A 228,848-nucleotide genomic window follows, 5' to 3' on the forward strand; every position below is an offset into this window, starting at 1 on the left:
CTACGCGCCGACCTCTCCCCTCGAGGGGAGAGGTACCAGCGCCAGGCCCGGTGACGGGAAAGGGGGCCCCGCGTTGCCGCGGAACCCGCGTTCAGAACCCAGCTTACTTGAGTTCTTCAGCCTTGATGTAGCCGCTGTCGATGACGCGGGCTTCATAGTTGTTGACGTCGACTTCATACGGGGTCAGCAGGATCGACGGCACGACCTTGACGCCATTGTCATAGGTGGTGGTGTCGAGGCCGGCCGGGGTTCCGCCGGTCAGCACGGTGTCAACCAGCTCGGCAGTAATCTGGGCCAGTTCGCGGGTGTCCTTGAACACGGTCGAGTACTGCTCGCCGGCGATGATCGCCTTCACCGAAGGAACTTCGGCGTCCTGGCCCGAAATGATCGGCCAGGGCTGGTCGGCCGAGCCGTAGCCCACGCCGCGCAGCGACGAGATGATGCCGCGGCTCAGCCCGTCATAGGGCGACAGAACGGCGTCGACACGGCTGCCGTCCGAGTAGTTGGCCGACAGCAGGTTGTCCATGCGGGCCTGGGCGACAGCGCCGTCCCAACGCAGGGTGCCGACGGTTTCCATGCCCATCTGGCCGGACTTGACCACCAGGGTACCGTCGTCGATCAGCGGCTGGAACACGCTCATGGCGCCATCGTAGAAGAAGAAGGCGTTGTTGTCGTCCGGCGAGCCGCCGAACAGCTCGACATTCCACGGGCCCTTCTTGTCCGGATAGCCGAGACCCTTCAGGATCGAGCCGGCCTGCAGCACGCCCACTTCGAAATTGTCGAAGGTGGTGTAGTAGTCGACATTGGCGCTTTCGCGGATCAGGCGGTCATAGGCAATGACCTTGATGCCGGCATCGGCGGCCTGCTGCAGCACGGCGCTGAGCGTGGTGCCGTCGATCGAGGCGATCACGAGAGCTTTCACGCCTTTGGTGACCATGTTTTCGATCTGGGCGAGCTGGTTGGGGATATCGTCTTCCGCATATTGCAGATCGACCGAATAGCCCTTGGCCTCGAGGGCCGCCTTCAGCTCATTGCCGTCCGAGATCCAGCGCAGCGAGGACTGCGTCGGCATGGCAATGCCGATCGCGCCCTTGTCCTGGGCGAAGACCGCGGTGGAAGCGGTCAGCGCCATGGCGCCGACGGCCAGCACGGTGGCAAGCGTCTTGAAAATCTTCACGTCTCGACTCCCTTTGTATTTCGAGTTCAGAAGCGTTGGATGGTCGTCAGGGGAGAGGCCTCGGCGAGGTGCATGCGCGCATCGGGATGATGGATCGCGAGCGGGCGGAAAACCGAACGGACACCGCAAGGGCGTACGGCCAGCCTGTCGTGCATGAAGTCCTCCTGCATGGCGGGAATAACCGCCCTTGGGCCCTCCCAAGCCCACGGGCCGGAACCTAGGATAATCAGATACCACTGTAAAGCTGGATTCCCGCCCCATTGCATTTTTTTCGACAGCCGAATATTAACGAGAACCTATGTTTCAGGGCGATTGCGCCTCGGCCGCGCCGTCGTTATGATGGACTTGCCCATTGAGGCACGTGCCCGGAAAGATCGGAAAACGACACCGGAACAGCAAAGGTATCAGATACCTTGGAGGAGCCGTGACGACTTCGGACGAGGGTTCGCGCCCCGATCAGCCCACTGCCGCGATGGCTGTGGCGGACGCTTTGGCGCGGGTCATCCTGGGCGAATTGGGGCCGGGCTCGACCCTCCCCAGCGAGGCCGAACTGGCCACCACCTATGACGTCAGCCGCCTCACCATTCGCGAGGCGGTCAAGCTGCTCGAGGGGCGGGGACTGCTGGTCATTTCCCGCGGCCGCAAGGCGGTCGTGCGCGAACCCGATGGCGCCGCCTTCGCCGATTTCCTGACCTCGGTCATCCGATACGATTCCAAGGGTCTGTTCGATCTGATCGAGGTCCGCCTGTCGCTCGAAGTGCAGTCGGCCACCCTGGCCGCCAAGCGCGCCACCCGCGCCGGCATCGCCGCCATCGAGAGCGAGTTGCAGGGCATGCGCGACACCGTCGGCGCGCCGGGCGAGCCCATGACCCACGAACAGGAACAGGCCTTCCACACCCACGATGTCGGCTTCCACGAAGCCGTGGCGCTGGCCAGCGGCAACCGCGTCATGGGCTTTCTCTTTGAAGCCATGGCCCAGCCTTTGCGCGAAGGCTTCTTCATCAGCCGCCGCGGCCACGAGCAGCGCGGCCATACCCTGCACGACACGATCGAAGCCCATCAGCGCGTGCTCGATTGCATCAAGGCCGGCAATGGCCGCGCCGCCGGCGAAGCCATGCGCCTCCACCTCAAGGACACTGAGCGCGACATCCGCGTCGCCCTGAGCCAGCTCGCCCACCGCGCACGCAACTAAGGCCTTGCGGCATCGGCCAGCTTGGCCGAATAATCCGCCCCGAATATGCGGGACGGGCCAATGGCGCAGAGAATCGACACCTCGATCAACCGGTTGGATGACGCCGCCCGCGCCGGCTGGCTCTATTATGTCGCCGGCAATACCCAGGAAGAGATTGCATCCAAGCTCGGCATTTCGCGCCAGTCGGCCCAGCGCCTCGTCTCGCTTTCGGTCAGCGAGGGCCTGATCAAGGTGCGGCTCGATCATCCCATCGGCCGCTGCATGGACCTCGCCAGCCGCCTGCGCAGCCGCTTCGGCCTCGATCTGGTCGAAGTCGTGCCCTCCGATCCATCCAGCGAATCCACCACATCGGGCGTGGCCGAGGCCACCGCCGCCGAGATCGAGCGCTGGCTCAAGCGCCCCGATCCCATCACCATCGCCATCGGTACCGGCCGCACCCTCAAGGCCGCGGTCGAACAGCTCATGCCCATGGATTGCCCCCACCACAAGGTGGTCTCGCTGACCGGCAATATCGCCCCCGATGGCTCGGCCGCCTATTACAACGTCATTTTCAACGTCGCCGACGCGGTCAAGGCCCGTTCCTTCCCCATGCCGCTGCCGGTCATCGCCTCCTCGGCCCGCGAGCGCGAATTGCTGCATGCCCAGCCCATGATTCGGGAAACCCTGGCGCTCGCTGCCCAGGCCGACGTCACCTTCGTCGGCGTCGGCGATATCGGCCCCGATGCCCCGCTCTATCTCGACGGCTTCATCACCGATGCCGAGCTCAAGGCGCTGCAGAAGGCCGGCGCCGTCGGCGAGATTTGCGGCTGGAGCTTCGATGCCGACGGCAAGATGATCGAGGGCCTGACCAATGACCGCGTCGCTTCGGCCCCGATTCCCTCCCGCGAAAGCTCGCTCGTCGTGGCAATCGCCATGGGAAAGAGAAAATTGCCCGGCATTCGTGCCACGCTCAACCGCCGTCTGGCCAATGGCCTGATCACCGACGAGCGCACCGCCGAAGGCCTGCTGCAGATTTCGTAAGTCGTTGATCTTCTTTCGATAAAGCCACACCGAAATCGATTTCCGCCATCCATGCCCCTCGCTATGAGCGCATACCCCGCTTGACTCTGCCGCATGAGTTGTGAACATTTGCCCATCGCCGGAACAAATGCCCGTTCCGGTTACTGGGAGGTAATTGATGAAACTGACACCCATTCTCGTGGGCGCATTCACCCTTGCGCTGGCGGCATCCGCTTCTGCGCAGACGATCACCATCGCCACGGTGAACAATGGCGACATGATCCGCATGCAGGGTCTGTCCGATGCATTCACGGCCGAGACCGGCATCGAACTCAATTGGGTCGTGCTGGAAGAAAATACGCTGCGCCAGAATGTCACCACCGACATCGCCACCAATGGCGGCCAATATGACGTGATGACCATCGGCACCTATGAAGTGCCGATCTGGGCCAGGCAGGACTGGCTGGTGCCGCTCGACGCGCTCACCAGCGACGCCGATTACGACGTCGACGACCTGCTGCCGCCGATCCGCGACGGCCTGTCCGTCGACGGCAAGCTCTATGCCGCGCCCTTCTACGGCGAAAGCTCCTTCATCATGTACCGCAAGGACCTGATGGAGAAAGCCGGCCTCACCATGCCGGAAGCCCCGACCTGGGAATTCATCGGCCAGGCCGCCCGCGCCATGACCGATCGCGCCAATGACATCAACGGCATCTGCCTGCGCGGCAAGGCCGGCTGGGGCGAGAACATGGCCTTCCTCACGGCCATGTCCAACTCCTTCGGCGCCCGCTGGTTCGACGAAAACTGGCAGCCCCAGTTCAACACGCCCGAATGGAAGAACACCCTCGACACCTATCTGGGCCTGATGGCCGATGCCGGCCCGGCCGGTGCCTCGTCCAACGGCTTCAACGAGAACCTGACCCTGTTCCAGCAGGGCAAGTGCGGCATGTGGATCGACGCCACCGTCGCCGCTTCCTTCGTCACCAATCCCGCTGACTCCACCGTCGCCGACCAGGTCGGCTTCGCCCTGGCGCCCGATACGGGGCTGGGCAAGCGCGGCAACTGGCTCTGGGCCTGGTCGCTGGCCATTCCCAAGAGCTCCCAGCAGCAGGATGCGGCCGCTTCCTTCATCAAGTGGGCGACCGACAAGGCCTATCTCGAAACCGTCGCCGCACAGGACGGCTGGGCCAATGTGCCCCCGGGCACCCGTATCTCGCTCTACGAGAACCCGGAATACCAGGCCGCCGCGCCCTTCGCGGAAATGACCATGGGCTCGATCTACGCCGCCGATCCGACCCATCCCACGGTCCAGCCGGTGCCCTATGTCGGCGTGCAGTTTGTCGCCATTCCCGAGTTTGCCGGTATCGCCACCAATGTCGGCCAGCTCTTCTCGGCGGCGCTTGCCGGCCAGATGTCGGCCGACGACGCCCTGGCCCAGGCCCAGGACGCCACCCTGCGCGACATGACCCGCGCCGGCTATATCAAGTAGTCTCTCCTCCGAAGACTCCTGCGGCCGGATACTCCCGTGCCTGGCCGCAGCCTTTCGTTCGGACGCGCTGCCGGTAGCTAGTCCTCCCGCAACCTGTCCCAAACCGGAGCCGCCCGGTCAAAGGTCCCCTCTGGCGACCGGGCGGTTTCCAAATAAACTCCCTTCCACGGCGTCATTCCCGCGAAAGCGGGAATCCCCCTTCGGATTGGAGGAGAGGAGATTCCCGCTTTCGCGGGAATGACCCCGGTGAAATGGCACCAGTCCAGCCGGGATCAAGGGAGCACAAACGAATGGCCACCGCACAGACCCGCACCTTGTCCCGCGTCATGATGGCGCCAGCCGTCATCGTGCTGCTGATCTGGATGATCGTGCCGCTGGTCATGACCCTGTGGTTCTCCTTCCAGAACTACAGCCTCATCAACCCGATGATGACCGGCTTCGCCGGCTGGGGAAATTACCGCTATGTCCTCGGCGATCCCAGCTTCACCCAGTCGCTCATCAACACGCTAATCCTGGTCGGTGGCGTCCTCGTCATCACCATCGTCGGCGGCACGCTATTGGCGCTGCTGCTCGACCAGCCCATCTGGGGCCAGGGCATTCTGCGCATCATCGTCATCTCGCCCTTCTTCGTCATGCCGCCCGTCGCGGCCCTGATCTGGAAGAACGGTTTCATGCATCCCGGCTACGGCATGCTCGGGCATTTGTGGAAAGCCTTCGGCCTGCAGCCCGTCGACTGGTTCAACCAGTATCCGCTGTTTTCGGTCATCGTCATCGTCGCCTGGCAATGGCTGCCCTTCGCCACGCTGATCCTGCTCACGGCCCTCCAGTCGCTCTCCGAGGAGCAGCGCGAGGCCGCCGAGATGGATGGCGCCAACGCCATCAACCGCTTCTACTATATCATCCTGCCGCATATGGCCCGGTCGATCACCATCGTCATCCTGATCCAGACCATCTTCCTGCTCGGCATCTTCGCGGAAATCCGCGTCACCACCGGCGGCGGCCCCGGCTACGCCTCCACCAACATTGCCTTCCTGGTTTTCCGCACCGGCATCCTCAGCAACGACATCGGCGCCGGCTCGGCCGGTGGCGTCGTCGCCGTCGTCATCGCCAATATCGTCGCCATCTTCCTGATGCGCGCTGTGGGGAAGAACCTCGATGCTTAGCGCCCGGCACCAAAATACCCCCCTCCGAGCGCCGCTAGGCGCTGCGCGCCAAGCTTTGCTTGCCTCCCCCTCAAGGGGGGAGGTGGCCTCCACTTCGTGGCACTATCTCACCACATCCACCGATCCCACCCTCCCCCTTGAGGGGAGGGTAGCGAAGCTGGGCTCGCAGAGCCCTAGCGCAGCTAGGGAGGGGGTACCTTTTCCCCACCACCAAATGGCGGAGAACTAAAATGGCCCGCACCGTCCCCGCCTCCACCCGCATCGGCTTCACCGCCCTCGCCTGGCTCATCGCGCTGCTGCTGTTCTCACCCATCCTCTGGGTGCTGCTCACCGCCTTCAAGACCGAGGCCGAGGCCATCGCCGCCTCGCCCACCTTCCTGCCGCAGCAATTCACCCTGGAGAATTTCGCCGCGGTGCAGGACCGCTCGGACTATTTCAAGCACGCCTTCAACTCGATCGTGGTCTCGGTCGGCTCCACCCTGCTCGGCCTCGCCATCGGCATTCCCGCCGCCTGGGCCATGGCCTTTGCGCCGACCAGGCGCACCAAGGACGTGTTGATGTGGATGCTCTCCACCAAGATGATGCCGGCGGTGGGCGTGCTGATCCCGATCTACCTGATCTTCCGCGACCTGCGCCTGCTCGATACCCTGCAGGGCCTGACGCTGATCATGACCCTGATCAATCTGCCGATCATCATCTGGATGCTCTATACCTACTTCAAGGAAATCCCGGTCGATATCCTGGAAGCCGCCCGCATGGACGGCGCCGAGCTGTGGAACGAAATCGTCCACGTCCTCGTGCCCATGGCGGTGCCCGGCATCGCCTCCACCCTGCTGCTCAATGTCATCCTGGCCTGGAACGAAGCCTTCTGGACCATCACCCTGACCTCGGGCCGCGCCGGCACGCTGACGGCCTTCATCTCGTCCTTCTCGAGCCCGCAAGGCCTCTTCCTCGCCAAGCTCTCGGCGGCATCCCTGCTCGCCATCGCCCCCATCCTGCTCATGGGCTGGTTCAGCCAGAAACAGCTGGTGCGCGGCCTGACATTTGGTGCGGTGAAATGATGGCAGCACGCCGCATCATCGACCATGCGCCCCCTCGCCCCTCAGGGGAGAGGGTAGCGTCGCCGGGAGCGCAGCGACCTGGCAAAGCTGGGGTGAGGGGTAAAGGCCCCTCGGCTCGAGCCCCAGCCCTGAACCCCTCACCCGGCGCTGCGCGCCGACCTCTCCCCTCGAGGGGAGAGGTGACTGCCCCCGACGCCGCCTTCACCAAAGCCAAGGACTGAAAAATGGGCTCCATCTCCCTGCAACACGTCAAGAAGTCCTTCGGCGAGGTCCAGATCATCCCGGATATTTCGCTCGACATAAAGGATGGCGAATTCGTCGTCTTCGTCGGCCCCTCCGGCTGCGGCAAGTCGACCTTGCTGCGCCTCATCGCCGGCCTGGAAGACACCACGTCAGGCCAGATCCTGCTCGATGGCGAGGACATGACCAAGGCCCCGCCCGCCCGGCGGGGCCTGGCCATGGTGTTCCAGTCCTATGCGCTCTATCCGCATATGAGCGTGCGCGACAACATCGCCTTCCCGCTCAAGATGGCCAAGGCGCCCAAGGAAGTGATCGACCAGAAGGTCGAGTATGCCGCGCGCACCCTCAACCTCTCCTCCTATCTCGATCGCCGCCCCCGCGCCCTGTCCGGCGGCCAGCGCCAGCGCGTCGCCATCGGCCGCGCCATCGTGCGCGAGCCCAAGGCGTTCCTGTTCGACGAACCCCTGTCCAACCTCGACGCCGCCTTGCGCGTCAACATGCGGCTCGAAATCACCGAACTGCACCAGCAGCTCAAGACCACCATGATCTACGTCACCCATGACCAGGTGGAGGCCATGACCATGGCCGACCGCATCGTGGTGCTCAATGCCGGCAATGTGGAACAGTTCGGCTCGCCCCTCGATCTCTATAAGAAGCCCGCCAACCGCTTCGTCGCCGGCTTTATCGGTTCGCCCAAGATGAATTTCATCGACGGGTCCGAAGCCGCCAAACACAACGCCCATTCCATCGGCGTCCGCCCCGAACATTTCACCTTGGCCACGTCAGCCACATCAGACGCCTGGAAGGGCAAGGTCGGCGTCGCCGAACAGCTCGGCTCCGACACCTTCCTGCACGTCCATGTCGAGGGCCTGGGCCTCATGACCATCCGCACCGACGGCGACCAGACCTTCAGCCACGGCGACGACGTGTATCTGACGCCAGACCCCACCCGCATCTACCGCTTCGACGCAGCCGGGCTGGCGATCTGATCATGCAGCACACCCTGTCCCTCGCTCTGCCCACCCTCCCCCTTGAGGGGAGGGTAGCGCCGCTAGGCCTGAAAGGCCGTAGCAGAGCTGGGGAGGGGGTCGCTTATCCAGCGCGCTTCGGCTTCAGAACCCACTGCACCACCCCCTCCCCGGCCCTCCCCTCAAGGGGGAGGGAGGCTCGTGCCACGGCACCGAGGACTAGACCATGACCACCAAGCTCTCTGCCGCCGCCCTGCCCTCCATCACCACGGCGTCCACCCCCGCCTATGACCGTAGCACCCTCACGCCGGGCATCGTGCATTTCGGCGTCGGCAATTTCCATCGCGCCCATCAGGCCGTCTATCTCGACGACCTCTTCGCCACCGGCTCCGACCACGATTGGGCTCTGGTCGGGGCCGGGGTGCGCGAGGCCGACGAGGCCATGCGCCAGAAACTCAAGACCCAGGACTGGCTGACCACGGTGGTCGAGCAGGAAGCCGATACCAGCGCCGCCCGCGTCACCGGTCCGATGATCGACTATCTCCGCCCTGGCGACAGCGCCGCCGTTATCGCCCGCCTCACCGATCCTGCCATCCGCATCGTCTCGCTGACCATCACCGAGGGCGGCTACTATATCGACCCGGCCAGCCAGACCTTCGATCCCGGCCATCCCGATATCGCCTTCGACGCCGCCAACATGGCCGCCCCGAAAACCGCCTTCGGCCTCATCCTCGCCGGCCTCCTCGCCCGCCGCGCCGCCGGCATCGCCCCCTTCACCGTGATGAGCTGCGACAACATTCCCGGCAATGGCCACGTCACCCAAAACGCCGTGGTCGGCCTCGCCCAACTCATCGACCCCGCTTTGGCACAATGGGTCAAAGCCAGCGTCGCCTTCCCCAACGGCATGGTCGATCGCATCACCCCCGCCACTTCTCCCCGCGAGATCGCCCTGCTCGCCGAAGATTTCGGCATCGACGACAACTGGCCGGTCTTCTGCGAGAGCTTCAAGCAGTGGGTGCTCGAAGACAATTTCCCCGCCGGCCGCCCGGCGCTGGAAAAGGTCGGCGTGCAGTTCGTCAAGGACGTCGCGCCCTACGAGCACATGAAGATCCGCATCCTCAATGGCGGCCACGCCACCATCGCCTATCCGGCCGGCCTTATGGACATCCATTTCGTCCACGAGGCCATGGCCCATCCCCTGGTCGCTGCCTTCCTCAAGAAGGTCGAGCATGACGAGATCATCCCCATCGTGCCTCCGGTGCCCGACACCAACCTCGATGACTATTTCGCCATGTGTGAAAAACGGTTCGCCAATCCCAAGATCGGCGATACCGTCCGCCGGCTGGCGTTGGACGGCTCGAACCGGCAGCCCAAATTCATCATTCCGTCCGCGCTCGACCGGGTCAAACGTCAACAGTCTGCTAACGGATTGTCACTCGTTTCCGCGCTCTGGTGCCGCTATTGCCACGGCACCACCGACAGCGGCGCCGTCATCGAACCCAACGATCCCAGTTGGGATCGCCTCACCGCCCAAGCCAAGCTCGCCCGGCACGATCCCGAGGCCTGGCTCGCCATGACCGACATCTACGGCGAGCTCGCTCACAGCCCCGCCTTCCTCGCCGCCTTCACCAATGCGCTGACGACATTGTGGGACGTGGGGACCAAGGTCACTCTGGAGCGGTACTTGGCGGATCGCCTTTAGCGGCAACGACGGTATTACAAACTCGACCGTCACCCTCGGGCTTGCCCCGAGGATGACGCGCGGCGCTATCCCCACCCACTCCAGCACTGCAGCCAGGCTCCCTCTCCCTGAGGGGAGAGGGTGGGGTGAGGGGTTCAGGGCTGGTGAGTGCATGGTGCCATACGCGACATTGAACCCCTCACCCGACCCTTCGGGTCGACCTCTCCCCTCAGGGGAGAGGTGGAAGAGCCCCGCCCCTCTAGCCACTCCACTCCCCTTCGGCTACCTTCGCGCCCGAACCGGGAAGAGGGCGCTCGATCACGATGCAAAGCCTGCTTGTGGCAGTGGACGTGGGCACCGGCAGTGCCAGGGCCGGCGTGCTGACCCCACAAGGTAACCTGTTGGCACGGGCCGAATTTCCGATTCTCATGAACCGCCCCGACGCCAACCATGCCGAGCATGACAGCACCCAGATATGGGCCGCCGTCTGCGCCGCCGTACAGGAAGCCATGGCCAATGCGGGAGCCGATCCCGGCCATGTCGTCGGCCTGAGCTTCGACGCCACCTGCTCCCTCGTCATCCGCGATGCCGAGGGCCAGCCGGTCACCGTCTCGACCAACGGCGAAGACAATTGGGACACCGTGGTCTGGCTCGATCACCGCGCCCTCGCCGAAGCCGAGGAATGCACCGCCACCGGCCATCTCGTCCTCGCCTATGCCGGTGGCGTCATGTCCCCGGAGATGGAAGCGCCCAAGCTCATGTGGCTGAAACGCCATATGAAAAGCTCCTGGGAGCGGGCCGGCATGATGTTCGACCTGGCCGATTTCCTCTCCTGGAAAGCCACCGGCTCGCTCGCCCGCAGCCAGTCCACCCTCACCTGCAAATGGACCTATCTGGCCCATACCGAAACCGGCTGGCAGCCTGATTTCCTGGCTTCCGTGGGCCTTGAAGACCTGCTCGACAAGGCAGCCCTGCCCGCCAAAGCCAGCCCCGTCGGCACCGATCTCGGCCCGCTGACCGAAGCCGCCGCGGCCGAACTCGGCCTCACCACCGCCTGCCGCGTCGGCGCCGGCCTGATCGACGCCCATGCCGGCGCGCTCGGCGTGCTGGGCGCCTTTACCCACGATGTCGGCACCATAGACCGCCACCTGGCCCTGATCGCCGGCACCTCCAGCTGCGTCATGGCGCTCTCGGCCGAAGACCGGCCGACGTCAGGTGTCTGGGGCCCCTATTTCGGCGCCGTTCTGCCCGGCGTCTGGCTCAATGAAGGCGGCCAGTCCGCCACCGGCGCGGTGCTCGACCACATCATCCGCTGGCATGGCGCGGGCGGCGAACCCACTACGGAAATGCACCACCGCATCGCCCGGCGCATCATGGAACTGCGCCTGCGCGAGGGCCTGTCACTGGCCGATCGCCTGCATGTGCTGCCCGATTTCCACGGCAATCGCTCGCCGCTGGGCGACCCCTTCGCCCTCGGCGTCATCTCCGGCCTCACGCTCGACAGCGACTTCGACTCGCTCTGCCGCCTCTATTGGCGCACCGCCGTCTCCATCGCGCTGGGCGTCCGCCATATCCTCGAAACCCTCAACACCCGCGGCTACGCCATCGATACGCTGCACGTCACCGGCGGCCACACCAAGAATGCCGTGCTGATGGAGCTTTATGCCGATGCCACCGGCTGCACCGTGGTCGAGTCCTACGCCAAGGATGCCACCCTGCTCGGCATGGCCATGGTCGCCGCCACCGCCGCCGGCCTCTATCCCAGCCTCGACGCCGCCTGCCTCGCCATGCAGCAGGGCGGCAGCACTCGCGCGCCCGACCCGGCCGCCCGCCCGCAATTCGACAAGGACTACCGGATTTTCCTGGAGATGCTCCGGCAGAGGCAGATCATCGACGCGATGGTGTGAGTGCCACGCCCTCGTGGTTCGAGGCGCTGAAGAACGCGCACCTCACCATGAGGGCTACTCCCGGCGCAGTGTAGCAGTAGCCCTCATGGTGAGGCGGGAGCGTAGCGACCCTCGAACCACGAGGGCGTGGCATGGAGCCACCTAGCCCCCGCCCGCAATCCCCGCTAAGCTCTTAACCGGGAAGTCAAATTCGTGGCCTGAAACGAGCGACACAACGCATGTCGATCAAAGCCGCCGTCTATCACCTGACGCACTACAAGTATGACCGGCCGGTCTATCTCCAGCCCCAGATCATCCGCCTGCAGCCGGCGCCGCAATCCCGGACCAAGGTGCTGAGCTATTCGCTCAAGGTCTCGCCCAGCTTGCACTTTGTGAATGTGCAGCAGGACCCCTACGGCAATTTCCTCACCCGCTTCGTCTTTCCCGAGCCGGTCACCGAACTCAAGATCGAGGTCGATCTCGTCGCCGACATGACGGTCTACAACCCCTTCGACTTCTTCGTCGAAGAAAGTGCCGAGACCTTCCCCTTCACCTATCCCGAAGACCTGCGCGACGACCTTTCCATCTATATGCAGCCCGAGCCGGTCGGCCCGCTGCTGCAGAAATTCCTCGCCGGCATCGACCGCACACCGATGAACACGGTGAACTTCGTCACCGCTTTCAATGCCTCCATCCAGCAGCATATCGCCTATATCGTGCGCATGGAGACCGGCGTCTGGACGCCCGAGGAAACCCTGGGCAATGCCAAGGGATCCTGCCGCGATTCCAGCTGGCTGCTGGTGCAGACCCTGCGCCATCTCGGCTTCGCCGCCCGCTTCGTTTCTGGCTACCTGATCCAGCTCAAGCCCGACCTGGTCTCGCTCGACGGTCCCGCCGGCACCGACCACGATTTCACCGATCTGCATGCCTGGTGCGAAGTCTATCTCCCCGGCGCCGGCTGGGTCGGCCTCGACCCCACCTCGGGCCTGCTGACCGGCGAAAGCCACGTCCCCCTCGCCGCCACGCCGCATTTCCGCAACGCCGCGCCGATCTCCGGCACCGCCTCCTATGCCGAAGTGGATTTTGCCTTCGACATGCGCGTTACCCGCGTCGCCGAGCATCCGCGCATCACCAAGCCGTTCTCGGATGAGAGCTGGGATGAGCTCAATGCGCTTGGCAAACAGGTCGATAAGGCATTGATCGATAACGATGTTCGCCTCACCATGGGGGGCGAACCCACCTTCGTCTCCATTGACGATTTCGAAGCCGAGGAGTGGAATACCGGCGCCGTCGGCCCCACCAAGCGCAAGCTGGCCGACGACCTGATCCGGCGCCTGCGCGAGCGCTTCGCGCCCAACGGCATGCTGCATTACGGCCAGGGCAAGTGGTATCCCGGCGAGACCCTGCCGCGCTGGACGTTCTCACTCTACTGGCGCCGCGACGGCAAGCCGGTCTGGACCGACGAGACGCTGATCGCGCGCGAAGGCGTCAAAACCACCGCGACCCACGAGGACGCCCGCAAGTTCCTCGACAGCTTCGCCCGCCATCTCGGCCTGTCCGGGGAAACCATCGCCGAGGCCTATGAAGATCCCGGCGAGTGGCTGCTCAAGGAAGCCAATCTGCCCGCCAATGTCGATCCGGCGAATTCCGAACTGGCCGATCCGGAAGCCCGCTCGCGCATCGCCAAGGTGTTCGAGCGCGGGCTGACCAACCCGACCGGCTACGTGCTGCCAGTACAGCGCTGGAACGCCGTCGCGTCGAGCCCGTGGCTCACCGAAAAGTGGAAAACCCGCCGCGGCAAGCTGTTCCTCGCCCCTGGCGACAGCCCGGCCGGCTATCGCCTGCCGCTGAGCTCGCTCAAGCATCTCAATGCGACGGACTATCCTCATGTCGTGCCGCAGGACCCTGGCGCGCCGCGCGGCGCACTGCCCGATCCGGAAAACCTGCTCAGGCCCGACCCCCGCGCCCAGGCGACGACCGACTTTACCGCGGCCACCGAGCAGCAGGATCGCATCGAGCAGGAGATCAGCGAGATCGAAGGCGTGGTGCGCACCGCCGTCACCGCCGAAATCCGCGATCATCGCCTCTGCGTCTTCCTGCCGCCGGTGGAGAAGCTGGAGGACTATCTCGAACTGGTCGCCGCCACCGAGGCCGCCGCGAAGGAAATCGGCTTGCCGGTGCATCTCGAAGGCTACGCCCCGCCGCACGACGCGCGCCTCAACGTCATCCGCGTCGCCCCCGATCCGGGCGTTATCGAGGTCAATATCCACCCGGCCGCAAGCTGGGACGATTGCGTCGCCACCACCACCGCCATCTACGAGGAAGCCCGCCTCTCCCGCTTGGGCGCCGACAAGTTCATGATCGACGGCCGTCATACCGGCACCGGCGGCGGCAACCATGTCGTGGTCGGCGGCGCCACCCCGCATGACAGCCCTTTCCTGCGCCGGCCTGATCTGCTCAAGTCGCTGGTGCTGCACTGGCAGCGCCACCCGGCGATGAGCTACCTGTTCTCGGGCCTCTTCATCGGCCCCACCAGCCAGGCGCCGCGCTTCGATGAGGCGCGCCACGACAGCCTCTATGAACTCGAAATCGCCATGGCACAGGTGCCCCATCCCGCCTCGGGTGATCCGGCACCCCTGCCCTGGCTGGTCGATCGCCTGTTCCGCAACCTGCTGGCCGACGTTACCGGCAATACTCACCGCTCCGAGATTTGCATCGACAAGCTCTATTCCCCCGACGGCCCCACCGGTCGGCTTGGCCTGGTCGAATTCCGCGGCTTCGAGATGCCCCCCAATGCGCGCATGAGCCTGGCGCAGCAGGTGCTGATCCGCGCCCTCATTGCCCGCTACTGGACCGACCCGCTCGATGGCGGCTTCGCCCGCTGGGGCACCACTTTGCATGATCGCTTCATGCTGCCGCACTATGTCTGGCAGGATTTTCTCGACGTCCTCGCCGATCTCGATCGCCATGGCTTCACGCTCGATCCAGCCTGGTTTGCCGCCCAGCTCGAATTCCGCTTCCCCTTCTGCGGCGAGGTCGAATACGAGGGCGTCCGCCTCGAACTGCGCCAGGCGCTCGAACCCTGGCACGTCATGGGCGAACAGGGCGCCATCGGCGGCACCGTGCGTTTCGTGGACTCTTCGGTCGAGCGCCTGCAGGTCAAGCTCGAAGGCCTCAATCCCGAGCGCTACGCCGTTGCCTGCAACCAGCGCCCGGTGCCTTTGCGCAAGACGGAGACGGCCGGCATTTCCGTCGCCGGCGTCCGCTACAAGGCGTGGCAGCCGGCCTCTGGCCTGCATCCCGTGCTGCCGGTCAACACGCCGCTGGTCTTGGACATCTACGACACCTGGACCCAGCGCCCGGTTGGCGGCTGCGTCTATCACGTCGCCCATCCGGGTGGCCGCAGCTACGACACTTTCCCGGTCAACGGTAATGAGGCCGAAGCCAGGCGCCTTGCGCGGTTTGTGCCGCAGAACTACACGGCCGGCGGCTATGCCCTGCGCACGGAAAAGCCTGCGGACGAGTTCCCGCTAACGCTTGACCTGCGCAGGCCGCCGCGCTTCTGGTAACGCGATGAGCACACGGAATCAAAACTCAAAGGGTAAGCCGCCAGCCGGACCCAGCATTGTTGCTGATTATCGCCTGCAACCCGGCGTACCCGACGAGATGATCGACCCCCAGGGCAATATCCGCCCCGGCTGGTTCGAGCTCATGGCGGCTTTCGACCGGCTCGGCCCCACCGAGCTCTCTGCCCGCTTCGAGCGGGCCGACCAGTATCTGCGCGATGCCGGGGTGTTCTATCGCAAATATGACGGCGCCGAGGGCAAGGAACGCGACTGGCCGCTGGCCCATGTGCCGCTGCTGATCGACGAGACCGACTGGAGCCGTATCAGTTCCGGCCTGATCCAGCGCGCCGAACTGCTCGAAACCGTCATTGCCGACATCTATGGCGACAACCTGCTGGTGCAGCAGGGCCTGCTGCCGCCCGAGCTGGTGGCGCGCAATGGCGAATTCCTGCGCCCCCTGGTCGGCGTAAAGCCGGTCAGTGGCCATTACCTGCATTTCTGCGCCTTCGAGCTGGGTCGCGGTCCCGATGGCGCCTGGTGGGTGCTGGGCGACCGCGCCCAGGCGCCATCCGGCGCCGGCTTCGCGCTGGAAAACCGTGTCGCCACCACGCGGGCGCTGTCAGACATTTACGCGGACATGAATGTCCATCGCCTGGCTGGGTTCTTCCGCGGCTTCCGCGATACGCTGTTCGCCGATGCCAAGCGCGACGGTGGCCGCGTCGGCATATTGACGCCCGGCCAGCTCAACGAGACCTATTTCGAGCATGCCTATATCGCGCGCTATCTCGGCCTGATGCTGCTCGAAGGCGAGGACCTGGTGATCGAGGACGGCAATGTCATGGTGCGCACCGTGGCCGGACTCAAGCCGGTCAGCGTGCTGTGGCGCCGCATGGATGCCAGCTTCGTCGATCCGCTCGAACTGCGCTACGACAGCCGCATCGGCACGCCCGGCATGGTGGAAGCGCTGCGCCATGGCTCCATCTCCGTGATCAATGCGCTGGGCACCGGCCTGCTGGAAACCCGCGCCCTCGCCGCCTTCATGCCGCGTCTCGCGCAAAAGCTGCTCGGCACCGACCTGCTATTGCCGGAAATCGCCACCTGGTGGTGCGGCCAGCCGAGCGAACAGAACCACGTCATCGACAATTTCGACAACCTGCTGATCGGCCCCGCCTTCGCCACCACCCTGCCCTTCGACGACCTGCGCGGCACTGCGCTCGGCTCCTCCATTCCGCCCGAGCCGAAGGCCGCCCTGATCGAGCGCATCCGCGCCAACGGCGCCGACTATGTCGGGCAGGAACCGGTGCGGCTCTCGACCGCGCCAGTCTATGTCGATGGCAAGCTGCAACCGCGCCCGATCACCTTGCGCGTCTATGCCGCCCGTACCAGCGACGGCTGGACCATCATGCCCGGCGGCTTTGCCCGCGTCGGCTCGACATCGGATGCCTCGGCCATATCCATGCAGCGCGGCGGCCACGCCGCCGACGTCTGGGTGCTGTCGTCGAAGCCCGTCGAGCGGGTGTCGCTGCTGCCGCAGGACGGGCGCAAGCTGGTGCGTAATTCGCCCGGCAGCCTCCCCAGCCGTGCCGCCGACAATCTGATCTGGCTGGGCCGCTATGCCGAGCGCTGCGAAGCCACCGTGCGCATCCTGCGCGCCTACAATGCCCGCCTGGCCGAACTCAGCAAGACCGACCTGCCCATCCTGACCCATTGCGCCGCGTTCCTCGACAGCATCGATGTCGATGCCTCGGAGGCCATGCCGCAAGGTCTGCTGGCTTCCATCGACAGCGCCGTCCACAGCGCCGGGCAAATCCGCGACCGCTTCTCGCCCGATGGCTGGCTGGCGCTCAACGACCTGCAGAAGACCGCGCAGCGTTTCGCCACCCGCATCAAGCCGGGCGACGACGCCACCCGCGCCATGACGGTGCTGCTGCGCAAGCTGGCCGGCTTTTCCGGCCTCGTGCATGAAAACATGTATCGCTTCGCCGGCTGGCGGTTCCTCGAACTCGGCCGGCGCCTTGAACGCGCCATCCAGATCGCCCGCATTACCGGCTGGCTGACCGACAAGGATGCGCCGGACGGCTCGCTCGAAATGCTGCTCGAAATTGGCGACAGCGTCATGTCGCATCGCCGCCGCTATTCGGTGAGCGCCGGCACGCAGAGCGCCATCGACCTCTTGGCGCTCGATCCGCTCAATCCCCGCTCGGTCATCTTCCAGCTCACCGAACTGCGTGCCCAGATCGAAATGCTGCCTGGGGGCATAGACGACGGCCAGCTGTCGCCCGCCGCCAAGGCGGCCCTGCAAATCGAGAGCGACCTGCGCATAGCCGAGCCATCGGACATGACGCCCGGGCGCCTCGACAAGCTGGCCGCCGATCTCGGCATGCTGGCCGGCCTCGTGGCCGCAGCATATTTCGTGTGAGGCGTCGATGTGCTCAATAGCCCACCAGCCACTGCGGGTTGCGGACGCTTTGGTGGAAATCCGGTGATGCTCTACGATGTCCGGCTCGAACTGCATTACGACTATGATGCCATCGTGCATGGCGGCCGCCACCTGATCCGTGTGGCGCCGATCACCATTCCCGGCGTGCAGCGCGTCATTGCCGCCGGGCTCTCGTTCGAGCCGCGTCCGCAGCGCGAGAGCAGCTTTACCGATTTCTTCGGCAATTCAGTCACCACGCTCACTTATCTCGCGCCACACGACCATCTCGATATCCGCCTTACGGCGCGCGTGCAGGTGGAGGATGTCCATCCTCCCGCCGACCTTTCGCCATCGCGCCAGGCCCTGCGCCAGGAGATCACCCGCTACTGGTCGGTGGAGCCCGACAGCCCGCAGCATTTCATCGGCGCCTCGCCGCGCGTGCAGCTCGTCCCCGCCATCACCGAATATGCCGCGCGGGTCACCGCTGAAATGCCATCGGTACTGACTTCGGCCCTTGCCCTCTGCATGGCCATCCATCGCGACTTTGCCTATGACGCCAAGGCGACCGATGTGGAAACCAAACCGGCCGAGGCCTTCGCCCTGCGCAAGGGCGTCTGCCAGGATTTTGCCCATGTGATGATTGCAGGCCTTCGCGGCATCGGCATTCCCGCTGGCTATGTGTCGGGGTTCCTGCGCACCAATCCGCCGCCCGGCAAGCCGCGGCTGGAAGGCGCCGACGCCATGCATGCCTGGATTCGCGCCTGGTGCGGCCAGCATGTCGGCTGGGTCGAGTTCGATCCCACCAATGCCATGATTGCCGGGCCCGACCACATCGCCATCGGCCATGGCCGCGACTATGCCGATATCTCGCCCATCGTGGGCGTGCTCAAGACGCATGGCTCGCACGAGACCACGCAATCGGTGGATGTCATCAGGGTCGAATAGCGACCGACTGATTCAATTGCCGCCACGGAACCAAAGCCGATCCCGCCCCGTTCTTTGGGCACGCGCATCATTTGCGCAACGGATCAAGGCGGAGGCCGGCATGACTCACATGGAAATCAAGGCACTCGAAAATGCGAGCCGCGCAGCGGTATGGACCGAAGGCTATGATGGGGAAACCCACTATGCCGAAGTGCTCAAGGCTTTGACGCCAGCGCTGTTCATCCTGGCGGCCGCTGTCGGCCTGATGCTGGCAATCCTCTAGTCAACATACCAAGCGTCACAAGAACAATAACCAAGGAGAGCGACCATGGGTTTGGGTACTATTCTCATCATCATCCTCATTCTGCTGCTGATCGGCGCGCTGCCCAATTGGGGCTATTCGCGCGGCTTCGGCTACTTCCCGTCCGGCATCCTGGGTGTCGTGCTTGTGGTCATTCTCATCCTCGTCTTGATGGGACGCATCTAACCACCTGGTAATCATAAAAGGCGCAGCCAGTTCTCTGGTTCTCACGCAGTGAGAAGCGCCCGCGGGTCGGGAGTTGCCCCCCTTTCACCCGCCCCTTGCCACCCCGATGCGCGCAGTGCGCATCGGGGTGTCTTCTTTCCAGCGCCTTGGAACCGCAGCGTTTTCCGTACGTTGATCCTCAATAAATTGACAGGAGCGTCATATGGCTACCACATCCGACCTCGCCCCCGGCCGCAAGCCGGTCGCCGCCCGTGCCAGCCGCGCCAGCGCCAAGGCGCGCGAAGCCCAGCTCGAAGACCAGGTCGCCCAGTTACAGGACGACATCAAGGCTATTGCCGCGACCCTCGCCCGCCTGAGCAATGACAAGGTCAACGAGGTGAAATCCGTTGCCAAGGGCGAGGCCCATAACCTGCAGCGCCAGGCCGAGCAGGTCGTCGGAGACGTGCAGGACCAGGCCAGCGCCATGGAAAAGCAGCTCAAGGACACCATTCGCGAAAAGCCGCTGACCGCCGTGGCCAGCGCGGTCGGCATCGGTTTCATTCTCGCGCTGCTGTCCCGGCATTAGCCATGCATCTTCTGGCTCCACTCGCCGCCCTGCTCGGCATCGAGGTCGAAGCGATCACCGAACGCGTCCGCAACGCCATCATCATCAATGCGGTGATGATCGGGCTGGCGCTGGTCGGGGTGAGCTTCCTGCTCGTCGCCGGATTTTTCGCCCTGACCGAACTTTATGGCGTGATCTATGCGGCCTTGATCCTGGCCGCCGTGTTCCTGGTGCTGGCATTGGCCGTCTATCTCGGGACACGGATCGGCGAAAGCCGGCGCCGCCGCGAAGTGGCCAGCAAACGCCGTTCGAGCGAAACCAGCGCCTTCGTGACCACGGCCGCATTGACGGCTTTGCCGGTGATCCTCAGGTCGCCCCTCGCGCGAACCATTGGCCTGCCGGCAGCCGCCATCGCCGCCTATCTGCTGGTCCGCGGCGGCGACGACAGGTCCGAAGATTGAGTGTCTAGTCCTGCTCGGCCGGCAGCGGCATCCAGATATGGGCGACCACACCTCCGGGATCGAAGCTGAGCTTGACCTCGCTGTCGAGCACCTTGGCGAGGCTGCGTTCGATCAGCCTGGCGCCCATCCCGTATTCGGCGGGCCGTGATACATCCGGCCCGCCGCTTTCCCGCCAGGTGAGCGACAACCCGCGCACCGGCCGGTGCTTTATTTCCCAGTCTATGCTCACCATGCCCTGGTCTCCCGACCATGCGCCGTAGCGGTGCGCGTTGGTCGTCAACTCGTGCAGGATCAACCCCAGCCCCAGCGCATGGTCGGCCGGCAATTCGACATCCTCGCCCCGGACCTCGGCGCGATCCGGCTCTGTGCGGAAACCCGGCCCGAGCTGCGAAGCGATGACTTCGTAGAGCTGCACCCCCAACCAGTCGCGATCGGCCAGCAGCACATGCGCGTCCGAGATGGTGCGCAGCCGCCCCGAAAAGGCGTCGATGAAATCCTGGGGATCGGGGTTTTGCCTTATGGTCTGGCGCGCCACCGACTGGATCATCGCCAGCGTATTTTTCACCCGGTGATTGAGTTCGCGCAGCAATAGCCTTGTATGCTCGGCGCTCTGCTTGCCTTCGGAAATGTCGATGACGACGCCCATCATCACCAGCGGATTGCCCTCGGCATCGCGCTGGTAGACGCGGCCGCGCATGGTGAGCCAGCGGCCGGTAGCGGCCGTGCGGGCCTCGGCGCTATAGTCCTCGCCATCGCGGAAGCTGGCTTCGATACCCGCTTCCACCATCGGCCGGTCGCCGGGATGGGTCGCGCCCAGCACGTCCTCGACCCGCACCGTCTCGCCTTCCGGCAATTCATACATGCGGCGGAACATGTCGTTGCAGGCGACTTCGCCGGTGCGCACGTCCCATACCCAGCTTCCCACCTTGCCCGCTTCCAGCGTCAGCGCGTGGCGCCATTCCTCCCGGACCAGCGCAGCGGCGGTGCGCGCACGCACCCTCGCCTCGTCCTTGAGGGCAAAGAGGGTTGAACTGAGAGCGGCGAGACTCACCAGTTGCTCGGTCAGGCCGGGCTCCAGCGCGTCGCGAGGCTGGCTGCTGATGACACAGAGCGAGCCCACCTTCTGCCCATTCACGATCACCGCCGCACCAGCATAGAACCGGATGCCGGGCCATCCGGTCACCAATGGATTATTCTTGAAGCGCTCGTCCCTGGTCGCATCCAGCACGACCAGCGTATCTTCGTCCCCAGGCAGGGCGATGGCATGGGCGCAGAACGAGGTCTCGGTCAAAGCCTCGGTGACATCGTTGACGCCGAAGCACGCCCGAAACCATTGCCGCTCCTTGTCGATGAGCGTCACCAAGGCAATCTCGGCTTTGAAGATAAATGCCGCGGTCCGGCTCAAACGCTCGAAATCCGCATCTGCGTGGCTATCGACCACGTCCAGCGCCGCTAGCGCACCCAGCCGCCCCGGATCATCCACTACCTTCCGCACATCGTCCGGAAGGTCCCCCTTGTCTGTCACTTCCAGTCCTGACGCTTCTGCAAAATACCCAATACTTACAGGCCGATTTCCCGTAACGCCGCAAGCGGGCAATGGTTCCGAACATTTTATTCGGTTTGCGCGTCTATTGTGCCGCGCGGCAATATCACCTTGAGCGCCGCCGGATGAACCTTGAGCGTCACCGAGCGATCGAGCTTGATCAGTTCGCCATCGATGACGGCATGGGCACCGCGTTTGCGCCTGGGAAAATGCAGCGTCACCTCGGCGACTTCCTTTTCCGAGACCATCGGGCTGGCGCGCCAGGTGCCGAGGAATACATCGGCCGAGAGCTTGAGCAGTTCCGAGGTCGAAACCGCCGCGGCCACATAGACGCCGAGCACGCCGCCATCGAGCCGGTCGGCATGGATCTGGCCTTCGCCCAGCGGATTGTTGGACACGGCAATGCCGGAGACCAGGCGCTTGTCTATGCCCTTGCGCGTATGGAACTCCGCCTCGAACCGGGGCGGGTTGACGGCCGCCGCGGCAATGGCCCGCAGGCTGGCCAGCATCTTGCCGGTGCGGCTGCCATAGGCCATGCCTTCGCGGATACGGACCAGCCGGGCGTGAATGCCGACTCCGAACTGGTGCACGAACGGCCGGTCATTGGCGGTGGCGATATCGACCGCGCCCACCGTGCCGGCTGCTATCGCCTCCAGCGCGTCCTCCAGTACCAGCGGCACCCTGAGCGCCCGGGCGAACAAATTCATCGTTCCTGCGGGCAAGACAGCAAGCGGCATTCCGGTTTCGTAGGCTATGCCGGCCGCGGTGGAGATGGTGCCATCGCCGCCGCCGGCCATCACTGCATCGACGCCCTTACTGGTGGCGGCCTTGCGCAACGCCGTTTCGACATGGCCCCCGGCCACCACCTGGCAGTCGAGTATGTGCCCGTGCCGGGCAAATATTTCGGCGGCACTGGCGGAGAAAGCCGCCAGATCCATCGTTCGCAGCGTCCCGCCATCGCGGTTGAGAACGGCAATGATATGCAATGTCGATCTCCTCAGGGCGTATCCAGCGATGCCGCGTCATCGATGCCCGGCAATGGCAGGCGGACGCTCAGGCCGCCGCCGGCCCGCTGCTCGTAATGCGGTTCCCCGCCGAATTGATTGGCTAGTTGTCGCACGATGACCGAGCCGAGTCCGCCCTCACCGGGCTGGTCACCGGCAATGCCGACGCCGTCATCGACCACGTTGAGCAAAGGCACCCCGGCGGTGTCGCGCTTGAGGATGACCGTGATGGTGCCGGCGCGGCCGGCGGGGAAAGCGTGCTTGACGGCATTAGTCACCAGTTCTCCGACCAGGATACCCATCGTCGTCGCGTCGCGGGCACTGACCACGATGGGATCGAACTGCCCCACCAGCTTGATATTCCTGGTGTCACTCGCCGTCGCCGCGATATCCTCCAGCACGGCGTCGAGGAATTCGTCGGCGCTGGCCGTTTCAAGGTCGCCGCCCAGGCGCAGCCGGCGATGGGCCGAGGCGATGGAATGCACCCGTGACCGTGCCGCTTCCAGCGCCGCGCGCACCTCCTCGGACTTGCTGCGCAACAGTTGCAATCCCAGCAGCGACGACACCGTGGCGAGCGAATTGCCGATGCGATGATTGGCGTCCCGCAATAGCGCTTCGACCCGCTGCCGCTCCCGATCGGCATGTTCGCGCGCCTCTTCCAGGGCGCGCGTGCGATCCGCCACATGGGCTTCAAGAATCTCGTTCTCAGTGCGCAGCTGATCCTTGCTGCGTGCCAGCGCACTGACCTGACGCTGCGTGCGCGACAGCAGCATATAGGCAAGCACCACCGCACCGGCCAGAGCCGCGATGATGGCCCCCACCAGCCAGCGGCGCGACTGGTCGATCTGCCGGTTGCGATCGAGCAGCTTGGCGTTTTCTTCGCCGATGAACTGTTCGAGCGTGTGCCGCAGGCTGTCCATCAGCCGCTCGCCCATGCCGGTCCGGATCAGCGTCCGCGCTTCCGCGCCACGATCGGCCCCGACGAGCTGGATGGTGCGCGCCATCTCGGCCGTCTTGACCGCAATCTCGCTGGCAATGCTGCGCACCCGCTCGGCCTGCCGCGGATCGTCCTGCGTCATGGCCGTCAGCGTCTGCAGCCGCGTATCGATCGAGGCCGCCGCACGCCGATAGGGTTCGAAATAGCTCTCGTCGCGCGTCAGCAGATAGCCGCGCTGGCTGCTTTCGGCTTCGCTCAGCGATATGGTCAGCTCGCGCGCCTGGTTGCGCACATCATAGGTGTGGACCACATCGCCGATCTGCCGGTCGATGCCCCGCACCAGCACCAGCGCCGCTATGGCCGCCAGCACCACCAGCGCCAGCGAAGCAAGCACGGCCAGGCGCCGGGCTAGACGCTTTTGCGCCTCCGTTCCCCATTCCTGGCTGGCCAATCTGCTTGCGATGTTCATCGTGCTCATCTGCCCGCCGCCGGCCGCAAGCGGCTTGTTTCCTGCCGCTTCCCCTTGGCCGAGCGCAATGGCGGATTTGAGGCTTCCGGCCCGCTCATATCAGTGGCCGCCGCCGCTCCGCCGGCCCGCTCCAGCCCGCCAGTTCCATCAATCCGGCGACGTCCAGCACCTCGCAGGACCGGTCGAGCCAGCGGATCAGCGACTTGCCGGCGAGTTTGCGCAGCGTCTTGTTGGTGTGAACGATGGACAGCCCCAACGTATCGGCCACATGCATCTGGGTGATCGGCAGATAGAGGTTGCGCGGCGAGGCCAGGCCCACCGAGGCGGCGCGATGATAGAGAAATGCGATGAGATAGGCCGCCCGCTCTACCGCCGTGCGGCGCCCCAGGCTGAGCAGATGGTCATCCAGCATCCGCTCTTCCTGCGCCGCCAGCCAGGTGATGTCGAAGCCAAGACCGGGGTGATTGCGAAACAGTTCATTCAACCGGTCGCGCTGGAATACGCAGAGCACCAGCGGCGACAGGGCCTCCACCGAGTGCTGCATTTCCCCGATCACCGAGCCCTGCAGGCCCACCAGATCGCCGGGCAGCATGTAGTTGAGGATTTGCCGGCGCCCATCCGGCAACGTCTTGTAGCGGAAGGCCCAGCCGGACAGCAGCGTATAGAGATGAGCGCTATGGCTGCCTTCCGACAGCAGGGTCGTTCCCGTCTCTGCGACCAGCTCGCCGGTCTTGAACGACGAAATGAAACGCAGTTCCTGAGCCTCGAATTCGCGAAAGCCGGGCATGGCCCTGAGCGGGCATTGTTCGCAGGGAACCCTGCGTCCGGAACTGGGAAGGACGAGATTCAAAAGGCACCATTGACGCTGATGAAGTCATCAGCCCAACGCAACCGCGCCTTGGCCGTTCCCCAACATGTCAAACTTAAATGACAGTCGAGCCGATCGGGCCGCATGAGTACCGAAAGGTTGCGGAAATACCATGCTCACAGGCCAGACTGTCCTCATCATCGAAGATGAATTCCTGATCGCGCTCGACATCCAGCGCATTCTCGAACCCCTGGGCGCGGGCAAGACCCTGTTTGCCCGCACGACGGCGGAAGCCGAGGAACTGCGCGCGTTATGGCCCGAAATCGGTGTCGCCGTGATCGAAGTGCTGGCCCATGATGCCGAGCGCATGCAACTGGCCCGAGCCTTGAGCACCGCCGGTATTCCGGTCGTTCTGACCACGGCCGACATTACCGTCCGGCACGGTCTGGCCGACCTGTCGGCCTTTCCCCTGCTGGTCAAGCCAGTCCCCGAGGAAGCCTTTACGAGCGCCATCGGCGCGGCGCTCGCGGCCCGTTCCTAGAACGAGTGGTTGGTCGTGGTCACCTGGGCCGAAACCGCATCGGGACCATAATCGGCTTCGCCGGATATCTTGAGGATGTCCAGCAGTCGCGTGCGGGCGCGGCTCACCCGGCTCTTCATGGTGCCGACGGCGCAGTCGCAAATTTCGGCGGCTTCCTCATAGGAAAAACCCGAGGCCCCGATCAGGATCACCGCTTCGCGCTGGTCGTCGGGCAGTTGCGACAAGGCCTTCTTGAAGTCCTGCATATCCATCGAGCCGTATTGCGCCGGATGCACGGACAGGCGTTCGGTAAAGGCGCCGTCGCTGTCCTGCACCTCGCGGCCGCGCTTGCGCATCTGGCTGTAGAATTCATTGCGCAGGATGGTGAAGAGCCAGGCCTTGATATTGGTGCCCATCTCGAAGCTGGACTGCTTGGCCCAGGCCTTCATGACGGTGTCCTGCACCAGATCGTCGGCCTTGTCGTGCTTGCCGGTCAGCGAGACGGCGAAGGCTCGCAGGCTCGGAAGCGTCGCCAGCATTTCGCGCTTGAACGTCGTCGGTTCCGCGGTCATGCCGTCACTCTCCGTCACGAGCGGCGTTTTTTGCCTTCTGCGCCTGCTCGGCGCCATCGAGCTTCTCCAATAGGTCGAGCAATTGCTCGGGGACGCCTTCGTCCTGCACAGCCCCGTATAGGGCGCGCAAACGTGCGCCGATGTCCGTATTCGGACCCAGCCCATCGTCTGCCCGCCCCGCCTGCGTCCGCATGCGTTGCTGGGTCACCAGTTGTTCCTTCATCATACCGTGTCTAGACCGTCAGATCGTTGTATTTGCCGATCATAATGCCTGCCGTTGAAAAAAGTTCCTCACCCTTTGGAACTTTCTTCACGACACGCCGTTTTCCGGTTTCGTGCATCACGAGCCAAGCGTCACTGGGAGTTCACTTAATGACTTTGTCCACGCGGATCGCTCCGCATCTGCCGTATCTGCGGCGGTTCTCGCGCGCAGTTACCGGGTCGCAGACATCTGGCGATGCCTATGTCGCGGCCACCCTGGAAGCTCTCATCGCCGATATTTCGCTGTTTCCCGAGGCGAGCAACGACCGTATCGCGCTCTACAAGCTGTTTTCCGCCCTGTTTTCCTCATCGGCCGTCAAGGTGCCGCTGCCCACATCCAGCTATGCCTGGGAAAAGCGCGCAGCGACCAATCTGGCCAATCTTGCCCCCCGGCCGCGCCAGGCCTTCCTGCTGGTAGCCGTCGAGGGCTTCACCCATGCGCAGGCCGCCGAAATCCTGGGTGTCTCCGACACCGAATTCGGCGGGCTGCTCGAAGAAGCCTCGATCGAGATTTCCCGCCAGGTGGCGACCGAAATCATGATCATCGAGGACGAGCCGCTGATCGCCATGGATATCGAGCAACTGGTCGAGAGCCTGGGCCACAAGGTGGTCAGCGTCGCCCGCACCCACAAGGAAGCGGTCAATCTCTTCGCCCAGACCCAGCCCCGCATGATCCTGGCCGATATCCAGCTTGCCGATGGCAGCTCGGGCATCGATGCGGTCAACGACATCCTCAACCACCATTCGGTGCCGGTGATCTTCATCACCGCCTTCCCCGAACGCCTGCTGACCGGCGAGCGGCCCGAGCCGACCTTCCTTGTCACCAAGCCGTTCAACCCCGACATGGTCAAGGCGCTGATCAGCCAGGCGCTGTTCTTCGATGAAGGCTCGCGCGCCGCCGCCTAACGGCGCCCGCCCAACGGACACGGAAGGCCGGGCTTCCCGGCCTTTTTTGTTGCCCATCAGGAACCTGCCAACACCAGAACCGTTGTTGTTGCAAGACCTTCGTTCAGGAGAGTGACATGCTCTATTACGCACTCGTCTTCCTCGTGATTGCACTGATCGCCGGGGTTCTCGGCTTCGGCGGAGTTGCCGGTGCTTCCGCCGGGATCGCGCAGATCCTGTTCTTCCTGTTCCTGGCTTTTCTGGTCATCTCGCTGGTTGCCGGCTTCTTCCGCCGTGCTTGAGCGAAACCCTGCGGCCCGGCCAGGTTCCTGACGCGGCTTCGCCTCCGGGCGGGGCCGTTTTTGTTCCGGCCGCCTTTATGAGACTTCCCCTATGTCCGCCCCACCGCCCGACCGACAGATGCAGATGAGGCTCGATGCCTTGTCCGCCGGCTTGCGCGAAGGCGGGGTTTTCGTGCTGCACCAGGACTTCGATCATCGGTTCGACCTGGTGGAGAATCCCCCCGCGCTCTGGCCGCAGCGGGTCATGCTCGGCCGGGTCGAGGCCGATGTGCTGCCCGCCGAAATTGCCGCCGCTTTTGCCGACGCGGTGGAGCGCTGCCGTCAGGGCCAGGAAGGGACCATTACCTTCGAGTTGGGTGACGGTCTGCGGCGGCGTCATTTCGAAGCCCACATGCTGCCCGACGAGACCGGCGTCACCACCATCGTCACCGATACGACCGAAGAGCGTGCCCGCGATATCGCCGTTGCGTCACTGTTACGCGAAGTCAGCCACCGCTCCAAGAACCTGCTTGCCATCGTGCAGTCGGTGGCCATGCAGACCGCTCACCACAGCGACAATATCAAGGATTTCCTCGACCGCTTCCGCGGCCGGCTGCATGCCCTGTCCAGCACCCAGGATCTGGTGACCGAAAGCAACTGGCGCGGCACCTACCTGCAGTCGCTGATCGCCTCGCAGCTCATCCGGGTCGGGCCATCCGTGCTCGCCAATGTGCGGGTTACCGGCGAAAATCCGCTGCTCGGCCCCAATGCTTCGCTCCATATCGGTCTCGCCATCCACGAGCTGGGTGCCAATGCAATACTGCATGGCGCCCTGGCCAATGGCGATCCGGGGCAGGTCTGGATCGATGCGAAAGTGGTCAATGAGCCCGGCCAGCCGGCGGACCTGGTCATCGAGTGGCAGGAAACCGGCATCGACGCCGAACGCATTCGCCACGAACCCCATTTCGGCATGCTGGTCCTCGAACGCATCGTCCCCTTGTCCGTGGGGGGCACCGCCGACTTCAACATCGAAGCCGACAGCGTACGCTACCGGCTCGTCGTGCCGTCAGATCAGTTCGAGACCTGACCCGGCAGCAGATCGTCGATCCGTCCCGTCCAGTGGTAGACGGCCAGGCCGATCCATTCCTTCATCGCGACGCTGGTGGTCGCCAGGTTGGCCGTCAGGTCCGCGATATCGATGCCGAACGCTTCGCTGCCCGTGGTGCGATAGTCCGTCGGCCAGGCCGTGGCCACGATCCCCACCTTGCGAAACAGGCCCATGGACCGCGGCATGTGAAATGCCGAAGTCACCAGCAGGACAACGCCCGGCTCGGGGCCAAGCAGGGTCTTGGTGTAACCGGCATTCTCGTCGGTATTGCGTGCCTCGGTCTCCAGCACCAGCCGTTCCGGCGCAATGCCGAAGGCCAGCAGCAGGCGCTGCATGGTCACCGCTTCCGGCTCCGCGCCGGGCATGAGGCCGGCAATGCCGCCGGTGAGCACGATCCGGGCATCGGGATAGTGCTGCACCAGCCACAGGGTCTCCACCAGCCGATCGCCGGCTTCGTTGATTTCGGTGACGCCGCGCGCGGTGCTGATCTGCGACGAGGTGGCGCCGCCCAGCAACACGATGACATCCACCTTTGCGGGCAGTTCGGCTGGCCGCGCGAACCGCGCTTCAAGCGGCGCCATCAGCACCGCACCGATATTGGTGAAGCTGGCCGTGCCCAGCAGCAGCACAGCCAGGCCCATCAGCGCCCCAGCCCAGCGGCGCCGGCCCGAGGCCAGCAGCGCCAGCCCGGCAAGCCCCAGCAGAATGGTCAGGCTGATCGGCTGGGCCAGCAGCCAGAACAGCTTGGAAATCTCGTAGAACATGCGACGCCCCGTGGATTATGCGCGCACCATAGGCGAGGCTCGCCGCCGGCGCGAGCCCACCATCCCCAGCCGACCGGCCACAAGCGCATCATTTCCCTTGCTATGTTCACCGCTTATGCTTTTCTTGAGGGCGGTCAAGATTGCCAGCCTCATAATAAGGCAGTCGCCGGTCAGGAAGGCGCCCGTCTCGGCGGGCCAAGGGTGAATATGGCGCAAGCTGCTACCGCTGCTGCGGAGAAGTGGCCGGTCGTGGCTATCCACGACTTGCATAAATCGTTCGGCGAGCTGGAAGTGCTCAAGGGCATTTCATTCGCCGCCCGCGAGGGTGAAGTCGTCTCGCTGATCGGCTCCTCGGGCTCGGGCAAGTCCACCCTGCTGCGCTGCATCAACATGCTCGAAGTGCCCGATAGCGGTTCCGTCGCCATCGATGGCGAGCAGATCAAGCTGCGCGGCACCGGTCCGCACCGGCAGATCGGGGACGAACACCAGATCCGCCGCATCCGCTCCGAACTGGGCATGGTGTTCCAGAGCTTCAACCTGTGGGCCCATCTCACCATTCTCGAAAACGTCATGGAAGCGCCGCTGATCGTACAGAAGCGCGCTCGCGGCGAAGTGCAGGAAGAAGCGCTGGCCATGCTGGCCAAGGTCGGCATTCGCGAAAAGGCCGACGCCTATCCCGCCCAGCTTTCGGGCGGACAGCAGCAGCGCGCCGCCATTGCGCGCGCCCTCTGCATCAATCCGCGCGTCATGCTGTTCGACGAGCCGACCTCGGCGCTGGACCCCGAACTCGAAGTCGAGGTGCTGCGCGTCATCAAGGTGCTGGCCGATGAGGGCCGGACCATGATCCTGGTCACCCACGACATGGATTTCGCCCGCTCGGTCAGCGACCGCGTCATCTTCCTGCATCAGGGCATGATCGAGGAAGAGGGCGCGCCCGAGCAGATATTCGGCGCCACGAAATCGACGCGCCTCAAGCAATTCCTCAATGCCGCCAACCATGAATAGGAGGGCGGCATCGATGACAAGTCCCGGGAAACGGGCAAGAAGCAAGAATAACCAATGGAGAAACAGATGAAGAAGCTCATCCTCGCGGCGACGGCCATCCTGGCCCTCGGCTCCGCGACACAGGCGCAGGAAACCGTGCGCATTGCCACCGAGGGCGCCTATGCGCCCTGGAACTTCCTCGACAATAGCGGCGCGCCCGCCGGCTTCGAGATCGATCTGGGCAACGCCATCTGCGCCCAGGCAGGCATCACCTGCGAATTCATTATCAACGACTGGGACTCGATCATCCCCAACCTGCTCGCGGGCAACTACGACGTGATCATGGCCGGCATGTCGATCACCGACGAGCGCCTCGAGACCATTGACTTCTCGCAGAACTACTTCCCGCCCGATCCGTCCAGGTTCGCCGCCGCCGCCGGCAGTGGCATTGACGCTTCGGCACTCGAAGGCAAGCGCATCGGCGTCCAGGGTGGCACCATCCAGGCTGCCTATGCCGAAGAAAATCTCGGCGCGACCAACACCGTGGTCTCCTTCGGCACCGCCGACCAGGCCATGGCCGACCTGGCCGCCGGCAACCTCGACACTATCCTGGCCGATGGCGCCTATCTCGAGCCGGTCGTCACCGCCTCAAGCGGCGCGCTGGAATTCGTCGGCGAGGACATCATGATCGGCAACGGCGTCGGCGCGGGTATCCGCAAGGATGAAGCCGAACTCAAGGCCAAGTTCGACGACGCCCTGACCGCCCTCAAGAAGGACGGCACGGTCGACAAGCTGATCGCACAGTGGTTCGAGGGCCGCGGGCCGTATTTCGCTGAATAATCGAAGCCTCCAAACGCTCGGTCACCCCTCTCCCCTGGTGGGAGAGGGTGGATCGCGCATAGCGCGAGACGGGTGAGGGGGATGCCTCCGCATATGCCGACCATCGAAACATCGCTGCCCCCTCATCCGCCCCTTCGGGGCACCTTCTCCCACGAGGGAAGAAGGATGGCCGGTGGCTGGCCCAAGTCATGAGCGAAGATCTCACCTTCTGGCTGAGCTACATCACCAACGGCAAGCATCTCACCTGGTATGCGAGCTTCCAGTTCACCATTTTCGCTGCCGTCCTTGGCGGCACGCTGGCCGTCGTCTTCGGCCTGATCGGCGCGACCCTCAAGAATTCGCGGTTGCTGCCGCTTCGCCTCATCGGCACATTCTATTCCTCGATCGTGCGCGGCGTGCCCGATGTGCTGTTCTTCCTGTTCTTCCCGCTGGCTTTCGAACAGGCGGTGGAATGGGTTATTGCCAGCCAGGTCTGTACGCCGGACATGCTCGCCGCCCAATCCGCCGCCTGGCCGCCCTGCAAGGAGGCCAACTGGTTTCTCGGCACACCGGAATATCTCATTCTCGCCTCGGTCTCGCTGGGGCTGGTCTATGGCGCCTTTACCACCAACGTCATCCACGGCGCCCTGCGTTCGGTGCCCAAGGGGCAGCTCGAAGCCGCCCGCGCCTATGGGATGAGCGCCGGCCAGTTGCTGTGGCGCGTCCATATCCGCCAGATGTGGGTCTATGCCCTGCCCGGTCTCTCCAATGTCTGGATGCTGATCATCAAGGCGACTTCGCTGCTCTCGCTGCTGCAGATCGCCGACATCGTGCTGTGGGCCGACCGGCTCGGCGCACCCAATTTCCTGCCCGCCGTCGGGCTCGTGCATGAAGACTGGCGCTGGCGCTATTACCTGGTGCTGTTCGTCTTCTATATCCTGGTGACCTTGCTCTCCGAAAAGGTCTTCGAAGCCATCATGCGGCGCGCCGGCCGCGGCATCCTCAGCGAGGTGCGCGACTGATGGAGCGCTTCCTCGACGAACTCGCCCTCTTCGCCCCGGCCGTGGTGTTCAATGTCTATTTCGCCGCGGCATCCATTCCGCTTGGCTTCGTCTGCGCCATCTTCCTGGCACTGGGCAAGGCGTCGGCCAATCCGCTGATCTCGCGACTGAGCCGCGGCTACATCTATGCCTTCCGCGGCTCACCGCTCTTCATCCAGTTCTTCATGCTCTATTCGCTGGCGCTGTCCTTCAATGTCGCGGTGTGGAAGCCGATGGGCCTGTCGTGGTTCGTGCTGCATCCGTTGTTCATCGGCCCGCTGGTGCTGACACTGAATACGGCCGCCTATACCGCCGAGATTTTCTATGGCGCCCTGCGCGCCGTGCCGCGCGGCGAGGTCGAGGCGGCGCGCGCCTATGGCATGTCCAGGGTCCAGCAGTTCCGCCACGTCATCTGGCCCAATCTCATTCGCCTCGCCTGGCCCGCCTATACCAACGAGGTGGTGTTCCTGTTCCACGCCACGGCCATCGTCTATTTCGCTTTGCCGGTCATCGGCCAGCAGAAGGATCTGATGGTCACCGCCAAGGAGCTGTTCGAGCGCGACTACAACGCCTTCCTGCATTTCTCCGTTGCCGCGCTCTACTTCCTGGCCGTATCGCTGGTGGTTTTCTTTCTGTTCGGACAGGTCTATCGACGGCTGATGCGCCATATGCCGGCCGCGCCCGGCCTGCGCTTCGCGCCAAAATGGCTGCGCTGAGAGAGACGAAATGACTTTTACACTGCATCGCACCGCGCTGGCGGGGGACACACCCGGCGCCACCACCGAGCTCTACTGGTATACGGCCGGCCCCGAGGATGCCGCGATGAAGGTGCATCTGCAGGCGGCCTTGCATGCCGACGAGCAGCCCGGCACCATGGCGCTGCACCACCTGCTGCCCCGGTTGCGCGACGCCGATGCCGCCGGCCAACTCAAGGCCCACTTCACCATCTTCCCATCGGTGAACCCGCTGGGCCTCGCCAATTATGCGCTGCGCCATCATATCGGCCGCTACGACATCGAGACCGGCGTCAACTACAACCGCCGCTGGCCCGATCTCTATCCCCAGGTCGCCGAGGCCATCGCCGGCCGGCTGGGCCGTGACCCGGGGGCCAATATCGCCATCATCCGCGCCGCCGTCGCCGACTGGATCGACAGCCAGCAGCCCCGCACTGCGATCCAGCAGCTCCGCCTGCTGGTGCTCAGATCCGCGGCAGTGTCCGATATCGTGCTCGACCTGCATTGCGACGACGACAGCCTCAAGCACATCTTCACCTCGCCCGAACTGATGCCGGGCCTGCAGGATCTCGCCGACTGGATGGGCGTTGTCGCCACCCTCACCGCCGAGGATAGCGGCGGCGGTTCGTTCGACGAGGTGCTGCCCACGCTCTATCGCAAGGCGCGCCTCGCCCACCCCGATCACCCCATTCCATCAGGCGCCGAAACGGCGACGCTGGAATATCGCGGCCGGGCCGACAGCTTCGATGCCATCGGTGCCGAGGATGCGGCTGGCCTGTTCGGCTTTTTCGCCACCCGTGGCCTCATCGCGGCAGACCCGGGGGCACGGCCAGTTCCAGCGCCCGGGCCAACCCCGTTCGAGGCGACCGAGGTCCTGCGCGTCGATGCGCCGGGCCTGCTGGCCTATCGCGTCGCACTTGGCGACCGCGTGCGCAAGGGCCAGCCCATCGCCGATCTCATCGCCATGGACGGCCCGGACGCCTTCATGGCCCGTCGGCCGATCCTCGCCGGAACCGACGGCTTCGTGCTGTCGCGCGTCACAGGGAAATACGTGGTGCGCGGCGCCGGCATCGCCAAGATCGTCGGGAGCGAGGTGTTGCCGACACGCGCCGGGGCGTACCTGCTGGAAGACTGAGACGTGGCCCGCTCGCGCGCCTACACCTTCCACCGGCAGACGGGGTGCGCTACCCCGCCAATGCCGTCAGCTTTGCCTCGGCCTCGGCCTTCAGCGCCGGCGCCCTCGGCAGGACATGCGTCAGCAGGTAGTGCGGCAGGTCGATATGGTCGAGCGGGCGGGCAAAGTAGAAACCCTGCAACTGGTGGCAGGCGATCTCGGACAGGAACTCGGCCTGTTCCCTGGTCTCCACGCCCTCGGCGGTGATCTTGAGCTTCAAGGTCTTGCCCAGCGAGGCAATCGCCTTGAGGATGTCGCGCGCCACCTCATCGTCGCTCGACGCATCGACGAAGGAGCGGTCGATCTTGATCTTGTCGAACGGGAATTTGAGCAGGTAGCTCAGGCTCGAATAGCCGGTGCCGAAATCGTCCATGGCGATGGTGACGCCCAGCGCGCGGATTTCGCCCAGCTTTTCCACGACCTCTTCCGGATTTTCCATCAGCAGGCCTTCGGTGATCTCGATTTCGAGCCGCGGCGCCGCCAATCCTGACACGGCCAGAGCCCGCTTCACCACGAGGGAAATGTCGGAGCGGCGGAAATGCTTGGCCGACAGGTTCACCGCGACGGTCAGGTGATCCGGCCAGTTCACCGCCGCCAGACACGCCTGCACGATGGTCCAATCGCCGATATCCACGATGAGGTTGGACTGTTCGGCAATCGGAATGAACTCGGCCGGCGGCACCAGGCCGCGGATCGGGTGGTTCCAGCGCACCAGCGCCTCGAAGCCCGTCGGCTTGCCATCATCGGCCGATACCAGCGGCTGATAATAGAGTACCAGTTCGTTGTTCTGGATCGCGTCGCGCAGTTCCACCTCGAGCAGCCGCCGCTCGCGCGCTTCGGAATCCATCTGGCTCTCGAAGAAGCGGTAGACCGAGCGGCCATCCGCCTTGGCGCGGTAGAGCGCCAGGTCGGCATTGCGCAGGATCTGGTCGGGCCGCGTGCCATTCATCGGCGCCATGGCGATGCCGATGCTGACCCCGATATTGACCTGGTCGTCATCGATCACATACGCCCGCCTTATATCCTCGATCATGCGGGCCGCCAGGCCTCCGACGCTCTCCACATTGCAGTCATTGGGCAGGATGACCGCGAATTCGTCGCCGCCCAGCCGCGCCACCAGATCGGTTTCGCGCACCATCGCCTGGATGCGCCGCGCCACCTGCGTCAGCAGCCTGTCGCCCGCCATATGGCCACGGCTGTCATTGACCGACTTGAACTGGTCGAGATCGAGGAACATCACCGAGAATGGCGTGCCGTAGCGCTCCAGCCGCGCCACGCAGGAATTGAGCTGCTCGGTGAACTTGGTGCGGTTGAGCAGGCCCGTCATCGGATCGTGATGTGCCAGGATGGTGATCCGCCGCTCGGCCACCTTGCGCTCGGTGATGTCGGAGCCGGTGCCGATATAGCCCAGGTAGTTGCCGGATTCGTCATAGGCCGGCTTGCCGGTCAGGCTCCACCAGCACTCCTTGCCATCGGCGGTAACCCGCAATTCGATATCCTGGAAGGTCTGCCGGCCCTGCACGTCCCGCTCCGCATGCGCCATCAGCGGGTCGCCGGGCGGGGTGATGCAACGCAGGAAATGCACGAAGTCGGCCCCTAGCAGCGCCTCCTCGGAGACCCCTGTCGCAGCCGTGAAACCGCCGGACATGCGGTTGATCGCGCCTTCGGCATCAAAACCCCAAATCCAGTCCGAGGTGCTTTGCTCGAATTCACGCAACAGCAAGCCGATGATCTCGCGCTTTTCCTTGAGCTGGGTTTCCGACGCCCGATGCGCCACGAAAGCGGCGGCGTGATTGAGCGTGATGATCACCATGACGAAGGTGAAACCCATCAGCAGAGTGCCATGCACCCAGACGTCGGGGGTGGTGTCGAGCCCGAGCACGGTCCCCAGCGCACCGATGATGAGGGGTATGGAGAAAGCCGCCAGCGCCTGCGGATAATTGACCAGCGCCATCATCGAGACGCAGAGCAGGCCGCCCGCCCCTATGGTCGCCGCGCCGCGAATGGCCGGGTCCTGGTCCATCGGCAGCACGCTCAGCACGAAGCCCCACAGGCTCCCCAGCAGCAGCGCATAGACGATGGTCCGCATTACCGACCGGCGCGGCGGCGCGTCCGTGTTGTCCTGCGGATGCACGAAGGCCAGGTAGGTGCCGTGCAGGCCGATCATGAGAATGACGCCGATGGCGGCCAGGATCGGCCAGAACCGCGTGGTCTGCCAGGTGAGGATCAGGAAGACAGCCGAGACCACCACCGAGGCCACCAGCATGGCTGGCGTCATGCGCGTCACCGAACCCAGTTGCTGGCGCAGCAGCTTGTCGCGAACATGCGGCGACAGCCCGTCCGCACCGATGGCGCGGTCGACAAAGCCGTTGATCAGGGAAATCAGGCCCGAACCCGGTGCGACGCTCATACCCTAACATGCGGTGGCGACACTTAATTTTGCGTGTGTTGGGGCTTTCGCGCTCAAGCAAAATTGCTGCGAATGACTGACGATTTAGCCCAAACATTGCCGATTGCGGGTTACGCAAAATAAACCGAGGCGCTTAAGCCGTTTTTTAAGCGCCACCAGTAGTTTTGCTCCTCTAAAGGGCGAAAAGTCCCCATTTGGAGAGCGTCTATGACCACCAAGACCAATTCGGTTCCCGAAGCCGCGCTGACCGGCAGCCTGCGTGACTTCCGCAGCCCCGAAGGTCCGGACCTGATCCATCGGGCCGACGGCTTCTACGATTGGCAGAACCTGCGCCGCGAACATGAGCTGTGGCCCTATGCGCGCTCGACCTCCACCGCCCCCCAGGCGCGCTGCGAGGCCCGCAGCGATACCGGCGAGACCTTCTCGGGCATCAACTTCGCCAGCCAGGACTATCTGAGCCTGTCATCGCACCCCGCCGTCAAGGCAGCGGCCATCGCGGCGATCAACGAATATGGCGTCCATAGCGCCGGCTCGGCCGCCTTGCTCGGCAACACCGCCAATTCCCTGCTGCTCGAACAGGGCCTCTCCCAGTTCCTCGGCGGCCGCGAAGTCGTGCTCTACCCCACGGGCTGGGCGGCGGGCTATGGCTCGGTGCAGGGCTTCGTCCGCGCCAACGACCATGTGGTGATGGATATCCTCGCCCATTCGTGCCTGCAGGAAGGCGCCAAGGCCGCGACCCAGAACATCCACTATCATGGCCACCTCAACCTCGAAGCCCTGGCCCGCAAGCTTTCGCGCATTCGCGCCAACGACGCGGAAAACGGCATCATGGTGGTCACCGAGAGCCTGTTCTCGATGCATTCCGACACGCCGGACCTGCTGGCCATGCGCGCGCTCTGCGACGAGTTCGGCGCCACCCTGCTGGTCGATTGCGCCCATGACCTGGGCTCCATCGGCGAGGACGGTCTCGGCCATCTCGGGCTGCAGAACGCCCTGGACGCCGCCGATATCATCATCGGCAGTTTTTCCAAGACCTTCGGCTCCAATGGCGGCTTCATCGCCGTCAAGAGCCGGGCAACCGCCGAATATCTCAAATATTACAGCGCGACCCACACCTTCTCGAATGCCCTCTCCCCGGTGCAGGCGGCAAGCGTGCTCTGCGCGCTCAATATCGTGCGCTCCGAGGAGGGCCGCCTGCTGCGCCGCAAGCTGATGGACAACATCCTCTACCTGCGTGCCGAAATGACCCGCGCCGGCCTCGAAACCCTGGGCGATCCATCGCCCATCGTGCCGGTGCGGCTTGGCCTTGAAGGCGTCGGCCGCTTTGCCAGCCGCCACCTGATGGCCATGGGCGGCATCGCCAATCTCGTCGAATACCCGGCCGTGCCGCAGGGCGGCGCCCGCTTCCGCTTCCAGGTCATGGCATCCCATACGCGGGACGACATCGACCAGGTCGTGGCCATCCTGGCCCGGGCCATGCGCGAGGCCGATCTGGAATACCGCCTCGGCCATGAGGGCCAGCAGGATGCGAACCGCACCCGCGCCGCCAGCGCCGCGGCCTGACGGAGACCAACATGGGCCATGCCCTCAAGCTGCTTGCAGTCGACGACGATGCGCCGTCAGCCGAACTGATCGTGCGGGTGGCGGAGCGCTGCGGCTACGACGCCTTCGCCACCTCCGACTCGCGCGGGGTAATCAATCTGGTGGCCGCCTTGCGGCCCGACGTGATGGCGGTGGACATTTCCATGCCCCATGTCGACGCCATCGAGCTGTTCCGCATGCTGGCCGAGGCCAAATATCCGGGCGATATCATCATCGTCAGCGGCCAGGACGAACAGACCCTGAGCATGGTGCAGCGCGCCGCCGAGCTGATGGGCCTGCGCCGCCCGCATGTGCACCAGAAGCCCCTCGACTTCGCCCATTTGCGCGAAACCCTGACGAAGCGGCTGGCAAAAGCGGGTTGATCGGCTGGGTCCGCGCGGTTCCGACCTCGCGGCGATACTTTCACCGCGTCATTCCCGCGAAAGCGGGAATCCACGGCACCAAAGGAAGATTCCCGCTTTCGCGGGAATGACACCGAGCTACGAGAAGTAGCATCGGAGCAAACGGTAGGGGCCGGTCGTAACCGCCCTACCCTACATTCATCGCCGCTTCAGGGGTCTTCGGTCCCAGCACGGCCTGCATCTTGCCCAGCAGGCGGGGCAAATCCACCGGCTTGGTATCGAAGTCGATGCAGCCGGCGGCCAGCGCATTGGCGCGGTCGCTTTCGAAGGCGCTGGCGGTCAGCGCGATGATCGGCAAGGCCGCCGTTTCCGGGTCGGAGCGAATGCGGCGCGTGGCCTCGCAGCCATCCATTTCCCCCAGGCCGATATCCATCAGGATCACGTCGGGCATCAGCGCCTTGGCGGCGGCGATGCCGCTGGGCCCGTCTTCGGCGAAGCGGATGGAAAAGCCGCGCCGCTCCAGCCTTCGGCCGAGCACGTCGCGATTGATCGGATTGTCTTCGACGATGAGAACAAGGGCCATCGGTATTCCGTCCTATTCGTTGGCGGCCCTGGCGCGCGGCTGGCCGCGCGTGGCCTTGAGTCCGGCAAGAGCCGCCTTGACCTTGCTCGCATCGAACGGCTTCATGACGATGCCGTCGGCTCCCGCCGCCAAAGCCTTGGCGCGCTCGCTGAGGATCGAGATCATGAACACCGGTATATCGGCGGTCACCGGATCGGCCTTGAGCGCCGCCAGCACATCCCAGCCGTCAAAGCCTGGCATCAATATATCGAGGAAGATCGCTGCCGGTTTCACCGTGCGGGCAATCTGCAGCGCCGATTGCGGCGCGTCGGTGCAGATCGGGGTATAGTCTTCCTTCATGAACAGCCGCTCGGCCAGTTCGAGAAAATTGCGGTCATCGTCAACCACCAGCAGGCGCGGGCGCCGGTCGTGATTGATGACATGCCCGCTCATTCCGGCAAAGCCGGCCCTGCGCTCGCCCGCATCGGCTTCGCTCTCGGCGACGAATTCGTCTTCCGGCGCCGACTGGCGCGGCGGGACGATGAGCGAGGCAACGGGCTCGGGCGCCACCTGTTCGCCATGCGCCGGCACGCGGATGGTGAAGCGGCTGCCCTTGCCGAGCTCGCTTTCGATCTCGATCTGCCCGCCCATCAGCCGGCACAGATTCTGGCTCAGCGACAGACCGAGCCCGGTGCCGCCATAGACCGCAGCGATCTTGGAATTGGCCTGGGTAAAGTTGGAGAACAGCGCCTTCTGCTGCTCAAGCGAAATGCCGATGCCGGTATCGGCCACGGCAATTTCCATCCACTCCCCATTGCGCTGCACCGCCAGGGTGATCTGCCCGTTCTGGGTGAACTTGGCGGCATTGGAGAGCAGGTTGAATATGGCCTGCCGCAGCTTGGTGGCGTCGGCCCGCATGGTGCCCAGGCTCGATCCGCGCTCGACCACGAAGCTGTTGGTATTCTTGGCCGCCAGCGGCCGCGCCGTGGCCTCGACCTCATCGATCAGCTTGTCGAGATCGACAGTCTCCATATGGAGGGCCATCTTGCCCGCCTCGATCTTGGAAATGTCGAGAATGTCGTTGACCATGGCCAGCAGGTGCTTGCCGGCGGCGCTGATCTTCTGCAGGTCCGCGATCTGCTCGCCGCGCCCGTCGAGTTCGGCATCCTCCAGCAGGATTTCCGAATAGCCCAGCACGGCGTTGAGCGGCGTGCGCAGCTCGTGGCTCATCTTGGCCAAAAATTCCGACTTGGCGCCATTGGCGCGCTCGGCATCGTCCTTGGCGCTGGTCAGGGCCTTGAGCGTATATTGATGGCGCTCGATTTCCTTGATCAGCTCCGACTGGCTGTCTACCACGCTCGAATAATAGGCCGCCATCATGAACACATAGATGTTCGAGCCCAGCGCCGAGAGCACCCCGGCCACGACCATGTTCTCCACCGGAATATGGGTGGGGAAGTCGCTGTAGAGGTAAAAGCCATAGAGCGCAGCAATGCCCAGCGTGATCTGGCTGAACACGAAGATACGCGCTGTCCAGGTCGAGCCCAGATACATGAAGGCGAGCAGCGGCGTCAGCACGAACCACACCAGGAACGGCGAGCTGGTGCCGCCGTAATTATAGGTGCCCCACAGGATGCAAAAGGTGAGGTTCAGCACAGAGGACATGGCCAGCGGCGTATAGGCGCGGGGGAACAGTTTCACCAGCGCCAGGAACGGCCAGAACCCATAGATGGACGCTGCCAGGATCGGCACATGCCACAGCGGCTGCGGATCGGCAAACCACAGGAACAGCGGAATTGGCGTCGCGATGATCGGCCCGAAGACGTGGCTGATGATGAACATCTGCACCCGCTTGCGGGTATGCAGGTCGCCACTCAGATGCTGGGGGATGAACCAGTTCATCACCCCCTGCAGGAAGGTCAGGATAGCCAAGGGGCAGCCTCGCGCGCGGATACCGCCCGAGAGTGGCCGCAACACTTTGAAAAGTCGTAAATTATGGCTCGGAACGTGGAGGTAAGTGGGTGGCGGCCACAAATGCAGGCAGGATTTTTCAGTCGTCTCCCTCCCCCTTGCGGGGAGGGATCAAGGGTGGGGGATGTTTAGCCCGGATATCGGGGCTCCCGCACCCCCACCCTAGCTTTGCTACGGCCCTAGGGGCCTAGCTTCGCTACCCTCCCCGCAAGGGGGAGGGTGGGCGTAGTGGTTGTGGCAAGCTACCGCAGCCCCAGCGCCCCATGCTCCAGCGCCATCATCACGCCGCGCAGTTCGGCCAGCCCCTTCATCCGCCCGATCGTGGGATAGCCTGGCTGCGAGCGGCGGCCGAGATCGTCAAGGATATCCTGGCCGTGATCGGGGCGCATGGGAATGACGTGGTCCTTGCGGCCCGCGGCCCTGCGCTTCTTTTCCTCGCGCACCACGGCGGCGATCAGCGCCACCATGTCGGTATCGCCCGCCAGATGCTCGGCCTCGTAGAACGAGCCGACAATGTCGTCACTGTCGCGCTTGACGTTGCGCAGATGCAGGAAATGCACCTTGTCGCCCAGCCGCTCCATCATGCCTGGCAGGTCATTGTCGGGCCGCGCGCCCAGCGACCCCGAACACAGCGTCATGCCATTGGCGGGGCTGTCCACGGCATCGAGAATGTACTTGTAGTCCGCCTCGGTCGACATCACTCGCGGCAGCCCGAGCAGCGCGAACGGCGGATCGTCCGGGTGGCAGCAGAGCCGCAGGCCCAGATCCTCGGCGGTTGGCACCACGGCATCGAGAAAATCGACGAAATTGGCGCGCAGCCGCTCGCGGGTGATGGCGCCGTATTCATCCAGATGCGCCTGCACGTCCTCCAGCGACATCGACTCCGTCGAGCCGGGCAGTCCCATGGTGACATTGCGCGCCAGCTGCTTGCGGGCGGCATCGTCCATGGCGCTGAAGCGCCGTTCCGCCTCGTCGGCTATGGCATTGGTATAATCGGCAGTAGCGCCCTGGCGCTGCAGCACATGGATATCGAAGGCGGCGAAATCGTTGATGTCGAACCGCATGCACGAGCCGCCATTGGGCACTGTCCAGCGCAGGTCGGTGCGGGTCCAGTCCAGCACCGGCATGAAATTGTAGCAGATGACCTCGATGCCGCTGTCGGCGAGGTTCTTCATCGAGACCTTGTAGGTTTCGATATGCTCGCGCCAGGCATTCTTCTGCTTCTTGATATCCTCGGAAACCGGCAGGCTTTCCACCACATCCCAGGTCAGGCCCGACGGCGTGCCGTCCTTGCGCGTTCCGATCTCGGCATGCCGCTTGGCGATCTCCTCCGGTGTCCACACCACCCCGTTGGGCACATGATGCAGCGCGCTGACCACGCCCACCGCGCCGACCTGGGTGATATCGTCGATGCTGCACTGGTCCTTGGGTCCGAACCATCGCCACGTCTGTCGCAAATCAGGCACTCCGTCATTCTTGTATGGAAGTCCATGCCACAGGACCGCTCAGGCGCAAAGCCCTATTCGGCGGCGGTGCGGGGCATCATTTCCGCATTTCCCGGTCATAGACGAATTTCGGCATTTCCCAGCGGAACGCCAGCGCCAGCACGCGCAGCGCGAAGCCGAGGACGATGGCGACGATCACCATCAGATCGCCTGGCAGCCCCCAGAGCAGGCCGAGATAATAGACCACGCCCGCCACCATGGAGACCGTGGCATAGAGTTCGCCCTGGAAGATCAGCGGCACGTCGTTGCACAGCACGTCACGCAAAATGCCACCGGCCGTTCCCGTGACCATGCCGGCCACGATGACGATGATCGGGTGCACGCCGGCCTCGATGCCGATATTGCAGCCGATGACGGTAAAGACCACCAGCCCCAGCGCATCGAGCAGCAGGAATGGCCAGCGCAGGCGATCCACCAGCCGCGCCAGCGGGATGGTGATCAGCGCCGCGGCGCAGACTTCCAGCAGCAGATAGGGGTTTTCCACCCAGGACAGCGGATAGTGATCGAGCAGGATGTCGCGCAGCGTACCGCCCCCCAGCGCCGTGACGCAGGCGATGAGGCACACACCGAACCAGTCCATGTTCCGCCGGCCCGCTGCGAGTGCCGCGGTCATCGCTTCGGCGGCGATGGCGATGTAGAAGGCAATGAGCAGCATTGGCTCCGTCCTGACCTTGTCGAAACCGGGTTGTCCTTCGTCACGTTACTGCAAGAGATTGCCGCGTCCAGTGAGAGCCAGCATGCGCCAGCCCAAATCCGTCAAAAGCCTCGAAGACCTCGGCCGCATCCGCCTCAGCGAGAACTTCTTCCTGCGCGACTTCCTCTATTCGGAAATCGCCATCATCCACGGCTTCCAGAACATCCCCGACGATCCGGACCTCGCCATAGCAGCCGGCAAGGTACTCTGCCAAACCCTGCTCGAACCGCTGCAGGCCCGCTTCGGCAGGATATCCGTCCGTTCCGCCTACCGCTCGCCCCAGGTCAACCACTTCGGCAATATCAACAAGCTCAATTGCGGCCGCAACGAAACCAATTTCGGCGGCCATATCTGGGATCGCCGCAACGCCAAGGGCCAGATGGGCGCCACCGCCTGCATCGTCGTCAACCGCTTCGTGCCCTATTACGAACGCACCGGCGACTGGGAAGCCATGGCATGGTGGGTCCACGACCACCTGCCCTATTCTGACATGGAATTCTTTCCAAAACTGGCCGCCTTCAACCTGCAATGGCACGAGGAACCGAGCCGCACCATCCATAGCTTCATCCCGCCGCGGCGCGGGAAATTGACGGGTCCGGGCAAACCGTGGGCTGGGAGGCATGACGAAGCCTATGCGGCGATGCTGGCGGAGATCGGGTAGGGGCGCATCCCTCCCCACCAACGGCGTGATCCCGGCGAAGGCCGGGATCCATCCTGAGGTTTTCCCACGCCCGCAGCAGGTCCAGTCATCTCAAGATGGATTCCGGCCTTCGCCGGAATGACATCGTGAATGTGGGCAACCTAGCTACACAAAATCCTGTCGCATCGGCGTGAACACGTCCACCAGCCGGCCCTTTTCCAGTGCCAGCACGCCATGCACCAGCCCGGACGGCACGATGAAGCTGCCGCCGGTACCGACGACCTGCGTCACCCCGTCGATGGTCACTTCGAACACCCCCTCGATGACATAGCTCACCTGGATATGGGGATGGCTGTGCAGCGCGCCGATGGCGCCCTTGTCGAAGCCGAATTCCACCTGCATCAGCTCGGGCGTGTGGATCAGCACCTTGCGCGTATTGCCCGGCGCCAGCACGACGGTTTCACCCTCATCCGCTTGCGCGAACAGTTTCTGCTCAGTCATGGATCACCTCGCGAGCCACCCGCCATCCACGGGGACGACGGCGCCATGCATATAGTTGGAAGCCGGCGACAGCAGGAACACTGCCGCGTCGCCAATGTCGGACGGTGCGCCCCAGCGCCCCGCCGGAATACGCCCCAGGATCGAGGCCGAGCGGTCCGGATCGGCGCGCAAGGCCTCGGTATTGTTGGTCTCGATATAACCGGGCGCGATCGAATTGACGTTGATGCCTTTGGCCGCCCACTCATTGGCCAGGAGCCGCGTGATCCCCAGCACGCCGCTCTTGGAGGCGGTGTAGCTGGCGACGCGGATGCCGCCCTGGAAACTCAGCATCGAGGAGATGTTGACGACCTTGGCGCTGCGACCGACGGCCAGCGCCTTCCGCCCCAGCGACTGGCAGAGGAAGAACATCGTCTTGAGGTTGATGTCCATCACCTGGTCCCAGTCCTCCTCGGTGAAATCCACCGCATCGACCCGCTTGATGATGCCGGCATTGTTGACCAGCCCATCGATGGGACCATGCTGGTCCCATGCCGCGTCGAACATCGCCTGCGCGGCCATGGTGGAACCGAGGTCGGCCTGCACCGCGACGAAATCGGCGCCGAGCCCGGCCATCAGCGATGCCGTGACCTCCATGCTGGAGCGCCCGACGCCGATCACCCTGCCGCCGGCCCGGCCGATGCCGAGCGCAATGCCCTGCCCGATGCCGGTATTGGCGCCGGTGACCATGACGGTCCTGCCCGCAAGGCTGAAGGCGCTGAGATCGCTCACAGCAGCTCGTCCATGCCGATCTTGTCGACATCGGTATAGTCGACATTGTCGCCGGCCATGGCCCAGATGAAGGTATAGGCGCCGGTGCCTGCGCCCGAATGGATCGACCAAGGCGGCGAGATCACCGCTTCTTCATTGCGCACGATGAGGTGGCGCGTCTCGTCCGGCTCGCCCATCAGATGCACTACAAAGGCGTCGGGCTTGAGGTCGAAATAGAGATAGGCCTCCATGCGGCGGTCATGGATATGGGCGGGCATGGTGTTCCATACCGAGCCCGGCGCGAAGCTGGTCAGGCCTACCACCAGCTGGCAGGTCTTGACGCTGTCGGCATTGACGAACTGGAAGATGCTCCGCTCGTTGGCGGTCTCGTTGCTGCCCAGGTCGAGCCGCTTGGCGTCGGATTGTCTGATCAGGGTGGTCTTGTGGCTGGCATGGGCCGGCGCGCTCAGCAGGTAGAATTTGGCGCCTTCGCCCGAGAAGCGCACATCCTTGCTGCCCATGCCCACATAGAGCATGTCGCGGGAGCCCACGGCATAGTCCGTTCCATCCACCGCGATGGTCCCGGCCGCGCCGATATTGACGGCGATGAGTTCGCGCCGGTCGAGGAAATTGGCCGTACCCGTCGGCTTGATGGTGTCGAGCCCCAGCGCCTTGCCGGCAGGCACCGCCCCACCCACCGCCATGCGGTCATAATGGGTATAGGTCCAGTTGACCGCCCCCGCCACGAACAGGTCATCGATGAGGAACTGCTCGCGCAACTCCTCGGTATTCATGGTCGAGGCGCTGACCGGGTCGATGGCGAAACGAATGTCGTGGTTGGTCGTCATGGATAGTCCTGTTGGCTTAGATCGGGAGGCGGCCCGCCTTCGCGGAGACGCTGGCGATAGAGTTCCTGGCTGCGGACCAGGTGGCGGCGCATGGCGCGGCGCGCCGCCTCGATATCCTGCTCGCTGATCGCCGAAACGATCAGCCAGTGCTCGGCCTGCACCGAGCGCTGATATTCGCGCGACAGCACCGTTTCGATGCGCCAGGGCGATTGCACATCGCAGGGAATGGCGCGGGTGCCCAGCGCATTGAGCACCTCGACATAGAACGGGTTGCTGGTCGCCGCCGCAATGGCGTGATGCAGGTTGAAATCGGCCTTGCCCGTCGGCTCGTCACGTTCGAGCAGGCGGTCGAATTCGTGGAACGCCTCATGGATCGCCGCATCCTGCGAATTGGTTCGCCGCTGCGCGGCAAGGCCGGCGCTCTCGATCTCGATGCCCATGCGCACTTCGAGCACGTTGATCGCATCCGAGATGCGATTGCCGCTGTCGATGGCGCGCATGCCGCCGCGGGCGATGACGAACACGCCGGCGCCCTGCCGGGCCTCGACGATCCCGTCCGCGGCCAATGCCGCGATGGCCTCGCGCACCACCGTCCGGCTGACCCCGAATATCTTGGTCATCTGGCTTTCGGTGGGCAGCTTGCTGCCGGTGTCGTATTCACCCGTGCCGATGCGCTTGCGCAGCGTATCCACCACCAGTTCGGCCAGCTTGGGCTTGCGCCCGGTCGGCGCCGTCCCGACGTCGGATACGCTCATTTTCACCCCCGGAACAGCGCCGGCAGCCATAGCGACAGCGCCGGAACATAGGTAACCAGCCCCAGCACGATCAGGCCCGCCAGGTAGAAGGGCCAGATGCTCTTCATGGCCTGCATGACAGTGATCTTGCCGACGGCGGCGGCGACGAACTGCACCGGCCCCAGCGGCGGCGTGTTGAGGCCGATGCCCAGATTGAGGATCATGATGACGCCGAAATGCACCGGATCGACGCCGAATTCCTTGACCATGGGCAGGAAGATCGGAGTGGTGATGATGATCAGCGGACCCATATCCATGAAGGTGCCGAGCAGCAGCAGCACGATGTTGATCATGATCAGCACCATCAGCGGGTCGCTCGAAATCGAGGCCATGCCGGCGGTGAGAATGGTGGCCACCTTGAGATAGGCCATCAGCCAGCCGAACGAGGCCGCGGCGCCGATGATGAACAGCACCATGGCCGTGGTCCGCACCGCGCCAAGCACGGAATGGACGAACTCTTTCCAGGTCAGCGAGCGGTAGACCACCAGCGTCACCAGCAGCGCATAGATGACCGCGATGCACGAGCTTTCCGTTGCCGTGAAGATGCCCGAGCGCACGCCGCCGAAGATGATGGCGATCAGCATCAGGCCCGGAATGGACACCAGGAAATAGTAGCCTGCCTTGCGGAAACCCTGGAACGGCTCGGTGGGATAGCCGCGCTTGACGGCCACGACATAGGCCGTGACGCTCAGCGCTGCTGCAAGCAGCAGGCCCGGAATGATACCGGCGGTAAACAGGTCGGCGATCGAGATATTGCCGCCACCCGAGAGCGAATAGATGATCATGTTGTGGCTGGGCGGCAGCAGCAGCGCGATCAGTGCCGCCATCGACGTCACGTTGACCGCATAGTCGGCGCCATAGCCGCGCGCCTTCATCTGCGGGATCATGATGCCGCCCACCGCCGCCGCCTCGGCCACCGCCGACCCGGAAATGCCGCCGAACAGCGTCGAAGCCGCGATATTGACCTGTCCCAGGCCACCGCGCACATGCCCGATCAGCGAACCGGCAAAGGAGATGATCCGCGCCGCGATGCCGCCGCGCATCATCAGGTCGCCGGCAAAAATGAAGAACGGAATGGCCAGCAGGCTGAAGGCGGAAACGCCCGAATTGAGCTGCTGAAACACCACGATGGCCGGGCGCCCCAGATAAATGATCGTGGCGAAGCTGGCGATGCCCAGGCAGTAGGCGATCGGCGTACCGATCACCATCAGGACCGTGAAAACGCCAAAGAGAATCCAGTATTCCATCTGTATCAGGCCTCGGTGATCGTCGGATCGGCAATGACGTCATCGACCGGTTCGCCAGCCAGGCGCATCAGGATGCGCTCCAGCGAGAACAGGCACATCAGCACGCCCGAGACCACGATAGGAAAATAGGTAAACGAGGTCGGCAGCCCGAGCACCGGGATGCGGGTCGACCAGTAACGGATGACCAGCTCGCCGCCATAAAAGACCATGCCGAAGGCAAAGGCGAAGATGCAGAGATCGCTGACGGCGCGCAGCCAGGGCTTGGCGCCCGGCGGCAGCACATAGATCAGCACGTCGAACCCCATATGGAAGTTCTCGCGCACGCCCACCGCCGCGCCAAGGAAAACGAACCAGGTCACCAGCATGATAGCGCCGGCTTCCGTCCAGGACGGCGAGGCGTTGATCACGAAGCGCATGAACACCTGATAGGCGACAATGGCTGTCATGCTGATAAGGCCGATACCGGCCAGCCACAGCACCACATTCGAAAATTGTCCCAGCACCCGGCTGATCGGCAGCAGTGTTTCTCGCACGATAGTCCTCCGGCAAGCAGAACCGGGCCGGCGCTTTGTACGCCGGCCCGGTGAAGTGGATTACTCGGTCGCCTGGATGCGGGCGACCAGGTCCTTGAGTGCCGGATCGGTCACGTACTTGTCGTAGACCGGGCCCATGGCTTCGATGAAGGGGGCCTTGTCGACTTCGTTGATGACAGCGCCGAGTGCCTCGACGGCAGCCTTGGATTCGACTTCCTTGGCAGCCCACAGCTCACGCTGCTTGGCGACCGATTCCTTGGCCGCTTCGCGGAACAGCACCTGGTCCTCGGGGGTGAGGCCATCCCAGACGATCTTGGAGATGACCAGCACTTCTGGCACCATCAGGTGTTCGTCGAGCGAGTAATACTTGGCGACTTCGGCGTGGCCGGCAGTGTCGTAGCTCGGGTAGTTGTTCTCGGCGCCGTCGATGACGCCGGTCTGGATGCCCGAATAGACTTCACCATAGGGCATCGGGGTGGCATTGCCGCCAAAGGCCGCAACCATGTCCACGAAGATGTCCGACTGCATCACGCGCAGCTTCATGCCCGCCATGTCGGCCGGCGAGGTGATCGGCTTTTCGCTGTTGTAGAACGAGCGCGCGCCGCCGTCGTAATAGGCCAGCGCAATCACGTCCACGGCGTCGAACGCCCCCAGGATTTCCTCGCCGATCGGGCCATCGAGCACATGGTGCATATGGTCGGCCGAGCGGAAGATGTAGGGGAGCTGAACCACGGTCGCTTCCGGCACCTGGGTACCGAACGCGCCGATCGAGATGCGGTTGAGGTCGATCACGCCGAACTGCGTCTGTTCGATCGTGTCCTTTTCCTCGCCGAGCTGGGCGGAGTGGAACACTTCCACCGAGTAGCGGCCGTCGGTCTTCTGGCTCAGCAGTTCACCGAAATACTTGACCGCCTCGACGGTCGGATAGCCATCGGGATGGGTATCGGACGAACGCAGCACCGTCTGGGCACTGGCCGTCGAAACCATCAAGGCAGCAGCGACAAGCGCGGTCGCCGCCAGTTTAGGCAGATGAAACATTGAGTATCCTCCCATGATGGCATCGGCTCGACACGCCCTGCGTGTCATCCTGCAGCCGTTGCCGTTGATCGCGACCGGGGTCTTTCCCTCCGCTCGCTCAAGCCCGCCCTTCGTCGTCTGGACTCTTGCCGGACTTGGTGATGAAACTGGTATGGAAGCTATACCGGTAAGTCAACATACAAAATTCTGTATGTTGTATGATGACTTTGGGCCTGAAAATGCCGCTGTTCCGCCCCCTGTTCCGGCCCTGCTCCCAATTGTAGCAACGAAAACGCCGCCGGGGATAAGCCGGCGGCGCAACGACTTAGCTCTTGTGATCCGGTCAGATATGGATGGCCCCGTCCCCCAGCGACAGGGCCGCCTCGCGCACCGCTTCGGACAGGGTCGGATGGGCATGGGTCGAGCGCGCCAGGTCTTCGGACGAACCCGAAAATTCCATCAGCACCACCAGTTCATGGATCATCTCGCCGGCATTCTTGCCCACGATATGGGCGCCCAGCACCCGGTCGGTCTCGACATCGGCGAGGATTTTGACGAACCCCTGCGTCGCCAGCATCGCCTTGGCGCGGCCATTGGCGGTGAAGGGGAACTTGCCGATCTTGTAGTCCACGCCCTCGGCCTTGAGCTCGTCCTCGGTCTTGCCGACCGAGGCAATTTCCGGATTGGTATAGACCACCGCCGGAATGGCGGCGTAGTTCACATGGCCGGCCTGGCCATTGAGGATTTCGGCCACCGCAATGCCCTCGTCCTCGGCCTTGTGCGCCAGCATCGGGCCGGCAATGACATCGCCGATGGCATAGATGCCGTCGACCGAGGTCTTGTAGTGCTGATCGACCCGCACGCGGCCGCGCTCGTCCAGCGCCACGCCGACAATGTCGAGGCCCAGCCCTTCAGTGAAGGGCTTGCGGCCGATGGCGACCAGAGCCACATCGGCATCGAGGATTTCCATATCGCCGCCCTTGGCCGGCTCGACCCGCACCTTGAGCGAGCCGTCATCCTGCTTGTCGATGCCGGCAACCTTGCTCGACAGCTTGAATTCCATGCCCTGCTTCTGCAGCATGCGCTGGAACTGGCGGGCCACTTCGCTGTCCATGCCAGGGAGAATCCGGTCAAGATATTCGACCACGGTCACCTGCGCACCGAGACGCGCCCAGACCGAGCCCAGTTCGAGCCCGATGACGCCGGCGCCGATCACCAGGAGCTTGCCCGGGACCTTTTCCAGCGTCAGCGCGCCGGTCGAGGTGACGATCTTCTTCTCATCGATCTCGATGCCCGGCAATCCAGCCGAAACCGAACCGGTGGCGATGACGATATTCTTGGTCTCGATCTCCGTCGCCGCGCCGGTCTGCGGCGTCACCAGCACCTTGCCGGGCGAGACGATGGTGCCGATGCCGCGCAGGGTAGTGATCTTGTTCTTCTTGAACAGATAATCGACGCCGCCGACATTAGCCGCCACCGTCTCGGTCTTGTGGTTCATCATCATGGGCAGGTTCAGCGTGGGCGCCGGAATGTCGATACCAAGCGCCTTGAAGCCGTGCCCGGCCTCCTCGAACAGTTCGGAAGCATGCAGCAGGGCCTTGGAGGGGATGCAGCCGATATTGAGGCAGGTGCCGCCCAGCGTCGCCCACTTCTCCACCACCGCGACTTTCATCCCGAGCTGTGCCGCACGGATCGCCGCGACATAGCCGCCCGGACCCGAGCCGATAATGGTGAGATCGAACGCGTCTGCCATGTGTAGCCCCGAAACTGGTTAGTGTTGCTGCGCCAGTGCCACGCGCACCGCCAGCAGGATGAATGTAATGCCGGTAACCCGATTAAACCACCGGCCGAAACGGAAAAAGCCTTGCCGTACCGAGGGTGTCGTAAAGAAAATCGAGACCAAAGCGAACCAGGCAAAAAGCATGAGGCTCATGCAGCCGACATAGAGCACCTTGATGTCCCCGTCCGTATGCGCCGAGACCAGTGTGGTGAACAGCGCCAGGAAGAACAGCACGGCCTTTGGATTGAGCAGGTTGGTGAGAAAGCCCAGTGCGAAAGCCGCGAAATCGCCGCGCTTCGCGCTGGCCAGGTCGCCCTCGGCCGGTGGCGCCGGCGCCGGAGCGCGCAGCGCCGAAAGGGCCAGCCACACGAGATAGGCCGCGCCGATCCACTTGATGATGTTGAAGGCCAGCAGCGATTGGCCGACGATGACGCCGATCCCCAGCAGGGTATAGCTGCCATGGACCAGGATCGACGTCGCGATGCCCGCCGAGGTGAACAGGGCCGCCCGCCGCCCATGGGCGATGGATTGGCGCAGCACCATGGCGAAATCGGCGCCGGGAATGACGGCATTGATACCGAAGGCCAGCATCAGCGCAGCGAATTCGAACCAGGGAAAGGCCATCGGGCGCACCGCATATTGTTACGCGGCCAAGCAGTTACACCAGGTACCGGCCTGCGGCAATGTCAGTCGCATCCCTCCAGGGTAAAGGCGTCGCCGACATCGATACCATCCAGCCACTCGGTCTGCCGATAGTTCGAATACCACAGGCTCGCCGCCAGGTTGGGCAGGATGATCTGTTCGGGCACCGCGGCATCGACCCCGGTATCGACCCCGGTATCGAGGAACCGCACCTTGCCGTCATACTCGCCGTAAATCGCCGGATATTGGGTGTCGTCGAGAAATTCGCAGAGTTCGGCCGGCGTGCCCTCCTCGGCAAATTCGGGCGGGCTGCACGGCCCTTCGATCGACCACAGCGGCGATCCGAAGCCGTTGGGCACATGCACGGCGCCCTGCATTTCCACGCCCGAATTGGCCAGCTCCAGATAGAAGGCGGCCACCTGGTTGGGGGCGGAAAATCGTGGCACGCGCTTGAAGGTGAGCCACCATGGCGCGTCGGGCTGCTTGTAGCGGGCATTGGTCAGCGTGCAGTCCGCTGCCTGGACAGGAACCGCCAGCAACAACGCGCCCAGGGAAATCGACCGCCACATGATACGCCCCTTTCAAGAATGGGGCCAAGGTAGCGCAATGCAGTGGCGAGCCAACCCGTAAGTGGGGGTGGCGGACGCTACTTGGCGGCGATCGCCTGGGCCTTTTCCAGCGCCTCGGGCAGTTGCTTGTCGATATCGAGCGTCCCGCCATCGACCTGTTCGAAGAAGGCGCGGCAGAAGCCGTCCTTGTCGGCGGCCTGATTATAGGCGCTCATGATCTGGCTGCCGCCATAGGTCTCGGCGGCCTGCTGCTGGCCTTCGGCACCGCCACCGAGCCGGGCGATCACCCGGTCGGCCAGGTCGAGAAAGCCGATATTGCGCAGATACCAGTTGTCGCTGGCCGCCTTGTAGGCCGGATCGAGCCCGGTGGTTTCGTAGCAATGGGTGGTCATGACCGAGACGATGGCCTGCGAGCCGTGGAACGCCATCAGCTCGCCGATCAGTTCGGCGTCGGCGGCGTCCTGGGCGGAAGCGGGGATAAGAGCGGCGAGCCAGATGACGACGGGAAAGATCAGGGGACGCAACAGGCGCACAACTCCGGTAAAACGCGCTAGCATCTGGACCACCGACGTTAACAGACTGTTAGCATCAGGCGTCACCGACATCACGAAAGCGCCAACGAAAAGGGCCCGCCGAGGCGGACCCTTAAACTGTCATCGCTTTGCGGCGAACTAGAGGTCGAGCACCAGGCGTTCGGGCGCTTCGAGGCTTTCCTTGACGCGAACCAGGAAGGTCACGGCTTCCTTGCCATCGACGATCCGGTGATCGTAGCTCAGGGCGAGATACATCATCGGGCGGATGACGACCTGGCCGCCAACTGCGACGGGCCGTTCCTGGATCTTGTGCATGCCCAGGATACCGGACTGCGGCGCGTTGAGGATAGGTGTGCTCATCAGCGAGCCATAGACACCACCATTGGAGATGGTGAAGGTGCCGCCCTGCATGTCGGCCATGGAGAGCTGGCCGTCTCGGGCCTTCTTGCCGAGGCCGTTGATCGACTTCTCGATCTCGGCAATGCTCATCTGGTCGGCATTGCGCACCACCGGGACCACCAGGCCCTTGTCGGTGCCCACGGCCACCCCGATATGGGCATATTGCTTATAGACCAGGTCATCGCCATCGATCTCGGCATTGACCGCCGGGATTTCCTTGAGCGCGTGGACCACGGCCTTGGTGAAGAAGCCCATGAAGCCCAGCTTGACCCCGTGCTTCTTCTCGAACAGCTCCTTGTAGGAATTGCGCAGGTCCATCACCGGCTTCATGTCCACCTCGTTGAAGGTGGTCAGCATGGCGGCGGTGTTCTGCGCATCCTTGAGGCGGCGGGCGATGGTCTGGCGCAGGCGGGTCATCTTGACCCGCTCCTCGCGGCCGGCATCGTCGGCCGAAACCGGCGCACGCGGCGCGGCCGGCGCCTTGGGCGCCTCGGCCTTGGCAGCAGCGGGAGCCGCTTCGGCTACCGCTGGAGCCGGCTTGCTGGCAGCAGCCACCACGTCTTCCTTGAGCACCTGGCCGCGCTTGCCCGAACCCTCGATTTCCGAGCCGTTGAGGCCGGTTTCGTTGAGCAGCTTCTGCGCGGCCGGAGCCGGCGGCATGGCGGTCCCGGCAGCGGACTTGACCGGCTCGGGGCCGGCGGCATTGGCGGCAGGCACCTCGGCCTTGGCGGGCGCGGGAGCAGCAGCGGTCGGGGCGGCGGCAGCACCGGCCCCTGCCCCGCCGATGGCGCCGAGCAGCGCGCCCACATCCACCGTTTCGCCCGGCTGGGCGGCAATGGCTTCGAGCACGCCGGCGGCCGGCGCAGGCACTTCGATGGTCACCTTGTCGGTTTCCAGCTCGACGATGGGCTCGTCGGCGGCGACGGTGTCGCCCACCTTCTTGAACCACTGGCCGATGGTCGCTTCGGTGACGCTTTCGCCCAGCGTCGGCACGCGGATTTCAGTCGACATTGGCTTGTCCTTTATTGGCCGAGGGCTTCGTCGAGGAAGGCCTGCAATTGGGCTAGATGGGTCCGCATCAGACCCGTGGCGGTGGAAGCGGAAGCCGGGCGGCCGGTATAGCGCACGCGCTGCCCGGTCCGGCCCATCTGGTCGAAGACCCATTCAACATAGGGCTGAATGAAGGCCCAGGCACCCATATTCTTGGGCTCTTCCTGGCACCAGATGATCTCGGCATTCTTGAAGCGGCTCAATTCATCCAGCAGCGCCTTGGCCGGGAACGGATAGAGCTGCTCGATACGCAGCAGATAGACATCGTCGATGCCCTTCTTCTCGCGGTCTTCCAAGAGGTCGTAATAGACCTTGCCGGTGCACAGCACGACGCGGCGGATCTTGTCGTCGGTTGCCAGCTTGACCGTGGTCTTGGGCGCGCCCGGCGCCTCGGCATCGTCCCAGAGGAGACGGTGGAAGCAGGAATCGGGGCCCATTTCGGCCAGCCCCGAGACGGCGCGCTTGTGACGCAGCAGGCTCTTGGGCGTCATCAGGATCAAGGGCTTCCTGAAGTCGCGTTCCATCTGCCGGCGCAGGGCGTGGAAATAGTTGGCCGGCGTGGTGCAGTTGGCGACCTGCATATTGTCTTCGGCGCAGAGCTGGAGGAACCGCTCGGGACGGGCGGAGGAATGTTCCGGCCCCTGCCCCTCATAGCCATGCGGCAACAGCATCACCAGGCCCGACATGCGGAACCACTTGCGTTCGCCCGAGGAGATGAACTGGTCGATCACCACCTGCGCGCCATTCACGAAATCGCCGAACTGGGCTTCCCAGATGGTCAGCGCCTTGGGCTCGGCCAGTGAATAGCCGTATTCGAAGCCGAGCACGGCTTCTTCCGACAGCATCGAGTTGATGACCTCGTAGCGGCTCTGCTCGGGATCGAGATTGTTGAGCGGCGTATAGGTCTTGTTCTCCTCGATCTGGTCGTTGAGCACCGAATGGCGCTGGCTGAACGTGCCACGCTCGACATCCTGGCCGGAGAGGCGCACCGGATGACCGTCGGTCACCAGCGTACCGAAGGCCAGGGCCTCGGCCGTGGACCAGTCGATGCCTTCCCCCGATTCGATCGCCGCCAGGCGGTTGTCCATGAAACGCTTGACCGTCTTGTGGACGTTGAAGTCTTCCGGAATGCGCGTCAGCGCCGTGCCGACCTTGGCGAGACGATCGATCTCGACACCGGTCTGGCCGCGACGCGGGCCTTCCTGATCGGCGGGCTTGAAATCCTTCCAGGCGCCGTCGAGCCAGTCCGCCTTGTTCGGGCGGTAATCCTGACCGGCCTCGAACTCGGCTTCAAGCTTGGCGCGCCAGTCGGCCTTGAGCTTGTCGACCTCGTCGGCCGACAGCAGCCCTTCGGCAACCAGCTTTTCCGAATAGATTTCCAGCGTCGACTTGTGCGCGCGGATCTTGGAATACATCAGCGGCTGGGTGAAGCTGGGCTCGTCGCCTTCGTTATGGCCGAAGCGGCGATAGCAGAACATGTCGATGACGACGGGCTTGCCGAACTTCTGGCGATATTCGACTGCGACCTTGGACGCGAACACCACCGCTTCCGGGTCATCCCCGTTCACATGGAATACCGGCGCCTCGATCATCTTGGCGACGTCGGTCGGGTAAGGCGAGGAGCGCGAATACATCGGGCTCGTGGTGAAGCCGATCTGGTTGTTGATGACGAAGTGGATCGAGCCACCCGTGCGATGCCCCTTGAGGCCCGAGAGCCCCAGGCATTCGGCGATGACGCCCTGCCCGGCAAAGGCGGCGTCGCCATGGATCAGCAGCGGCAGCACCATCGAGCGGTCCGGCTTGCCGTCGGTCGCGATATTGACCAGCTTGCCATCGGGCGAAATGTGCTGGTCCTGCTTGGCGCGCGCCTTGCCCAGCACCACCGGATCGACGATTTCGAGGTGGGACGGGTTGGCCGTCAGCGACAGGTGAACCTTGTTGCCGTCGAAATCGCGATCCGACGAAGCGCCCAGGTGGTACTTGACGTCGCCCGAGCCCTCGACGTCGTCGGGGTAGAAGGCGCCGCCCTTGAATTCGTGGAACAGCGCGCGATGCGGCTTCTGCATCACCTGGGTCAGCACGTTCAGGCGCCCGCGATGGGCCATGCCGAGCACGATGTCCTTGATGCCCAGCGCGCCGCCGCGCTTGATGATCTGCTCGAGCGCCGGAATGGTGGATTCGCCACCATCGAGGCCAAACCGCTTGGTGCCGGTATACTTGACGTCGATGAACTTCTCGAAGCCCTCGGCCTCGATCAGCTTGCTGAGGATGGCCTTCTTGCCTTCCTTGGTGAAGGTGATTTCCTTGTCGGGACCTTCGATGCGCTCCTGGATCCACTGCTTGGCTTCGGGATCGGAGATATGCATGAATTCGATGCCCAGCGTACCGCAATAGGTACGCTGCAGGATCGCCAGCATTTCGGGCAGGGTCGCGTATTCGAGGCCGAGATAGTTGTCGATGAAAATCTTGCGGCTGTAATCAGCCTCGGTGAAGCCATAGCTCTTGGGATCGAGCTCGGGGGCCGGCTCGTCGGCCTTCATCTTCAGCGGATCGAGATCGGCATGCAGGTGCCCCCGCATGCGATAGGCGCGGATCATCATGATGGCGCGGATCGAATCGCGCGTGGCCTGCAGCACATCGGCGACCGACGACTTGGCGACACCCAGCGCCTCGGCCTTCCTGGCCACGGCCTTTTCGGTCTTGATGGCGATCTCGCCCCAATTGCCGTCAAGCGCGCTGACCAGTTCGCCATTGGCGCTCTGCGGCCAGTCCTTGCGGCTCCAGCTCGGCCCATCGGCATTCTGCTGGGCAACATCGTCGCCATCGTCGAGCTTGGAAAAGAAACTCTTCCACGTCTCGTCGACACTGGAAGGGTCGGTCTTGTAGCGGGAATAGAGCTGTTCGATGTAGTCGGCGTTCCCACCATAGAGGAACGAAGTCAGCAAGAACGTGTCGTTCTTTTCCTGTCGTGTCATCGCTTTTTCATGCGAGGCCCACGCCCCGCCATCCTTCTCAACGAACCGGCCGCGGGGCCGGTCTCATGGGCGGTCAAAGTTCCGGGGATATTGACCGCTTTTCCTTTGTATCTTGTTAAGACTTGCGGCGCTGTTTGGCGCCGCGGCTCACTCGATTGTGTTCCCGCAGCAGACGTTGAACGGGTAGCACCGTTCTGTGTCCGAAGCGCGACCGACATTGGTCGTACTTTTGCGCGACGCCCTCGTGGTTCGAGGCGCTGAAGAAGCGCACCTCACCATGAGGGCTACTGAGACACCGCACCCGGAGTAGCCCTCATGGTGAGGTGCGAGCTCTTCGCGAGCCTCGAACCACGAGGGCGTGGCACTGCATTCTAGCCCTTCAGCACTTCCGCCAGCGTTGCGCCGATACGGGCCGGCGAGGCCGAGACCCGAATCCCGGCCGCTTCCATGGCCGCGATCTTTTCCTCGGCGCCGCCCTTACCGCCCGAAATTACGGCGCCAGCATGGCCCATGGTGCGGCCCGGAGGCGCGGTGCGGCCGGCGATGAAACCGGCCATGGGCTTCTTGCGGCCGCGCCTGGCTTCGTCGATCAGGAACTGGGCCGCATCTTCCTCGGCCGAGCCGCCGATTTCGCCGATCATGATAATCGACTTGGTGGCTTCGTCGGCGAGGAACATTTCGAGCATGTCGATGAACTCGGTGCCCTTGACCGGGTCGCCGCCGATACCGACGGCGGTGGTCTGGCCGAGGCCCTCATTGGTGGTCTGGAACACTGCTTCATAGGTAAGCGTGCCCGAGCGCGAAACAATGCCCACCGAGCCCTTGGAGAAGATGGAGCCCGGCATGATGCCGATCTTGCATTCTTCCGGCGTCAGCACGCCTGGGCAGTTGGGCCCGATCAGCCGCGACTTCGACTTGTCCAGCTTGGCCTTGACCCGCACCATGTCGAGCACCGGCACACCCTCGGTGATGCAGACGATGAGCGGAATTTCCGCATCGATGGCTTCCTCGATGGCCGCAGCGGCGCCGGCTGGCGGCACATAGATCACGCTGGCATTGGCGCCGGTGCGCTCCTTGCCTTCGGCGACGGAGGTGAAGATCGGAAGCTCCGTGCCATCCACACCGGAAGACCAGGTCTCGCCACCCTTCTTGGGATGGGTGCCGCCCACCATCTTGGTGCCGTAATAGGCCAGCGCCTGCTCGGTATGGAACGTGCCGGTCTTGCCGGTAAGGCCCTGTACCAGAACGCGGGTGTCTTTGTTGACGAGGATCGACATCTATTTCTCTTTCGTCTCTGGGCGCTCGGCGCCATTCCGCCTGCCGGGGCAAGGCGCCGTTGATTACTCGGCCGTGTCGGCCTTGGGCGTGATGATGGATAGCTGGATGAGGAAGGTGTTGTCGGCCACGTGGGTCAGCAGCATCCTGTTCTTGTCGGTCTTGCCGGTGAGGCTGGCAAAGGTGCCGGCGCCGTTCTGGATGGCCTGACCCTCGTAGCGATCGAGGTTCTGGATCGACTGCACCGCGACTTCGGCGTCGCCGGTGACCTCGTTCACATCGACCCGGCAATAGCCGAATGTGCGATTGGGATAGTCCTCGACCAGCGCGAACATACTGGCATAGCCGATGCCCGGCAGGTCCTTGCCGCCCGAATAGGAGTGGACAAAGGGGCTTTCCGAGTCATCCTCAGAGGCGTCCCAGCCCTTTTCGATCGCCGCTTCCACCGCCAGCACGTCGCCGGTGGCAAAGGTTTCGCACATTTCGAGCGCCGCTACGCTTTGCGGCACGGCGCCCGGCTTGGTCTTGCCCTGCGCGGCAACGGGCGTCGCGCAGAGGGCAAGAACGGCGATGGCGGCAAGACCGGCGCGCATCGCGCTAGCCCTGCACCGCCTTGACGATCTTCTGGGCGGCATCGTCCAGGTCATCGGCGGAAATGACGTTGAGGCCGGACTGGTCGAGGATGGCCTTGCCTTCCTTGACATTGGTGCCTTCGAGACGCACCACCAGCGGCACTTGCAGGCCCACTTCCTTGACCGCGGCGATCACGCCTTCGGCAATGACGTCGCAGCGCATGATGCCGCCGAAGATGTTGACCAGGATGCCCTTCACCGCCGGATCGGCCGTGATGATCTTGAAGGCCGCCGTGACCTTCTCCTTGGAGGCGCCGCCGCCCACGTCGAGGAAGTTGGCCGGCTCGGCGCCATAGAGCTTGATGATGTCCATGGTGGACATGGCCAGACCCGCGCCATTGACCATGCAGCCGATATTGCCGTCGAGCGCCACATAGGCGAGGTCGAACTTGGACGCCTCGATTTCCTTGGCATCTTCCTCGGAGAGGTCGCGCAGGCCCTTGAGGTCCTCGTGGCGGAAGGCGGCATTGTTGTCGAAGCTGACCTTGGCGTCGAGCACGCGCAGATGGCCATCGGTCATCACGATCAGCGGGTTCACTTCCAACAGGCTCATGTCGGTTTCGGTGAACGCCTTGTAGAGGATGGGGAACAGCTTGCCGGCATCGGCCCTGGCGTCGCCCTCGAGCTTGAGCGCGGCCACGATCTCGGCCACGTCCTTGTCGGTCACGCCCGCCATCGGATCGATATCGACCGCGATGATCTTTTCGGGCGTATCATGCGCCACGGCCTCGATATCCATGCCGCCTTCGGTGGAGACGACGAAGGAGACGCGGCCGGTGGTGCGATCGACCAGCAGCGAGCAATAGAGCTCGCGGGCGATATCGGCACCGTCCTCGATATAGAGCCGGTTGACCTGCTTGCCGGCCTCGCCGGTCTGCTTGGTCACCAGCGTATTGCCCAGCATCTCCTTCGCGTTCGCCACCACGTCGGCAACCGACTTGGCCAGGCGCACGCCGCCCTTGGCCTCGGGCCCCAATTCCTTGAACTTGCCCTTGCCACGCCCGCCGGCATGGATCTGGCTCTTGACCACATAGAGCGGACCCGGCAGCGACTTGGCGGCCGCTTCGGCTTCATCGGCCGAGAAGATGGCGACGCCGGCAGCGACGGGCGCGCCATAGCCTTTCAGCAGCTCTTTGGCCTGGTGTTCATGGATGTTCATGTCTGGTCCCTTTGGGGTATTCGTAGCGATCACGGGGCCCGAACCCCCACCGCGTCATTCCCGCGAAAGCGGGAATCTCACTTCGGCGTCCCACAAAGGGAGATCCCCGCTTTCGCGGGGATGACGCCTTGTTCCACTACGCCAGCTTCGGCGCGATCTTCTTGCAGGCCTCGATCAGCCCCTCGACCGCCCCGACCGACTTGTCGAAAGCCTTCTGCTCGGCCGAGTTCAGCGAAATCTCGATGACCTTCTCGGCGCCACCGGCCCCGATGACGACAGGCACGCCGACATAGGTGCCCTTCACGCCATACTGGCCGTCGAGATAGGCCGCGGCAGGCATGACGCGCTTCTTGTCCTTGAGATAGCTTTCGGCCATGGCGATGGCGGAGGTGGCCGGCGCATAGAAGGCCGAGCCGGTCTTGAGCAGGCCGACGATCTCGGCGCCGCCGTCGCGGGTGCGCTGGATGATGGCATCGAGCTTTTCCTTGCTCATCCAGCCCATCTTGACGATGTCGGTCAGCGGAATGCCGGCCACGGTCGAATAGCGGGGCAGCGGCACCATGGTATCGCCATGGCCGCCCAGCACGAAGGCATTGATGTCTTCGACCGACACCTTGAGCTCATCGGCGATGAAGTGGACGAAGCGCGAGGAGTCCAGCACGCCGGCCATGCCGATGACCTGGTTGGTCGGCAGGCCCGAGAACTTCTGCAGCGCCCAGACCATGGCGTCGAGCGGGTTGGTGATGCAGATGACGAAGGCCTTAGGGGCGTATTTGGCAATGCCCGCGCCCACCTGCTCCATCACCTTGAGGTTGATTTCCAGCAGGTCGTCGCGGCTCATGCCCGGCTTGCGCGGCACGCCGGCGGTGACGATCACTACGTCCGAGCCCTTGAGGTCTTCATACTTGGAGGTGCCGGTGATCTTGGCGTCATAGCCTTCCACCGGAGCCGACTGGGAAATGTCGAGCGCCTTGCCCTGGGGCACGCCATCGACGATATCGAACAATACGATGTCGCCGAGGTCCTTGAGAGCCGCCAGATGGGCGAGCGTGCCGCCGATCTGACCCGAGCCGATAAGAGCGATCTTCTTGCGCGCCATTAGTCCTCATCCCAGACTGCGTTGAATTGGCGCACGTCTTAACCCTGTCGCTCGGGAGGGGCAAGTGAACCCTTCGTATAAACGGGACTTTCGCCCTTGCTGATGGGCGAAGGGGTGATGCCGGATGGGCAACTCTTTCCTTCTCCCCTTGAGGGGGAAGGTGCCCGAAGGGCGGATGAGGGGTGCTGCGCTATCAACGCACATTGAAGCACGGGATGGCGCAGCACCCCTCACCCGGTTCTCCGCTGAACGCGGAAGAACCACCCTCTCCCTCAAGGGGCGAGGGTGAGCGCTTCCCGCAGCCCTCGCCCCAGATAGTCCTCCGACTGCATCTCATCGAGCCGCGACACCGTGCGCTGGAACTCGAATGCCGTCTTGTCGTCCCTGCCCAATTGCTCCAGCGGCACGGCAAAGCTCGCCCCCAGCTTCACCCCGCGGTCATAGAGATTGTCGATCAGGAGAATGAAGCGCTTGGCCGCGTCCGACATGGTCCGATCCATCTGCGGCACGCCGTCGATGACGATCGAATCGAACTGATGGGCGATACGCACGAAATCGCGCGAGCCCAGCGGCTTCTGGCAGAGATCGGCAAAGCCGAACCGCGCCGCGCCCATCGCGACCAGCGGCACCGGGATTTCCCGCCCGATACTCTCGACCACGCCGGGATGGCCCGGCTCGCCGCCGGTGATGCGCAGCCACAGCCGGTCCATCTCGGCCCGCGCCTCGGGCCCGGTGCCGAAGGCATAGACATGCTGGCCGGCAAATTTCATCCGCCGGTAGTCGCGCGCTGCCGGCAGCGCCTCGACCGTCACATGGCTTTTGAGCAGGTCGATGAAGGGCAGGAAGAGCTGGCGATTGAGACCATCCTTGTAGAGCCCGTCGGGCGCCACATTGGATGTCGCCACCAGCGTCACGCCATGGGCGAACAGCTTGTCGAACAGCCGGTAGAGCAGCATGGCATTGGTGATGTCATGCACGTGGAATTCGTCGAGGCAGAGCAGCCGCAGGCCGGACTTGACGATGGGTTTCACCACCGCCTCGACCGGATCGGCATCGCGGCCCTTCTTGCTCTTGCGAAAGGCGGCCATGCCGGCGTGGATTTCATCCATGAATTCGTGGAAATGCACGCGCCGCTTCGCCTTGATCGGCACGGCGGCAAAGAACAGGTCCATCAGCATGGTCTTGCCCCGGCCCACCTCGCCATGGAGATAGAGCCCGCGCACCGCCTCGCGGGAGTCGAAGAGCTTGCCAAGGAGACCCTTGGGCCGCTCGACCGACACGCCGGCCAGGACAGCATCGAGCAACCCGGCTGCTTCACGCTGCGCCGGATCGGCAATCAGCACGCCGCGATCCGCCAGGTCCTGGTAGGCTGAGGTGACGGGGGCGGTTTTCTTGGAAGGGCGGACGCGCGATGGGCTCAAGTGACGCGGATTCTTTCAGTAGCGCCTGGAATAAAGCCGGCCATTTCAGGCCGGCCTCACCGAAACTACCTGGACATCGAAATCGCCTGGCCGCCGCCCATAGTGCCGATATAGCGGCCGCCGGACGGGGCGAGGAAAGCGGCGATGTTGCCGTTTTCATCATAGAGCTGGAGCTGGCTGCCCACCTGCTGCCAGCCGGTGACCGAGGCGATCTGCGGCACGGTGCAGCCCGGCGCCGAGGCGCGGTAATAGCTGGTGCCGGTCTTGGCGGTCATCGGCAGGTTGATGCGGCAGGTCGCGGCGCCGGCAGCGACATTCCATACGCCCTCTGGACCGGCGCTCATGCCGCCCGCCACCGGCTGGGCCAGCGGATCGAGCGAAACGATGGAGGGCAGAGTGCCCGGCGCGGTCGAGGCCGTCTGGTTGGCAGGAACGCCACCCAGCACCGGCTGACCCGAAAGCCCCGGAGCGGGCGTGCCCGTCGCGCCGATGGCAGGCAGAGTGCCCTGCTGCACGGTGGAATTCTGCACCGGCTGCAACTGTGCCGGCGCGCCGATCGTGTTGAGGTTGGCCGTATTGGACCCGGTGGACTGGCATGCCGCCAGTACAACGGCGATTGCCGCCACGCCTACCGCGGACAACGATCCGCGCATCCAAACCGTCATGGGTTCGCTCCTGCCCTAGGGCTTAATAAAGGTTAACAGCATGGCTGGCTTATAACCAAACCCCGCGCTGCGTTCAACCGCCCGGTCCGCAATCGACCTACCGCATACCAATGTGGCCGTTTTAGGTGTCCGTCCCGGTCATTTCCTTCAACAGGTCACGGGCCAGAACGGTTGCATCGCCCGCTTCCGCCTCGGGCACCTGCACCGGCACACCCTCCGGCCCGAACAGATTGGGCACCCCAGGCAGCCCGCCATCGCCCTGCTCCAGCGGATTGAACCCATAGGCCCGCAACGCCACCACCAGCGCCCGCGCCTGCGACGGATTTTTGACATGGGCGATGATCTGGTAAGTCATGGGCTTCTCCGCGATTGGGCCCGATGGTGAACATGCCTTGCCACTTGGGCAAGCAAAAAGGCCGAACGGCATAGCCACGCCCTCGTGGTTCGAGGCGCTGAAGAAGCGCACCTCACCATGAGGGCTACTGTTAGCGCTGAGTTCAAAGTAGCCCTCATGGTGAGGTGCGAGCCCTTGCGAGCCTCGAACCACGAGGGCGTGGCACAGTCCCCAGCCCCCACTCTTGCCAAGCCGTCGTCAAAGTGTTGCACTCCCTCCGAACCCTTTCACATCATGGTGATTTGCCGGTTCGGACAGCCCCGCGCTTAGCTCCACGCAAACTCGCCTGCCCGGAGACCCGATGGGCGCCTATATAATCCGCCGCCTGCTGCTGATGATCCCGACAGTTTTCGGCATCATGGCGATCTCGTTTCTCATCACCCAATTCGCGCCGGGCGGCCCGGTGGAGCAGGCTCTCGCCAATCTCTCCGGCCAGAACAGCTCCATTGCCGAGCGCATTACCGGCAGCGAAGCCGGCGATTTCGCCGCTCAGCCCAGTCAGAAGGGCAATTCGGCCTATCGCGGCAGCCAGGGCCTGTCGCCCGAGCTGGTGGCGCGCATCGAAAAGCAGTTCGGCTTCGACAAGCCGCCGCTGGAACGCTTCGGGCTGATGCTGGGGAACTACCTGCGCTTCGATTTCGGGGAGAGCTATTACCGCGATATTTCGGTGATCGACCTCATCGTCGAAAAGATGCCGGTCTCCATTTCGCTGGGCCTGTGGATGACGCTGATCGCCTATGGCATCTCCATTCCGCTCGGCATCCGCAAGGCCATATCCGACGGGTCGCGCTTCGACGTCTGGACCTCGACGGTGGTCATTATCGGCTATGCCATTCCCGGCTTCCTCATCGCCATCATGCTGATCATCCTGTTTGCCGGGGGCAGCTTCTGGTCGTTCTTCCCATTGCGCGGGCTGACCTCGCCCGGCTTTGACAGCTTCCCGTGGTGGCGGCAGGTCATCGATTATTTCTGGCATCTGGTGCTGCCCATCATCGCCATGGGGCTGGGCGCCTTCGCCACCACCACCCTGCTCACCAAGAACTCGTTCATCGACGAGATCGGCAAGCAATATGTCACCACGGCGCGCGCCAAGGGCCTGACGGAAAACCAGGTGCTCTACCGTCACGTCTTCCGCAACGCCATGATGCTTGTCATCGCCAGCTTTCCCGGCGCCTTTGTCGGCGCCTTCTTCGGTGGATCGCTCCTGATCGAGACCATCTTCTCGCTCGACGGGCTGGGCCTGCTCGGCTTCCAGTCGGTGGCCAATCGCGATTATCCGGTGGTCTTTGCCACGCTCTATATCTTCAGCCTGCTCGGCCTCGTCATCGCGCTGGTTTCGGACCTGGCCTATATGTGGGTCGATCCGCGGCTCGACTTCGAAAGCCGCGAAGTATGAGCGAGATGGCGGCAGAGGCCGCAGCGCTCGAAGCCCCGCGCAATCGCCTGCTCTCCCCACTCAACCGGCGGCGGCTCCACAATTTCCGCGCCAACCGCAGGGGTTACTGGTCGCTGTGGATTTTCCTCGCGCTGTTCCTGGCCGCGCTCGGCTCCGAATTCATCGCCAACGACCGGCCGATCATCGCCGTCTACAAGGGCGAATTGCTGTTCCCAGCCTTTGTCGATTATCCCGAATCCAAGTTCGGCGGTTTCCTCGCCATCACCAATTACCGCGACGACTTCATCGCCTCCGAAATATCAGCCAATGGCTGGACCATCTGGCCGCCCATCCGCTTCAACTACCAGACGGTGGATGGCTTCCTGCCCTATTCGGGCGCCGTCGCCCCGAGCTGGACCATGACCGCGGCGGAAAACTGCGCGCGCTATCCCCAGCAGCAGGCCGACCCCGACTGCCACTGGGGCAATTACCACTGGCTGGGCACCGACGATCGCGGCCGCGACGTCATGGCCCGCCTGTTCTACGGCTTCCGCATCTCGGTGCTGTTCGGGCTGACGCTGACCGTCTTCTCCTCGATCATCGGCGTCCTTGCCGGCGCCGTGCAGGGCTATTTCGGCGGCTGGGTGGACCTCATCTTCCAGCGCTTCATCGAGATCTGGACCTCGGTCCCCGCGCTCTACCTGCTGCTGATCATCTCCTCCGTCATCGCGCCCAATTTCTGGGTGCTGCTGGGCATCTTGCTGCTGTTTTCCTGGGTGTCGCTGGTCGGCATCGTGCGCGCCGAATTCCTGCGTGGCCGCAATTTCGAATATATCGCCGCCGCCCGCGCGCTGGGCGTTTCCAACCTCACCATCATGTTCCGGCACCTGCTGCCCAACGCCATGGTGGCCACCCTCACCTTCATGCCCTTCATTCTCTCGGGCTCGGTGGTGACGCTGACCTCGCTCGACCTGCTCGGCTTCGGCCTGCCCCCCGGCTCGCCCTCGCTCGGCGAATTGCTGGCCCAGGGCAAGAACAACCTGCAGGCCCCCTGGCTCGGCCTCACCGGCTTTTTCACCATCGCCATCATGATGACCCTGCTGGTCTTCGTCGGCGAAGCCGTGCGCGACGCCTTCGATCCACGGAAGTCGATGGGATGAAATGTGGTATGATGGACGGGAAGGAGCCGTGAGATGAACAAGATCGTGCGGGAGCACTACCCGGTCGAGAACCTGCCGGAGGATTTGCGGGTACACTTCCCTGCCGCTACGTCAGTGACGGTCGAAGTCACGGAAGACGATACCCATCCTCCGCTCAGCCGGGCCGAGGCGGTGGAAATAATGCGGGCAATGCAGCGTCATACCGCCAAGCGGGGGGAAAGCGTAACGACCGAAGAGGCTGTGCGGCGCATACGCGAGTTGCGCGACGAGTGGGACGACTAGTGCGGTTCGGACGGATCTACCTCGACAGCAATATTCTCATCCGTGCATTCGAGGCCAGCCCCGATGACGACACTGCACGAGACATCATCGATATGCTCGGCCAGGAATTCGCCAAAACCGACAAGGCTTTCGTCACAAGCCAGATTACCCTGGCCGAAGTGTTAGTCCATCCAATTCGAAAGGGTGATACCTTTCTTCAGCATCAGTATGGCTCCCTGCTGTCAACGCCGAGCCCCTGGATCGATATTCGGCCCATCGATGCTCCAATCCTGCATTTGGCCGCGCGATTGCGCGCGAGCACCAGGCTCAAGCTGCCTGACGCGATCCACGCCGCGACAGCCCTGCAAACCAAATGCAGCCACCTTCTGACCCTTGATAGCGATTTCGACGTGAATTTGGTTGGCGCTTGGCCGAGTTGGCCCCAGCAAATCCATCCTGCAAAGGACGTTTTGGCCGCGATCATCGCCTGGCTCCGCGCATGACCACGCCCCTGCTCTCCATCCGCGACCTCACCATCGCCTTCGGCGCCCATGAGGCGACACGGCGCATCGCCTTTGACATTGCTCCCGGCGAGACCGTGGCCCTGGTGGGCGAAAGCGGCTCGGGCAAGTCGGTCACCGCCTTGTCGGTGCTGAAACTGCTGCCGCCGGCGGCGCGGGTTTCCGGGCAAATCCTGTTCAAGGGGCAGGACCTCGTCACGGCCCCGCCATCCGAACTGCGCGCCGTGCGCGGCAACGACATTTCGATGATTTTCCAGGAGCCGATGAGCTCGCTCAACCCGGTCCACACCGTGGAGCGCCAGATCGGGGAAGTCCTCGCCATCCATCGCGGGTTGCGCGCCGCCGCCGCCCGCAAGCGGGTGCTCGAACTGCTCGACGCCGTCGGCATTGCCGATCCGCAGAGCCGCCTCGGCGCCTATCCGCACCAGCTCTCGGGTGGCCAGCGCCAGCGCGTCATGATCGCCATGGCCCTGGCCAACGAGCCGGACCTGCTGATCGCCGACGAACCGACCACCGCGCTCGACGTGACCGTGCAGGCGCAAATCCTTACGCTGCTCAAGGATTTGCAGCAGCGTCTCGGGATGGCCATGCTGTTCATCACCCATGACCTGGGCATCGTCAAAGCCATCGCCGACCGCGTCTGCATCATGACCTCAGGCGAAATCGTCGAGACCGGGCCGGTCGCGCCCATCTTCGCCAGTCCGCAGCACACCTATACGCGCCACCTGCTCGCCGCCGAGCCGCGCGGCAAGCCGCCCGAGACCGACCCCACGGCCCCCCATATCGTCGAGGTCGCCGGCCTCAAGGTCTGGTTCCCCATCAAGCGCGGCGTATTCCGCCGCACCGTCGGCCACATCAAGGCCGTCGACGGCGTCACCCTCGCCATCCGCCGCGGCGAAACGCTCGGCGTCGTCGGCGAAAGCGGCTCGGGCAAGTCGACGCTCGGCTATGCCTTGCTGCGCCTACTGCCCTCGCAAGGGCGCATCGTCGTGCTCGGCAACGCCATCCAGTCGCGCTCGTGGAAGGCCATGCGGCCCTTGCGCAAGGACATGCAGATCGTCTTCCAGGACCCGTTCGGCTCGCTGAGCCCGCGGCTATCGGTCGATGAAATCATCGGCGAGGGCCTTGCCGTCCACGCCCCCCAGATCGGCGCCAGGGAGCGCGACGCCCGCGTGGTCAAGGCACTGGAGGAGGTCGGCCTGCCGCCCGATGCCCGCCTGCGCTATCCGCATGAATTTTCCGGCGGCCAGCGCCAGCGCATCGCCATCGCCCGCGCCATGGTGCTGGAGCCCAAATTCGTCGTGCTCGACGAGCCCACCTCGGCGCTCGACGTGTCGATCCAGGCGCAGGTCATCGACCTGTTGCGCGATATCCAGCAGCGGCGCGGCCTCACCTACATGTTCATTTCGCACGACCTCAAGGTGGTGCGCGCGCTGGCCAACCAGCTCATCGTCATGCGCGACGGTCATGTCGTTGAACAGGGCCAGGCCACCGACATCTTCGCCGCACCGCAATCGGACTATACCAGGGCGCTGCTGGCTGCGGCTTTTGATGTCCCGTCGATGCCCGCTGGACGTGGGCTCCCTCTCCCCTCAGGGGAGAGGTGACTTAGGCGCATGCCAATGCTTCCGAACCAAGGCGAAAACCTCTAGTCTCACTCCACCGACCAATTCCCGGAGCCGTCCGATGAAACTCGCGCCCCTCCTCGCCGTCCTGCTGCTCGGCCTCGTGGCCCCGGCTCTGGCGCAGACCCCGACCGATGTGTGGTCCAATTCCTTCACGCTGGAAGGCGAGCCCAAATACGGCCCCGACTACACCCATTTCGACTATGTCAATGTCGATGCGCCCAAGGGCGGCGTGGTGCGCCAGGGCGCGCTGGGGGGCTTTGACACCTTCAACCCTATCCTGCCCAAGGGCGAGACGGCCGGCGGCATCGGCCTGCTCTACGAGACGCTGATGACGCCCTCGATGGACGAGCAGAACACCTATTACGGCCTGCTCGCCGAAGCGCTCAAGATCGCGCCCGACTATGGCTCGGTCACCTTCCGCATCGACCCCGATGCCCATTGGAACGATGGCGAGCCCGTCACCGCCGAGGACGTGGTCTGGAGCTTCAACAAGCTGATCGAGGTCAATCCCGACCGCCAGCAATATTACGTCAATATCGAAAAGGCCGAGGTCACCGCGCCGGGCGAAGTGACCTTCACCTTCAACCAGACCGACAACCGCGAACTCCCCCTCATTCTCGGCCAGCTCATGGTGCTGCCCCAGCATTGGTGGGAAGGCACCGACGCCAAGGGCCAGCAGCGCAATATCGGCGAATCGACGCTCGAGCCGCCTTTGGGGTCCGGCCCTTATGAGCTGGCCAGCTTCGATGCCGGCCGTTCCATCACCTATAAGCGCGTAGCGAACTACTGGGGCGCGAACCATCCGACGCAGGTCGGCCATAACAATTTCGACGAGTATCGGCTCGAATATTTCCTCGACCTGACGGTGGAATTCGAGGCCTTCAAGGGCGACCAGTTCGACTGGTGGTGGGAAAACCAGGCCCGCCGCTGGGCCACGGCCTACGACTTCCCGGCGGTCACCGAAGGCCGCGTCATCAAGGAACTCTTCCCCCAGGATTATGCCGGCTCCGGCATCGGGCTGGGCTTCATCCCCAACCTGCGCCGCGAAAAATTCCAGGACGCCCGCGTCCGCGAAGCGCTCAACTATGCCTTCGACTTCGAGGAGCTGAGCAACACCGTCTTCTTCAACCAGTATGACCGCATCGACAGCTACTTCTTCGGCCTGCCGTTCAAATCGTCCGGCCTGCCCGAAGGCGAGGAACTGGAAATCCTCAATTCGGTCAAGGATATGGTGCCGCCCTCCGTCTTCACCGAGCCCTATGCCAACCCGGTGAGCGGCGACCCGGCCAAGCTGCGCGAAAACCTGCGCACGGCGCTCGGCCTGTTCAACGAGGCCGGCTATACGCTCGACGGCAACAGGCTGGTCGATGCCAACGGGCAGCAGTTCAGCTTCGAAATCCTACTCAACGGCCCCACCATCGAGCCGGTGGCGACCAACCTCGTCACCAACCTGGCCCAGATCGGCGTCGCCGCCACCATCCGCACCGTCGACAGCCCGCAATTCATCAACCGCGCCCGCTCCTTCGACTATGACATGATCTATGCCGGCTGGGCGCAATCCTTCTCGCCGGGCAACGAGCAGCGCTTCTTCTTCGGCTCCTCCACCGCCAACGAGGAGGGCAGCCAGAACTATGCCGGCATCGCCAATCCGGCCGTGGATGCCCTGATCGACAAGCTGGTGGTCGCCGACGACCGCGACACCCAGATCGCCATTACCAAGGCGCTCGACCGGGTGTTGCTGCACAACTACTACATGGTCCCCAGCTACACCCTGCGCAATTCCCGCATCGCCCGCTGGGACCGCTTCAGCCACCCGGAAAACCTGCCGGACTTTTCGAGCGGGTTTCCCACCATCTGGTGGTGGGACGCGGAAAAGGCGGCGAGAACGGGAGGGGCGGGGTCGTAGGGGCGGACCTCGGTGGTTCGAGGTTCGCGAAGAACCTGCACCTCACCGTAAGGGCTATTGTTGGCGCTGAGTTCAAAGTAGCCCTCATGGTGAGGCGGGAGCGCAGCGACCCTCGAACCACGAGGGCGTGGCACGGAGATCGGCCATGGAAGCCTGCGTCTACATCCTGCTTTGCTCGGACGATTCCTATTATGTCGGCCTGACGCGCAAGGAACCCGAAGAGCGGTTGTGGGAACACAACAGCAAGGTCGTACCTGGCTACACCGCTTCACGAACTCCGGTGGAACTGGTCTACGTCGAACGATACGAGCGCATCGTCGAGGCGATCGCTCGGGAACTGCAGGTGAAAAAGTGGACACGCAGGAAGAAAGAAGCGCTGATCCGCGGCGACGTTGAAAGCCTGCCCGACTTGGCTAGCCGCCCTAAACACAAATAGTGCCATGCCCTCGTGGTTCGAGGCGCTGAAGAAGCGCACCTCACCATGAGGGCTGTTGATATACCGAGCTAACAGTAGCCCTCATGGTGAGGTGCGAGCGCCTTCGCGAGCCTCGGACCACGAGGGCGTGGTACGATCTAGTAATCCCGTTCATAAAACACACCCAGGCTGGAATTCCCGTCCTGCCCGGCGGCGCCCGTGACCTTGAGGTCGCTGGTGACATCGAGGTTGATCGTCACCTTGCTCTGCCCGTTGGCCCCCGCCTGGACGCCCAGATAGACATTGTCCTGGATATAGGTCCCGGCCTGCACCGCGACATTGCCGCTGTCGTCGGTGACGATATCGAGATCGGCGAGGCCCGCCGCGCCGCGCAGGCTGTCGACCAGGCCATTGCCGCCGCCGCCCACCAGTTCCGCCGCCGCGCCGGCCAGCTTGGCCAGCTGCAGCGGGGAGAGTTCGCCCATCGAGCGGTTGAAGATCAGCCGGCTCAACACTTCGTCCTGCGGCAAGGCGGGGCTGGAGGAAAAGCTCACATCGATATCCGAGGCCCGGCCCGAAACGGTGACGAAGACGGTGATGCCCTCGCCCTCGGTGCGGGCGACCAGATTAAGGAACGGGTCGAGATCGCCCACCAGGGTTACGGTGCCGCTTTCGAAGGTCACGCGCTGGCCCAGGATGGCCAAGCGCCCGCGATTGAGCGCGAAGCCGCCCACCGGCTGGATATTGCTGATCGGCCCGGTGAGCCGCACCGAGCCGCCCACTTCCGCATCGAGCCCGCGGCCGCGAATGAAGATCTGGTTGGGCGCGCTGACATTGACGTCGAGCAGCATGCCGGCCGGCCGCGCCTGCGGGATCGGCGCGCCGCTGCGGTCGTCGATCTTGGCCCGCTGCAGCGTCTGCTCCACCGCAGGCGGCGTACGCACATGATCCACGTCGATCAACTGCGCCCCGCCGCCGAAATTCTCCGGAATGGTGATATTGGCCTCTTGCACGAACACGTCGCCGGCCAATAGCGGCGAGCCGGTGAGGTTGCCCGTCAGCGCCAGATTGCCCGAGAGGGTGGCGACGAACAGATTGCCATCGGCATAGCGCGCCGAATTGAGCGCGACGCGCACATTGGCCGGGAAACCGCCGCTGAGCCCCACCGAACCCGAGGCCGAAACCGAGCCGCCGGTGGCCAGATTGGCCGACAGGCTGTCGATCACCAGATTGGTGCCACTGAGGCTGGCCGAGCCGTTGATGCCCTGCAGCCGCAGGTTGAGTTCCGGGTCGATATAGCCGGCATTGCTGGTCGATACCCGGCCACCGAATTGCGGGCTGGAGAGACTGCCGCTTAACCGCGCGTCCAGCGTCACCACGCCGCTCAATTGCCCGCCGCGATCGGCTACGAAGCGATTGCCCAGCACCAAAGGCGCCGAGCCGGTCAGCGTTAGGTTGAGTCCATTGCCTTCCAGCGGCACGGTGCCCGAACCGCGCAGGGTCAGCCCGCCCGAGCCATTGGCCGTCAGCGAAGCCAGCGTCACCACGCCATCGCGGAAGCTGCCATTGGCCGTCACGCCCAGCGGCGCGATGCCGAAATCGCGGATTGCTGCGGCATTGATGCCCTCGGCGCGGGCCTCGAAACTCACCTGCGGATCGCTGCCGGTGCCGGAAATGCTGGCGCGGCCATTGACCGTGCCGGCCAGCCCCAGGTCGGGCGCAATGGCATTGGCGATGGAGAGCGGCAGCGCATCGATATCGAGCGTGATGCCCAGCACCTCGCCGGCCGAACCGGTGGCGGTGATCGAGCCCGAGCCCACGTCGAACCGCACCGCGTCGAGCGCCACGCTGGAGCCTGCCACCTGGATGACGGTCGGCTGCGCCAGCCGGGCCGAGAGCTGTCCCTGCTGCAATTGCGCGCGATCCACTGCCAGGCGATAGCCGCCATCCACCGGCGTCAGCGCACCGGCTATGTCGATATCGGTGCCGGTGGCCAGGGCCGCCTGTGCGTCGAACGATGTCGTCTCGCCGGTCTGGCTGGCCCGCGCCGTCAGCGTCCTGATATCGACGCCCGCCGCCGACACATTGCTGGCATTGGCCGCGCCATCCACGGAGGGCACGCCGAACAGGTCGCCGATCTTGGCGCTGATATCGGCCGCGCCGACCCTGATATCGTTGACCGCAAGCGCCCGCACATCGCCGCGAATGGTCGCGCCCTGCTGGTCTTCCACCGGCGCCAGCGTCACCTCGGCATTGACCGACCCGGTAGCCTTCAGCAGCGCCAGAGCCGCGGGCACCGACACGTCGGGCGACACCACCGTCAGCCCGCCATCGATCAGCCCCGTCTCGACGGCGCGCGTCAGCCCGCCGGTGATCCGCGTGCCCGCCGCCTGGAAGTCGAGCTCGGCCAGCCTTTGCGCCTCAGGCGTAACGCTGACATCGGCGGCCAGCGTCGTGCGATAGCCGTCGAGCGCCGCCGTGCCGGAAACCGTGCCGTCGAGCCGGTCGGTATCATAGCGCCCGTCAAAAAGCAGCGCGGCATCGCCCAAGGCCCGCCCGGCCAGTTCGCCACTGGCGACCGTGGCATCGAGATTGAGGCCGATGACGCTGTCCTGCCCCCTGGCCGTGCCCACCACCTTGAGCGCGCCGCTGGCCTGGTCGGACAACAGACCGAGATCGCTCAAATCGAGGTTGAAGGCGAAATCGGCCAGCGCATTGGAATAGGTGCCGTCGGCCAGCATCTGCACCTGGTCATTGGCAATGCGGAAATTCTCCGCCGTCAGCCCAGCCTCGGTGCGCGCAAGCCGCCCGGCAAGCTGCACGCTTCCAGCAAGCAAACCGTCGGCAAGCTCGTCGTCAATCGCAAGATTGCTTCCTGTTCCATCCAGCGTCAGGTCGAACCCGCCGCTGAGCGGCAGAAGCGCGCCATTGGCCTTGAGCGACAGCGCGCCGGTCAGCTCGCGCCCGGCCAATCCGGAGAATGGCGCGATGCTGGACGTCTCCAGCCCGATATCGCCATGGAAATCCAGCCCATCGAGCTGCCCGCTCAACGCCGCCGTAAGCGCTTGTCCCGCCACGCGAAACTCGGCCAGTTGCACCGGCTCGCCCGCATTCCACAGGCCCGCAATGCCGAGGCCGATGCCATCGCCCAAAGCCGCCTCGATCTCCGGCGAGCCGGATATGCCCGACAATCTGCCATCGCCATTGAAGGTCACCCGCCGTGTCGTTGGGTCGGAAAGGTTGGCGGCCACGCCACCCACGGCCAGGTCAAGATTTTCCGCTGCAAATCCGGTGGTTTGGAACCCGGTCATGGCAAGCGTCGCCGTCCAGTCCTCGCTGCCCGCGCCGCCAAAATCCACCGCCAGCTGCGCCGACCCGACGCGCGTAGCGCCGCCCGGCACCGGCAGGATCACCTGACCTCCCGCCGGGTCGGCGATGACGGCCTTGAGATCGAGCCTTTTGAGGAAATTATCCGGCGTCGTCTCGGCCGCCGCTTCCAGCGACAATTGCCCGCCGGTGAGCCGCAATCCGGTGATGGAAATGCCGCCCGCGGGGTGGATCAGCGCATTGGCCATCAGCGCCGTCTCGGCCCCGAAGAAGGGGCGATAGGGCTCGGCGATCAGCGTCGCCAGCGGCCCATGCAGATCGGCGGCCACGGCAATGCCGCCAGCCTGCTGGTTGACGTCGGCCACGCCCGAAAGCGCCGTCTGGCCATTGGCCTCAAGGCTCAAATCCGCCCGCAAATCGGTCACCTTCCCGCTGCCATTGACGGTCAGGGTAACCGCCGGGCGGTTTTCGATATTGAGCAGGTTGGCGATGACGCCGTTTTCCGGCTCCACCAGCGCCAGGCCGAGGTCGATGCTGTCATCCCCATTGCGGAAGGCCACGTCGAGATCGAGCGTGCCGCCCGGTCCGTCCAGGCGGACGATATCGAGATTGGCGTCGAGATTGCCGCCATCCAGCGTCATCGCGCCGGCCAGCGAGATTTCCGAGCCCAGCCCGAACACATTGGCCCCGAAGCTCACCTTGGGCACACTGAGCTGTTCGAGGATGACGGCCACCGGCAGTTCCGGCACCTGGAAGCTGCCGGCCTCGGGCGACGGCAGGTCCACCGCGCCCTCCACGGGCACGGCATTGCGGATATAGTCGATGGAATCGGCGGCCAGCGAGCGCACTTCCAGCCGCCCGGTAAACAAGGCCGCCTGGTTCCAGTTGAGCCGCGCATTGTTGACGCGCAGCCACACCCCTTCGGCGTCGGAAATGGTGATCTCGCGGATGGCGACGTCGGAGCCCAGCGCGCCCTCGATATTGGAGAGCCTGATCTGCCGTTCCGGCGTCGAGAGGCGATCCTGTACGAAGCTGGTCAGCCAGTCCTTCTGCTCCTCATTGTCCATCGTCAGCACATCCTGCGCCACGAGGACGGCAGGCACCCCCAGGCCAAACCCGAGCAGCACGAGGATGAGGGCGATGAACCGCCGCGGCAGGGACGCGAGCCGGGCCATCAGAAGGCCTGCCCTATGCCGACATAGAGCGCGTAATCGGGATCGCCCGGTTTCTTGTTGAGCGGAATGGCGAAATCGGCGCGCAACGGGCCGAGCCCGGTATAGTAGCGCAGGCCCACGCCGGCGCCGACGCGCAGGTCGCTCAGCGCCGGGAACACATCGGCCGCCACATAGCCGCCATCCACGAACCCGACGACGCCGATATCCTGGGTCACCTTGGCCCGTGCCTCGAGCGAGCCTTCGAGCAGGTAGCGGCCCCCGGTAATGGTGCCGGTGCCGTCATCGACGCCGATGGACTTGTAGGCATAGCCGCGCACCGAACCACCGCCGCCGGCAAAGAACAGCTTGTCGGGCGGAATTTCCGCCAGGCTCGGCCCCAGCAAAAGCCCAGCCTTGAGCCGTCCGGCCAGCACGAACGGGTCGTCCTCGCCAAAGCCGAAATAGGTCCGCCCCTCGACGGTCAGCCTGGCCCCGAGATTGTTGTAGTTCATCTCGTAGAACGGTTCGAGATTGACCTGGCCGAACCAGCCCTCGGTCGGATCGACGCTGTCGTCGCGGAAATCCAGCGTCGCCCCGGCATAGAGCCCGATGGTCTTGAAGTCGCGCGTGCCGAACACGTCGTCGAAGCGGTTGAGCTCGAACTGTGCCCCACCCTCCAGCGTGACCTGGTCGGAGAGGATATGGCTCAGCCCGACCCGCCCGCTCGCTGAAGTCTCGGTGAAGGTCGGGTAGATGGTCCGCTCGGCCGAAACGGCGGCGACGAGATCGGTATCCGGCGTGAAAATGCCCGGTTTGGTGAAGGTGCCGCCGAAGAAATAGTCGAACTGCGCCGTGTCGATCGGATAGCCGATGCTGGCCACCCGCGCATCGAGCCGCAGCCGCTCGGCCTGCCCGAACAGGTTCCGCCACAGGTGGAACGCCTCCAGCCCCAGCCCGTCGACGGTGGAATAGTTGGCACCCACGCCAAAGCGCCGCCCCGGCAGTTCCTGGACGATCGGGTTATAAGGCAGCAGCCCATCGGCGCCGACATTTTCCGCCGCCTCCAGCCGCGCCGCCCGGAACACTTCGAGCCGGTCGAGCCGCTTCTGCGCCAGCGCCAGCTCGTCCGGGTCATAGTCCTCGCCCTCGGTCAGCCCGGTCTGCCGGCGCAGGAATTCGGGATCGAGCGTCTCCGCACCCTGCACCGTCACCGCGCCGAAACGCGCCCTGGGCCCCGGATTGACCGTGATGGTCACGTCGACCGTGGTCGTCGCATGGTCGGCCACCACGTCGCGGCTGACGACCGCCGCCTTGGCATAGCCCTGCTGCCGCCAGGCCTCCAGCGCCAGTTGCTCGGCTCGCAGGATTACCGAGGATTTGGCGATCTCGCCCACGCCGAACCCGGCATGCACCGGCGGCTCGACATAGTCATGGGGGTCGGCTGTCGGCGGCGCCTGGTTGACGATATTGACGCTGTTGAAATGGAACAGCGGGCCCGGATCGACCACCACGGCCACATCCACCGGGTGGGGCAGGTTGACGTCGGGCGCCAGCTTGGCCGCCTCGACGCCGCCGACGCGGATGCTCGCCACCCCGCCGTAATAGCCCTCATTGTAGAGCGCCGCGACGATGCGGCGATAATCGCCCCGCGCCTTGGCCAGCAGTCCCGCCGCGCCGGAGGCCGGCTCATTCTGGTCCGCCACCAGGGCCGAGGCATTGCGCACCGCGCTTTCGACCGCGCCGGTAGCATTGACGACGATGGTGACGAGATAGGGCTGCGGATCGGCGATGACCGCCTCCGCATCCTGCTCGCTCGGGTCCTCGAACAGCTTGAGCCCGAAGATTTCGAACGCAGAAACAGGCGCCACCGCCACGCAGGCAGCAACGCACAAGGCGCCAAAACTCGTTACCAGACGCGCGATATGCAGTGACCCGTTCCCGCCCGTTACGCTTCAACCTCTTTTGGGATTGGCGAGATTGAGATCAGGGTGAGTCGAGAATGACGGTTTTCGAGAACCGGACCGGAGCGTACATTGTACGTGAGGACCGGAAGCGGAGAAAATCGTTATTCGCAGGCCACCCTCATCTCAATATCGCCAATCCCAAGGCAGAAGCAGAAGTTTGCCCTCTGGAGCAAAAGATTCCGTTAAGCCTGTTCGCCCCAACCGCGCCGACGCTGCACGCCTGCCCAAGAGGCGGTCATTTCATGGCGAGTTTAGGGCTGGGCCGCGACGGGAACAACCTTGGGGGCAAATTTATCGAGAATTGACAGGCAGAACGTGGCCGACAGGGCACAGGCCTGCCCCCTCTCCCCTTGAGGGAGAGGGTGGTTTTTCGCGTTCAGCGAAAAACCGGGTGAGGGGTTCTGCGCTTTCCCATGCTTCACGGCCTGCGGAGCAAACCCCTCATCCGCCCTTCGGGCACCTTCTCCCTCAAGGGGAGAAGGGGAGAAAGAGCCTACTCCCGCGCCAGCGCCTCCACCGGGTCCATCCTTGCCGCCGAGCGGGCCGGCATGAAGCCGAAGACCACGCCGATCAGGCTCGCCGAACCGATCGCCAGCATGATCGACTCCACCGAATAGCTCACCCGCGCGCCGCTCACCAAAGTCGTGAGCAGACTCCCCAGCCCGAAGCTCAGCGCCACCCCGGCCGCGCCGCCGACAAAGCAGACCAGCACCGCCTCGATGAGGAATTGCCGCAATATATCGCCACGCCGCGCCCCCACCGCCATGCGGATGCCGATCTCCTTGGTGCGCTCGGACACACTGACCAGCATGATGTTCATCACCCCGATGCCGCCCACCACCAGCGAAATGACCGCGATGGTGGAAATCAGCAGCGTCAATGTCGCCGCGGTGGATTCGATCGTGTCGCGGATGGTCGCGGTGTTCTGCAGGAAGAAGTCGGTCTTGCCGTCATGCAGCCGCGTCAGCAGCTCGGTGATTTCGGCCTCGGCCTCCGCCATGTCGGCATCGTCGCTCACCCGCACGGCGATGGAGCCGAGATAGGGCTGGCCCAATATGCGGTCCATCGCCGTCGTATAAGGCACATAGACATTGGCGCTGTTGCCGCCCGGCCCGAAGCCGGTGACGTTTTCCACCACCCCGATCACCCGCACCGGCACCTTGCCCAGCATGATGACCTGGCCGACCGGGTCCTCGCCATTAACGAAGAAGGCGTCACGCGCATTGCCGTCGATGACGGCTTCCTGCGTGCGCTGGGTGATGCTGGTCTCGTTGAAGCCGACGCCTTCGGCAAAGGTGCGGCCATTGACCTGGAAATACTCCTGGCCCACCCCGGTTATCGAGGCATTGGACGAGGTATTGCGGAACAGCACCGTGGCGTTGGAGGTGACCTGCGGCGATACGCTGTCGGCATAGGGCTGCAGCGCCAGCGCCGCGGCGTCGGACGGCACCAGCGTCTGGATGCGGTTGCTCCGCCGGTCGCCGAACCCGGTGCCGGGATAGACGTTGATCGTATTGGTGCCGATCGAGGCGATATTTGCCAGCACCGTTTCCTGGCTCCCCTGCCCCAGCGCCACCACACTCACCACCGAGGCGATGCCGATGATGATGCCGAGCATGGTGAGGAAGGTGCGCAGCTTGTGCGCCACCATGGCGCGCAACGCCATGCGCAAAGCTTCGAGCCCGCTGTCGAACCCCTCGCGCCAGCGCGCGATACGGCGGATGGTTTCCTTGACCTTGTCGACCCGCGTATCCTCGGCCGTGCGCCGATCGGCGATGATGACGCCGTCCGATATTTCGATCACCCGTTCGGTCTGCGCCGCGATCAGCGGGTCATGCGTCACGATGATGATGGTGTGGCCATCGCGATGCAGCTCGGCCAGCAGCGCCATCAGCTCCTTGCCGCTCTTGCTGTCGAGCGCTCCGGTGGGCTCGTCGGCGAGAATGACCTCGCCGCCATTCATCAGCGCCCGCGCCACGCTGACACGCTGCTGCTGGCCGCCCGACAGGGCATTGGGCCGGTGGCTCAACCGCTCGCCGAGGCCCAGCCGGGTCAGCAGGTCGATGGCCCGTTTGCGGCGCGTACCACCCGCCACGCCGGCATAGATGGCCGGCATTTCCACATTCTCGACCGCATCGAGATCGGGCAGCAGTTGATAGCGCTGGAAGATGAAGCCGAAATGCTCGCGCCGCAGTTCCGCCAGCGCATCGGGCGCCAGCTTGCCGACCTCGCGCCCGGCGAATTTGTAGCTGCCCGATGTTGCCCGGTCCAGGCACCCGAGAATATTCATCAGCGTCGACTTGCCCGAGCCGGACTGGCCGATAATGGCGACCAGCTCGCCCCTGAAGATATCGAGATCGACCTGGTCGAGCACGGTCACCGCCTCGGCGCCGGTCTGGAACCGCCGCGTCAGCCCGCGCAGGGAGATGATGGGGTCGCTCATGGCCTAGCCGCCACCGAGACGCATGCCGGGACCGCCGAAGCGCATCCCGCCCCCGCCCTGCTGGCCGCCCGCCGGCCGCACTATGGCCGCGCCACCGCTGACCACCTGCTCGCCTTCGCTCAGCCCGCTCTTGATTTCGGCCATGACATTGTTGTTGAGGCCCACCTCGATCCGCCGCGGCGTGACCGCCTCGGTCGCCGGATCGTAGACCGCCACCACCGTATTGCCCTGCGGATCCTTGCGCGACACCAGCCCCGAGGACAGCACCAGCGCATCCTGCACCTCATCGAGCACGATGGTCACCTGCGCCGTCATCGAGATGCGCAGCTTGTGATCGGGGTTGGGCACGTCGAACAGGCCGTTGTAATACACCGCGCTGTCGCTCGAGGCCGTGTCCGAGCTGATCGAGGTCGGCGCCGGCTCCACCTCGCGCAGGGTGGCGTCGATCTTGACGTCGGGCTCGCCCAATATGGTGAAATAGACCCGCTGTCCGGCCTCGACGCGCACCACGTCGGCCTCCGAGATTTCGGCCTTGATCACCATCGTATCGAGATCGGCGATCTTGACGATGGTGGGAATGGTCGAATTGGCGTTGACCGTCTGGCCCTCGTCCACCAGCAGCGCGACGATGGTGCCATCGCTGGGCGCCACGATCCGGGTGCGGGCCAGGTTGAGTTCCGCCGATTCGACGCTGAGCTGGGACTGGGCGATCTGCGCATCGAGCTGGTCGATCTGCGCCTGTGCCGAATCCACCGCCGCCTGCGCCGTTTCGAGATCGGTCTGGCTGACCAGGCTGTTGGCGCTGAGCTGCTGGTTGCGCGCCAAAGCCGCCTCCGCCTTGACCAATGTCGCCTGCTGGCTGCGCTTCTGCGCCTCGATCCCGGCCAATACCGCCTGCGCGGTCTTGACCGCATTCTCCTGGTCGAGGCTGTCGATCTCCACGATCAGGTCGCCCTTCTTGACGTCCTGCCCCAGCGCCACATGCACCGCCTCGATGCGCCCGCTGACTTCGGCGCCCACGCTCACCAGCGAATTGGCTTCGAGCACGCCCGAGGCCAGCACCGTGCGTTCGATATCCCCGCGCGCCACCGCCACCGTATTGGGCACCGTCGCCGCTTCAGGCGCCGCGAGGAAATACCACCATGCCCCGAAGCCCGCGCCCCCGAGCACCATCAGCGTCACCAACCACTTCGCCAACGTCTTCAAGCCGCACTATCCTGCAATTTTCAAATCCACCGCAGGATAATACGCCCTGCGGCGAAGTTCACGTTAGGACTTCGTAAGGTTCGGACAGCTTTGCTGCCGGACGCGCGGAGCTACCCCTCGAAGCCGGCGCCCCGTTGACCGCCCCGGCCCACCCGGTCCACCCTGCCTGCTCCTTCCCACTCCAGGACCACCGATGTACCAACTGCTCGATCCCAGCCGCTTCACCGTCTTCATCACCGGCGCCACGTCAGGCTTCGGTGCCGCCGCTGCCCGCCGTTATGTCGGGGCCGGCGGCAAGGTGATCGCCACCGGCCGCCGCAAGGAGCGTCTCGAGGCCCTGCAAGCCGAGCTGGGCGCCGAAAACTGCCATATCGTCCAGCTCGACATTCGCGACCGCGCCGCCATCGATGCCGCTATCGCCGCACTCCCGGCCCCGTTTGACGCCATCAATATCGTCCTTGCCAATGCCGGCCTGGCGCTCGGCCTGCAGCCGGCGGCCGAAACCGAAATCACCGACTGGGAGACGATGATAGCAACCAATGTCACCGGCCTCGTCTATACGGTGCGGGCCCTGCTGCCGGGCCTCATCGCCCGGGGCGGCGGCCATGTCGTCACCCTGGGCTCGGTGGCCGGCGACTATCCCTATCCGGGCGGCTCGGTCTATGGCGCCAGCAAAGCCTTCGTGAAGCAGTTCGCGCTCAACATCCGCTCGGATGTGCAGGGCAAGAATGTGCGCGTCACCAATATCGAGCCGGGTCTCACCGAAACCGAATTCTCGCTGGTCCGCTTCAAGGGCGACCGGGGCAAGGCGGCAGCGCCCTATGAGGGCATGCAGGCGATGAATGCCGATGATATTGCCGAGTCGATCTTCTGGGCCACGTCTTTGCCCGCCCATGTCAACGTTAACCGGTTACAGTTGATGGCCACCAACCAGGCCTTCGGTCCTTTCGATATCCACCGCCAACGTTAAGTCTAGAGCAACTATAATATTGCGCTGCGGGGATTTCCCCCATTTTATGCGGCCATGAAGTCGCGCTCCGCCTCGCCCAGCCTGCTGCTCGTCGCCATTGCCACATTCTGCGTGGCGGTGGCGTTCGGCCTGCTGGTCGTGGCTACCTCGTTCAATTCGCTGTCGCTGCGCCTGCTGCCCACCGACGGCGATGCGGTCATGGTCTCACAGGTGCATGACGGCGCCGTGTTTTCCGAGCCCGGCCCGCGCTGGGCCACCGTACTCAAGGCCATCGGCGTGGCCCCGCCGGCCGAGGGCCGCCCCGCCGACTGGCCCGCCCCTGTCGCCGTCACCAGCGCCGACCTGCTGCCCGAGCCCGATAGCCTGGCCAGCTATGCCGAATACGACGCCTTCCTCGCCCGCCAGTCGGCCCTCGCCGACATCATGGCCGCCGATGCGGTCGAGCTTCACCTGCAGGATATCTTCACCCGGGAGGAATTCACCTCCGTCATCTATACCGACTATCGCGACGTCACCGCGCTGCCCGATGGCTTCTGGCTGCAGGTGCTGACCGGGGTCGCCGCCCTGCTCATCGCCGGCTGGGTCTGGGCGCTGCGCCCCCGCCATGTCGGGCCCATCATGTTCATGATCAGCGCCATCGGCCTGATGCTCTCGACCGCCACATCCGCCCTCTATGCCAATCGCGAGCTGGCGCTGCCCGCCGAGCTCTACGGCCTGCTGGTGCCCATCAATCATCTGGGCGTCGTGACCTTCGGGGTGGCGATGATATGCCTGCTGCTGAGCTATCCGCGCCAGCTCGTCCAGCCGCGCCGCTTCTGGCTGCTGCCGATCGCGGGCGCCGCCTATATGGCGCTCGATATCAGCCATGTCGAACTGGGCCTCGGGCCCTCCCAGCTCTATGTCTTCATTGCCCTGGCCATGCTGGGCATTCTCGGCGCCATCGCCCTGCAGTGGCGGGCCACGCGCGGCAGCCCGCATGACCGGGCGGCTTTGGGCTGGCTGGGCCTGTCGGTGGTCGCCGGTGCTGGCGCCTATACTTTGCTCGGCGTCGCCCCCATCCTGCTCGACAGCCCTTTCTCGCTGCCGCAGAGCCACGTCACCAGCGTCCTCGTCATCATCTATGCCGGCCTCGCCCTCGGCCTCAGCCGCTACCGCCTGTTCGACCTGGGCGAATGGTCCTACCGCGTGCTGTTCTATACGATCGGCGCGCTGGTGCTGCTGGCGCTCGATGCCGGCATCATCTACCTGCTCAATATCGATGCGGCCCCGGCCCTGGGCATTTCGCTGCTGCTGGTCGCCTTTGTCTATCTGCCCATCCGCGACTGGGTCTGGCGCCGCGCCACTGCCCGCCGCGCCATCGCCCAGGACGAACTGTTCTCCGCCGCGCTCGATGTCGCCTTCGCGCCCTCCCCGGCCGAAAGCGCCGCGCGATGGCAGGCCCTGCTGCGCCGCCTGTTCGATCCCTTGCAGATCATCGACACCCCCGCCGCCGGCCCGCAGCCGGAAATGGGCGAGGATGGCCTGTCCATGCAACTGCCCGCCGTGGCCGGCGCGCCGCCCCTGCGCCTCACCTATCCCTTTGCCGGGCGTGGCCTGTTCTCGCCCAACCACCTCAAGCTCGCCACCAACCTGGTCTCGCTCACCGTGCGCGCCGAGGAGGGCCGCGAGGCCTATATGCGCGGCGTCGGCGAGGAACGCCGCCGCATGGCGCGCGACCTGCATGACGATGTCGGCGCCAGGCTGCTGACGGGCCTGCACACCGCCGACGACACCACCCGCCCGACGCTGCAGGCCGCGCTCAGCGATATCCGCGCCATCGTCAGTGGCCTTTCCGGGGAGGAAGCCAGCCTCGACCGCGTGCTCGCCGAAACCCGCCACGAAGCCGCCCGCCGCCTCGAAGCCGCCGAGATCGCCCTCGACTGGCCCCTGCCCGAAGCCGAGATTGACGCCATCCTGCTCGATTATCGCCTGCACAAGGCGCTGACCTCGGCGGTGCGCGAAATCGTCTCCAACACCATCCGCCACTCCGCTGCCAGCCGCTTCACCGTGACCGCGACGCTGTCGCCCGGCCATCTGGCGCTGCATTTCGCCGACAATGGCAAGGGCCTGCCATCGGAGGCGCTGGCCGGCGAAACCGCCGGCTTCGGTCTGCGCAACCTACGCCACCGCATCGAGGATATCGGCGGGCATCTGACGCTGGCCGCAACCCCATCGGGCACCGCCATCACACTCGATATTCCGCTGGTCCTGCAGCCCCACACCCCGGAACCGGGGGTGCCCGAACCGCCACTTCCGCTTAACTCACCCGCATGAGTGTCGAACCCGCCGCTGCCCGCCTGTGCCTTTTGATCGAGGATCAGCCTCGCACCCGCGACTGGATGCTGTCCGTGCTGGCATCGGCCTTTCCCGACTTGCGCATCGAAACGGCTGGCACGCTCAAGGCCGCCCATGCCTGGCTCGATCACCACGCCGCCGGCCTCTGGCTGGCCATCATCGATATCGGCCTGCCTGATGGCTCGGGCGTCGATATCGTGCGCCGCCTGCAGCGCGAGCATCCCCATGTGCTGCCGGTCGTCGCCACCATCTATGACGACGACGCGCACCTGTTCGAGGCCATCGCCGCCGGCGCGCGCGGTTATGTGCTCAAGGACGAGGAAGCCGGCCTGCTGGTCAACTATCTCCGCCGCATCGAGCGCGGCGAGCCGCCCCTCTCCCCCTCCATCGCCCATCGCATGCTGAACCACTTCCGCGCCCCGGCCATCGTCAAGGACGAAGCCGGCCTCAGCCCGCGCGAGACCGAAGTGCTGACCCTGCTCGCCCGCGGCCTCACCGTCGCCGAAGCCGCCGCGCGCCTGGGCCTGCAGCCGCAGACCGTCGCCTCCTACGTCAAGGTCATCTACCAGAAACTCTGCGTCACCAGCCGCGCCGAAGCCACGCGCGAAGCGGTCAGGCGGGGGCTGGCATAGCCCCGCCCACCGGCCCACCCTCACCCACAAGGGGAGAGGGTGGTTTTCTCCGTTCAGCAGAAACCGGGTGGGGGGTTCTATCCGCGAGTCCAATGCTCGTGGAGCTACCCCTCATCCGCCCTTCGGGCACCTTCTCCCACAAGGGGAGAAGGGGAATCGGTATCGGTGGCCTACAATCCCAGGAACCGCACACTATCGGGATCCACCGGCACGCCCTCTTCCTGCCGCTGTGCCATTTCCTCCCATTCCCGGTCGCCCGGCGCCATGACCCGTTCGGCGCCATCGCGTACCGGCGCGCCGCGCAGGCTGGCGAGATAGCGCGTGATCATCACCCCGAACATCTCGCGCCCCACGAACTTGTCCGGGTCGATCACCAGCACGAAATGGCCCATGTTACGCGGCGTCGAAATGTCGTCGCCGCCGTACATGGGGATGAAGTCGGTATCGAGGGTCATGCCGGTCAGCAGCGCCGAGAACAGCGTCGCCACCCCCGCCAGGGCCGCGCCCTTGTAGCCATATTCCGCCCCGCCCAGCGGCAGCAGCATGTCGGCCTCGTCAGGGTCGGTCGTTGCGCCGCCATGCTTGTCCGCCGCCACACCCGCCGGCAGCTCCAGCCCCAGCGAGCGATGCAGCAGCACGCGGTTCATCGGAATGGACGAGGTCGCCATGTCCAGCAGCCACGGCTTGCTGCCGGGCACCGGCGCGGCAAAGGCCAGAGGATTGGTGCCATGGAAGCGCGCCGCGCCATCGAACAGGGCCACCATGGAATCGGTATTGGTCGTGGCGAAGGTGACGAAGCCCCGTTCCGCCCCCGCCAGGGCATAGGCGCCCGCCGCGCCCAGATGGGACGAATGGGCAATACCCACTGCGCCCACGCCGGCCTGCTGCGCCAGCGCGATCCCCACTTCGACGGCGCGATAGGCCGCATAATGCCCCAGCCCGTCATCGGCATCGACCATCGCGCTGCCGGCGGCGCGAATCTCGACCTTGAGCTGGGGATCCCGGTTGAGCCGGCCACCATGGAACATCCTGCAATAGTGTTCTGTCAGCCGCACGCCATGGCTGTCCACGCCCACCAGAGAGGCATGCAGCATGGCCCGCGTCGCCGCCGCGAGCGACGCCTCGCTCGCCCCCGCTTCGCGCAGCCGCGCGGCGACCTTTTCCTCCAGCAGCCCTGCCGCAAACCGCGTCGCCGAACTCTCCACCCTGCCATCTCCTGCCAGTCATGCGGTGGGACCATAGCGTCCCGCTACGCCCATGCAATGGAGATTCCCGCTTGCCGGGCATGACACCGCCAAGTTGGGCGACTATGCTCGGCCCCAACAGTTGAGACCATCCCATGCCGACCATCGATCCCATCACCCGCGACCTCTGGCAGGTCATATCCGCCACCGACGAAGTGCCTGTCGGCCTGGTCGAAACCACTATCCTGCTCGATACGCGCCTGGCCCTCACCCGCGACAATGACGGCAATCCCGTTGTCTGGCGCCGCACCGACGAGGAACAGGGCGACGAGATCGACCCCGAAACCGTGCTCGATCGCCTGCCGGTCATCACGGGCTATGGCTATATCTGGACCAGCCTGGGCAATCCGCCGAAAGAGCTGTTCCCCATCCCCGAATATGCCGAAGCCGACCGCAAGAACATGAGCTGCGGCTCCATTGGCCTGGCCGTCTCGGCCCCGCGCGCGGTGGAAAACTTCCTCGACATGGGCCATTTCCCCTATGTCCACACCGACATTCTCGGCGCCGAGCCACATACCGAAGTCAAGGAATACGACGTCGAAGTGTCCGAGGAACGCGACGAAGTGCTGGCCACCCGCTGCAAGTTCATCCAGCCCCGCGCCGCCAAATCGGCCACCGAGGCCATGGAGGTCGAATACGTCTATCGCGTGCCGCACCCCTTCTGCTCGGTGCTCTACAAATCCTGCCCCGAGGATGAGAACCGCCGCGACGTCATCGCCATCTTCCTCCAGCCGGTGACCGAGGAGCGCTGCCGCGCCCATCTGCTGCAGTCGATGATCGACAGCACCTCGACCATCACCGACCTGCGCCGCTTCCAGCAGACCATTTTCGGCCAGGACAAGCCGATCCTCGAAAACCAGTATCCCAAGCGCCTGCCGCTCGATCCCCGGGCCGAGACGCCCATCCGCGCCGACAAGAGCGCCATCGCCTACCGCCGCTGGCTCAGCCAGAAAGGGATCACCTATGGCGTGATCCCGATGGCAAGCTGATTATGCCGGCTTCGCCCCAGATGCCTGGGCTCCTACCCCTTCTCCCCTTAGGGGAGAAGGTGCCCGAAGGTCGGATGAGGGGTTCTTGGCCATCCACGCGCATTGAAGCATGGGCGGGCGCAGCACCCCTCACCCGGATTTCCGCTGAACGCGGAAATCCGCCCTCTCCCTCAAGGGGAGAGGGTGACGACTGCCAGCTTTGTGCCACCCCGTACGCCAGGGTGACCAACCACAACCATCATGATCGTGGCGCGATCCAATCCCCATCCGCCCCATGACCCTCTCCCTCGCCGACCCTACCTGGTACCCCATCGCCTCCAGCGAAGATCTCCCCTTCCGCCACGTCTATCAGGGCCAGCTCCTCGGCCGCGAACTCGCCGTCTGGCGGGCCGATGACGGCAATGTCAATGTCTGGGAAAACCGGTGCCTGCATCGCGGCGTGCGCCTCTCCATCGGCATCAATGAAGGCGGCGAGCTCAAGTGCCAGTATCACGGCTGGCGCTATGCCAACCGCTCCGCCGGCTGCACCTATATCCCCGCTCACCCCGCCGATGCCCCGGCCCGTCGCATCCAGAACCGCACCTACCCGGTGCGCGAGGCCTATGGCCTCATCTGGTCGGCCGCCAATGACGAGCAGGCCTTCCGTCCCTTCGCCGGCGCCGAGGGGTATGACTGGTTCGCGCTCCGCCCCATGCCGGTCAACGCCGCGCCCGAGGATGTGCTCGCCGGCCTTGTGGGCCTGGCGCCCGACGACCAGCCGGCCGACCTGCTGCCGGGCCTCGCCGTCCGCTTCGGCGGCACCTGTTACTTCGTCCAGCCGGTCGATGCCGGCCGCGCCGTCATCCGCGGCCTGCTGCGCGAGCCGCCTGCGGACACGCTGGCGACGCTCCGCCACTATAACGAAATCCTGAGCAAGCTGCGCGACCGCCTCGAACGATCCGCCGCCCGCAAGCCCACGCCCGAACCCTTGCAGCCGACCTTCGAAAAGCTCTCGGCGGATCTGGCCACCATGCCCGATATCGCCATTCCACGCGGCAATACCATAACCGTCGTGGTCCGGCGCAAATGGACCAGCGCCGATGGCGTCATCGGCTTCGAGCTGGCCGCGCGCGACGGCCACCTGCCCACCTTCCAGCCCGGCGCCCATATCGACCTGCATCTGCCCAATGGCATGACACGGCAATATTCCATCACCAACGGCCCGGGCGAGCTGATGAGCTACATCATCGGCGTCAAGCAGGAGAGCGCGTCCAAGGGCGGTTCCAAGGTGCTGGTGGAAACCGTGCGCGAGGGCGACCTGCTCTCCATTTCCGAACCGCGCAACAATTTCCCGCTGCGCCGCGACGCCATCCGCACCGTGCTCATTGCCGGCGGCATCGGCATCACGCCACTCCTCTCCATGGCGCGCTTCCTCGACAAGTCCGCCCTGCCCTATGAGCTGCACTATTTCACCCGCGCCGGCGAAACCGTGGCTTTCCGCAGCGAACTCGAAGCCCTTCATGGCAAGATCATCTTCCATACCGGCCTGCCCCGCACCGAAATCGGCACCACCATCGCGTCGGCCCTTGGCCAGTGGAGCATGGCCCAGCACGTCTATGTCTGCGGCCCCGGCCCCATGCTCGAAACCGTGCGCGACACTGCCGCCGCCCAGGGCTGGCCGGAAGAGTCGATCCATTTCGAGTATTTCAGGAACGACAAGGTCATCGACAATTCGTCCAGCTTCGATGTCGAGCTGGCTCGCTCGGCCATGACGCTGCATGTCCCCTCCGGCAAATCCATCATGGAGGTGATGCGCGAAGCCGGCCTCACCGTCCCGAGCTCCTGCGAACAGGGCGCCTGCGGCACCTGCCTCACCTCGGTTATCGAAGGCGAGGTGGACCATCAGGACGTCTATCTCAACGACAGCGAGAAGCGCGCCAATAGCTGCATGATGACCTGCGTGAGCCGGGCGAAGTCGGCCCGTCTGGTGCTGGATATCTGATGATGGGATCTATATCCGCCACCTCGGCTCCATTCCTCCCCTCCCCCTTGAGGGGAGGGGTCGGGGGCGGGGGTCTTTTAGTGAACCACAAAACCACCCCCACCCCAGCTCTGCCACGGCCCTTCGGGCCCGGCGACGCTACCCTCCCCTCAAGGGGGAGAGGGCGCAGGATCACACGGCCGCAACAATGACCATCACCCTCTACGACTTCGAACTCTCCGGGAACTGTTACAAGCTCCGCCTGCTGATGAGCATCCTCAAGCTGCGCTACGACATCGTGCCGGTGGATTTCTATCCCGGCCGCCAGCACAAGGCCGACTGGTTCCTGCGCCTCAATCCCTTCGGCCAGCTTCCGGTGCTCAAGGACGATGACCTCGTCCTTTCCGACAGCGGCGCCATCCTCGCCTATCTGGCGAAAAAGTACGACGAGACCGGCCTGTGGTTCCCCGACGATCCGGCAATATCAGCCGAAGTCCTGCGCTGGCATGCCGTGGCCGACGACATCACGTCCACCGCCTCCGCCGCCCGCCTGGCTCTCGGCTTCTTCTACGATTTCGACGTCGACAAGGCCCAGAAGAGCGCCCATCGCATCTTCCGCCTCATGGACGAACATCTCTGGTTCGGCGAGAAGGCAGGCCGCGACTGGCTCTGCTCGCCCGCCCATCCGACGACGGCAGACATTGCCTGCTTCCCCTATGTCATGCTGAGCGAGGAAGGCGGCATATCCCGCCAGGACTACCCCGCCCTCCGCCGCTGGACCGACCGCGTCCGGCGCATTCCCGGTTTCATAGTCATGTCGGGAATTTTCCCGGCCGGACGGGCGCTGGAAGATTGAGCCACGCCCTCGTGGTTCGAGGCTCGTGAAGAACTCGCACCTCACCATGAGGGCTACTGGAATACCGAGCTAACAGTAGCCCTCATGGTGAGGCGGGAGCGCAGCGACCCTCGAACCACGAGGGCGTGCCCCCTAGCCCCGCGCGCCCAATCCCGCTATTGCCTTGAACACAATCGAGGAGTCTTCCCCATGATCATCGAACCCAAGATTCGCGGCTTCATCTGCACCACCGCCCATCCCACCGGTTGCGCCACCAATGTCCAGCGCCAGATCGATCATGTCGTGGTTAAGGGCCCCATCCCCTCTTCCCGCAAGCGCGTTCTCGTCCTCGGCTGCTCCACGGGCTATGGCCTTGCCTCGCGCATCGTCACCACCTTCGGCAGCGGCGCCGATACGGTCGGCGTCTCCTTCGAGCGCGAGCCGGGCGAAACCAAGCCCGCTTCGGCCGGCTGGTACAATAACCGCGCCTTCGAGAACCGCGCCCGGGCCGCCGGCCGCAAGGCCGTCACCATCGAAGGCGATGCCTTTTCCGACGCCGTCAAGGCCGAGGCCATCGAAGCCATCAAGGCCAATCTCGGCCAGGTCGACCTCATCGTCTATTCCGTCGCCTCCCCGGTCCGCACCGACCCGAGCGACGGGGTCACCTATCGTTCCGCCATCAAGCCCTATGGCGCCGCGGTGACCTCCAAGACGCTCAATACCGGCACCGGCGAAGTCTCCACCATTTCCGTCGAGCCGGCGACCGAGGAAGAAGCCGCCGCCACAGTCAAGGTGATGGGCGGCGAGGATTGGGAACTGTGGATCAAGGCCCTGTCCGAAGCCGGCGTCCTGGCCGATGGCTTCCGCTCGCTCAACTACACCTATCTGGGCAGCGAGCTGACCTGGCCCATCTACCATCATGGTACTTTGGGCCGCGCCAAGGCCGATCTCGACCGCGCCGCCGCCGCCATCCGCCGGCAGCATGGCGAGCAGGCCGCCAATGTCGTCGCCCTTAAGGCCGTCGTCACCCAGGCCAGTTCCGCCATCCCGGTTGTGCCGCTCTATGGCACGCTGCTGATCAAGGTCGAGGACGAAATGGGGCTCGGCGAAGGCCCGATCCAGCAGATCGATCGCCTGTTCCGCGAAAAGCTACAGGGCGATGTGGCGCTCGACGACGAAAACCGCATCCGGGTCGATGATTGGGAACTGTCCGAGACCATGCAGCGGGAACTGGCCAGGCGCTGGGCCGAACTCTCCACCGAGACGCTGCCTGCCCTTGCCGACCTGCCGAAATATCGCGAGGAATTCCTCAAGCTCTTCGGCTTTTCCGTTGGCAGCGTCGACTACGGCGCCGATGTCGACCCGCGCGTGGTGAACTAGCCTCGGTGGCACGCCCTAGCCCGGCGGGTAGCGATGCTCCCCGCCCTGCCAGTCGCGCACGGTAAAACAGCCATCGCCGCCCGAAATGGCCGCTGCCCCGATCTCGGCCTTGCCATGCCCGCCGGGGATATCGAGCATATAGCTCGGCTGCGCCAGGCCCGATATCCGCCCGCGCAAAGCCGTTACCAGTGCCTGGCCCTCTTCGATGCTTACCCGGAAATGGCTGGTCCCCGGCGCCAGGTCGGGATGGTGCAGGTAATAGGGCTTCACCCGGTTTTCGACGAAAGCCTTCATCAGCCCCGCCAGCGTCTCGACATCGTCATTGACGCCTCTGAGCAGCACCGACTGGCTGATCAGCACCACCCCCCCATCCACCAGCCGCGCCATCGCCGCGCGCGCCGCCGGAGTGAATTCGCGCTCGTGGTTGGCATGCACCGCCAGATAAGTCGTCTTGCCGCTGGCCCTGAGCGCCGCCACCATGGCGCCATCGACCCGCTCCGGCTCCACCACCGGCACCCGCGTATGGAAGCGCACGATCTTGACATGCGCGATCCCGGCCAGCCGCGCCATGATCTCAGCCAGCCGCCGCGGCGACAGCACCAGCGGATCGCCCCCGGTGAGGATCACTTCCCAAATCTCGGGATGGTCAGCGATATAGCCGACGGCCGCATCCAGCTCCGGCCCGGTCAGCGTCCCCAGCCCGGCCGGCCCCACCATTTCGCGGCGGAAGCAGAACCGGCAATAGACCGGACACACATGCACCGCCTTGAGCAGTACCCGGTCGGGATAGCGATGCACGATCCCTTCCACCGGCGAATGCGTGAGGTCCCCGATCGGGTCCGCCCGCTCGTCCGGCGTCGTCACCAGCTCATTGAGTGTCGGCACGAACTGCCGCGCGATGGGATCGGCGGGGTCGGCGGGATCGATCAGCTCCACCACGGCCGGCGAGATGCCGATGGCATATTTCGCCGCGACCGCATCGAGGCCCACTCCATCGCTCAGCCCCGCCGCGACCAGCTCTCCAACCTCTCGCAATGGTCTGCGGGGCCCGCTCTGCTTCATTCCGCCACCGGCGCCCACAGCACCGCCTCGATCCTGGGCGCATGGGTCGCCAGCATGACCAGCCGGTCGAAGCCCAGCGCCACCCCGCTCGCCTCCGGCATCAGCGCCAGCGCCGCCAAAAAGTCCTCGTCGACAGGATAAAATTCGCCATAGATGCGCTGCTTCTCCGCCATTTCCCCGGCAAACCGCCGCCTTTGCTCTTCCGCATCTGTCAATTCGCCAAAGCCGTTGGCCAGTTCCACCCCGCAGGCATAAAGCTCGAACCGCTCGCTGACCCGCCGGTCATCCGCCGCCCGCCGCGCCAACGCCGCCTCCGCCGCCGGATAGCGGTCCAATATGGTCACCCGGCCGATCCCCAGATGGGGCTCAACCCGATCGGTCAGCACCAGGCTGAACAGATAGCTCCAGCTCCGGTCCCCCGGCACCACCATGCCAAGCGCCAGCATCTGGCCGGCCAGCGCTTCGCCATCAGGCACGCCCTCGTCATCCATCGTCGCCAGCAGGTCGATCCCGGCATGGCGCGAAAACGCCTCGACCACGCTCAGCCGCTCCGGCTCCGCGAACGGATCGCATTCGCGCTCCCTGAAACGCAGCGCCGGCACACCAGTCGCCGCCGCCGCGATCCGCAGCAAAGCCACGCAATCGGCGATGACGGCAGCGTAGCGCTCGCCCGCCCGATACCATTCGAGCATGGTGAATTCGGGATGATGCAGCGCGCTGCGCTCCCGGTTGCGCCACACATGCCCCAGGCTCGCAATCCGCGTCTCGCCCGCCGCCAGCAGCTTCTTCATGGTGAATTCGGGCGAGGTGTGCAGATACATCGGGCGCACCGCCCCGTCATTGCCGATCATGACAGTGCCGAAGGCATGCAGATGCGTCTCGTTGCCCGGCGAAAACTGCAGCCCCGGCGGATCGACCATGAGAAAGTCATGGTCCGCCAGATAGGCCCGCACCTCCGCCTCGATCCGTCCGCGCGCCAGCAGGATCGGCCGCCGATCCGCATGGAGCGAAGGCGACCACCACGGCGATGGCTGGGACGATTGCGAGCTCATGTGACCATTATGATTGGAGCGGGCTGGCGATTTTCGCCCAGATAGGGTAGTTGGCGCACCGAAAGTCTATTCCAGCGCGCGATGGCTTGCCTCTACGACGCGCCTACCGATTGAACAAGGAAGAATAATGGTCAAGGTCATCGCCTCTTCGCTGCGCAAGGGCAACGTTGTCGAGCAGGACGGCAATCTGCATGTCATCCTGACGGCGGAAAACGTCCATCCCGGCAAGGGCAACTCCATCACCAACGTCAACATGCGCCGTATCAGCGACGGCGTGAAGGTGGTCGGCCGCTGGCGCACCGTCGAAATGGTCGAAAAGGCCGATGTCGATGACCGCGAATACGACTATCTCTATTCCGATGGTGAAGGGCACCACTTCATGGAGCCCGCGACCTTCGAGCAGATCACCGTGGCCGACGACGTTATCGGCGACCAGAAGGCCTATCTGGTCGATGGCATGAAGGTTCACCTGATGACCTTCGAGGGCACCGCCCTCTCCATGGAACTGCCGCAGCGCCTGACCTTCGAGATCGTCGAGACCGAACCCGTGGTCAAGGGCCAGACGGCCTCCTCGTCCTACAAGCCCGCCGTGCTCAATAACGGGCTGCGCGTCATGGTCCCGCCCCATATCGGCACCGGCACCCGTATCGTCATTCTGACGGACGACAATTCCTATGTGGAGCGTGCCAAGGACTGAGGCTCTTTGTCCCCCTCTCCCCTTGAGGGAGAGGGTGGTTTTCCGCGTTCGGCGAACACCGGGTGAGGGACGCTGCGCCCCCCTAGGCTTCGACGTTGCGGATGGTGCAGAACCCCTTGTCCGCCCTTCGGGCACCTTCTCCCTCGAGGGAGAAGGCTCTTCCCCGGCAATCCGGGCTTCTCACTTCCCCTCGATCTCGCCCGCCGCGTCGCGCCAGTGGTCCTCGGCGCGGTCGACCGGCGCGCCCTCCGCCAGCCATTTGTCATAGGCGAGCTGGCGCACCAGCATGTCCTTGGCGCGCAGCCAATAGTCGAACGGCCGTCCCGCGGGGCGTCCATCCTGCTCCCACAGGAAATAGGCCGTCTGCCGAATTTGCTCGGCCACGTCTGAATTTTTTCGCATCGCCGCAACCGGTGGAAAGGGGCGCGGGTCTCCCCGCGCCCGACAGATCAAGCCGCCTTCTGGTTCACATTGGCCGTGGCGACCTGGCTCAGCTTCTTGTCCGTCGCCACTTCCTCCTGCAGCGTCGCATCGAGCAGGGCGGCGGCGTCGGTCAGGCCCAGTTGCTGCGCCCAGGTCTTGAGCGTGCCATAGCGGGCGATCTCGTAATGCTCCACCGCCTGCGCCGCCGAGACCAGCCCGGCATCGAGCGCCGCCGTGCCCTTGAAGTCCTCGATGATCGACTTGCCCTCCTCGATGATGCCGAGGATCGCGTCGCAGGTCTTGCCGCGCGCCGGCTTGCCCAGCAGCTCGAAGATTTGCTCCAGCCGCTCGACATGCCCCTCGGTCTCCTCGAGATGCTTCTCGAAGCCGGCCTTAAGCTCGGGGGAGGTCGCGGCCTTGGCCATCTTGGGCAGGGTCTTCACGATCTGGCGTTCGGCATAGTAGATGTCCTTGAGCGTATCGAGGAACAGGTCTTCCAGAGTCTTTTCGGTAGCCATGATTTGTCTCCGTTAGGGGTATCGACGCTGCTGCCGCAACGGCCCGCCTTGCTCCTCGGTTCCGCTCCGGCGTAGTCTTTCGACTCCTCCACCGGACCGCCCGCAATGATCGCCGCCCTCTACCCCGCCGATTTCTACCAGAACCGCCGCACCCACACCGCCCATGCCGCCAGCCGCATCCTGGCCGCCCTCCCTCCCGGCCTGCCCCGGCGCAGCGTCGCCGATATCGGCTGCGGCACCGGCACCTGGCTCGCCGCCGCGCTTGAGACCGGCGCCGGGACGGCCTTCGGCATCGAGGGCGACTGGGTCACCCCGGACATGCTCGACGATACCAGGATCGTCTTTGCCCCGCAGGACCTCGAACAGCCCTTTACCGGCCCGCGCGTCGATCTCGCCCTCTCCCTGGAAGTGGCCGAACACCTGTCGCCCGCCCGCGCCGAAAGCTTCGTGGCCGATCTCGCCGCCCTGGCCCCGGCTATCCTGTTCAGCGCCGCCATCCCCGGTCAGGGCGGCGTCGGCCATCTCAACGAACAATGGCAAAGCTGGTGGGCGGGCCATTTCGCGTCGCATGGCTATCGCGCCTATGACGTGATCCGCCCCGTCATCTGGACCGACGAGGCCATCCCGGCCTGGTACCGCCAGAATGCGGTGCTCTATCTCGATGCCGCCACCGCCACGGCCCTGTCGCTCATGCCGACAGCACCAAGCCTGCTCGACAAGGTTCACCCCGCCTTCTGGAACCGCGCCAATCGCGAGTTGCGATACGCCAATGCGCTGCCGGAATCCGAAGTCCTGCGCCGGCAAGCAGAAGCAGCGCAGCAGCAATAGCTACCGCGCAGCCCAGACCAGCCCGCGCCGCAATATCTCGCGCACCGGCCCCACCAGCTCATCGGCCGTATGTCCGAGCGATGAGTAGAACACCCGCCCCCGGTCATGCATGGTGGTGAACACCACCGGCATCACCACATTCTTGCGCCAGGGGTGAAACTCCCCCGAAAATCGCGTCGTCGCCAGCACGTCGACCGCCGGATCGTAGTTGAGATAATATTGCTCGCTCGTATGCTCGAAGCTGCCGATCCCGGCCAGCAGCGGATGATCTCCCACATCTACCCGATAGGTGATGATGTTGCCCGGATGCTGCACCCAGTAGACGCTGGCCGCGTAGCGGAACGGCACCGAGCTGCGAAAGCTCGTCGCCATGCCCATATGGAACCCGGCCAGCCCGGTCCCGGCGCGAATGGCCTCGATCAGTCTGTCCATCTTCTCGGGCGCCAGCACCCCATCGGTGATGACAGGCACGACCAGGTCATTGGTGCCGACATCCTCGGCTCCCAGCGCCTCGTAGTCGTCAGTCACGGTGACCGCGAACCCCTCCGCCTCCAGCAGCTCGCGCACCACATGCGCGCTCCGCTCCGGCGTATGCAGCGCCATCCCGCCCCAGACGATAAGGGCTTTTTTTGCAATCATGCGCCGCTCCTCCCAAGCACCACGACGTCATTCCCGCGAAAGCGGGAATCTCCCTTGCGGGGCAAAGTGGGATTCCCGCTTTCGCGGGAATGACCCTGAGCGTTAGGGAGACGCAGGTTCATAGTCCCAATCCCACTGCCCGCGTCCGATGCACCCCCTTGGGCACGAAGACGAAGTCTCCGGCAATCCCCAGCAGCTCCGCCGCCAGATGCACCACGGAAAGCCACATCTCGGTGCCCTGCAGGCTCGTCGCTTGCCCATCGGCAAAGGCAAAGCCCTCGCCATCCACCCAGCGTTCCGCGGCCCGGCCGATCACCGCCCGCGCGATGGCCTCGGCCTCGGCCCGCCGATAGTCGGTTTGCCTGAGGCACAGCAGCAGCGGATGCACGGTGTCGAGCAGGTTACAGGCCGTATAGGTCCGTCCCGAAAACCCGCCATAATTGCGATAATTCAGCAGCACCGAGTCAATGGCCCGCTCCGCATTGGGCACCGGCAGCCCGAACTGCGCATAGGTGCCGCGCGTCAGCCGATAGAAGCCGTTGACCGGCTGCAACAGCCCCTCGGCTTCCGTCGGCGAACCCCACAGCCCCGTCGCCCGGTCCTGCTGCATGGCCAGCCAGCCGAACAAAGTCTCGCGCGCCCGCCCGGTCTCGAAATAACGCGCATTGAAATAAAGCGCCGTGCCGATGGCATCCACCGCCGCTCCCGCGCCCCAGGCCCGCTCGCGCCAGCTCAGAGCTTCGAGCCAGTCGCACAAGGCGCTCGCCTCCAGCTCCACGGCGGAAACCCGGTGCAACGGCCCCCCGCCCAGCACCTCGATGGCATAGCCTACCGACAGCACATTGTAGAGCGCCAGCCCATTGTCCCGCTGCGCCTGCCCGGGCGCCAGCGGCTGATGCGGATCGGGAAACAGCCCCGTCTCCTTGTCCTGCAAGGCCTGCAATTGCCTGAGCGTCGCCGTCCGATCCAGCCCCTCGGGCACGGCGCCGAACCCCGCCGCGATCTCGATCGCGTCATTTAGATGCCGCGCACTGCGCCGCGCCGTCCCGTCCGCCTCGCGCGACACATAGTCCCCGCCCTCGCGGAACCGCGCCAGGATTTCCGGCCACTGCACCGCCGCAGCCGCGCCCAGCCGCCCCAGCGCCGACACACAATCCTTCCGCGCCGATTGCCCGCGATAGCGCACGATCCTTGCCGGCACCCCGCCGACAATGGCCAGCGGCGGCACGTCCCGGCTCACCACCGCCCCCGCGGCAATCACCGCGCCCTTGCCCACGCTCACGCCATCCAGCACCACCGCATTGGCCCCGATCCACACATCGTCGCCGATGGTGATCCCCAGGCTCTCATGCTTCTGCATATGGATCGGCACGCCCGGATCATCAAACCCATGATTGAACCCCACGATGGACACATGGCTGGCAATCCGCACCCCGTCCCCACAGCGCACCCTGCCCGAAATCATCGCATAGGGATTGACCGTGCAATGGCGCCCCAATTCCACATCGCCCCGCACCAGCGCATGCCCGGCAATCCAGCTCGCCTCGCCCAGCACCAGATGCGTCGTAAAGATCGCCGCCTCCGCCGCCACATATGCGGTGGGGTGGAAACTGGCTCCGGCTGCAGCGGCAAGGTGCGCCAGCCGCGCCCGATGCTCCGGCGCATCGATATCGGCCTGCGTCCGATCCCAGGTCAGAAATTGCAGCCGGGCTTCGTGATCGGCTTGTTCGAGCGTTCCGTAAGTATCCACCGTTCTTGTCCCATCCACCGCGGTCACCCTCCCCTTGCGGGGAGGGCAGCAAAGCTTGGCGCGTCAGCGCCTAGCGGCGCTGGGTGGGGGTGCGAGAGCCCCGGTCTTCGGGCTCGCTTACCCCACCCTAGTTTCGCTACGGCCCGCGGCCTAGCTGCACTACCCCTCCCCGCAGGGGGAGGGTGACATCGCGGGAGCGGCGCCTAGGCCAATCGCTCCAGCAGCGCCGGCTCGATCTCGAATTCCATCGGCGCGCCAGCGACAAACCGCTCCACTTCCTCAATGGCCATCTGCCCCAGCCGCAATCTTTCCATGCCCACCGCGCCCGCCACATGCGGCGTGAGAAACACATTGGGCAGATTGTAGAGCGGCGAACCGCGCTCGGGAATTTCGGGATCGGTCACATCGATCACCGCATGAATACGCCCGCTCTCCAATTCGGCGATCAACGCCGCCTCGTCGATCAGCGCCCCGCGCGCCGTATTGATGAAGGCGGCCCCATCCTTCATCAGCTTGAGCTGGCTGGCCCCGATCATCGCCCGCGTCGAGGGCAGCGCCGGCGCATGGATCGACACCACGTCCGAGCGCGCCATCAGCGTGTCGAGATCGACCAGCTCGGCCCCCTCAAGCACCGGATCGCCCGCCTTCACGAAGGGGTCGCTGACCAGCACGGTGAAGTCGAACCCCATGAGCATTTTCGCCACCTTGCGCCCGATGCGCGAGGCGCCCACCAGCCCCACCGTGCGGTGATAGTTGCCGATCGGCTCATCCATCAGCGCGTAGCTGCTCCGCCGTCCCGGATCGGCCCGATAGCGGTCGCGCAGCTCGAATACCCGCTTGTTGGCGAAGATGATCGAGGCCAGGGTATATTCGGCCACCGGCACCGCATTGGCATCGGCCGCATGCGTCACCCTGATGCCCGCCGCATAGACCGCCGGGGCGAGCGTGAATTTCACCGTGCCCGCCGCATGGGCGATGAGCTTCAAATTCGGCGCCGCCTTGACCACTTCCGCCGTCACCATGGGGCAACCCCAGCCGGTGACGAGAATGTCGACCTCGCCCAGGATGGCCCGCGCCACGGCGCTGGAAAACTCCTCCAGCGGCGCCGGCTCGACGATGTCGCAGACCCCGGCCAGCCGTGACAGGGCCTCCGCGTCGAATACATGCCTGGTCTTGTCCGCCGCCATGGCGAAGGCGAGTTTAGGGCGCATTTTCAGAACCGCTCCGCCACCTTGATAGCACTGACATCCACGCCCTCGCGGACAAACATGGCTTCGAGCGCCGCCATGTCAGGGGCATGCGGCACCTGCCCCAAGGCCGCCTCGGCCTCCGCCCCCGCCGGCAGCGCCATCGCCGCCGTCACCAGCAGCGTCGTCCCAATGAGAATCTCGCCGCGCAATTGCGGCACGATGGTCTTGGAGACGATGAGGTTGGTATTGGGATAGGCCCGATGCGCCCGCCCCTCGCGCTTGCCGGCGAGATCGACAATGGCGCTCACATCGTCGGCGCCCCTGGCGACGGCGCGGCCCGCTTCATCGATGGTGGTATCGGCATTGAGGTCGGCCCGCGCAATCGCAAACCCGCCCTCGGTGGCATGCAGCGCCCGCGGTGTGGTGATCCTGTGTACGCGGATATGCCAGAGATTGGCCGGGATCAGCCAGGTCTCCACATCGACATCGCTCCACGGCTTCCAGCGCGAATAGAGCGTCTGCTCGGCGATCTGCGCCACCTCATTGGTCTCGCGCACCCGGTAGTGCCGCCCGTCATCGGAAAAGGCCAGCGCCCCGTCGAAGGCCCCCATATTGTAAGCCCGCTCATCCACCTCGACCGAAAAGCCATAGCGGCTGGCATAGGCGAATTTGGCATATTTCTCGGTGCCGGCCCGCATCTGCCAGTTCTGTTGCCCGCTCGACAAGGCCACCACATTGCCCGGCGTATGCATCATCACCATGCCCGGATGCTTGAGCGGCACCGGCTTCTTGCTGACCACGGCCGGCGTTTCCTCAGCCGTCCAGAAGGGATGATCGGCAGGCAAAGCCAGCGGCAGGAAAGCCTTGAGCGCCCAATAGGGCGAACCGGCCGAATTGTAGCTCTCGGACATGAACAGGTTCGGATAGCCATAGCCGACCGACAGCACGCCATCGCGGTTGGCAATCGGCTTGTCCGCCCACCAGCGCAGGTGCCGCAAAAACTGCCCCTTGATCTCGCCCCAGGGCAAAGCCTCGAGATCGGCAAAGGCCAGCGCGCCCCAGATGCCGCCGCAGGCAAACCGATAGGTCAGGCTCCGCCCGAAGGCCAGCACCCCGCCATCCTCGTCGAACCAGTGCCGGATATCCTTGGCGAACAGGGTCGCCCGCTCCTTGTAGGCCGCCACCCGCTTCTCGTCGCCCCTGGCGAGCTTGGCATAGATCAACCCGTAAAAGTGCATGGCGAAGGGGATGTAGTGGTCGATGCGTCGCACATTGCCGTCGCGATACCACCCGTCGCCCAGATAGAACCCGTCCAGCTCTTCGAGATACTTCTCGGTCAGCGAGCGGTCGAACTCGACGCCGCATTCCTCCAGCCCCAGATCGACCAGGATGCGGAAGAACTTCCAGTTATTGTCGGCATAGTCGAACTGGCGGGCATGCTTGAGATATGCCGCCAGATTGCCTTTGGCTTTCTCGCTCAATGGCTCCCACACCAGATGCGGCAGCAGCCGCATGGTGAAGCCCACGGCCGCCAGCTCCACCATGCGCTGGTCGGTGGAATTGACCTCTCCCCAATATTCGGGATGCTCGGGGTCTGTCCCATTGGCCAGCCCGCGCCGATAGAGCTCCCAATGGTCGAATTCCCCGCCCCCAGCCGCCAGCGGCGTCAGCCCCCAGAGCGGCCGCGCAAAGCCTTCGAGGTCCGCTGCCGCCCGGTCGAAATGCGCCCCGGCCCCATCGAGCCGCACCCGCGCCCCGCCCTCCGAAAAATAGGGTAGGAGCGGATTGAACAGGTCCCGCAACCCCTTCTCGACATCGGCGCGGGTCTTGAGCGGATTGCCATGCAGCGGATTGGCGGTGACAGGGTCATAGGTCATTTAGAGCAAGCACTCCTGCTGGACGAGCAACATGTTTCGCGATCGACAGATGCGGCGGTTCTTTCCCCTTCTCCCCTTGAGGGAGAAGGTGCCCGAAGGGCGGATGAGGGGTCTCTTCTTTGAGCGTCTGGCATGGGAAGACGCAGCACCCCTCACCCGGTCCTTCCGCTGAACGCGGAATGACCACCCTCTCCCTCAAGGGGCGAGGGGAAGAGGCGGAGGGCAGACCCAGGAGCGCTTCACGCCTCATGCAGCACCGCCTCCGGCGCATCCTCATACGCACCCTTCAAATGGAGTTTCTCGGCAAAATGGCAGGCCGCTTGCTGCGCCGTCCCCTCGATGGGGCGCAAAGCCGGCTTTTCGCTACGGCACTTGTCTTCGGCATATTTGCAGCGTGGATGGAACGGGCAGCCCACAGGCCGGTTGCCCAGATACGGAATCTCGCCCAGCACTTCCTTCTTGCGCCCCTTGCGCCGCAGCGGATCGGCAATCGGCAGCGCTTCCAGCAGCAGTTCGGTATAGGGATGGCGTGGCCGCTCGAACAGCATTTCAGTGGGCGCGTTCTCCACCATATGGCCCAGATACATCACCGCCACCCGGTCGGCGATGTAGTTCACCACCCCCAGGTCATGGCTGATGAAAATATAGGTCAGCCCGAATTCGGCCTTCAAATCTTCCAGCAGGTTCAGCACCTGCGCCTGGATGGAAACATCAAGCGCCGACACCGCCTCGTCGGCAATCACCAGCTTGGGGTCCAGCACCAGCGCCCTTGCAATGCCGATGCGCTGCCGCTGCCCGCCCGAAAAGGCATGCGGATAGCGCCCGACGGCTTCGGCTGGAATACCCACCTTTTCCAAGGTGGAAATCACCCGCTCTTCCAGTTCCTTTCCCTTGCAGATCCTGTGGATGCGCAACGGCTCAGCGACGATGTCGAACACCCGCATATTGGGATTCAGCGAACTCATCGGGTCCTGGAAGATCATGCGGATATCCTGCCGCCACGGCTTGATCTCCCGCTTGGAAAGCGCGCTCAGTTCCACCTCGCCGCCCGATTTCGGATGATAGACCACCCGCCCCTCATTGGCCGGCTGCGCCTTGATGATGCAGCGCCCCAGCGTGGTCTTGCCGCAACCGCTTTCGCCAACAATGGCCAGCGTTTCGCCCGCCTCCACCGTCAGGCTGATATCGGTCAGCGCATCGAGCCTCCGCTCCGGCCCGAACCAGCCGCCGCTGAGCGTAAAATGCTTGGACAGGTGTTCGACAGTCAGCAGCGCGCTCATGCCACCGCCTCCGCAGGTTGGCGCGTCAGCAGGTGACACCGCGCATGGTGGCCGTTCCCCACTTCGGTCCGTTCCGGCCTTATCGTGGCGCAGGGTTCGAACGCATAGGGGCAACGGCTGGTAAAGGCGCAGCCTTCCGGCCGGTCCCTGGGCGCCGGCACCGTGCCCTTGATGGGGCTGAGCCGCACCCGCTCGGCCTTGCGCGCCATCTTGGGAATGGAGGCCATCAGCGCCTGCGTATAGGGGTGGCTCGGCCGGGCGAACACATCATGCACATCGCCCTGCTCCACCACATCGCCCAGATACATCACTGCCACTTCGTCGGCGATTTCGGCCACCACACCCAGGTCATGGGTGATGAACAGCATCGCCATGCCGAAATCGGCCTGCAATTGCCGCAACAGGTCGAGGATTTGCGCCTGCGTGGTCACATCGAGCGCCGTGGTCGGCTCGTCCGCGATCAGCAATTGCGGCGTGCAGGCCAAAGCCATGGCGATCATCGCCCGCTGCCGCAACCCGCCGCTCAGCTCGAACGGATAGGCATCGGCCCGCTCCCGCGCGCCGGGTATCCCCACCTGGTCGAGCAGGGCCACCGTGCGCTCGCGCGCCGCTTTGGATTTGAGCCCTTCATGGATCACCATCATCTCGTCGATCTGGTCGCCGATTGTATGCACCGGCGACAGCGAGCTCATCGGCTCCTGGAAAATCATCGAGATCTGGTTACCCCGGATCGCCCGCAGCGGCAGGCTGTCCTGCTTGAGCTTGACGATATCGGTCGGCTGTTCGTCGCCGGGCGAAAACACAATCGAGCCACGCCGGATTTCCGCATTCTTGTCCAGCAGCCGCAACACGGCCCGCGCCGTGACCGATTTCCCGCAACCGCTCTCACCCACCAGCGCCAGCGTCTTGCCAGGGGTCAGCGTAAGATCAACCTGCCGCACCGCCTCGATATCGGCCTCGTCGGGCGAGGAGAAGGTGATGGACATGTCGGAAATGGTGAGGATGGGGTGGGTCATGACCAGGCCTCTTTATTCGGGGACACATTCCCCCTCATCCGGCCCTTCGGGCCACCTTCTCCCCGGCGGGGAGAAGAACACGGAGCCGCGACGCCTCTTATTCCTCTCCCCGTCGGGGAGAGGGTGGATCGGCCGCAGGCCGAGACGGGTGAGGGGGAGTCCATCGACACGCTCAAAACCATCGCACTACCGCCCATGAGGATCAGCTGCATCGCGCAGCCCATCGCCAAAAAAGTTCATGCTCAGAATGATCACCACCACGCAGATGCCCGGCGTCAGCAGCCACGGCGCGGTGGCCAATGTCCGGATATTCTGTGCGTCCTGCAGCAGCGTGCCCCAGCTGACGATCGGCGCCTGCAATCCCAGCCCGAGGAAGCTCAGTGCCGTCTCCGCCAGGATCATCCCCGGAATGGCCAAGGTCGCCGCGGCGATGATGTGGCTCATGAAGCTGGGCACCATGTGCCGCGTGATGATGCGCCAGTCGCTGGCCCCGTCGAGCTGCGCCGCCGTCACGAAATCCTCGGTCCTGAGGCTCAGGAACCGCCCCCGCACCACCCGCGCCAGCTCGGTCCAGCCGATCAGGCTGAGAATGACCGTGATGGCGAAATAGGTCTGGAGCGCCGTCCAGTCCTTGGGCAAAGCCGCCGCCAGCCCCAGCCAGAGCGGAATGGTCGGCATCGAGCGGATGAACTCGACCACGCGCATCACCGCACTGTCGAACCAGCCGCCATAATAGCCGGCAAAGCCGCCGATGATGATGCCGAAGAACAGGCTCAGCGTCACGCCGGCCAGGCCAATGGAGAGCGAAATGCGCGTGCCGTGGATCAGCCGGCTCAACAGGTCACGGCCCAGCCGGTCGGCGCCCAGCACATAGAACGGCGCCCGCGCTTCGGTCACCCCGATGAACTTGACCGACATCGGGATCACCCCCGCCAGCAGATAAGGATCGCTCGGCACGAAGAACTGCACCGGGATTTCCACCTCCGGATCGATCACGAAGGTCCGCCGCATCGCCTTCTGGTCGATCTCGGTGGCATAGCCGTTCACATGCGGGAAAAAGCGCCAGGAGCCGTCCTCGCCGGTCGAGAACAGCTGGATGCCCTGCGGCGGCGCATAGGTGTAGCGCGCGCTATAGGCCGATGGATCGGCCGGCGCCAGGAACTCGGCCAGCAAGGCCACGAGGTAGAAAGCGAGAACGACCCACAGGCTCACCAGCGCCAGCCGGTGCCGCTTGAAGCGCCGCCACATCAGCCCGAGCTGGCTCTCGCGCCGGGCACGGCGCACCGGAACCTCGGCAATGGCAGTCGTCCGGGTCATGGTTTCCACGGCCATTATTTGCTCCCGTACCGAATGCGGGGATCGATCCAGGCGAGCAGCAGGTCGCTGATCAGCGTGCCGATAACGGTGAGCACCCCCAGCAGCATGATGATGGCGCCGGCCAGATACATGTCCTGCGACGTGAGCGAGCGCAGCAGCAGCGGCCCGGCCGTCGGCAGGTTGAGCACCACCGAGACGATGACCGAGCTCGATACCAAAGCCGGCAGCAGCCAGCCGATGGTCGAGACCAGCGGATTGAGCGCCACCCGCACCGGATATTTGATGATGGTGCGGAATTCGCTGAGCCCCTTGGCCCGCGCCGTGGTCACATAAGGCTTCTTGAGCTCGTCGAGCAGATTGGCCCGCAGAATCCGGATCAGCTCGGCCGTGCCCGCCGTCGACAGCACCAGGATGGGCGCCCAGGCATGGCTCAGGAAGTCCCATATGCGCGGCAGGCTCCAGCGCGCCGTCTCGAATTCAGGCGAGAACATGCCGCCCAGCGTCTGCCCGAAATAGACGAAGGTCAGATACATCAGGATCAGCGCGAAGAAGAAATTGGGAATGGCCAGGCCGATAAAGCCGCCAATGGTGGCCAGGTAATCGCCGAGCGAATATTTGCGCACCGCCGCATAGATGCCGATGGGCAGGGCCACCAGCCACATGACGATGACGGCGAGGCCTTCGAGCAGGATGGAGTTGCCCAGCCGCCCCCAGATCAGCGTCGTCACCGGCGCTTTCCACTCGAAGCTCTGCCCGAAATCGCCGCGCGTCACGATGCCCGCGATCCACTTCCAGTATTGCACCAGATAGGGTTCGCCGAAGCCATATTGCCGGCGCAAAGCCTCGATGGCAGCCGGATCGACCCGGTCGCCATTGGCACTGAGCGTCGCCACATAGGTCGTCAGGTAATCGCCCGGCGGCAGCTGGATGATGGCAAAGGCCACAAAGCTCACGGCCCACATGGTCAGCACCATCGCTATCAATCGGCCGCCAATGAAACGCAGCATGGGCGTCTCCTGTTCGTCTGGACTCGGGGCTTCCCTCTCCCCTTGAGGGAGAGGGAGCAATTCTGCGTACAGCAGAATTGCAGGGTGAGGGGTTCTCTCCGCTTGCGCGAAGCCGGAAGGGCCGAAAGAACCCCTCATCCGCCCTTCGGGCACCTTCTCCCTCATGGGGAGAAGGGAAGAAGTCTCAACCCTCCGCGGCACCCGCAAGCGCCGCGGAGGGCGGGAGGGATCCTATTCCGCGGCAAAGTACCACTGGAACGGATCATAGGGTGCCGGCGTCGGGAACAGATACGCCTGGAACAGCGTGTCGGGGATGTTCCGCACATTGTTCTTGGCGATGTAGTAGGTGTCGCCAGGCAGGCTCACGCCGATGACCGGGAAGTTTTCCTGGCCGATGGTCAGGATTTGCTTCATCAGGTCGGCCCGCTTGTCGGGGTCGCCCTCGCCGCGCAGCGAGGTCAGCAGGTCCATCTGCTCTTTGGCCCAGGGCGCCGGCTCTTCGGCGATATCGGGCGTCGTGCCGTTGAACCAGGCCTGCCAGCGGAACGCCCATACCGATTCAGGGCTGAAGGCCATGTAGTAGCGCGGCTCCTGCACCACATCGAGGCCGCCATCGCCGCCCCAGACCTGCGCGTCATAGTCGCCCAGCGGCCGCTTGTCGTAGTAGAGCGTGCGGTCGATATTGTTGATTTCCATCTTGATGCCGGCCGCTTCGAGCTGGAGCTGGATGAGTTCCAGCATATCCGGCCATTCCGGACGGAGCGAGGCGATGGTGTCGATGGTGATGGTCAGCGGCGAGCCATCGGCGAAGGTGTACATGCCGTCGCTGCCCTTCACCAGGCCGGCCGCTTCGAGATGCTGCGCCGCCAGTGCCGGGTCGAACTCGGTATACTGCTTGGCATAGGTCTCGTTGTAGTAGGGCGACTCCGGCCGCGGCGCCACCTGGTAGGGTTCGCCCTGCCCGGTGAAGACGACGTCGATGATTTCCATGCGGTCGAGTGCATGGCTGATGCCGATGCGGAAGTCCTTGTTCTGGAACAGCTCGCGGCGTTTCGGATCGACATGGTTGAGGTTGAACTGGATGACCATCGTATTGGACGAGGACTGCACTTCCGTCCCCATGCGATAGTCGCCCGCCTCCTGGCCGTCGAAGAACAGCGGCTGGTTGGCCACGGTCGAGATATGGCGATCCTGGAAGTCGATCTCGCCATTGAGCGCCATCAGCGTGATTTCTTCGAGCGAGTCCGAAATGCGCATTTCCAGCCGGTCGATATAGGGCAGCTGGTTACCCTCGGTATCGACCTTCCAGTAATAGGGATTGCGCACGAAGGTCGTGCGGGTCGCATCGCCCGTCAGCGGCTCCTCGATCATCCAGGCGTTCATGAAGGGCAGGTCGGGATTGGCCCAGCGGATGGTTTCGGTGGCCCAGGAGCAGCGATCCTGCATCCACAATTCCCAGGTCTCGAACCCGGCCGCCTTGGCTTCCTCGGCGGCATTGGGGTTGGTGCCCGGATAGAACTGGCCGCAATAATCCTTGGAGAGCGACACGATGGTCAGCCCGTTGACGCTGGCCAGTTCGTCCATGATCACGCCGTTCGGATTCTCGAAGATGAACTTGAACGTAGTGTCGTCCACCACCTCGATGCTGACCGGGTTGGCCGGGTTCTTCACGAAGCCCCCACCACCGGCATAGGTCGGCTCATGCAGCAGGTTGACGGCGAATTCGATGTCGGCGCTGGTGAACGGCTTGCCGTTGTTCCACTTGAGCCCCTCGCGCAGGTGGAATGTATAGGTGCGCGCATCGTCGCTGACTTCCCAGCTCTCGGCCAGGTTGGGGATGATGGACTTCCATTCCCGGTCGTAGCGCACCAGCCCGTCATAGGCGACGGTGCGGGCGATCCAGGCATGTCGAGGCCGCCGCGCAGCGCCGAGTGCCAGGTGCCGCCATAGGTGCCGACGCTTTCGACCGGCGTGATCACCAGCGGATTGGCCGGCAGGCGCTCTTCGAGCGGCGGCAGCGCCCCGCTGGTCACCAGCTCGTCGAGCATCGGCGCCTGTTGTTGCGCCAGCGCCGGGGCCGCGGCGAGCATGGTGGCCAGGGCCACTGCGCTCGCCAGCCCCGTAAGTCGGGTGCGTTGCATGAAGACGTTGGGCTTCATCGTGTTAGTCCTCCCTTGCCCGGTGCACCGTGCTCCGGGTTCTTCCTCCAAGATTGGCGGTTCATCCGCCGCGCAGCCGAGATGCCCCCGCCTGCAAGCTCTTTTCACGCCGCCTCAGAGCGGCGCGATCTCAAGCGTCACCGCGCCCCGGCCCGGCCGCTCCCTCGCCGTGAACAGCACGCGGGTCAGGTCGACCGATGGCGCATATTGTTTTTCGACGCCGCGATGGGTCTCGGTGGTCACCGCCACGCGGGCCGGATCGAACCTCACGCGCACCCCGCCATCGGCATCGCCGATCCGCACGTCATTCGCGCCGATCTCGACATCCAGCGGCGTCACCAGCACCGATTGGAAATCGCCGCCGCCATTGGCAAAGGCAAAGCTGTCATTGAGCGTGATGCGCCCGCCCGGCGCCTGCCGGTCCAGCGCCACTTCGCGCCGCAATTGGATCAACCCGGCCGCTTCCGGATAGGCCGCGGCCATGTCGATGGTGAGCACGTCCCTGTCAGCGCCATGGCTGTGTCCCACTACGCTGGCGGCGCGCTCGGCGCCCTCGGCCTGCTCATGGCCATTGACCACAGGCACCGAATGTCCGCGCGACGAGGCCATGATGTTCTGGTAGCGATCGGGCCCGAAATAGGCCTTGGAATAGCGCCCCCGTCCCGGATCGGTCAGCACGACGCGACCCTTGTTGACCACGATCAGCGAGCCGACATCGTTCTGGTTGTGCATCTCGTCATTGTGCCCGCCCTTGACCGCGAGGCGCAGCGAACCCGGATCGGCAGGGTCGAGCCGCGATATCATCCAGGCCATGTCGCCATACCAGTCATGCGCGGTGCCGCCGAAGGCGACATGCTTGTCCGGCAGCGGCCAGGCATATTGGCGCAAAGGCCAGACGAACTGGTTGAAATGGTCGACCACGAAGTCGTTGCGCATGCCCAGCTCGGTCAGCTCAGGCAGGTCGAGCCGGTCGGCCAGGTGGCTGAGCAGGCCGGGATGGAAATTGGGATTGCTGTCAGAATCCGAAAAACTCGCCCACAGCCCCTGCGTCAGCACCGTGCGCACCGGGAACCGCGCGATGTCGCGGACCTGTGGGTTATCGAGCAGGTCGATGGCGCCGCCGGTCCGCGCCGCCAGCAGATGCGCCAGCACTACGAAATTGCCAAAGCCATAGGACCAGTAATCGGGCCCTTCCGACGAGCCGCCCTGGCTGTCGAAGGTTTCGAGATAGTCGGCCAGGCTATGCAGCCCGCGCGTGATGATCTCCGCCAGCCGGTCCAGATCGTCAACGAAATAGCAGGCCGCCCCGACCACGCCCGCCACGCAGACCGCCGTCCAGTTATTGACCTGCCGGGCCGGCGTCGTATGCAGCCACCAATGATCGTTCCGCTCGAGGAACGGGCGGATGGTGCGCCGGTCGGTCTCGCTGCGCAGCCGCGCCCGCAACCCCGGCGACAGCGTGTCACCCAAGAGGTAATCGAGTTCGGCCAGGTCCAGCCCGGTCATCGCCGCCGCCAGGTCCACCGTCGGCCGGTCGGGAAAGTCGAGCGTCCGCGCATGGGCCGGCCAGGCCCAGTTGGTTTCTTCGAGCCGGGCAAAGGCGATATTCTCGACGGCGGCGGTGAACCGCCCCTTGCCGTCAAGCCATTCGGCCAGCGTCAGCCGATAGAGCATGTTGCGCCGCTGGCGCTGGGCATCTTCATAGCCCTCGCGCCGGCCGTTGCGCTGAAATTCGAGATAGAGTTCGGCCGGAAGCGCCGGGATCGGCGCGGACCTGTCGGCCTCCGCCGCCGCCAGCAACTGGGCCACGGCGGCTTCGCCTACCCGGCCACGCACCTCTCCCACCGACGCACCCCGGGGGAAGGGCGTAAAGGCCGGCGCGCTGTCGAGCACCATGCGGACGTGCTTGACGTTCCACCGCCGCAATTCCATGCCGTTCCTCCCGTCGGCGCCACACCGGGCGCTGTGCCACCGTTCCTGCCGTGCTGCCCTTCTTGATCGAGGACAGGCTCCCACAGGTCAGCGACCCTGACTTATGCAATCAAGCTAACGGTAAGACAGTTTTTGCGTCATTTCAATCTTTTTGCGCAAATCACGCAACTTACGCAAATTTGTTCATTTTGCGTCGATCCGACAACAGCATAGACGGCGGAAAATCACCCATCCCGCCGTCAAATGCTAACAGTGTGCTAACATCAGGCCGGGGGTGTTGACGCGATTTCGGGGTGTGATGGAGAGGTGGCAGAAGAATTTATCCCCACCCACCGGGGCCACCCTCCGCGCTCATAGGGAACGAATGTGGAGTGGAGCGCAAGTCACCTCGCCCCTGAGGGGAGAGGTCGGCGCGCAGCGCCGGGTGAGGGGTTCAGCGTTGCGGTGGGCACGAACCTTTCACCAGCACTGAACCCCTCACCCCGCCCTCTCCCCTCAGGGGAGAGGGAGCGCGCGTTCAGTGGACCTGGGCATAATTCTCCTCTTCTCAAGGGTGAGGGGCGGCGACTGCAACAGCCGTGTTCCTACCCCGGAAACACCGTCTCGCCCGCGACCATGCTCACCCCGATCTCCAGCTGCTGCACCGCCATTTCGCCATCCATATGCTCGGCAAGCAGCCGCACCGCGCCGCGCCCGATCGCCTCGCGGTCGACGCGGGTCGTGCTCAGCCGCGGCGTCGCGATACTGGCCAATGGCAGGTCGTCGAAGCCGATGATCGAGAAATTCGGCGGCAGCGGACTTTCGACGCCATAGATGCCCTCAAGCATCTCGACGGCGGCGATATCGTTCCAGATGAAGGCTGCGGTGACGTCATGCTTTCCCGCCAGCAGGTCGGCCAGCAATTCCTTGGTATGCCGCTCGCCGGTATGGACCACCGTGCCCACCGCCCCCGCCGTCTTGGCGATAGCCTGCTCGAAACCGCGCTGCCGCTGGCGGATGGTGGGCCGGTAGCTATGGGTGAAATGCAGGATTTTGCGGTGCCCGGCATCCAGCAGGCGCTGCGTCGCCATATAGGCGCCGTAGTAATTGGCCGGCGAAACCGAGCTGATCCGCATCATCGGATCGCTGCCATTGACCAGCACCACCGGCACTTCGGCCTCCGTCGACCAGGCGGCCAACTCGTCCCAGCCATCGATGCCCGCCAGCAGCAGCCCGCCGGCATTGGCCTGCGCCACCTGCTTGCGGATCAGCTCCAGCGTCACCGCCGATTCATTGACCAGCCGCAGGTCGAGCGCCATGCCGGCCGCCGCCGCTTGCTCCCGCATGCCTTCGACAATGCCGAAATAAAAGCCCGATAGCCCGCTCGTCGCGCTGCCCAGCGGCACCAGCGCCACGGCGCGCTTATCCCCCGTCACCACCGCCATGTTATGCTTGGACTTGTAGCCCAGCGTGCGCGCCATGCGCTGCACGTCGCGCCGCACCGCATCGCTGATGCCGATCTCGTTGGCCAGGGCGCGCGACACCGTACTCACTGAAACGCCGAGACGTTCCGCGATATCGGCCTGGTTTGCGCGTTTCTGGGTCGCCACGGGATCTGCCTCGCTGTCTCATCTACGCAATATTTGCGTTTTTTGAGCAGCGCAAGTCCCGCCGCGAACTTATCCCCTCACCCAAACAGTTTGCCGAGCCACACCATTTGCGCCCGGTCCTGGAACGCCTGGCCACCTTCATGATTGTTGAATTCGTACTCTTCGATGCTCTTGTCGGCGCCGGCATAGGCATTGTAGGCGCCATAGACCGTCGATGGCGGACAGGTTTCGTCCATCACCGCCACCGAGAACAGAGCCGCCGCCTTGGCCTGCCGCGCGAAGTTGACGCCATCGAAATAATTGAGCGTTTCGAAGACCTTGGCCTTCTTGTCGCGATGCTGCGCCAGGAAGCGCACGATTTCGAGATAGGGGTCGCGGCCCGCCTTCTGCACCGCGCGCGGATAGTCGCAGAGGAAAGGCACGTCGGTCATCACCGCCTTGACCCTTTTATCGATCCCGGCCACCGCCAGCGAGATGCCGCCACCCTGGCTGCCGCCGCAAACGGCGATCCTGTCGGCATCGACGAAATCCTGCGCCACCAGCATATCCACGGCCCGCACCGCGTCGGTAAACACGCGGCGGTAATAGTAGTCGTTCCTGTCGAGAATGCCCTTGGTCATCATGCCGGGGATGGAGGGCGTCGTGCCCACCGGGTCCGATGTCGCCCCCATCGACCAGCCGCTGCCCTGCCCGCGCGTATCCATGCGGAAATAGGCATAGCCCGACGCGGCCCAGTGCAATTGCTCATGCGGAAAGCCCCGCCCGCCGCCATAGCCCAGATATTGCACCACCAGCGGGAGCCTGCCCGTCCGGCCCGCCGGCAGCACCAGCCAGCCCTTGACCGGATGCCCGCCAAAGCCCGGAAAGGTCACGTCGAACGCTTCCACCGCCTTCAGCGTGGTGTCGGCCTTGACGATGCTGACCGCACCCCCGATCGCCCGCGCCTCGGCAATGGTCGCCGCCCAGAAATCAGAGAAATCCCCCGGCGTCCGGACGCTGCTATGATAGGCGCCGAGTTCGGGCTGGATCAGATCGGGAAAGGGCACGGCAGGACTCCTGGCAAATTGGCGGATGCTTCATTCTTCTCCCCATCGGGGAGAAGGTGGCGTGCAGCGGCGGATGAGGGAGGTCGAGGAAAACCCACAGAATCCCCCACCGGTTCGGCTTCGCCCGAGCCACCTCTCCCCGAGGGGGAGAGGAATAAGAGGTGCTACGGCTTCAGCCCGGCCGGAACCGGCGGCTCCTCATGCAGCAGCGTGATCTCGATCCGCTCATTGGCCGCCATATAGGGGTCGTTGGGAAAGAACGGGTCCACCGTCGAGCGGCCCACCACCGAATAGACGCGGTCGTCTGCCAAACCGAATTCACCCAGGATCTGCCGCACCGTATTGGCCCGGTCCGCCGAAAGCTCCCACGGGCCGTAGCGCGGATTGGCATAGACGCCGCCTGCCGCGGTATGGCCGGAAATCCGCACCGGGCTCGACAGCTTCTGCAGGATGGGCGCAATCGCCGCGATGGCCTGCCGCGTCACCTCGTTGGGATATTTCGATCCCTCGGGGAACATCGGCCGGCCTTCCTGGTCGATGATGCGGATATTGAGGCCCTCGTCGGTCTCCTCCACGATCAGGTTGTCGGCAATCTCGGTAATGTCGGGCAGCGACTGCCAGGCCTGGCGAATGCTGGCGGCAGCGCTATGGAAGCCCTGGTCGTCATCGGCCTTGAGATCGTACTGGGAGGCATTGGAGGCCTCGAATTCATTGCCCTGCTGCTGGTCGCGGCCGCTCATCGCGCCGGTCACCGTGCCGAACTCCTCGCCCTTGGGCGTCACCGAGGCATCCACCGTCACATCGGGGGCCGAGCCCCGCATCAGCGCATCCGCATTGTCGTCCAGCGCCGTACCCCCCATCAACCCGCCCGAACCACTGGTCGTCGGGCTGATATTGGGTGGCGCGAAATATGAAGCCAGGCCCTCTTTCTGCTCCGGCGTGGTCATGCTGATCAGCCACAGCAGCAGGAAGAAGGCCATCATGGCGGTCACGAAGTCGGCATAGGCGATCTTCCAGGCGCCGCCATGGTGGGCGTGCTTGTGCTTCTTGATCTTCTTGATGATGATCGGCTGGTCGAAATTCGCCATTCTGGCTTCCTGGGTCGTGCCTATGTCGCGGCGGGCAGGTTGGCCGTGGCCTCATCGATTTCGGCAAAGCTCGGCCGGTCTTCCGACATCAGTGCCTTGCGCGCGAATTCGATGGCCATTACCGGCACCTGGCCGGAAATATGGGCCAGCAGGCCCACCTTGAGCGACAGGAAATACTTGTCTTCGGCCTCGTAGATATTGCGCAGCGACTGGGCGAACGGCCCGAAAAAGCCATAGGCCACGAACACGCCGAAGAACGTGCCCACCAACGCGCCGCCGATCATGTGGCCGAGCACTTCGGGCGGCTCGCTGATGGCGCCCATCGTATGGATCACGCCCAGCACGGCGGCGACAATGCCCAAGGCCGGCGTGCCATCGGCCAGCGCCTGCATGGCATTGACGACGCGCTCATTCTCCTGGTGGTGGGTTTCCAGCTCCTCGTCCATCAGGGCTTCCATCTCGTGGACATTGTTGGAACCCAGCGTCACCATGCGCAGGTAATCGCAGACGAATTCCACCGCGTGGTGATTGTTGGCAAAGGTCGGAAAGCGCGCAAACAGCGTCGATTCATTGGGATTTTCGATATGCTGTTCCAGCGCCAGGATGCCCTTGGACTGGACGAGCTTATAGAGGCTGAACTGCATGCCGAGCAGTTCGACATAGGCCGCCTTGTTGTATTTCGGGCCCTTGAACAGCGTGCCGAACACGCCCAGCGTCTGTTTCAGCACCGGCCCCGTATTGCCGATCACATAGGCGCCCATGGCCGCGCCGAGAATGATGACGAATTCAAAGGGTTGCCACAGCACATACATGTGGCCGCCAACCCCGAGATACCCGCCAATGACCGCGCCGATAACGATAACGATGCCGATAAGAAGACGCATAAGACCTGAAACTCACCTTGTGGACGACATCGTTTCCAGGTCGGCATTATCGGTCGGTTTACCTTAACAGCCGGTTTATCCATGGGTTCTCGCCCGGTTGCACCATGCCTGGCTGGCCGTGCCACAACACTTAAGATCGATAAGGCGAGTTGAATTGAATCCGCCGCTCCGGCTCAGCTATGCCAGAGGCCCCGCTGACTGCGCGCATCGATGACCGGGCGCTGGAAGACCTCGGCGGGGCGATAGTACCAGGCCAGTTTCGCTGGCGACCGGGCCGGTCCCAGTCCGGCGCGCTGGAATTCGACCTGCACCGCGGCGCGCATCGCGCATTCGAGGTAATAGAACCCGCCCGTCACCCTGAATATCCAAATCCACCGCTTTACACCGCAAGATCAATCGCGGGCACTATAGCGGACTACCGCGCCACCCAAAGGAGAACGGTTTTTTAGGCCTAACTGGCGCGGTCCCGGCAAATCGGCCCGGCAGGACGGAGGTCTATCCCCAAAAAAGAAAAAACCCCCGGTTTCCCGGGGTTTGAATGGTAGCGAAGCGCCGGGGCAGAAGAGGTATCGAACTGACCGGCTTGACGACGCGACTCTGGCCGTTGAAGGTGCGCCCCTAAAAAAGGGAGGGGCGGCTGTTGTTCAGAAAGTTCGTGAGGGCCGTCCTTGTCCACCCGGTTTATGTGAGGGTGGTCAAGGCGTTAATCAGATCCTCGGTCATTCACGAAAAGAGCGAGAAATATCGCCGTGACGTGGTTAATGCGATTGAAGCCTACAAGTTCGAGCAAGAGGAGCTTGCAGGCGCTACGGCATTCCAGACCTATGCTGAGCTGGTGGACGCCTCGGTAAGTCGGGCTGATCCAACCCTGCCAACATGGGTCGAACTGGGCGTCATGACGGGCACTTCAACGCGCCACCTCGCCGCCAGCGCCAAGGCTTTTGGCCGCACGGTTACCATCCACGGTTTCGACTCGTTCGAGGGCCTTCCCGAGGACTGGCACGCCAGGGCCAAGAAGGGCGCCTTCGCCATCAAAGCTCCGGTGTTCAGCGAGCCCAACATCGTCATTCATAACGGCTGGTTCGACCAGACCTTGGCGCCCTTCGCCGCGACCAATCCGGGTCAGATCGGGCTTTTCCACGTAGACAGCGACCTCTATTCCTCCGCTAAAACAGGATTTGAGACGCTGGCCGAATTCATCCGTCCGGGTACGGTCATCCTGTTCGATGAGTATTGGAATTATCCCGAATACCGGGACCACGAATACAAGGCTTTCAAGGAATTCCTCGCAAGCTCGGGGCTTGGCTTCGAGTATGTCGGCTACTACCGCGACCACATGCAGCTTGCCGTTTTGATCACCAAAGGCGATTGATGGCTCATGCCGCGCCCATAATGAATGTGGAGGGACGTCAATGAACCTCAAGACGATCGCGAGAACCGTGCTCATTTGGTGAAGGTCATTCACGGCGGGGGCACCGATAGGAAATTCGTGCGCCATATTCCTGTCGGTATCACCTATATCTAGGGTCGAAAGATTGGCGGTATAGCTGGCCATTACCATCGTCGCTACGACTCCGAAAATGATGCCTTTGAATACCGCCGTGCAACAGACGCCGAAGGCGTCGAAGAAGATCGGGGTGAAGCGTGGTAATCCAATGAAGGCGACCGATGGCCTGGCACTGCTCGTTTGCGTTATGGCCATCTCAGCGGGCCAGATATTGTTCAAGTTTGCTGCGATCCGGTCGCTCACACCTGGCAAGAGCCTCTTCGACCTTGCGACCAGCCCGCCACTTTTGGCAGGGGCAGCGATCTATGCCGCGGCCACGCTACTCTGGATTTGGCTGCTCAGGTCGACGCCTTTGAGCGTCGCTTATCCGTTCATGGCTGCCAGTTTTGTCATCGTGCCTATTGCGTCGAGCGTGTTTTTTGGCGAGAGCCTGACCGCGGCACGCATAATCGGCGCCGCGGCCATCGCGGTCGGGATAATTGTATCGGTGCTTTGATGGCCACATCGTCTGATTTCGTCTATGTCGACGCCGACTTCCTTCGCGAGATATTCGCAGGGAATATTCACACCCCCACGCTGTATTTTCACCCCAATCCAGCCATCCGAGGCGTGTTTTGGAGCCGTCTGACAACGATTGCCGCCCTGATGAGGCACGAAGGCCGCCGTCGGTCATGCCTGGACTTTGGTGGCGGCAGCGGCGTCTTCCTACCGACTCTCGCGCGGCTGTTCGAAAAAGTCGCCTGCATCGACCTCGACCCTCAGTGCGCCGAGAAAGTCGTCGCCCGCTACGCGCTTGCCAACACGACCGTCAACCAGGAAGACATCACAACCTTCGACTATGGCGAGGGGGCATTTGATGCCGCGGTCGCCGCCGACGTCCTCGAGCATTTCTCGGACCTCTCCACACCCGTTAAGGCTCTACGCCGATGGATACGCAAGGGCGGAAATCTCTATACGTCACTGCCCACCGAGACCTGGCTCTACACCAGCCTGCGCGCCATGTTCGGCATTACCAAGCCGGACGATCATTTCCACACCGCTAGCGAGGTAGAAACTTACCTTTCCCAGAACGGCTTTCGTCGGGTAGCGCAGCGCGGCCTGCCCATCAACTTCGGCCCTACTCGACTTTTCAGCATCACATGCTGGGAGCGCGTTTAGTGCCCTGCCCCGTATGCCATGGCCAGATGGTGCCTTATGTCGCGCCTTGGCTGCGGCGCTGCTCGGCTTGTGGCTTTCTCTCTTCTAGTCTCGTACCGGCCGTCCTTGACGAAGGCATGATGGAGCAGATCGACGAACCTACCCGTCTGCGTGCGCTAAAGGATCTGCGGCACCAGAACTTCCGCCAAATCCTGGGCCTCCTCAAATCCGCTCGCCCGTACGGCCGGCTCCTCGATATTGGCTGCGCCCACGGCTGGTTTGTTCAAATGGCGTCCGAGGCTGGCTACCAGGCAGAGGGCATCGAGCCCGACCCACACATGTTCGAGATCGCCAAGCAGGCCGGCGTGAAAGTCAGGTCGGGCTTTTTCCCGCAGGACCTCCAGCGAGACGAGCGCTTCGACGTAATCGCCTTCAACGACGTTTTCGAGCATCTGCCCGACATTGAAGGTGCGATTGACGCATGCGCTCAGCACCTGAGTTCGGACGGCGTGCTGCTGATCAACATCCCGAGCTCGTCCGGCCCGTTCTATCGGGCCGCATCGGCGTTGATGCGGGTCGGAATCGCGGGGCCTTTCGAGCGAATGTGGCAGAAGAACTTCGCCTCCCCGCATCTCTCATACTTCAACCCCAAACAGCTCCAGGCTTTTGCAGCCCGGCACGGGTTTGCAGAGGTTGCCATGGCGCCCCTCGGCTCCGCGCCGGTTTCGGGTCTGTGGCAGCGCCTTCGGTATGACCGCAGCGCCGGCCTGATCGCCTCGATCTTCACCTGGTGCGCAGTGGTCGCTGCGACCCCCCTTCTGCGTGTATTTCCGTCCGACACCAACGTTCACATCTTCAATCGATTGGGCCGCCAGTGAGGACCGCCGTCGTCATACCCACGTACCGGGTCACCTCCCACATCCTCGAGGTGGTTCGTGGTATCGGTCCAGAAGTGGACCGCATCTATGTCGTCGATGACTGCTGCCCGGATGGATCGGGAACGCTGGTGACGTCTGAGATCCGCGATCCTCGCGTGTCGGTGATCTTTCACGAGGCAAACCAGGGCGTGGGCGGCGCGACCCTAACTGGCATGAAGCAGGCATCCGACGATGGCGCCGACGTAATCGTCAAAATCGACGGAGACGGGCAGATGGACGCCCGGCTGATCAGCGACTTCGTGCTTCCGATCGCGGCCGGCGAAGCCGACTATTGCAAAGGCAACCGCTTCTTCTATCTGGACAACCTCCGCGGCATGCCGGCGCATCGCATCGTTGGCAACGCAGTGCTGTCCTTCGTCACGAAGGTATCGAGCGGCTATTGGGATGTGTTCGATCCGACGAACGGCTTCATCGCACTCAGGGCGGCGACTTTCCGCAACGTCGAAGCCCATAAGGTTGCTCGGCGATACTTCTTCGAAAGCGACATGCTGTTCCGCCTCTACCTGGTGGGCGCCGTGGTCAGGGATATCCCCATCCGTTCCATCTACGGCGCCGAACTGAGCGGGCTCAAGGTCATCCACAATGCCTGGCCGTTCGCCATCGGCAATGTCGGCAATGCCATTCGACGCATCGGCTATACCTACTACCTTCGCGACCTCAACATGGGATCGCTGCTGCTCCCCATCGGGCTGCTGCTGACAATTTTCGGCCTGACCTTTGGCGTGGCAAACTGGTGGTCGGCTGGACAGCGAGGCGTCGAGGCATCGGCCGGAACCGTAATGCTGGCCGCGTTGCCGATCATCATCGGATTTCAGTCGCTCCTTGGCTTCCTCACCATCGACATTTCGAAGACACCACGCCTGCCGCAGGGACGGAAGGCATGACGGACCGGGCACTGCGCATCGGCATCTTCCTCGGCTGCGCCCTGCTGATCGGCATTCAGGTCTGGATATATCTCGCGTACCGACTTGAGGCCGACGATGACCTCATTTGGCTTTACCAGTCTGCGCGAATGCTGCAGTTCGGCACCGGCGACATCGCGGGCCACTATGCCGTTTACAATGCCTTCCTGGAGCGTGTCGGCGCTGGCATTGAGTGGTTCACCCGCTCCGATATGCGGCAATCGCTGGGTGCCAGCCAGAACTACCTTTTCACGTCGGGATGGATCGCGGTCGCCGCGTGGATTGGCCAAGCCACCGTTGGCCTCTCTGATTATCCAACCTACATGACGAGCGTCGCTCTGTGGGCCTATTCGACCGAGGCCCTTGCCATTGCCCTGGGCGTCGCGGCGATCTTCATAACGCGCCGTGACCCCACTGTCGGCATCGCCTTTGCCCTGGCCCTTCTTCTGCTGCTAGGGCTGGATTTGGTCGGCAATTGGATGGGCGACGGCTATACGCTCGAACTCATCGCCAAGCAGACCATCGAGGCAGGCAGGTTTTCGGACAGCCTTTGGCACACGCTGATCGATCCAACACCGGCATTTTCCCCTTACTATCCCCCCGCGAAAAACCGGGCCCAGATGTTGCTGATGTTGATAATGCTCCTGCGCTGGAGCGATCGGCCTGCATCCTCATACAGCCTGCTGCTGTTCGGTGCATTCTGGCATCAGGACTATATCGGTCTCTTTACGCTAGCCTTCGTCGCAGCGGACCTCATTCGCCAGCCCCACGTCTTCCGGCGCCCCGTGGTGGCAGGTCTGGCCGGTGTGGGCATTTCCATCTACCTACTGCGAGGATCGCTCCTGTGGAGCGCGGTCAGCTCTGTTTCATCCGTCACGCTATTAGCCATCGGCGCCGCGGGCGCGACGGTGCTCGCAGGCGTATTTCTCGCGAGGAAGCCCATCTTGAGCCTCCAGGCAAAGGTATTTGGCCAGCTCACCGGCCGATCGATGTCAACATCAGTCCTTCAGGATTTATCCGTTCAGGGCATCCTTTGGTCTGTCACGCTGCTCCTCCTCATACCGATCAGCATGAACGCATCCGACATCAGCAGTTCTCTGCTCTGGGGTAGCGTGCACGGGCGGCTATATGGAATGATCCATCCGTCGGTTTGCTTGGGCATCTGCCTCATTGTCACGGCGGCAGCGGCGCGACGGTTCGGCATCGCCAAATTGCAGGTGGCCACAGGCGCTACGGTGCTGCTCTCGGGACTGGCCTTGGCCGGCTGGTCGGTTGGCAACGTCGACGGCATCGAGGCCATTCGCAGCAGGGTGGAGAGCCAGTTCAGAGTGCTCGACCAGCGAGCTGGCACAGCGCTCCGGCCCGGCGAATCCGCCGAGGCGCTGTTCTTTTATCTCTCCTCCAAGTCTCTTGATACCGACATAGACTTGGTTGGCCCCACGTTCGAACGCTAGCTCTCCGGACGAGGGTTGGCTGTGCACCGCCACGTACAGAATAGCAGGGCACCGGTGACCCCGTAGTGCTGATGCGACGTTGAAGGCAAGATTGCGGGCAGATGACTACTGCAATGCCACTAAAGTCCGCGAGTCCAAAATCCCCGATAACTCCCCGGTGTATAAAGCAAAGTCCGTATAGCTGGGGCTGGGTGGGTCTGTTAACGGTTGGTTAACGAGGTGTTTCGCCGTTCGTTAGGAAGCCTCCCGTCCCTGCCGGGAGCGAGGGGCATTTTATATGCATAACGACCGGTTTGGACGCGGGGCGATTCGTCGCCACAGAGCAGGTTTCTTTTGCCCAAATTCCAGGCTCGCACGGCATGAACGACTGTTGCTTCTCGGCGTGGCCGCCGCAACGCTGTCGGGCAGCATCGGGGCCAGCGCCAATGATGTGAGCTGGATCAACAACAGCCCCATTGAGTCCCGCTGGGAAGATGCCAACAACTGGAGCCCGGCTGCAACGCCAGCTCCTGGCGACATCGTCACGATCGGGACCGGTAATTCCGGCCTTTATACCGACGTGTCGGTCGGCACGGTGAACGTCGATGCCGGCGTCCTATGGATCAACAGGAATGGCGTACTCAACGCCGGGACTGTGAATGTCAGTGGCGGCCAGCTGGCTCTCAGCAAGGGCAATCCGACGGCCCAGACAAATTCCGGCCCGCAAGGTATCGCCAATATCTCGACGCTGCTGAACATTGCCGGCGGCACAGTCGAACGCTTCGGCCTGATCGATCTGGGCGATACTGGAACCGTCACGCAGTCTGGCGGGTCGGTGTTGAATCCAGTTCAGATTCATACACCGAGCTACTTGCAGACGGGCGGCTCTATGATCGGCCAGGTCACGGCCTCAGCCTATGCCATTTCCGGCGCCGAAGGGGCTGCTGAGAGCCTGATGGCGGGTACCGTTTACATCGATAGCCAGTTCACCATGGCCGACGGGGCGCTGGTGACCGGCTGGGTAGCGGGCGATGGCAGTGCCACGATGCTGCAGACCGGCGGCACAATGGACGGAAATGCCAGCGGCCTTGCCAGCTACACGCAGACTGGCGGGACACTCGACGGCGACGTCGAATTTTCCGACCTGTTTGAACTGTCGGGCGATGGCCAGATTGGCTGGGTCAGCATAATTGGCAGCACCGAGGCCGAGTTCAAGCAGTCGGGCGGGACATCGGAGGGTATCGTCTTTGCGCCGGTTGGCACGGAGGACTGGAACAGCATCTGGACCGGCATAGCGAAATACAGCCAAACCGGCGGCGACATGGCAGGAGGCTGGGTGATCACCCGCGTCTACGAGGCGTCGGGCGGCAACGTCAACGGCTCCGTCGATTTTTTGGAGCTGTTCGTGCTATCCGGTGACGCCAGCGTCGGCGACGACTTCCACATCATGGGCGGCAGAGATGCGGTGATGACGCAGTCTGGCGGTTCCATGGGCGGGGATGTCTACGGCAAAAACGACCATCACGACCCTCAGAGAGGAGGGGACGACGAGGTCCTGACGATCGCCAGCTACACCCAGTCGGGCGGTGACATGACGGGTTTCGTCGCGGCGGACGACTATGTGCTATCCGGCGGCACGCTTTCCGGCACGGCAGCGTTTTCGGGCTTTAAACTGACCGGCGGCGAGGTGACAGCGAGCGGCAGCCTCATTGGCGCCAGCGGCTCGACGATGACGCAGTCCGGCGGCACGATGAGCGGCACCGTCAGCGGTCTTGCCAGCTACACCCAGTCGGGCGGCACGATAACCGGGACGGTGACGACAACCCTGTTCGACCTGGCGGGGGGAACCGGCGCGTCGCTGGATAACGTAACGATTACAGAGACGCTTCGCCAATCCGGCGGTGCGCTAACGCTGGACCACTACGCCGTCCCGACTTTCACCCAAACGGGAGGCGCGTTCTCCGGCACCATCGGCGTCCAGACCTACAATCTCGAAGGCGCCGAAGCGACGTCGAGCGGGACGATCACGGCGTCGGATGCGTTCAACCTCAGCGCTGCGACGGGCACGGCGACAATAGGTGCAAGGCTTTCCGGTGCCGGTGGTCTGGTAAAGAGCGGCGACTCAACCGTTGTTCTCGCCAACGAGACCAATGATTTCAGCGGCGCGGTAACCGTCGAGGGCGGCGTGCTCGAGGTGAAGGATGCGGCACTGCCGGGCGAGGCCACGATCGGCATGTCCAATGGCGCGACGCTGCGCTTTGATACCGGCGTCGGCGCAAACGTGCAGTTTGACGGCAGCATGACCGGTAGCACCGGCATTCTCGAAAAGACCGGGCAGGGCACGCTGACGCTGGGCGGCGACATTTATCTGGGCGCACTGCAGGTCAGCGGCGGTCTGCTGAATATCGGCAACGGCGCGCCGGAAGAAGCGTCCTTTGACTCGGCCTATATCGGGGCCGGTGCGACACTCTATGTGGCGAGCGGCGCGACGCTGCGCGTCCGCATTCCCAAGAACATTGCCAATTTCGGCACCCTGACCAATGACGGCACGGTCTACGACGATCTCGACAATTCCGGCATGTTCGTCAACAACGCCGTCTATGTGGCCAACGTCGCCAGCAATACGCGCGACATCGCCAACAACTCGCCAGGCGTGTGGACCGGCGACGTACTCGCCAACAATGGCTGGATCAACAATAACGAGAACGCCACCTGGAACGGCAACGTCGTCAGCAATGACGCCCTTGGCAGCAATGGCCAACCTGGCCGCGTTGCCAATGCCGGTGGTACCTGGCGGGGCAACATCCTCAGCAATGCCGGCCACATCATCAACGACAACCGCGCCGACGAGATCGGCACCGGCTACTGGATCGGCGATGTCGTCAGCAACAGCAACTGGATCTTCAACGGCGGTGGCGGCGACTGGGACGGTGACGTGATCTCCAATGCGGGCAGTGTCATGAACGGCAAACCCGCCGTCTGGCATGGCGACGTGCGCAGCAATGACTGGCTGGTGTGGAACGGCGGCGTCTGGAACGGCAATGTGCTGGGCAATGCTGTGGCCCTGCACAATGCCGGCGGCACCTGGAACGGCAATGTCGAGGCCAATACCGGCCTGATCATGAACATTGCGGGGACCGATGCGCATGGGCCAACCCCGGGCTCCACCTGGATCGGCGATGTGACGAGTAACGCCGGCAACATTCTCAACGCCGCCGACAGCAGTTGGAGCGGGAATGTGCTGAGCAATGGTGGCACCATCGGCACCTTTGGTCTGTGGAGCGGCGATTTCAGCAACGCGGGCACGGTGCAAGCCCAGAACCGGATCGTCGGTGCGTTCGACAACAGCGGGACCCTGCAGCTCACGGGCGATCTATCCGGTATTACCGCGCTGACCAATAGCGGCACCATCGACATGAAAGACGGCGGCTCGCAGGTACTCAGCGTGACCAGCGCCAATTTTGCCAGCGGCTCATTCCTGGACGTGCAGGTCGATCCCAATGGCACGTCCGACCGGATCGCGGTCAGCGGCGCCGCAACGCTGGGCGGCACGGTGCGCATCAGCGGTGGCGCTGCGCCGCATACGGACGACCCATTCACCATTCTCACCGCCGCCAGCCTGAGCGGCGCTTTCGACGCGGTGACCACCGATCTGGCATTTCTTACGCCGCGCCTGTCCTACGATCCGCAAGCCGTTGCAGTTGTCATCCAACGCAATGATGTCGGCTTCGGGGAAACCGGGGCGAGCGGAAACCAGATAGCGGTTGGCGACGCCGCCGAGGCGCTGGGCGCCGGCAATCCACTTTACGATGCGGTGCTGTGGCTTACACAGGCACAGGCGCAGTCGGCCCTGAGCCAGCTCTCGGGTGAACTGCATGCGTCCCAGGCCGGCGGGGCGATGGAGAGCGCCACTGTCACCGGTCAGATCGCTGCCAACCGGGTTGCTCAGGCTTTCGCGGTGCTCGCGGAAGGCGGGGCACAGGTCAGCAACTATGCAGAAGCCGCGACGCCGATGCTGGATGGACCATCCAGCAGCAACGCGCTGTGGGGCCAGATCTACGGCGCACTGGGCGTCGTTGACGCGGGAAATGGGCATGCCGCGGTGGCGTCGTCGAACGGCGGCGTGGTGCTGGGGCTCGACGGGGTCGTCGTCGGAGACTGGCGGCTGGGTCTGATGCTGCAGGGCGGCTCGTCGGGCACGCAGGTCGCGGCGCTCAATGCCTCGGCCACCAGCACCGATTATGGTGTGGGGCTTTATGGCGGCAAGCAGCTTGGGGACACGCTGCTCTCGTTCGGTGCCACCTATACGCGGCACGATAACAGCACCACCCGCCGGGTGAGCTTCCCCGGCTTCACCGATACGCTGAGCGCCAACTACGCGTCCGGCACAACACAGGTGTTCGGCAATGTCTCGCATGCCTTTGACCTCGGGGCATTCTCGCTCAAACCCTTTGCCGGGATCGCCTATGTCAGCCATGCCGCCGACAGCTTCAGCGAAACCGGGGGGCCGGCAGCGCTCAGCAGCGCGGCCAATGTCGTCAACGCCACTTTCACCTCACTTGGGCTCGGGCTGGAGCAGCAGTTCGTGGTTGGCGAGGATATGCTGCTGACGGCCAGCGGATCAGTCGGCTGGCGCCATGGCTTTGTCGAGACGCCAATCTCGGTGAACCGCTTTGGCGCAGGACCGGCATTCGCCGTTACCGGCAGGTCGGCAGCCAGCGATGTGCTGACGCTGGGGGCGGGGCTTGCACTCGACGTGGGCGGCGGCATCAATCTCGACGTCACCTATGACGGCCAGATTGGCACCGGCACACAGACCCACGCCCTGCAGGGCGCCTGGGCGAAGCGGTTCTAGGAGATGGTGGCGCGTCTGCCTGCGGCGGACCACAGACGAGTGATCGAAGCCGGGTAACCCCAGTCGGTGATCTGACGCACCGCGTCCCACTTGAAGTCGTCAGTGAAATTAGGAAAGCGTCTGCAAATCTAGGGGCTATTCATTGCCATTTAAGTGAAGGGGGCCCGACATTGTGGTCTACGCCTGCGCTGTGCAGGCAGCAGACATCCACGAGCTAAGCCGTAGCGCGCTCGCCTCGTTGAACTAGCTTGTCGATCCTCACACAATTTCGACCGTCGCTCTTTGCAAGGTACATCGCACGATCGGCGCTTGTCAGTATTTGGTCCAATGTTACTCCGCTCGTCGGCACGTTGGCGATACCCACGCTGACGGTAATTTTGAATGCCATGGGCGGTATCGCAAGAGCGGCAATTTTTAGCCTTAGCCGTTCCGCCATCATCGTGGCATTGACCATGTCCGTATCAGGAATAAAGCAGGCGAACTCCTCGCCCCCAATTCGGGCCACCAGATCGTTGGCCCTCAAAACAGAACGACATGTTTTCGCGATGGCCCGTAGCGCTTGATCGCCCGCCTGATGGCCGTGGGTGTCGTTGATAAGCTTAAAATGATCAACATCGAACATCAGGAGCGCGGCATTCCGGCCATTTTGGCACAAATCCACAAGGGCGGCCTCAGTCATATCGACGAATGCTCTTCGGTTAAGCAAACCCGTCAACCAATCAGTTGCGGCCATATGGGCGAGTTTTGTCTCGAGAGCTTTTTGCTCGGTGATGTCGGCATGCGAAACGACTGCGCCACTTGGTGTGAGATTAGCCGCGTCGCGCTGATGCTCTTCGAGATACAAAGGGCTGACCCGCGCAAGATACCATCGCTCTTCCGTCGGAGAGTGGCAGGGGTATTCGAGCTGAAAATAGGCAACCTCACCATAAAGCACCGAGCGTATACCTTCGTAGAAGGCCAACGCTTCACTAGCCCCGTTCCCGATGGCCCTGCGGCATACTTCCAGATAGTTCAAGCCTATATCGGAAGGCTTTTCGTTGTTTGCACTCTCGCCAAACTCCCGCCAGGCGCGGTTCACCGCGATGATGGTACCGCCCTTGTCCAAGACGCAAATATGCGACGTCAGTGCGTCGATGACGGCAACGGCCAAACCTTCCGCGCTTTCGATTGCGCGCATCAGCCCTCCCTGAGACTACGGTCTCCCATAAGCTTGCCGAGTTTGAGCGAAAAAGATCAAAAGTGTCTGAAGGCGCGCCAAGCCAGATCAGACCTCAACTGCCCGTTTCAATTCGCTTACTGGTCTGTTGAACATGAAGAATCAGCTACGGCGCTGAAGGCGATCCATTCATCCTTCATCTTGGCAAATCATCGGCGAGCGATACGCCATCAGGGAAGCATGGATTGGCATTGCGTACAACGCGGCGGATCGGCATGACGGAGCCCAACGAGGAGTGGTCGCTTCTCTCGTTATGTTCGCAGGTCACGCATTCGAAAATCCGGCGGTGCAGCATAATGCTCAGAGCCACGCAATTTCGCAGCGTAGGCAAGTGCGGACAAGGATAGTAGCGCGGTATGCGCGGGGCGCTTTCACAAGCCCACCGAAAAGGGAAGCCAATCAGCGTAGCGAGTCCACTCTGGTCGGCTTCATGTAAGCGCGCACAACTGCCCCCGCTGGCGATCTGATCGGCGGACCAGCCGCAGCCATGCCGAGCATGGCTGCGGGATAGCCCCGTCAGGGATAGTGCCGGCATGGGCAACCTTCACCAGCGCAGGTGCCAAGCACGTCGGCATCCAGAGCGGGACCCGTATCAAGGAGTAGGCTGGGCGGACTTTGGGCGGGATAGATAACCTCAACATGCAAACGCTCATCTATGCGGCACTCGCTCAAGGTTCTCGTTGCCGACGCAGCACTCCCAGAGCAGGCCGGCCTTGTACCGCCAGGCCATTCGACCTTCATCGTCGAGGGCGAACAGGTGGAGCCAGCGATTGTCGAATAATACGCGGATTTCTGGGTGACGCTCCAAGATGCCGGTGATCACGTCGCGCGGAGCCTCGATCAGCACGGAAAGCCGCAGCGGTTCATGGTTCAGTTGATCGCCGTCGTGAACTGATTGCCACGGCAGTCCCGCACGCAGTAGTCCGCCATTGCCTTCTACAACGCCGATACCACCGGTGACATTATGGAGCAGTTTGTTGCCTGCGCCGAAGACGCCGGGCGCAACGGTCGAACCATAATATTGAAGGCTGATCCAGCTCGCGACAACCACCGGCGCCGTCAGGATCAGCTCCAGTACGCCAAAACCTTCGTCCCGCCGCCATTCATAGTCGTGGAGGAAGGCACGGCCCGCAAGATCACGCGCTGCTGTGCGCGACCGAGGCGCCGCAATAAAGGCCTGGCAGCCGGCAAGCGCCCATTCAGGACGTAGCTCGGCCCAATCGCGGGCGCGGTGGTGTATATCTTGAGCGCGATGGGCACGCGGCAGTCGCTGGGCACGCTCTGCCCGTGCCAAAGCGCCAGCCGATGCCAGCCAACTCTTTGCCTGGTCGAGAGTCTGAGCATGTGCTGTCGAAGGATGATCGGCGGCGTATACCGTAACGTCGTCCGTCGTTGTGTCGTGTAGCGCCGCCAGGAAAAGCGTATCCTCGGGAATATTGATGCCGCGCTCGGCCAATCCAACGCGCACTTCCCGATCGTTGAGCAGCGAGGCGAGCAACCGCGCGTTCACTTCGCCCGAATAGCCGCCGCATGCGCCGCAATGCAGCGCACTTGCATGGGGATTGTTGACCACATTGGAGCCGTGTCCGGCAAGCAGGACGAGCTTTGCGAAGGTCTCGGTGAGCGACATCGCTTTCAGCACATTAGCGGCCATGGTGAGCCGGGTGTTCAGCTCAAGCGCGTCGGCTGGGCGGGGCGCAGGATCGTTCGCCGCCGCATGGCGGCTCAGAGCCAGTCCGTCACGCAGGAGCTTACCAACATAGATCGGCCCGGTGGCCTCAACGAATGCGAATGAGGAGATGGCCGCAAGTTTGAAGCGGCCCCACGCGCGTTTCGCACGCGCCGTGATACGCGCGGCCAGATCCGCCCGTTCCGTTGTTGGCGCAGGCTCCCCCGAGGAGGTAAATAGCCCCGGCGTCAGCAGTACTGGCAGACGCGCCTCCACCACGTCTGAAGCAAAGCTGCGATGACCGATGCCCAGTCCGAAAAATCCTGCGAAGCCCAGCGTCCGGATACCGGGATCGAGACTTTCGAGGGCCCGGCGAAATACCTCCGACCGCACGTCGATGCAGAAAGCCATCTGGAGGACGGGGCGATCAGGCACTGTCAGGGTGGTTGGTCTTCGGGCGAGAAGCATCTGGAGCCGCCGCTGGGCGGCTCGTTCGGCAGCTTCCTGAAGAATGGCGTTGACGCCGTCGTCCAGGGTAGCGAGTACCGGCTCGGCGTAGGCAGCGATGGTGGACTGCCACTGCGGCCGGAGGGGCGAGCTGTATTGGCGCATTAGCGCCACGTCCCAGATCACTCGGATGGCAAGAAGGTCCGTTACGCTCGTATCGTTCGCGCCGCTGAGCTCCGCTTGCCAGAGCCGATGGCGCGCGATCTGACCCCACCCCCCGAGACCAGCAAGCAGCCGGTGGAAATAGCTCTCCAAAGCCTCCGCTGGGAGTTCCAGGCGCGCAACGCACTCGACGAGCGCAGCCTCGGCCGTCGCCGGCGCATCGGCGACGTACTGTGCGAACCCCGCAAGGCCGGCAATTTCGGGCGTCAGGTCGTGGATCGCGAATCCGTGCCATGCCGCATAGGCGCTAGGTGACTGCGGAAACGGCCAAAGTGCCTGCCCCTCGTCGAAGTACCCAGCCGCCCAATGACTAATGCGCTCATTGACGATGCCGGGCCAGTCGATCCCAGCTACATTGCGCGCCAGTTCAGCGACCGTCGGCACGGCATGCGACACTGCCCCTTCGACTTGAGCGGTCCGCTTAAGCGCAACAAGCGTGTCGGGCCGAAGCGCTGCAGGAGCTGCATTGAAGGCGCCCGCCAGATCGATCTCGGCGATGTCGCCGGAACGCAGCCGCTCCAGGTACCATGCCCGGGGCATGGTCAGCGCGATGCCGGCGACGCGCCGCAGGCGTGCCGCCGCGATGGCGAGCGGCTCGCCAACTTGCCCAAGGAACGGATTGACTGCCACGCTTGAGACGAGTGGCCAAGCCGGAGGAATGGCGCGCGCCGCGCGGTCTGCCGCCTTGATAACGTCAGCGGGGGACAGGAGCGCGGCTTTGGTTGTGGTCACCAGCATCGGTTTTATCCCTGCTTGCATCGGTTCACGACACCTTGCGAACGGACCAACCGCCCAGCACGCGATCGGTAATGGCGTTGACGTAAAGGCCGTTGGAAAGATGAACGCGCAGTCCTGTGACGGCGGGGTGCGAAGCCCAGTGCGGGAAGAGCGCCTGCGCTACTGCAACCAGCCCGAAACTCAGGACTGCGAGCGCCATCAGGGTCCATTCTAAACGCCCTGGCACCGGTGCCGCCGGCAGAACCTCCACCGTCAGCCATTCGGCCAAGGTTTGGAGCGTAAAATATCCAACCGCGGCGGCGCTGGCATAGATCGCGGTCTTGCGTGTTAGGGGCCGGGGCGCGGCATCGGCGAGCCCTTGGGCCAGAAGATAGGCGACACCGAAAATCAGAATAGTGCCAAGCGCAAGTGCCTGAGGCGACTTGTATTCAAAACCGAAAGCGAAGCCAAACGCCGCACCGATCCCAGCATAGATCCCAAGCCCGATCACGAAGGCTCGGCCTACGGCGTGCGCGTCGGGAACCGCGATCGGTCCTGGCCGGCGAATGGCCGCAACCTGCTCGACCGCCTCACCAGATGCCAGAAACGAATGTGCTTTATAAAGGGAGTGCGCCACCACGTGGAGCAATGCCAGGGGAAACAGCCCAAGACCGCATTGTAGCATCATGAACCCCATTTGCGCGACCGTTGACCAGGCGAGTGAGGTTTTGATCGCAGGCTGAGTGAGCATGACGAGCGCACCAAACAGCGCCGTAAAGCCGCCTACCATGGCCAGCACCGCGAGAACCCCAGGGGCCAAAAGCATTAAGTCGGCGAAACGGATCAGCAGAAAGCCGCCGGCATTGATCACACCGGCATGAAGAAGAGCCGAGACTGGCGTCGGCGCCTCCATAACCTCGGTGAGCCAGCCATGTGTCGGGAATTGCGCCGATTTCAGGACCGCCGCGAGCGCGAGTAGGGAGACGGCCATGACTATAAGCCCTGATGCATCGCTGGTCCGGGCAAGTGCATTAATCGTGGCAATGTCGGTCGTGCCGAACCTGGCCCAGATGAGGATTACTGCAACAATCAGTGCGATGGCGCCGATCGTCGAGAACAGGCGCTTCTTGCTGGCCGCCCGCTGCGCCGCCACACGCTCGGGATAGAACAATAGCAGACGGTGCAACGCGAAACTGGTCGTGATCCACGCCGCAACCAGTTGGAATAGATTTCCTGCCTGTACCAGAAGCAAGACGGCCGCAAGCGCAGCGCATAGCCACCCGATGAAACTTCCCTGCCGTGCTTCACCATCGAGATAGGTGCGCGCGTACCTCACCACGATCCAGCCGATGAAGGCGACCAGGAGAAGCATGGTCACGCTCACTGCATCAAGACGCGAAGACAGGCCATTGCCGCTCCAACCGATGAGCTCACTATCGCCGGCGCCACGCAAAACCAGGAGCGCAAGCGAGGCCATCGCGGTCAGCAGCGCGCCTAGCGCGGCACCTTCCGCGATGGCCGGCACCAGAGGGGGGCGGCGGCCATTACGCACAAATCCAAGAGTGGCCGCAATGAACAGTACGAGTGGTGCAAAAAGCGGGAGCAGATAAAGCGACAAGGCAGTACCCCAAAGTCGATTAAGGTCGGCCGTTGAGTATCATCGGTAGGATGGGGAAAAAAATTCATTGTTGACGGGAAATCGTTCTCTATTATCGAACGTTATGACCACACTCAATTACAACCATCTGCGCTACTTTTGGGCTGTCGCTCATGACGGCCAACTCACGCGCACGGCACAACGGTTGAACGTGACGCAGTCTGCGCTCTCCGTGCAGATCCGCAAACTCGAGGAACGCCTGGGTCATTCACTGTTCGAACGAAGGGGACGCCAGCTACATCTGACCGAAGCTGGACAAATCGTTCTCGACCATGCCGACGCGATCTTTGCCACCGGCCAAGAGTTGCTGGACACTCTGAGACAATCGGGCGCAGCGCGGCAGGCTTTGCGCGTCGGTTCACTCGCCACCCTGTCGCGTAACTTTCAGATGGAATTCCTCCGACCTGTACTCGGCAGGACAGATATCGACCTGATCCTTCGCTCGGGCAGTGCCGGCGAACTGTTACGCGCGCTCCAAGCGCTCAATCTCGACGTGGTGCTCCTCAATCAGGCGCCAGCAAATGATGCGCTGACCCCACTTGTCACGCATCGTCTAGCCGAGCGCTCAGTCAGTCTGGTGGGTACACCGGACCGTCTGCGAGACGCTGCGAATCTGGCCGATCGACTGCGGACCCACCCGATCATTCTGCCCATGGCGGACACCAGTGTGCGCATTGGCTTCGACGCGCTCGCCGACCACCTCGGCGTCCGTCCGCAGATCGTTGCCGAGGTAGAGGACATGGCAATGATGCGACTGCTCGCCCGCGAGGACATTGGGCTGGCGGTCCTTCCGCCCATCGTCGTCAAAGACGAGATTTCAGGAGGTGTATTGACCGAGGGCGATCAATTGCCGGGGATTTTCGAAACCTTTTACGCGGTCACTATGGCGCGGCGGTTCCCCAATCCGCTTGTGAGGGCGCTTTTGCAACCGCCGAGCTCCCCGGGATTTGTGTAGGCTCAGGCGCGCCCTGCCCTGTCCACGACAGCTCCAGGCGTCATGCTGGCATCGTCGACTTGCGACGATCCCAAAATGTGCATGACGCTTTGGCCTTGACCGGCTGCAAAGGGCTCTGTCAGCGCATAATCCGCATAGTTACGGAAGCTGCGTACACGCCAAAGTCCGTTCGGAGACGGCTCCGTCTTCAGCGATTTTGCGCGAAGCCCGCGCAACTCCCCAATATGCTCGTAACTGATCTGGTGTCAGCGCTGCGGGGAGGCTGTCGCCGTTGAACTGCGGATTTGTTCGCGAACGCGGCATCGATCTCACATCAACAACGGAATCAACACGGGACTCCCTGCAGATCGACGAATTCGGCAGTCGTTCTTGTGGAGTGGCCGATTGTGAAGAAGGTATTCGTGTCTGCCTCCACTAAGTGAGTGATAGCGTCTCGGCAGGCGCGCTGCCCGACACAGGCATCCCCCTCAGTTGCTGGAGGCAGTCTGCCAGGAGCGGCTCGTGACGCCCCAACTCAACGGCGTGATCTTTTGCAAGCCGCGAAAGGATGTCTCTTCCCTTGCTCGTGAGCGAGACAAGAACCATGCGACCGTCCACAGCGGACTTGCGACGCCGTACCAGCTTCATTGTCTCCAGCCGATTGACGAGTTGAACTGCACCATGGGGCAGCAACAGCATGTCTTCGGCGATCTGCTTGAGACTAGCCTCGGCCCTCTGCCGCACTTTGATACAGAGCATGACCTGATACTGCTGGGATGTGATGCCCACGGCGTTGGCGACGGAGTCGCTGTAGCTTAGAAACTGCCGGATCGCGAAGCGGAAACGCGCCAGGCTCTCGTAGTCAGGAGCCTCCTCAAGGGGACGCGCACGCGCGGCAGCCGAACCTGGATCGCGTTTCGTTGACATCACCGAATCTCCTCGATCGCACTTTTTCAGCGCGGGAGCCAGCCAGCAAGATCACGCCATGACCTAATTTACATCACGGCGTGATAAATATTTGAACCTTGTCGTGGCCGCTGTCGTTGCTCTGGTGCAGCGACGGAGTGCACCCAAATGTTTAAACGCCCCCGGCCATTGGCAATCCTGGTTAGCGCGGTTTTCGCTTTGAGCGGCATCGCCCTCGGATCTGGGGGCATTTGGCTTATCTCGCTCGGGGGAAGTTGGTATTATTTCCTCGCCGGCGTCGGCTTGCTGGCCATCGCCGTGCTGGTTTGGCGGCGTGACCCACTGGCCCTTTGGGTGGGCGGTGCAGTGGTACTTGTCTCACTGGTCTGGGCCTTGGTTGAGGTTGGGCTCGACTGGTGGCAGTTGCTGCCGCGTGGCGACTTGATCGTCATTCTCGGGTTGCTGCTGGCTCTACCATGGGTGGTCCGCGGCCTTGATCGGGAACGACCAGACAGAACACGCAAAATGGGGTGGATGGCCCTTGGGGGCACGCTGGCCGTTGCTTGTGTGATCGGTATTGCCGCGTTTATCTTGCCCAGCAACGAGCTCAATGGGCAACTGCCGACTCGTCAGGCCAGCGTCGTGGACAGCTCCGTTCCAGATGGGGACTGGCAGGCTTACGGGCGCAGCAATATGGGGCAGCGCTATTCTCCGCTGTCCCAAATCACGCCGGAAAATGTCGGTAAGCTGGACGTGGCGTGGACTTTTCACACCGGTGACGTGCGCGGAAAAGGCGATCCCGGCGAAACCACCTACGAAGTGACTCCGCTCAAGATCGGCGACACGATCTACCTCTGCACGCCGCATGACCTCGTCTTTGCCCTTGACGCCGAGACCGGCGAGAAGAAGTGGTCCTTTGATCCCAAGATCGTGCAGCCCGCGGCCAATGATACGCAGCACCTGACCTGCCGCGGCGTATCTTATGATGTCGGCGGCCGCACGATCGCACCCTCTGCCTCTGCCACCACGACGCCGGCATCGCCAGATTGTGCGCAACGGATATTTCTGCCCACCGTCGATGCGCGCCTGATCGCACTGAGCGCCAAGACGGGAGCCGTGTGCCCCGGCTTTGGCGGGGCGGATGGGACAGTCGATTTGTGGCAAAACATGCCCAACGTTACTGCCGGCTCGTACTATTCCACCTCGCCGCCGCTCGTGACCTCGCATCTCATCATTGTGGGTGGCGCGGTAAACGACAACGTCTCAACCAGCGAGACCTCCGGAGTCATCCGCGCCTTCGATCTCGATACCGGCGAGCTGGTCTGGAACTGGGACTCGCTCAACCCCGAAGCAACGGCTCCGATAGCGGCCGGGCAAACCTATTCGGTCAACTCGCCCAACAGTTGGAGCGTCTCCAGCTACGACGCCGATCTCGGCCTCGTCTATATTCCCATGGGCAATCAGCCGCCTGACCAGTATGGCGGCAATCGCAGTGCCAATGCCGAGAAGTTTTCTGCCTCGATCGTCGCGCTCAATGTGGAAACCGGCAAGCTGGCCTGGGTGTTCCAAGCCACGCACCATGACCTTTGGGACATGGACGTGCCCGCCCAGCCGAGCCTGCTAGACCTGACGATCGGCGGGGCACAAGTCCCGGCGCTGGTCGCGCCGACCAAGCAGGGCGAGATATTCGTGCTCAACCGCAAGACCGGGGAACCGCTGCTGCCCGTGACTGAAGAGCCGGTGCCACAAGGCGCAGTGGAGGGTGATCATACCGCGCCGACCCAACCATTGTCGGCACTCTCGTTCAAGCCCACGCCGCTCACTGAAGCGTCGATGTGGGGGATTACCCCATTTGACCAGCTGGCCTGCCGCATCGCCTTCAGATCGTTGCGCTACGAGGGCCGTTTCACGCCGCCATCCACGGGCGGGACGATCGTCTATCCCGGCAATTTCGGCACCTTCAACTGGGGCGCCGTCGCCGTCGATCCGGAACGTCAGGTGGTGTTCGCCATGCCGGTCTACCTGGCTTTCACCTCGACCCTGGTGCCACGTTCAAATGCCGAAGAACGCGTCGTCACCGACCCGAACACTCCCGCCTTCAACGAGAACTTCGGCGCCCCCTATGCCGCAAAGATGGGCCCGTTCCTCAGCCCGCTGCAACTCCCGTGCCAGGCGCCGCCATGGGGCTACGTTGCTGGAGCCGATCTGACAACCGGGCAAATCGCCTACCGGCACGTCAACGGTACCGTCCAGGATCTCTCCCCGGTGCCGGTTCCCCTCAAGATGGGTGTCCCCGGTATCGGTGGGCCGATCATCACCAAGGGCGGCGTCGCCTTCCTGTCGGGCACGCTCGACTACTATGTCCGCGGCTACGATCTCGCCACTGGCAAGAAACTATGGGAGGCCCGACTGCCTGCTGGTGGCCAGGCCACCCCGATGACCTATTGGTCCGATGCCAGCCAGCGACAATTCCTGCTGGTCGTAGCGGGCGGGCATGGTTCGACCGGCACAGAGCCCGGTGACTCGATCATCGCCTACGCCCTCAAGAAATAGGGGGCACGGTTTGAGGCCTGCTGTCCTATAGGACGGCAGGCTCGAAATTTGGACGAGCGCAACGATAATGGCGATATCTCCCGACAATGGCTTCGAACCCCTGCGGGCCAGCCTGACTGGGGCTGACGACACCCTGCGACGCGACCATTGGTTAGTGCCGCAGCCCGGAATCGTGCCGCGCATCCGCATCGGCAAAAGGTGGGTGAGCACGCTCTGGGCCTTGCCGATCGCCGCCGCAGGCCTGCTTTGCCTGATCGCGCTGGCGCAAAGCCTGCGCGAACTTCCGGGAGTCGCCGAGTTCATTCAGCACCATCCCGGCGTCGCTCAGGCCACGCCCCCGGTCAATTCGGGCTTCCCCTGGTGGCTGCAACTGCAGCATTTCCTCAACATGTTCTTCATGCTGTTCATCATCCGGTCCGGTCTGCAGATTCTCGCCGACCATCCGCGACTTTACTGGAGGCGGGACTGCACCCCCGGCAGCGAGTGGTTCCGCTTCCAGCGCCCCATACCCAAGGGCCGGCTCTGGACGTCAAAAGACGATTCGGTCTCTTTGCCCGGCTGGCTGGGGATACCGGGCTTGCGGCACACTGTGGGATTGTCGCGTTGGTGGCACTTTTCCGTCAACATGCTGTGGGTGATCAATGGCATCCTCTTTTACGCGCTGCTGTTTGCCACCGACCAATGGCAACGGCTCGTGCCGCTGACCTGGGAGGTTTTTCCGTCAGCTCTGTCGACCGCCATCCAGTACGCCTCGCTCAACTTTCCCGTCGATCACAGCTGGACGCGCTACAACGGCCTGCAACAACTCACCTATTTCGTGACCGTCTTCGTCGCCGCGCCTGTCTCGATCCTCACCGGGCTCATGCAGAGCCCGGCTATCTCCAATACGCTTGGCTGGGTGGGCAAGGTCTTTAACCGCCAGGCAATGCGTTCGCTGCACTTCATCGCCTTCGCGTGGTTCGTCGGCTTCATCGTCGCGCATGGAGCCCTGGTCTTCATCACCGGCCTTCGGCAGAATACCAATCATATGTTTGCGGGCGTCGACGACACATCGTGGCGCGGCTTTCCGCTCTTCGTGCTGGCCATGGCAATCCTGGCCGTTACCTGGGGCATCGCTTCCCCCTTTACGGTGCGACATGCGCGGTTGGTGCAACGGTTCGGAGCGGCGATGGTCGGCAGTCTGATAGGTCTGGGCGACCGGTTACAGACACGCTCACAGCTCACGGCGAAGGATATCTCGCCCTATTTCTGGTCGAATGGCACGTTGCCGACCTCGCCGGAATACCGCGAACTTGAGGCTGGCGGTTTCGCAGCCTACCGCTTGCACATTGGCGGACTGGTCGAAGCGCCGCAACTGCTGTCTCTGGCTCAGTTGAAGGCAATGCCGAAACAGACCCAGGTCACCACCCACTTTTGCATACAGGGCTGGACGGGTGTCGCCGAATGGGGAGGCGTGTCGATGCGTCAGGTCATCAAGCTGGTCAAACCCAGGCCTGAGGCCCGTTATGTCGTGTTCTATTCATTTGCCGCTGGCGCAGATGGTGGGCGCTACTATGATGTCCACACCGTCCAGAACATGCGCCATGAGCTGACAATTCTGGCGTACGAAATGAATGGGGAAGCACTGCCTTTTGTGCACGGCGCACCGCTCAGACTGCGCTGCGAAAACGAACTTGGCTACAAAATGGTCAAGTGGATCGTCGCCATTGAGTTCGTGCACGACTTTGCCGATCTCGGTGCCGGTCGGGGCGGCTACAACGAGGATCACGAATTCTACGGCTATCGCGCCTCGATCTAGGCGCAGGGCAGAGCTGTCGCCAAATCGAGCTGCTGCCGAGTGCCTGCAGGATCTCAATCAGCTCAGGCGCCATCTGTCTCACCTTGCGCAAGTGCACAACGCTGAGGGCCGGAGCGATATCTCCCCCTTTGCTGACAGGCCCGTCTGCTTCTGAGCCGACAATGCGAAATGCAGACACAGGCAGATTGCCAAGACAGGGGTCGGGTGAAGGAAGCCGCCTCAACTGGGTGCTAGCAGACTTTTTTAAGGTCTAAGGAGCACTTTAGGCAGCGTGGGCCTCCCACTCTCAGGACTTCGTAAATGACTGAAAAATCTGGATGCGCCGGTTGTCGGAATACCGATCCAGGCGCTTTCGAGATCCCATTCACCATGGCCTTCCAGCCGATCGTTGATCTCAGCAAGAACCTCATATGGGGCTATGAGGCGCTTGTGCGAGGTGTCGACGGCGAGAGCGCATGCCAGGTTCTAAGCCAAGTCAATGACCAGAACCGCTATGCCTTTGACCAGGCCTGCCGGGTCAAAGCCATCGAACTTGCCGGAGAGAACCTGAGCCTGGACACCTCTACCAGGCTGTCGATCAACTTCATGCCAAACGCCGTCTACGAGCCCAAGGCCTGCATCCGGGCGACCCTGGCCGCCGCTGACCGCGTTGGGTTCGACCCGAAGCGCCTGATGTTCGAGTTTACCGAAAACGAGCAGATGTCCGATGTCTCGCATGTCAGCCATATTGTCGACGAGTATCGCAAGATGGGCTTCTACACAGCTCTCGACGACTTCGGCGCGGGATACGCCGGATTGTCGCTACTTGCGAAATTCCAGACGGACCTCATCAAGATCGACATGGAACTCGTGCGAGACATTGAAAATTCCCAAAGCCGCCGAGCAATCGTCAGAGGTATCGTGGGAATGTGCAATGAACTTGGTATTGCAGTCTTGGCCGAGGGTGTCGAAACCAAGGACGAAGTCCTGACGCTGCGGAGCGCTGGCATCGATTTGTTCCAAGGCTACTATTTTGCTCGTCCTTTCGTCGAGCGCTTCGTTGCAGCCAGCGACATCAACACGCTGCAGGTCGGCAAATGAGCCGTCAGCCTATTTCCGGCCAGCAGCTGTTCGATCGAAAGCTCGATCCATCGACTCAAGCGTTGACGCTTGCTGACGTTCGCAGGCCTGATACTCCCCTTGTGTACGTCAACTCCGGTTTTGAGAAGATGACGGGCTATACGCGAATGGACGCAGTTGGGAGAAATTGCCGTTTTCTCCAGGGTCCGGAAACAAGCGCAGAGGCGGTGACGCAAATGCGGTCGGCTATTGCCGCAAACAGGCCTTTGATCATTGACGTGCTGAACTACAGAAGAGACGGAAGTGCTTTCTGGAACCGGCTCTCATTGACCCCCGTCAAGGGCGTCGATGGTCAAGCAACACACTATATCGGGATACAGAGCGACATCAGCCGCATGCGCGCACTGCATGACCGTCTTCACGAGATTGCTCTGGATCTTGCCCGTGCCAATATCCTGGCGTTGGATTAATTCCAGACAAGATTGGGGAAGACCGTTTCGTCTCGTCGCATTACGAGGCAACCAAGATGACTGCCAAATCCTCGAACACCAAAAAGCCTGTTCCCTCAACGATCCGCCGTCTCAACGAAGAAACCGAAGGCATCGCCGACGAAGACCTTAAGGACTTCGTGGACCTTTTAGCCACGAACATCCGCACAACTTGCCGTCGGCTGGAAATCGAGATCCCCACACCGGCCGGGCGACCGAGACACCTTCGTCCGCTAGCATGACCGGGTGAACGGAACTAACGTGCGTCATGGCAAGGCAACCTGAACGATCAGTTGCGCCGAGTTCTCTCACCGCCTCGGGTGGGTAGCCCGAGACCAGGACCCGGCGGGATCAACCGCAATAAAAAACCCCCGGTTTCCCGGGGGTTTGAATGGTAGCGAAGCCCAGATTTGAACTGGGGACACACGGATTATGATTCCGTATGTCTAGGGGTGAAACGCCGATCCGGTGACTTTCAATCCGGGTTGTAAGTCCCGGAAAACCTCGGTTCTGTTAAGGATGACGCATAGCACGGCTTGCCCGGCCCGTCCTAGTGCGCTCTGGTGACCCCGTCCTAATCCCGTCCTAGCCGGTTGCCCATGCCCACTATCGACATCAATGCCCGCACCGTCGCGAAAGCGATCGCCGACGCCAAGCCCGGCGCCAAGCAATCCGAGATATCGGATAGCCGGGCCCGTGGCCTGAAGCTCCGGATCGGCGCCCAGGGTGCATCATGGCAGTATCGCTATGAGCAGGCCGGCAAGGGCGTCCGATTCGACTTGGGTAGCGTCCACGACTGGAGCCTGGTGGAGGCGCGGGAGCTCGCAGCCGATGCCGCGGCCCACCGGCGCAAGAGAGGCACCGTCGACGCCGCCTGGATGGAGACGATGCTGGTCAAGCACGGCAGGAAGGGCGAGATCCAGTTGCCCGTGAAGTCATGGGACTGGGCGACGGCACGGACGGACTACCTGGCGGACGTCGACCGGACGAAGCGCATGAAAACAGCGGCCAGCTACCGGAACTTGCTGACCAATACCCCTGAACTCGAGCGGTTCGCCGAGCGCGCCGTATCGACGATCAGTCGGCGGGAGGCGGCGAAGGCGATTGCCGACATCCACGCCCGGGGCGTCGAGGCCCATGCCGAACACGTGGCCGCTGTCGTGTCGGCTTTCTATACGTGGCTCGGTGACGACGCCCGTGCAGATGACACCGGCATTGAGCCCGGACACATGCGCGGGCTTCGGGCGCCGCAGCGGACTGCGAAGAAGGAAGTAGCCAAGCCGGCGGTGAAGGCCAATCGGTATGCACCGCCAATGCACGAAGTCGGTCGGCTGATGGCCATTGCCCGCAGCGGCGCCATCAACGAGCGGATCGGCCTGGCTATTCAGCACATGTGCTTCACCGTCCAGCGTATCACCTACATCGTGCACGCGCGTATCGACGGTATGGAGGCGGCCCTTACACCGGACGAAGGTCTGTGGCGCATGGAGCCGCAGCACCGCAAGACGGCTGAGAACAGGAACGACACCACGGATCACGTCGTACCGTTGCCGGCACCGGCCTGGGCGGTCGTCCAGCGGGCGATGACACTGACGGAAGATCTGGACCACCACCGCCTTTTCCCGGGCTTCCGGCCAGCCAAGGCAGGCGGCACGGTCGACGCCATGGCGGAGAGCGCGGTCCAACACAACATGACGTATATGCCGGGCATCGTCGCCAGGCCGCACGATCTCCGCAGGTCGTTCACGAAGTTCGGCCAGTCTAAGTTTCGCTGGGGCATCGAAGGCAGCCGTTCGATCCTAGATCACAATGAGGGTTTCGCGACCGATGACGTGACCGTCCATAGCTATTTGCATGATGGTATCGGACCGAAGTGGGACATCATGCGCAACTGGGTCCAGTACGTCGAGGAAGCCACCGCCGAGGCCATCGACTTCGACAAGCGTCTGCGCGATGTCGAGTGGCTGTCGGACTTCATTGCCCGGCGCCGGCATGAGATCAAGACCGGGTATCGGAAGGGCGTCAGCCTCGCCAAGATACCGCCCACAGACCTGGCGCGTGGCGATGTAATGATGGAATATTAGTATGCCATCGTGACAGCGCCAATTATCGCGACCTTAATCGGAAGCCAACAGCCTGTGCAATCGCCGAGATTTGGGGCAGTCTCCCGCTGCGACAACGCGGGGGGAAATGACGATGCAGGCGCCGAGATCCCGGACCGGAAGACTGGTCTTGCTGGCAGTCATCGTCGCCCTGGTAGTTGCCCCACTGTGGGCATGGCTGCAGGCCCGACCCTTCCCGCCCACCGCCTGGTATGGCTACACGCTCGCCCGGGGGGACGTAATCAGCTTCGAAGCCGGTGAGCCCATCCAGTATACCTTGGATATGGAAATGGGATCGTCGCAGAGCGAGTTCGATACATACATGAACCGATGCGACCCAACGAGACTGCAGACGTCCATCGTCGGGCAGGAATACCGAGGCTTGATGCTGTGCAACGCGGCAAGGCTGAGCGAATTAGATTTCGCTGCTGCCGCCCGGTTTTTCAAAGCTGACGTCGACGAGATGTATGGCCGGTATATCGCCGAGTGGGTCTGGGCCATCGGGCAGCGGCTGGCGCTCATGCTGGGCGTGATCCTGGCGACCTTCCTCGCGGCCAGGGCGTTCCGATGGGTCCGAGCCGGCCAGCCTACGTAGATTATATCGCGACATGAAAACGGAAGCTGAGGGCAGTTGGCTTCCAAAACGACGTTCCCTTTTCGACAAGCCGCTTGTCGAAAAGGATAGTGCTTGCAATCGCTTAGAACCGCCTCCATGCTCGATCCGTGACCTAGCGCCGATTGGGGTTGTGAAGGTCCGCAGGTCAGGAGTGACGTGATGACAGATACCCCCGATACTCGAGAACCCTATCTGCCCGGCCTGTGTGGCCTTCAGTGGCGACCCGATGCCGCTGGCGGCTATGTCGCCGATACCGATGACGATTTCGTCCGCATCTTCTTCGACTGGAAGAGAGCGCTCACTGAGATCGGCTACGTGTTGACGAAGGCCAACGGCAAGTGGATAGCCGGCTTCAGGCCCGGCATGGCCGACAAGACCGCAATTCTGGCGACGCTCCTGCGGATACGCGAGCACCAGCTTGAGAAGCTGGGGGTGCGGCCATGAGCAAGTCCGATCCCCGTCAGCTCGACCTGCTCGATTATCTCAAATACGATGCACACAAGGAGGGGTATCCCCTACGTCAGCGCCTGATCGCAGACGGCTTTGCCCACGACTATTCACTCCAACTCAACCGAGGCCTGATGCACGATGACGGCGAAGGGGTGGTCAACAGTCGCCTTTGCCGCTCTCCCGTCTTCTATGAATGCGTCGACGGGCATGAACGAGTTGTCCTGCGCCATCACAAGCTCGCCTTCCAGCCACTCCCGACAGCATTGCTGAACAAGGGTTACACACTCGAATGGGCGGCACCTTCTCACCGGCACACCATGGATGGGCAGCGAATGCATGCGGCTGATTTGGCCACCGACAAGCACCTCGCTGAGCTGGTCCGGACCGCCTACCTCACCACCCGTGAGCGGGTCTATGACGCCATCGCGTCGAACTTGTCTCACATCCTGTCGGCGAAGAATGCCAGACGTTTGATGGTCTGGATGCAGGAGACAGATCCGAGGCATGAACCGAGCGATCGTTCCGCAGCGGTGCTGGCCACTGGAATGCTGCTGATCTCCAGCGGCAACTTCGTGCAGTTCGACGACCGGAAGTATAGTGTCCGCGCTCGCGCCTGGGCGGCACTCCATGCCCTCGAAGACGGGTGGGTGAAGCGCAAGGGTCACCTTCTCAATGTCACGGCGGAAGGCCGCGCGCGGCAGTTGGAGACGGCATGACCATTGCCCTCGACCGCCGCATGCGCGAATCTGGCCCGGACTTGATTCCGGGCCGGAGACCACGCATGCCGTTCGATCGCGACTACACTTTTGGCGAGGACGTCGACCGGGTTTTCCTCGACGCCCCTTCCGCGAGGCTTTCCAGGGCGCTGGAAAACAGTCAGCGCAATGTGCAGAAGTGGATCGCGGGGCACGAAGGCTCGCCGCCGCACGCCCGTGAGTTCATAGCTGACCAGCTTGCCCGCATCGAGAAACAGCCTGTCCATCCATATCTGGCGATGCGCGGCGAGGCGCTGAAACTCATCGACGATGAGGGCCTGCACCCGGAAGTCGTCGCCGGCTACCTGAGCAAGCTCTACGACGAGATTACGAACAAACCGATTCGTTAACCTGATCCTGGACCCGGCCTCGACAGGGCCGTTCCGGTCATCTACATACGCCGCTCGAATTCTTGGTTCGTCCGCTGCTTAGGCGGGGACGCGCCGTCGATTGGGACGAAGATGATGACCAAGCCAGAGGCCTCTCGGGCCAAGCCCAGCCATATTGCCGACCTCAAGAAGTGGCGCCAGCGCGAAGAGCTGCTGCTCGCCGGCAAGGCGATGCCGACGCTCGCCGATAGGCGCACCGGCCATTCCCCATTTCACGGATCCGCGCTGCTGGATTTGCGCCAGTTCTGCACGATGACCATCGGGCGCGATCAGGAGACGCCGGAATGCCTGCAGAGCCTGCAGTCCTGCATCGACGTGCCGACTGCAAAGTCATGCTGGAGCGCATATCAACTTGGCGTCGCCAGCGAGGACACCAGCGAGACGCTGCTTTGGCACGCGGCGATCCGCGGGCACCGGCATGCCGTTCGGCGTCTTGTCGAGGACGCCCTGCAGGACCGGCGACACCACGACCCGATCGGCTGGACGCATTTTGTCGCCCTGGCTCTCGGGCTGACAACAGTCGGCCTCGAGGACGACAGCACGACCGAATGCGAGCCCTTCCCCTACCTGCTCGAACGCGGGATGGCGGCGATGCAGTCGATGGGCAGCCACATCGAGACGCTCGAACTCGCTGCCGACGCACTCGACGACACGGAAGCCGAAGCGGAGACTGGGATGGTCGGCGCCCTGGCAGCGATGAAAGTCGCCCAGGCGGAGGCCCAGGCTGACGCCGAAGCGGTCGAGGCGATGCTTGAGGATCGCGCGGAGATCCGGCGAGATCCTGCGCTGGTTGTCATCGACGCCGATCCGGATATCAAGCAGCCCAGCTCGCGCGCGGACGTCTGGAAGGCGTACAGACTGATTATCGGCCAGCCCCTGCGCCTGGTCAGCACGGCTGCCGTGCCGGCGGCGCGGACGGACCTGCACGCTCGCTATCCGCACATGCATGCCGAGATCGATGCGATCCTCGGGACGCAATCCGCCCTGCAGTCCCTGCGGCTGGCGGTGCTGCTTGTCGGCAATCCCGGCAGCGGCAAGACGACCTTCGCCAGGGAGATGGCGGACCGTCTTGGCGTGCCGGCGATGACGTATTCCTGCGCCGGCGCCAGCGACGGGGCATTCGGCGGGACGTCCGCGCAGTGGAATTCGGCTCGTCCGGCGACGCCGCTGCAGCTCGTCGGACGGACGCGGACAGCGAACCCGCTGATCGTGCTCGACGAGGTCGACAAGATGGGCACGGGCCGGAACAATGGGTCGCTTGCAGACACCCTGCTGACGTTCCTCGAACCGGCGTCCAGCCGGGTGTTCTTCGACCTGGCGCTGGAGCAGCCAGCCGATCTGTCGGCGGTCTCCTACATCGCGACGGCCAACTCGCTGGAGGACGTGCCGGCGGCGCTCAGAGATCGCTTCCGGATCGTCAGGATACCGGATGCCGGTTTCGAGCATGTCGGAGTCCTGAGCGAGCGCATCATCGCCGATCTCGCGCAACAGCGTGGGCTCGATCGGCGCTGGATCGAACCGCTGGCTCAAGACGAAGTCGATGTCGTCCGGCAGGCCTGGCGAGGTGGTTCGCTCCGGACGCTGCAGCGCATCGTGACCAGGTTGATCGACGGGCGGGAAGCCCTGATGGGGAGGGCGTGATGGTTATCTATGATCAAGACCGCTTTCTCGCCGCGTCCATGTACAGGGTCGCCCTGGGCCAAGTCATCCGCCTGGGCGACGCGAACGCCCAGGCGCTGGCCGAGGCCGCATTGGCGGCGCCAGGACCGCTGACGATCCGCGCCCTGGTCGCCGCCGGCTTTGGTCAGCCCTGGCTGGCGTCGGTTCGCGATGCGCTGGCCGAAGTGGGCATCGCGGGATCGGATGAAGTTTTGGGAGGCATGGATGTCGAATGAGTTGATGATTGCCGACGCCCGGCGCCGGCACGTGGACGCCAAGGCCAAGCGCCTGGAGACGGTCGGCAGCGTGATCCCCGTCGACTGGGACCGGGCCGTCGAGGCCGCCTGGCCGACGATATGGGGAGCCTACAGGTGCGGGCTACCCGGCGGGTGGGTCGACCTCGTCCTCGCCTTTTCCGAGCACCTGGCCGAGATTGCACCCTTAGTGTGGGTCGAGGACAGCAAAGAGAAGTACGGGGGCATGAGAGTCGACCTGACGGGTGACCTGACAGAGGAGGCCCAGGCGCTGGCTGAGGTCTATGAGAGCCTGTCGGAACACGTGTGCCAGGACTGCGGTGAGCCAGGGAGGCTGCGGGAAGACCGAGCGTGGTATGCGACGCTGTGCGACCGGCATGCTGTGGTCCGGGAGCCGACGTGACATGCCGGCACGTCATTTTAACTTTTCTTAACTTATACTTTTCACTCAGGTTTTCAGGCGGTCGCTGCGATCGGCGCCATCAGGGCGCGGACTTCCTCGACGGTCAGGCAGGGACGCCTGGAATGGACGACGCGATGGCATGTGGCGCACAACATATCGAGGTCCGAGATCCGGGTGATGCTGTCGGGCTGCAGCTGCTCGATGGGTGTCGAATGATGGGCTTCGATCGCCCGCTCGCCGTCCGGACCGTAGACTTCGACGGGGTCCAGGCCGCAGCATATACAGACCAGCTTGCCGCCGTTCTTGGCCTTGAAGTCCTTCTTGGCGAGCTTGACGATATTGCGGTCCCGCTCCTTGTAGACGTGGATGCGGGTGAGCAGCCGCCCTTCCTTGCCGGTGGCCTCTTCTTCCTCGGTCTCGGGCAGTTCGGCAGCTTTCTCGAGGACGGTCACCGAGCCGACGTTGGTGCTGCCGAAGATCTCCTGCTGCAGCGCGATGACCGCGTCGGCGGTCCGGCGGATCAGCGCATCGTTGACGCCGGCGTTGATTGCGTCCGAGTGGGCCAGGATCGCCGCGGCCAGGTCCGGGTGATGAGCGGCGATATCGGCGATGCCGGCCACGTCCTTGGCGATCGCCTCCAGGCGGTCCCGGAGTTCGATCAGGAAGTCCGAGTTGCGGATGGTCACCCGGAGTGGAGACAGGGTCACGTCGATCCCGTCATCGTCGATGACGTCGAACTCCATGCTGTCCATGACGAAGGACTTGTTCTCCAGCGGGAACGTCACCGCGTGGGTCAGGTCCTCGCGGGCGGGTTCCGGCAGCCTGGCGACGGCCATGACGAACTGCGGGAGGTGGAGCTTCTGGCGGTTGTTGCTGTCCAGTTTCCGGAGGCGTGGCTTGCCCTGGGCGCGGACGCCGAATACCTCTGCCGGGATGGTGATGCCCAAGGGCTCGAACAGGACATGGATGTTCCTGTCGGCCAGCGTTTCCGCCGGCACGAACTCGAATTCCCCACGTCCACCAGAAGACCGCCACCTAACGGAGCAAGTTTCCATGCGTTGTCCCGACCGATTCGTAGAAACTCTAGTCACGCGGACCGTTGGAGTCGATCCGTTGACGTTCTTAGTATGTACTCCATAATGCGGGCAACACGGGACTACAGCCCGATCACTGATTCGACCGGGTTTTGGGAGGTATTTCGTGACTTATAAGGTAGCCTCCTTCTTCTCGGGGATCGGCGGACTAGACCTGGGCCTTGAGCGCGCCGGCTTCGAGGTGGTTTTCCACTGCGAAGTGAAGCCCTTCTGCCGCGACATCCTGCAGCAGCACTGGCCCGACCTCCCCATCGATTCCGACATTCGAGTACTCGACGATGCAAAAATCCCTGAAGCTGATGTTTGGGCAGCAGGATTCCCCTGCCAGGATCTCTCACTTGCAAGAATGGGGCCGCGATCTGGGCTTCGAGGGAGCCAGTCTGGACTCTTTCACGACTTTATGCGGCTCGTTCGAGCGCGTACGCCAAGAGCCATTATCCTCGAAAACGTCCACGGCCTTCTCTCTAGCCACGGAGGACGTGACTTCACCGTCGTACTCCAGGCGCTGGACGAACTCGGGTATGGTGTCGCGTGGCGTGTGCTTAACAGCAAAGACTTCGGAGTCCCCCAGCAACGCCGTCGCGTCTACATTATTGCCGTACATCGAGACGCAGACGCCGCCGGACAAGTACTTTTTGAGCCCGAACGCAGCGGTGGGGATACTGAGACGCGTGGACCAGATGGGAAGAAATCTCCCTCCATCTTTCAGACAATCCTTGGAGATCCTCGCAAAGGCCCCCTCGTCAAAAGCGTAGCCCACTGCATCTACGCAGAGAGCGCCCGCCACACCGGCACCGACTGGTCGCGCAACTACGTCTGGTACCCGGAAGGCCGCGTCCGCCGGTTCACGCCGAACGAGGTCGAGCGCGTCCAGGGCTTTCCTGACGACTGGACCCGCCCGACGCACTTCGACGAGGCCAAGTCAGACCGGATCGACAGCCTGCGCTACCATGCCGTGGGCAATGCCGTGACGCCGCCGGTGGCCGAGTGGGTGGGCAATCGGCTGCATAACGTCCTGCAGATGCAGGACCAGGAGATCCTGCGCGGGTCGGTGGCTGCCGAGTAAGCGCCGCGGGAGGGCCTGGGCATTGTTCAAATGGGGCAAGAAGCCTGAAGCCAAACCCGAGGTGGAACGCGATCCCAACCTCGACCGCTTGCTGGTCGGCGAATACCGCCGGCTGGAGGACACCATCACCGAAAAGCTCTATGCCGGCGTCGAACCGTTCCGGCCTGTGGAGCTGCGTTTCTTTTGCATCTCGGCGATAGTGGTCCTGATCGCGGTCTCCGTGAAGGACATGTCGGACGAGGAGAAAGAAGCCGAGGCCCGCCGCTTCTTCGAATTCGGGACGTTCGAGATTTTCAGCGAATCCGAATATTCGCAGGACGACGAGAACCTGCCCCGGATCGAGAACTCGTTCGCCCACCGGCACTCCATTTATGGCGACCCAATCTACAGTTGGCTGTTCCAGGAAAGCCTTGAGGCCGGCTTGGTGATCGTCGCGGATCTTGATCACCATGTCTGGGTGAACGAGCGCAGCGGCTTCGAACTGCCGGCAGCGCTACGGGAATTGCAGAATGCATTGATGGATGCCGGGCGGGTGTTGCACGCCGCATATCGCGCCTATCCTCCCAACGGAGCGAGAACCACATGAACTGGCGGGTTTACGCTACCCAAACGAGCGACGTGGTCCTGAAGCTGTTTCGGGAGGATCAAGAGCTACTTGCCGACGCCGCCGGCGCCGTGTTGGCGATGCACCAGGACACCCATCTCGGGTTCGGGATCGACATGCACAGGACTGACGACGCGGTCTGGAATGCCGCGATGGACAAGATGCAGCCGAACCGGATGGGCAAGTTTCCGGACCGAGTGATGATCGTCATGAAGATGTTGCCGGACATTGACAACGCCTGGCTCGACTTCATTCAGAACGAGCGGCCCGCTGACATTTCCGATAGCCGGTGGCAGGCGCTGTCGCTGATGGCGCGCTTCCGTTCCAATGCGGCCCGTACCTGGCTGATGACGATAATGTCCAAGCAGGACACCGATACTGGCGGCGAAATGCGGATGTCCGTCGAGACGATCTGGATGGCGCTGGCCACCGTCCCGCGTGCTGTCGCCGTGGAGCGGGCCGCGGAGTATGTCGGTACATTCTATGACGGGGTGAAGAACGAGGGCATCAACCCCAAGGCGTGGCCCCAGATAGAATGACCAACGGCTCCAGGTCCGGGACTTCATAGTCCTCCGGGCACTCGTCAGGGTCCATCCCGCCGCTCCAGTTGCTTCCTGCCTTGATGGGCCAGGCTCGACAGCGTCCGAACGGTCAGCCAGCCCCAGCGCTCCTGGGCGGCTTCATAACCGTACTCGTCGATGACCTGCGCCACAGTGATCGCGCATGGCTGGCGCCGAACCGCGGTGTCCCAGGAGTGCGTGTCGTTGACGCTCATGGCAGCGGGCTGAAAGCCCTGTCCTCGAGGCGATCGAGCCGGCGGCGCATTTCGTCCGCTTCCCGCATCGTGGCGCTCCAGTGGTTCTCCATCTCAACTCGCGGGACTACGCGGTCCTGCAGCTGCCGCAGGTCGTATTCCTGTCTCACGATGGTGCTGTCGATCGGCGCCTTCCAGCCGGCCAGAACCAGCCCCAGGATGGTGACCACCAGGCCCAGCGCCGCGACGATGAGAATCCACTGCGGGCGGAACCTGGTGTCGAACTTCTCGCCCAGGCTGGTGATGGCCACGCCGATCTTGTCGATCGACGCTTCGATGGCGGTAACGCGTTGGTCGAGGCGGTCGTAGGAGGGGTCGCGAGGCGTAGTCACTTGGCAGGCTCCAGGATGCGCCTGACGGAGCCAAGCTTGTAGCGGCAGTCCTCGCCGGCGGCGGCCAGGTCGACGACATAGAGGGAGACATCGCGCTGCGTGCCGGCTGATGGCGCGGGCGGCTGCGGCGTGCAGGAAAGGAGCTAGGAAGGCATGATGGGCGTCAGGGTCCCGCAGCCGGCCAGACACAAGACCAGCATCAGCACGATCACGGGCATTGCTGGATGAAAGGCGATGCGGAGCGCGTACAGCAGAGCGCTGTACGCGCTGGGGTCTTTGTCCATGCTCGGGTCAACTTGCCCGTCAGCGGGCTTCCTGGAGGATTGATTTCTCATTCGACCCCTCCGATTTCATCGGCTGCCCGGAGGCCGTCCCAGAGGACCGGTGCCACGTCGCCGTCCTCGGTATCCGGTGCAGCGATGATCGATTCACGCCGCTCCTGGACGATGGCATTGCGCCGGTCGGCAGCGGCGCGTTCAGCGGCAAGTTCGTCGATGGCACGGAAGGCGGCGTCGCGCTGGTCGAAGGCCGCATCGCGTTCGGCACGGGCGTCATGAAGCTGCCCGGGCAGCCACCAGGTGGAAGCTGCCAACAGGATCACGACGGTCGCGACGAACGCGAGGATGGCGGGACGGAGGTTCACTTCCGGCGCGCCCGTTCAGCGATCTCGCGCAGCAGCATCACCGCCACGACGATGGTCGAGCACGTCTGGAGCCACAGTGGTGCCTCGACGATCGCCAGCATCAACAGGGTGATGATCGACGTGTCGAGGAGACGCTCGCTCCGCCCTACCTGAATCACCTTCGGGTAGGTGGATCGCCCGCCGCAGGCTGAAGCAGTCGTAATCACCGCGAAGGATTCGCTCGCGATCCTTCGAATTGAGGGGTCGTTTCGAGGACATGATGTCGGCTGGCCTGAGCCGCTTCTCGACGATGCGCCTGCGAACCGCGTCCATGACGCCGTCGCGGGCCCGCTTCTCACGGAACGAAACGAAGGGATCGGTTGTGAAACGTGCCGTCAATGTGATGCTCTGGCTAGTCCAATTGACGGAGTATCCTTGCAATTTCGGCAATGCTCCAGAGCAACGCAGAAGAAATCCGTTTGATGTTGGAAGGATTGGCAGCGCGATCCATGACAATCGTTCGAAATTCGAATGATCTTCGTCGCTTTAACCGAGTGGACTTAAAATCCACTCGTCCGCGTCTGCTACAAAATCCAATGTTGACAACAGGCCACACTTCGGATTTCGGACCGGTTTTTAAATAAACCTGTTGATGTCTGCTTCAGTTGGCAGCACACTAAGGATTACCACCGGGCGTTTGCAGCGCCTCCACGACACTGACAAGACAGGCATTCAAGGATGGCATTTTCAGACATATCGCCGCGCTACGGGGCGCGGACGCGGGCGGTGAAACCGCTGACCCGCGAGCAGGTCCTCGCGTCTGGCGCATGGATAGATGAGACCCAGGCACAGCACTTCGGCATTACGGAAGATGAGCGGTATGCCGCCTGGTTGGCCACGAACGCGTCCGACTGGCATGTCGATCATGAGAGCGTCGCGGCGACCGAGAACGTCTACCGCCGATACGCGCTTCATATGCACGCGCTTGGCTGGTCGCCATTCCCGGAATCCCGAGCTGACCGTAAACCCGGCAGACTGATCGTCTGGCGCCGCGGCAAGATGAACGCTGTCCAGATCAAGCCATCGGAACGCCGCGACAGCCGTCCCGATTGGAGCACTCTCTATTACGACATCAAGGGCGGCGGTGGCATGAACGTGGCCGTGGTCAACGGGGCGGCCTCGGGACATGTTCGCTGCTGGGATATCGACTGCCTCGACGAAGACCATGCTGAAGCGGTCATGAATGCCGCCTTTGAAGTTTTTGGCCCGACGCCCTTCGTCCGCGTGGGCCGTGCCCCGAAGGTTATGCTGATCTATCGCGTGGAGGGCGACGATATCAATCTACCGACCCGGTCGGTGTCTTTCCTCGATGCTGACGGCCAGCCCGATTTGATCCAGAAAGACGGGTCGGCGGTCCCCAGGAACGCCTTGGAATTCCTTGCGGCGGGCCACAACTGGACGTCCTATGGCATTCACCACGGAACGGGGCGTAGCTTCGACTGGTCCCGCGGCACACTGCATCCTGCGATCGCCGGACCCGAGCATGCGCCGGTTATCACGGCCAGGCAGATCAAGAAGTTCTACCAGGCTGTAAACGCGATCAGACCGCTGGCGGGGTTTGGTTCAACAGGCTCGTCGTCGCCCGTCGGTGGCGACAGCGAAGTGTCCAAATACATGCTGACCGGATCGGCAACCAACTCGCCGATCTGGATACCGGAGAAGACGCGGGGCGCGTGGACCGTCGACACCCAGGGCTACGTCATCGACGGTCGCGAAAAGTTCCTGTCGGCGATGTGCTGGGCCATGCTGTCGGCCAACGTCGAGGTGCTGCGCCGCCCGGGCGGGCCTGACTTCATACTGGGCCAGTACATCATCTATTGCGCGAACCGAGTCCTCGAAGACGGCACGTGGTCCCGGAATAAGGTCGAACGGGACTGCCGGTCGAAGTTCGCATTCGCGCTGCCGAAGTGGGTGGAGAGCATCAAGTCCTTCGACACGACCGGTCGTTGGGCACCCAAGGCGGTGCCGGCGAAGCTGCGGGAGGACGGCACCAGCGCTTTCGCGCAGCACGTGACCGGGACGCCCAGGCCGCTGGATGGTTCCCTCGATTGGCTTCCGGAACAGGCCGGAGTGATCCCGGAACTGGCCGGGGTCCAGAAGATCAGGAAAGTGGTCAAAGTCACCAAGACCGCGGAGCAAGTCGCTGCGGACAAGGCCTCCAGGGCGCTGGTGCCCACGCTTCCGGAGCGCGAAGCAATCCATGAGCGCGTCGCCGCAGAGGTAGATAGCGCCGTCGCCGCATTCTTCGCCGATGTCGACCGCGCTGCCGCCGGCGGCGTCGAGGGAGACGTTCCGGTCCATGTCGTGAAGGCCCCCACCGGATCCGGCAAGACGACCAGAACCATCCAGTACATCGAGAGCTTGGGCAAGCGTCAGGAAGGCCAGGGCCAGATATTCGTCCTGCTGCCAAGCCACGACAATATCGGCGAGGGTCTGCTGGCGGCGGAACGTTCCGGCATGACGGTGCCGAGTGAATCCGAGATCGACGAAGATGCGGCCATCGCCAAGTTGAAGGCTATGGGTGTCACCGCCGAGCGGTTCATGGGTAAGAAGCGCGCCGGCTGCCAACGCGCCGCCGAGATGGAGGCCCTGACCGAGCGCGGCATCGGCGCCAGCGGACTGTGCGGTGGCGAGATCGAAGAAGGTGGCGACGAGCTCCTGGCTCGCATGAAGAAGAAGGCCGGCGAGAGGCCGGAGAAAACACAGGTCCTCTGCGAATTCCGTGCACGCGGCGAGTGCGGCTACTGGAACCAGATGACGCCAGTCAGCGATGCCGACGTGGTTTTCCTGCCGCATGCATTTCTCACGATGATGAGCCTGCCCAAGGTCCTGAAGAACGCGCGCGCGATCATCATCGACGAGAGCGTCACATATCAGGTCCTGCACCAGAGCCGCCTGGATCTGGAGATCCTGCTGACGCCTCGCAAGGCGCCCTTCGTCACCAAGAAGGAACTAGCGCTGCACCCAGGCCGCACCGCTGAGGACATCGGGTCGACCATGCTCGCTCAGCGCGATGAGATCGCCGGCGATGCGCGGGCCGCTATCCTTGCCGGCGCGTGCCCTGCAGCGGCGATCCGGGACGCCGGAAAGGCCGCACTGGTCGAGACCGCGATCACTGTCATCAAGCGGGCACGCACGGAAGAGCGCGAGATCACGCCGCTGATGACGGCGACCGATATCGAAGCCCTGGCATCGCGTCCGAAGGGTAAGGCACTGATCGAGGAAGAGAAGCTCTGGAAGATCATCGCCGACCGCATCGCCGCGCTGGACGCCGGCACAGCTACGGGCGATCGGGATGAGCGCCTGCAGCTTGTCTATGTCCCGGTCGAAGGCAAGCCGAAGCCCTTCGTCCGCATGTCCTGGCGGTCGACGCCGAATTGGCAGGAAACGCCCAAGTTGCTCCTTGACGCCTCCGTAAACCCTAAGGTCGTCGCCAAGTTATTCGGTTCGGAACCCGTAGTGCACGACATCCAGGCCCCGCTGCATCTCCGCACGATCCTGATCGCCGACCGGCCATATGCGAACCGGGCGTTCATCCCCGGTGCCGATGCGACAACGGACGAGGTCGAGGCCGCGCGCCGGACCGTCCAGAAGACCCGCGCGTTGGTCTCCAAAGCCGCCGGGGCATACACGCACAGCCGTGTGCTCATGGGCTCCACGATTGCTGTTCGCGAAACGCTTGCGCAGGGCGCATGGACGCCGCCCCAGAACGTCGACAACGTTCATTTCGGCGCCCTTCGAGGGCTGGATGGTTTCAAGCACCACGCAGTGGCGATCAGCATCGGGCGCAGCGAGCAGCCGATCCATGTCGTCGACGGCTATGCCGCGGCGCTGACATACGACGACCCGTCGCCGCAGCCGCCCTATGACGTCACCGGGACGGGGTATACTTCAGACGGCAAGCCACTGTTCAGGGAGGGAAATGTCCGCAGGATCGAGCTGCGGACTGGCGAAGACTACGAACACTATGTGCCGATGCTACCGGGTGCCTGGGCACAGATTCTCGAGGGTCAATGGCGGGAGGAAGAACTGAGGCAATTCGTCGGACGCCTACGCCCGGTTTACCGCGGCGCCGCGCCGGCGGAAGGCCAGAGCGACGAAATGCCGCTCTGGATCTGCCAGTCAAAAACGATGCCAACAGGCTTCATCGTGGACGAAGTTTTCACGCTCGATGACATGGCCGCCAACGCGGAATTTTATGACCTGGTGCGCCTCTCCGATGGCGTCCTCGCGGACGAGATCACGGCCAGGCTTCCGGGCTGCGGACATGTCTTCGGTATCCGGCTGGCGGCGTGGTCACGTGAGGTCCTGCCCGACGTGCCAGCGCTCTATCGCAGGCTGATCTCGTCCATGCATTGCGTGAGATTCCGCCTTGATGGTCGTGACAAGATCGCCAGGGTGGCGGCGTGGCACGACGATCCGGCGGCTGCACTGTTGCGGGCGGCCAAGGTGGCGGGCGTGTCGATCGAGGTCACTTCCGTCGAGATGGCTGAACGCGAACGGGTCACTGCTGCCAAGCCCAGGCCGCATGACCGGATCGACGCCAACCTTGCCGCCATCGCCCCCTTCGGTGATCCGCGCATGCTGCTCCAGGACCGGGAGATCGACCTGCGGAGGGCGCATGCGCGGATCGAAGCCGCGGGCAGCCGCATGACTCTGGCGGAGCTGGAAGACAGGTGGCGGTCGATGGACCTCGATACGATCGTCGAGATCGAGACCTGCGCCTTCGAACACTCACAGTGGGTGCGGGTCTACGACGGTGAAGAGCTTGAGGAGGTCATGCCGCACTATCTGGAGGCGGCGTGACGCCTGGGGAACCGGGAATGTGCGGGACGCATGAAAAAAACTTAGGAAGGGTGTTGACGTATCCATATGGATACGTACCTTGTATCCATATGGATGCTGCATTGGGCGGCGCCAGCAGGAGACAGAACATGAAATACGAGTTCACCGACGCCAAGGGCGAAACCATCGATGAGCCCAAAGGCTTCCTCAAGCAGCGGTCCTTCGAGGTTGATGGCAGGTCGATCGAAAACCCGAACTACGTGACTCACAAGCGCGGGAAGAACTGGGCGGCGCGTATGGACGGCCCGAACGCCGCGGAACCGCAGCGCACCTACTTACCTACCAAGGGGTCGGTCGTCGATGTGCAGCAGGTGAAGGCGGGAGACGCTTTCGTAGTCGCTGGCGACTACGTGACCAGCGGCAACAACTACTGCCCCGACCGGATGTGGGGCGTGATCCACACGCTCACCGACCGGGTTATGATCCTTGATGTCTACGAAACCGAAGCCAAGGCAATCTCCGCCCGGAACAAGGGCGTTCGAGCGGATCTCGTCCCGGATGAGAAGGATGACGATGACGCTGCTCTGGAAAACGCATTCCCCGTCGGCTTCGATGTTTCGCCGTCTTGGAATGCAGGGTCCACCGAGAAGCACTAGCTGATACCAAGCTGCATCGTGCGGCGCTGTAAGGAAAAACGAAAATGAAGCCGTTCAAGGACATGACTTTCGCTGAAGCCTCGGCTGTCGCCGATGCTGCTGATTTAAAGATGGAAGCCCTTCGCCTAGTTATCGACGATCTCAAGGCGCGCGTTGCCGCCCTCGACGACCGAAAGGGTCCTGTCCTCGACGACCTCAACGTGAAGCTGCGAGCTACGCTCGCGATCGCGAGGGGCGAAGCAGCCGGTGACGGACGGGCCCTTTGCGAGCAGGTCTTCCTGGGGCGGGACACGTACATGCTCTTGCATAGGGAGCAAATGCCATTGTACCGGGAGCTAAGCAAGCTGCAGGACAGGCGGCGCAGGCAGCATCTACGCTACATGCGTGCGCGTGACCAGATTGGCCGTCTGAAGTATCAGGAAGGCCGGATGGAGAACGCATGACGCCGGTCGACCTATCTCACCCCGAACGCCCGTCCGGTCCGCCGATCATGAAGGGCTCCGAGATGAAAGCCATTCGGCGTCGCTTGGGTCTCAGCACGACCGAGCTGGGCCGCGCTTTCGGGTATGTTGGGCAGGACGACACTGCCTCGATGACGATCCGGCGATACGAAAGTGGCGGGCGGGACATCCCGCCCTGGCTCGCGAGGCTGCTGCGGATGTACGACCGTTTCGGCATCCCCGCCGATATCGGCGACTCCGTTGACCTCGGCATACCCCCTGATATCGACGAAGATAGCGAGCCCCCAGACTGATCCGATGCTTCTCGTTTCGGGAACGCCATTGCGAAATGAATGGGCGCGTGTTCATTCGCCGCCGCAAGGCACCAGTGGCCGGCGATGATCTGATGTTCTGGACGGGCTGCGCGACCTACTGCGTACTGTTGGTCCGCGCGTGCGGTCGCAGGTCCCCGTCCTTCCTAGGAGGCACACGCGTGAGGACGTCGCCAGATCCTGGCGCCAGGATGTGGCTACGGGTAGCTTCCGGCGGGGACTTGCATCCCACAATTCCGATCTCACGATTTGCGAAGGCCGAAATGAATGAAGCCCCCCGTTTGCAGCGAGAGGCTTCGGTAGTCTTGCGACACTGACATCGTCGGCATTGCACATAGTACTGCGGCCCTTGGCGTACTGCAACAACGGGTTTCCCCATGATCGTCGGAAAAGCGTTGCACCGCGGACGTGTCCTGAAGAAGCAACGGGGGTGCTGGCGATTATCGAGCGGACATGTCCGGCGGGGCTGTCATCCTATATCGAGGCTGTCCCGGCCTCGGGTTTGTCGACGGAATCTGGCCCCGTTCGGCATGCCGCGCCTGGGGGCCTAGCTTGGCTCTCAGCGCTTCCTCGGATCGCGTGGGGTCTTTCTTGAAGCGGACCACCAAGATATCCAGCGCGACGGCATAGAGCGCGCTGGCATTGATCGGCGTCCATGCGTCGTCCGGACGGAACGCTGACTTGTCGGCGTTGGTCAGGCAGAACGATACGGCCTGGCACACAGCATAGTCGACCAGGGACGCGTGCGGGACGCGCTCAGCCTTCATCTTCGCCCGGGCTTCGCGTTTCCGCAGCCGGTCGGCATCGCGCCTGGCGGCGGCCTTGGTCGATTGATGGATGGGGTCAGAGATGCGGGACATGCGAGGAGTATCGGCATATCGATGCAAGGGACAAGCGGACATGTCCGCAGGGAGGGAGGTGACCGACCCGATTACCGTCGATGCTTTCCAGTCTTCAAGGATTCGCCCCTATCCCGCGTAGCGGGTGCGGCATTGTGGAATCTTCCCTCTTCCTCGATTTATCAACCAAGCCCCGTACCTCCGCGCAGCGGAGGCCTCTGAGAGCCTCGCGCGCGCGTATTGGAATCCATAGAACAGAACTCCACTCCAAAGAAAAAGAATAGGATTACTATATAGATATCTGTATCTGCTGTCAGTACGGCCCTCCACCCGACGCATGAAACGCCCGCACAGCTTGACATTCCCGTCTTTCTGCCTCATATGCCGAACAGCCGTTTACTTACAATGGATCAGGTTGCAGCGATGATCGTCGAGGCAGACCATTTCCCGACCACTGAAACCGTCCTGTCCATCCCCCTGGCCGTGGCCGAATACCTCGTCCTCGAGGGGCTGACGGCACCCCAGATGCGGATCGCGCTGACGCTCTTGTGCCTCGCCGGCGCCGGTGGACAGGTCCGCATAGAGAAGCCCTCGCTGGAGCGCATGACAGGGGTCTCGATGGATGCCGCCAACAGGACGCTCGATCCTGTCCGCAAGACCCTGCTCGGGCTCCATGGGCACCCGTCATCGGGCAGCGCGGTGTTCGCCGATATCGTCTATGAGCCCGGAAAGAGGGGGGTCAGCTTCGGCGTCGTGTCTGCGACCCTGTCGCGTGAGATGCGGGGCGTCATGGCGGAAACCGGAACACGCATGATGAAGTTGCCCGCCGACGAGATGCGCGAGTACAGCAGCGTGCCGTCCATCATCCTGAGACTTCGCCTGGGCGCTGCCCTGGAAGCTGACAAGACGGCAGCGGTCGCGCGCATGCGTCTCCGTCCCGAGGACCTCCAGCCGACCTTCGGCGGCTATGCCCGATCGGCTGTCGTCAGGACAACGTCCCGCGTCACCGGCGAAGTGGCCGAACATGTTTCCCTTGCCCGCGCCGGCGCCGTCCTGGTCGATCCTGCCGTCAATGAGATCACCAAGATCAGCAACAGCATGCGGGTGAAAGCGGGCCGGCGCATGGCTGGGCGGAAATGGGCAGCCATTGTCGTCGAGGCCACACGCTTGCAATTCCTGCCCAGGTTGACCAAGCCGGCGCCGAAACTGGCAGGTGCCAAGGGATCGATGACTTTCCGGCCCGGTGTCGCACCCGATTTCCGGAATTCATAAAATTGCGGGCGACGCGATCGCCTGATCGCAACACGGATTCCGGTATAGGGTCCTGAACAAGGAGATGATGACATGATCACGGACGCTGAATTCGTTCTCGCCAAGTCGTTCGACCGGGATCTCGCCCAGGCGACCGGTTCGGCTCAGGTCATCATCAACCGCAAGAACGTCGAGTTGGCAGCCGCCCGCCGCATCATCGCGAAGCTGCAGCGCGACCTGGCTGCCAGCGAAGCCCGCTATGCTGACCTCCAGCGCCAGATCACGCGCGCAGCCCTCCAATAAAAAGCCGCCCAGGTCGTCCCCGGGCGGCTCGTTGCTGCGGATAGCCGGATAGGCTACATCGCCAGCTTCGGCTCGTCGTCGTATTCAGCCTCGATCGCTTCAAGCGCCACCGTATGCTTCCACTGCGCGATGGATTCGGCGTCGCTGCGGATGACGCCGCGCAGGCATTTGCCGCCCCTAATGTGCGCGACGAGGGCTTCTTTTTCGACATTGCCGACGAGCAGCCGCATCTGCGGCTCCAACAGGGTAAGCCACTCGCGGGTAGTCGGCGTCAATGCGGCCAGGTCCTCGGGAGCCGGCGTGTGGCCACTGTTCAGATCCCTGCACACGCGCTGGACGCGGTCATAGCCATCGCCGCCGGCGGAAGGCGGTGCCTGGCTTTCCAGTGGCTTGAGCAGGTCGTCGACCATGGCGGCCTCGAGGTCCTGCATTTCCGTTGCCGCTGCCGGGGTGAAAATGCCGCCTGACCCACCAATGGCGGCGACAGTGCGCAGCGTCCATTTCCCCGTCGCGGCGCACTTCTCCCAGACGAACGAAACGGTAGAGCGCAGTGCGCTGGCGATGGCGGAAAGTAGTCGTTTCATGATGAGCCTCCTGCTTGTCTGAGGAGATCATGCCGGAGGGTTGAGCAACCCACAAACGGACCTCGAAACAGCTAATAACGGGTCAACAAACCACTTTTTCGACCTCATCGCGCCCCGGAATTCCGGGACGGAATGGTGTTTCTTGGACCTTGCAAATGGCCGGCAAAATGGTTTTCCTGTTGCAACTCTCGATAGTTCAATCAACAATATTGCAGGAAATTCAGTAGCTTGCAGGTCGAACAAAATGAACCGCGACATCATCACCAGCGCCGAGCTGCGCGAAAAGATGAGGGCGGACTTCGACTCGATCGGCGGCGACAACTGTCTCGCTAGGGCGCTGGGCGCGTCTGCGTCGACGGCGTCCAATATGCGCCCAAGCCCCTCATCGCCACAGATGACGATCTCGCTGCCCTGGGCGATGTTTTCTAGTCCCTTGCATCGCCGCACTGCATGATGCCTGGGAGGCATGAGGGACCACATGACCAAAATCTGGCTGCTATCGGACATCCATCAGGAGTTCACCCGCGAACCTGAGGCCGCCGCCAATCCGGCGACCCGCTTCTCGCTGGCTGACCACGTCCCGTCCGACGTCGACGTTGTCGTCATCGCCGGCGATCTGGATGTCTCGCTCGAAAATAGCCTCTCCCGCATCTCCCAGGAGCTGCCTGGACTGCCCGTCGTTTACGTGCCGGGCAACCACGATTTCTACACCTGCGAGGGCGACGGCTTCACGCTCCAGGAGATGAAAGCCCGCGGTTCGGATTTCGCGCAGCGCCTGGGCATCCACCTCCTGCAGGACGACAGCATTGAGATCGCCGGCACCCGTTTCATCGGGTCGACGCTGTGGACGGATTTCGACTCCGTGGGCACGGGTTTCCTCCGCTCAAAAACCGCCGAGGCCGAAGGCCGCCACGGCATGAATGACTACCGCAGGATCAAGCGGGCATCGACCGCCACGTCAGGGAAGCGCAAGAGGATTAGGGCACAGGACACTGTTGCTGAACACCGGAAATCCCGGGCCTACATTGAGCGCGAGTTGCAGACGCCGTTCGCCGGGCCGACCGTTGTCGTCACGCATCATGCGCCGCATCCGAAATCCCTCGACCCCCGGCACGGCAGCCTCAATTTTTGTTACGCGTCGAACCTGCAGGGCCTCCTCGAGGAGCCGTGGGCACCAGACATGTGGTTGCACGGACATATCCATGCGCCGACCGACTACACGGTCGGCAGGACACGGATCGTCAGCAATCCCAGGGGCTATGCCTTCGACCCGCAGGATGCCCACAATGGTTTCCAGCCCGACCTCATCCTCGAAGTCGGCGAGCCTAAACCGAAGCTGGGGTGGTAACCATGAAAATCCAGATCGCGATATCGGCGAGCGGCGACATCCATATCTGGACCGGGCATCACATGCCGCCAGCAGTGAACCTCGTCGATGTCGGTTTGGGCCGGGACGGCGGCATGCTCGTCATACCTGCCACCAGAGTCGGCCCGCTGCGCGAGCTACTAGGTACTGGGACGGTCGCCAACCAGGCCGGCGCACGGGACACGTCTCGGATCGAGAAGATTCTGAAAATGGCTGAGAGCTTGGTCGACGAGATTCAGGCCGAAGTCGACGGCGATCTCGATGACGAGCCGGAGTTCAAGATCTGAGGGGAAGGGACATTGAAGTTCAAAATTGCAGGAAATGTCGCTGCAGCCGACTGTGTCGCTAACGGGTACCCTGATCCGGATGTAAACCCCTGGGGCTGGTATGAAGCAGTAAAATTGAAAGTGGCCAGCCAGATTCAGGAAAGCGCACTGAATCTCGACGACGCTCGTCGCATCCTCGAAGTCGCCCTGGACCGCACGCTTTACCGCGCGCCGCCTACGCTGCCCTTCGCTGTGCCGGGCACGATTGAATACGAAATTTTGGAGGAGCTGGCGGCATGAGAACCCCCTCGATCTACTTCACATCAGACCATCATTTTGGCCACAGAGCCATCATCGAGATGTGCGCCAGGCCGTTCGACGACGTCGACGCGATGGACCGCGCCATGATCCAAGCGTGGAACAGTATAGTGCAGCCGCACGACACTGTCTGGCACTTGGGAGATTTCGCCCATCGCTGCTCAGTCGAGCGGACGGAATCTATCTTCAAGATGCTCAACGGCACCAAAAATCTGATCCTCGGAAACCACGACCGGCAGGCGACTACCCGGCTACCGTGGGCATGGCGGGGCGATTTCAAGCACCTCGTCTTAGACGACGTGCAGGTCAATCTCTCGCACTACGGCATGCGCGTGTGGCCTGGTCTGCACCGTGGCTCGATCATGCTCTACGGGCACAGCCACAGCACTCTTCCAGGCGCCAGGAATACGATAGACGTTGGCGTCGACAACACGGGATTCGTCCCGCAAACGCTGGCGCAGCTCCGATCAAGGATGGCCTTGCTGCCGCGCCTTGCGTTCGATGTCGGTCGTCCCCTCGGGGAGCACGACGACGATGACGAGATGGGGCTCGACAGCGACGAGGGGGTCACGCCATGAGTGCTACCAACTCAATGCTGCCTGTGGCAGACTTGGGGTGGGTTACGGCCTGTCTGCATTTTGGTTGAAACTGCGCAGAAGCGGACTCAATTCGGCTAGTGTTTCTTCGGCTTCCAGCCAAGCAGCCGCATGGCATTCGCCGTCACCAGGACAGTTGCGCCGGTATCGGCAAGGATAGCGGGCCATAGCCCAGTGATCCCAACGATGGTCGTCACCAGGAACACGGCTTTCAGCCCCAGGGCGATAACAATGTTCTGGGTAATGTTGGACATCGTGGTCTTTGACAGATCGATCATCGCCGGGATGTCGGCAACGCGTCCGTGTAGGACTGCCGCGTCAGCGGTTTCCAGCGCCACGTCCGTGCCACCTCCCATGGCGATCCCGATGTCGGCTGCAGCGAGCGCCGGTGCGTCGTTGATGCCGTCGCCTACCTTGGCCACGACCTGACCGGCCGACTGCATTTCCCGAACGATCCGCTGCTTGTCCTCTGGCATCAGCTCGGCCTTGACCTCGATGCCGAGCCCGGCGCCGATCGCCGTGGCCGTGCGGCGGTTGTCGCCGGTCAGCATAACGGTGGCGATCCCGGCATCCCGCAACGCCTTCAATCCAGCCGCGGCATCCGGGCGGGCCTCGTCTCGGATCGCGAACAGCCCGGCGATCTGGCCGTTGGCCAGCAGTACAGAAACTGTCTTGCCTTCGTCGTTGAATGCGCCGATGCGAGAGGTCATGTCCTCGGGGATGGCTGCCGTTTCCGCGGCGGCGGACGGCGATGCCAGCAGGACCAGGACGCCACCGACATTCCCGGACACGCCCTTGCCGGTGAGCGCCTTGGCGCCGAAGGCAGGCGGTACAGGTGCCTTGGCCTCCTTGGCCTTCGCCAGGATCGCCACCGCAAGGGGATGCGACGATCCGCTCTCGAGTGCGGCGGCCGTGGAGAGGAGCTGCGTCTCGGTGCGGCCCACCACCACGATGTCGGTGACCACGGGCTTGCCCGCCGTCAGCGTGCCAGTCTTGTCGAATGCGACGGCGGTGATCTTCCGCAAGCCCTCCAGCACGGCGCCGCCCTTGAGCAGTAGGCCGCGGCGTGCGCCTGCCGACAGTCCGGCGGCGATGGCAGCTGGTGTCGAGATCACCAGGGCGCAAGGGCAGCCGATCAGCAGGACGGCCAGCCCCTTGTAGATCCACTCGTTCCAGTCCCATCCCAGCACCAGGGGCGGCACGATGGCAACCAGCGCACCCACGACCAGGACGCCCGGCGTGTAGATCTTGGAAAACCGATCAATGAAACGTTCTGTCGGAGCCTTGCTCTCCTGGGCTTGCTCCACCAGCTTGACGACCCGAGCGATGGTATTGTCGGCAGCGGCGGCGGTGACCTTCACGCGCAGCACGGCATCGGTATTGATGGTGCCGGCGAACACGGGGTCTCCCGCACCCTTGCGTTTGGGCACGCTCTCGCCGGTGACCGGGGCCTCGTCGATCGAGCTGTTGCCTTCCATGATATCGCCATCGGCGGCGATACGGTCACCTGGCCGGATCAACAAGATATTGCCGATGGCCAGGGCGTCGGCTTGGATCTCTTCTGTCTGGCCGTTGCGTTCCACCAGCGCGGTCTTTGGCACCAGGTCCGTCAGGCTCCGGATGCTGGCCCGCGCCCGGCCGGCGGCAACGCCCTCGAGGAGTTCGCCGACCAGGAAGAGGAGCACCACGGTGGCCGCTTCTTCCGTGGCTCCGATGAACACGGCGCCGATGGCGGCGATGCTCATCAAAGTTTCGATCGAGAACGGCGTCCCGTGCAGGGCGCCGGTGATGGCGCGACGCCCAATTGGCACCAGGCCGACCAGAAGCGCCGCCAGGAAAGCCCAGTGCCCGATTTCCGGCAGAACCTGGCCGATCAGGTAGGCCGCGACCAGCGCGAGCCCGCAAGCCCAGGTCAGCACGGCCTTGCGGATCTTCCACCACGGTCCGTCGCCGAGTTCGAAATGATCGTCGTGATCGGCGCTGGTTTCCGCAGGAGCTTCGGCGGGCGCGGCGGTGTAGCCGACCGCCTTCACGGCATTCCGGATGGCAGCGAGGGGAACGCCGGTGTGGGTGACAGTCATGGACTGAGCCGTGTACGAAGCCCCGACTTCCATTACGCCGGGCACGCGCGAGACGGCGTTCTCCACCTTGCTGGCGCAGTTGGCGCAGTCCATGCCGCCGACGCGGAACTTGGTGACGATGGCTTCGGTCATGATGGGTCTTCCTTATGAGTCGACCCGATGCTAATCCCTCTAGTCGCTAGAGCATCAAGAGGTATTCCGATGAATTTTCCGATCGGCGAACTTTCGAAGCGAAGCGGCGTCAAGGTGCCTACTATCCGGTTTTATGAACAGATCGGACTGCTGCCGGAACCGCCCCGCACGGAAAGCAACCAGCGCCGCTATGGCAAGCCCGAGGCCGACCGGCTTATCTTCATACGGCATTCCCGCGAACTCGGGTTCGAGGTTGAGGACATCAAGGCCTTGCTGGCGATGACGTCGGAGCCGCAGGCTTCCTGCCACCAGGCTGACAGTATCGCCCGCAGCCACCTGTCGGAAATTGATCGCCGCATCGCCAGCTTGCAGGCGCTAAAGGGCGAGCTCACGCGGATGATCGAGGAATGCGGGCATGGCCGGATCTGCGATTGCCGGATAATCGAGGCACTGGCCGATCATGGCCATTGCGCGTCGGATCACTCGAGGGCTTAAGACGAGGCGGCTAGGTCCTTGAACACCACGCAGTCGCGTCCCGGCCCGCCACAGCAAACAGCGTCGCCCTGGGCGACGAAGCGCTGCATGCTGCGTTCGAGCGCCTTGAGCTCGGTCAGCTTCGCCTGGACCTCCTTGAGGTGACCGCGGGCAATGTCGCCGACTTCCTTGCAATCCTTGTCGGCGCTGATCGACAGGCCTGCAAGCAGACGCACCTGGTCAATCCCGAAGCCGAAGTCTCGGCATCGTCGAATGAAGGTCAGTCGCTCCAGGTCATCGGCGCCGTAGACCCGCTGTCCGCTCTCGCTGCGGTCAGGTGCCGGCAGGAGGCCGATCTCTTCGTAGTATCGGATGGTCGGGGTGTTGACGCCCGCCGCCTTTGCGAGTTTCCCGATCGTCAGCATCTCATCCTCGCTTTCGCTCTTGCCCTTCAAGCTACTTGAAGGATTATAGGTCTGTCCATCTCACCGAAAGGAGATCGACATGCCCATAATCAACCAGTCCGACGCGTGCTGCTCCAGCTGCGCCTCTGCCGCCAACGACACCGCCCTTGCTATCGCCTGCAGCCTGGGTGCCAGCGACTTTAAGGAACGGGTTGCAGGCATCCGCGAGCTTGCGTCCCGGCACCTGCTCTCCAGCCGCCGTGAACCGCTGCGGCTGCACCTGACCTACGGCGCCGCGGCACTGCCAGAGGTGCAAGACCTGGTGGCCAAGGAGGCCGACTGCTGCGCTTTCCTGGAGTTCGACCTGCGTGCGGGCGACCGGGTGGAGCTGACGATCACGGCTCCGGAGAGTGCCGCCTTGGCAGCTGACGAACTGTTCGCCCATTTCGCCCCGGAACTCGCGAGGTCCGCAGCATGAACCCGAACGCCAAGAAAGGCATAGTCGCCACCGCCGGCGTCGTGGCAGCCTGCGCGGCCTGCTGCGCCGTCCCGATCGTGGCTGCCAGCGGGGTGGCCGTCGTTGCCGGACCGGTCGGCATCGTGGCCGTCCTGCTCACCGGTGTCGGCGGACTGTGGGCGTGGTTGCGAGGACGTGCTAAGCGCCAGCAGACCTGAGACGGAGACAGCCATGCCCATCGTAGTGACCACGGGATTGATCTATGCCGGGGCCGCGCTGGCAGAGATCGTTGGATGCTTCGCGTTCTGGGCATGGCTCCGTCAGGGACAGTCGCCGATCTGGGTGGCCGCAGGAATCCCCGCGCTGATCGCCTTCGCCTGGATGCTTACCCTGGCACCGTCCGAGCACGCCGGTCGGGCATATGCGGCCTATGGTGGCGTCTATATCGTGGCGTCGCTGCTCTGGCTCTGGGTGGCAGAAGGGCACGCGCCGGACCGCTGGGATCTGATCGGCGGCGCATTGGCGCTAGTGGCGGCAGGGATCATCTTGTTTGCTCCAAGAAGCTAGATGCCGTGCGACGTGGGAAAAGCTGGTACTCGACGTCCGCTTTTGGCGATTGGCTCCGGTGGACTAGACGGCTTGTATGGGGTCGGAAGGGGCCGTTACGTCTCGCCATCTGTAAAATGACGGCTAAAAGGAATACCATTTCACAATTCTAACAGCGAAAACAGCTTCCTACCGGACACCGTCTATGGTTTCCGTCACAAGGGTCGCGGCGGCTGACAGGATGGTTATTGCCTCAACTTGGTCCTGGGTTAACTTCATTGCCGCGCAGGCGGCTGGCAGGAACATGATCGGTCTTATCGAGGACATCGCCTTGCTGCCGCTGCGACCTGGTCAATCCGCTTTTGGAAGCTAACTCTACTTAGCTTCGCTTTCCATGTATTGGTAGTATGGTGCTGGGCACTATGCGTTAACGTCCGCTTATCGCGTATCGATTTGGGCGGTACGACAATGGTGCATGCAAAGCGAAGCTAAGTGCAGTTAGCTTCCGAAAGACGACGTGATACGCTCCAGAAAACAGGGGGCATCATGTTCGGATTATTCAAAAGCAAGAAGCCGGCAGAACCTGCCACAGGCGTGGCTGCACTCATGCAGATATTCGAGGATCTCAGCGCCAAGGTCGAGGCAGCCTATGTAGACGTGAAGAAGTTCAGTCGTCCGGAGATTAGCTTCTTCGCGATGTCCGCTATCTCGGTCTATATCCAGGCTGGTGACGTGCCGGAAAATATCGAGCAGGAACTGCTGACGCAGTTCACCGAGCGGGCCCTTGCTTCCATGCTGGTCAGGCTCCCGCCGCCGGCGAGCAGCGATATGCTCTACTCTGTCTTCGTTACGCGGTTTGGCGAATACGCGGAACTCATTGCCCACCTCGCCGGCGCCAGCGAAGCAAACCACCATCGGGACGCTGTTTTCGCATTGATGTCCGCGCTGGATAAGAACGCCAAGGTCGAAGCGGACGCAGTAATGGCCATGATGAGGGGCTTGAAGATAGGGATGCCGCTCACGCATGCGGAATTGAATGTCCGGGATGCAGTCATCGCTTACCAGTCTCATGCGCGTCCCTGAAACAGGCACGGCGGCCCGGGAGCGAGAGCGGTTGATTTCGCATCTCCAGCAGAGGTTGGCCTATTTCCGATCGATACCGACAGCTCGCCGAGAAGCAGAGTGCGCTGACGAAGGCGAGTGCGACTGCATCGCACTGCTTCGTGAGAAGGGTATGGATGTTTCCTAGACTGATCGCCTGCACGCTTATACTTGCTGTCACTCCTGGGCAAGCTCAGGAACTGGAGAAGGACCGCCAGGAACAGCTTTGCGCCGGCATGCAGATCAACCGATACCTGCCCAACGATACCTACGTCGATTGCATCTCGGACGACTACGCCATCGAAGTCGACTTCTCGAACAAGTGGGCCGAGGCCATCGGGCAATCGCTCATGTACGCAGCTGAGCTAGAGCGGCTTCCCGGCATCATCCTGATCTGTCGCGCGGGTGAGGACGAGAGCAACTGCTTGAAGCACGGCTATCACATCGAGCAGACCGTCAACTGGTGGCGGATACCGATGACGGTGTGGCATTGCGGCGCCGATGACGTGCACCTGGCCGACTGCCGCCGGGTCGAATACATGCAAGAGTAGCCCGGCTTCAACCGCCGCCGGCGAACCCGCGCGCCGCGGCGCCGATCAGCTGGCCAATGGTTTCCGCGATGACGGCCTGGCCGGCAGTTGACCCCGCACCGGCGGCTATCGTCTTCAGCTGCGTGCCGACTGCACCCTTATCGGTAGGCATGGCGTGACCAATGGCGTCCATGGCCTTGCTCGTCAGGTGCACGCCGTACGCTTCCCCCTCGCTGTCTTGGCTGAAATGCACGAAGCCTTCGTTCTTCAGCCATAGGAACAGGTCGTCGAAAAGCTCCGCTTCATCGCCAAGGTCGGGACCGACCCCGCACTGTACAGACAAGTCCATCCCGTTGAAGTCCAGCCTGCGTGGCCATGCCTCGGACAGCTGCCCCAGCGCATAGAGCGTCCACGTCTTGCCGATCTCGTTGTTGGTCAGGCTCATGTCCCCTCCGGAGGCGCTTTAGGTTGCCCAGGTGCACTATATAGCTCGTCGCGCCAATAATTGTATCCGTCGTACCCCGGCGGGCCTGCGGACCTTCAGCATCCCGACATCGGAGTTGGACGGTACCGCTGCCGAACCCGCCAAAAACCAGAGCTCTCGCATCGCGGGCACCTGCCGCCAAACAGGTCTTCGAGGAACAAGTCCGGGTGGTAGGTCTCCACCAAGTCGCTGGCGAGGTAGATCTGCCATCGCCGACAAAGATCGCACCTCCAGACCAATAGCAGCCCTTCGCCGGCGGCTTGGCCAAGACTAGGCCTGTAGAACTCGCGGCTGGGTGGGCTGTTAGTCAATCTGGCTGATCGCCAATGGGCCTTTGTCGATGTTCACGGCCACCTTTTAGGGCACGGACAATCGGTAGCAGTCAGTCTCCAGGTTGAACTCCGCAAAACGGAAGCCCTCGCGCCAGATCGCCCAGGCATCTGCTTCCGTGAGTGCCAGTTTTTCCGGTACACGGCCCTTCGCTTCCGTCAGAAACCATGCCATCGCCGCCTCCAGTTTGTTCTTTATATGTTCTAGGTTCGAACTGGGATAAGAGTCCATAGGGCTGTCGATCACGTCGCTGCATCGGCTACACTTGACGACTAGAATTTTCGAGATTCGGACCGCATGGCGTTCTTCGAGTACCAGCCGACCAGCACGATCTACCAGTACACATCGGCTGAAGGCTTCGAGGCCATCGTTGCCGGCAAGAAGCTATGGTTCTCCGACGTCATAGCGGCGAACGATCCGCGCGAGATCAAGCTAGGCCAGCAGCACTTCCTGGAGGCCGTGAAGTCGATCAAGGACAACGAGGTCGACGGGGTCACCAGCCAGGCGCTGCACGCCTTTGCGGCGCGGTTGATGAAGTACCAGCGCGAGAGCACCTGCTTCACCTGCTGCTTCACCATGAACGCCGACAACCTGCCGATGTGGGGGTCGTATGGTGCCAACTACACTGGCCTGGCCATAGGCTTCCGACCGACCGCCCTGGCCGCTGTGCCGGCCCGGGTGCAACGGGTCAATTACCTGGACGAGGAGACACCGGCGGGCTTCAAGGAACTTGCCCTGCAGGTTGCGCTGGACCTGCTGCGGCCAGGGGCAGATGCCGAGCTCTTTGCCACAGTCAGGGCGTTCGCCGGAGTTACCGCCCTCAAGCATGACACCTGGTCCCATGAGCGCGAGATCCGGATGATTTACAACCAGCGCCACATGAAGCCGGATTCCCGCGAGCCCATAACCTTCCTTACTGCGGAACACCCGGACGGGCAGATGGTGGAGTGGCGCGAACCCTTCGTTCGGGAGGTGAATGGGCGGGAAGTGAAGTACGTCGAATTCCCCTTCGGACGCTACAGCTCCGGCGCCATCGACCCTCGCAAAGCCATCGCCACGGTGGTCATGGGGCCGAATTGCAAGCTCGGGCGCGAAGAGGTCGAAGCCCTGCTGGTCGGCAACGCGTTCTTCGATTTCAAGATCGTGGCTTCGGACTGCCAGATCCGCTGACTGTTTCCCCCACTGATTTCCCCCATTGTCGTGGTGAAGTTAGTGGGGAACTCCCGTAAATTTGTGGGGGATATCAAACCATTGAAATCGTTTGTTTTTCTGAAAAATGATGGGCGATGCCCATAATTTCCAACCCCGAAATCGTGGGGGAAGAAATCGGGTAACCGAGTTTTCACCCTCCACTTGCTGCCGTGGAGCCGTCCGGTATCGCAGCGAGGCGCCAGCATGACAGACGCCGCTGCATTCCTGGGGATGAGCCAGGTGACCTATGAACGGGTCTACCGCAAAATCTCGCCGACGCTCCGGGGACCGGGATTCGTGTCGCCGCCGATCTGGCTGATCTTCGATCCGAAGTACCATCCGAGTGAAATCGTGGTCGACGATGGCGGCTGGCTGGAGGAGGCTGCCTAGACTTCGTCGTCTGGGTCGATGTCGCCGTCGATCAGCGTCAACCCGTGCATGCCCTGGCCGCTGATTGTCTCCCAGACTTCGATCTGCGCCGCCGCCAGGAGTTCATGCCATATCTGGTCGGTGTCGTCGTAGGCCATCGTCATGAACTCAGGATTGACCATCGCTTCCCATTCGGTCTCCTTGCGCTGAAGCTTGTATGCCTCGTCATAGGTGCCAACGAAGATCTCGTTGTCGGCGTAGGTCCGGGGCTTGCCGTGCGCCAACGTGTTCCGCAGTTTCTTCAGCGGGCCCACGGTTGAATAGGGCCGCGCCTCCATGTTCGGCGTCAGACCGAATAGCTCGAGCAGCGTCGTAAGCTTGTCGTCGAGGTTCTTTCCCCGCCACTTCGGCACATTCTTCGTCATCCCGAGGAAGTTGAGGTTCGCCTCGAACGCGAAGGCCGTCATCGTCAGCGTGGCCATCATCTCCAGGAAGATGCCGTCTCGGTCATCGTTTGCCAGACGCTCGAGCACCCGCTTCTTGAAGTAGTGCGCGGTGTTCGACAGGTCGTTGTGGATGTTGTCCACTATTTCCCGCTCGATCAGCACCCGCATTTTCCGCTGTGGCTTATCGTCTGTCATCGCAGCCTCCCTGAACGGATGTTCTCATAGGCCACGTTTCGCCCATGTAACACCGGGAACAAAATGACACTATGAAATAGTAGTATTCCATCATGACACGGTGTAACCCCAGCGAAACGGGCACTCCGAAAATTCGGTCGGGTAACCCTATATCCTTGCGCTGCCTTGCCAGCGGTGCCGACGACCTGCCAGAAATGGTGCGGTCTCCGGGCCGATGCATAACCATCAGCTCCAGCTCAGGCTGTCGAAATATGTCGGTCGGATCTGGATCGAGGTGAGAGATGGTCTACCGCGCGTGGATGCAAGACGCTGAGACGGTCGGCTTTCGACCCCATCTAGGTCGTAACGAGCTATATTAGCTGCTCCTAAAAGCAGCCGTCATTTGAATGAGCTGAGTACATAGGCACGATGATGAAACGCCGCTATGTTACCTCACGGTTGCGCAGTTGATGTGGTCAATCACAGGGGAGGCGCATGGTCTTCGGACTTTTCACGAAGGGTAAGAAACTCGCCAACGCAGTTGCCGATCAAGTGGGCATTAAGCGCGATCTTTTCGACACGGCGCTGTTGGAGATGGGTGTTTCCTGGATGACATGGAAATCATTTGAGGACAGCGCCTTAACCCCAAGGATGTTGGCCGATGAAATCCGTCCCCAAGTCGTTCAAGGGCTGAACGTCTTGAAGCAGAAATTCGGTGATTTGGATGAGATTACAAAAGCGATCAACAAAGTGAGCCAAGATGACCTCATGATGGATATTGAGGCCATGAAGATAGCGAAGGAGAAGATGCTGGTCGAACCTGTCTTGGCTGAGACTGACCGCGACGGCAGCCCTCGAAGCGCAGTGGAAGCCCAACGCGATGCCGCGTTTAGCGATTGGATTGAGTTTCGGCAAATTCCTGGCGGAATGGATGCCGCTCGTGTCCTAAGCTGCGTCTGGGCTAATGTCGCGGAACGAGCACAGACCGTCCCCGATATTGCATATATGGTCAACATACCACTTGAACGGACGGAAATCGCGTGCAGGTCCCTCAAGGTCACTGGCACCATGGTGTTTGGGACAGGACGAGACGGCCAAGAGTACCTGAAGCTGAATGACGTAGGTATGTCGGCAGGCAAGCAAATCAGCCGCCAGTGGATGTCGATAACCAGACTCTATCCTCTCCCCTAGGTCGGCACCTGCTTGGTCTGATCAAATGATCGCGCGGCTTTAGCGTGGGCAATACACAGCGGGTATAGCCGTCTGCTTTGAACGTACACCACTCAAAAGCCGCCGTTCCGCTCACCACCCCATTCGGGCCACTCCGCTGTTGCCATCGCGACCCGGTAGAAGCGGACGTCAGGAGCTTTGGCCACATCTTCGTTCGCGGCTTCGACGCTCTCGAACTCAGTTACGTCCGGACGATAGATTGCCCGCGCGTCGGGAGTATCGAGCAGGCCCATAATTCGATCACGACCCCCTGTCGTCCAGGTCGCTGCCAGGAAGGCCGCGTTGCAAGATGCGGACAGACTCCTCGACCAAGTCGGACGGGGTAATGTTCGGAATCATCATTTCGCCCTCACCGCATTTCGCCCTCACCGCTTCGGGCCAACATCATCCTGTCGCGCTGGGCAGGAGCTGCCGGCGGTGTGGGATGGGCCGCACACGATGGATATCGCCGTTCCGCTCGCGAACGAATACGTTAGGGAATACGGGTACCCGACATCGAGAGCAGTCAGCTGTGGGACTCGGCGTAGGGCAAACTTCAAACGGGGATCGGTCATGAATAGGCGCCAGGCATGAGCGAAAGTTATCCTCTGACTTTCAACGACGAGGACCTGCGGCTCTATGAGAAGCTAGACGCCGCGGCACGTGACCTGCACGACTCGATGGCATACGGCGCTTTCATCATGAAGAAGGGCTGGAAGGCGAAACCCTGGAGTCGCGGCTCGATCTACCTGCAACAGTCCGCATTCGTCACCAGCATGATCGTGTCCTACGTCCGCGCCTTTTCGACGAGTTTCGGCTGGCCGAAACTGCCTCCCGCCTACGTGGATGCCTTCGACGAAACGGAGAAGGCCTTGCACGAACGGATCGTCACGCAACGCAACCAGCTTTACGCCCACACGGATTCGGTCAGTTACCCGGTCAAACCGTGGGCCTCCGAGATCCACTCGGACATCATCCAATTCCGGGTCCTGGAGTTGCCCTATGACGACATCCTGAAGCTCGCGGAAATGTGCCGGAAGATCGTGCATCTCTGCAAGGTCGACCAGAAAGCTATCAAGGACCGTTATCTCTAGCGGCACTCGGGCAACTCGTCCCATCGGGTGGTAAACCGCGGCGATCGCATCTCAAACTTCGTCGTGAACGCGCTTCTCGCCGCGATGCCCACCGCCGCTGGTACGACCGTAGCCCGGCCCCAACGCCGATTCGCCTCGTCCATCGCCGCCATTACCTTCGACGCCCGATCGTGGTCCAAGTTGTCGAACAACGCCCGTTGCGGGATCGGCGGCGGCATCAGGTCCTGGGTGATGATGCCAGCCTTACTGTACCGGTAACCCGACTTCCACAAGGCGTCGACGGCGCGCCTGGCCGCCTTGATCAGGGTCAGGGTGTCGTTGGTCGCCTCGGGGATGTCGACGGTCATAGAGACGTTGCGCTGCGGCTCGTCGTCGTTGAACTGGCTGGTGTGCATGAAGACGGTCACGTGATCCGTGGCCAGCCCGTGCCGGCGGAGCTTCTCTCCCAGGCGGGTCGCATAGTCGGCAACGGCCTGTTCCATTTCGACCTTTGTCGTCACGCGGCTGCCGAACGACCTGGTCACTGCGCATCCCTTTCTCTGCGGCGCCACGGTCTCCAGGGCGATACAGGGTCGTCCATTGAGTTCGTGGATGATCCGCTCGCCGACGACGGTCATGATCTGCCTGGCAAGCTTGGGGTCCATGTCCCGGAGCTGGCCGGCGAACCGGATGTTCAATGCCGCGAGTTTGAGTTGGCTTGCCCGCCCGATGCCCCAGACGTCCCCGACAGGGAAGTCGGCCATGACGTGGGTTTGCTCCGCCGGATCGGAGAGGTCCAGGACCCCTCCGGGCAGCTTCTTGGCGGCCTTGTTGGCCAGCTTGGCCAGGGTCTTCGTCGGACCGATGCCGACGCATGTGGGGATGCCGGTCCACTGCCGCGTCGTCGAGCGCAGGTCGCTGGCCCAGGCAGTCCGGTCTTTCACCGGCAGCCGGCTGACGTCGATGAAGCTCTCGTCGATCGAGTAGATCTCCACGTCCGGGGAGAACGTGTCATAGATCGCGTTCATCCGCCGGCTCATGTCGCCATACAGGGCGTAGTTCGATGAGAACACGGCCACCTTGCTGTCCCGGCACAGGTCGCGGATCTGGAACATCGGCTGGCCCATCTTGATCCCGAGGGCTTTCGCCTCCGCGGTTCGGGCGACCGCGCACCCATCGTTATTAGATAGGACGATGACCGGTCGCCGCTCGAGCTTGGCGTCGAAGACCCGCTCGCAGGAACAATAAAAGCTGTTGCCGTCGATCAGGGCCAGCGCGCTCATTTCTTGAGGTCGCGGATGGTCGCGGTGACGACGCCCCAGATGCTGACCTCCATGCCATCGGCGATCGTATGGGCCGGCAACTTGGCGTTCTCGTTGTGGAGGACCATCACCCCGCCGCGGCGGTTCAGGCGCTTCAATGTCGGTTCGCCGTCGATGATCGCCAGGACAATGGAGCGGTGCTTGGGCTGGAGGCTGCGGTCGACCACGACCACGTCGCCCGGGAAAATCTTCACGTCGATCATGCAATCGCCGACGACGCGCCACAGGAAGGTCGCGGTCGGATTCTGGACCAGCACTTGGTTGAGGTCGATCATCTCCTCGATGAAGTCGTCCGCTGGGCTCGGGAACCCCGCGTGGACGGACTGGCCGACGAGCGGGATCTCGAGGTGGATGAGGGTCGACAGCGGGACCGGCATACCTCCCGGCGCCATGACAACACGACTGATCCGCATGCTTCGACTCCCCGGCGACGACGGCACCAAGGCTGCGATATAGGCATGAACAAACAGCGAACGGAAGGCACGATAGCGGCGGCGCCTGAATCTCGTTACCTTGCGCCTGGGGATAAGAGGAAAGACGATGGCGAAGATCGCATGGGGACGCGGGTTCTTCCGCGCCTGGATGTTGTTGGCAATCCTCTGGGTCGTCGGCGCCGGCATGATCGGTTGGGGTACTGTGATGGCTCCCTACGTCCGGGACATCGTCGTGACGGCGCCTAACGATCCGACAAAACCAGCCGAGATATTCTTCGAATTCAGCGACCAGCACGAAGCCCTCGACGACGCGGTGAAATCTGGCATTGCCGTGGAGAACCCGGTGCGCCCGGACGTGACGCTGTTCACCGCCAAGACGCTGCCGGCAGATCAGCTGACGGCCCGGCTCGCGGAGGCGCGCGTGCTCGTCGACGATTACTACCAGCGCGAGACGACGGCGAAGCGCAGCGCGGCGATCCCCACTGCCCTGTCAGCGGTGTTCATCCCGCCGTTGGTGCTCCTACTCTTGGGCTGGGCCATCGGGTGGGTGCTGTCCGGCTTCCGGAAGGCTGCATGACCGCATGGACCGCAACACGAACGGGCCGCCTCCCAATCCGCCCAAGAAGCACCACTACATCCCGGCCTTCTATCTAGCGCGCTGGGCGACCGGCGCGGACAAGCGGCTGTGCCAATACAGCAGGCCGCACAAGACGGTCGTCGCCAACCGCCGGCATCCCGAGGCCACGGGGTTCGTGGAACGGCTCTACGAGCTCGAGGGCCTGGACGGGGAGTTGGCCCAGCAGGTCGAGAGCAAGTTTTTCAGTCCGGTCGACGGCGCCGCGGCTGATGCCTTGCTGCTGATGGAGACTGAAGGGAATCGTGCCGTCTGGGACCGGCGCCGGCGATCCGCCTGGTCGCGTTTCCTACACTCGGTGCTCGTCCGCGCGCCAGAGGACGTCGAGATCTTCAAGGTCGGGTGGCGCCGCCTGATGCTCACCGACAACAATGGCGAATGGGAAGCCCGGTACCAGGAACTCAAGGGACCGAACGATCCCCCGACATATAAGGAGTTCATGCTCTCGTTCCCGGACGACGACCACAACCGTTCGGCCATGCGCGCGCTCGCGGGGATGATCGACAACGAGAACATCGGCCTGAAGATGAACCAGATGATCTGGCACATCTTCGACACGCCGAGGGGCGAGTATCCCTTGCTGACTTCTGACCGCCCGATCATCCGCACCAATGGCTTCCACGCCCAGAACGGCCACCTCGCCATGCCGATCGGGCCGCACAAGCTATTCATTGCTGCCAAGGACCAGGCGGCCTTGAGGCTGATGAGGAGCATCGCGCCGGGCCAAATGGTCCGGGAGGTCAACCGACAGATCACAGACTACGCCGTGAAATACGTCTACGGCGAGGATGACCGGCAACTCGACTTCGTCCAGAAGCACTTCGCGACCAAGAAGCAGCCTCGCTTGATGGCGTCCATCGCCGACAAGTACGAAGAGATGGCCGACCAGCTCCTGCCGAAGAAACAGGGTTAACCAACGCGAGCAATCGCGTGTCGCCGTCCTAATCCCGTCCTAATGCGACGGGGCCCTGAAAAGCGAAACGCCGGAGACCCTAGGGTTTCCGGCGTTAAATTTGGTAGCGAAGCCCAGATTTGAACTGGGGACACACGGATTATGATTCCGCTGCTCTAACCAACTGAGCTACTCCGCCCCAAGGGCAGCGCGGGTTTCCCCGAGCGACGCGCACTAACTAGGTTTAGCACGTCCCCCTGTCAAGTCGCCAGCACTGCCGTTTCACAGACAGGCACCGTTCAAAAATCGACACCAGTCTGTCGGCATCGTCCTCCTCCTCAACCCGACCACACTCCACTACATCTCAGTCAACAGCGCGATACCCGCGCCTTGCAGGAGACATGACATGACACTCGAACTCGGCGGCATCCATCACCTCACGGCGGTAACCGCCGAGGCGAAGCAAAACCTGGCCTTCTATACAAAGACGCTGGGCATGCGGCTGATCAAGAAGACCGTCAACCAGGACGACACCACAGCCTATCACCTGTTCTACGGTGACGGCGTGGCCTCGCCCGGCGCGGACCTGACCTTCTTCGATTTCCCCGCCGCCCGCGAGCAGCGCGGCAACCACACGGTGGGCCGCACCGGGTTGCGCGTCGATAGTGAGGAGAGCCTCAACTGGTGGAAGAACCACCTGCAGAGCCACAATGTCGGCACATCAGCCATCAAGGAGCGCAACGGCCAGCTATCGCTCGATTTCGAGGATTTCGAAGGCCAGCGCTTCCGCATGGTGATCGACGCCGCCAATAAGGTCGTGCCCTGGGCCAAATCCCCCGTCCCGGCCGAGCGGCAGATCATCGGCCTGGGACCCATCACCCTTTCGGTGCCGCGGCTCGACCGCACCGAGAAGGTGCTGCTCGACGTCATGAACATGCGCAAGGTGCGCGAATATGCCATGACCAGCCATACGCCCGAGACCCATGTCTATGAAATGGGCCCCGGCGGCCCCGGCGCCGAACTGCATGTGGCGGTCGACCCCGCGTTGCCCCCGGCCCGTCCGGGTGCCGGCGGCGTGCACCATGTCGCCTTCCGCACCCCCGACCAGGATGGCCTGCGCCAGTGGATCGACCGGGTCGGTCGCGCCGGCCTGCGCAATAGCGGGGAGGTTGAGCGCTTCTATTTCACCTCGCTCTACTTCCGCGAGCCCAACGGCATCCTGTTCGAAATCGCCACCGACGTTCCGGGATTTGCGGCCGACGAGCCGATGGAAACCCTGGGCGAAAGCCTGGCTTTGCCGCCCTTTCTGGAAGGCCGCCGCGCCAGTATCGAAGCGGGCCTGAAGCCGCTGGTTTAGTTCTTCACCTCTCCCTCGGGGAGAGGTCGACCCCGCCTTCGGGTCGGTTGAGGGGGCCTTTGGCCGGGTGAAGGGAGGGCCCCCTCACCCGGCCCTACGCGCCGACCTCTCCCCCAAAGGGAGAGGCAAGAAGTGCCCTACTCGCACCCCTCCCCGCTGGCACTCACGCCACACGGGTCCGTGCCCGTATCCGGCTTCAGCAAACTTGCCGCATCCACCAGTTGGATGAACTCGCTCCGATACCCGCTCTCATCGCTGCCCTTGCCCGAGCGCGCCAGCGCCTCGATATCGTCCCAACCCATTGCGGAGCCATAATTGCTCCCCTTGAGCTTCTGGCCGAAGGCGGCCACGGCTGCGGCGAAGCGCATGTCGTCGCTGACTTCGCCGATATCGCCATAGACCAGATCTGGCGTCACCTTCTGCTCGATCAGCTGGCTGACATCGCTTTCCGGTAGCTTGTAGCGCATGCGCAGGAAGGCGATTTCGTCGCCGCTCCCGGTCGCGCTTTCCAGCCCGTAGCGCAGCGGTTCGATCATCTCGGCGCCCGAACCGACGGGGGTGATTTCGTAGATCGCCGTCACCGTGTGGCCCGCGCCGATATCGCCGGCATCCACCGCGTCATTGTTGAAATCCTCGCGGTTGAGCGCGCGGGTTTTGTAGCCGATGAGACGATATTCGCTGATCACCGCCGGATTGAACTCGATCTGGATTTTCACGTCCTTCGCAATCATGTCGAGCGTGCCGCCTATTTCCTCCACGAGGACCTTCTGCGCCTCGCGGAAGCTCGAAATATAACTGGCATTGCCGTTGCCGTGCTGGGCCAGCGCCTGCATCGTCGCGTCATCGAGGTTGCCGCGTCCGAAGCCCAGCACCGACAGGGTGGTGCCGCTGTCGCGCTTGGCCTCGATGAAGCTCTCGAGATCGTCAGGATCGTCGATGCCGACGTTGAAATCGCCATCGGTGGCCAGGATCACGCGGTTCGTGCCGCCCTCGACCCTGGCCTGTTCCGCCAGCCGATAGGCCAGCTCGATCCCGGCGGCGCCCGCCGTGCTGCCGCCGGCGGCAAGCTGGTCAAGCGCGCCGAGGATCCTGGCCTTCTCGGTCGCCATGGTCGGCTCCAGCACCACGCCGGCCGAGCCGGCATAGACCACGATGGACACCGTATCATTGGCCGAAAGCTGGTCGACCAGCAGGCCAAAGGCGCGCTTGAGCAGCGGCAGCTTGTCCGGCTCATCCATCGATCCCGACGTGTCGATCAGGAACACCAGATTGCTCGGCTTGTCCTCGCCGGCATCAGGCACATAGCCCTTGATGCCGATCTGCAGCAGTTGCGTCTTCGGATTCCACGGCGTCGGATAGACTGCCATGGTGGGTTTGAACGGCACTGCGGCGCTTTGGGCGGCCGGGTAGTCATAGGGGAAATAGTTGATCAGTTCCTCGATGCGCACCGCATCGGGCTCGGGCACATAGCCATCCTCCAGCTGGCGCCGCACATAGGAATAGCTGGCGGTATCGACATCGATCGAGAAGGTCGAAACCGGCTCGTCCGCCACCGCCTTGAGCCGCTGTTCATCGAAGCTGGTGAAGGTGTCGCCACTGGGCGCGGTCGGCTGCAACATGACCGAGGGCACTGGTGCCGGCGACGGCATATAGAACGCCTCGCTTTCCGCCAGCGCACCGGCCGGTGCCATCGACTGCGCCTGTTGCGGCGCGACGATACCACTATTGCCACCCACTACCGGGGCAGCCTCGCGTGCCATTTCGGTATCCATCATGGCGTCGTCCATCGGCGCCGGTTCGGGCGGCGCGGCGGCAAGATCCTGGTCGCGGCCTGCCGCGACGGTCTTGGGGACAGTCGCAGGCGTGGTATTGGCAACCGTGGATTGGGCCCGCTCCTCGCTGGCCGCGACTTCGGTGGCCGGCGGCTCGAACTGCACCGGCTGCTGCACGGCGACATCGGTCGGCGTCATCGAGGTCGTCGAATAGAGCTGGTAGCCGAGCGGCAGGACCAAAAGCGCAATGACGGCGGTGCCGATGGGGAGACGCATGTCCATGATCGATTTCCCTTTCCAGGAATTGATGATGGACGTGAGACGCTGGCCCCAATCGTTTCCTTGGGCCGCCGATGAAGATTTTTTCTGGCTCGCTTCAAACGCGGCCATGCCTGCCGCCAGGGCGCGCCTTTTCGCGTCCGCGCGCGGATCGGGCGTAGCACCCTTCAGCCTGTTCAGTGGATCGTCATGCATGTCGTCACCGCTCATAGCAGCCCCCTCAGGGTCTTGCGTGCCTCGTGGACATGAAAGGAGACCGTAGCCTCCTTGATGCCCATGATCTCGGCCGCCGCCGCATGGCTCAATTCCTCCGCATGGACCAGCAGCACTGCGTCGCGCTGCTTTTCCGGCAATGCCCTGACCGCTGCCCAGAGTTGGCGGCTGGTCATTGCCGCCTCCTGCTCGGCCGGCTGGTCCTCCGGCGTCACCTCGGCATAGGCATCGGCATATTTGCCGCGTCTTTTGCCGGCCCGCTGCATGTCGCGCACCGCATTGAGCGTGATCCGATAGACCCAGCTCGAAAAGACGCTGCGGCCATCGAAGCTGGCAATGGCGCCGCCCAGCTTCACGCACACATCCTGGGCAATGTCCTCGGCATCGGCCCGGTTGCCGCACCATTTCCACGCCGTGCGATGAATGAGATCATAGTGATCCTCGATCAGCTCGGCGAAAGCCTCGGCATCGCCATGCTGCGCGCGCACCACCAACGCCCGCGTCATCGCTTGCCTGGAGTCGATCGGTACTGCGGCAGTCAGTCCCATCACCGAAGCATGCACCCACGCCTACCTTTGGTAGTATTGTAATGGTAAGACGGCGCCCGATACCCAATCCTTGGGCCATGTACGCAGATTTATTTGAAGGCTGATCCGATGGACGAACCCAAGCTGAGCCCTTTCGCGCTGACTCCCAGCCGCATCGTCCTGCTGATCCTCGGCGCGCTGCTGGTACTGATCGCCATTTCGACTGCCATGGGCGGGCTGTCGTCGTATCAGGAACTCAAGGAAGCCAGCACAGCGGCGACACAGGCAGCGCCTGCGCAATAGTGCCACGCCCGCATGGTTCGAGGGTCGCTACGCTCCCGCCTCACCATGAGGCTACTGAAAGACCGCACCAAGAGTAGCCTCATGGTGAGGCGCGAGCTGTTCGCGAGCCTCGAACCACGAGGCGTGGCACGATCTAAGCCGCAAACACCTGTGGCACCGCTTCGGCAATAAACCCGCCGCCCCAAACTTCCGACGTCGCCGTATCGTCGGCATAGAACACGCAGGCCTGGCCCGGCGAAATGCCATACTCGCCCGACACCAGCGTTACGAACACGCTGTCGCCCTGCATCTGGATCACCGCCGGCTGCGGCCCGCGCGTGGAGCGGACCTTGACCTCAACCGGGGCACCATTGCCGACGCTCAGTTCCGCCAGCGGCTTGGCCCCCAGCCAGTTCACGTCACGCAGCCGCACCGTATGCGTCCTCAGCGCTTCGCGCGGCCCCACGATCACCCGCCCGGTCCTGTGCTCAAGCTTGATCACATAGAGCGGCTCGCCCGCGGCCACGCCCAGCCCCTTGCGCTGGCCGACGGTGTAATTGACGATCCCCTCATGCGTGCCCAGCACGCGACCGTCGAGATGGACGATCTCGCCCTGTGCCACCGCTTCGGGGTGCATCTTGCGGATGATGTCGGCATATTTGCCCTGCGGCACGAAGCAGATGTCCTGGCTGTCGTGCTTTTCGGCGATTTCCAGCCCCATATCACGGGCCAGCTCGCGCACCTCGGCCTTGCCCATGCCGCCCAGCGGGAAGCGCAGGAAATCGAGCTGGGCCTGCGTGGTGGCGAACAGGAAATAGGTCTGGTCGCGCTCGGCATCGACCGGCCGGAACAGCTGTCGCCGTCCGTCCCCGCCCAGCCGCGACTGAACGTAATGCCCCGTCGCCAGCACATCGGCACCAAGGTCACGCGCCACTTCCATCAGGTCGACGAACTTGACCGACTGGTTGCAGGCGATGCACGGCACCGGCGTCTCGCCCTGCTGATAGGCATTGGCGAAAGGCGCGATCACGCTCTTCTTGAAGCGCTCCTCGTAGTCCAGCACATAGTGGGGAATGCCCAAAGTCGCCGCCACGCGGCGCGCATCGTGGATATCCTGCCCGGCGCAACAGGCGCCCTTGCGATGGGTGGCTTCGCCATGATCGTAAAGCTGGAGAGTGACGCCGACGACGTCATAGCCCTGGCGAGCCAGCAGGCCCGCAACGACCGAGGAATCCACGCCCCCCGACATCGCAACGACAACGCGCGTGTCTTCGGGACGCTTGGCAATATCAAGCGAGTTCAACATCTTTCCAGTATCCGGTTGGGTTCAAGGGCCAGCGGACGAATTTCGTGAGGCTCATTACGCCTTTCGCGACAGACCCGCAACAGGCCCGCACCCGGCAAGAAATGCCGCTCTGGCAGTATTTCTTGCCCGCCGATAACAGACCCATCCGGCAGGCCACCAGCCCAACCACTTGTTTCAAAAGCAAAATCCAACTTGGCACCGCGCTTGCATTGTCCTGCTCGGATTAGTCTCATTCGTTTACGGGGCCGCTTTCGTGGCATCACATCTGACCGTTACCACCACCACTGCCGGCACCAGCACCAGCAAGGGCCTCAATGCGTCCTCCGGCGCCGAAGCCGAGGGCGGCCCGCTCGACGTCTTCTCGGCGCTGCTCGGCACCGCCACGCCCCCGGCGACCGGTGATACCGCCCGGTCGTCCACGGCCAGCCTCGATCTCAATCTCGGTAACCTCGTCAATCTGTCGCTCGGCTTCGGCGAGGGCGAGACCCAGGAAAACGACGATCCCGAGGCCATTGCCGCCGCGATCGATGCCATCGTGCCGATCCAGGACGCGATGGAAGCCGTTCCGGCCCTCACCTACATTGCCGATACGCTGGCCGACCTCAAGGCCGGGCTCGATGCCGGCGAACCGCTCGATCCCGAGACGTTGAAGCATCTCGAGGCCGCGCTGACCGACCTGGCCGCGACGCTGGATATCGATCTCGATGCCCTGCCCTCGCTCGACGATCTCACCGCGCTGGTCACCGACATCCGGCCCGACGATACCAGCTTCGCCGCTCGCCTCACGGCGGCCTTCGGCCCGATGGCCGAGACCCTGTTCAGCGGCTCGGCGGCGCCCAAGGGCGATGCAGGTGCGGAACTCTCCACCCTGGTCAAATCGATCGGCGACAAGCTCGCCGCCCTGCTCGCTGCGCTCAACAATGGCGAGGTCGAGCCCGATCAACTGGCCCAGCTCGAACTGGCGGTCCAGGCAGATACCGACCTCGATGCTGCCCTGGCGCGCCTGCTCAAATCTACCGTCACCGTCGATGCCAGCGCCGCGCCCGCCTTGGCCACACCCCAGCTCAAGCTCACCGAGCCGGCTCTGACCGGCAAGGCCAATGCCGAAGCCACTGCCCCGGCCGGTGACGCCGTGGAAACCACGGAAACGCCAGATGCCCCGCCCCCGGTACAGGTCGCGACCGATACCGGCGACGACACCACCGATCGTGGCGGCGACACCGCGCCCAACGACAAGAAGCCGGTCGAACACCGCCCTGCTCCGCTCGCCGCGGCTATCGACAAGCAGCCAGAACCACAGAGCCCGGTACAACCCATCCAGGCGGCTCGCGTCGATATCGTCGCCGCGCCGCGCGTGGTGCAGGCCGGCTACCAGACCAGCCAGCAGCAGCTCAACCTGCCCCAGCTCGCGTTCGAGATGGTCCGCCAGGTCAATGACGGCAATACCCGCTTCCAGATCCGCCTCGATCCGCCGGAACTGGGCCGCATCGACGTCAAGCTCGATATCGACAAGTCCGGCCAGGTCAACGCCCGGCTGACGGTCGAAAAATCCGAGACGCTCGATCTCATGCAGCGCGACCAGCGCGGACTGGAACGCGCCTTGCAGCAGGCCGGCCTTGACGGCGCCAAGACCAATCTCGAATTCTCGCTCAAGCAGAGCCCGTTCAGTGGCGGGCAGCAGAGCCAGGGTGGCAGCGATGGGCGAAATCCGATTTTTGCCGATGATGTCTCCGGCGAGGCCGACGACACGCCACCCCCAACAGTCAACCTCTACCGCGGCAGCCTCAGTGCCAGCGGTGTCAACATCATTGCGTAAGGAGTAGGTGTCATGGCCGTCGACAGCGTTTCGGGAAACTCGAACACCAGCCAGGTGGCCAATTCGCGGGCAACCATCGCGGACAATTTCGACACGTTCCTCAACATCCTCACCACTCAGCTCAAGAACCAGAATCCCCTGGACCCGCTGGACACCAATCAGTTTACCCAGCAACTGGTCCAGTTCAGCGGCGTCGAGCAGCAGCTCAAGACCAATGAGTTCCTCGAAACGCTGATGCTGTCCAGCCAGAACACCGCCAAGTCGGACGCCGTCTCCTATATCGGCAAGGAAGTGACTTCTTCCGGCAAGACGGGTGAACTCACTGACGACAGCGCCGTATTCTGGGCCTACAGCGCCAACGCCAACGCCGCCAATGCCACCGTCACCATCAAGGATGCCAACGGACAGGTGGTCTATACGGAAACAGGCCCGCTGAAAGCCGGCCCCGGCACCTTCCGCTGGGATGGCATGGGCAGTGACGGCAACCTGAAGCCGAATGGCATCTATACCGTCGATATCCAGGGCAAGGATGCCAATGGCAAGGACGTCAAGATCAGCACCGCCTCCATCGGTCTGGTCACCGCCGTCGATTTCACTAGCGATGTTCCGGTCCTGACCGTGGGCTCGCGCCGCGTCGCCATCACCGACGTAACCGACGTCCGCATCCCCGATGTGACGGCACCAGATACCGATCCCGATCCCGAAGAAGAAACCGACGTCTGACCTTCCTTACCTCCCTCGAGGGAGAGGTGGTGCTTCGCACTCGGGCGCCTGAATCAATGCCTTGAAATCCGGGACCATTCTTAACCTGTTGTAAGTTTCCCCTTAGTCGAATTTTAAGGCCGTTGGCCTACTCTCTTCCTCATATGGTCAGGTTGAGTAGAGAGTAAAATGACCGTACAGATGCGACCTCGCGTTAAGTACGTTATCGGGCCGGACGGAAGTCCGCTCACGATTGCAGACCTTCCCCCCGCCAATACGCGGAGGTGGGTCATCCGCCGCAAAGCCGAAGTCGTCGCTGCCGTGCGCGGCGGGCTGCTCAGCCTCGAAGAGGCGTGCGACCGCTATACGTTGAGCGTCGATGAATTCCTCAACTGGCAGGCCGCCATCGACAAGCATGGCCTTGCCGGTCTGCGGACCACCTGGATCCAGCACTACCGCGAAGGGTGAGACGCGGCCCGCAGGGACAAATCGCTCCAGTGGAGCGATTTGAGCGTCGAACGCCTTGAGCCTTGCGAAAGGCCGGTAGCCGCTCAGTACAGTTTCAAAGCCCGCCGGGGAAACTCGGCGGGCTTTGTGTTTCTACCCTGGGGAGAAGGGAACAGGCCTACGGCGTCTCCGGCGCCATCCACCGGGCGCCCGCCTCGCGGCTCATCAGCCGCTCATAATACTCCGCCACCGCCGGCAATTCCTTCTTCTCCAACGGGATCGCCATCCATCGATGCACCGACAGGCCCAGCGCGATATCGGCGATGGAAAAGCCCGCCCCGATATAGCCCGTGCTGGCGCCCACCAGCGCCGCTTCGAGGATGTCCATCTTGGCCGTCCACCGGCTCATCGAATCCGCCACCCGGTCCGCATCGTCATAGCCCGGCGTCTTGCGGATCAGCGCATTGACGGCATAGCCCCAGGGCGGATTGAGTTCGCTTGCCTGCCAGCCCAGCCATTGCAGCGCCAGTGCCCGCAATTCGAGTTGGTCGGGCAACAGCCCGCCTTCGCGCTCAGCCAGGTAGACCAGGATGGCGTTGCTTTCCCACAGCACGAAGTCGCCCTCGATCAGCACCGGCACCTGCTTGTTGGGGTTGAGGGCAATGAATTCGGGCACGTCGGGATCGCGCAACGGCAGGCCCCAATCCTCGCGCTCATAGCCGAGGCCCAGTTCATCGAGCGCCCACAGCACCTTGCGCACATTGATCGAGGTCACCCGCCCCAACACCTTCAGCATCGATTCATCCTTCCTTTACCCAGCCCGGCACTTTCTGCCGGAATTTGCAAACTGCGACCAGCGGTTAAGACAATCTTTACCATCCGCTAGGTAATTTTTGCCCAGCGGCCTCCACGCGCGTTGCGTCGGCATGGTCACCCCTCATTCGAGTGCCGGCGTGGATAGCTTTACTCAGTTGATCAACCGCATAGGCCTGCCGCGTCTGGCAGCAATGGCGGTCGTCGCCATGCTCATGCTCGGCTTCTTCGGCTTCCTCATCATGCGGGCGCAGGCCCCGAATCTGTCGCCGCTCTATACCGGTCTCAGCCTCGAAGACTCTTCGGCAATTGTGACCGAACTGCAGACGCTCAACATTCCCTATGAACTGCGCGGCGATGGCGACACCATTCTCATCCCGCGCGACCAGATCACCACCACCCGCATGACGCTGGCCGGCTCCGGCCTGCCGCAGCGCGGCCAGGTCGGTTATGAAATTTTCGACGAGCAGTCGACGCTGGGCGCCACCAGCTTCGTGCAGAATCTCAACAATGTGCGTGCGCTCGAGGGCGAACTTGCCCGCACCATCGCCTCGCTGACCCGCATCAAGTCGGCGCGTGTCCATCTGGTGCTGCCCGAGCGCGAACTGTTCCGGCGCGAACGGACCGATCCATCCGCCTCTATCGTGCTGGCGGTACGCGGCGAACTCGCCAGTGGCGAAATCCGGGCCATCCAGCATCTGGTGGCTTCGGCCATCGAAGGCCTGACGCCCACCCGCGTCTCCATTGTCGATGACCAGGGCAATCTGCTGGCGTCCGGCACGGGCGACGACGCCGAGGGCGCACTGGCCGGCGATGCCGCCGAGCGCACCCTGAGCTTCGAAAACCGCCTGCGCACCCGCGTCGAGGACATGCTGGCCAATGTGGTCGGCGCCGGACGGGCCCGCGTCGAGGTCAGCGCCGAGATCGACTTCAACCGCTCGACCACCACCCAGGAAACCTTCGACCCCGAAAGCCAGGTCGTGCGCTCCAGCCAGATTCGCGAGACCGAGAACCTGTCGGCCGGCGCCAATGGCCAGGTGACCGTAGCCAACGAGCTGCCCGGCGCCAGCCAGAACAACGGCGCCGCCGGACCTACCGAACAGGGCACGTCCAGCGAGGAAGTCACCAATTACGAGATTTCCAAGACCACCCAGACCGCAGTCACCGAAGCTGGCGCCATCAAGCGCCTGTCGGTCGCCGTCGTGGTCGACGGGGTCTATGCCGCCGACCCCAATGGCGACCCGGTCTATGCGCCGCGCAGCGCTGGCGAGATCGCCCAGCTCCTGACGCTGGTGCGTTCGGCCGTCGGCTATTCGGAGACGCGCGGCGACAGCGTTGAAGTCGTCAACATGCAGTTTGCCGAGCGGCCCGAACTCGCCGTGCCGGGCACTGACGGCAATGGCGGCCTGCTCGATTTCACCCGCGACGACCTGATGAACGGTGCCGAAATGGCCGTAACCCTGCTCATCGCGCTGGCCCTGGTCTTCTTCGTCATGCGCCCGTTGCTCAAGAAGGTGCTGACGCCCGAGACCCAGGCACTGGCTCTGCCGTCCGGGGCCGAGCTTGGCCACCACGGCGTACTCAGCGCCGATGGACAGATCATCGCCGACGAGGAGGAAGAACCGCGCGACAAGACGCCCGCCTGGGTCGCCAGCGCCAAATCCATGGGCGAGACCCAGCTTCAAACCCTCAAGACTGTCGGTACCCTTGTCGAAGAAAATCCCAAGCAGGCCGCGCTGATCGTGCGCGACTGGCTGGGTAGCGCAGCGTAACCGCCATGGCCCTTGTTTCCCAATCCTCCGATACGCCCGACCTGCCGACCACGGTCGCCGCCGGCAAGCAGCTCGTCGTCGGCGACGCCGCCAGCCAGCGTGTGCTCAAGGGCGACGAAAAGGCCGCCGCTTTGCTGCTGGCACTCGGTCCCGATTATGGGCGGCCGATCTTCGACGAACTCGACGAACTCGAAGTGAAACAGCTCAGCCGCGCCATGGTGCGGCTCGGGCCGATCACCCAGGAAATGCTCGACGATCTGATGATCGAATTCGTCACCACCATCTCGTCCAACGGGTCGCTGTCGGGCAACACCGACTCCACCGAACGCCTGCTGCTCAGCTTCCTTTCGGCCGACAAGGTCGACGCCATCATGGAAGAAATCCGTGGTCCTGCCGGCCGCAACATGTGGGAGAAGCTCTCCAACGTGCAGGCCGACGTGCTCGCGGCCTATCTCAAGAACGAATATCCCCAGACCATTGCCGTGGTGCTCTCCAAGATCGCCACCGATCACGCCTCCAGGGTTCTGGCCGTGCTGCCCGAGGAACTGGCCATGGATGTGGTGCAGCGCATGCTCGGGCTCGACCCGGTGCAGAAGGAAATCCTCGAAAAGATCGAGACCACCCTGCGCACCGAATTCATGTCGACGCTGAACCACTCCAAGCGCCGCGACAGCCACGAGCAGATGGCCGAAATTTTCAACAGCTTCGACCGCCAGACAGAAGCCCGCTTCATCACCACGCTTGAGGAACACAGTCGCGACGATGCCGAGCGCATCAAGTCGCTCATGTTCACCTTCGAGGACCTGGCCAAGCTCGAATCCTCGGCCATTCAGACCCTGCTCGCCAAGATGGACAAGAAGGAGCTGGCCATGGCGCTCAAGGGCGCCAACGAGCAGGTCAAGGAAACCTTCTTCAAGAACATGTCGGGCCGCACCGCCAAGCTGCTCAGGGACGACATGGAAGTCATGGGTCCGGTGCGCCTCAAGGACGTCGACGAGGCGCAGGGCCGCATGGTCTCGACCGCCAAGGATCTCGCCGCCAAGGGCGAAATCCTGATCATGAAGTCCAAGGCCGACGATCAGATGGTGGCGTAACCCATGACCCCGGCCCCCGCCCGCTTCACCTTCGACCTCGATCTCGGCAAGCGCACCACGCCCACCGTGCCGCCCGAGCCGACCATGCCCGAGCGGCTGGTCGCCGAACTTCTCGCCCAGGCGCGGGAACAGGCCTATGCCGAAGGCGTGGCCGCCGGCGAGCGCAATGCCACCTCTGTCGCCGCCCAGACGCTGGCCGCAGCTGCCGGCACCCTCGCCACCCAGAGCGCCGAAATGGCCGCCGCCCTCGATGACGCCACCACCCGGGCGCAGCGCGAGGCGGTCGAGCTGGCTGCCAGCATTGGCCGCAAGCTGGCGCTGCATCTATTGGCGCGCTACCCCACGGTCGAGCTTGATGCGCTCATCGCCGAATGCATGCAGAGCCTCAACGGCGTGCCGCACCTGGTGGTGCGCTGCCATCCCGGCATTGCTGACGCCATCCGCGACATTGCCACCGCCCATATGCAGACATCGGGTTTTTCCGGCCGGCTGGTGGTGATGGGCGACCCCGATTTGCGGCTCGGCGACGGCCGACTCGAATGGGTCGATGGCGGGCTGGTGCGCGATATCGGCGCCATCGCCAAGGATATTGATCTCAAGATTTCGGCCTATCTCGCCGCCCGCAGCGGCCAGGCCAAGCAACAGGAGAGCGACCAATGAGCGCTTCCGAACCCGGCGAAGACGACGACATCACCACCCAGGACAGTATCTCCTTCGAGGAAATGCTGGCGCCCGATCGTGGGGATGGTCCCGAAGCCCATGTCGAGCGCAACGCCGCCGATCTTGAAGCGGTGTTCGACGTTCCCGTCCGCATCTCGGTGGTGCTCGGCCGCACCAAGATGCCAGTCAGCGAACTTCTCCGCCTCGATACCGGCACCGTCATCGAGCTCGACCGGCAGGTTGGCGAGGCTGTCGAGATTTTCATCAACGAGCGTCTGGTCGCCCGCGGCGAAATCGTGCTGGTGGAAAGCAAGCTCGGCGTCACCATGACCGAAATCATCAAACCACAGTAAGGGAGGCAAGGATGCGTCTGCTCATCATCGGAGCCCTCGAGGGCCAGCTCAGCGAAGCCACCAAGATGGCGATGAACGGGGGCGCCAAGGTGGCGCATGCCCCTTCCGTCGAAATCGCGCTGGCCGCCCTGCGCGCCGGTCGCGGCGCCGACCTGCTGCTGGTCGACGTGGTCATGGACATTGCCGGGCTGATCGCCGGGCTCGAAGCCGAGCGTATCGCCATTCCGGTGGTCGCCTGCGGCGTCGAGGCCAATGCCGCCGCTGCCGTCAACGCCATCCGCGCCGGGGCCAAGGAATATATCCCGCTGCCCCCCGATGCCGAGCTGATCGCCGCCGTCATTGCCGCCGTCGCCCGCGACAGCTCCGAATTCCTGTTCCGCGACCCCGCCATGGAACGCGTCGTCCGCATGGCCGACCAGATCGCCGGCTCGGACGCCTCCATCCTCATCACCGGCGAAAGCGGCACCGGCAAGGAAGTCATCGCCAAATACGTCCACGCCCGGTCCAAGCGCGCCAACAAGCCCTTCATCTCGGTTAATTGCGCCGCCATTCCCGAGGCCCTGCTCGAATCCGAACTATTCGGCCACGAGAAAGGTGCGTTTACCGGCGCCATCGCCCGCCGCATCGGCAAGTTCGAGGAAGCCTCGGGCGGCACGCTGCTGCTCGACGAAATCAGCGAGATGGATGTGCGCCTGCAGGCCAAGCTCCTGCGCGCCATCCAGGAACGCCTGATCGACCGCGTCGGCGGCAGTAAGCCGGTGCCGGTCGATATCCGGATCCTCGCCACCTCCAACCGCAACCTGGCCGATGCCGTGCGCGAAGGCAGCTTCCGCGAAGACCTGCTGTTCCGCCTCAACGTCGTCAATCTCAAGCTCCCCGCTTTGCGCGACCGGCCCGGCGATATCGCCGCGCTCTCCGAGCATTTCGTCGCCAAATATGCCAAGGCCAACGGCCTGCCGCCCCGCGAGCTGTCAGCCGACGCCCGCGCCGCTCTGCTCAAGGCGCCATGGCCCGGCAACGTCCGCGAACTGGAAAACACCCTCCACCGCGCCGTGCTGCTCTCCTCCGGCGATATCATCGGCCCCGACGCCATCGTGCTGCCCGACGGCATGGGCCTGGCCGAAGCCGCAGCAACCAGCTCGCTCTCGGCCCAGCTCGCCCAGACCGCGCAGACCATGTCCGCCGCCCTCGTCGGCCGCACCGTGGCCGATGTCGAACGCGACCTGATCCTCGATACGCTCGACCACACGCTCGGCAACCGCACTCATGCGGCCAATATCCTGGGCATTTCGATCAGGACCCTGAGGAACAAGCTCAACCAGTATGCCGACGAAGGTACCCATGTACCTGAGCCAGGCGAACGCCGCTCCGTGGCCTAGGACCTAGATGACCGACCTGCCGACCAGCGGTAACCGCCCAGCCTTCAAGGTCCCATCGGCCGCGTCGGTCGTTGACCTGCTGCGCTCGGGTGACATCGCCCTGGCCGCAGGCGTCATGGGCCTCATCGTCATCCTCATCGTGCCGATGCCGGCTTTGCTGGTGGACGGCCTTCTGGCCATCTCGATCGTCTTCTCGGTGATGATCCTGATGACGGCCCTGTTCATCCAGAAGCCACTCGAATTCTCGTCCTTCCCCACGGTGCTGCTGATCGCGACCATGCTGCGGCTGGGCCTCAACCTGGCCACCACGCGCCTCATTCTCTCGGATGGTCACGAAGGCACCGCCGCCGCCGGCCATGTCATCGAGGCCTTCGGCAATTTCGTCACGCGTGGCAATTTCGTCATCGGCATCGTGGTCTTCATCATCCTGGTCATCGTCAACTTCATCGTCATCACCAAGGGTTCCGGCCGTATCGCCGAAGTGGCCGCCCGCTTCAGCCTCGACGCCATGCCCGGCAAGCAGATGGCCATCGACGCCGATCTCTCTGCCGGCCTCATCGACGAAGACACCGCCAAGCGCCGCCGCGCCGATCTCGAAGGCGAAAGCGCCTTCTTCGGCAACATGGACGGCGCCAGCAAGTTCGTGCGCGGCGACGCCATTGCCGGCCTCATCATCACCTTTATCAACGTCTCCGCCGGCATGCTGATCGGCATGATGCAGGAGGGCCTTTCCTTCCAGGAAGCCGGCAATGTCTATACGCTGCTGACCATCGGCGATGGCCTCGTCTCCCAGATTCCGGCGCTGATCGTCTCGACCGCAGCCGGTATTCTCGTTTCCAAGTCCGGCGTCACCGGCTCGGCCGACAAGGCCCTCTCGGCCCAGTTCACCGGCTATCCCCGCGCCCTGGGCATGTCGTCCGCGGTGATGGGCCTGCTCGCCTTCCTGCCCGGCATGCCGGTATTGCCGTTCCTGGCGCTTGCCGGTGGCGTGGGCTATGTCGCCTGGCGGGCGGCGGGCAGCAAGGATGTCAAAGAGGCAGAAGCCGCCACCAGGACGGCGCTGGACGCCATGGCCGGCCAGCAAAGCGCCGCCGCCGCTGCCGAGGCGCCGATCACCGAGAGCCTCAAGATCGACGAGCTCAAGCTCGAACTGGGCTATGGCCTGCTGAGCCTGGTCAAGGAAGACGAGAACGGCTCCGACCGCCTCACCGAGCAGATCAAGGCCCTGCGCCGCCAGCTCGCCATCGAGCTCGGCTTCGTCATGCCGCCGGTGCGCATCCTGGACAACATGCAGCTTGAACCCAACGTCTACAAGGTTCGCATCAAGGAGGTCGAAGCCGGCACGGGCGAGATTTATGCCAACCAGCTCATGGTCATGGACCCCTATGGCAGCCAGATCGACCTGCCCGGCACCCATACGACCGAGCCCACCTTCGGCCTGCCGGCGACCTGGATTGAGCCAGCCTTGCGCGACGAGGCCGAACTGCGCGGCCTCTCCATCATCGACCCGTCGACCGTCATTTCGACGCATCTGACCGAAGTGCTCAAGGCCAATGTGGCGGACCTGCTGAGCTATTCCAACGTCCAGTCCCTGCTCTCGGGCCTGCCCAAGGACCAGCAGAAGCTGGTGGAAGACATCGTCCCCGGCCTCATCTCGGTGTCAGGTGTGCAGCGCGTGCTGCAGACCCTGCTCAACGAGCGCATCTCGATCCGCGACCTCTCGACCATCCTCGAAGGCATCGCCGAAATCGCCGGCCCCGGCCGCTCGGTGCAGACCATTGCCGAACACGTCCGCAGCCGCCTGGCCCGCCAGCTCTGCGCCGCCAATCTGGGGCCCGATGGCAACCTGCCGCTGCTGACCCTGGGCCCGCAATGGGAACGCGACTTCGCCGAGGCCATGGTCGGCGACGGCGATAACCGCCACCTGGCCATGGCCCCGAGCCGCCTCCAGCAATTCATCGGCGCCATCCAGTCCGCCTATGAGCGCGCCGCCCAGCAGGGCGAGCTGCCGGTGCTGATCACCTCGCCCTCGATCCGCCCGCATGTCCGCTCCATCATCGAGCGCTTCCGCCCGCAGACCGTAGTCATGAGTCAGAACGAGGTCCATCCCCGCATCCGCCTCAAGACCGTCGGCAGCGTGTGATATGGCCGTCCGGTTCCCCCTCCCCGATATCGTCCGCCGCCGGGCCGAGTCCGAAGGCCAGGTGGGAAACGACTGGCTGGCCTCGCTCGACGATAATCTCTTCGAGCTTGAACACGACTGGGGCCTGACCATCGGCCAGGCCCTTTCGGGGGGCAGCACGGCCTTCGTCGCCGAAGCCACTGACGCGAAAGGCCAGAGTTTCGTCATCAAGCTGCCCACGCCGGGCAGCCTGATCGGACGGCATGAAGTCACCGTTCTCGCCATCGCCCGGGGCAAGGGTTATGTCCGCCTGATCCGCCAGGATGCCGCCCGCCGCGCCATGCTGCTCGAACAGCTGGGCACGCGGCTCGACCAGCACGACATGCCCTATCGGAACAAGATCGACATCATGTGTTCCACCCTGCTGCAGGCCTGGATGCCGGTCCCGGCCGGCGGCGCCTATACGACCGGCGCGGAAAAGGCCAACAGCCTGGCGCTGGCCATGCTGGGGATGTGGCAGGATCTTGGTCGACCCTGCGCGCAGGCCGTTCTCGACACCGCGCTGATGTATTGCCGCGACCGCGCCGCGGCCTGGCGTCCGGAAAATGCCGTGCTCGCCCATGGCGACCCGCACCCGGCCAATATTCTCGAAGTGCCCGAAAGTGCCGGGCGGCAATGGAAATTCATCGATCCCGATGGCCTTGCCATCGAACCGGCCTATGATCTGGGCGTCCTGCTACGCGCCTGGCACGAAGGCGTCGCCGGCCGCCACGCCCACGATATCGCCCGCAGTCATGCCCGTCACCTCACGACGCGAACCCAGGTTCCCGCCGAGGCTATCTGGCAATGGGGCTATATCGAGCGCGTTTCCACCGGCCTGCACCTGATGGAACTGGGCGAGATGGACGAAGGCCGCCTTTTCCTTGCAGCGGCCGATGCCATCGAGGCTTCGAGCTGAATAAGGCCTGTCTCCCAAAAGTGGCCCGGGTTCTGGGACAAAGACATGTGTAAAAACAAAGACCTGAAGCGCGTCGCGACGCGCGTTAGCCCCGCTTCGGAATTTCCAGTCCGCGCTGCACTGCCGGCCGCGCCAGCCCGCGTTCGAGCCAGGCCGGCACGTTCCTGAGGCTGGCATAGTCCACCAGTTCGGACGCACCATAGAAGCCGACGAGATTGCGCACCCAGCCGAGTGTCGCGATATCGGCGATGGAATAGTCGCCCACCAGCCACTCGCGGTCATCGAGGCGGGTCTCCAGCACGCCGAGCAGGCGCTTGGATTCGGCGGCATAGCGGTCGCGCGGGCGCTTGTCCTCATAGGCCGCGCCGGCGAATTTGTGGAAGAAGCCGAGTTGCCCGAACATCGGCCCGATCGCCGCCATCTGGAACATCACCCACTGGATGGTCTCGTAGCGCGTCGCCGGATCGGCGGAGAGAAACCTGCCGCTCTTTTCCGCCAGGTAGATCAGGATGGCGCCCGATTCGAACAGCGCCAGCGGCTTGCCGCCGGGCCCGTTGGGATCGATGATGGCGGGGATCTTGCCGTTCGGGTTGAGCGCCAGATATTCCTGCCCCCAGGTCTCGTTCTTGGTGATGTCCACCAGGTGCGGCTCATAGGCCAACCCGGTCTCCTCCAGCATGATCGATACCTTGACCCCGTTGGGCGTCGGCAGCGAGTAGAGCTGAATCACATCGGCATTGGCCGCCGGCCAGAGCCTAGTGATGGAGAAGTTCGAGAGGTCGGCCATGGGTCTATCGCTCCGTCAAGGCTAGTTTGGCGCCAAGCAGCACGAAGGCGCCGGCAAAGGTACGGCGCATCAATACCACGATGGCGGGCCTGGAAATCACCTGGCCGCGTATCGCTGCAGCGAACAGACCGTATGCTGCGAACACCACAAAGGTCGTCGCCATGAACACCCCGCTCAGCTCCAGCATGCGGGCCACCGCATTGGGTGTTTCCGCCGGCACGAATTGCGGCAGGAAGGCAAAGAAGAAGATGGAGAGCTTGGGATTGAGGATGTTGATGAGAATGGATTCGACGATCACCTTGCCCGCCGATTTTGCTTCCTGATCCGCCTCGACACTCGATGCCCCGGTTTCCCGGAGCGTCGCCCAGGCCATGTAGAGCAGATAGGCCACGCCGAGATATTTGACGATCTCGAAAGCCAATGCGCTGGTATGCAGGATCGCCGCGAGCCCGGTAATCGCCGCCAGCATATGCGGCACGATCCCCAGCGTGCAGCCGAACGCGGCCCACAGGCTTGCCTGGCGGCCTCGGCTCAGCCCCGCGGCAATGGTGTAAAGCGCGCCGGTGCCGGGCGACACGACCACGATCAGCGTGGTGACCAGGAATTCGATGCTCATGGCCGGTCTCCGCATGCGGCAGGGCGTCTATTTGCCTGCGCTTTGCCCGCCCACGCAAGCCCGAGGATGACCCGGTTAAGGGTGGCACCACCCCACCCACGGCCGCAAGGTGGAGTACGGCACAAGCGGGCAATGGTCCTCGGATCGAGCCCGAGGACGGTCCGGCGAATGTGGGAGGATGGGGACCCACTTATCCTTCTTATCCCCCTCCCCAAAACCTCCCGTATCCTCTTCCCATCACCCCACGCGGCGGCCTGCAAGGCGAACAGTGGTGGGGTGAGCCGGGTGGGGGCTTTGCCTCTCCCACAGGTTCGAGTCCGGGCGGAAGCGTGTGCGCGACCCCCGTACAGTTCCAAAAACCGGCACCCCGAGACGGTGCGCGTCTCATTTTTAAATTTACTCAGGGGCGTCAGCCGTCTCGGGGTCCGCTCGCTGCCGTCCCGGCATGCGTCCAACCATGACAACCGCAGCCCAGGCGGCGCCTTGGCACACCTGCAGGAACCTCTATCCTTGCCAGGCCATTGTTCCCACTGATCGGGGCCGACCATGAAACTCTTCACCTGCGACCACTGCGGCAACACCGTCTATTTCGAGAACGCGCTGTGCGAGCGCTGCGGCCACCAGCTCGGCTACCTGCCCGGCCACAACGCCCTGGTGTCGCTGGTCGAGGATGGCGGGCTGTGGTCTACGCCGGCCTTTCCCGACGATGCCTACGTGTTCTGCGAAAACACCCATCACGGCGCCTGCAACTGGCTGGTCCGCGCCGAGCCGGGCGGCGATATCTACTGCGCCGCCTGCCGGCATAACGAGACCATCCCCGCCATCGACGATCCGCTCAACCTCGCTCGCTGGCAGGTCATCGAACGCGCCAAGAAGCGCCTGTTCTATTCCCTGCTCCGCCTGCGCCTGCCGCTGGAAACCCGCAGCGAAAACCCCGCACACGGTCTCTCCTTCCGATTCCTCGCCGATATGCCGGTGGCCAATGGATCGGTGCTGACCGGCCACGAAAGCGGCATCATCACCATCGCCTTGGCTGAGGCAGACGATGCCGAACGCGAGGCCCGCCGCACCAGCATGGGCGAGCCCTATCGCACCATGCTCGGCCATTTCCGCCACGAGATCGGCCACCATTACTGGGATTTGCTGGTCGCTGGCCAACCGGCCCAAGCCCGTTTCCGCGCGCTGTTCGGCGATGAGAGCGCCGACTATGGCCAGGCGCTACGGGCCTACTATGCCAATGGCGCGCCCACCGGCTGGCCCCAGACCCATATCAGCGCCTATGCCACCGCCCATCCCTGGGAGGACTTTGCCGAAACCTTCGCGCATTACCTGCATATCACCGATACGGTCGAGATGGCCGCCGCCTTCGGCATCCGCGCGCGGCCGCGCAGCGAGGATACCAGTCTCGCCGTCCGCGTCGATTTCGATCCCTATGCCACGCCCGCCATCCAGACCATCATCGACAACTGGATTCCACTGGCCGCCATGCTCAACAACCTCAACCGCGCCATGGGCCACCCCGACGCCTATCCCTTCATCCTCACGCCGGAAGTGGTCGAAAAACTCGGCTTCGTGCATGAACTGGTGCATGGCCGCCGGGATGACATCGCTGTCGGGACTGGCTAATTTGCCGTCATGCCCATCACCATCCTCATCGTTCCGCCTTTCTCCACCCTCTGCAACGCCGCCTTCGCCCTGCGCCGCGAGGTCTTCGTCTGGGAGCAGAAGGTGCCCGAGGACGAGGAAAACGACGCCGACGACCTGACCGCCACCCATTTCGTCGCCATCGCCGCGGGCGAAGTGGCGGGCACGCTCCGCCTCATCGACAAGCCCGAGCACATCAAGATCGGCCGCGTCGCCGTGCGCCAGTCCTTCCGCGGCCATGGCATCGCCAGGCAGATGATCCTCGCCGCCATGGACCATGCCCGCGCCATTGGCCGCGACCGCTTCTATCTCACCGCTCAATCGGACAAGCTGGGCATGTATGAAAAGCTCGGCTTTGTCGCCTTCGGCCCGGAATTCCAGGATGGCGGCATGCCGCACCGGGCCATGCGCAGCTATGACCGGGACAGTGCCGCATTAACCAGTTAGCGGCCTCTTAAGCCTGTCGCACGACGACCGTCCCCCTGCCCCGCGCTTTGCGCTATTGTCGGCGATGTCGGGAGGCCTGCGCACCAGTTTGCGCGGCGCCCAGCACAATACCGCCAGGGAGGCGGAGAAGGCCGGCCTCGTTGCGAGAGCCGGCCTTTTCAATTCCACCGCGACAAATCGGCCCGGAACGTCTGCGCGTGTCGCTGCGTTGTCGAGACATTATGGGCCGCACGATGCGCCACCGGCAAAGTTTTGCACCGCACGGCCCGTCCATTTCAACAATGAACCTACGGAGCCTACTATGATCCGCACCCTTCTGGCCACTACAGCCCTTGCTGCGCTGCTCGCCACCGGCGCCATCGCCCAGGACGCCGCGCCTGCCGATCCGGCCGTGCCCCCGGCTACCGAAGCCCCGGCCGATCCCATGGCCCCTGCCGCTGAGCCGGCCGCTCCCGCGGCCACTGACGTCGCCCCGGCTGCTGGCGCCGATGTCGAATCCGGCGCCATGGAAGACACCGACGTCATGGAGCCCTGGGACATGTCGGCCGGCTACGTCGCCGCTGATACCGACAATCTCGGTTCGCGCCTGATCGGCCAGCCGGTCTATTCCACAGCCGGGGACGATGCCGAGGAAATCGGCTCGATTTCCGACCTGGTCTTCAACGAAGATGGCCAGATCACGGCCGTCGTCATCGGTGTTGGCGGCTTCCTCGGCATCGGCGAAAAGGCCGTTGCGGTCGACTTCCAGTCGCTCGAATTCACCCTCGCGGCCGACAATACCGAGCGCTGGGTGCTGCCAACCACTGCCGACGCGCTGACCGCGGCTCCCGACTTCGTCTGGGAGGAAGATGAGCCGGTCGACGTGACCAGCGATCCGGCCATGGCCCCCGCCGATCCGGCAATGGCACCGGCTGATCCGGCCGCCCCCGCCGATCCGGCTGCGGCCCCGGCAACCAACTGATCCCTCGCGGATTATCCCTCGGATGGGCCGGCCTTCGGGCCGGCCCATCTGCGTCACAGGAGACCTCAATGCTGCGCCCGCTCATCACCGTCCCGGCCCTTGCCATGCTGCTGGTCGCCCCGGCCCTTGGCCAGGCCGCGCCCACCGAACTCGAGCAGAGCGGGCTGACCCCGCCCACCGTACTCTCCGAAGGCTACGCAACCGGCGGCGAAGACGTGCTGGTGACCAGCCTGCTGGGTGAAACCGTCTATGCCTCGATCGACGACGCTGCCGAGGAAGTCGGCACCATTACCGACATGGTCGTGACCTCGGGGCTCGGCATTTCGGCCGTGGTCATCAGCGTGGGCGGCTTCCTCGGCGTCGGCGAAAAGGATGTCGCGGTCGATTTTTCCCAGCTCGAATGGGCGGCGCGCGATGACGGCTCCCGCCGCTGGGTGCTGGCGACCACCGCCGAGGCCCTGGCCGCCGCTCCAGCCTTCATCTGGGCCGACAGCGAGGAGGCCACCGGCGAGCCGGCGCTCACCACCCAGCAGGAGGAAGACCAGCTGGTGGATGGCGACCCCAACAATATCGGCATCGATCCCGACTTGACCACCGACGCGCCGGAGCGCCAGACTATCGCCACGCCCCTCGACCGCAGTGGCTTCTCGCCCTTCGACGAAACCGGCCTCACCGCCGAAGACCTGCGCGGCATCGCCGTCTATGGCATCAATGACGAACAGATCGGCGCCATCGGCGATATCGTCAGCAATCCCGACGGCAGTTTCGATGCCGTCATCGTCGATGTCGGGGGCTTCCTCGGGCTGGGCGCCAAGCCCGTCGCCGTGGGTTTCGACAATCTGGTATTTTCCGCCGACACCTTCGGCAACCGCTACCTGTTCCTCAACACCACGCGCCAGCAGCTCGAAAACCAGCCGGCCTACGACCCAGTCACCTATGCCGGCGAACGCGAAAGCCAGCGGATGATCATCGCACCATAAGCAAGAAGGCCCGCATCTGCGGGCCTTTTCAAAATCTCGCGCCGGCGGTCAGCGCTGCGAAAAGCGCAGCCGGCCGATCTCGTCATATTCGGCCTGCTCGACCTTGAGCTGCTCGGTCGCCTCGCGCTGATGCTCGCGCTGGTCGAGCAACTCGACCTTCTTGAGGTCTTCGAGCGCTTCGGCTAGGGCATCCTGGGCCGCTTCGAGCTTGCCCTTCATGTCATTGGCGGAATTGAGCAGGTTGTCGCGCCGCGTCAGCGCGGCCTTGGCAAAGGTCGAATAGGCAAAGTGCGCCACATCGGAAATGCCGGTCTTGGTGTGCTCGATTTCGATCTGCTGGTCGAGTTCGGACGCCATGCGCTCGAAATCGGCAATCATCATCTCGATCTGCGCAACCTGACGGCGCTTCTCGTCCACCTGGAACTTCTTGAGCCGTATGAGGCTCTCGCTGCGCGATTTCAAGACCTGTACTCCTTACACATCAAGTCAGTTCCGGGACCAACACACGATCCCATCAGTCTGCCGCACCCGCCTCGGCCACGATCGCTTCGAGCATTTGATAGCCCTCCGCGATTCCGGTCGTTTCTTCCCGCTCCTGCCCGAGAAAGGCCTCGAGCGCGGGATAGATGGCGATCGCGCGGTCCACTTTCGGATCTGACCCTTTCCGGTAAGCCCCCAGCCGGATCAGTTCCTCCATGTCCGAATAGATGGACATGAGCTCTCGCGCCTTTTGCAGGACCGGCCGAACATCGGCCGGAACACACCCTGGCATGGTGCGCGAAATGGACCGGAGCACGTTGACGGCGGGATACCTTCCCCGCTCGGCAATTCCGCGCTCCATTACGATGTGCCCATCAAGAATACCGCGCACGGCATCCGCAATAGGCTCATTGTGATCATCACCTTCCACCAAAACGGTAAATAGTCCGGTAATGGAACCCGTCGTCGGCGTTCCCGGCCCCGCTCGCTCCAGCAGGCGCGGCAGTTCGGTGAAGACGGTGGGCGGGTAGCCCTTGGCCGTGGGCGGCTCGCCGATGGCCAGCCCGATCTCGCGTTGCGCCATGGCAAAGCGGGTGAGGCTATCCATCATGCACAGCACGCGCATGCCCTGGTCGCGGAAATATTCCGACAGCGCCAGGCTCATATAGGCCGCCTGCCGCCGCATCAGCGCCGCCTCGTCGCTGGTGGCCACCACCACCACGGCGCGCTTCAACCCTTCCTCGCCCAGATATTCCTGGATGAACTCATGCACCTCGCGGCCGCGTTCGCCGATCAGCCCGATGACCGCCACGTCCACATTGGTATTGCGCGCCAGCATGCTCATCAGCACCGACTTGCCGACGCCCGAGCCGGCAAAGATGCCCAGCCGCTGTCCCTCGCACACCGTGGTAAAGGTATTGAGGCACCGCACCCCCAGGTCAAGCGGATCGCCCACCCGCACCCGGTCATGCGCCAGCAATGGATTTTGCCGCAGCGGATAAGGCGTGGCGCCGCGCGCCAGCGGCCCCTTGCCGTCGATCGGCTCGCCATCGGCATTAATGACCCGGCCCAGCCAGGCTTCCGAGGGGAACGCCGCGCCGTCGTGGCGCTGGAACACCGCCTTGCAGCCCAGCCGCACGCCCGAGAGCTGGCCGAACGGCAGGCACAGCGCATGCCCGTCCTTGAAGCCGATGATTTCGGCCGCCAGCAAATCCTGGTTGACCGTCTCGATCTGCACGCGCCCGCCGACGCGCAATTCACGCACCGGCCCGACGATCTCGACGAGCAGGCCCTGCACCGATTTGACGCGACCGAACACTTCGATGTCGTCGATCGCCTCGATTGCCGAGATCAGCGCTTTCATGCCGCTTGACGTATCCCTGGTGGCAAGACCCGGACTATGGTTTCCATATCCGTCGAATCGTGTCGCACTACGAATCACACAGTAACCGATCGTTAAGCAAAAGGCGCTATTTGAGGGGTTGGCCCGGCCTGTCCGCCCCAATGCGTCGACTCCTCGCCAAACCCCTGACATAGCTGCAATTGCTTGAGTCGAAAGAGTCGGTTGAAACGACTTCTTAAACCATTTTCTTAAGAAAAATTGATAAGATTAACCCTTAAATTTCAATGACTTAGACTAAATTCATCCTAACGCCATTTGCGTATTGCCGAACCGAATTAAACTTTGTTAACTATTTGGGCTTAGGGTTCAGTCATATCCAGTAGGGTTGGAGTGAGAAGAGCGTGTTGTTCGCTCCTCACGGGTTCCAGCAGGAACGAATGACAAGGGGAATATAATGCGGGTACTCCTTATTGAGGACGACAGCGCTACGGCGCAGAGCATCGAACTGATGCTGAAGTCCGAAAGTTTCAACGTCTACACCACCGATCTCGGTGAAGAAGGCGTCGATCTCGGCAAGCTCTACGACTATGACATCATCCTTCTGGACCTGAACCTGCCCGACATGAGCGGCTATGAGGTGCTTCGCACCCTGCGCGTCGCCAAGGTGCAGACACCGATCCTCATTCTATCCGGCCTGGCCGGCATCGAGGATAAGGTTCGTGGCCTGGGCTTCGGCGCCGACGACTACATGACCAAGCCCTTCCACAAGGACGAACTCGTGGCCCGCATCCACGCCATCGTCCGTCGTTCCAAGGGCCATGCCCAGTCGGTTATCCAGACGGGCGACCTCACGGTCAACCTGGACACCAAGACCGTCGAAGTGCAGACCCAGCGGGTGCACCTCACCGGCAAGGAATACCAGATGCTCGAGCTGCTCTCCCTCCGCAAGGGGACCACGCTCACCAAGGAAATGTTCCTCAACCACCTCTATGGTGGCATGGACGAACCCGAGCTCAAGATCATCGACGTGTTCATCTGCAAGCTCCGCAAGAAGCTCAGCGTGGCCACCGGTGGCAAGAATTACATCGAGACCGTATGGGGCCGCGGCTATGTGCTGCGGGAGCCCGACGAGAGCGAAGTCTATAACGAAAACGTTGCCTGACCCGTCAGGCTCCATCGTCACAAGAACCCCGCGACATCGTCGCGGGGTTCTTTGTTTTCACGCAGCTCCTGTGATCAGCCCCAGCCCACCGAGCCTGGGCTGAGCGGTGGTGACATGGGCGACATGGGCGTGCCGCTCTCGCCGTCGCGCCTTGCCGTGCTGCTCGCCACGTCCCACACAGCTGTCATCAACCAGACCGACCTGCTCTACGGCTTTATCGAGCCCTTCCTGCCGGGGGAAACGCCCGCCGGCTCATGGGTCAGTAAGCGGTTGCGAGGGAAGGCCGATGCTGGTTTCATCCCCGCCATGACCCAGGATTCCGAAACCCACCGCGCCATCAATTCCGTCTGGAAAATCGAGCAGTCCCGCCTGATTGCGGGGCTGACGCGCATGGTGCGCGACATCTCGCTGGCCGAGGAACTGGCGCAGGATGCCCTGGTCATCGCGATCAGGACCTGGCCGGAATCCGGCGTGCCGCACAATCCCGGCGCCTGGCTGATGCAGACGGCCAAGCGCCGGGCCATCGACTATTTCCGCCATCGCAAGATGGCGGCGACCAAGCTGGAAGAGGTCGGCCGCATCATCGAGGATGACGCACCCGACCACGAAGCCGACATCATCGAAAGCCTGGACGACGAGGTCGGCGACGACCTGCTGCGGCTGATCTTCACCTCCTGCCATCCCATCCTGCCGGCAGAATCGCGGGTGGCGCTGACCCTGCGCCTCTTGGGTGGCCTCACCACCGAGGAGATCGCCCGCGCCTTCCTTGCCGCCGAGCCCACCATCGGCCAGCGCATCGTGCGGGCCAAGAAGACCATCGCCGATGCCGGCATCCCCTTCGAGGTGCCGCGCGGCGAGGAACGTGCCGAACGGCTGAGCTCGGTACTGGGCGTGCTCTACCTCATCTTCAACGAAGGCTATTCGGCGACATCGGGCGACGATCTGATCCGCCCCCAGCTGTGCGAAGAAGCCATGCGCCTGGGCCGCACGCTGGCCCGGCTATCGCCCGACGATTCCGAGGTCCATGCCCTTGTGGCGCTTATGGAAATCCAGGCTTCGCGCGCCAATGCCCGCACCAACAAACAGGGCGAGCCGGTGCTGCTGCTCGACCAGGATCGCTCGCGCTGGGACCAGTTGCTGATCCGCCGCGGCCTCGCGGCGCTCGACCGCGCCACCGCGCTGGGCGGAGCGAATTTGCCCTATGCCCTGCAGGCCGCCATCGCCGCCTGTCACGCCCGCGCCCGCAAGGGCGCCGACACGGATTGGTCAAGGATTTCAGAGCTTTACGCGGTTCTGGCGCAGGTGACGCCATCGCCGGTGATCGAGCTCAACCGCGCCGTCGCCGTGTCCATGGCCGATGGCCCGGCGGCGGCTCTGGTGCTGATCGACGCTATCAAGGACGATCCGGCACTCAGGAGCTACCACCTGCTCTATGGCGTGCGCGGCGACCTGCTCAGCAAGCTTGGCCGGCAGACCGAAGCCATGCTCGAATTCCGCCGCGCGGCGGAGCTGACCCGCAACGAACGGGAAAAAACCTATCTGCTCGGCCGTGCCGAGGCCGCGGTCTAAATTACACCGACATGATGCGAAGGGGATAAGTCAGGCGGCGAGCGAGGCGCCGGGATCGAACTTGGCTTCTAGAATGGCCCGATCGAAGGGTTTCATCATGTAGTCGCTGGCGCCCGCCTTGAGGGCCAGGGCGATGGCGCCGATGTCGTTCTCGACCGTGCAATAGACGATATGCGGCTTGTCGCCACCGACGTAAGCCCTTAGCAGCTTTAGGAATTCCAGCCCGCTCATGATCGGCATGTTCCAGTCGAGCAGGATCGCATCCGGCATTTCCTGGCGGCATTTATCGAAGGCGTCCTGCCCGTCTTCGGCTTCCTCGACGATATAGTCCATGTCTTCGAGAATGCGGCGCGCCACTTTGCGCACCACACTCGAATCATCGACAATCAGGCAGGATTTCATCCCCAAAAGGCTCCGCAGAGGCAAACGCTCGCCCCGATTATGCGGTCACACTTCCTAGGAATTGGTTAGCAGACTGCTAGCATTGACGCGAGCCACGCGTGAATCAGGCGGTCGCCGCCTTCGGCCTGGCGGTGAGGAAGAACATGTCGTTTTCGAGCCCGATATCGAGCTCCATGTCGGTCATACGGGCCAGGAGGCCCGTATAGAACGGCTGGATGCCGCGCGCGTCGACAAAGCCCTCTTCGGGGGTGCCCGCAAGCAGCCCGGCCGAACCTGACGGCACCAGCGTCTTCTGGCGCTTTTCGGGATCGCTTTTCGAGGTGAACTCGAATTTCTCATTGCCGGCATCGCCCGATATCGACGCCGTCACGACCCCGCCGCGCGGCACCGACATGGCGGCGATGAGCAGCAGGTTCATGAACAGCTTGGCCTTGTGCTTGGGCAGAAGGATCAGCGGCACACTCCATTCGAGATCGGCCTTTTCGATCTCGAACAGGATACGCGCCACGCGCTCGCATTCGCGCGTATCGATATCGGTGCCCGAGGTCGAGGAGGCGCCATAGGCCAGGCGCGCGAATTCGAGCTTGGCGCGGCTCTGCCGGGCGGCGCTGGCAATGAGGTCGCGCGCGCCTTCAGCCATTTCGCCCTGGTTGGGGTCGGCCAGCACTTCGAGCCCGTTGCCGATCGCCCCGATGGGATTGATCAGGTCATGGCAGACCCTGGAGCACAGCATGGCCGCCAGGTCCGTTGCCTTGAGCTCGATGATGTCCATCCCTGCAGTCTCCATAAGAATCACTTTTGCCGACATTAGAGGGTGATCGGCAGAAGTGGACAGATGAAATGCGCGCCTAGTTGATCGAAAGGCCCTTCGACAGGCCCGGCCAATTGGCCTCGGCCATGATCGCCGCTTCATCGGGGGAGAGGATGAAGGCCTCCCGGTTGGCGGCGGAATAGAACAGGTAGAGCCGTTGCTTGAAGACGAAATACATGGCCGGATCGCTGTCCGACACATAGCCGCGCGCCACCCCCATGGCGCCATGCCCGCCAAACTGCGGCGCGTAAATCTCCGGCGCGCTTTTGAAGATATCGCGGTTGGCAGCGGTGGCGAAGTGCCAGGGCACGTTGTTCCAGATGAACTCGAAATCTCCCCGGCCCTGCAGCGGCTCGGGCTCGGTGAAATAGCTCACCGGGTCCATGCCGTAGATGCCGATGCCGGTCAGCGGATCGGTGACGATCAGCGTCACCACCGACTGCGCCCGGGCCGGCACGAGGGCGAGCGAAACCATGCCCAATAGCGGCAAAACAAAGGCGAGCATGGTTAAGATTTGTTTAGACGTTTGCTTCATCATTGACCCAATGATCGGCATGCCGGCGACCAAAGTCCGCCAGCCAAAACTACGGTTCAAGCCTTAACGACTCCGTAACCGCCAGCCTGCCGTCGCCCGGGGAGAATTCGATGTTCAAGCGCCTTGCCCTCCTTGTCGCCCTGTTGTCTGCCTTCCTGGCACCGGTGCCATCGGCCTTTGCCCAGGGCTCGCTCAGCGACACCTATGAGGGCGAGGACCTGATCAACAGCGGCAAGCAGTTCTTCGGCTCGGCCTCCCAGGGCCTGGCCTCGCTGGTCGAGCAGGCGGTCAGCCAGTTCGGCCTGCCCAATGGCTATATCCTGGGCGAGGATGCCGGCGGGGCGCTGTTTGCCGGCGCCCGCTATGGCGAAGGCGTGCTCTATACCCGCAATGCCGGCGAATATAACGTCTACTGGCAAGGCCCCTCGGTCGGCTTCGACGTGGGCGGCGACGGCTCCAAGGTCATGATGCTGGTCTATAATCTCAACCAGATTCAGGACGTGCTGGGGCGCTTCGTCGGCGTCGATGGCTCGGCCTATATCGTGGGCGGCTTCGGCATGACCGTCATCAAGCGCTCCAATATCGTCATGGTGCCCATCCGCTCCGGCGTCGGCGCCCGCCTCGGCATCAATATCGGCTATCTCAAATTCACCAACGAGCCGACCTGGAACCCGTTCTGACGAACCGGGACATCCTGCCACGCTGGCCATCGCCGCGGCGGGGCGATAGTGTCGCCTGCCAGGGTATAGGGCGCTGACGGGGCACCGAAATTGCATGTAGGACGGTCTTATCGGCTGATTGACTTTGCGCTCTGGTCGCGGCGCAGCGTGGTCTACATGGTGGTGGTCAGCCTCCTGGCAATCGGCCTCTACCACATGCCGGGCATGGCCGGCTTCAGCCTGCCCTGGCAGGTGGTCGTCGTGCTGGGCACCACGGTCTCCCTGGTCGCCGGCTTCAAGAATGCGCAGGTGCTGTCCCGCGCCGGTGAGGCGCTGCAGCTTTTCGCGCAGATCGCGGCCACGAGCCGCCTTTGGACCAGCCTCTGCCGCGACTTCGCCGACGCGGACATCGCACGCATATTGATCTACCGGCACCTGGCCTGGCTCACCGCCCTGCGCTTTTCGCTGCGCCGCCCCATGCCGTGGGAAACCATAGCCCGGCCGGCCAACCGCGAATTCCGCAGGCGCTACAATATCCAGGAAGACAAGAGCTCGCTGCAGGCCGAGATCGAGCCCTTGCTGGGCAGCGGCGATGCCGCCACGGTGCTCGCCGCTCGCCACCGGCCGCTGCAGGTGCTCGACCTGCAGGGCCGTCACCTCAACCAGCTGCTCAAGGAAGCGGCCCTGCCCCCACCCATCTATGGTGAACTGATCAAGTCGATGCGGGAAATCCACGACCAGCAGAGTCGTGCAGATCGCATCAAGAACAATCCCTATCCCCGCCAATACGCCATTGTCGGCACCATGTTCGTGGCCATTTTCTGCACCATGCTGCCCTTTGGCACCGTGGCGCTGTTCGCCGAACTCGACGATGTACTGGGCGCTGCGGCCATCTGGCTGACCATTCCGTTCAGTACGCTGCTGGGCTGGATGTACATGTCGCTCGACCAGGTGGGCGAAAGCACGTCCAACCCCTTTGAGGGCAATGCCAATGACGTGCCGATCAGCCAGATCTGCCGCGACATCGAGATCGACCTGCGCAGCGCGCTCGGCGAGACCGACCTGCCGACCCCGCTGCCGGCCATCAATGGCTTCGCCACCTAGCGGCGGCGCGATCAATCTTGCGGCAGGCGCCGCAGCGGGCCCGTGACGGGCTGCGCCAAACCCGTTAGGGTTAATCGCTGGCAAATGTAGCGGGGATACCGCCGCTGCCGGATAAGGGATTGCCCGTATTGCGTGCCGATGCGGTTCCGGAGTTTGACCGATGGTCATCGAGAACATCATGTATTTCGCGTTGGGCCTGCTGGTGGCGGGCCTGGTGGCCCTGATCATCCTGCCGGCCGTATGGAAGCGCGCCGTGCGCCTGACCAAGCGCCGCATCGAAGCCGCCACGCCCATCACCATGGCCGAATTTCGCGCCGACAAGGACCAGTTGCGCGCCGAATTCGCCCTCTCCACGCGGCGCCTGGAGATGAATGTCGAGACCCTGCGCAAGCGGCTGGCCGAACAGCTTGGCGACGTCAACCAGAAGCGCAGCGACCTCGGCCTGCTCAAGGCCGAGCGCGACCAGAACCTGCTCGCGGTCAAGGAACTCGAAGCCCGCGAAGAGGAACTGCGCGCCCGCATCGCCGAACTGGAGCGCGATGGCACCGATCTGGCGCAGCGCCTGCGCATGCGCGACCGGGAACTGGAAACGCGCAGCGGTGAACTCGTCACCCTGCGCGACACGGTGCGCGGCGGCCTGCCGCGCGGCACCGATCTCGACGGACGTCCGCTGAGCGGCGACTATGACGAAGATATCGACCGGCTGACCACCGCCCTCGCCATCGAGCGCAAGCGCGCCAGCTTTCTCGAGGACCAGGCCAAGAGCCTGATCACCAGGCTCGAAAGCTCCGACCGCCGCAGCGCCGAGGCCACGGCGGCCATCGCCCAGATGCGCGAGGCCCTGGCCGGCCGGGACGACAAGAAGGCTGCCGACGCCGAAAACCTCGTCGCCGCCGAAGCGCGCATCGCCAGCGCCGAGAACCGGCTCAATGCCCTGCTCGCCGAAACCAGCCAGGTGGTGGAACAATCCGAAGGCCGGGCCGAACAATTGCTGGCCGACAAATTGAGCCTCGAAGCTGAGGTCGAGGCCCTGCGCAAGAAGGTGGGCAATGTCGAATCCACTATCCTGGCGGACTGGGACAGCGAACGCATCGAGGAAGCCTATCTGCGCGAAAAGCTCAATGACATCGCCGCCAGCGTCAGCCGGCTGGTCTATGCGGTGGACAATGAGACGCCAGCTATCGCCAGCACCGAGGAAAGCCTGTTCGACCGCGTGCAGCGCTTTGCCGATGACGGCGAGGGCACGGACGCCTTGCCGGTCAAGCCCGCCAAGGGCGAGCGCAAGGGCGGTTCGGTGACCGACCGGATGGCGGCGCTAAGGGAAATTCAGGGGCGGTAGGGATAGTGCCACGCCCTCGTGGTTCGAGGCGCTGAAGAAGCGCACCTCACCATGAGGGCTACTCTTGGTTCGGTGTTTCAGTAGCCCTCATGGTGAGGCGGGAGCGCAGCGACCCTCGAACCACGAGGGCGTGGCGCAATGTCTACTCCCCCAGCACCACTTCTCGCGTCATCTCGCCCGTCGCCTGATCGAACAGCGCCAGCGTGCTCACCCCGCCGATCGTATAGGTCACGTTGATAGCGCCATCGCTGACAACAGCCGAAACCACCTCGGCCCCGGCCGGCAGAACAACGCTTTCGGCCACGGCCGGCGGTGGGGTGTCGCGCATGGCGCGATAGACAAGGGCGAAGCCAATCGCCATAAAGCCCAGCAACAGGATGCCGATCGAGAAAATGAACGAGCGGCGCGCCTTCCCCAATATGGCAAGAGCTTCCGGCGTCAACGGCGCATCGGGCTTCTGTCCAGTCTCATCAGGATCGCTCATGGTCGAAAATACCGCTGCAGAGTTCGAGGGCGAGGAAGTCGAAGTCGTGGTCGATGCAGACATGGCCGGCGGGCGGCTCGATGCCGTGCTGGCCAGGGTCCACACCGTGCTGAGCCGTAGCCGCATCAAGGATCTGATCCTTGGCGGCGCCGTCAGCATCGAGGGCAAACCCGTCAGCGAGCCCAAATACCGGCTAACGGCGGGCGAGACAATCACCCTTCTTGCACCACCCCCGGAAGATGCCGAGCCGCTGCCGCAGGATATTCCGCTCGACATTCTCTATGAGGATGACCAGTTGATCGTCGTCAACAAGCCGGTGGGCATGGTGGTCCATCCCGCGCCCGGCTCGCCCGACGGCACGCTGGTCAATGCACTGCTGTTCCATTGCGGCGACAGCCTCGTCGGCATCGGCGGGGTCAAGCGGCCCGGCATCGTGCATCGACTGGACCGCGACACGTCGGGCGTCATGGTCGCCGCCAAGACCGAGACGGCGCACAAGCATCTCTCAGAACAATTCGCCGACCACGGCCGCACCGGTCCGCTGCATCGCGCCTATATCGCCTTTGTCTGGGGCTCGACCGAAACCGCCAAGGGCACAATCGACGCGCCACTGGGTCGCGACCAGAACAACCGGCTGAAACAGGCGGTGCGCAAGGACGGACGCGAGGCCATCACCCATTATTTCGTCGAGGCGCGCTTCGGCGGCGAGGGCTGGGACATTACCCGCGTGCAATGTCACCTCGAAACTGGCCGCACCCACCAGATCCGCGTGCATATGGCCCATATCGGCCACCCGCTGGTCGCCGACGCTGTCTATGCCTCAGGCTTTGCCACCAAGATCAACCGGCTGCCGCCTGACGTGGCGGCACCCATCCAGGCGCTGGGACGGCAGGCTTTGCATGCCGCCGAACTGGGCTTCGAGCATCCGGTGACCGGGGAAGAAATGTTCTTCGAAGCGCCGCTGCCGGAGGATTTGCAGGCGCTGGAGGATGCCCTGGAAGGATATGACAAGGCTTTTGCGCGGTAGGTGCCACGCCCTCGTGGTTCGAGGCTCACCAAGGGCTCGCACCTCACCATGAGGTCTACTCTTAGCTCAAATGTTCCGGTAGCCTCATGGTGAGGCGGGAGCGTAGCGACCCTCGAACCACGAAGGCGTGGCACGAAAGGCGGAACCTTCCGCAGGATTGCGCATTTGTAATCTTTTGGCGCCCTTACAATCGCCAAATTGCCGCCTATATATCCATCGTAGTCTGCCGATGGGCCGAATGGTCATCGCGGATTCATGTCCGCCCGTTCCATACGGGGGAGCCAGAAAGGGGTGCGCCATGGCCCAGACCAATCTTCCCGTCCTCTCCGCCGAAGGGGGCCTCAGTCGTTATCTTCAGGAAATCCGCAAGTTCCCCATGCTGGAGCCGGATGAAGAATACATGCTGGCCAAACGCTACAAGGAACATCAGGATCCCGGCTCGGCGCAGAAGCTGATTACCAGCCATCTGCGCCTCGTAGCCAAGATCGCCATGGGCTATCGCGGCTATGGCCTGCCCATTTCCGAGGTCATCTCGGAAGGCAATGTTGGCCTGATGCATGCGGTCAAGCGCTTCGAGCCCGAAAAGGGCTTCCGGCTGGCCACCTATGCCATGTGGTGGATCCGCGCCGCCATCCAGGAATATGTGCTGCGCAGCTGGAGCCTGGTCAAGATCGGCACCACCGCCGCCCAGAAGCGCCTGTTCTTCAACCTGCGCAAGGTGAAGGGCCAGATCGCCGCTTTGGACGACGGCTCGCTGCATCCCGACCAGATCGCCCAGATCGCCACCACGCTCAAGGTGAGCGAGGCCGATGTGGTGTCGATGAATGCACGCCTGTCGGGCGACGCGTCGCTGAATTCACCGATGCGCGCCGACGAGGGAAGCTCGGAATGGCAGGACTGGCTGGTGGACGATACGCCAAGCCAGGAAACCGCTCTGGGCGAGAGCGAGGAATATTCCGAGCGCATGGGTCTGCTGACCAATGCCATGGACGTGCTCAACGAACGCGAACGCGCCATCTTCCAGGCCCGCCGCCTGCAGGACAATCCGTCCACGCTGGAAGAACTGGCCCAGCAATATGACGTCAGCCGCGAACGCATCCGCCAGATCGAGGTGCGCGCCTTCGAAAAGGTGCAGGATGCCGTCAAGGAAGCGGCGCGGGCGCACTGAGCGGCGAATTGAGAATGCGGAAGGCGGGCTTGGGCCCGCCTTTTTTGTTGTGAGCATCAAGCTCAGCAGTCGACTCCCTCCCCCTTGCGGGGAGGGATCAAGGGTGGGCAGTCTGGCCCGGATATCGGGACTCTCGACCCCCACCCTAGCTCTGCTACGGCCCGTTGGGCTTAGCGGCGCTACCCTCCCCGCAAGGGGGAGGGTTGGCCGGCCGCACCTTATTGCCTGGCCGCGATCAAATCCCACAGCCGCTCCTTGCCCAGGATCAGCAGCCACGGCGTGTCATCTGCCGGCACGACTTCCACCGGTCCACCAATTCCCTCATTGGACGTGCCGATCAGCCCGCCGGGTTCCAGCGTCAGGCCATCCATCGGGTAGAACAGGCCGGTGGAGCGCGTGAAGCCGATCGGCAGCAGGGGATGAATCGAGACGCGCTCGCGAATACCGGCCGTAAAAGCGATCGGCCCCACCACCGCCAGCGCCACGTCGACCTCGTCGACCAGCAGCAGTTTTCGCGTCGGCGCATATTGCAACACGGCGCTGAGGGCGGCCAGCGTGTGATCCAGCCTTTTGCCGGTCATGCCCAGCGCCAGCGTCACCGGGGCGCTGGTGGAATAGAGCGCTTTCTGGAAATCGGTAGTGATCTGCTCGGGGATGTGGATGACGCGGGTGCGCTGTTCCCACGACGCCCGGTCGCTCAGCGAATCGAGATCGCCGATGATTGCTGATGGCACCAGGCCCGCGTCGCCGATGGCGTCGGCGCCACCATCGGCGCCCACCAGGGCCACGCCGCGGCCGGCCAGTTCCACCAGCAAGGCCGGATCGACGGCGCCGCCACCGACAATGGCCATGGGACCGTCGAATACGACCATGGGCGCATCCGCCGTGGCTACGGAAGTGTCTTGCACTGTCACTGATCTCTCATTAAGTGTCGGGCGTCTCGCTGGGGTGTTCCGGGAAACCGGAGCTGAGAGTTACCCATTGAACCTGAACCAGGTCATGCTGGCGGAGGAAGTTCGAGATGGCAAGGGCGTCTCGACGCCCCGCCATTGACACACATCCCTTCACTCATGGCCGCAAACCAAATGAAGGGAATGACCCATGGTCAAATTCGCTCCACTGGCGCTTGCGGTCCTATCCGGACTGTTCGCTGCACCGGCCTTTGCCGAAGAAGTGCCGATCCTCAAGATTTATACCTATGACGGCTTCGCCGCCGAATGGGGCCCCGGCCCCGGCCTCAAGGCGGGCTTCGAGGCCACTTGCGGCTGCGTGGTCGAATGGATCGCCGCCGACTCCTCCATCGGCACGCTGCGCCGCGTCCAGCTCGAAGGCGACACCACGGAAGCCGACATCATCGTCGGCCTCGACACCGCCATTGCGGGGGAGGCGCGTGCCACAGGCCTCTTCGCCGATCATGGACTCGACTTGTCCGGGCTGAGCCTGCCCACCGCCTGGACCGACGCGCAATTCGTGCCCTTCGACTATGCGCATTTCGCCTTCGTCTACGACACGGACAGCGTTGCGACGCCGCCGAAGAGCTTCGAGGAACTGATCGCCCTGCCCGACGACTTCAAGATCGTGGTGCAAGACCCGCGCTCGGCCACCCCGGGGCTGGGCCTGGTGCTGTGGATCGCCGCTGCCTATGGTGACCGCGCACCGGAAATCTGGGCCGGCCTCAAGCCCCACATCCTGACCGTGACGCGGGAATGGAGCGAAAGCTACAACCTGTTCCTCGAAGGCGAGGCTGACATGGCGCTGAGCTATACCACCTCGCCGGCCTATCACATTGTCGAGGAGGGGGACGACACCATCCATGCCGCCCTGTTCGATGAAGGCCACCTGGCCCAGACCGAAGTGGCAGGCATCCTCAAATCCTCCGACCATCAGGAGCTGGCGCGGCAATTCCTCGCCTATCTCGCTTCGGCGGATGGCCAGAAGGTGATCCCCACCACCAACTGGATGTTGCCGGTGGTTGACCTGGGCGCCGATCTCGACCCGGCTTTCGCGGCTTTGCCGCAACCGGACAAGACGTTGGTGCTCAGTGACGAGGAAATCGCTGCCAACAGCCAGCGCTGGATCGACGAGATGCTGGCGGCGGTGCAGTAGGGCTGCGGTCGTGTTGTTTGCTGCAGATCGCCCAGTCGACTCCCTCCCCCTCGCGGGGAGGGATCAAGGGTGGGGGGCGAGAGCCACGATATGGGGGCTCCCATCCCCCCACCCCAACCCTCCCCGCGAGGGGGAGGGAGCCGCCCGGTGGTTGGGACAACATCGCGTGCCGCCATGCTGACCCTGCCCCATCGCCCGCTGCGCATTGCCGCCGCTATCGCGCTGGCCACCGCCATCGCGGCGCTCATCGCCCTCGTGCTCTGGGCCATTCTTGCCGCCGCGACCGGCAGCGAAGGCAGTGCATTGCGCATCGATATTCCGCATCTTCTACGCATGACCACCATTCAGGCGGGGCTGACCACCGTTCTGTCCATCGCCGTCGGCATGGCCCTGGCCTGGGCGCTCAACCGGTTGCGCTTTCCCGGACGCGACCTGGTGGTCGGACTGTTCGCCTCGGCCATCGTCACGCCCGGCATGGTGGTGGCCTTCGGGCTGCTCTCCATCTGGGGGCGCAATGGCTGGATCAACCAGGCCAGCGAGGCGCTGTTCGGCTTTTCCATCGGCAATCCTGCCTTCGGCCTCAGTGGCATCCTCTTTGCCCATGTCGTGCTCGACGGCGCCTTTGCCGCGCGCATCATGCTGGCGCGGCTCGATGCCATTCCCACGCCGCGCCTCAAGACCGGGCAGTCGCTGGGGCTGACGCCGTGGCAGCGCTTCGCCATCATCGACTGGCCGGCCTTGCGCGGCACCGTGCCGGGGCTCGCCGCGATCATCTTCCTCCTCGCCTTCACCAGCTTTCCCATCGTGCTGCTGCTCGGCGGCGGGCCGGCCAACCAGACGCTGGAAGTGGCCATCTATGCCGCGGTGCGGCAGGATTTCGACCTGGCTGGCGCCGTGCGGCTGGCGGCAACGCAGATTGCCGTCTGCTCGCTGGTCATCCTCGCCGCTTCGGCTTTGGCGCCCATTCCCACCAGCTTCGGCGCCTCAGTCGCACCGCGCTGGCGCGACCAGGGCATTGCACGGGGATTGCAGGCCTTGGTGCTGGCGCTCTGCACCATCGGCTTCGTGCTGCCGCTGCTTTCGGTGCTGGTCGATGGGCTGGGCGCCGGCATTGGCCGCGTCGTGGCGCAACCCGCCTTCTGGTGGGCAACGGCGAGCAGCCTCGTCATTGGCACGGCCTCGGCTTTGCTGACGCTGGCACTGGCCCTGGTGCTGGCGCTGGGGCGCGGCGCTACCGGCAGCGGGCCTTTGCGCACGCTGCTGGGCATGCCGGCCTTTGCCTATCTCGCCGTGCCGGCCGTGGTGCTGTCGCTTGGCTTTTTCTTGGCTGTGCGCGAGCTCGGCTTAGCCCCCGCCACGGCGGCGCCCTTCGTGGTCATCCTGGCCAATAGCCTGCTGGCTCTGCCATTCGCCATGGCGACTTTGGGGCCACCACTGGAGGCCATTGCCCGCTCGCGCGGCAAGCTGATCCGTTCGCTCGGGCTCTCGGGATGGCGGCAATTCGTATCCGTGGAATATCCCCTGCTCGGGCGGGATATTGGCGTCATGCTGGCTCTGGCTTTTTGCTTCTCGCTGGGCGATCTCGGCGTCATTGCGCTGTTCGGCACGCAGGATTTCCAGACCCTGCCGCTGATGATGTTCCGGGCGCTGGGCTCCTATCGCGGCAATGATGCCGCGGCCATTGCGGCCATCCTGCTGGTTGGCACGATCATCGCCTTTGTCGGCTTGCCCAAACTGTTCGAGAGGATCGCCGATGCTGCGCGTTGAGAACCTGACCTTCGCCCATCCCGGCCAGACGACCCCCTATACGTTCTCCCTGGTGGCCCATGGCGGCGAAGTCACGGCCATTTCGGGCGCCAGCGGTTCGGGCAAGTCGACCCTGCTCGACCTGCTCGCCGGCTTTCTGACCCCGGCATCCGGCAGCATCGCGCTTGACCACCGGGACCTGCTGCCGCTGCCGCCGGAGCAGCGGCCGGTGTCACTTCTGCTGCAATCGGACAGCCTGTTCGAGCATCTGAGCGCGGCGAAGAATGTAGCGCTCGGCCTGCCGGCGGGGACGCCCAAGGCGGAAGCCCGGCGGCAGATCGCCGAAGCTCTGGCGGAAGTGGGGCTGGAGGGGATCGGCGAGCAGTTGGCCGGCACGCTCAGCGGCGGCCAGAAGCAACGCGTGGCGCTGGCGCGGACCTTGCTGCGGGCGCGGCCGGTGCTGCTGCTGGATGAGCCCTTTTCGGCGCTGGATGACGAAACGCGGGTGGCGGTGCGCGAGCTGGTGCGGGTGCTGACCATCCGCCATGGCTGGCACACGATCCTGGTCAGCCACCATGCCGACGATGTCGAAGCGCTGGCGGCGCGGAGATACGGGCTGGCGGAGGGCCGGCTGACGGCGGCCTAGCTCCAGGCTCTCCCGATCATGCCACGGTCGTCAGGCCCTACTCCGCCCAGGTGCCGAAGACCTTCTCGAACAGCGCCTGCGCCTCTTCATCCTTTTCGAGGGTGATGATGGCGTTGCGGCCAGTGCCATAGACCACGGCAAGATCCATCCAGCGGCGGTTTTCGAGCAGGTCCGTATTGGTCGCCGCATCGGCCGGCGTCGCGCTCAGCGCGAACAGGAACGAATTGCCCACCACGCGCGCCGAGGCGCCAACCAGTGCCGTGCCCGGCACCAGTTCCTGGTCCTTGAGCAGCACGCCCGGCAATGTGGAAATATTGCCGCCGATGAAGGTGTCGCTCACCTTGAAATCGACTTCCATCAGGTGGCTGGCCGGCAGGCTCGGATCGGAATTCTTGCGGATGGTGATATCGACGCCCAGGTTGCGCGCCGGGATGCTGGCCGCGCCGATCAGCGTCGGCAGGCCGAGTTCGTCGACGCCCTCGCTCCACTCCACCGTGCCCGAGAAGGGTACGGCGCCCGTGGTGCCGTCCTGGCTGGCTTCGAGCAGCAGTGACTGGCTGCCGGCGAGTACGGCAGGATCGACGGAAGCGGCAGGATCGGTCGCGGCCAGCGCGGTCGGCTCCTCGCCGGACAGGCGTTCCTCGGTCTTGATCTCGCCGCCGTTCACATCGGGCAGCACGGTCTCGTTGCCGGTCGGCTGCACCGGCTCCGGCGTCGGCTCAAGCCGGTCTTCGACCTGGAGGCCGCTGAGTTCGGCGCTGGCCTGGGCGGTCGCGGGGGTAGGTGCGGTATTGCCCGGCCCGGCCACGGCATCGTCTGCTGTTTCCACGGCCGGCACCGGATCGAGCGTCGGCGTGGCCGGCGTCGTCACGGCAGTCTCGGTCACCGGGGCCTGCGCCTGGCCGAACATCTGGTCGAGATCGACATAGCCCTCGCGCCACGCCCAGAAGCCCGCGCCGCCAACACCGGCGAGCAGGATGGCAAAGACCACGAGGAAAATCGTCAGGCCCGCGCCGCCGCGCTGCGCCGGCGCATCGGCAAAGCCGGCATCGTCGCTGTCATCGGTCCCGGCCGCTGCGGCCGGGGCCAGTTCGGCTGGATCGGGCAGGGTTGGAGCGGTTTCGCCGCGCGCTTCACGGTCGAGCACCTCGATGGCGCGTTCGATGACGTCCTGCGCCGCACTGGCATCGGGCTCGACATCGACTTCGCGCACGCTGGACAGCGCCGTCTCGACCGGCGGGGTCTCGATCACGGCGTCGGGCATCGCCACCTGACGGGCAGTGGCGTAGCCGCCCATCGAGGGCTCGATCCGGCTGGCGACACGCACCGGCTCGGATGCCGAATTGGCTGCCAATGGAATGGCGTCGCGGCGCGGCTCGAAGCTCGGCCCCTTGAGCGGGGTATCGAGCGACCGGACATTGGACGGAGACGGAACCGGCGATGTCGGGCCGGTCCGCACCGGCTGCACCCGGCCGACAATGGTGGGGATCGGCCGTATCTCCGGCTTGGGCTCGGGCGCCGGTTCAGGCTTGGCTGGCTCAGGCTTGGCCGCCTCGGCATCGTCGATCGGCGCTACTGCCGCGCCGGAGGCAGCCGAGGCCTGGCTGATGATATCCTCGATCGACATCGGGCCAGCCGCGGACGGCTTGGCCGTGGACTCGGCGGGCTTGGGCGGTTCCTCCGCTGCCACTGGCGCCGGCTTGGGCTTTTCTGCCTGAACGGGCTGGGGCAGCGTCTCGACTGGCTTCGCCGGTTCGGCAACCGGACGCGGGGCCAGCGCATGCTCGCGGCCCAGCGTGATCACGGCCTCGCTGGCTTCCTGCTCGACCTGACGGATGCAATCCTCGAGCTGCAGGCGGTGCTGGGTGATGTCGCGCGCGGGCAATGGGGGCGTAATGGCGCGAAGCTGTCCGACCAAAGCCGAACGCGCCTTCTCGTAGACGGCCCGCCGGGCCGCCCCATTATTCTCCGGCAGCGCCGTTATGGCGCGGCGCAACAGCTCCTTGTAGTCCGCCATTGGTTAGTTGGTACTCACAATTGCAGCGACACGTTGTAACAAAAAAACTCAGTCTTGGAATGGGTCAACGACAAGGATGGTATCCAGCCGTTCCGGGCTCGTCGACAGCATAGCGACCGGCGCCCCGATCTGCTCCTCGATATAGCGGACATATTTGATCGCCTGCGCCGGCAGATCGGCCCAGCTGCGGGCGCCTGCAGTGGTTTCCGACCAGCCTTCGAGCGTCTCGTAAACCGGCTTAACGCGGGCTTGTGCCCCCATTGAGGCAGGCAAATAATCAATCCGTGATCCATCGAGCTCATAGCCGACGCACACCTTGATCTCCTTGAGGCCATCGAGCACGTCGAGCTTGGTCAGCGCGATTCCCGATATGCCCGAGGTCTTGACGGTCTGGCGCACTAGTACCGCATCGAACCAGCCGCAGCGGCGCGGGCGGCCGGTATTGACGCCGACCTCGCGGCCGACAGTCGCCAGATGGCGGCCGATCTCGTCGTCCAGCTCGCAGGGGAACGGGCCTTCACCGACGCGGGTCGTATAGGCCTTGGTGATGCCAAGCACATAGCCGATGGCCGTGGGCCCGAGGCCCGAGCCGGCCGCCGCCTGCCCGGCCACGGTGTTGGACGAGGTGACGAAGGGATAGGTGCCGTGATCATTGTCGAGCAGCGCGCCCTGCGCGCCCTCGAAGAGGATGCGCGCGCCGGCCTTGCGCCGGTCGTCCAGCACCTTCCACACCTGGTCCATGAAGGGCAGGATTTCGGCGGCAACCGCCATCAGCTCGTCGTAAATCTTCTGCGCCTCGATCTCGACCAGGCCCATGCCACGGCGCAGCGCGTTGTGGTGGGCGAGCAGGCGCTCGATCTTGACCATCAGCGTATCGGGCTCGGAAAGGTCGATCAGGCGGATAGCGCGGCGGCCCACCTTGTCTTCGTAGGCCGGGCCGATTCCGCGCTTGGTGGTGCCGATCTTGAGACCGGAATTGGAATCCTCCCTGATCGCGTCAAGCTCGCGATGCAGCGACAGGATCAGCGGGGCATTGTCGGCAACGCGCAGGATTTCCGGGGTGATCTTCACGCCCTGCCCGCGCAGCTTGGCCATTTCCTGGACGAAATGGTGCGGATCGACGACGACGCCATTGCCGATGACCGACAGCTTGCCCTGCACCAGCCCCGAGGGCAGCAATGCCAGCTTGTAGCTCACCCCGTCGATGACCAGTGTGTGGCCGGCATTGTGGCCGCCGTGATAGCGCACCACCACATCGGCGCGCTCGCTCAGCCAGTCGACGATCTTGCCCTTGCCCTCGTCGCCCCACTGCGAGCCGACGACAACCACATTAGCCATTAGATTTACCTTCTCGTCAGGATTGGCGCGACACAAAGGGCCCGGCCGACACGGCCGCACCCTTCTCCTCTTGGACGTCTGTCCTCCCGGCCACCTTTGGTCGAATTTTGCCGATGGCCGAATAACTGCTAAGTCCTCATGTCCTTACATCACCCTGAAGACGATGACAAAGCCGCCAGAGAACCAAAATCGCGGCATTTCCGCCCGACTGCTCGATCAACCCTATCTGCTGCTGATTCTGGCGCCACTGTTCTGGGGCGGCAATGTGGTGGCCGCCAAGCTGGTGGTCGGGGAGATCGACCCCATCCTGCTGCTGGCCAGCCGCTGCGTGCTGGCGACGGCGGTCATCCTGCCCTTTGCCTGGCGCTACCTGCTGGCCGACTGGGCCGTGGTGCGCCGCCACTGGCTGGTGCTGATGGCCTTCGGCGCCATCGGCTATGCCTTGTTCAACGTCTTCCTCTATATGGGCCTCACCACCACCACGGCCGTCAATTCGGCCATCGAGCAGGCCTCTTTGCCCATGCTGATTCTGGGCGCCAATTTCATCGTCTTCCGGGTGCGCGCCCGGCTGATCCAGATCGTGGGCGTGCTGCTGGCTATATCGGGGGTCATACTCACCGCCACCCATGGCGACCCGACGCGCCTGTTGACGCTTGACGTCAATGTCGGCGACGGCTTCGTCATCCTCGCCTGCCTGGCCTATACCACCTACACGCTGGCTTTGCGCTTCCGGCCGAAAATGCACATCATGAGCTTCATGGCCGTGTCTTTCTTCGGCGCGGCGGTCACCGGCGTCATCATGCTGGCCTTTTCCGGTGGCGGGCTGGGCCAGGTGACGACGCTCGCCCATGCTTCGCCCACCGTCTGGGCCGTCATCGCCTATGTGGCAATCTTCCCGTCCATGTTCAGCCAGGTCTCCTATGCGCGCGGCGTCGAACTGGTGGGGGCCAACCGCGCCGCGCCCAGCCATAATCTCATCCCGGTTTTCGGGACTCTGGGCTCGGTCATCATCCTGGGCGAACGGCTGGAGCTTTATCACTACATTGCTGCCGCCATCATCATCTGCGGCATCGTACTGGCGGAATGGGCGGCCCGCCGAAAAATCTCCGCCCAGGCCTAGGCAGGGCACATCGATGTAACCATGTAGCACTCTCCGGTCACGAAACCGTGACCAACCACGGAGAGAGGACTCCATGAATACCCATCCTTCCCCCCGCCCGGACATTGCCAGCCTTGCCCGGACCCTGGCGGGCCGCGTCACGCTGCCGGGCGACCCGGAATATGACAAGAGCCGTGCCGTGCTCTTCGACCCAGCCAATTGCCGCCCGGCCGCCCTGGCCCGGGTCGCCCATGCGGATGACGTTTCCCAGGTGATCGGCTTTGCCCGCCGGCATGGCTTCGACATCGCCATCCGCGGCGGCGGACACAGCTCATCCGGTCACGGCACCGTAAATGGCGGCATCGTCATCGACTTGCGCGATCTCGCCGACGTCTCGGTCGATCAGGCGAGCAAGACCGTATGGGTGGGCGGCGGCGCGACGGTGGGCGCCACGCTCAAGATGCTGGCGCCGCACGGCCTCGTTGTCGGCTTCGGCGATTCGGGCGATGTCGGCGTGGGCGGCATCGTCACCGGTGGCGGCGTGGGCTACCTGTCGCGCCTGCATGGCGTCACTGTCGATTCCGTCCTCGCCGCCGAAGTGGTGCTGGCCGATGGCCGCGTCGTCATTGCCAGCCCGCAGAATGAGCCGGATCTATTCTGGGCTATCAGGGGCGGTGGCGGCAATTTCGGCGTGCTGACGCGCATCCAGTTTCAGGCGCAGGAGCTGCCGGCTTTCAGCGGCGGGCTATTGGTATTGCCCGGCACGGCCGAAGCGATCACCGCTTTCACTGCTGCCGCGCAGGCGGCGCCCGATGCATTGTCGGCCATTGCCATGGTCATGCCGGCGCCACCGGCGCCCTTCATTCCCGAAGCGATGCGCGACCAGTTGATCATCTTCGCCCTCATGGCCTATGCCGGCCCGGACGAAACGGCCGGTGCCGCCCTTGCGCCCTTCCGCGCCCTCGGTCCGATCCTCGATACAGTCAAGCCCGGGCCTTTCCTCGACCTCTACGAAGGTGCGGGAGGCGAGCCGCCAGGCCTGCCCGAAACGCGGACATTCTTCGTCGATCGCATCAGCAAGGATGACGCGCGGACCATTGCCGGCTTCCTCACCGAATCCGACAGCACCATGCGGATGGTGCAGATTCGCGTGCTCGGAGGCGCCGTGAACCGGGTGCCCGCCGACGCCACGGCCTATGCCCATCGCGATGCCCAGATCATGGTGTTCCTCGCCAATTTCTACAGCGACCAGGCTGACCGGCCGCAGCGCATCAAATGGGTGGAGGACCTGATGTCGGCCCTGCGACAGGACAATGAGGGGGTCTATGTGAACTTCCTCGGCGACGAGGGCGCGGCCCGCACCCGTGCCGCCTATCCCGGCCGCACCTGGGACCGGCTCCGCAAGATCAAGCGGCAGTATGACCCGCACAATGTGCTCCGGCGGAACCAGAATATCCCACCGGCGGAATGAACGAAGGCCGGTCCAATGGGCCGGCCTCACTCATCGAATAGCTCTGCATGGGTTCCGGCGCGAACGAAGATGACGAGGCCGGCCTTGCCGGTGTCGTCCAGCTTGTAGGCCAACAGGAAATCACCGCCGATATGGCATTCCCGATGGCCGACCCATTCGCCCTTCAGCGGATGATCGAGCCATTCCGCACCTAGCGGGCCCTCATTGGCAATCAGCAAAAGCATGGCCTGCTTGAGCCGGTTCAAATCGTAACGACCGGACCGGGACAGCCGCTCCCAATCCTTGTGGAACGTCCTGGTATAGTCGGCTGCCCGTGGAGGCGCCGCCCGCTTACTGTCCGCTGTTCGTTTCAAGATCGGCAAACAGTTCGTCGGCGGTTACGAAGCGGGCCTTGCGCGCACGGACAATCTCGTCCGCTTCGGCCATGGCGGCGCGGGTTTCGGCGTTCGGCACCTTGAGTTCGAACGGCAATGCCTGCTCGACAACCACCCGGTGCAGGAACAGCCGCACCGCGTCGGAAACGGACAGGCCCATGGCATTCAGCGCTTCCGTCGCCTTTTCCTTGGTTTCGTCGTCCACGCGTACGTGGAGCATCGAACTATGTACAGCCATGGCTCTATCTCCTACCCGGGCAATATGTATCTCAAACGAGATACAGTCAAGGCTTCTGCCTTGCTATCCAACGGAGAATGTCCCTCTCCCACATGGAGAGAGGGACGAAGCGATGCCTAAAACCGCAGCGCCTTGGCCTGCTTGACGCCTTCCAGCGCAGCGATTTCGGCGAGCTGGGCTTCGGTCAGCGTGCCGTCGATGGAGACCAGCGCGATGGCGTCCGAACCGACATCGACGCGGCCCAGGTTGAAGTTGGCGATGTTGATGCCGAGCTTGCCCAGCAATGTGCCCAGGCGCCCGATATGGCCCGGCTTGTCCTCGTTGGTGACATAGAGCATGGACGGCGTCAGTTCGGCCTCCATGTTGATATCCTTGACCTGGATGATGCGCGACTTGCCATTGGCGAACAGCGTGCCGGCCACGCCGCGCACCTGGCGCTCGGTGGTGACGGTCAACCTGATATAACCCTCATAGGCGCCCTGGCGGTCCCGCGTCGTGGTCTCCACCGTGATGCCGCGATCCTTGGCCACCTGGGGAGCCGAGACCATGTTGACGTCGCCCAGCGAGGGCTTCAGCACGCCGTTGACGGCGGCCGCGATCATCGGCTTGACGTTGAGATCGGCCACATTGCCTTCGAACTCGATCTTGATGCCCTTGATCGCCGTCTCGGTGAGCTGGCCGGCAAACAAGCCGAGATTTTCAGCGAGCTTCACCCAGGGGGTCAGGATCGGCGCTTCCTCGGCCGAAATGGAGGGGAAGTTCAGCGCATTGGTGATTTCCCCGCTCATCAGATAGGCCGAAATCTGCTCGGCTACCTGCAGGGCGACATTTTCCTGCGCCTCGGTGGTCGCTGCACCCAGATGGGGCGTGCAGATGACATTGGGCAGCTCGAACAGCGGATTGTTCTGTGCCGGCTCTTCCAGGAAGACGTCCAGCGCCGCACCGGCCACATGGCCGGATTTAAGCGCTTCGTAAAGCGCCGCCTCGTCGATCAGCCCGCCACGGGCGCAGTTGATGATGCGCACGCCCTTCTTGGTCTTGGCGAGGTTTTCGGCATTGAGAATGTTGCGGGTGGCGTCGATCAGCGGCGTATGCAGCGTGATGAAATCGGCGCGGGCCAGCAGCTCGTCCAGCGTCACCTTTTCCACACCCAGCGTCTGGGCGCGTTCCGGCGTCAGGAACGGGTCATAGGCAATAACCTTCATCTTGAGGCCGATTGCACGGTCGGCCACGATCGAGCCGATATTGCCGGCGCCGATCAGGCCCAGCGTCTTGTTGGTGACTTCGACGCCCATAAAGCGGTTCTTTTCCCACTTGCTGGCGCGGGTCGAGGCATCGGCTTCGGGCAGCTGGCGGGCCAGGGCCATCATCATGGCAATGGCATGTTCGGCAGTGGTGATCGAATTGCCGAAGGGCGTATTCATCACGATGATGCCCTTCTTGGTCGCCGCCGGAATGTCGACATTGTCGACGCCGATGCCGGCGCGGCCGATCACCTTGAGATTGGTCGCTGCAGCGATGATCTTTTCGGTGATCTTGGAAGCCGAACGGATGGCCAGGCCATCATACTGGCCGATGACTTCGAGCAGCTTGTCCTTGTCCTTGCCCAGATCGGGCAGGTAATCCACCTCCACGCCATTGTCCTTGAAGATCTGGACGGCGGTGGGGCTCAGCTTGTCGGAAACGAGAACCTTGGGCATTGGAATTTCCCTGAATGAGTGCGGCCACAGGCCGGTGACAAATTGAGAGACCCCCTCCCTCAATCCCTCCCCTCAAGGGGGAGGGAGGCGCCAGCCGAGACAACTGCATTGGTGGCTCTATTGCTCCCCTCCCCCTTGAGGGGAGGGGCCGGGGCGGGGGTCGTTGTGTCTAGGCGGCGGCCTTGTTCAGCGCCGCCAGTTCTTCAGCAAAGGCATAGTCCAGCCACGGCACCAGCGCGGTCAGGTCGGATGTTTCCACCGTGGAGCCTGCCCAGATGCGCAGGCCGGAGGGGGCGTCCTTATAGGCGCCGATGTCATAGGCCACGCCCGCCTTGTCCAGCCGGGCCACGATGGCTTTGGCGAAAGCGGCCTGCTGGTCGGCAGCGAGCGCGGTCACGGCAGGATCGACGATGGAGAGGCAGACCGAGGTATTGGAGCGATTGGCCGGAACCTTGGCCAGGAAATCCACCCATGGGGTTGCGGCGACCCAATCGGCCAGCACTTTGAAATTGGCATCGGCACGCGCCTGCATGGCCGAAAGACCTCCCAGCGACTTGCCCCATTCCATGGCATCGATAGCGTCCTCGATGCAGATCATCGAGGGCGTGTTGATGGTCGCCGCCTCGAACACTTCCTCGAGCAGCTTGCCGCCCTTGGTCAGGCGGAAAATCTTGGGCAGGGGCCGATCCGGCTTGAAGGTTTCGAGGCGCTCGACGGCGCGCGGCGACAAAATGAGAACGCCATGAGCGGCCTCGCCACCCAGCGCCTTCTGCCAGGAGAAGGTGACCACATCGAGCTTGGCGAAATCGAGGTTTTGCGCGAAAGCCGCCGAGGTGGCGTCGCAGATGGTCAGGCCCTTGCGGTCAGCCGCGATCCAGTCGCCATTGGCGACGCGCACGCCCGAGGTGGTGCCGTTCCAGGTAAAGACCACGTCGCGGTCGAAATCGACCTGACCGAGATCGGGCAACTCGCCATAGGGCGCCTTGATGATGCGGGCATCTTCAAGCTTGAGCTGCTTGCTGACATCGGTGACCCAGCCCTCGCCGAAGCTTTCCCAGGCCAGCATGTCGACCCCGCGGGCGCCGAGCATCGACCACAGCGCCATTTCGACGGCGCCGGTATCGGAAGCGGGGACGATGCCGATACGATAATCAGCCGGAACCTGCAGCAGTTCGCGCGTCAGGTCGATGGCGCGCTGGATGCGGGCCTTGCCGGGCTTGGAGCGGTGCGAACGACCGACCAGCGCATTGGCCAGCGCTTCCACCGTCCAGCCAGGACGCTTGGCACAGGGGCCCGACGAAAAATTCGGATTAGCCGGTTTCACCGCCGGCGCGGTCAGGGGCATTGCAGCCATATCAAGCGACCCTCCCAGGTCTATGCGTCTCGCGTTAGGGCGAGATGTCCTGAGGCGGGAGATACGCCCGATCGGGTGTGGCCGTCAATGGACTTGTGCGGCATTCGACCAAAGCGGTAGAGATCACCCGATCCGGCCGCCCAGTTCGTCTTCAACATGGATGCCGATGATCTCGTCGAAGCTCGAATCGCCGCGAAAACCAAGGGTTTTGGCGCGGCTGGCCTCGAAGGCCTTGGGCCAGCCTGCGACAATGTCGGCAATGACCAGGTCGGGCACTCGCCGGATCAGTGCCGTGGCTTTGGCGCCGGCAATGCGTCCCAGCGCTGCGATCTCCTCGCCCACCGTGGCGGCAAGGCCCGGCATGGTCAGGTTGCGCTGGTTCCCTAACAGGGCCGTGTCCAGGCTGGCCGCGTGCAGCAGGAAGCCAACGGCGGCGCGCGGGCTGGCAAACCAGTGCCGGACCGAATCGGCGACCGGCAGAATGGCTTCCTGCCCTGCCAGCGGCTCGCGAATGATGCCCGAAAAGAAGCCCGAGGCGGCCTTGTTGGGTTTGCCGGGGCGCACCACGATGGTCGGAAGGCGAATACCAACCCCGTCAACGAAACCACGCCGCGAATAGTCCGACAGCAGCAGTTCGCAGATGGCCTTCTGCGTGCCGTAGCTGGTGAGCGGGGTATGGTGCTGGGTGTCGCCGATCACCTCCGGCAGTGGTTCGCCGAAGACGGCGATGGAGGAGGTGAAGACCAGGCGCGGCCAGTAAGGCGTAGTCTGGCCCGCGAGCCGGATGGCTTCCAGCAGGTGCCGGGTGCCATCGAGATTGATCCGATAACCCTTCTCGAAATCGGCCTCCGCCTCGCCCGAGACGATAGCGGCAAGGTGGAAGATCAGGTCTGGCCGGTCGGCCACTAGCTGGCCCGCGACTTCGGGAGCCGAAAGATCGGCGGCGGCGGTGGTAACCGTTATGGCACTCGCGGGTGCCTCGGGCGCAACCACATCGGCCAGTACCAGGCTGCCGATCGCTCTACCTCCGACATGCCCCTCCGCCAGCAGGGCCGCGGTCAGCTTGCGCCCCACCATGCCGGCAGCACCAATCACCAAAACCTTCATCTCGCTCCCCATCTCGCTTATGGGGGAGCTTAGCCTCTCGGCGGGAGTCGGGGGACAAAAAAACCGGCGCCCCGCAGGGCGCCGGTCTGATCTGTTCCGAACCAGGCGGGCCGTGGCTAACCCGCCACGCCCGATCAGTTGAAGCGGTAGCGCACCGTGCCGCGCACTTCATGCACCCAGGCATTGGCGATGGAATAGGGGTTGGCCGGAGCGCTGTTGGCGAGCGAGTTGATGTAGAGGGCCCGATAGCCGATATCGGCAACGACCTGGCCGAAATCATAGCCCGCGCCGATCATGCCGGCTGCGGCAAAGCTGGTATTGCCGCCACGTGTATCGGGAACGCCCGGGCCGGTGGTGATCATGCTGTTGAAGGCCACGCCGGCACCGGCGCCGACATAGCCGAACGCGCCGCCGGCAGCACCATAGCCGCCATTGCCGAAGCCGAAATCGTAATAGGCGTTGGCCAGCAGGACCGTGGAGCGCAGCGACAGCTTGTGGACGCCGTTGGCCAGGTTTGCCGAGCCGGCAATGGTCGTCTGCAGGCCTTCATTGACGAGGTAGTCGCCGGTCACGTCGAAGCGCAGGCCGGTTCCGGTCTCGAAGCCCGCGCCGGCACCGATGGAATAACCATAGCCCCAGCCATCGATGGCGAAGGCCGTGTCGGGGATGCCCGAAGGATGGTTCACTTCCTTGGCCCAGAGCAGGTTCAGGCCGGCGCTGCCGCGCAGGTAGAACGAACCGGACACGCCGTAGTCCACATCGGGGATTTCGATGATCGGCGGATAGTAGGGAAGATCGGCGGCGATTGCCTGCCCACCGACAACAGCAGCGCTTGCCACCATCATCGTAGCGATGAACTTACGCATGAAACGTCCTTTGGGTTGCCACGACACGGGTCGATTGCAGCCGAATATCGGACAATTTCCTTAAAACGCGCTTAACCTAAAAACTTAACCCTAACGAGAAGACAACAGCGCCATCATGGTTAACCGTAAGTAAATCTACAGTAACAGGTGGCTATACCACGTCGCGGATCGCCGCTTCGATCTGGGAAACCACGGTGGTCACGAGCGAGGCATCATCGGCCTCGCCCATGACGCGGATGACCGGCTCGGTGCCGGAGGCCCGCACCACCAGCCGCCCGCCATTGCCGAGCATGGCTTCTGCATCGGCGATGGCCTGGATGACCTGCTTATGCTCGAGCGGTTTGCCGGACTTGAACTTGACGCTGCGCAGGAGCTGAGGAACCTTGGTGAAACGCGCGCAAATCTCGGAAACGCTGCGCTCCTGCTGCTTGAGCGCCGCCAGCAATTGCAGTGCCGCCACCAGGCCATCGCCCGTCGTGGTGAAATCGGACAGGATGATGTGGCCCGATTGCTCGCC

Annotated in this window: 219 protein-coding genes, 1 tRNA gene and 1 riboswitch (1 of these 221 only partly in view); of the genes, 119 read left to right on the forward strand and 101 right to left on the reverse strand. The window is 63.5% G+C overall.

Features of this window, described 5'->3' with window-relative positions; all coding sequences use genetic code 11:
• Positions 1–103: 103 nt before the first annotated feature.
• Positions 104–1,132, reverse strand: coding sequence for a multiple monosaccharide ABC transporter substrate-binding protein (gene chvE, locus ASD04_RS07475; protein WP_056255483.1), 1,029 nt, complete (start codon positions 1,130–1,132; stop codon positions 104–106).
• Positions 1,133–1,203: 71 nt separating this feature from the next.
• The gene (locus ASD04_RS19970; RefSeq protein ID WP_280137668.1) at positions 1,204–1,332 is read right to left on the reverse strand and encodes a hypothetical protein; all 129 of its coding nucleotides are present in this window, start codon (positions 1,330–1,332) and stop codon (positions 1,204–1,206) included.
• A 269-nt stretch (positions 1,333–1,601) separates the two neighbouring features.
• Here ASD04_RS19970 and ASD04_RS07480 point away from each other — a divergent pair, with 269 nt between their 5' ends.
• The 15 genes from ASD04_RS07480 (at position 1,602) to ASD04_RS07545 (ending at position 20,257) form a co-directional block, all read left to right on the forward strand.
• Positions 1,602–2,369 carry a FadR/GntR family transcriptional regulator gene (locus tag ASD04_RS07480; protein WP_056254804.1) on the forward strand — a complete coding sequence of 256 codons (768 nt, stop codon included), beginning with the start codon at positions 1,602–1,604 and terminating at the stop codon, positions 2,367–2,369.
• 60 nt (positions 2,370–2,429) lie between these two features.
• Positions 2,430–3,389: a sugar-binding transcriptional regulator gene (locus ASD04_RS07485; RefSeq protein WP_056254806.1), complete on the forward strand. Its 960-nt coding sequence runs from the start codon at positions 2,430–2,432 to the stop codon at positions 3,387–3,389.
• A 157-nt stretch (positions 3,390–3,546) separates the two neighbouring features.
• Complete coding sequence (locus ASD04_RS07490; RefSeq protein ID WP_056254809.1) at positions 3,547–4,857, forward strand: sugar ABC transporter substrate-binding protein; 1,311 nt, start codon at positions 3,547–3,549, stop codon at positions 4,855–4,857.
• 290 nt (positions 4,858–5,147) lie between these two features.
• Positions 5,148–6,020, forward strand: coding sequence for a sugar ABC transporter permease (locus tag ASD04_RS07495; protein WP_056254812.1), 873 nt, complete (start codon positions 5,148–5,150; stop codon positions 6,018–6,020).
• A 230-nt stretch (positions 6,021–6,250) separates the two neighbouring features.
• Positions 6,251–7,081, forward strand: a complete 831-nt coding sequence (locus tag ASD04_RS07505; protein ID WP_056254818.1) for a carbohydrate ABC transporter permease — start codon at positions 6,251–6,253, stop codon at positions 7,079–7,081.
• Positions 7,082–7,305: 224 nt separating this feature from the next.
• Positions 7,306–8,310 carry an ABC transporter ATP-binding protein gene (locus ASD04_RS07510; RefSeq protein ID WP_056254821.1) on the forward strand — a complete coding sequence of 335 codons (1,005 nt, stop codon included), beginning with the start codon at positions 7,306–7,308 and terminating at the stop codon, positions 8,308–8,310.
• 205 nt (positions 8,311–8,515) lie between these two features.
• Positions 8,516–9,991, forward strand: coding sequence for a mannitol dehydrogenase family protein (locus ASD04_RS07515; RefSeq protein WP_056254824.1), 1,476 nt, complete (start codon positions 8,516–8,518; stop codon positions 9,989–9,991).
• Between the two features lie 302 nt (positions 9,992–10,293).
• The gene (locus ASD04_RS07520) at positions 10,294–11,877 is read left to right on the forward strand and encodes an FGGY-family carbohydrate kinase (RefSeq protein WP_056254827.1); all 1,584 of its coding nucleotides are present in this window, start codon (positions 10,294–10,296) and stop codon (positions 11,875–11,877) included.
• A 218-nt stretch (positions 11,878–12,095) separates the two neighbouring features.
• Positions 12,096–15,425 carry a transglutaminase family protein gene (locus ASD04_RS07525; protein WP_056254832.1) on the forward strand — a complete coding sequence of 1,110 codons (3,330 nt, stop codon included), beginning with the start codon at positions 12,096–12,098 and terminating at the stop codon, positions 15,423–15,425.
• 4 nt (positions 15,426–15,429) lie between these two features.
• Entirely contained in the window at positions 15,430–17,841 is a 2,412-nt protein-coding gene (locus ASD04_RS07530) for a circularly permuted type 2 ATP-grasp protein (RefSeq protein WP_056254834.1), read from the forward strand.
• A gap of 66 nt (positions 17,842–17,907) precedes the next feature.
• Positions 17,908–18,786 (forward strand): transglutaminase family protein, encoded by an 879-nt coding sequence (locus ASD04_RS07535; protein ID WP_056254837.1) that lies wholly within the window; start codon positions 17,908–17,910, stop codon positions 18,784–18,786.
• A 100-nt stretch (positions 18,787–18,886) separates the two neighbouring features.
• A complete protein-coding gene (locus tag ASD04_RS19365) occupies positions 18,887–19,048 on the forward strand; it encodes a hypothetical protein (protein WP_156461152.1) in 162 nt (53 codons plus the stop codon).
• A 45-nt stretch (positions 19,049–19,093) separates the two neighbouring features.
• Entirely contained in the window at positions 19,094–19,252 is a 159-nt protein-coding gene (locus tag ASD04_RS19110; protein WP_082531061.1) for a DUF3309 family protein, read from the forward strand.
• A gap of 202 nt (positions 19,253–19,454) precedes the next feature.
• Entirely contained in the window at positions 19,455–19,817 is a 363-nt protein-coding gene (locus ASD04_RS07540; RefSeq protein WP_056254840.1) for a DUF883 family protein, read from the forward strand.
• Positions 19,818–19,819: 2 nt separating this feature from the next.
• Positions 19,820–20,257, forward strand: a complete 438-nt coding sequence (locus ASD04_RS07545; RefSeq protein ID WP_056254841.1) for a hypothetical protein — start codon at positions 19,820–19,822, stop codon at positions 20,255–20,257.
• A gap of 4 nt (positions 20,258–20,261) precedes the next feature.
• On the opposite strand, the gene ASD04_RS07550 is transcribed toward ASD04_RS07545, so the two are convergent.
• The 4 genes from ASD04_RS07550 to ASD04_RS07565 all read right to left on the reverse strand — a co-directional run bounded on the left by ASD04_RS07550 (position 20,262) and on the right by ASD04_RS07565 (position 24,997).
• Positions 20,262–21,782 carry an HWE histidine kinase domain-containing protein gene (locus tag ASD04_RS07550; protein ID WP_156461153.1) on the reverse strand — a complete coding sequence of 507 codons (1,521 nt, stop codon included), beginning with the start codon at positions 21,780–21,782 and terminating at the stop codon, positions 20,262–20,264.
• An 86-nt stretch (positions 21,783–21,868) separates the two neighbouring features.
• Positions 21,869–22,786: a diacylglycerol kinase family protein gene (locus ASD04_RS07555; RefSeq protein WP_056254847.1), complete on the reverse strand. Its 918-nt coding sequence runs from the start codon at positions 22,784–22,786 to the stop codon at positions 21,869–21,871.
• Between the two features lie 11 nt (positions 22,787–22,797).
• Positions 22,798–24,210, reverse strand: coding sequence for a CHASE3 domain-containing protein (locus ASD04_RS07560; protein ID WP_156461154.1), 1,413 nt, complete (start codon positions 24,208–24,210; stop codon positions 22,798–22,800).
• A 94-nt stretch (positions 24,211–24,304) separates the two neighbouring features.
• Positions 24,305–24,997: a Crp/Fnr family transcriptional regulator gene (locus ASD04_RS07565; protein WP_082531062.1), complete on the reverse strand. Its 693-nt coding sequence runs from the start codon at positions 24,995–24,997 to the stop codon at positions 24,305–24,307.
• A 193-nt stretch (positions 24,998–25,190) separates the two neighbouring features.
• Here ASD04_RS07565 and ASD04_RS07570 point away from each other — a divergent pair, with 193 nt between their 5' ends.
• Positions 25,191–25,559, forward strand: coding sequence for a response regulator (locus tag ASD04_RS07570; RefSeq protein ID WP_056254863.1), 369 nt, complete (start codon positions 25,191–25,193; stop codon positions 25,557–25,559).
• On the opposite strand, the gene ASD04_RS07575 is transcribed toward ASD04_RS07570, so the two are convergent.
• The gene (locus ASD04_RS07575; RefSeq protein ID WP_056254866.1) at positions 25,556–26,110 is read right to left on the reverse strand and encodes an RNA polymerase sigma factor; all 555 of its coding nucleotides are present in this window, start codon (positions 26,108–26,110) and stop codon (positions 25,556–25,558) included. The two genes, ASD04_RS07570 and ASD04_RS07575, sit on opposite strands and share 4 nt — an antisense overlap.
• Before the next feature lie 4 nt (positions 26,111–26,114).
• Positions 26,115–26,333: a NepR family anti-sigma factor gene (locus tag ASD04_RS07580; RefSeq protein WP_056229935.1), complete on the reverse strand. Its 219-nt coding sequence runs from the start codon at positions 26,331–26,333 to the stop codon at positions 26,115–26,117.
• A gap of 149 nt (positions 26,334–26,482) precedes the next feature.
• Here ASD04_RS07580 and ASD04_RS07585 point away from each other — a divergent pair, with 149 nt between their 5' ends.
• The 3 genes from ASD04_RS07585 to ASD04_RS07590 all read left to right on the forward strand — a co-directional run bounded on the left by ASD04_RS07585 (position 26,483) and on the right by ASD04_RS07590 (position 28,624).
• A complete protein-coding gene (locus ASD04_RS07585; protein WP_056254869.1) occupies positions 26,483–27,277 on the forward strand; it encodes a response regulator in 795 nt (264 codons plus the stop codon).
• Between the two features lie 116 nt (positions 27,278–27,393).
• Positions 27,394–27,558 carry a DUF1328 domain-containing protein gene (locus ASD04_RS19115; protein WP_082531063.1) on the forward strand — a complete coding sequence of 55 codons (165 nt, stop codon included), beginning with the start codon at positions 27,394–27,396 and terminating at the stop codon, positions 27,556–27,558.
• Between the two features lie 91 nt (positions 27,559–27,649).
• On the forward strand, positions 27,650–28,624 hold the full coding sequence (locus ASD04_RS07590; RefSeq protein WP_082531064.1) for a sensor histidine kinase: 975 nt from the start codon (positions 27,650–27,652) through the stop codon (positions 28,622–28,624).
• On the opposite strand, the gene ASD04_RS07595 is transcribed toward ASD04_RS07590, so the two are convergent.
• Positions 28,609–29,409 (reverse strand): YdcF family protein, encoded by an 801-nt coding sequence (locus ASD04_RS07595; RefSeq protein ID WP_056254875.1) that lies wholly within the window; start codon positions 29,407–29,409, stop codon positions 28,609–28,611. The two genes, ASD04_RS07590 and ASD04_RS07595, sit on opposite strands and share 16 nt — an antisense overlap.
• Before the next feature lie 207 nt (positions 29,410–29,616).
• Here ASD04_RS07595 and ASD04_RS07600 point away from each other — a divergent pair, with 207 nt between their 5' ends.
• The 5 genes from ASD04_RS07600 to ASD04_RS07620 all read left to right on the forward strand — a co-directional run bounded on the left by ASD04_RS07600 (position 29,617) and on the right by ASD04_RS07620 (position 34,121).
• Positions 29,617–30,414: an amino acid ABC transporter ATP-binding protein gene (locus ASD04_RS07600; protein WP_056254878.1), complete on the forward strand. Its 798-nt coding sequence runs from the start codon at positions 29,617–29,619 to the stop codon at positions 30,412–30,414.
• Between the two features lie 66 nt (positions 30,415–30,480).
• Positions 30,481–31,233, forward strand: coding sequence for a transporter substrate-binding domain-containing protein (locus ASD04_RS07605; protein ID WP_056254880.1), 753 nt, complete (start codon positions 30,481–30,483; stop codon positions 31,231–31,233).
• 188 nt (positions 31,234–31,421) lie between these two features.
• Positions 31,422–32,234 carry an ABC transporter permease subunit gene (locus ASD04_RS07610; protein WP_056254881.1) on the forward strand — a complete coding sequence of 271 codons (813 nt, stop codon included), beginning with the start codon at positions 31,422–31,424 and terminating at the stop codon, positions 32,232–32,234.
• A complete protein-coding gene (locus ASD04_RS07615) occupies positions 32,234–32,968 on the forward strand; it encodes an ABC transporter permease subunit (RefSeq protein WP_056254884.1) in 735 nt (244 codons plus the stop codon). Before ASD04_RS07610 ends, ASD04_RS07615 begins: the two co-directional genes overlap by 1 nt.
• A gap of 10 nt (positions 32,969–32,978) precedes the next feature.
• Complete coding sequence (locus tag ASD04_RS07620) at positions 32,979–34,121, forward strand: M14 family metallopeptidase (RefSeq protein ID WP_056254888.1); 1,143 nt, start codon at positions 32,979–32,981, stop codon at positions 34,119–34,121.
• 49 nt (positions 34,122–34,170) lie between these two features.
• Here ASD04_RS07620 and ASD04_RS19975 read toward each other — a convergent pair whose 3' ends face one another.
• Complete coding sequence (locus tag ASD04_RS19975) at positions 34,171–36,570, reverse strand: bifunctional diguanylate cyclase/phosphodiesterase (protein WP_056254891.1); 2,400 nt, start codon at positions 36,568–36,570, stop codon at positions 34,171–34,173.
• A 207-nt stretch (positions 36,571–36,777) separates the two neighbouring features.
• On the opposite strand from ASD04_RS19975, the gene ASD04_RS07630 reads away from it, so the two are divergent.
• Both ASD04_RS07630 and ASD04_RS07635 read left to right on the forward strand, forming a co-directional pair.
• Positions 36,778–38,133, forward strand: a complete 1,356-nt coding sequence (locus tag ASD04_RS07630; protein WP_082531065.1) for a pyridoxal phosphate-dependent aminotransferase family protein — start codon at positions 36,778–36,780, stop codon at positions 38,131–38,133.
• An 11-nt stretch (positions 38,134–38,144) separates the two neighbouring features.
• Positions 38,145–38,534, forward strand: a complete 390-nt coding sequence (locus tag ASD04_RS07635; protein ID WP_056254894.1) for a response regulator — start codon at positions 38,145–38,147, stop codon at positions 38,532–38,534.
• 166 nt (positions 38,535–38,700) lie between these two features.
• On the opposite strand, the gene ASD04_RS07640 is transcribed toward ASD04_RS07635, so the two are convergent.
• From ASD04_RS07640 to ASD04_RS07655, 4 genes are all read right to left on the reverse strand, one after another.
• On the reverse strand, positions 38,701–39,096 hold the full coding sequence (locus ASD04_RS07640) for a response regulator (protein WP_056254896.1): 396 nt from the start codon (positions 39,094–39,096) through the stop codon (positions 38,701–38,703).
• A 12-nt stretch (positions 39,097–39,108) separates the two neighbouring features.
• Positions 39,109–41,007 carry an ATP-binding protein gene (locus tag ASD04_RS07645; protein WP_056254898.1) on the reverse strand — a complete coding sequence of 633 codons (1,899 nt, stop codon included), beginning with the start codon at positions 41,005–41,007 and terminating at the stop codon, positions 39,109–39,111.
• A gap of 281 nt (positions 41,008–41,288) precedes the next feature.
• Positions 41,289–42,503 (reverse strand): mannonate dehydratase, encoded by a 1,215-nt coding sequence (gene uxuA, locus ASD04_RS07650; RefSeq protein WP_056254902.1) that lies wholly within the window; start codon positions 42,501–42,503, stop codon positions 41,289–41,291.
• Between the two features lie 85 nt (positions 42,504–42,588).
• Positions 42,589–43,206, reverse strand: coding sequence for a trimeric intracellular cation channel family protein (locus ASD04_RS07655; protein ID WP_056254904.1), 618 nt, complete (start codon positions 43,204–43,206; stop codon positions 42,589–42,591).
• Between the two features lie 82 nt (positions 43,207–43,288).
• Between ASD04_RS07655 and ASD04_RS07660 the strand changes: the two genes are divergently transcribed.
• Positions 43,289–43,906, forward strand: coding sequence for a hypothetical protein (locus ASD04_RS07660; protein WP_056254908.1), 618 nt, complete (start codon positions 43,289–43,291; stop codon positions 43,904–43,906).
• Positions 43,907–44,050: 144 nt separating this feature from the next.
• On the opposite strand, the gene ASD04_RS07665 is transcribed toward ASD04_RS07660, so the two are convergent.
• The 20 genes from ASD04_RS07665 to ASD04_RS07760 form a co-directional block, all read right to left on the reverse strand.
• A complete protein-coding gene (locus tag ASD04_RS07665) occupies positions 44,051–44,386 on the reverse strand; it encodes a cupin domain-containing protein (protein ID WP_056254910.1) in 336 nt (111 codons plus the stop codon).
• Positions 44,387–44,389: 3 nt separating this feature from the next.
• Positions 44,390–45,154 (reverse strand): 2-dehydro-3-deoxy-D-gluconate 5-dehydrogenase KduD, encoded by a 765-nt coding sequence (gene kduD / locus ASD04_RS07670; RefSeq protein WP_056254914.1) that lies wholly within the window; start codon positions 45,152–45,154, stop codon positions 44,390–44,392.
• Positions 45,151–45,981 carry a 5-dehydro-4-deoxy-D-glucuronate isomerase gene (gene kduI / locus ASD04_RS07675; RefSeq protein ID WP_056254918.1) on the reverse strand — a complete coding sequence of 277 codons (831 nt, stop codon included), beginning with the start codon at positions 45,979–45,981 and terminating at the stop codon, positions 45,151–45,153. Before kduI ends, kduD begins: the two co-directional genes overlap by 4 nt.
• Complete coding sequence (locus ASD04_RS07680) at positions 45,978–46,736, reverse strand: FadR/GntR family transcriptional regulator (RefSeq protein ID WP_056255484.1); 759 nt, start codon at positions 46,734–46,736, stop codon at positions 45,978–45,980. The genes kduI and ASD04_RS07680 overlap by 4 nt, the downstream gene beginning before the upstream one ends.
• A gap of 2 nt (positions 46,737–46,738) precedes the next feature.
• On the reverse strand, positions 46,739–48,022 hold the full coding sequence (locus ASD04_RS07685) for a TRAP transporter large permease (protein ID WP_056254921.1): 1,284 nt from the start codon (positions 48,020–48,022) through the stop codon (positions 46,739–46,741).
• Positions 48,023–48,027: 5 nt separating this feature from the next.
• Positions 48,028–48,555, reverse strand: a complete 528-nt coding sequence (locus ASD04_RS07690; RefSeq protein WP_056254924.1) for a TRAP transporter small permease — start codon at positions 48,553–48,555, stop codon at positions 48,028–48,030.
• 60 nt (positions 48,556–48,615) lie between these two features.
• Entirely contained in the window at positions 48,616–49,593 is a 978-nt protein-coding gene (locus ASD04_RS07695) for a TRAP transporter substrate-binding protein (RefSeq protein ID WP_056229746.1), read from the reverse strand.
• Positions 49,594–49,915: 322 nt separating this feature from the next.
• Entirely contained in the window at positions 49,916–51,325 is a 1,410-nt protein-coding gene (lpdA, locus tag ASD04_RS07700; RefSeq protein ID WP_056254927.1) for a dihydrolipoyl dehydrogenase, read from the reverse strand.
• A gap of 18 nt (positions 51,326–51,343) precedes the next feature.
• Positions 51,344–51,976 (reverse strand): LysE family transporter, encoded by a 633-nt coding sequence (locus tag ASD04_RS07705; RefSeq protein ID WP_056254939.1) that lies wholly within the window; start codon positions 51,974–51,976, stop codon positions 51,344–51,346.
• A gap of 62 nt (positions 51,977–52,038) precedes the next feature.
• A complete protein-coding gene (locus ASD04_RS07710; protein WP_056254943.1) occupies positions 52,039–52,563 on the reverse strand; it encodes a hypothetical protein in 525 nt (174 codons plus the stop codon).
• A gap of 77 nt (positions 52,564–52,640) precedes the next feature.
• On the reverse strand, positions 52,641–53,087 hold the full coding sequence (locus ASD04_RS07715; protein WP_056254948.1) for a hypothetical protein: 447 nt from the start codon (positions 53,085–53,087) through the stop codon (positions 52,641–52,643).
• A 147-nt stretch (positions 53,088–53,234) separates the two neighbouring features.
• The gene (gene odhB, locus ASD04_RS07720) at positions 53,235–54,506 is read right to left on the reverse strand and encodes a 2-oxoglutarate dehydrogenase complex dihydrolipoyllysine-residue succinyltransferase (protein ID WP_056254951.1); all 1,272 of its coding nucleotides are present in this window, start codon (positions 54,504–54,506) and stop codon (positions 53,235–53,237) included.
• 11 nt (positions 54,507–54,517) lie between these two features.
• A complete protein-coding gene (locus tag ASD04_RS07725) occupies positions 54,518–57,520 on the reverse strand; it encodes a 2-oxoglutarate dehydrogenase E1 component (RefSeq protein ID WP_056254954.1) in 3,003 nt (1,000 codons plus the stop codon).
• Positions 57,521–57,891: 371 nt separating this feature from the next.
• Positions 57,892–58,797: a succinate--CoA ligase subunit alpha gene (sucD, locus tag ASD04_RS07730; RefSeq protein WP_056254957.1), complete on the reverse strand. Its 906-nt coding sequence runs from the start codon at positions 58,795–58,797 to the stop codon at positions 57,892–57,894.
• Between the two features lie 63 nt (positions 58,798–58,860).
• Positions 58,861–59,388, reverse strand: coding sequence for a hypothetical protein (locus tag ASD04_RS07735; protein ID WP_056254961.1), 528 nt, complete (start codon positions 59,386–59,388; stop codon positions 58,861–58,863).
• Between the two features lie 4 nt (positions 59,389–59,392).
• Positions 59,393–60,586, reverse strand: a complete 1,194-nt coding sequence (gene sucC, locus ASD04_RS07740) for an ADP-forming succinate--CoA ligase subunit beta (protein WP_056254964.1) — start codon at positions 60,584–60,586, stop codon at positions 59,393–59,395.
• Positions 60,587–60,722: 136 nt separating this feature from the next.
• A complete protein-coding gene (gene mdh, locus ASD04_RS07745; protein WP_056254967.1) occupies positions 60,723–61,685 on the reverse strand; it encodes a malate dehydrogenase in 963 nt (320 codons plus the stop codon).
• 272 nt (positions 61,686–61,957) lie between these two features.
• On the reverse strand, positions 61,958–63,106 hold the full coding sequence (zapE, locus tag ASD04_RS07750; protein ID WP_082531066.1) for a cell division protein ZapE: 1,149 nt from the start codon (positions 63,104–63,106) through the stop codon (positions 61,958–61,960).
• 65 nt (positions 63,107–63,171) lie between these two features.
• Positions 63,172–63,771 (reverse strand): AprI/Inh family metalloprotease inhibitor, encoded by a 600-nt coding sequence (locus ASD04_RS07755; RefSeq protein ID WP_056254970.1) that lies wholly within the window; start codon positions 63,769–63,771, stop codon positions 63,172–63,174.
• Positions 63,772–63,892: 121 nt separating this feature from the next.
• Positions 63,893–64,126, reverse strand: a complete 234-nt coding sequence (locus ASD04_RS07760; RefSeq protein WP_056254972.1) for a hypothetical protein — start codon at positions 64,124–64,126, stop codon at positions 63,893–63,895.
• Between the two features lie 340 nt (positions 64,127–64,466).
• Here ASD04_RS07760 and ASD04_RS07765 point away from each other — a divergent pair, with 340 nt between their 5' ends.
• The 7 genes from ASD04_RS07765 to ASD04_RS07795 all read left to right on the forward strand — a co-directional run bounded on the left by ASD04_RS07765 (position 64,467) and on the right by ASD04_RS07795 (position 71,452).
• Positions 64,467–65,561 carry a microcin C ABC transporter permease YejB gene (locus ASD04_RS07765; RefSeq protein WP_056254975.1) on the forward strand — a complete coding sequence of 365 codons (1,095 nt, stop codon included), beginning with the start codon at positions 64,467–64,469 and terminating at the stop codon, positions 65,559–65,561.
• A complete protein-coding gene (locus tag ASD04_RS07770; protein WP_056254978.1) occupies positions 65,558–66,700 on the forward strand; it encodes an ABC transporter permease in 1,143 nt (380 codons plus the stop codon). Before ASD04_RS07765 ends, ASD04_RS07770 begins: the two co-directional genes overlap by 4 nt.
• Before the next feature lie 33 nt (positions 66,701–66,733).
• Positions 66,734–66,982: a hypothetical protein gene (locus tag ASD04_RS07775; protein WP_056254981.1), complete on the forward strand. Its 249-nt coding sequence runs from the start codon at positions 66,734–66,736 to the stop codon at positions 66,980–66,982.
• Entirely contained in the window at positions 66,982–67,464 is a 483-nt protein-coding gene (locus tag ASD04_RS07780; RefSeq protein ID WP_056254984.1) for a PIN domain-containing protein, read from the forward strand. Before ASD04_RS07775 ends, ASD04_RS07780 begins: the two co-directional genes overlap by 1 nt.
• Positions 67,461–69,089, forward strand: a complete 1,629-nt coding sequence (locus ASD04_RS07785; protein WP_056254988.1) for an ABC transporter ATP-binding protein — start codon at positions 67,461–67,463, stop codon at positions 69,087–69,089. The genes ASD04_RS07780 and ASD04_RS07785 overlap by 4 nt, the downstream gene beginning before the upstream one ends.
• A 79-nt stretch (positions 69,090–69,168) precedes the next feature.
• Positions 69,169–71,016, forward strand: coding sequence for an extracellular solute-binding protein (locus ASD04_RS07790; protein ID WP_056254992.1), 1,848 nt, complete (start codon positions 69,169–69,171; stop codon positions 71,014–71,016).
• 145 nt (positions 71,017–71,161) lie between these two features.
• A complete protein-coding gene (locus tag ASD04_RS07795) occupies positions 71,162–71,452 on the forward strand; it encodes a GIY-YIG nuclease family protein (protein ID WP_056254995.1) in 291 nt (96 codons plus the stop codon).
• Between the two features lie 137 nt (positions 71,453–71,589).
• On the opposite strand, the gene ASD04_RS07800 is transcribed toward ASD04_RS07795, so the two are convergent.
• The gene (locus ASD04_RS07800) at positions 71,590–75,933 is read right to left on the reverse strand and encodes a translocation/assembly module TamB domain-containing protein (RefSeq protein WP_056254998.1); all 4,344 of its coding nucleotides are present in this window, start codon (positions 75,931–75,933) and stop codon (positions 71,590–71,592) included.
• Positions 75,933–77,804 carry an autotransporter assembly complex family protein gene (locus ASD04_RS07805; RefSeq protein ID WP_244488271.1) on the reverse strand — a complete coding sequence of 624 codons (1,872 nt, stop codon included), beginning with the start codon at positions 77,802–77,804 and terminating at the stop codon, positions 75,933–75,935. The genes ASD04_RS07800 and ASD04_RS07805 overlap by 1 nt, the downstream gene beginning before the upstream one ends.
• Before the next feature lie 107 nt (positions 77,805–77,911).
• Here ASD04_RS07805 and ASD04_RS19370 point away from each other — a divergent pair, with 107 nt between their 5' ends.
• On the forward strand, positions 77,912–78,181 hold the full coding sequence (locus tag ASD04_RS19370; protein ID WP_156461155.1) for a hypothetical protein: 270 nt from the start codon (positions 77,912–77,914) through the stop codon (positions 78,179–78,181).
• A 188-nt stretch (positions 78,182–78,369) separates the two neighbouring features.
• Here ASD04_RS19370 and ASD04_RS07810 read toward each other — a convergent pair whose 3' ends face one another.
• Both ASD04_RS07810 and ASD04_RS07815 read right to left on the reverse strand, forming a co-directional pair.
• A complete protein-coding gene (locus ASD04_RS07810) occupies positions 78,370–80,319 on the reverse strand; it encodes a MacB family efflux pump subunit (protein WP_056255004.1) in 1,950 nt (649 codons plus the stop codon).
• A gap of 3 nt (positions 80,320–80,322) precedes the next feature.
• Positions 80,323–81,525 (reverse strand): efflux RND transporter periplasmic adaptor subunit, encoded by a 1,203-nt coding sequence (locus tag ASD04_RS07815; RefSeq protein ID WP_156461156.1) that lies wholly within the window; start codon positions 81,523–81,525, stop codon positions 80,323–80,325.
• Between the two features lie 193 nt (positions 81,526–81,718).
• Between ASD04_RS07815 and ASD04_RS07820 the strand changes: the two genes are divergently transcribed.
• The 3 genes from ASD04_RS07820 to ASD04_RS07830 are packed head-to-tail and all read left to right on the forward strand — an operon-like array spanning position 81,719 to position 85,461.
• Complete coding sequence (locus ASD04_RS07820; protein ID WP_056255006.1) at positions 81,719–82,495, forward strand: SDR family NAD(P)-dependent oxidoreductase; 777 nt, start codon at positions 81,719–81,721, stop codon at positions 82,493–82,495.
• Positions 82,496–82,549: 54 nt separating this feature from the next.
• Complete coding sequence (locus ASD04_RS07825; RefSeq protein ID WP_056255009.1) at positions 82,550–84,808, forward strand: ATP-binding protein; 2,259 nt, start codon at positions 82,550–82,552, stop codon at positions 84,806–84,808.
• Complete coding sequence (locus ASD04_RS07830; RefSeq protein WP_056255012.1) at positions 84,805–85,461, forward strand: response regulator transcription factor; 657 nt, start codon at positions 84,805–84,807, stop codon at positions 85,459–85,461. The genes ASD04_RS07825 and ASD04_RS07830 overlap by 4 nt, the downstream gene beginning before the upstream one ends.
• 170 nt (positions 85,462–85,631) lie before the next feature.
• Here ASD04_RS07830 and ASD04_RS07835 read toward each other — a convergent pair whose 3' ends face one another.
• Complete coding sequence (locus ASD04_RS07835; RefSeq protein ID WP_244488272.1) at positions 85,632–86,666, reverse strand: Ldh family oxidoreductase; 1,035 nt, start codon at positions 86,664–86,666, stop codon at positions 85,632–85,634.
• Positions 86,667–86,800: 134 nt separating this feature from the next.
• On the opposite strand from ASD04_RS07835, the gene ASD04_RS07840 reads away from it, so the two are divergent.
• The 4 genes from ASD04_RS07840 (at position 86,801) to fabV (ending at position 91,869) form a co-directional block, all read left to right on the forward strand.
• On the forward strand, positions 86,801–87,694 hold the full coding sequence (locus ASD04_RS07840; RefSeq protein WP_056255018.1) for an aromatic ring-hydroxylating dioxygenase subunit alpha: 894 nt from the start codon (positions 86,801–86,803) through the stop codon (positions 87,692–87,694).
• A 274-nt stretch (positions 87,695–87,968) separates the two neighbouring features.
• Positions 87,969–89,675, forward strand: a complete 1,707-nt coding sequence (locus ASD04_RS07845) for a Rieske 2Fe-2S domain-containing protein (protein WP_056255021.1) — start codon at positions 87,969–87,971, stop codon at positions 89,673–89,675.
• A 187-nt stretch (positions 89,676–89,862) separates the two neighbouring features.
• Complete coding sequence (locus tag ASD04_RS07850) at positions 89,863–90,510, forward strand: glutathione S-transferase family protein (RefSeq protein WP_056255023.1); 648 nt, start codon at positions 89,863–89,865, stop codon at positions 90,508–90,510.
• Positions 90,511–90,699: 189 nt separating this feature from the next.
• A complete protein-coding gene (gene fabV, locus ASD04_RS07855; protein ID WP_056255026.1) occupies positions 90,700–91,869 on the forward strand; it encodes an enoyl-ACP reductase FabV in 1,170 nt (389 codons plus the stop codon).
• A gap of 15 nt (positions 91,870–91,884) precedes the next feature.
• Here fabV and ASD04_RS07860 read toward each other — a convergent pair whose 3' ends face one another.
• Together ASD04_RS07860 and epmA are read right to left on the reverse strand one after the other, a co-directional pair.
• Entirely contained in the window at positions 91,885–92,931 is a 1,047-nt protein-coding gene (locus ASD04_RS07860; RefSeq protein WP_056255029.1) for a lysine-2,3-aminomutase-like protein, read from the reverse strand.
• On the reverse strand, positions 92,928–93,983 hold the full coding sequence (epmA, locus tag ASD04_RS07865) for an EF-P lysine aminoacylase EpmA (protein WP_056255033.1): 1,056 nt from the start codon (positions 93,981–93,983) through the stop codon (positions 92,928–92,930). Before epmA ends, ASD04_RS07860 begins: the two co-directional genes overlap by 4 nt.
• Positions 93,984–94,110: 127 nt before the next feature.
• Between epmA and efp the strand changes: the two genes are divergently transcribed.
• Positions 94,111–94,680 carry an elongation factor P gene (gene efp / locus ASD04_RS07870; protein WP_056255036.1) on the forward strand — a complete coding sequence of 190 codons (570 nt, stop codon included), beginning with the start codon at positions 94,111–94,113 and terminating at the stop codon, positions 94,678–94,680.
• 180 nt (positions 94,681–94,860) lie between these two features.
• On the opposite strand, the gene ASD04_RS07875 is transcribed toward efp, so the two are convergent.
• Both ASD04_RS07875 and ASD04_RS07880 read right to left on the reverse strand, forming a co-directional pair.
• Complete coding sequence (locus ASD04_RS07875; protein ID WP_200940242.1) at positions 94,861–95,064, reverse strand: DUF2934 domain-containing protein; 204 nt, start codon at positions 95,062–95,064, stop codon at positions 94,861–94,863.
• Between the two features lie 65 nt (positions 95,065–95,129).
• Positions 95,130–95,621 carry a ferritin-like domain-containing protein gene (locus ASD04_RS07880; RefSeq protein ID WP_056255042.1) on the reverse strand — a complete coding sequence of 164 codons (492 nt, stop codon included), beginning with the start codon at positions 95,619–95,621 and terminating at the stop codon, positions 95,130–95,132.
• A gap of 105 nt (positions 95,622–95,726) precedes the next feature.
• Here ASD04_RS07880 and ASD04_RS07885 point away from each other — a divergent pair, with 105 nt between their 5' ends.
• Entirely contained in the window at positions 95,727–96,449 is a 723-nt protein-coding gene (locus ASD04_RS07885) for a class I SAM-dependent methyltransferase (RefSeq protein ID WP_056255043.1), read from the forward strand.
• Here ASD04_RS07885 and ASD04_RS07890 read toward each other — a convergent pair whose 3' ends face one another.
• The 15 genes from ASD04_RS07890 to ASD04_RS07960 form a co-directional block, all read right to left on the reverse strand.
• Entirely contained in the window at positions 96,450–97,088 is a 639-nt protein-coding gene (locus ASD04_RS07890) for a ThuA domain-containing protein (RefSeq protein ID WP_056255047.1), read from the reverse strand. It abuts the gene before it with no gap.
• A gap of 118 nt (positions 97,089–97,206) precedes the next feature.
• On the reverse strand, positions 97,207–98,838 hold the full coding sequence (locus ASD04_RS07895; RefSeq protein WP_056255050.1) for an acyltransferase: 1,632 nt from the start codon (positions 98,836–98,838) through the stop codon (positions 97,207–97,209).
• A gap of 203 nt (positions 98,839–99,041) precedes the next feature.
• The gene (locus tag ASD04_RS07900) at positions 99,042–100,049 is read right to left on the reverse strand and encodes a hydroxyacid dehydrogenase (protein ID WP_056255053.1); all 1,008 of its coding nucleotides are present in this window, start codon (positions 100,047–100,049) and stop codon (positions 99,042–99,044) included.
• Positions 100,050–100,051: 2 nt separating this feature from the next.
• Positions 100,052–101,905, reverse strand: a complete 1,854-nt coding sequence (locus tag ASD04_RS07905) for a DUF2264 domain-containing protein (RefSeq protein ID WP_056255056.1) — start codon at positions 101,903–101,905, stop codon at positions 100,052–100,054.
• A gap of 239 nt (positions 101,906–102,144) precedes the next feature.
• On the reverse strand, positions 102,145–103,185 hold the full coding sequence (locus tag ASD04_RS07910; RefSeq protein WP_056255059.1) for an oligopeptide/dipeptide ABC transporter ATP-binding protein: 1,041 nt from the start codon (positions 103,183–103,185) through the stop codon (positions 102,145–102,147).
• A complete protein-coding gene (locus tag ASD04_RS07915; protein ID WP_056255061.1) occupies positions 103,182–104,201 on the reverse strand; it encodes an ABC transporter ATP-binding protein in 1,020 nt (339 codons plus the stop codon). Before ASD04_RS07915 ends, ASD04_RS07910 begins: the two co-directional genes overlap by 4 nt.
• A gap of 186 nt (positions 104,202–104,387) precedes the next feature.
• On the reverse strand, positions 104,388–105,533 hold the full coding sequence (locus tag ASD04_RS07920) for an ABC transporter permease (RefSeq protein ID WP_082531068.1): 1,146 nt from the start codon (positions 105,531–105,533) through the stop codon (positions 104,388–104,390).
• Positions 105,533–106,525, reverse strand: coding sequence for an ABC transporter permease (locus tag ASD04_RS07925; protein ID WP_056255064.1), 993 nt, complete (start codon positions 106,523–106,525; stop codon positions 105,533–105,535). Before ASD04_RS07925 ends, ASD04_RS07920 begins: the two co-directional genes overlap by 1 nt.
• 231 nt (positions 106,526–106,756) lie before the next feature.
• Positions 106,757–108,394, reverse strand: a complete 1,638-nt coding sequence (locus tag ASD04_RS07930; protein ID WP_056255068.1) for an ABC transporter substrate-binding protein — start codon at positions 108,392–108,394, stop codon at positions 106,757–106,759.
• Positions 108,395–108,798: 404 nt separating this feature from the next.
• Positions 108,799–110,616: a heparinase II/III family protein gene (locus ASD04_RS07935; RefSeq protein ID WP_056255070.1), complete on the reverse strand. Its 1,818-nt coding sequence runs from the start codon at positions 110,614–110,616 to the stop codon at positions 108,799–108,801.
• 584 nt (positions 110,617–111,200) lie between these two features.
• Positions 111,201–112,205, reverse strand: a complete 1,005-nt coding sequence (locus tag ASD04_RS07940) for a LacI family DNA-binding transcriptional regulator (RefSeq protein ID WP_056255073.1) — start codon at positions 112,203–112,205, stop codon at positions 111,201–111,203.
• A 77-nt stretch (positions 112,206–112,282) separates the two neighbouring features.
• On the reverse strand, positions 112,283–113,251 hold the full coding sequence (locus ASD04_RS07945; RefSeq protein ID WP_056255076.1) for an acetylxylan esterase: 969 nt from the start codon (positions 113,249–113,251) through the stop codon (positions 112,283–112,285).
• Between the two features lie 164 nt (positions 113,252–113,415).
• A complete protein-coding gene (locus ASD04_RS07950) occupies positions 113,416–114,339 on the reverse strand; it encodes a flagellar motor protein MotB (RefSeq protein WP_056255078.1) in 924 nt (307 codons plus the stop codon).
• A gap of 20 nt (positions 114,340–114,359) precedes the next feature.
• Positions 114,360–115,223 (reverse strand): flagellar motor stator protein MotA, encoded by an 864-nt coding sequence (gene motA / locus ASD04_RS07955; RefSeq protein ID WP_056255082.1) that lies wholly within the window; start codon positions 115,221–115,223, stop codon positions 114,360–114,362.
• Positions 115,224–115,396: 173 nt separating this feature from the next.
• The gene (locus tag ASD04_RS07960) at positions 115,397–115,579 is read right to left on the reverse strand and encodes a hypothetical protein (protein WP_056255083.1); all 183 of its coding nucleotides are present in this window, start codon (positions 115,577–115,579) and stop codon (positions 115,397–115,399) included.
• A gap of 284 nt (positions 115,580–115,863) precedes the next feature.
• Between ASD04_RS07960 and ASD04_RS07965 the strand changes: the two genes are divergently transcribed.
• The 7 genes from ASD04_RS07965 (at position 115,864) to ASD04_RS07995 (ending at position 125,995) form a co-directional block, all read left to right on the forward strand.
• A complete protein-coding gene (locus tag ASD04_RS07965; protein ID WP_056255087.1) occupies positions 115,864–116,595 on the forward strand; it encodes a class I SAM-dependent methyltransferase in 732 nt (243 codons plus the stop codon).
• Positions 116,596–116,803: 208 nt separating this feature from the next.
• The gene (locus ASD04_RS07970) at positions 116,804–117,226 is read left to right on the forward strand and encodes an EamA family transporter (protein ID WP_156461157.1); all 423 of its coding nucleotides are present in this window, start codon (positions 116,804–116,806) and stop codon (positions 117,224–117,226) included.
• Positions 117,226–117,888 carry a methyltransferase domain-containing protein gene (locus ASD04_RS07975; protein ID WP_056255093.1) on the forward strand — a complete coding sequence of 221 codons (663 nt, stop codon included), beginning with the start codon at positions 117,226–117,228 and terminating at the stop codon, positions 117,886–117,888. The genes ASD04_RS07970 and ASD04_RS07975 overlap by 1 nt, the downstream gene beginning before the upstream one ends.
• A 116-nt stretch (positions 117,889–118,004) precedes the next feature.
• Complete coding sequence (locus tag ASD04_RS07980; RefSeq protein WP_056255095.1) at positions 118,005–118,745, forward strand: class I SAM-dependent methyltransferase; 741 nt, start codon at positions 118,005–118,007, stop codon at positions 118,743–118,745.
• The gene (locus ASD04_RS07985; RefSeq protein ID WP_244488273.1) at positions 118,742–119,689 is read left to right on the forward strand and encodes a glycosyltransferase family 2 protein; all 948 of its coding nucleotides are present in this window, start codon (positions 118,742–118,744) and stop codon (positions 119,687–119,689) included. Before ASD04_RS07980 ends, ASD04_RS07985 begins: the two co-directional genes overlap by 4 nt.
• Positions 119,686–121,161 (forward strand): hypothetical protein, encoded by a 1,476-nt coding sequence (locus ASD04_RS07990; RefSeq protein WP_056255099.1) that lies wholly within the window; start codon positions 119,686–119,688, stop codon positions 121,159–121,161. The genes ASD04_RS07985 and ASD04_RS07990 overlap by 4 nt, the downstream gene beginning before the upstream one ends.
• Positions 121,162–121,531: 370 nt before the next feature.
• Positions 121,532–125,995 (forward strand): autotransporter domain-containing protein, encoded by a 4,464-nt coding sequence (locus ASD04_RS07995; protein ID WP_056255102.1) that lies wholly within the window; start codon positions 121,532–121,534, stop codon positions 125,993–125,995.
• A 214-nt stretch (positions 125,996–126,209) separates the two neighbouring features.
• On the opposite strand, the gene ASD04_RS08000 is transcribed toward ASD04_RS07995, so the two are convergent.
• The 3 genes from ASD04_RS08000 to ASD04_RS08010 all read right to left on the reverse strand — a co-directional run bounded on the left by ASD04_RS08000 (position 126,210) and on the right by ASD04_RS08010 (position 131,884).
• Positions 126,210–127,172: a sensor domain-containing diguanylate cyclase gene (locus ASD04_RS08000; RefSeq protein WP_056255106.1), complete on the reverse strand. Its 963-nt coding sequence runs from the start codon at positions 127,170–127,172 to the stop codon at positions 126,210–126,212.
• A gap of 688 nt (positions 127,173–127,860) precedes the next feature.
• Positions 127,861–130,287 carry a DUF2309 domain-containing protein gene (locus tag ASD04_RS08005; RefSeq protein ID WP_056255109.1) on the reverse strand — a complete coding sequence of 809 codons (2,427 nt, stop codon included), beginning with the start codon at positions 130,285–130,287 and terminating at the stop codon, positions 127,861–127,863.
• 25 nt (positions 130,288–130,312) lie between these two features.
• Complete coding sequence (locus ASD04_RS08010) at positions 130,313–131,884, reverse strand: proton-conducting transporter membrane subunit (protein ID WP_056255112.1); 1,572 nt, start codon at positions 131,882–131,884, stop codon at positions 130,313–130,315.
• A gap of 103 nt (positions 131,885–131,987) precedes the next feature.
• On the opposite strand from ASD04_RS08010, the gene ASD04_RS08015 reads away from it, so the two are divergent.
• Positions 131,988–132,878, forward strand: a complete 891-nt coding sequence (locus tag ASD04_RS08015; RefSeq protein ID WP_056255114.1) for a LysR family transcriptional regulator — start codon at positions 131,988–131,990, stop codon at positions 132,876–132,878.
• Between the two features lie 414 nt (positions 132,879–133,292).
• On the opposite strand, the gene ASD04_RS08020 is transcribed toward ASD04_RS08015, so the two are convergent.
• Positions 133,293–133,784, reverse strand: a complete 492-nt coding sequence (locus ASD04_RS08020) for a MarR family transcriptional regulator (RefSeq protein ID WP_056255117.1) — start codon at positions 133,782–133,784, stop codon at positions 133,293–133,295.
• Positions 133,785–133,931: 147 nt separating this feature from the next.
• Here ASD04_RS08020 and ASD04_RS08025 point away from each other — a divergent pair, with 147 nt between their 5' ends.
• The 13 genes from ASD04_RS08025 (at position 133,932) to ASD04_RS08080 (ending at position 146,289) form a co-directional block, all read left to right on the forward strand.
• Entirely contained in the window at positions 133,932–136,316 is a 2,385-nt protein-coding gene (locus ASD04_RS08025; protein ID WP_056255120.1) for a glucose/quinate/shikimate family membrane-bound PQQ-dependent dehydrogenase, read from the forward strand.
• A 67-nt stretch (positions 136,317–136,383) separates the two neighbouring features.
• Complete coding sequence (locus ASD04_RS08030) at positions 136,384–138,114, forward strand: molybdopterin-dependent oxidoreductase (protein WP_056255122.1); 1,731 nt, start codon at positions 136,384–136,386, stop codon at positions 138,112–138,114.
• 300 nt (positions 138,115–138,414) lie between these two features.
• Positions 138,415–139,194 (forward strand): EAL domain-containing protein, encoded by a 780-nt coding sequence (locus ASD04_RS08035; protein WP_056255125.1) that lies wholly within the window; start codon positions 138,415–138,417, stop codon positions 139,192–139,194.
• Complete coding sequence (locus ASD04_RS08040; RefSeq protein WP_056255128.1) at positions 139,191–139,643, forward strand: PAS domain-containing protein; 453 nt, start codon at positions 139,191–139,193, stop codon at positions 139,641–139,643. The genes ASD04_RS08035 and ASD04_RS08040 overlap by 4 nt, the downstream gene beginning before the upstream one ends.
• A 56-nt stretch (positions 139,644–139,699) precedes the next feature.
• Entirely contained in the window at positions 139,700–139,903 is a 204-nt protein-coding gene (locus tag ASD04_RS19375; protein ID WP_156461158.1) for a hypothetical protein, read from the forward strand.
• A gap of 357 nt (positions 139,904–140,260) precedes the next feature.
• On the forward strand, positions 140,261–141,745 hold the full coding sequence (locus ASD04_RS08045) for an integrase family protein (RefSeq protein WP_056255130.1): 1,485 nt from the start codon (positions 140,261–140,263) through the stop codon (positions 141,743–141,745).
• 148 nt (positions 141,746–141,893) lie between these two features.
• Positions 141,894–142,358: a hypothetical protein gene (locus ASD04_RS08050; RefSeq protein WP_156461159.1), complete on the forward strand. Its 465-nt coding sequence runs from the start codon at positions 141,894–141,896 to the stop codon at positions 142,356–142,358.
• A 180-nt stretch (positions 142,359–142,538) separates the two neighbouring features.
• The gene (locus ASD04_RS08055) at positions 142,539–142,823 is read left to right on the forward strand and encodes a hypothetical protein (RefSeq protein ID WP_056255136.1); all 285 of its coding nucleotides are present in this window, start codon (positions 142,539–142,541) and stop codon (positions 142,821–142,823) included.
• A complete protein-coding gene (locus ASD04_RS08060; protein WP_056255139.1) occupies positions 142,820–143,545 on the forward strand; it encodes a hypothetical protein in 726 nt (241 codons plus the stop codon). Before ASD04_RS08055 ends, ASD04_RS08060 begins: the two co-directional genes overlap by 4 nt.
• The gene (locus ASD04_RS08065; protein ID WP_056255141.1) at positions 143,542–143,934 is read left to right on the forward strand and encodes a hypothetical protein; all 393 of its coding nucleotides are present in this window, start codon (positions 143,542–143,544) and stop codon (positions 143,932–143,934) included. The genes ASD04_RS08060 and ASD04_RS08065 overlap by 4 nt, the downstream gene beginning before the upstream one ends.
• Before the next feature lie 114 nt (positions 143,935–144,048).
• Positions 144,049–145,614, forward strand: a complete 1,566-nt coding sequence (locus ASD04_RS08070; protein WP_056255144.1) for an AAA family ATPase — start codon at positions 144,049–144,051, stop codon at positions 145,612–145,614.
• Entirely contained in the window at positions 145,614–145,868 is a 255-nt protein-coding gene (locus tag ASD04_RS08075; protein WP_056255147.1) for a hypothetical protein, read from the forward strand. The genes ASD04_RS08070 and ASD04_RS08075 overlap by 1 nt, the downstream gene beginning before the upstream one ends.
• Positions 145,858–146,289: a hypothetical protein gene (locus ASD04_RS08080; protein ID WP_056255151.1), complete on the forward strand. Its 432-nt coding sequence runs from the start codon at positions 145,858–145,860 to the stop codon at positions 146,287–146,289. Before ASD04_RS08075 ends, ASD04_RS08080 begins: the two co-directional genes overlap by 11 nt.
• Before the next feature lie 53 nt (positions 146,290–146,342).
• Here the strand turns inward: ASD04_RS08080 and ASD04_RS08085 are convergent, their stop codons facing one another.
• Entirely contained in the window at positions 146,343–147,287 is a 945-nt protein-coding gene (locus ASD04_RS08085) for a hypothetical protein (protein ID WP_056255153.1), read from the reverse strand.
• A 202-nt stretch (positions 147,288–147,489) separates the two neighbouring features.
• Here ASD04_RS08085 and ASD04_RS08090 point away from each other — a divergent pair, with 202 nt between their 5' ends.
• Genes ASD04_RS08090 through ASD04_RS08100 form a run of 3 tightly spaced genes read left to right on the forward strand, consistent with a single transcriptional unit; the run spans position 147,490 to position 149,592 of the window.
• Entirely contained in the window at positions 147,490–148,449 is a 960-nt protein-coding gene (locus tag ASD04_RS08090) for a DNA cytosine methyltransferase (RefSeq protein ID WP_200940243.1), read from the forward strand.
• A gap of 22 nt (positions 148,450–148,471) precedes the next feature.
• A complete protein-coding gene (locus tag ASD04_RS08095; protein WP_056255158.1) occupies positions 148,472–149,035 on the forward strand; it encodes a hypothetical protein in 564 nt (187 codons plus the stop codon).
• Positions 149,032–149,592, forward strand: coding sequence for a hypothetical protein (locus ASD04_RS08100; RefSeq protein ID WP_056255161.1), 561 nt, complete (start codon positions 149,032–149,034; stop codon positions 149,590–149,592). The genes ASD04_RS08095 and ASD04_RS08100 overlap by 4 nt, the downstream gene beginning before the upstream one ends.
• Positions 149,593–149,636: 44 nt before the next feature.
• Here ASD04_RS08100 and ASD04_RS08105 read toward each other — a convergent pair whose 3' ends face one another.
• The 5 genes from ASD04_RS08105 to ASD04_RS19380 all read right to left on the reverse strand — a co-directional run bounded on the left by ASD04_RS08105 (position 149,637) and on the right by ASD04_RS19380 (position 151,048).
• Positions 149,637–149,828 carry a hypothetical protein gene (locus tag ASD04_RS08105; protein ID WP_056255164.1) on the reverse strand — a complete coding sequence of 64 codons (192 nt, stop codon included), beginning with the start codon at positions 149,826–149,828 and terminating at the stop codon, positions 149,637–149,639.
• The gene (locus ASD04_RS08110; RefSeq protein ID WP_056255166.1) at positions 149,825–150,199 is read right to left on the reverse strand and encodes a hypothetical protein; all 375 of its coding nucleotides are present in this window, start codon (positions 150,197–150,199) and stop codon (positions 149,825–149,827) included. Before ASD04_RS08110 ends, ASD04_RS08105 begins: the two co-directional genes overlap by 4 nt.
• 143 nt (positions 150,200–150,342) lie before the next feature.
• Positions 150,343–150,534, reverse strand: coding sequence for a hypothetical protein (locus ASD04_RS08115; protein WP_056255169.1), 192 nt, complete (start codon positions 150,532–150,534; stop codon positions 150,343–150,345).
• Positions 150,531–150,842 (reverse strand): hypothetical protein, encoded by a 312-nt coding sequence (locus tag ASD04_RS08120; RefSeq protein WP_056255172.1) that lies wholly within the window; start codon positions 150,840–150,842, stop codon positions 150,531–150,533. The genes ASD04_RS08115 and ASD04_RS08120 overlap by 4 nt, the downstream gene beginning before the upstream one ends.
• Entirely contained in the window at positions 150,839–151,048 is a 210-nt protein-coding gene (locus tag ASD04_RS19380; protein ID WP_156461160.1) for a hypothetical protein, read from the reverse strand. Before ASD04_RS19380 ends, ASD04_RS08120 begins: the two co-directional genes overlap by 4 nt.
• A 559-nt stretch (positions 151,049–151,607) precedes the next feature.
• On the opposite strand from ASD04_RS19380, the gene ASD04_RS08125 reads away from it, so the two are divergent.
• From ASD04_RS08125 to ASD04_RS08140, 4 genes are all read left to right on the forward strand, one after another.
• Complete coding sequence (locus ASD04_RS08125; RefSeq protein WP_156461161.1) at positions 151,608–155,687, forward strand: hypothetical protein; 4,080 nt, start codon at positions 151,608–151,610, stop codon at positions 155,685–155,687.
• Between the two features lie 128 nt (positions 155,688–155,815).
• Positions 155,816–156,322: a hypothetical protein gene (locus tag ASD04_RS08130; protein ID WP_056255176.1), complete on the forward strand. Its 507-nt coding sequence runs from the start codon at positions 155,816–155,818 to the stop codon at positions 156,320–156,322.
• Between the two features lie 44 nt (positions 156,323–156,366).
• On the forward strand, positions 156,367–156,765 hold the full coding sequence (locus ASD04_RS08135; RefSeq protein ID WP_056255179.1) for a hypothetical protein: 399 nt from the start codon (positions 156,367–156,369) through the stop codon (positions 156,763–156,765).
• On the forward strand, positions 156,762–157,076 hold the full coding sequence (locus ASD04_RS08140) for a transcriptional regulator (RefSeq protein WP_056255181.1): 315 nt from the start codon (positions 156,762–156,764) through the stop codon (positions 157,074–157,076). The genes ASD04_RS08135 and ASD04_RS08140 overlap by 4 nt, the downstream gene beginning before the upstream one ends.
• Positions 157,077–157,534: 458 nt before the next feature.
• On the opposite strand, the gene ASD04_RS08145 is transcribed toward ASD04_RS08140, so the two are convergent.
• Positions 157,535–157,954: a hypothetical protein gene (locus ASD04_RS08145; protein ID WP_056255185.1), complete on the reverse strand. Its 420-nt coding sequence runs from the start codon at positions 157,952–157,954 to the stop codon at positions 157,535–157,537.
• 402 nt (positions 157,955–158,356) lie between these two features.
• Between ASD04_RS08145 and ASD04_RS08150 the strand changes: the two genes are divergently transcribed.
• Both ASD04_RS08150 and ASD04_RS08155 read left to right on the forward strand, forming a co-directional pair.
• Positions 158,357–159,205, forward strand: a complete 849-nt coding sequence (locus tag ASD04_RS08150) for a hypothetical protein (RefSeq protein WP_056255188.1) — start codon at positions 158,357–158,359, stop codon at positions 159,203–159,205.
• 72 nt (positions 159,206–159,277) lie between these two features.
• Positions 159,278–159,487 (forward strand): hypothetical protein, encoded by a 210-nt coding sequence (locus tag ASD04_RS08155; protein ID WP_056255190.1) that lies wholly within the window; start codon positions 159,278–159,280, stop codon positions 159,485–159,487.
• A gap of 53 nt (positions 159,488–159,540) precedes the next feature.
• On the opposite strand, the gene ASD04_RS08160 is transcribed toward ASD04_RS08155, so the two are convergent.
• Positions 159,541–160,071, reverse strand: coding sequence for a hypothetical protein (locus tag ASD04_RS08160; protein WP_156461162.1), 531 nt, complete (start codon positions 160,069–160,071; stop codon positions 159,541–159,543).
• A 142-nt stretch (positions 160,072–160,213) separates the two neighbouring features.
• Between ASD04_RS08160 and ASD04_RS08165 the strand changes: the two genes are divergently transcribed.
• The 5 genes from ASD04_RS08165 to ASD04_RS08180 are packed head-to-tail and all read left to right on the forward strand — an operon-like array spanning position 160,214 to position 162,599.
• Positions 160,214–160,525, forward strand: a complete 312-nt coding sequence (locus ASD04_RS08165; RefSeq protein ID WP_156461163.1) for a hypothetical protein — start codon at positions 160,214–160,216, stop codon at positions 160,523–160,525.
• A 24-nt stretch (positions 160,526–160,549) separates the two neighbouring features.
• Entirely contained in the window at positions 160,550–161,419 is an 870-nt protein-coding gene (locus tag ASD04_RS08170) for a metallophosphoesterase (RefSeq protein ID WP_056255199.1), read from the forward strand.
• A 2-nt stretch (positions 161,420–161,421) separates the two neighbouring features.
• Positions 161,422–161,724, forward strand: coding sequence for a hypothetical protein (locus ASD04_RS08175; protein ID WP_056255202.1), 303 nt, complete (start codon positions 161,422–161,424; stop codon positions 161,722–161,724).
• A 12-nt stretch (positions 161,725–161,736) separates the two neighbouring features.
• Positions 161,737–162,003 (forward strand): hypothetical protein, encoded by a 267-nt coding sequence (locus ASD04_RS19385; protein WP_156461164.1) that lies wholly within the window; start codon positions 161,737–161,739, stop codon positions 162,001–162,003.
• Positions 162,000–162,599, forward strand: a complete 600-nt coding sequence (locus ASD04_RS08180; protein ID WP_082531073.1) for a metallophosphoesterase — start codon at positions 162,000–162,002, stop codon at positions 162,597–162,599. Before ASD04_RS19385 ends, ASD04_RS08180 begins: the two co-directional genes overlap by 4 nt.
• A 95-nt stretch (positions 162,600–162,694) precedes the next feature.
• On the opposite strand, the gene ASD04_RS08185 is transcribed toward ASD04_RS08180, so the two are convergent.
• Entirely contained in the window at positions 162,695–164,830 is a 2,136-nt protein-coding gene (locus tag ASD04_RS08185) for a heavy metal translocating P-type ATPase (RefSeq protein WP_056255206.1), read from the reverse strand.
• A 69-nt stretch (positions 164,831–164,899) separates the two neighbouring features.
• Between ASD04_RS08185 and ASD04_RS08190 the strand changes: the two genes are divergently transcribed.
• A complete protein-coding gene (locus ASD04_RS08190) occupies positions 164,900–165,325 on the forward strand; it encodes a helix-turn-helix domain-containing protein (RefSeq protein ID WP_056255209.1) in 426 nt (141 codons plus the stop codon).
• Here ASD04_RS08190 and ASD04_RS08195 read toward each other — a convergent pair.
• The gene (locus ASD04_RS08195; protein ID WP_056255496.1) at positions 165,322–165,729 is read right to left on the reverse strand and encodes a helix-turn-helix domain-containing protein; all 408 of its coding nucleotides are present in this window, start codon (positions 165,727–165,729) and stop codon (positions 165,322–165,324) included. The two genes, ASD04_RS08190 and ASD04_RS08195, sit on opposite strands and share 4 nt — an antisense overlap.
• A gap of 79 nt (positions 165,730–165,808) precedes the next feature.
• Between ASD04_RS08195 and ASD04_RS08200 the strand changes: the two genes are divergently transcribed.
• The 5 genes from ASD04_RS08200 (at position 165,809) to ASD04_RS08220 (ending at position 168,363) form a co-directional block, all read left to right on the forward strand.
• Complete coding sequence (locus ASD04_RS08200) at positions 165,809–166,186, forward strand: hypothetical protein (protein ID WP_082531074.1); 378 nt, start codon at positions 165,809–165,811, stop codon at positions 166,184–166,186.
• Entirely contained in the window at positions 166,183–166,383 is a 201-nt protein-coding gene (locus ASD04_RS08205) for a hypothetical protein (RefSeq protein ID WP_056255213.1), read from the forward strand. Before ASD04_RS08200 ends, ASD04_RS08205 begins: the two co-directional genes overlap by 4 nt.
• 13 nt (positions 166,384–166,396) lie before the next feature.
• Positions 166,397–166,732, forward strand: coding sequence for a YnfA family protein (locus ASD04_RS08210; protein ID WP_200940244.1), 336 nt, complete (start codon positions 166,397–166,399; stop codon positions 166,730–166,732).
• A 525-nt stretch (positions 166,733–167,257) separates the two neighbouring features.
• Positions 167,258–167,794, forward strand: coding sequence for a hypothetical protein (locus tag ASD04_RS08215; protein WP_156461165.1), 537 nt, complete (start codon positions 167,258–167,260; stop codon positions 167,792–167,794).
• A gap of 155 nt (positions 167,795–167,949) precedes the next feature.
• A complete protein-coding gene (locus tag ASD04_RS08220) occupies positions 167,950–168,363 on the forward strand; it encodes a hypothetical protein (protein WP_082531075.1) in 414 nt (137 codons plus the stop codon).
• A gap of 7 nt (positions 168,364–168,370) precedes the next feature.
• On the opposite strand, the gene ASD04_RS08225 is transcribed toward ASD04_RS08220, so the two are convergent.
• A complete protein-coding gene (locus ASD04_RS08225) occupies positions 168,371–168,787 on the reverse strand; it encodes a hypothetical protein (RefSeq protein ID WP_056255219.1) in 417 nt (138 codons plus the stop codon).
• 396 nt (positions 168,788–169,183) lie between these two features.
• Positions 169,184–169,330 carry a hypothetical protein gene (locus tag ASD04_RS19390; protein ID WP_156461166.1) on the reverse strand — a complete coding sequence of 49 codons (147 nt, stop codon included), beginning with the start codon at positions 169,328–169,330 and terminating at the stop codon, positions 169,184–169,186.
• 123 nt (positions 169,331–169,453) lie between these two features.
• On the opposite strand from ASD04_RS19390, the gene ASD04_RS08230 reads away from it, so the two are divergent.
• Positions 169,454–170,326, forward strand: a complete 873-nt coding sequence (locus ASD04_RS08230; protein WP_056255222.1) for a DUF2971 domain-containing protein — start codon at positions 169,454–169,456, stop codon at positions 170,324–170,326.
• A 225-nt stretch (positions 170,327–170,551) separates the two neighbouring features.
• A complete protein-coding gene (locus tag ASD04_RS08235; RefSeq protein WP_056255225.1) occupies positions 170,552–170,737 on the forward strand; it encodes a hypothetical protein in 186 nt (61 codons plus the stop codon).
• Here ASD04_RS08235 and ASD04_RS08240 read toward each other — a convergent pair.
• Complete coding sequence (locus ASD04_RS08240) at positions 170,734–171,357, reverse strand: hypothetical protein (protein ID WP_156461167.1); 624 nt, start codon at positions 171,355–171,357, stop codon at positions 170,734–170,736. The two genes, ASD04_RS08235 and ASD04_RS08240, sit on opposite strands and share 4 nt — an antisense overlap.
• Before the next feature lie 474 nt (positions 171,358–171,831).
• Between ASD04_RS08240 and ASD04_RS08245 the strand changes: the two genes are divergently transcribed.
• Positions 171,832–172,527 (forward strand): hypothetical protein, encoded by a 696-nt coding sequence (locus tag ASD04_RS08245; RefSeq protein ID WP_056255230.1) that lies wholly within the window; start codon positions 171,832–171,834, stop codon positions 172,525–172,527.
• Between the two features lie 92 nt (positions 172,528–172,619).
• Here ASD04_RS08245 and ASD04_RS08250 read toward each other — a convergent pair whose 3' ends face one another.
• A complete protein-coding gene (locus ASD04_RS08250) occupies positions 172,620–172,799 on the reverse strand; it encodes a hypothetical protein (protein WP_056255233.1) in 180 nt (59 codons plus the stop codon).
• 336 nt (positions 172,800–173,135) lie between these two features.
• On the opposite strand from ASD04_RS08250, the gene ASD04_RS08255 reads away from it, so the two are divergent.
• Positions 173,136–173,639, forward strand: a complete 504-nt coding sequence (locus ASD04_RS08255) for a hypothetical protein (protein WP_056255236.1) — start codon at positions 173,136–173,138, stop codon at positions 173,637–173,639.
• Here ASD04_RS08255 and ASD04_RS08260 read toward each other — a convergent pair.
• Both ASD04_RS08260 and umuD read right to left on the reverse strand, forming a co-directional pair.
• Positions 173,636–174,901: a Y-family DNA polymerase gene (locus ASD04_RS08260; RefSeq protein ID WP_056255239.1), complete on the reverse strand. Its 1,266-nt coding sequence runs from the start codon at positions 174,899–174,901 to the stop codon at positions 173,636–173,638. The genes ASD04_RS08255 and ASD04_RS08260 overlap by 4 nt on opposite strands.
• A complete protein-coding gene (gene umuD, locus ASD04_RS08265; RefSeq protein ID WP_244488274.1) occupies positions 174,898–175,353 on the reverse strand; it encodes a translesion error-prone DNA polymerase V autoproteolytic subunit in 456 nt (151 codons plus the stop codon). The genes ASD04_RS08260 and umuD overlap by 4 nt, the downstream gene beginning before the upstream one ends.
• A 127-nt stretch (positions 175,354–175,480) precedes the next feature.
• Between umuD and ASD04_RS08270 the strand changes: the two genes are divergently transcribed.
• Positions 175,481–175,951 (forward strand): hypothetical protein, encoded by a 471-nt coding sequence (locus tag ASD04_RS08270; protein WP_056255244.1) that lies wholly within the window; start codon positions 175,481–175,483, stop codon positions 175,949–175,951.
• 4 nt (positions 175,952–175,955) lie between these two features.
• Complete coding sequence (locus ASD04_RS08275; protein WP_056255247.1) at positions 175,956–176,921, forward strand: DUF4238 domain-containing protein; 966 nt, start codon at positions 175,956–175,958, stop codon at positions 176,919–176,921.
• 101 nt (positions 176,922–177,022) lie between these two features.
• On the opposite strand, the gene ASD04_RS08280 is transcribed toward ASD04_RS08275, so the two are convergent.
• A tRNA-Met gene (locus ASD04_RS08280) sits at positions 177,023–177,099 on the reverse strand.
• A 207-nt stretch (positions 177,100–177,306) separates the two neighbouring features.
• Between ASD04_RS08280 and ASD04_RS08285 the strand changes: the two genes are divergently transcribed.
• Positions 177,307–178,257 (forward strand): ring-cleaving dioxygenase, encoded by a 951-nt coding sequence (locus ASD04_RS08285; RefSeq protein WP_056255250.1) that lies wholly within the window; start codon positions 177,307–177,309, stop codon positions 178,255–178,257.
• Positions 178,258–178,394: 137 nt separating this feature from the next.
• Here ASD04_RS08285 and ASD04_RS08290 read toward each other — a convergent pair whose 3' ends face one another.
• Both ASD04_RS08290 and ASD04_RS08295 read right to left on the reverse strand, forming a co-directional pair.
• Entirely contained in the window at positions 178,395–180,311 is a 1,917-nt protein-coding gene (locus tag ASD04_RS08290) for a VWA domain-containing protein (RefSeq protein ID WP_244488275.1), read from the reverse strand.
• A gap of 203 nt (positions 180,312–180,514) precedes the next feature.
• Complete coding sequence (locus tag ASD04_RS08295) at positions 180,515–181,027, reverse strand: RNA polymerase sigma factor (RefSeq protein WP_056255252.1); 513 nt, start codon at positions 181,025–181,027, stop codon at positions 180,515–180,517.
• 150 nt (positions 181,028–181,177) lie between these two features.
• On the opposite strand from ASD04_RS08295, the gene ASD04_RS19395 reads away from it, so the two are divergent.
• Positions 181,178–181,351 carry a hypothetical protein gene (locus ASD04_RS19395; RefSeq protein ID WP_156461168.1) on the forward strand — a complete coding sequence of 58 codons (174 nt, stop codon included), beginning with the start codon at positions 181,178–181,180 and terminating at the stop codon, positions 181,349–181,351.
• 133 nt (positions 181,352–181,484) lie between these two features.
• On the opposite strand, the gene mnmA is transcribed toward ASD04_RS19395, so the two are convergent.
• On the reverse strand, positions 181,485–182,636 hold the full coding sequence (mnmA, locus tag ASD04_RS08300) for a tRNA 2-thiouridine(34) synthase MnmA (RefSeq protein WP_056255255.1): 1,152 nt from the start codon (positions 182,634–182,636) through the stop codon (positions 181,485–181,487).
• Positions 182,637–182,889: 253 nt separating this feature from the next.
• On the opposite strand from mnmA, the gene ASD04_RS08305 reads away from it, so the two are divergent.
• The 3 genes from ASD04_RS08305 to ASD04_RS08315 all read left to right on the forward strand — a co-directional run bounded on the left by ASD04_RS08305 (position 182,890) and on the right by ASD04_RS08315 (position 185,622).
• Positions 182,890–184,452 (forward strand): flagellar hook-length control protein FliK, encoded by a 1,563-nt coding sequence (locus ASD04_RS08305; RefSeq protein WP_056255256.1) that lies wholly within the window; start codon positions 182,890–182,892, stop codon positions 184,450–184,452.
• A 12-nt stretch (positions 184,453–184,464) separates the two neighbouring features.
• Complete coding sequence (locus ASD04_RS08310) at positions 184,465–185,175, forward strand: flagellar hook assembly protein FlgD (RefSeq protein WP_056255259.1); 711 nt, start codon at positions 184,465–184,467, stop codon at positions 185,173–185,175.
• A 168-nt stretch (positions 185,176–185,343) separates the two neighbouring features.
• Entirely contained in the window at positions 185,344–185,622 is a 279-nt protein-coding gene (locus ASD04_RS08315; RefSeq protein WP_035102845.1) for a DUF1153 domain-containing protein, read from the forward strand.
• Positions 185,623–185,779: 157 nt separating this feature from the next.
• On the opposite strand, the gene ASD04_RS08320 is transcribed toward ASD04_RS08315, so the two are convergent.
• Positions 185,780–186,397 carry a glutathione S-transferase family protein gene (locus ASD04_RS08320; RefSeq protein WP_056255262.1) on the reverse strand — a complete coding sequence of 206 codons (618 nt, stop codon included), beginning with the start codon at positions 186,395–186,397 and terminating at the stop codon, positions 185,780–185,782.
• A 157-nt stretch (positions 186,398–186,554) separates the two neighbouring features.
• Between ASD04_RS08320 and fliF the strand changes: the two genes are divergently transcribed.
• The 7 genes from fliF (at position 186,555) to ASD04_RS08355 (ending at position 194,752) form a co-directional block, all read left to right on the forward strand.
• A complete protein-coding gene (fliF, locus tag ASD04_RS08325) occupies positions 186,555–188,186 on the forward strand; it encodes a flagellar basal-body MS-ring/collar protein FliF (protein WP_056255265.1) in 1,632 nt (543 codons plus the stop codon).
• 5 nt (positions 188,187–188,191) lie between these two features.
• The gene (gene fliG / locus ASD04_RS08330; RefSeq protein ID WP_056255269.1) at positions 188,192–189,280 is read left to right on the forward strand and encodes a flagellar motor switch protein FliG; all 1,089 of its coding nucleotides are present in this window, start codon (positions 188,192–188,194) and stop codon (positions 189,278–189,280) included.
• Between the two features lie 3 nt (positions 189,281–189,283).
• Entirely contained in the window at positions 189,284–189,940 is a 657-nt protein-coding gene (locus tag ASD04_RS08335) for a FliH/SctL family protein (RefSeq protein ID WP_056255271.1), read from the forward strand.
• A gap of 62 nt (positions 189,941–190,002) precedes the next feature.
• Complete coding sequence (gene fliN / locus ASD04_RS08340; protein WP_244488287.1) at positions 190,003–190,293, forward strand: flagellar motor switch protein FliN; 291 nt, start codon at positions 190,003–190,005, stop codon at positions 190,291–190,293.
• Positions 190,294–190,304: 11 nt separating this feature from the next.
• Positions 190,305–191,672, forward strand: a complete 1,368-nt coding sequence (locus ASD04_RS08345; RefSeq protein ID WP_056255275.1) for a sigma-54 dependent transcriptional regulator — start codon at positions 190,305–190,307, stop codon at positions 191,670–191,672.
• Positions 191,673–191,679: 7 nt separating this feature from the next.
• Positions 191,680–193,815, forward strand: coding sequence for a flagellar biosynthesis protein FlhA (flhA, locus tag ASD04_RS08350; RefSeq protein WP_056255277.1), 2,136 nt, complete (start codon positions 191,680–191,682; stop codon positions 193,813–193,815).
• A gap of 1 nt (position 193,816) precedes the next feature.
• Complete coding sequence (locus ASD04_RS08355; RefSeq protein ID WP_056255279.1) at positions 193,817–194,752, forward strand: aminoglycoside phosphotransferase family protein; 936 nt, start codon at positions 193,817–193,819, stop codon at positions 194,750–194,752.
• 85 nt (positions 194,753–194,837) lie between these two features.
• Here ASD04_RS08355 and ASD04_RS08360 read toward each other — a convergent pair whose 3' ends face one another.
• Together ASD04_RS08360 and ASD04_RS08365 are read right to left on the reverse strand one after the other, a co-directional pair.
• Positions 194,838–195,539 (reverse strand): glutathione S-transferase N-terminal domain-containing protein, encoded by a 702-nt coding sequence (locus tag ASD04_RS08360; RefSeq protein ID WP_056255282.1) that lies wholly within the window; start codon positions 195,537–195,539, stop codon positions 194,838–194,840.
• A 4-nt stretch (positions 195,540–195,543) separates the two neighbouring features.
• On the reverse strand, positions 195,544–196,155 hold the full coding sequence (locus ASD04_RS08365) for a LysE family translocator (RefSeq protein ID WP_056255283.1): 612 nt from the start codon (positions 196,153–196,155) through the stop codon (positions 195,544–195,546).
• 546 nt (positions 196,156–196,701) lie between these two features.
• Here ASD04_RS08365 and ASD04_RS08370 point away from each other — a divergent pair.
• The 4 genes from ASD04_RS08370 (at position 196,702) to ASD04_RS08385 (ending at position 200,187) form a co-directional block, all read left to right on the forward strand.
• Positions 196,702–197,781: a putative zinc-binding peptidase gene (locus ASD04_RS08370; RefSeq protein ID WP_056255286.1), complete on the forward strand. Its 1,080-nt coding sequence runs from the start codon at positions 196,702–196,704 to the stop codon at positions 197,779–197,781.
• 9 nt (positions 197,782–197,790) lie between these two features.
• Positions 197,791–198,246, forward strand: a complete 456-nt coding sequence (locus ASD04_RS08375; RefSeq protein ID WP_056255287.1) for a GNAT family N-acetyltransferase — start codon at positions 197,791–197,793, stop codon at positions 198,244–198,246.
• A gap of 301 nt (positions 198,247–198,547) precedes the next feature.
• Positions 198,548–199,207, forward strand: coding sequence for a PRC-barrel domain-containing protein (locus ASD04_RS08380; protein ID WP_056255289.1), 660 nt, complete (start codon positions 198,548–198,550; stop codon positions 199,205–199,207).
• 68 nt (positions 199,208–199,275) lie between these two features.
• Positions 199,276–200,187 (forward strand): PRC-barrel domain-containing protein, encoded by a 912-nt coding sequence (locus tag ASD04_RS08385; RefSeq protein ID WP_056255291.1) that lies wholly within the window; start codon positions 199,276–199,278, stop codon positions 200,185–200,187.
• Between the two features lie 48 nt (positions 200,188–200,235).
• On the opposite strand, the gene fliJ is transcribed toward ASD04_RS08385, so the two are convergent.
• Both fliJ and fliI read right to left on the reverse strand, forming a co-directional pair.
• Entirely contained in the window at positions 200,236–200,649 is a 414-nt protein-coding gene (fliJ, locus tag ASD04_RS08390; protein ID WP_056255293.1) for a flagellar export protein FliJ, read from the reverse strand.
• A gap of 52 nt (positions 200,650–200,701) precedes the next feature.
• Positions 200,702–202,030 (reverse strand): flagellar protein export ATPase FliI, encoded by a 1,329-nt coding sequence (fliI, locus tag ASD04_RS08395; RefSeq protein WP_056255294.1) that lies wholly within the window; start codon positions 202,028–202,030, stop codon positions 200,702–200,704.
• Between the two features lie 433 nt (positions 202,031–202,463).
• On the opposite strand from fliI, the gene ASD04_RS08400 reads away from it, so the two are divergent.
• Together ASD04_RS08400 and ASD04_RS08405 are read left to right on the forward strand one after the other, a co-directional pair.
• A complete protein-coding gene (locus ASD04_RS08400) occupies positions 202,464–203,171 on the forward strand; it encodes a response regulator transcription factor CtrA (RefSeq protein WP_056235506.1) in 708 nt (235 codons plus the stop codon).
• A gap of 114 nt (positions 203,172–203,285) precedes the next feature.
• On the forward strand, positions 203,286–204,740 hold the full coding sequence (locus ASD04_RS08405) for an RNA polymerase sigma factor (RefSeq protein ID WP_348271015.1): 1,455 nt from the start codon (positions 203,286–203,288) through the stop codon (positions 204,738–204,740).
• A gap of 30 nt (positions 204,741–204,770) precedes the next feature.
• Here the strand turns inward: ASD04_RS08405 and ASD04_RS08410 are convergent, their stop codons facing one another.
• From ASD04_RS08410 to ASD04_RS08420, 3 genes are all read right to left on the reverse strand, one after another.
• Positions 204,771–205,142, reverse strand: coding sequence for a response regulator (locus ASD04_RS08410; protein ID WP_056255296.1), 372 nt, complete (start codon positions 205,140–205,142; stop codon positions 204,771–204,773).
• Positions 205,143–205,245: 103 nt separating this feature from the next.
• A complete protein-coding gene (locus ASD04_RS08415; RefSeq protein ID WP_056255298.1) occupies positions 205,246–205,914 on the reverse strand; it encodes a histidine phosphotransferase family protein in 669 nt (222 codons plus the stop codon).
• A 76-nt stretch (positions 205,915–205,990) separates the two neighbouring features.
• Positions 205,991–206,458 carry a YHS domain-containing (seleno)protein gene (locus ASD04_RS08420; protein ID WP_056255300.1) on the reverse strand — a complete coding sequence of 156 codons (468 nt, stop codon included), beginning with the start codon at positions 206,456–206,458 and terminating at the stop codon, positions 205,991–205,993.
• A gap of 140 nt (positions 206,459–206,598) precedes the next feature.
• Between ASD04_RS08420 and ASD04_RS08425 the strand changes: the two genes are divergently transcribed.
• The 3 genes from ASD04_RS08425 to ASD04_RS08435 all read left to right on the forward strand — a co-directional run bounded on the left by ASD04_RS08425 (position 206,599) and on the right by ASD04_RS08435 (position 209,590).
• Positions 206,599–207,168, forward strand: a complete 570-nt coding sequence (locus tag ASD04_RS08425; RefSeq protein ID WP_056255302.1) for a DUF1134 domain-containing protein — start codon at positions 206,599–206,601, stop codon at positions 207,166–207,168.
• Positions 207,169–207,258: 90 nt separating this feature from the next.
• Positions 207,259–208,251 (forward strand): bestrophin family ion channel, encoded by a 993-nt coding sequence (locus ASD04_RS08430; protein ID WP_056255304.1) that lies wholly within the window; start codon positions 207,259–207,261, stop codon positions 208,249–208,251.
• 160 nt (positions 208,252–208,411) lie between these two features.
• The gene (locus ASD04_RS08435) at positions 208,412–209,590 is read left to right on the forward strand and encodes a hypothetical protein (RefSeq protein WP_056255305.1); all 1,179 of its coding nucleotides are present in this window, start codon (positions 208,412–208,414) and stop codon (positions 209,588–209,590) included.
• Between the two features lie 142 nt (positions 209,591–209,732).
• Here the strand turns inward: ASD04_RS08435 and ASD04_RS08440 are convergent, their stop codons facing one another.
• Complete coding sequence (locus tag ASD04_RS08440) at positions 209,733–210,074, reverse strand: DUF6476 family protein (RefSeq protein ID WP_156461169.1); 342 nt, start codon at positions 210,072–210,074, stop codon at positions 209,733–209,735.
• Here ASD04_RS08440 and ASD04_RS08445 point away from each other — a divergent pair.
• Positions 210,073–211,101: an RluA family pseudouridine synthase gene (locus ASD04_RS08445; RefSeq protein ID WP_056255309.1), complete on the forward strand. Its 1,029-nt coding sequence runs from the start codon at positions 210,073–210,075 to the stop codon at positions 211,099–211,101. The genes ASD04_RS08440 and ASD04_RS08445 overlap by 2 nt on opposite strands.
• Before the next feature lie 298 nt (positions 211,102–211,399).
• Complete coding sequence (gene rpoH / locus ASD04_RS08450) at positions 211,400–212,269, forward strand: RNA polymerase sigma factor RpoH (protein WP_056255311.1); 870 nt, start codon at positions 211,400–211,402, stop codon at positions 212,267–212,269.
• Positions 212,270–212,487: 218 nt separating this feature from the next.
• On the opposite strand, the gene ASD04_RS08455 is transcribed toward rpoH, so the two are convergent.
• Complete coding sequence (locus tag ASD04_RS08455; RefSeq protein ID WP_056255312.1) at positions 212,488–213,141, reverse strand: thiamine diphosphokinase; 654 nt, start codon at positions 213,139–213,141, stop codon at positions 212,488–212,490.
• A 62-nt stretch (positions 213,142–213,203) separates the two neighbouring features.
• A riboswitch (TPP riboswitch) is annotated at positions 213,204–213,300 on the forward strand.
• A gap of 70 nt (positions 213,301–213,370) precedes the next feature.
• On the opposite strand from ASD04_RS08455, the gene thiB reads away from it, so the two are divergent.
• The 3 genes from thiB (at position 213,371) to ASD04_RS08470 (ending at position 216,767) form a co-directional block, all read left to right on the forward strand.
• The gene (gene thiB, locus ASD04_RS08460) at positions 213,371–214,375 is read left to right on the forward strand and encodes a thiamine ABC transporter substrate binding subunit (protein ID WP_056255314.1); all 1,005 of its coding nucleotides are present in this window, start codon (positions 213,371–213,373) and stop codon (positions 214,373–214,375) included.
• 147 nt (positions 214,376–214,522) lie between these two features.
• Positions 214,523–216,142: a thiamine/thiamine pyrophosphate ABC transporter permease ThiP gene (locus tag ASD04_RS08465; protein ID WP_156461170.1), complete on the forward strand. Its 1,620-nt coding sequence runs from the start codon at positions 214,523–214,525 to the stop codon at positions 216,140–216,142.
• The gene (locus ASD04_RS08470) at positions 216,129–216,767 is read left to right on the forward strand and encodes an ATP-binding cassette domain-containing protein (protein WP_056255318.1); all 639 of its coding nucleotides are present in this window, start codon (positions 216,129–216,131) and stop codon (positions 216,765–216,767) included. The genes ASD04_RS08465 and ASD04_RS08470 overlap by 14 nt, the downstream gene beginning before the upstream one ends.
• A gap of 37 nt (positions 216,768–216,804) precedes the next feature.
• On the opposite strand, the gene ASD04_RS08475 is transcribed toward ASD04_RS08470, so the two are convergent.
• Both ASD04_RS08475 and ASD04_RS08480 read right to left on the reverse strand, forming a co-directional pair.
• Positions 216,805–218,784 carry a hypothetical protein gene (locus ASD04_RS08475; RefSeq protein WP_056255319.1) on the reverse strand — a complete coding sequence of 660 codons (1,980 nt, stop codon included), beginning with the start codon at positions 218,782–218,784 and terminating at the stop codon, positions 216,805–216,807.
• 48 nt (positions 218,785–218,832) lie between these two features.
• Positions 218,833–220,122, reverse strand: a complete 1,290-nt coding sequence (locus ASD04_RS08480) for an adenylosuccinate synthase (RefSeq protein ID WP_056255322.1) — start codon at positions 220,120–220,122, stop codon at positions 218,833–218,835.
• A 163-nt stretch (positions 220,123–220,285) separates the two neighbouring features.
• Between ASD04_RS08480 and ASD04_RS08485 the strand changes: the two genes are divergently transcribed.
• Positions 220,286–221,242 carry a DMT family transporter gene (locus tag ASD04_RS08485; RefSeq protein WP_056255323.1) on the forward strand — a complete coding sequence of 319 codons (957 nt, stop codon included), beginning with the start codon at positions 220,286–220,288 and terminating at the stop codon, positions 221,240–221,242.
• A gap of 73 nt (positions 221,243–221,315) precedes the next feature.
• Positions 221,316–222,692: an FAD-binding oxidoreductase gene (locus ASD04_RS08490; RefSeq protein WP_082531079.1), complete on the forward strand. Its 1,377-nt coding sequence runs from the start codon at positions 221,316–221,318 to the stop codon at positions 222,690–222,692.
• Positions 222,693–222,718: 26 nt separating this feature from the next.
• Here ASD04_RS08490 and ASD04_RS08495 read toward each other — a convergent pair whose 3' ends face one another.
• The 7 genes from ASD04_RS08495 to glmM form a co-directional block, all read right to left on the reverse strand.
• Positions 222,719–223,054, reverse strand: a complete 336-nt coding sequence (locus tag ASD04_RS08495; protein WP_210168353.1) for a type II toxin-antitoxin system YafQ family toxin — start codon at positions 223,052–223,054, stop codon at positions 222,719–222,721.
• Positions 223,023–223,304, reverse strand: coding sequence for a type II toxin-antitoxin system RelB/DinJ family antitoxin (locus ASD04_RS08500; RefSeq protein ID WP_056255325.1), 282 nt, complete (start codon positions 223,302–223,304; stop codon positions 223,023–223,025). Before ASD04_RS08500 ends, ASD04_RS08495 begins: the two co-directional genes overlap by 32 nt.
• 116 nt (positions 223,305–223,420) lie before the next feature.
• Positions 223,421–225,004: a phosphoglycerate dehydrogenase gene (gene serA / locus ASD04_RS08505; RefSeq protein ID WP_056255327.1), complete on the reverse strand. Its 1,584-nt coding sequence runs from the start codon at positions 225,002–225,004 to the stop codon at positions 223,421–223,423.
• Positions 225,005–225,173: 169 nt separating this feature from the next.
• On the reverse strand, positions 225,174–226,349 hold the full coding sequence (locus tag ASD04_RS08510; RefSeq protein WP_056255510.1) for a phosphoserine transaminase: 1,176 nt from the start codon (positions 226,347–226,349) through the stop codon (positions 225,174–225,176).
• A 132-nt stretch (positions 226,350–226,481) separates the two neighbouring features.
• Positions 226,482–227,465 (reverse strand): D-erythronate dehydrogenase, encoded by a 984-nt coding sequence (gene denD, locus ASD04_RS08515; protein ID WP_056255328.1) that lies wholly within the window; start codon positions 227,463–227,465, stop codon positions 226,482–226,484.
• Positions 227,466–227,599: 134 nt separating this feature from the next.
• Complete coding sequence (locus ASD04_RS08520; protein ID WP_056255330.1) at positions 227,600–228,331, reverse strand: hypothetical protein; 732 nt, start codon at positions 228,329–228,331, stop codon at positions 227,600–227,602.
• A 151-nt stretch (positions 228,332–228,482) separates the two neighbouring features.
• Positions 228,483–228,848, reverse strand: partial view of a phosphoglucosamine mutase gene (glmM, locus tag ASD04_RS08525; RefSeq protein WP_056255331.1) — the 3' end only. Its footprint extends 978 nt past the window's final position; 366 of the gene's 1,344 nt are visible here — the last part of the coding sequence; the start codon falls outside the window, past its right edge — the gene reads right to left on this strand; it ends in the stop codon at positions 228,483–228,485.

Origin of the sequence: Devosia sp. Root436 (assembly GCF_001426345.1) — a bacterium.
Lineage (GTDB): Bacteria > Pseudomonadota > Alphaproteobacteria > Rhizobiales > Devosiaceae > Devosia.

Excerpts from the sequence above, each read along its gene's own strand:
- chvE (WP_056255483.1), bottom strand. The coding sequence starts at position 1,132 with ATGGCGCTGACCGCTTCCACCGCGGTCTTCGCCCAGGACAAGGGCGCG.
- ASD04_RS19970 (WP_280137668.1), bottom strand. The coding sequence starts at position 1,332 with ATGCACGACAGGCTGGCCGTACGCCCTTGCGGTGTCCGTTCGGTTTTC.
- ASD04_RS07485 (WP_056254806.1), top strand. The coding sequence starts at position 2,430 with ATGGCGCAGAGAATCGACACCTCGATCAACCGGTTGGATGACGCCGCC.
- ASD04_RS07490 (WP_056254809.1), top strand. The coding sequence starts at position 3,547 with ATGAAACTGACACCCATTCTCGTGGGCGCATTCACCCTTGCGCTGGCG.
- ASD04_RS07495 (WP_056254812.1), top strand. The coding sequence starts at position 5,148 with ATGGCCACCGCACAGACCCGCACCTTGTCCCGCGTCATGATGGCGCCA.
- ASD04_RS07505 (WP_056254818.1), top strand. The coding sequence starts at position 6,251 with ATGGCCCGCACCGTCCCCGCCTCCACCCGCATCGGCTTCACCGCCCTC.
- ASD04_RS07510 (WP_056254821.1), top strand. The coding sequence starts at position 7,306 with ATGGGCTCCATCTCCCTGCAACACGTCAAGAAGTCCTTCGGCGAGGTC.
- ASD04_RS07515 (WP_056254824.1), top strand. The coding sequence starts at position 8,516 with ATGACCACCAAGCTCTCTGCCGCCGCCCTGCCCTCCATCACCACGGCG.
- ASD04_RS07520 (WP_056254827.1), top strand. The coding sequence starts at position 10,294 with ATGCAAAGCCTGCTTGTGGCAGTGGACGTGGGCACCGGCAGTGCCAGG.
- ASD04_RS07525 (WP_056254832.1), top strand. The coding sequence starts at position 12,096 with ATGTCGATCAAAGCCGCCGTCTATCACCTGACGCACTACAAGTATGAC.
- ASD04_RS07530 (WP_056254834.1), top strand. The coding sequence starts at position 15,430 with ATGAGCACACGGAATCAAAACTCAAAGGGTAAGCCGCCAGCCGGACCC.
- ASD04_RS07535 (WP_056254837.1), top strand. The coding sequence starts at position 17,908 with ATGCTCTACGATGTCCGGCTCGAACTGCATTACGACTATGATGCCATC.
- ASD04_RS19365 (WP_156461152.1), top strand. The coding sequence starts at position 18,887 with ATGACTCACATGGAAATCAAGGCACTCGAAAATGCGAGCCGCGCAGCG.
- ASD04_RS19110 (WP_082531061.1), top strand. The coding sequence starts at position 19,094 with ATGGGTTTGGGTACTATTCTCATCATCATCCTCATTCTGCTGCTGATC.
- ASD04_RS07540 (WP_056254840.1), top strand. The coding sequence starts at position 19,455 with ATGGCTACCACATCCGACCTCGCCCCCGGCCGCAAGCCGGTCGCCGCC.
- ASD04_RS07545 (WP_056254841.1), top strand. The coding sequence starts at position 19,820 with ATGCATCTTCTGGCTCCACTCGCCGCCCTGCTCGGCATCGAGGTCGAA.
- ASD04_RS07560 (WP_156461154.1), bottom strand. The coding sequence starts at position 24,210 with ATGAACATCGCAAGCAGATTGGCCAGCCAGGAATGGGGAACGGAGGCG.
- ASD04_RS07565 (WP_082531062.1), bottom strand. The coding sequence starts at position 24,997 with ATGCCCGGCTTTCGCGAATTCGAGGCTCAGGAACTGCGTTTCATTTCG.
- ASD04_RS07570 (WP_056254863.1), top strand. The coding sequence starts at position 25,191 with ATGCTCACAGGCCAGACTGTCCTCATCATCGAAGATGAATTCCTGATC.
- ASD04_RS07575 (WP_056254866.1), bottom strand. The coding sequence starts at position 26,110 with ATGACCGCGGAACCGACGACGTTCAAGCGCGAAATGCTGGCGACGCTT.
- ASD04_RS07580 (WP_056229935.1), bottom strand. The coding sequence starts at position 26,333 with ATGAAGGAACAACTGGTGACCCAGCAACGCATGCGGACGCAGGCGGGG.
- ASD04_RS07585 (WP_056254869.1), top strand. The coding sequence starts at position 26,483 with ATGACTTTGTCCACGCGGATCGCTCCGCATCTGCCGTATCTGCGGCGG.
- ASD04_RS19115 (WP_082531063.1), top strand. The coding sequence starts at position 27,394 with ATGCTCTATTACGCACTCGTCTTCCTCGTGATTGCACTGATCGCCGGG.
- ASD04_RS07590 (WP_082531064.1), top strand. The coding sequence starts at position 27,650 with ATGTCCGCCCCACCGCCCGACCGACAGATGCAGATGAGGCTCGATGCC.
- ASD04_RS07595 (WP_056254875.1), bottom strand. The coding sequence starts at position 29,409 with ATGTTCTACGAGATTTCCAAGCTGTTCTGGCTGCTGGCCCAGCCGATC.
- ASD04_RS07600 (WP_056254878.1), top strand. The coding sequence starts at position 29,617 with ATGGCGCAAGCTGCTACCGCTGCTGCGGAGAAGTGGCCGGTCGTGGCT.
- ASD04_RS07605 (WP_056254880.1), top strand. The coding sequence starts at position 30,481 with ATGAAGAAGCTCATCCTCGCGGCGACGGCCATCCTGGCCCTCGGCTCC.
- ASD04_RS07610 (WP_056254881.1), top strand. The coding sequence starts at position 31,422 with ATGAGCGAAGATCTCACCTTCTGGCTGAGCTACATCACCAACGGCAAG.
- ASD04_RS07615 (WP_056254884.1), top strand. The coding sequence starts at position 32,234 with ATGGAGCGCTTCCTCGACGAACTCGCCCTCTTCGCCCCGGCCGTGGTG.
- ASD04_RS07620 (WP_056254888.1), top strand. The coding sequence starts at position 32,979 with ATGACTTTTACACTGCATCGCACCGCGCTGGCGGGGGACACACCCGGC.
- ASD04_RS19975 (WP_056254891.1), bottom strand. The coding sequence starts at position 36,570 with ATGAGCGTCGCACCGGGTTCGGGCCTGATTTCCCTGATCAACGGCTTT.
- ASD04_RS07630 (WP_082531065.1), top strand. The coding sequence starts at position 36,778 with ATGACCACCAAGACCAATTCGGTTCCCGAAGCCGCGCTGACCGGCAGC.
- ASD04_RS07635 (WP_056254894.1), top strand. The coding sequence starts at position 38,145 with ATGGGCCATGCCCTCAAGCTGCTTGCAGTCGACGACGATGCGCCGTCA.
- ASD04_RS07640 (WP_056254896.1), bottom strand. The coding sequence starts at position 39,096 with ATGGCCCTTGTTCTCATCGTCGAAGACAATCCGATCAATCGCGACGTG.
- ASD04_RS07655 (WP_056254904.1), bottom strand. The coding sequence starts at position 43,206 with ATGCTGCTCATTGCCTTCTACATCGCCATCGCCGCCGAAGCGATGACC.
- ASD04_RS07660 (WP_056254908.1), top strand. The coding sequence starts at position 43,289 with ATGCGCCAGCCCAAATCCGTCAAAAGCCTCGAAGACCTCGGCCGCATC.
- ASD04_RS07665 (WP_056254910.1), bottom strand. The coding sequence starts at position 44,386 with ATGACTGAGCAGAAACTGTTCGCGCAAGCGGATGAGGGTGAAACCGTC.
- kduI (WP_056254918.1), bottom strand. The coding sequence starts at position 45,981 with ATGACGACCAACCACGACATTCGTTTCGCCATCGACCCGGTCAGCGCC.
- ASD04_RS07680 (WP_056255484.1), bottom strand. The coding sequence starts at position 46,736 with ATGAGCGTATCCGACGTCGGGACGGCGCCGACCGGGCGCAAGCCCAAG.
- ASD04_RS07685 (WP_056254921.1), bottom strand. The coding sequence starts at position 48,022 with ATGGAATACTGGATTCTCTTTGGCGTTTTCACGGTCCTGATGGTGATC.
- ASD04_RS07695 (WP_056229746.1), bottom strand. The coding sequence starts at position 49,593 with ATGTTTCATCTGCCTAAACTGGCGGCGACCGCGCTTGTCGCTGCTGCC.
- lpdA (WP_056254927.1), bottom strand. The coding sequence starts at position 51,325 with ATGGCAGACGCGTTCGATCTCACCATTATCGGCTCGGGTCCGGGCGGC.
- ASD04_RS07705 (WP_056254939.1), bottom strand. The coding sequence starts at position 51,976 with ATGGCCTTTCCCTGGTTCGAATTCGCTGCGCTGATGCTGGCCTTCGGT.
- ASD04_RS07710 (WP_056254943.1), bottom strand. The coding sequence starts at position 52,563 with ATGTGGCGGTCGATTTCCCTGGGCGCGTTGTTGCTGGCGGTTCCTGTC.
- odhB (WP_056254951.1), bottom strand. The coding sequence starts at position 54,506 with ATGTCGACTGAAATCCGCGTGCCGACGCTGGGCGAAAGCGTCACCGAA.
- ASD04_RS07725 (WP_056254954.1), bottom strand. The coding sequence starts at position 57,520 with ATGACACGACAGGAAAAGAACGACACGTTCTTGCTGACTTCGTTCCTC.
- sucD (WP_056254957.1), bottom strand. The coding sequence starts at position 58,797 with ATGTCGATCCTCGTCAACAAAGACACCCGCGTTCTGGTACAGGGCCTT.
- ASD04_RS07735 (WP_056254961.1), bottom strand. The coding sequence starts at position 59,388 with ATGCGCGCCGGTCTTGCCGCCATCGCCGTTCTTGCCCTCTGCGCGACG.
- sucC (WP_056254964.1), bottom strand. The coding sequence starts at position 60,586 with ATGAACATCCATGAACACCAGGCCAAAGAGCTGCTGAAAGGCTATGGC.
- mdh (WP_056254967.1), bottom strand. The coding sequence starts at position 61,685 with ATGGCGCGCAAGAAGATCGCTCTTATCGGCTCGGGTCAGATCGGCGGC.
- ASD04_RS07755 (WP_056254970.1), bottom strand. The coding sequence starts at position 63,771 with ATGACGGTTTGGATGCGCGGATCGTTGTCCGCGGTAGGCGTGGCGGCA.
- ASD04_RS07760 (WP_056254972.1), bottom strand. The coding sequence starts at position 64,126 with ATGACTTACCAGATCATCGCCCATGTCAAAAATCCGTCGCAGGCGCGG.
- ASD04_RS07765 (WP_056254975.1), top strand. The coding sequence starts at position 64,467 with ATGGGCGCCTATATAATCCGCCGCCTGCTGCTGATGATCCCGACAGTT.
- ASD04_RS07770 (WP_056254978.1), top strand. The coding sequence starts at position 65,558 with ATGAGCGAGATGGCGGCAGAGGCCGCAGCGCTCGAAGCCCCGCGCAAT.
- ASD04_RS07775 (WP_056254981.1), top strand. The coding sequence starts at position 66,734 with ATGAACAAGATCGTGCGGGAGCACTACCCGGTCGAGAACCTGCCGGAG.
- ASD04_RS07785 (WP_056254988.1), top strand. The coding sequence starts at position 67,461 with ATGACCACGCCCCTGCTCTCCATCCGCGACCTCACCATCGCCTTCGGC.
- ASD04_RS07790 (WP_056254992.1), top strand. The coding sequence starts at position 69,169 with ATGAAACTCGCGCCCCTCCTCGCCGTCCTGCTGCTCGGCCTCGTGGCC.
- ASD04_RS07795 (WP_056254995.1), top strand. The coding sequence starts at position 71,162 with ATGGAAGCCTGCGTCTACATCCTGCTTTGCTCGGACGATTCCTATTAT.
- ASD04_RS07800 (WP_056254998.1), bottom strand. The coding sequence starts at position 75,933 with ATGGCCCGGCTCGCGTCCCTGCCGCGGCGGTTCATCGCCCTCATCCTC.
- ASD04_RS19370 (WP_156461155.1), top strand. The coding sequence starts at position 77,912 with ATGACGGTTTTCGAGAACCGGACCGGAGCGTACATTGTACGTGAGGAC.
- ASD04_RS07810 (WP_056255004.1), bottom strand. The coding sequence starts at position 80,319 with ATGAGCGACCCCATCATCTCCCTGCGCGGGCTGACGCGGCGGTTCCAG.
- ASD04_RS07820 (WP_056255006.1), top strand. The coding sequence starts at position 81,719 with ATGTACCAACTGCTCGATCCCAGCCGCTTCACCGTCTTCATCACCGGC.
- ASD04_RS07825 (WP_056255009.1), top strand. The coding sequence starts at position 82,550 with ATGAAGTCGCGCTCCGCCTCGCCCAGCCTGCTGCTCGTCGCCATTGCC.
- ASD04_RS07830 (WP_056255012.1), top strand. The coding sequence starts at position 84,805 with ATGAGTGTCGAACCCGCCGCTGCCCGCCTGTGCCTTTTGATCGAGGAT.
- ASD04_RS07840 (WP_056255018.1), top strand. The coding sequence starts at position 86,801 with ATGCCGACCATCGATCCCATCACCCGCGACCTCTGGCAGGTCATATCC.
- ASD04_RS07845 (WP_056255021.1), top strand. The coding sequence starts at position 87,969 with ATGACCCTCTCCCTCGCCGACCCTACCTGGTACCCCATCGCCTCCAGC.
- ASD04_RS07850 (WP_056255023.1), top strand. The coding sequence starts at position 89,863 with ATGACCATCACCCTCTACGACTTCGAACTCTCCGGGAACTGTTACAAG.
- fabV (WP_056255026.1), top strand. The coding sequence starts at position 90,700 with ATGATCATCGAACCCAAGATTCGCGGCTTCATCTGCACCACCGCCCAT.
- ASD04_RS07860 (WP_056255029.1), bottom strand. The coding sequence starts at position 92,931 with ATGAAGCAGAGCGGGCCCCGCAGACCATTGCGAGAGGTTGGAGAGCTG.
- epmA (WP_056255033.1), bottom strand. The coding sequence starts at position 93,983 with ATGAGCTCGCAATCGTCCCAGCCATCGCCGTGGTGGTCGCCTTCGCTC.
- efp (WP_056255036.1), top strand. The coding sequence starts at position 94,111 with ATGGTCAAGGTCATCGCCTCTTCGCTGCGCAAGGGCAACGTTGTCGAG.
- ASD04_RS07880 (WP_056255042.1), bottom strand. The coding sequence starts at position 95,621 with ATGGCTACCGAAAAGACTCTGGAAGACCTGTTCCTCGATACGCTCAAG.
- ASD04_RS07885 (WP_056255043.1), top strand. The coding sequence starts at position 95,727 with ATGATCGCCGCCCTCTACCCCGCCGATTTCTACCAGAACCGCCGCACC.
- ASD04_RS07890 (WP_056255047.1), bottom strand. The coding sequence starts at position 97,088 with ATGATTGCAAAAAAAGCCCTTATCGTCTGGGGCGGGATGGCGCTGCAT.
- ASD04_RS07900 (WP_056255053.1), bottom strand. The coding sequence starts at position 100,049 with ATGCGCCCTAAACTCGCCTTCGCCATGGCGGCGGACAAGACCAGGCAT.
- ASD04_RS07905 (WP_056255056.1), bottom strand. The coding sequence starts at position 101,905 with ATGACCTATGACCCTGTCACCGCCAATCCGCTGCATGGCAATCCGCTC.
- ASD04_RS07910 (WP_056255059.1), bottom strand. The coding sequence starts at position 103,185 with ATGAGCGCGCTGCTGACTGTCGAACACCTGTCCAAGCATTTTACGCTC.
- ASD04_RS07915 (WP_056255061.1), bottom strand. The coding sequence starts at position 104,201 with ATGACCCACCCCATCCTCACCATTTCCGACATGTCCATCACCTTCTCC.
- ASD04_RS07920 (WP_082531068.1), bottom strand. The coding sequence starts at position 105,533 with ATGGCCGTGGAAACCATGACCCGGACGACTGCCATTGCCGAGGTTCCG.
- ASD04_RS07925 (WP_056255064.1), bottom strand. The coding sequence starts at position 106,525 with ATGCTGCGTTTCATTGGCGGCCGATTGATAGCGATGGTGCTGACCATG.
- ASD04_RS07935 (WP_056255070.1), bottom strand. The coding sequence starts at position 110,616 with ATGGAATTGCGGCGGTGGAACGTCAAGCACGTCCGCATGGTGCTCGAC.
- ASD04_RS07950 (WP_056255078.1), bottom strand. The coding sequence starts at position 114,339 with ATGGCGAATTTCGACCAGCCGATCATCATCAAGAAGATCAAGAAGCAC.
- motA (WP_056255082.1), bottom strand. The coding sequence starts at position 115,223 with ATGCGTCTTCTTATCGGCATCGTTATCGTTATCGGCGCGGTCATTGGC.
- ASD04_RS07970 (WP_156461157.1), top strand. The coding sequence starts at position 116,804 with ATGATGCCTTTGAATACCGCCGTGCAACAGACGCCGAAGGCGTCGAAG.
- ASD04_RS07975 (WP_056255093.1), top strand. The coding sequence starts at position 117,226 with ATGGCCACATCGTCTGATTTCGTCTATGTCGACGCCGACTTCCTTCGC.
- ASD04_RS07980 (WP_056255095.1), top strand. The coding sequence starts at position 118,005 with ATGATGGAGCAGATCGACGAACCTACCCGTCTGCGTGCGCTAAAGGAT.
- ASD04_RS07990 (WP_056255099.1), top strand. The coding sequence starts at position 119,686 with ATGACGGACCGGGCACTGCGCATCGGCATCTTCCTCGGCTGCGCCCTG.
- ASD04_RS08000 (WP_056255106.1), bottom strand. The coding sequence starts at position 127,172 with ATGCGCGCAATCGAAAGCGCGGAAGGTTTGGCCGTTGCCGTCATCGAC.
- ASD04_RS08005 (WP_056255109.1), bottom strand. The coding sequence starts at position 130,287 with ATGCTGGTGACCACAACCAAAGCCGCGCTCCTGTCCCCCGCTGACGTT.
- ASD04_RS08015 (WP_056255114.1), top strand. The coding sequence starts at position 131,988 with ATGACCACACTCAATTACAACCATCTGCGCTACTTTTGGGCTGTCGCT.
- ASD04_RS08020 (WP_056255117.1), bottom strand. The coding sequence starts at position 133,784 with ATGTCAACGAAACGCGATCCAGGTTCGGCTGCCGCGCGTGCGCGTCCC.
- ASD04_RS08025 (WP_056255120.1), top strand. The coding sequence starts at position 133,932 with ATGTTTAAACGCCCCCGGCCATTGGCAATCCTGGTTAGCGCGGTTTTC.
- ASD04_RS08030 (WP_056255122.1), top strand. The coding sequence starts at position 136,384 with ATGGCGATATCTCCCGACAATGGCTTCGAACCCCTGCGGGCCAGCCTG.
- ASD04_RS08035 (WP_056255125.1), top strand. The coding sequence starts at position 138,415 with ATGACTGAAAAATCTGGATGCGCCGGTTGTCGGAATACCGATCCAGGC.
- ASD04_RS08040 (WP_056255128.1), top strand. The coding sequence starts at position 139,191 with ATGAGCCGTCAGCCTATTTCCGGCCAGCAGCTGTTCGATCGAAAGCTC.
- ASD04_RS19375 (WP_156461158.1), top strand. The coding sequence starts at position 139,700 with ATGACTGCCAAATCCTCGAACACCAAAAAGCCTGTTCCCTCAACGATC.
- ASD04_RS08045 (WP_056255130.1), top strand. The coding sequence starts at position 140,261 with ATGCCCACTATCGACATCAATGCCCGCACCGTCGCGAAAGCGATCGCC.
- ASD04_RS08055 (WP_056255136.1), top strand. The coding sequence starts at position 142,539 with ATGACAGATACCCCCGATACTCGAGAACCCTATCTGCCCGGCCTGTGT.
- ASD04_RS08060 (WP_056255139.1), top strand. The coding sequence starts at position 142,820 with ATGAGCAAGTCCGATCCCCGTCAGCTCGACCTGCTCGATTATCTCAAA.
- ASD04_RS08065 (WP_056255141.1), top strand. The coding sequence starts at position 143,542 with ATGACCATTGCCCTCGACCGCCGCATGCGCGAATCTGGCCCGGACTTG.
- ASD04_RS08070 (WP_056255144.1), top strand. The coding sequence starts at position 144,049 with ATGACCAAGCCAGAGGCCTCTCGGGCCAAGCCCAGCCATATTGCCGAC.
- ASD04_RS08075 (WP_056255147.1), top strand. The coding sequence starts at position 145,614 with ATGGTTATCTATGATCAAGACCGCTTTCTCGCCGCGTCCATGTACAGG.
- ASD04_RS08080 (WP_056255151.1), top strand. The coding sequence starts at position 145,858 with ATGTCGAATGAGTTGATGATTGCCGACGCCCGGCGCCGGCACGTGGAC.
- ASD04_RS08100 (WP_056255161.1), top strand. The coding sequence starts at position 149,032 with ATGAACTGGCGGGTTTACGCTACCCAAACGAGCGACGTGGTCCTGAAG.
- ASD04_RS08105 (WP_056255164.1), bottom strand. The coding sequence starts at position 149,828 with ATGAGCGTCAACGACACGCACTCCTGGGACACCGCGGTTCGGCGCCAG.
- ASD04_RS08115 (WP_056255169.1), bottom strand. The coding sequence starts at position 150,534 with ATGAGAAATCAATCCTCCAGGAAGCCCGCTGACGGGCAAGTTGACCCG.
- ASD04_RS08130 (WP_056255176.1), top strand. The coding sequence starts at position 155,816 with ATGAAATACGAGTTCACCGACGCCAAGGGCGAAACCATCGATGAGCCC.
- ASD04_RS08135 (WP_056255179.1), top strand. The coding sequence starts at position 156,367 with ATGAAGCCGTTCAAGGACATGACTTTCGCTGAAGCCTCGGCTGTCGCC.
- ASD04_RS08140 (WP_056255181.1), top strand. The coding sequence starts at position 156,762 with ATGACGCCGGTCGACCTATCTCACCCCGAACGCCCGTCCGGTCCGCCG.
- ASD04_RS08145 (WP_056255185.1), bottom strand. The coding sequence starts at position 157,954 with ATGTCCCGCATCTCTGACCCCATCCATCAATCGACCAAGGCCGCCGCC.
- ASD04_RS08150 (WP_056255188.1), top strand. The coding sequence starts at position 158,357 with ATGATCGTCGAGGCAGACCATTTCCCGACCACTGAAACCGTCCTGTCC.
- ASD04_RS08155 (WP_056255190.1), top strand. The coding sequence starts at position 159,278 with ATGATCACGGACGCTGAATTCGTTCTCGCCAAGTCGTTCGACCGGGAT.
- ASD04_RS08160 (WP_156461162.1), bottom strand. The coding sequence starts at position 160,071 with ATGAAACGACTACTTTCCGCCATCGCCAGCGCACTGCGCTCTACCGTT.
- ASD04_RS08170 (WP_056255199.1), top strand. The coding sequence starts at position 160,550 with ATGACCAAAATCTGGCTGCTATCGGACATCCATCAGGAGTTCACCCGC.
- ASD04_RS08175 (WP_056255202.1), top strand. The coding sequence starts at position 161,422 with ATGAAAATCCAGATCGCGATATCGGCGAGCGGCGACATCCATATCTGG.
- ASD04_RS08180 (WP_082531073.1), top strand. The coding sequence starts at position 162,000 with ATGAGAACCCCCTCGATCTACTTCACATCAGACCATCATTTTGGCCAC.
- ASD04_RS08185 (WP_056255206.1), bottom strand. The coding sequence starts at position 164,830 with ATGACCGAAGCCATCGTCACCAAGTTCCGCGTCGGCGGCATGGACTGC.
- ASD04_RS08190 (WP_056255209.1), top strand. The coding sequence starts at position 164,900 with ATGAATTTTCCGATCGGCGAACTTTCGAAGCGAAGCGGCGTCAAGGTG.
- ASD04_RS08195 (WP_056255496.1), bottom strand. The coding sequence starts at position 165,729 with ATGCTGACGATCGGGAAACTCGCAAAGGCGGCGGGCGTCAACACCCCG.
- ASD04_RS08200 (WP_082531074.1), top strand. The coding sequence starts at position 165,809 with ATGCCCATAATCAACCAGTCCGACGCGTGCTGCTCCAGCTGCGCCTCT.
- ASD04_RS08205 (WP_056255213.1), top strand. The coding sequence starts at position 166,183 with ATGAACCCGAACGCCAAGAAAGGCATAGTCGCCACCGCCGGCGTCGTG.
- ASD04_RS08210 (WP_200940244.1), top strand. The coding sequence starts at position 166,397 with ATGCCCATCGTAGTGACCACGGGATTGATCTATGCCGGGGCCGCGCTG.
- ASD04_RS08215 (WP_156461165.1), top strand. The coding sequence starts at position 167,258 with ATGTTCGGATTATTCAAAAGCAAGAAGCCGGCAGAACCTGCCACAGGC.
- ASD04_RS08220 (WP_082531075.1), top strand. The coding sequence starts at position 167,950 with ATGTTTCCTAGACTGATCGCCTGCACGCTTATACTTGCTGTCACTCCT.
- ASD04_RS08225 (WP_056255219.1), bottom strand. The coding sequence starts at position 168,787 with ATGAGCCTGACCAACAACGAGATCGGCAAGACGTGGACGCTCTATGCG.
- ASD04_RS19390 (WP_156461166.1), bottom strand. The coding sequence starts at position 169,330 with ATGGCATGGTTTCTGACGGAAGCGAAGGGCCGTGTACCGGAAAAACTG.
- ASD04_RS08230 (WP_056255222.1), top strand. The coding sequence starts at position 169,454 with ATGGCGTTCTTCGAGTACCAGCCGACCAGCACGATCTACCAGTACACA.
- ASD04_RS08235 (WP_056255225.1), top strand. The coding sequence starts at position 170,552 with ATGACAGACGCCGCTGCATTCCTGGGGATGAGCCAGGTGACCTATGAA.
- ASD04_RS08240 (WP_156461167.1), bottom strand. The coding sequence starts at position 171,357 with ATGACAGACGATAAGCCACAGCGGAAAATGCGGGTGCTGATCGAGCGG.
- ASD04_RS08245 (WP_056255230.1), top strand. The coding sequence starts at position 171,832 with ATGGTCTTCGGACTTTTCACGAAGGGTAAGAAACTCGCCAACGCAGTT.
- ASD04_RS08250 (WP_056255233.1), bottom strand. The coding sequence starts at position 172,799 with ATGGGCCTGCTCGATACTCCCGACGCGCGGGCAATCTATCGTCCGGAC.
- ASD04_RS08255 (WP_056255236.1), top strand. The coding sequence starts at position 173,136 with ATGAGCGAAAGTTATCCTCTGACTTTCAACGACGAGGACCTGCGGCTC.
- ASD04_RS08260 (WP_056255239.1), bottom strand. The coding sequence starts at position 174,901 with ATGAGCGCGCTGGCCCTGATCGACGGCAACAGCTTTTATTGTTCCTGC.
- umuD (WP_244488274.1), bottom strand. The coding sequence starts at position 175,353 with ATGCGGATCAGTCGTGTTGTCATGGCGCCGGGAGGTATGCCGGTCCCG.
- ASD04_RS08270 (WP_056255244.1), top strand. The coding sequence starts at position 175,481 with ATGGCGAAGATCGCATGGGGACGCGGGTTCTTCCGCGCCTGGATGTTG.
- ASD04_RS08275 (WP_056255247.1), top strand. The coding sequence starts at position 175,956 with ATGGACCGCAACACGAACGGGCCGCCTCCCAATCCGCCCAAGAAGCAC.
- ASD04_RS08285 (WP_056255250.1), top strand. The coding sequence starts at position 177,307 with ATGACACTCGAACTCGGCGGCATCCATCACCTCACGGCGGTAACCGCC.
- ASD04_RS08290 (WP_244488275.1), bottom strand. The coding sequence starts at position 180,311 with ATGGACATGCGTCTCCCCATCGGCACCGCCGTCATTGCGCTTTTGGTC.
- ASD04_RS08295 (WP_056255252.1), bottom strand. The coding sequence starts at position 181,027 with ATGACGCGGGCGTTGGTGGTGCGCGCGCAGCATGGCGATGCCGAGGCT.
- ASD04_RS19395 (WP_156461168.1), top strand. The coding sequence starts at position 181,178 with ATGGACGAACCCAAGCTGAGCCCTTTCGCGCTGACTCCCAGCCGCATC.
- mnmA (WP_056255255.1), bottom strand. The coding sequence starts at position 182,636 with ATGTTGAACTCGCTTGATATTGCCAAGCGTCCCGAAGACACGCGCGTT.
- ASD04_RS08310 (WP_056255259.1), top strand. The coding sequence starts at position 184,465 with ATGGCCGTCGACAGCGTTTCGGGAAACTCGAACACCAGCCAGGTGGCC.
- ASD04_RS08315 (WP_035102845.1), top strand. The coding sequence starts at position 185,344 with ATGACCGTACAGATGCGACCTCGCGTTAAGTACGTTATCGGGCCGGAC.
- ASD04_RS08320 (WP_056255262.1), bottom strand. The coding sequence starts at position 186,397 with ATGCTGAAGGTGTTGGGGCGGGTGACCTCGATCAATGTGCGCAAGGTG.
- fliG (WP_056255269.1), top strand. The coding sequence starts at position 188,192 with ATGGCCCTTGTTTCCCAATCCTCCGATACGCCCGACCTGCCGACCACG.
- ASD04_RS08335 (WP_056255271.1), top strand. The coding sequence starts at position 189,284 with ATGACCCCGGCCCCCGCCCGCTTCACCTTCGACCTCGATCTCGGCAAG.
- fliN (WP_244488287.1), top strand. The coding sequence starts at position 190,003 with ATGCTGGCGCCCGATCGTGGGGATGGTCCCGAAGCCCATGTCGAGCGC.
- ASD04_RS08345 (WP_056255275.1), top strand. The coding sequence starts at position 190,305 with ATGCGTCTGCTCATCATCGGAGCCCTCGAGGGCCAGCTCAGCGAAGCC.
- flhA (WP_056255277.1), top strand. The coding sequence starts at position 191,680 with ATGACCGACCTGCCGACCAGCGGTAACCGCCCAGCCTTCAAGGTCCCA.
- ASD04_RS08355 (WP_056255279.1), top strand. The coding sequence starts at position 193,817 with ATGGCCGTCCGGTTCCCCCTCCCCGATATCGTCCGCCGCCGGGCCGAG.
- ASD04_RS08360 (WP_056255282.1), bottom strand. The coding sequence starts at position 195,539 with ATGGCCGACCTCTCGAACTTCTCCATCACTAGGCTCTGGCCGGCGGCC.
- ASD04_RS08365 (WP_056255283.1), bottom strand. The coding sequence starts at position 196,155 with ATGAGCATCGAATTCCTGGTCACCACGCTGATCGTGGTCGTGTCGCCC.
- ASD04_RS08370 (WP_056255286.1), top strand. The coding sequence starts at position 196,702 with ATGAAACTCTTCACCTGCGACCACTGCGGCAACACCGTCTATTTCGAG.
- ASD04_RS08375 (WP_056255287.1), top strand. The coding sequence starts at position 197,791 with ATGCCCATCACCATCCTCATCGTTCCGCCTTTCTCCACCCTCTGCAAC.
- ASD04_RS08380 (WP_056255289.1), top strand. The coding sequence starts at position 198,548 with ATGATCCGCACCCTTCTGGCCACTACAGCCCTTGCTGCGCTGCTCGCC.
- ASD04_RS08385 (WP_056255291.1), top strand. The coding sequence starts at position 199,276 with ATGCTGCGCCCGCTCATCACCGTCCCGGCCCTTGCCATGCTGCTGGTC.
- fliI (WP_056255294.1), bottom strand. The coding sequence starts at position 202,030 with ATGAAAGCGCTGATCTCGGCAATCGAGGCGATCGACGACATCGAAGTG.
- ASD04_RS08400 (WP_056235506.1), top strand. The coding sequence starts at position 202,464 with ATGCGGGTACTCCTTATTGAGGACGACAGCGCTACGGCGCAGAGCATC.
- ASD04_RS08405 (WP_348271015.1), top strand. The coding sequence starts at position 203,286 with ATGGGCGACATGGGCGTGCCGCTCTCGCCGTCGCGCCTTGCCGTGCTG.
- ASD04_RS08410 (WP_056255296.1), bottom strand. The coding sequence starts at position 205,142 with ATGAAATCCTGCCTGATTGTCGATGATTCGAGTGTGGTGCGCAAAGTG.
- ASD04_RS08415 (WP_056255298.1), bottom strand. The coding sequence starts at position 205,914 with ATGGACATCATCGAGCTCAAGGCAACGGACCTGGCGGCCATGCTGTGC.
- ASD04_RS08420 (WP_056255300.1), bottom strand. The coding sequence starts at position 206,458 with ATGCTCGCCTTTGTTTTGCCGCTATTGGGCATGGTTTCGCTCGCCCTC.
- ASD04_RS08425 (WP_056255302.1), top strand. The coding sequence starts at position 206,599 with ATGTTCAAGCGCCTTGCCCTCCTTGTCGCCCTGTTGTCTGCCTTCCTG.
- ASD04_RS08435 (WP_056255305.1), top strand. The coding sequence starts at position 208,412 with ATGGTCATCGAGAACATCATGTATTTCGCGTTGGGCCTGCTGGTGGCG.
- ASD04_RS08445 (WP_056255309.1), top strand. The coding sequence starts at position 210,073 with ATGGTCGAAAATACCGCTGCAGAGTTCGAGGGCGAGGAAGTCGAAGTC.
- ASD04_RS08440 (WP_156461169.1), bottom strand. The coding sequence starts at position 210,074 with ATGAGCGATCCTGATGAGACTGGACAGAAGCCCGATGCGCCGTTGACG.
- rpoH (WP_056255311.1), top strand. The coding sequence starts at position 211,400 with ATGGCCCAGACCAATCTTCCCGTCCTCTCCGCCGAAGGGGGCCTCAGT.
- ASD04_RS08455 (WP_056255312.1), bottom strand. The coding sequence starts at position 213,141 with ATGGTCGTATTCGACGGTCCCATGGCCATTGTCGGTGGCGGCGCCGTC.
- thiB (WP_056255314.1), top strand. The coding sequence starts at position 213,371 with ATGGTCAAATTCGCTCCACTGGCGCTTGCGGTCCTATCCGGACTGTTC.
- ASD04_RS08470 (WP_056255318.1), top strand. The coding sequence starts at position 216,129 with ATGCTGCGCGTTGAGAACCTGACCTTCGCCCATCCCGGCCAGACGACC.
- ASD04_RS08475 (WP_056255319.1), bottom strand. The coding sequence starts at position 218,784 with ATGGCGGACTACAAGGAGCTGTTGCGCCGCGCCATAACGGCGCTGCCG.
- ASD04_RS08480 (WP_056255322.1), bottom strand. The coding sequence starts at position 220,122 with ATGGCTAATGTGGTTGTCGTCGGCTCGCAGTGGGGCGACGAGGGCAAG.
- ASD04_RS08485 (WP_056255323.1), top strand. The coding sequence starts at position 220,286 with ATGACAAAGCCGCCAGAGAACCAAAATCGCGGCATTTCCGCCCGACTG.
- ASD04_RS08490 (WP_082531079.1), top strand. The coding sequence starts at position 221,316 with ATGAATACCCATCCTTCCCCCCGCCCGGACATTGCCAGCCTTGCCCGG.
- ASD04_RS08500 (WP_056255325.1), bottom strand. The coding sequence starts at position 223,304 with ATGGCTGTACATAGTTCGATGCTCCACGTACGCGTGGACGACGAAACC.
- serA (WP_056255327.1), bottom strand. The coding sequence starts at position 225,004 with ATGCCCAAGGTTCTCGTTTCCGACAAGCTGAGCCCCACCGCCGTCCAG.
- ASD04_RS08510 (WP_056255510.1), bottom strand. The coding sequence starts at position 226,349 with ATGCCCCTGACCGCGCCGGCGGTGAAACCGGCTAATCCGAATTTTTCG.
- denD (WP_056255328.1), bottom strand. The coding sequence starts at position 227,465 with ATGAAGGTTTTGGTGATTGGTGCTGCCGGCATGGTGGGGCGCAAGCTG.
- ASD04_RS08520 (WP_056255330.1), bottom strand. The coding sequence starts at position 228,331 with ATGCGTAAGTTCATCGCTACGATGATGGTGGCAAGCGCTGCTGTTGTC.